The sequence below is a fragment of the Pseudomonas sp. NPDC089734 genome (genome assembly GCF_044748865.1).
GTDB lineage: Bacteria > Pseudomonadota > Gammaproteobacteria > Pseudomonadales > Pseudomonadaceae > Aquipseudomonas.
The window spans coordinates 115,344-340,470 of record NZ_JBIVGV010000005.1 but is presented as its reverse complement, the minus strand read 5'-3'; the positions used below and the strand labels follow the sequence as shown (position 1 = coordinate 340,470).

The following is a 225,127-nucleotide window of genomic DNA, read 5'->3' as shown; positions in this document are numbered from 1 at the left end:
ATTACGAAGCGCTGCTGCCTTGGAACTGCTCGCCGGTCTCGCCTAGCTAAGCGCACCACCCATCATGAAGCTGGTGGGGTTTATGGAGCGCTTACGTTCAAAGTCTCAAGAGCAGACCTACTATTATGTACCTCAACTAGGTTTTGTATGAAAAGACTGATCATTCTGGACACCTAGATGATCGATTCCACTGCTGTACGTGCAACCCAAGCTTCTTCAGGTGCTGGAAAAAAGGGGACCTGAAGAACCCTTAGATCATGCGCTGGGACGTAGCCGAGGTGGTCTTACTACCAAGACTCACATGATCTGTGACGCCAATGGCGTTCCGTTACGCTTTGTGCTTTCGCCCGGTCAAACCAGCGATATCGCCCATGCCCAGCCGCTCATGGATCAGATGCGAATTCCCGGCAAGCCGGGGCGACCACGCAAGCGCAGTCGCTGGTTACTGGCTGATAAAGGCTATGACGCAGAACACCTGCGCCACTACTGCGACCGGTACCGAATGCAGCCGGTGATCCCGCTACGGGCTATGCCGTGCAAGCCTCGACCAGGTTTGCCTCGACTCTTTGATCGTCCGAAGTATCGGCAGCGGAGCATCATTGAACGGATGTTTGACTGACTCAAAGAGAACCGCAGGATCGGTACTTGCTACGACAAACAGACCAAAAATTTTTCGGCAATGTTTTCGCTTGCTCGTACGCTGCAGTGTTTGCGACAGTTAATTTAGTACAGACTCTAGATCATCACACCATTTAGCATAGGACACAGAGTCATCTATCGCCTTGCATCATCTAACCAACCGAAAATGATGAGAAATAAAACGAAAGCTTTTTATCCTCGAGCTCGCTCAACTGATAACGCATCCTATCAAAACCAGAATCCAGCTTGCTAACATTCATATGCATCAACTGAGTTAATCCACCACCAAAATCACGGGACGTAAATTGGCTAATATCAATGAATTTGATACGTACGACATCAGCCCCTATCTTTTCAGAGGCCGAAATCGATAGAAACAAATCATAAGCCATCCCATCCGCACTCAACTGAATACTAATTGCCTGCAAGCAGTTGTGAGAAACAAGCAACTCATTCAATTCTGGAAGACTAATCATTATTCAACCTCGTCTCTTTCCCATTAGCGCCATAACCTGGACCATATTCATAAATATGCGTGTGTGGGTCGGAATGATATTCCGCAGGCTTTCCTTGGCCCCCATATCCATGATTAGTGTAATCAGTTCTTTTAACCTGCCGGCCATACTCGTCGTACTCAATCACAGATTCTTCCAGCTTCCCAGTCGCGGAATTGTACCTCTCTTGTGTCACACTTTTTATTCCAGGAGTCGTCTGATGCGGTTTTTTCCCAGTAAATACCTCGTCTGGAAATATTCCTGTCTTTTCAACAGCTTCCGTCTTGTTCCCCGTAGCTTTACCTGTTACCTCTTTTGCACCATTTAACTATCTATGTATGGAGATAATTTTAGTATTTCACCAACATCCCGCCTTGCTAGCTCCGCCCATTCAGGCTTTATATCACCGAGCAGCTGTATAAATCTAAAAAAATAAAGCCTTCTTGTATCGCAATTGTCCGCTCTATTTTCAAGCTCATACTTAAGCGCCATCTGCCGCACGGCCCTGGCCATAATCCAATAAAGCAACTCATCCAAAGAATTGGTCGATTTACTATATATTTCATAACCTCGTTCAGAAGACACATAATTAAAGCTATTTTCGTGAATCTCGACGTAAGGTGCTCCATCATCTGCGGGGGCAGACAATATGACCAATAATGATTTTGGTGCATCAACTCTGACTCCAAGTTCGTCAACCATAGATTGTAATTCACGAATAGATGTAACCATTTTTACCGCACCTCTTTTATAAAGTGATTATCAATAAGCCATTGCACGTTAACTCTCTCAGAAAAGGCTGGCAGAATCTGTATCCCACCACCTGGTTCATTGAATGCAGGGGCAATTTTCCCTTGAATCACAGGCAAAGGTTTAAGCACTTCATATTCGTAGTACCCCCCAGCCTTTGAGCCAGGTGCTAATGCCCGCTGATCATATGGAGTACCTTTGGGCGACAGAAATGAACCATCAGGCCCACCATAGCGGTCCAGTTTGGTGCCAACTGGTAACGTATTTTTAACCGGGTCTTCAGCGAATCCTGAGTTTTTCGGCCATTCCCACCCTCCGTCAGCTTTCTTAAACTGGTCGTAGTAAGAAAATCCTCCAGCTTCATTATCGGCTATAGCACCAATTGAGTCAGGGCTCTTCGCAGTACTGCCTTTTGCACCATTAGCTTATCGGAATTTCCTCCAACTCAACTGCATTTAATTGATATTCCTCCAGCACTGAAAAATCATCAGAATTGTCATGTAATCCATGGGAGATGATAAAGCTCTTGCCCCCTGACAAACTAAAACGCAAGCCGACTTCACTGGGGCATTGGAGTTCCTTCGCACTCATCTGCCTGTGCTTAAGTATTGTCACACCAATTACACAACAACCGACAAGTTGCTTCCAAAAAACAGTAGAAAACCGCCCATACTCAGAAATAGCGAACAATTCCTCGTCACTACCCAATGAGCTCGGATTTTGATTCGCGCCCCTCGCAGCTTCATCCCAAACGATGACGCTATTCAGAGAAGGGTCACTCGAAAAGCCAAGGATTATGCCACCCTCAAAATAGACAGCTAAAGGTCCTGCCGTCAATGAGAAAGCCAATTCATCCTCAATACCACATTGAGCGGAAACTTCCGACGCAGGCCACCAGCTATACCTAACAAGCTTGGCGACCTGTTTACCAGTGAGACGTCGAAGAAACTCAATTGCAACTGAAGGCACCATTGAAGTCATATTCTTATCGCCCATTAAAATGGCCCATTCTTCTGTGCTGCTTGGATCAACAAGTCGATCATTCGAAGATTATTTTTTGACGGTGCGGAGTTAAATTTAACGGCAAGTGGATCAGCTACCACAACGCGCCCCTCATTGCTAATCAGGAACTGCAGGTCATTGATCTGGACATTATTACTTACCATTGTATTTCGAATACCTTGCAGATCTGAAATGCTTTGCTGATTCAGGAGTGACGAGTTGCCGACAGTGCGCACCTTCCCGTCCACAAGCCTCACGATATCTTTCGACCCTTGAGCAAACTGGTCCATCAGCATACCGGGGGTACCGTCAACACTCACGTATTGAGGATTCACAGTGGGAACTCCCGCATCATGCAGCTTGCCGAGCATGTTAATCTCATCGGAAATCACCTGCGAATTCGTTCCATTGCGCAAGACGCCAACTGCTTGATTGTCTCCATAGGCATAAACATCCTTATTACCGCCGCGGCCTAGTAAGTCTCCAAGATCAGAACGACCAATGTTCGAGCCTACAATGGCATCAGTACTTTTTGCACCAACTAATCAGTCACTATTTTTTGCGTCAAGCTAGCGACTTTAGATTTAAGCATTTCATCGTCCAACTCATACTCTTCCCTTGACTCATCTGGCTCGTACATGTCCGCTGCACAAAAAATGCTGGACAAGCATTCGCTCAGCAAAGGCTCATCGAGTTGAAGGAGATTCCTATCTCGCTCAATTTTCCAAAGCTCAATATACGCCTCAGAAAAAATTTCGACCGTCAGCCTTCCGGCCACATATGATCTTGCAAACTCCAAGAGAGTAAAACTCATCGTAGAACTCCATTTTTAATATAGTTATCAAACTGCTGAGTTCCTGGTGAGAGCTTAAAGCCCGTCACAAAATTTCCTGACGCATCGAGCACAACAGCGTTGTTGGTGCTCGAATTAAAGAACACCTTGGAGTCTTTTACGAATCCGTATGTACCTTGCTGAATCGTAGAAGAGGAACTCATGTGGGCTTTGATTGCAGACTCATACTGAGCAAGTGTTTCAGGATTTTTCTTTGTAGTCACCACACCAAAATCCGAAGCATGCTTGAATTTTTTATCGAGCTGCTTCTGGGTAACGCTAGTTAACGCCTCAGCAACACTATCACCTTTTGGACCAACAGTATCACCCGACGCGAATTTCGTTGTCTACACGCGCAACGCCAGACGTGGCGCGGCCTGCGCGCCGGTCGGCTCAGCTGATTCGCGCTCACTGAATAAAACCACCCCGACGCGGGTTTTCAGCCCGTCACAGCACACCCTGGATGACCCAAACCAGCCGACGACAAAAAGCCCCTGGCCGTTCGGTGGCGAAGCCATCGGACGGCCAGGGGCCAACAAGCGCAGCGCGTTAGGCTTCGGGGTTCAAAGGGGTTTCCCCTTTGGTACGGTCGATTGGTTACGAATGGCGCAGCTCATTTGTAAACAGTCGGTAACGTGCCTCTCCAAAAAGCCTGCTGGCTCTACGCCGGAGGGAAATTGCTCTGAGCTGCTCTAAATTGCTCTAAATTGCTCTGATTGGCTTTAAGTTGCTCTAACTTGCACTAATCGAGAAAACCTCGCCGCCCTACAAGACGCTAATCCAACGGGGTATCGGGGCGCAGCCCTGATCAGGGTTTTGTATGGGTGGTCTGCGTGCAGGCTGTCCGTACAAAACATTTCCTGTCCGACAGTTCACTCAGATTTATCACTCGACTCGTAGAGGCGGCTTCTCGGGATTCCAAGGGCACCCCTTTGGCACCGGATGTGTATACATCCATGGCGTGCCTGTATTTTTCGCCGTTGATTGAGGCCGCTTCGCGGCCTGCGGGGATGTCAGGCAGTTGTAGGGAGGTTGTCAGGCCTTTGTCATGACTACATGTGCTTGTCAGGCGCTTGTCATGTGTTTGTCTGGCATTTGTCAGGCCTGATCGCTCTCTTCGTCCGCTTCGGCGTCCAGAGCGGTTAACAGAGCTTCAACGGGCTCATCAGGAAGGGTTTCAGTCATGGTTTGGCTGGCTGTGTTCTGACGTTGCAAACGTGCTGGATGGGTCGCGGTGTGAATTTCTTTCAACGCCCGGATACTGACCTGAGTGTAAATCTGCGTGGTGTTCAGGCTGACATGCCCGAGCATGGCCTGGATGAACCGAATATCGGCCCCGTTCTCCAGCATCAGCGTGGCCATGGTGTGGCGGAACAAATGGCAACTGCCACGCTTGCCGATGTTGGCTTTTTCGATGTGTTCACGCACCAGTTGCGTCAGTCGATTGGGGCTGAATCCTTCGCCCTGTTGGGTCAAAAACAAGGTGCCATCGTCCAGACCCATCACAAACTGGGGCCGCACGTCGTCGCGGTATTTGGTGATCCAGGCCAAGGCCCGTTCACCGATGGGAATCATGCGGTCTTTTTTGCCCTTTCCCTGGCGAATCATCACCGTGCCGCGCTCGTAGTCGATGGCGCTCCAGCTCAGGCCGATCAACTCCATGCGGCGCATGCCAGTGCTGTAAAGGGTTTCCAGCATGGCCCGGTCGCGGATGCCGGTCGGGGTTTGAGTGTCCGGCACATTGAGGATGCGTTCGGCTTCGTCGCTGCTAAGGATGTGTTTCGGCAAACGCTGCTCCATCCTCGGTAGATCGAGGTCGGAAGCCGGGTTGTACAGGATGCGGTTGGTTTTGGTCAGCCACTTGAACCACACCCGAATCGGCGTGATACGCACCGTTTGGCTGCGCGCTGACAACGCTTCGCCGTCGGCTTTTCGATACAAAAAAAGATGACGCTGGTAGCGCTCTAAAATCGGTCGGGTTATTTCTTGTGGCCGGGTCAAACCTCGTTCATCACACCAGCGGATAAACGCAATCAGCAGGCTTTCGCGGTTGCCCACGGTGCGCTCGGAATAACCACGTTCGCGCTGGTATTGCAGGAACTGTTTCATCTGAAAATACAGGCTGCCGGGATCGCCCAGCGGGCCTATAATTTGTTCCGAAACTCGCTGCTTTTTGCTCTCGCCTTTTTTCGGCATAACCACCTCGACTTAGACGGCGCGGGACAACGCGGAGTGGTTTTTTTGTGGCGGCTGGATCAGTGGTTTTTGATTCAGGCCGACCGCTTCGGCCTCAACACCAGAAACGGCGTGGCTTTGCGCATGGTTGAGGGTGTCCGATTGAGTACCGACCATGGCCCGACCTGAGTCCGACCGTTTTTCTGAATCCCCCGACCGAGCGGATGTGGTGTCGAGTTGGTCGGCATCGATCAGGCCCATCAGGTGCGGTTGATGACCGCTTTTTCCGTCATACGTCAGGGTGTATTCATGGGCCAAACCCTTGCGGTGCAGCAGCAAATATTCCAGCTCGGCCAATCGGCCCAGATGGATTTTTAACTGAGTATCACCCCAGCCGGTGGCTTCGCGCACGTCCTTGCGGCCAAAGCGAAACTCTTTTTCTTTGAGTCCCTGCGCCTGACTTCGGACCTCGACCCAGCCTTGCAAAAGCTCCAGCAACCGCCGCGTTTGCGGCGGTAGTTCGTCCAGGGTGCGCCCAAGAATGTCGTGGGCCAGCCGGTTGGCCAACACAATGTCGCCCTGCGTGACCTCGATGTAAGCCAAGGATTTGCCTCGGTGCTCGACGTGTTTGATCGGGCGTTGATGCTGATGCAGCAAGGCAATGCAGCGAATCAGTGTCAGGTATTTCATGTGGTCGCGCCGGGTGCGGGTTTTGTCCGAAAGAAACGTCAGTTGGTCAGCAAACGGATTGACCACTGCCACGGTTTTAATCAGCCGCTGGGCGTTCTGATGCAGGCGGGTAATGGCCTGTTTTTCGGCGTCGGCCAGCAGGCCGTCGAGGGTTTGTTTTTTACGCTGGGCGGCATGGATCGCTTCGGTTTGCTCGCGGCTTTCGTTGATGGTCAGCACCAAACAGCGGTTGAGCAGCTCTTCGTCCACGTCGATCGCGGTGGTGGTGAGCATCAGCATCACCGGGCCTTTGACCGTGTATTGCTTGGTGATCAAGTTGCCGGTGGCTTCGTCCTTGCCGGTGCTGGCAATGGTCAACTCTCCGTCCGACTGCAGCAGTTTCAGGGCATAAGCTGCTTGGCGAACGCCCTCCTCTTCGGCGATGGCCAGGATCTTGTGTTGCAGATCCGTTTCACCAAGGTAAAACAGACTCTGCCCGGTCATGGCGCTGTACTGGATGCGTTCTTCTTCCGGCATCAGGTTTAGAACGGCATCCATCAGCGAGCTTTTGCCCGCCGCGCTGGATGACTGAATCAACACCGCCAAGGGCTGATCCAGCTTGCGGGAAACCGCCGCCAAGTACCCGGCCAGCAGGTTGTAGGATTCACCGACGACACCGCATCGGGTCAAATCTGCCTCGATGCGCTCGATCAGATTCGGCGCACGCAGCAGGTTCAACGCGGCCTGCTCATCCTCCGCGCTCAGTGTCGGGGTGGGATTTTTCGGGGCCAGTGCTGCCTGGATTGTCGCTTCCTGCAAACCTTCCAGCTTGAGCAACAACTTGCCCAGGTCGCGCTTGATGATTTCTTCCGGAACGCCCAGTTCGATGCTCGCCTGTTTCAAATAGCTGTAGCGGGCTTTGGCCGCATACAAATCAAAACTGTCCACGTAATAGGCCGCTTCGCGGCCCGTTACGTGCTCTTCGGCGACCTCGCGGCGCACCTGCACATTGACCCGCATTTGCTCCGGGCCGAGGTTCTTTTTCCAGCCGCGCACCCGCCATCGGCGGTCGGCCACCGCCAGTAAAAGATCGCCCTGGGCGTTTTCCGAAAACTGATCGGCCTGCGTTTCCGACTCGGGAATTGGCCCACCGACAACCAAAGTTTCCGAATCGGAAACTCCCGGCATCGGTGGCAACTCGGCGGTTGCCTGCGGCGCAGCGGCTAAAGAAAAAATAGTTTCTGGCTCAACCAAAACCGGCGTGCCTTTGCCCTGCCACAGCGCCTGTTGCAACAGTTCGCCCAGCGCCTGGGCCGGGTTTTCCACCTGCAAGGCGAAAGCGTTGGCGTCCATGCCCTGCGGAAACAGCAGACGGAAGACTTCGATGCCGGCAGAGCGTAGTTCCTCGGCCAGTTTTTCGGCTGCTGCGTCTCCCGCTGAGTCGCGGTCAAAAGCAATCACCACCCGCTGGGTGCCGTGGTGTTTCAGGGCCTGCCAATGATCTTGGGAAAACCCGTTCACGCCATAGGCGCTGATCACGTTGCGAAAGCCCGCACACCAAAAAGTCATGGCGTCGATCAGCGATTCGCAGAGAATAATTTCCAGGCTGGCCAGCAACGCGGCCTCGTTCCAGACCCCGCGCAACGGCGTGGCCAAGTACAAATGCCGTGGCTGATTGTGCAGTTTGTTGTTCGGCTGCATCCGCCGTCCGTAAAGCTGCATCACCCGTCCAGACTGCTCCGGCTGGGCGCCGTCTTCCAGACCAAACACCGGCACGACCAGACAACCATTCAAATGCTCATGCCCGGTGGAACGCAAAACACCCAAGGTCTGCAACTGCTGACGCACTTGGCGACCGGCTTGGGTGTGTCCGGCAGGCAAGCGGTAAGTCAGGGTTTTATTGGCATAGCCCAGCTGAAAATGCTCGATCAGCTCGGGATGATTCAGGCCGCGAGACTCCAGATAGGCCAGTGCTTCGGGCGATTGCTTGAAATTGGCGTGGTAGAACTCGACCACCGAACGCAGCAGCGCAGCGTCTTCGACCTCGGAAGCGGCAGAAGCCGGAGAGCCCGCGGCTAAAGAAGGAAGGTGTCGAGCATGGCTGCGTGACACACCAACTTTCTCCGTGTTCTCCAGCGGTGCGTCGTTGCGCAACAGTTGGACCGCGTGCGGCAACGACACACCTTGCGTTTTCATCACCCAATCGAGCACCGAACCGGCGGCTCCGCAGCCGAACCAGTGACACCTCACGTTTGAGGCGTTCCAGTTCGGCTTCGGGGATGCGGGCCATCGGGTGTTCTCCAAAAAGCTGTCAAGAGGGAAAAGCAAAAACAACTCGACGGCAATATACCACCAATAGTAGTATTTACAACAAGCAGTGGTAAACCATGGAGTACGTTAATGGCTGTCCTATTACAGATCTCGTCGACGACAGCCATGAGCATCACCAACGAAGAACGTGAATTTTTCATTGCCTTGGGCGAACGCATTGCCCGCCTGCGCAAAGAACACGGCATCACTCAAACTCAACTGGCCGAACGGCTGGGCGTGTCCCAGCAGACCATCCAAGCCTATGAGTCCGGCAAGCGGCGGATTCAGGTAGCGGCGTTGCCGGAGCTGGCCCGGCTGCTTGCGACCACACTCGAAGAACTGTTTGGTCAGCAGCAGGAAACCACTGTGCGTAAACGTGGCCCCGCTCCGAAATGGCAACAGCAACTGGAAGCCATCGACCAGCTACCTAAGAGCCAACAGAAATTCGTTGCGCAGATGCTCGATGCCCTGATCGCTCAGGCCACGACTAAAGCTAGCAGCGAAGGAAGGGAGATTTTGCAGTAAGTAAAAAGACTGCGACTAAATCCTGAAAAATCGAAAAATGCATGCAGGACAATCATGAATAACAAGCAACTAAACGAAACAAGCAAGTTTCTAAGTTATATCTTGCGCCATGAGCCTCACACTATCGGATTGCAACTCGACGCAGAAGGCTGGGCAGACATCAACTCTTTGATTACCGGCGCAGCGAAAGAAGGCCGCGTACTTGACCAGGCAATAATTCAGACAGTAGTAAATAGCAGTGACAAGAAACGCTTTACCCTCTCCGACGATGGCCAGCGTATTCGAGCCGCACAGGGACATTCAGCACCAGACGTAAACCTCCAACACATAGAGAAAGAACCGCCAGAATTCCTCTACCATGGCACTGCAACACGCTTTCTTGAATCTATTCTTCAGCAAGGATTGATTGCAGGTTCACGCCACCATGTGCATCTATCGCAGGAGACTCTGACGGCTATCGCTGTCGGACAGCGCTACGGTAAACCAGTGGTTCTGAAGATTGAATCCCTGCGGATGTACCAACAGGGATTTAAATTTTTTCAGGCTGAAAATAGTGTTTGGTTAACTGAAGCGGTTCCCGTTAATTTTATTTCAAAACAAAATCAACTGTCCGACAGCTCATTGGATAAAAATACATCTACAGCCAGCACATGAAAAGTAAGATTCTCTGACAAAAACTGAATGCTGAAATGCCTCAACTTCGGCGGTTCGTGACTCGACACGGAACGCCATGCTTTCAAGTTATTCCTTACCAATTCGGAGTCTATAAACTCGGTCAACTTACCCAACCGAAACTCACTTGGATCACCATCAAACTCAAAAATAGCACCTCCAGGGAATGGCTCCCGAATAAAGCATCGCACAGACTTGAACGCAACCTCCCGCCTTAAAGCCAGTACAACCTCTTCGCTATCAACTACAACCTCCTTCTCATACTCAATATCAAGTATCACATCCGAGCCAACGGAGTGGAATGATACTCTTGACTCACCATATCCTGGCAGCCACTCATATGGATCTAGTATTAATTTTGGCTGACCTATTTTCATGGACGCACCGAATTTAATTGCTCTGCGCCTGTCGGCGGCAATTTGTTATTTTTTAACTGATCTGCTGCCAAATCATTGAATGTCTTACCTGGATAAGCCTCAACACCTGTCTGATTTCGCCCGAACCACTCACTTCGAGGGATAGCTGCCTGCTCAAGCGCGGTAGAAGTTCGCGTATTCAAAATAAGGCGAGTCCCATTCATATCTACATAATCAACGGGAAGCTGATTCGGCTTAATTGTCCCAGCCCTCAAAGCGCCGGCTAAGTCATCAACTGTCTTGATCGGTGTGCCAGCCAGCTCTGAGTATACCTTTTGCCCATCCTCACTAAAGGATCGATCAGACTTGATTTTATTTTGAGCAAAATTTGCTTCTGTTAACGTCCCTCTCTCTGCATTAGCAAGGGTACCTGCGCCTTTTGCACCAACAGACGCTTCCCTAGCCCGCCAAAAACGCTCGATATACTCCTGGGTCCTGAGCGAGTTTATATTATCAATTGTATTAGGTCCACGTACACCAGCAGGTATCGCCAACGCAGCTATGCTTGTTGCATGCTCCCACGCCCCCGTAACCTTCGCCAACTCTGTCAGGTCATCTAATGCTCTCTTGGTCAAAAGGGCCTTGTACTGATCACATGTCACGGTCGTACAATTGAGTTCTTTTAACGCAGTCAATCCGCCCTGAATCTGGTTCAACATGGATTTGGCAACTACACCACTAACAGCATTTTTCGACCAATCGGAAACCTCGTCACTAGCCTGCTGGTATTTGCCTCCTACCCACGTTTTTCTTTGGCAGTCCTCATCACTCCCACAACTTTGCATGTCCCCAACAAAATCGCTCATATCACTGTGATTGAGGTTGTTGTAGAGAGTCGCATTGCTCGCCACCCACGAACCTGACTGCAAGTTACTCGCTTCATCACTGACCACCGCAGCAGCTAGGACCCCCAGCAATTGCGAAGACATCAGCATCAAGTGATCACGATTCTCTGGATCAATTTGTGCTGACATACGACGCAATTGATTGGCGAACGCCTCATTTACTCCCGCCGCCATTGCACCTACCGCAAAGTCACTACCTGACGCTTCGGCAATCATGCCTCCTACCATTGCATGTAAAGCGATTTTCTCCGGGCTGCCAGTCTTCAGCCCTAGATTGCCCACCTGATCAAAGGAATAGGCCGCTAAAGTGTTGTAGATGGCAGACTGCAAGATGCCGGACAGCGTCATGTCACGACCAAACGCTTTGGCAATCACTGCAGCAGATGTGTTGTTGATTAACTGCTGCCCGGCAAAATGACTAACTGCTTCAACCGAACCGAGGTCGATAACCGTCTTCCCATTGACCTCCTTGGTCATGGTCATGTCACCCAGATAGTTCTCGGCTACACCCGCAGTGACAGCAGCAATAGCGGCATTAGTAAGGCCGTCCTTGCTGATCATCGCCTTCACACCAGCGCCTAAATCGCCCTTGTTATTAATGGTTGCAACCGTGCCAGTAGTCGCCAGACTAGATGCGCCTGCTAGCGACCAGCCCCCAAGGCCGACACCGGCAGGGCCAAGCATGACTGTCATAAGGATGGCGATAGCTATCTGCGCAGCAGGCCCCAGCCCCGAGTTGTTGTACTTGAAGCTTTCGTGGATTTCCTTGACTTGCCTCCAATCCACATCACCGCGCTTTTCGGCCTCTTTCAGCCAGGCCAGTTGAGGATCGGCCTGGACCATCGCATCAATGGTCTGGCTGACGGTTTGCTGATCGACCTGCTTGATGTCAATCCGAAGCCCATCAACGGCCTTGATAACGATCTTGCCTTGAGCAACCAACTCACTCTGCCGAAGAGTCTCATCGGTAGTACCCTTCCCTTTCATCGAGAACCAAGCAGCACTGTTCTTGCTCTTGGTATGGCTCTCGTCATGCAGATCCTTCACCCCTTCAAAGGTGATCGCCCCGCCACTCTCCAGCGTCAGGTCATTGCCGCTGTCGAGTTTCGCCACCTGATACAGCTGGTCGCCGCCGCTTTTCAGGGTCAGGTCGCCGCCGGTGGTGATTTCGCTGCCGATGTTGCGGACGTCCGTCACTTCGTCACGTTTGGCCGCCTTGCTGCCGAAGCTGCCTTTCTTTTTCATGTCGTACAGCGTGTAGGTGCTGTTCTGAGCAGCGATCAGGCTGAGGTTCTGCCCGGCATAGACATAGGCTTCGTCGCCGGCCTTGAGTTTGCTGGCCATCAACGTGGCGTCGCGACCGGCTGCGATGCTCAGGTCTTCGCCCGCGGTGAATTCACTGGCGACTTGACGGCTTTCGTTGTCGACCTCGTGGATTTTCTTCTTGCCCTTCTTGTCACGGCTTTCGATGTTGTGTTCGTCGGCCGCTGAGGCCAGGTTGACGTCTTGTCCGGCGGTGACGGTCAGGTTTTCGCCTGCGCTGGCCTTGCTGGCCACGGCGTTGAGGTCGTTGCCGGCTTCCAGGGTCAGGTTTCCCCCGGCCGTGATGCTGGAGCCCAGTTGGGTGATGGTTTCTTCGACGTGCAGATCACGGCGCAGACGACCGCGGGTGACGGTGCGGTCCTGTACGGCCAGCAGGTTGATGTCGTTGCCGGCGGTCAGCGTGGCATCGCCGCCGCTGCTGATCTGGCCCTTGTTGGTCAGGTCGTTGGCCGCGTTGATCGTCAGTGCCGTGGTCGCGCTGATGCTGCTGCCCGCGTCCACCTGGGTGGTGCTGCCGCCGCCGAGCTTGAACTGAACGGCCGTACGGTCGTTGATGATGTCGCCGGTCAGACTGGTGAGGCTGACCGTGGTGGCACGGATCTGCCCAGCCATGGCATTGCGGATGCTGCCCTGGGCCAGCATCGTCAATTGGTCATTGGCCTGGGCCAGTCCGCCCTGGTAGAGGCTGCCACCGCTGACGATCGTCAGGTCTTCGCTGGCGCGCAGGGTACCGACACTCTTCAGGTCACCGCCCGTGATCATTTCCACGTTGCGACCCTGAACCAGGCTGCCGCCGCGCAGGTCACGGGAGTCCACCTTGGCCAGGTACAGCACCGGGGTCAGCACGGTTTCGCCTTCGATGACCCGCTCTTCCATCCAGACGATGTCATGGGTCAGGGCCGCGACCTGCTCCGAGGTCAGGCCGACGCCAACACTCAGGTTCAGCTTGTCCTTGCTGGCGATGGCGTTGTCCATCAGGTACTGGAACTGTTCGTAGTCGCTGCTCAGGCCGTCGGCCAGGAAGCGTTGCCCGGTCTGGGCGCGCACGGCGTCGGCAACCAGGCGGGTTTCATAGCGACCATCGCCCAGGCGACGCGAGGCTTCGGTGGTGTCGTAGCCCAACTGGCCGAGCAGGTAGTCCGAACTCATGAACCGTGTGGTGTCGGTCAGCGTCGGGTTGGTTTCGATCCGGTACGGGCTCGCCGGGTTGCGGGTCGGGGTGAACAGGCCGTACTCGCCCTGGGGCAGACGGAACCCCGTCAGTGCAGTCGGGTCGACGCTGACGAACGGCGCGCCGCTGAAATCCACCGGGACAAAGCTGACGCTGACGCTGCCATCGGCGGCCACGGCCTCGACGCGCTGGACGTCCTTGACCGGCCCAGACGCCCCGACCGGTGTGCCGAGGATGATCTGCTGCTGACCGGCTCCGGTGGTGCTGCTGTCCAGTGTTGCGCCGATGAGTTGCGCGGTCCCGTGATCGTCCAGGCTGCCGTTGACCAGTTCGCCGCTGACGTTGATGGCCAGTGTATTGCCAGCCTGGACGGTGCCGGTGTAGGTGGCACCATTACCGGGACGAATGGTATTGGTGGTGCTCTCGACCCCCAGGTTGGTGACGTTGGTCGGAATCGCTTCCTGCTGCTCGATCGGCAGGTGGGCGTTACGGGCATTCCAGCCGTTGGAGGCCGACTCGACGACACGGTAGGCACTCTGAGACCCCGTGAAGTAGTAGTTGGCGTTCTCTTCACGGTTATCGAGGGTGACACCGCGGTTGTAGAAGTTGGTGGCGGTGATGGTCGAGTTACGGTTGGCCGCCAGCAGGCTCTGGCCGTTGGTGACGGTTACCGTGTCGAGCAGCAGGTCGCGGTTGGCCAGCAGGCGCGAAGCCGGCGAATCCTTGAGGATGCTGCCTTCATAAACGGTTCTGACAATGTAGTAACCCCAGTGATAGTTGTCTTTGCAAAACAGGCAGTTGATTTCGATCCTGCGGCTGGCGATCTTCTGGGTGGCCTCGAACTCGGCCTTGGCATTGTTCAGTTCCCGCACCTTGATGTCGACATCGCTGGCGCTTTCGATACTGGCGGACAGGTTGCTCAGCAAGCTGGCACGGCTGCCGTCCACGGCAGAAAAGCTCAGGGCACCCTGGCTGTAGATGTCCGCGTAACGGTTCAGCAAGCTGTCGGCGCGCAACGTCATGGCGCCACCGGCAAAGATCAGGCTGTCGGCCTGGTTGTTGATGTCACGGGTAGCGGTGAGCGTGAGCAGTTGCTGGGCACCCAGGGTGCCACGGTTGTCGATGCGATTGGCGACCACGCTCAGGTTACCGCTGGAGGTCAGCCGACCGAGGTTATCGAGGGTACCGCCCAGGGTCAGTTCGGCATTGCCGCCACTGGCCATGCGTCCGCCGTTCTGGGTCAGGTTGGCAGCAGCGAGGCTCAGGACCTGTTGGGTCGAGATCAACCCCTGGTTGGTGACATCGCCGGACAGTTTCAACGTCAGGTTGCCGTCGCTGAGCAGTTCGCCCGCGTTGTTCAGGCTGACGGCTTCCAGGCTCAGGCTGCTGGCGCTGGAAAGGCGGTCACCCGCGTACAGGGCCATGCTCTGCAGGCCGCGGATGTCGAAGGCGTCATTGAAGTGCCAGACACCGGTGCCGTCGACGTTGGTGATGTTCCAGTCGCCACTGCCCAGCCCGACCAGACGCCCCTGAGCGCCCTGCAGACTGGTCGAGAGCAGGCTGAACTGGCCGGTGGCCGCATGCTCGATCTGGCCACCGCTGTTGAAGAGGGTGACGGCCTGAAGATCCAGGGCCTGGCTGCCGATGGCAATGCGTCCATTGCGGTTATCCAGATCCCCTTGCAGGGCAAGACGGCTCAAGGTGCCCTGATGGGCGAGCACGCGCCCAGAGGCGCTGTTGTCCAGACTCTTCGCGTTCAGCAGCAGAGCCTGACTGGCTTCGATCAGACCGCCCTGGTTGGTCAGGCGACCGAGCGTCAGGTTCAGGTTGCCCGCCAGACTGGTGAGGCTGCCATTGCTGTTATCGACGTCACCGGCGTTCAGGGTCACGTCGCGGGCGCTGATATTGCCGCCCTGGTTGTCCAGATTGCCCTGAGCCAGATCGATATCCGCCAGACTGCCGCCGGCCAGAATACTGCCGTTCTGATTCTGCAACGCACTGGCCGTCAGTTTCAGGCCATCACTGCCCGACACCAGTTGACCGCTGACGCGGTTGTCGATGTCGGTCTTGGTGTCCACCACCAGACGGTTGCCCAGCACCTGCCCGCCCTGGTTGTCCAGGCCTGCCAGGGTGCTGGTCAGTTGCACTTGATCGCCGACGATCACGCCCAGGCGATTGAGCAGGCTGCCGGCTGTCACGGTCAGATCGCCAACCGTGGATTGCAGACGCCCCTGGCTGTTATCGAGTGCCTGGGCAAGGGTGACGGTCAGGGTGCCGCTGTCGGCGATGACGCTGCCCTGCTGACTGTTATCGAAACTCGTGCCGGTCACCGTAACGTTCTGGCCCAGCAGGCTGCCACCCTGGCTGACCATCGTGGTACCGCCGACCACCAGATCGGTGGCGGCCTGCAAGGTGCCGCCGGTATTGTCGAGACGTCCGGTGCTGATCACTGTCGCCGCACCGGTACGGGCATCGATCAAACCCTGGAGGTTATCCAGGCTGCTGCCGGTGACCCTGACCGTCTGGCCCAACAGCTTTCCGCTGTTGTTGACCAGCTCGGTGCCACTGACCACCAGTCCGGTTTCGGCCAACAGGCGACCCCGGGTGTTATCGACACGTCCGCTGCTGGTCACCGTCGTCGCCCCGACGCTGGCACCAATCAGCCCTCCGGTATTGTCCAGACTGGCCCCGGTAAAGGTCACGGTCTGTCCCAGCAGATTGCCGCTCACGTTGAGGACGTCGGCTCCCGTGACGGTCAGATCCGTGGCGGCCTGTAGCGTACCTTCGGTGTTATCAAGCGTCCCGGTCGTTGTAACGCGGGTCACTCCGGTACTGGCCGCGATCATGCCTTTCGTGTTGTCGAGGCTGGTGCCAGTCACGGTGACGGTCTGGCCCAGCATCTTGCCGTTGTTACTGACCAGCTCAGTGCCGCCGACCACCAGATCGGTGGCCGCCTGCAAGGTGCCCTCGGTGTTGTCGAGAGCGCCACTGCTGGTCACGGTGAGCGCACCGTTGCGGGCGTTGATCCTGCCCTGAGTGTTATCCAGACTGGTACCGGTGACGGTCACCGTCTGGCCCGACAACGTGCCGTTTTTGTTGACGAGTTCGGCCCCGCCAACCACCAGACCGGTTTCGGCCTGCAGCGTACCAGCAGTGTTATCGAGCTTGCCGGTGGTGGTCACACGGGCTGCGCCGGCACTGGCCCCGATCAGGCCGCTGGTGTTGTTGAGGCTCGCCCCGGTAAAGGTGACAGTCTGCCCCAGCAGGTTGCCGCTCACGTTGAGTACGTCACCCCCTGTGACGGTCAGGGCAGTTTCAGCCTGTAACGTACCGCCGCTGTTATCGAGCTTGCCGGTGGTCGTGACACGTGCCGCACCGACGCTGGCACCGATCAGGCCGTTGGTGTTGTCCAGACTGGTTCCGGTAAAGGTGACGGTCTGCCCCAAGAGGTTGCCACTCACGTTGAGCGCATCGGCTCCCGTGACAACCAGCGCAGTGGCGGCCTGAAGTGTGCCTTCGGTGTTATCGAGACGGCCGCCGGCGATGATCGTTGCAGTGCCAGCGCGAGCCCCCATGACACCCTTGCTGTTATCGAGCGCCTGCCCGGCAGTGACGCCAAGCGTGCCCGCCGCGACGACCGATCCGGCGTTGCGCAGGTTTTTCGCCTCGATCTTCACATCGCCCGTGGTGTTGCGAGTGTTGTCGGCGTTGATCCCGGCCTCAATGGCTCCCTGATTGCTCAACAGCCCCTGACTGGTCAGGGTCACGTTACCGGCCGCAGCCAGACTCTTCTGGCTGGACAGATCGCCATTGGCGTCGATATCCAGATTGCCGCCCGCATGCAGCGCTTCATTGGCCTGAACACTCTGAGCCTTGACAGTGACATCGCCGCTGGCGGTGGTCCTCGCCATGGTCAACAGACCGTTGGCATCAATGTTCAGGTCGCCAGCACTGGCAGCCATCTCGCCATTGAGCCGGACACCCACGCCCTGTTCCGTGCCCACCAGCCGGATCGCACCGGCGTACATCCCGCCCAGGGCCGAGCTGTCGATGGCCAGTTCCGGTTTGACACTGCCATCATCAGCCAGCGCCGTGGCGTCCAGGGTCTGGGCATCGACGTTATTGCGGCCCGCGATGATGTTGAGCTTTTTCGCGTGCAGTTCGGCGTTGACTTTGGCACTGCGGGTGATGATGTCGAACTGGTCGAGGTTGGTGGCATTGAGGCCGGCACCTTCGAGGCTGACGTCCCCGCCCTGGACCTCGTAGCGCGTGATCTGCCCCTGATCCAGAACCGGCTTGCCGGTGGTCAGGGTCGCCTGTGGCGTGTTGATGAAGCCGCAACCGTCACAGGTAATGCCGTACGGGTTGGCAATGATCACCTTGGCCGAGGAACCCGCCACTTCGGTGTAGCCCTTGAGCTGGGTGCGGTTGTTGCTGACCACCTCGTTGAGAATGGTGCTTGCCGCCTGACCTTGCAGGTTGCTGTTGCCGATGATGATCCCGCCCAGCTGGGTGCTCTGGGTCTGGGCCGTGGCGTTGTTGAGGATCACCCCCTGGCTGCCGACGTTGTACTGCTGGTACTGGTTGTGCGACAGCCCGTTGGCATTGGGCGCGGCAATGTTGACGATCGGCACCCCGTTGCCCGCCGCCCCGAGGCTGGTGCTGCCCCCGCTCACCACGATCCCGTCGGCCTGCGCCCACATCGGCTGCCAGAACATCGCATTGGCCAGGATCAGCGCAATACCGCGCTTGGGCATCCCCCAGAAACGCTCACGCGGTTGCAGGCTGGCCGAAGGTTGACGGGCCAGGAAGGCGAAGTGTTTGACGTCCATGCGGGGGTGTTCCTGCGGGGGATCAGAAAAAGGGTAAAAAGGTCTGGAGGGCTCAGAAGAACAGTTCGAGACGGAAATAGATCGGTGCCTCACGCTCGCTCAAAGCGGCGGGCCGCTCCAGCGAATGCGCGAAGGTGACGTTGGCCGCGAGGTATTTGCCTCGTGTGAAGAACTCCACGGCGCTGCTGGATACCCGGCCGTTTTCCCCTTCACTGTTGGCATCGTGGCGAATGACGCCCTGGTCGTAGGACAGGCTCATGCCGTATTGCTGCAACACCGGTTGCAACCAGTCCCAGCCGACCGGCCGGGTCCAGCGCAGGTCATTGCGCCAGTAACCGCCGCTGTCACCGGAGAGGAACTGATCCTTATAACCACGTACGGCAGACTGCCCGCTGATACTCAGGCGCTGGCTGTTATAGAGACGGTCTTCGCTGCGCTGGCCGGTGGCCAGACTGTTGAAGCTGAAGTTTTCACCCCACAGCTGGAATGGCTGCTGATAACTGAGGGTGGCGGTGTATTTGCGGTAGCGGGCCGTAGGCTCATTACCCGAGGGATGGCCATCGTCCATGGCGTCCAGCGCCCCGCTGCCCTGTTGCATGCCCAGGTCAAGGTTGGCGAACGCACTGCCGATCAATCGGCCGTGGGTGATGCCGAATTGCGTCTCGGTGATGCGTTGAGCACCGCTCACCAGTTCGCTGTCCTCAACAAAACTGCGGGTACGCAGGTGGCTGATGCCGATATTCAGGGAGGTCTTGCCCCGGGCATCGCGCTGGATCACCCGATCGGCGCGTAATTGGTGTGTCTGGCTTTCACCGGTGAACTTGAAATCGATCCCGGCCCCCTGCCCCAGGGTGCGGTATTCGCTGTCGTTGTAGGTGTAGCTGAAATTCCACCAGCCCCATGGCAGGTTGTAATTGAGCATGCTGCTGTAGGCGCTGCGCTGATGATCGCTGACGGCATCGCGCCCGCCACGCAGGCTCAACTGATCGGCCAGCCCCAGTGGGCTGTCCCACTCCAGACCTGCGCCCCATTGTTGTTCGCCGGTGCTTTTCTGGCCGTTATTGTGCCGGGCCAGCGAAACGCGCCAGGGTTTCTGCGGGGTGTTCTTGACGAGCACATCACTGCCCCCCACGGCCTGCCCCGGAGTCAACTCCATCTTGGCCTGATTGGACGGCAGACGATTGAGCTGATCGACCATCTGCTCGATCTCGCGCAGATTCAGCCTTTCGCCTTCCTGCCCCGGAAAGGTCATGGCCAGTTCACGCTCGGACAGACCGTCGCCCTCCTCGCTGCGAAGGTTTTCCAGCTTGCCTTCTACCACCATCACTTCCAGATGCCCCTTGGAGAGGTCCTGTTGCGGCAGGTAGGCGCGAGTGGTGACCAGCCCCTTGTCGACGTAGTGGTCGGTGATGGCTTTCAGTATGTTGTTGAGGTGGGCAACACCCAGGCATTGCCCCAGAAAAGGCTTGAGCAGTGCCTCACGCTCGCCGTCTGACAGCGAGTCGGCGCCCTTGAGCTCGATGTGATTGATCGTGAAGCAGCGCGTGTCGACCGGCTCGGCCGGTGCAACCGGAGCCTGTCGATTGCCCGGTAGCTCCTTGAGTTCCTCCAGGCGACGGCGTTGCTCTTCGAGCAAACGCTCCTGGCGGTCACGGATCAGGTCCTGCTCACCCGGCGTAGGGGCCGCCAGGGCCGAGAAAGGCGCTGTAACGAGCAGCGTCAGCAGGACGTTCCGAAAGATGAAGGGGGTCACGATGCGTCCTTGCGGTATCAAATTGATATCACTTAAATGAGGGCGGCGATCGTAGACCGTCATTTCAATGTCGTCAATTTTTTGTAGCAGCCGTGTATCGGATTTGTTACCTAAGGATTGGAACCTGCCGGCACGCGAATTTCCTGTCTGCATCTGCACTGCTGCCTATCAACCTTGCAGCCGCAGAAGCGCACCGCCAACCATTGAAAATGGCGTGCCTGAAACAATGACGCCACAAGCGATCATCATTCACAGATTTGTCTGGAACCTGCTTACAGGCACTCGCCACTGCATGAAGAATGGAGCGCACTGTAATTCAGGGATAAGAGATAAAAAGACTAGATATATACCGCATGCCCAACAAATGTTCATGCTTGAATGAATAACAACAAGAAACAGCTACAAAAAAGTGGACAACCTATAAATAAAAAGTGTGCTTCCGGCTACGAAAGCACACTCCCATTCAGCAGGTAAAATCAGTGACCGATACTATTGATCAATACGAGTGTTCAGCAACACGAGCACCGGATGGCTGCCTTGTTTTCTGCCACTCGCTTTTCAGGCTTTGCAGCATGCGCTCCATGAAAACCGTGTCTGCCGCGGCCTTTTTGCCAACGTAGCCCTGGCCGCGACGGAACATTTTCAGGCCGGCGCGCATATCAGGATGCGCTTCCCGGAACTCGCTTTCCTGAGTGCATGGCGACATGGGGTCAACATGCACTTCGCCCGAGTGGGCTATCCACAACATATGGCTGTCCAGAGTATCCTTGCGCACGGCAAACAGACGAGCCAGCTCATCAATAGTCGGATGATTGTTTATATTCATGTTGATGCTCCTTCGCTCGTTAACCTGTTCAATACCATTGATATATAAACTTGCCTGTCAGGCGATTCGCGAACGAGACCATGTATCCGTTCGCTCACGGTATTCCTGATCCAGAGAACGTGCAGGTAGCCTTGATATAAAGCCACTACAACAAGGCGGTGTCTTGCAAGAGGAAAAGCAGCGAAAGCCAAGGAACCTGGCGGATGACCGTTGCCGGGTCAGCCACAAGCATCATGAGGACGTTTCGCCAGCTGCTCGCCTTGTCGGACGTGCCATGCCGGGTCAGCTTCATCAATCTGCCTTGTGGGCAGCCTGCATCCGGGAACATCTCGACGGCTTGCCGAGCGTGTTCAGTACATTTTTCCAGCGCTCCCGATCAGGGAGACGACTGCATAATGCAAAAGGAAAAGGGAGACGTCAACCAATATGTAGTGATTATTTTTGATCACTACATATTTTCTTCTCTTCTGACAGGACAGCGCCGCAGTGACCGTACAGTCACTGCGGCGCCGGGGTGCGACCCGCTTATCGGGCGGTGAAGGCGGTGTAGCTGTTGATCAGGTTGCGATAGTTGGGGATGCGCTGGGAAAGCAGGTTGGCCAGGCCTTCCATGTCGTTGCGCCAGTCGATCTGCAGTTCACAGGCGACCGAGAACCAGTTGACCAGTTGAGCACCGGCCGCGCTCATGCGCGCCCAGGCGGCTTGCTGGACCGTTTCATTGAACGTGCCGGAAGCATCCGTCACCACAAACACCTCAAAGCCTTCGGCCAGGGCACACAGGGTCGGGAACGCTACACACACGTCGGTGACCACACCGGCGATGATCAACTGCTTGCGACCGGTCGCCTTGACGGCCTTGACGAAGTCATCGTTGTCCCAGGCATTGATCTGCCCCGGGCGCGGGATGTACGGAGCGTCTGGAAACATTTCCTTGAGTTCAGGAACCAGCGGGCCATTGGGGCCTTGCTCGAAACTGGTGGTCAGAATGGTCGGCAGGTTGAAGAATTTCGCCACATCGCCCAGGGCCAGAACGTTGTTCTTGAACTCGTTGGGAGAAAAGTCCTGGACCAGCGAAATAAGGCCTGTCTGGTGATCGACCAACAGAACCGCTGCGTCATCCTTGTTCAAGCGTTTGTACGGGGTGCTCATGGTTGACTCCTTGGTTTTATCAAGATTCAAGACGGTCAATGATGGCCATCGACCGCGCAGTTGCAGGCAAGGGTGGAACAATCAGAACGCAAAGCACGAACAGCCAAACGCGCCCCAGAAACCCTGGAAATCGCTGACCGGCACGCTGGAAAGCCGCGCACGTTCATGGCTGTGGGAATGGACGGCGCAAGGGCCGCTGCATTGATGAACCTGGGCGAGCACCGGTGAGGACGGACGCCAGTGCCCGGCCACTTTCGCCACGGGCGACCAGTCCGGCAGGACCGGCAGGCTCGGTGGGGCCAGTTTCTCGAAATCGCCGGAACCGAAGACAACCTTGCCATCTACGACAGTCAGTACCGACTCGATCCACTTGATGGATTCCTCATCGACACTGAAGTAGTCCGCCGACAACGCAACCAGATCTGCCAGTTGCCCCACCTTGATCTGGCCCTTCTTGCCCTGCTCGGACGAGAACCAGGCGCTGCCATGGGTGAACAGTTCCAGTGCGGTTTCACGAGGCAAGCCCTCTGGATACAGTTCAAGCCCGCCCACCGTACGGCCACTGACCATCCAGTACAGCGAGGTCCAGGGGTTGTAGCTGGAAACCCGCGTGGCATCGGTACCGGCGCCTACCGGCACGCCTTCGGAGAGCATGCGCTTGATCGGCGGCGTCATTTCGGCAGCCTTGGCGCCATAGCGGTCGACGAAGTATTCCCCCTGGAACGCCATGCGATCCTGAATCGCAATGCCGCCGCCCAGCGCACGCACCCGTTCGATATTCTTCGGGGTAATGGTTTCGCAGTGATCGAAAAACCATGGCAAGCCATTGAACGGAATATCGCGATTGACCTTCTCGAAAACATCCAGCATCCGGCTGATGGACTCGTCATAGGTCGCATGCAGCCGGAATGGCCAGCGATGCTCCACCAGGTGCCGGACCACGGGCTCCAGATCCTGCTCCATACCGGCTGGCAGGTCCGGGCGAGGCTCAAGGAAGTCCTCGAAATCGGCGGCCGAAAAGGTCAGCATCTCCCCTGCCCCGTTATGCCGCAGGAAGTCGTCGCCCTGATGCAGGGTGACCGACTGGGTCCAGTTCTTGAAGTCGGCCAGCTCTTCCTTGGGCTTCTGGGTGAACAGGTTGTAGGCGATGCGCACTGTCAGTTGTTTTTCGCGACCCAGTTGCTCGATGACCGCGTAATCGTCGGGGTAGTTCTGGAAACCGCCGCCCGCATCGATGGCGCTGGTGATGCCCAGCCGATTGAGCTCGCGCATGAACTGCCGGGTCGAGTTGACCTGATATTCCAGCGGCAGTTTTGGACCCTTGGCCAGGGTCGAGTACAGGATCATGGCGTTGGGTCTGGCCACCAGCATGCCGGTCGGATTGCCCTGCGCATCACGCACGATCTCGCCGCCCGGCGGATTCGGGGTATCACGTGTGTAGCCCGCCACCCGCAAGGCGGCGCGGTTGAGCAAGGCGCGGTCATACAGGTGCAACACGAACACAGGCGTATCGGGGGCCGCCTGGTTGAGTTCTTCAAGGGTCGGCATGCGCTTTTCGGCGAACTGGAATTCGTTCCAGCCCCCCACCACACGTACCCATTGTGGCGTCGGCGTGCGGTCAGCCTGTTCCTTGAGCATGCGCAAGGCATCGGCCAGCGAGGGCACGCCTTCCCAGCGAAGTTCCAGGTTGTAGTTGAGGCCGCCACGAATCAGGTGCAAGTGTGAGTCGTTGAGCCCCGGAATCACGGTACGTTTCTGCAAGTCGATGACTTGAGTCGCACTGCCACGCAATGCCATCACTTCAGCCTCGCTGCCCACGGCCACGAAACGCCCGCCACTGATCGCCACGGCACTGGCCTTCGGTTTTTCACGATCGACCGTATGAAATTGACCGTTGAAGAGAATCAGTTCGACATTCATCGCAGCACCTTTGGCAAAGGGTTGAGAGGCACCGGCGTAGCCGGCAAAGGGTAAAGCGGGCAGGATCGCTGCAGCGGCACTCAGCAATGAGCCCTTGGCAATGAACCGTCGCCGTTGCAGGTCGGTTTTATCGTCACTCATGACTTCACTTTCCCTGTGGTTCTTTGATCGTGGCCTTCAACCAGGGCGCAAACAGGCGCGTGGCCGCAGGCATCAGCAGATACACCACCAGCAACACGATGGTCGCCGTCACCAGTGCATTGCTGACCAGATAGCCGGACAGCCAGGGGCTGAGCGCCAGAACCGGTTTCCACAGCAACGGAATCAGCAGGCTCAGCGGCAGGATCACCAGAAAGGTCACACAGGCCTGTTTCCAGCGCGGAGGCGGCGTGACGTCATCGCTTGGCGGGGTGAACCAGAATTCGTTGTGCGGATTGACCTGTGTCTGGTCGCCATCGGCCAGCATGGGCTCGGCTTCCTGCACCAGTTGTCGCCGCTCGCTGGAGTCCAGCCAGTGCTGCATGGCGTCGGTGGAGTGAAAGCGCAGAACACAGGTGAACAATTGCAGGCCGGCGGACTGGCTGCGGATCACATCAACGCCCAGATGCCCCGGATAACCACTGGCAATAGTGACGATACGCCGCAACCAGGCTTCATAGGCCGACTCTTGCCCGGCCTTGATGCGATGCTTGATGACCAGCGTGACGACTTCACTGAAGACCGTACTGGCCACGGCACGCGCTTGTACGTCGAGACGAATGGAATCGGACATGGCCAGCAGCTCCGTAAGCAACGAGTGAATATCATCGGGCCAGGCGAAAACGCGCTTGACCGAGAGAGATAGTGCCGTTGATTACAGGCCAGGAATTGAACGTATGTGCTGTCTTGTACCTGAGTCGATACATTCAGAAGGCCAGCATCAAAATGCCACCAAACCGATGCCTGAACAGATCAAAACCGCTCTGGAATCAGTGTTCTAACGATTTTTATTGACCCATTGCAGGCCTGACATCGCGAAAAAGGACTATGGTATGAGGCCACCATCTGTTGTAAGTGAGCCTTTACCATGTCGTCGGCCCCCTCCGGAACCTTATCCATGCGCTCCGAGCGGCTGCATCCGGGTTTTGTCATCGCCTGGTTGTTCTGCGCCCTGTTCTACTTCATTCAATACTCGTTGCGTTCCGCGCCCGGCGTGATGATGCCCGAGCTGACCCACGCATTCGGCCAGAATGTCGTGGCCATCGGAGCCCTGATCGGGCTCTATTACTACACCTACTCCGTATTCTCGATTGTCGCGGGCGCTGCGCTGGATCGTCTGGGTGCCAAGTATGTGATCCCGCTCGGCATATTGATGGTGGCCATCGGGGCTGCCCTGTTCGGACTGGGGGAATTGCAGGCCGCCCAGCTTGGGCGTCTGCTGCAAGGGGCGGGCTCGGCCTGTTCCTTTACCGGCGCGGTGTACCTGGCGACCCATGGTTTTCCGTCACGTTATCTGGCTACAGCGGTCGGTTTTACCCAGTGCTTCGGCATGCTGGGTGGATTTGCCGGGCAGTTCGGGGTCGGCCCGCTGATCCATGGCACGATTCTGTGGGAACAGTTCTGGTTTCTGTCCGCCGCCTGCCTGTTCGTCGTCGCGATTCTGGTGATGATCGCAACGCCCAAAGGCCACGATGCTCTGCCAGCAGGCAGCAGCAATTCGATCGGTTCGATATTCGCACCCTACAAGCAGGTACTGAGCAACCCTCAGTCCTACCTCTGCGGTTTCAGCGCAGGCCTGCTGTTTCTGCCCACCACCATTGGCGACATGATCTGGGGCGTGCCTTTTCTGCATGACGGCTTGTCGGTCGATTACGCCGAGGCGGTGAACCGCAGCAGCATGGTGCCGCTGGGCTGGGTGATCGGTTGTCCGTTGCTGGGTTATATCTCTGATCGCCTCGGACGGCGTAAGCCGGTCCTGATTGGCGGTGCGCTGCTGATGTTCGTGTCCTGCGCCGCGATTCTCTATCTGCCCGCTGGTATTGCACCGCCATACCTGTTCGGGCTGCTGCTGGGCATTGGTTCGGGGGCAGCAATGATTCCTTATTCCATCATCAAGGAAGTCAACCCGGACAACGTAAAAGGCAGCGCAACAGGCGCCATCAACTTTCTCGTCTTTACGTTCAGTGCCTTGCTGACCCCGGTGTTCGGCCATCTGCTGACGCGTCTTGCCGGGGGTAATGCGTTGAGCCTTGACGTGTTCCAGGAGGCCGGGGTCTATCTGCTGGCAGGTATCGTACTGGCCATTGTGCTGGCCGCCTGCCTGCGTGAAACCGGCCCGAACGGCAAGGTCAACGCATAGCGAACTCACGCATGCGGAGCGCCGTCAGCCTTGCTCGGCGCTGCGTATTGCGGTTTCAGCTTGCCTTCGCCATTCAACAGCCAGGCATCAAGAATCTCCCTGACTACAGGCCCGGCCACCCGACCGCCCGCCTCGCCGTTTTCAATCATCACCGCCACGGCGATTTTCGGGTGTTCGGCCGGGGCGAAACCGACGAACAAGGCGTTGTCCCGGTTACGCTCCAGCGTCTTGAGACGGTCGTAACGCTCGCCCTGCTTGATCGCGACCACCTGTGCGGTGCCGCTCTTGCCTGCGATGTGATACTGCACGCCTTTGGCCGAATCACGCGCAATGCCCCGCGGATCATGCATGACCATTTGCATGCCCTCATTGACCTGATTCCACTCGTTCGGGTCGCGCAGCACGATATTGGGCATCGGATGCTCGTCCACTGGCGCCACGTTACCCACTTCCATCGCCAGATGCGGACGGTGCCAGATACCTTTACTGGCAATCAGCGAGGTGGCCTGTGCCAGTTGCAGCGGCGTAACCTGCATGTAGCCCTGCCCGATTCCCAGAATCACCGTTTCGCCCGGAAACCACGCCTGACGGCGCGTTGCCCGCTTCCACTCACGGGAAGGCATCAAACCCGCCGCCTCCTCGAACATGTCCAGCGAAACCTTCTGCCCGAGGCCAAACATGGCCATGTAGTCGTGCAGACGGTCGATGCCCAGCTTGTGGGCCAGGGTGTAAAAGTAGGTGTCGTTGGAGCGCATGATCGCGGTGTCCATGTCCACCCAGCCATCACCACTGTGGTTCCAGTTGCGGTATTTGTGATCGAAATCGGGCAACTGGAAATAACCGGGGTCGAATACCCGCGTCGAGGCATTGACCACCCCGGTGTCCAGCCCGGCAATGGCCACTTCCGGCTTGACCGTCGAGCCGGGCGCATACAGGCCGCGCAGTACACGGTTGAACAACGGCCGGTCTATGGAGTCACGCAAGGCGGCGTACTGCTTGAAGCTGATGCCGGTCACGAACAGGTTCGGATCGAAGCTGGGCTTGCTGACCATGGCCAACACTTCGCCAGTGGCCGGATCTAGAGCCACCACGGCACCGCGTCGATCACCCAGGGCATTTTCGGCCGCTTCCTGCAGGTGCGCATCCAGGCTCAGAGTAATGTTCTTGCCGGGCACCGGATCGGTATGTTTCAAGACACGCAGCACGCGTCCCTGGGCATTGGTCTCGACTTCCTCGTAACCGACGTGCCCATGCAACTCAGACTCGTAGAAGCGCTCGATGCCGGTCTTGCCGATCGATTGCGTGCCACGGTAGTCCGTGTCCAGTTGCCTGGATTCCTTTTCGTTGATTCGCCCGACATAACCGATGGAATGGGCAAAGTGCGCGCCCAACGGGTAATGACGGATAAATTGCGCCGCCACATCGACTCCCGGCAGGCGGAACTGGTTGACGGCCAATAGCGCGATCTGTTGTTCGGTCAATTCATACAGCAGGGTTGCAGGCTCGAAAGGATGCCTGACCTGCTTCAGCTCCTTGTCGAAAAGAATCCGGTCCTCATCGGGCAACGAGAGGATGCTCATCAGTTCGTCGATCACTTTATGCCAGTCACCAGCGCGCTCACGGGTCAGGGTCAGATTGAAGCTGGGACGGTTGTCGGCCAGTACCAGACCGTTGCGGTCGTAGATCAAGCCCCGCTCTGGCGGAATCGGCAGCACATGGACCCGGTTGTTTTCGGAAATGGTCGAGTGGTAATCGAATTCGATGACTTGCAGAAAGTACAGCCGCGCGATCAGGCAACCGCTCAGTACAGTGACCAGCAGCGCGCAGACGATGACACGCAGATTGACCAGGCGACTTTCTTTTTCATGGTCCTTCAAAGGAATGGGATTGGGCATTTCTACAGCTTCTCGGTAATGACAAACGACGCGAACGACAGATGTAAGTAAATATTTCGGCGCGCACGATACCAAGAAGTGAGGGGTTACAGGGGACTGTCTGCCGGAAAGAAGCCGGACCGCTCATGAAAAGCCCTGCTCAGGACGGCTCCGACAGCCGCTCCGCCGTGGCTTCCCGGGCCTGCATGATGCGAGGCAGGTTGGTTTCGATCCAGCAGGCCAGCGTCTCGACCTGCAAGGCAACCTCCTCCCCCATCGGCGTGAGCCGGTATTCGACATGGGGCGGGACTACCGGCAACGACTTGCGATCGATGAACCCGTCCTGCTCCAGGTTCTGCAGGGTCTGTGACAGCATCTTTTCACTCACGCCGCCAATCTTGCGGCGAATTTCGCTGAAGCGGTGCATGCCTTCACGCAAGACCACCAGCACCAGCACACCCCACCGGCTGCACACATGACTGAGCACGATGCGCGAAGGACAATCGGCCGCCATCAACTCGCCCTGGCGTGCCTGGGTAATCAATGACGCGGCAAAAGAGGAAGGATGGCCCGTTTTATCAGTCATGACACTTACCTTTTTGTACGTACTTACGAAAGGTTAGCATTATGTCTATGCTGGCCCTTCATTTCAACGAGCCTCAAGGACCTCCTCATGATTGTCGTTACAGGTGCTACCGGCCAGCTTGGCCGTCTCGTCATTGAACAACTGCTCAAACGCACTGCGGCCTCGCAGATCATTGCCGCCGTGCGCAGCCCGGAAAAGGCCAGCGATCTCGCAGCACTGGGTATTCAGGTCCGTCAGGCCGACTACTCGCAGCCTTCCACACTGGACAGCGCCTTTGCCGGCGCCGACAAGGTTCTGTTGATTTCCTCCAGCGAGCTGGGCCAGCGCACCTCACAACACCGCGCCGTGATCGAAGCCGCCCGGCGTGCCCAGGTGAAACTGCTGGCCTACACCAGCGTTCTGCACGCAGATACTTCGGTACTGGGCCTGGCCCAGGAGCACCGTGAAACCGAAGCGCTTCTGCGTGAAAGCGGCGTGCCATCGGTCATTCTGCGCAATGGCTGGTACCACGAAAACTACACCGCAGGTATCCCGGCGGCTCTGGGGCTTGGCTCGGTCTATGGCTGCGCGGGCGACGGTCGCATCAGCTCGGCTTCACGCAACGACTACGCAGAAGCCGCCGCGGTGGTCCTGACTTCAAGCGAACAACAGGCAGGCCGCGTCTACGAACTGGCAGGCGATGAGTCCTACACCCTTGCCGACTTCGCTGCACAACTGTCGAAGCAGAGTGGCAAGACACTGCCTTACGTCAACCTTCCGGAGGCCGACTATCAAGGCGCACTGGAGCATGCAGGCCTGCCACAACCTATCGCGGCCCTGCTGGCCGACTCCGATACCGGCGCCTCAAAAGGCGCGCTGTACGATGACAGCCGCCAGTTGAGCGCGCTGATTGGCCGCGCTACAACGCCGGTGTCGGTGAGCATCGCAGCGGCTGTGGCGGGATAAGGAAAGCCCTTATATCCAATCGAATGATTTGAGATGGAAAAGGTCCCAGTCTATGTAACAGGCATAAAGCCATTGTTGGATAGACCGGGAGCTTTGACATGAAGAGTAAATCGTTGATTGCCTGCATGGCCCTGCTGGGCTGTTTCTCTTTCACGACACTGCCTGTCCAGGCAGAACAGAAGGTCGAAGAGTCCGCAGACAACATGCACGAACTGGAACTCGGCTCACGGGCACCTCAGAAATTCCAGCGGGCCGAAGCGGCAATCACTGACTGGAAAAGCAAGGGACTGAAGGAACCGGCCAAAGAGAGCCAATGGGTGCAGATCCATGACAAATACGTGCGCGTGCAGATTACCAACGGGCAAATCGTCGATATCGTACCGGTGAAGAAATAAGGGCTGCACCTTCATCAAATGCCCTCAGGTCTGAGGGCATTTGACCGGAAAGGACACGAACGGCTTGATTTCCTTGAGCACGAACATGCTCTGCATTTCCTTGATACCGGGCAATCGCCGGATGGTGCTCATGGCAAAATCCGCATACGAGTCCAGATCCCGAGCCACCACCTGCAACAGAAAGTCTGCATCGCCACCGATGCTGTAACACGCCACCACATCCTCCAGTTGCATGACCTCCTGCTCGAACTTCTTCGCCTCGGCTTCGCTGTGAGAATCGATGCTGACCCGTATGAACACCATGACCCCCAGCCCGATCTTGCGACGGTCCAGCACCGCCTTGTAGCTCAAGATATAGCGATGCTCCTCGAGCTGCCTGACCCGTCGCCAGCAGGGCGAAGCCGACATGCCGATATGGTCGGCCAGTGTCTGGTTGGTGATCCGGCCATCCTGCTGCAAGGCCGCAAGAATTCTGGCGTCTGCCAGACTGAGCATCTGATCGGTCATATATTCCGAAACCCTTTAAAAACCCGGTAACTTTTACCTACTTTCATGCTTCGAGCAATAAAAACAGACAAATCTTATCCGGCTCAAAGGCGTAGCATTTTTCGACCCGACTTTCAGGAGATCAACATGCTGGATATGACACAGGTACTGACCTATTCGACCGCCCTGGGCATTGCCGCCGCCATTCCCGGCCCCGGCATGGCGGCTCTGGTTGCACGCAGTGTCAGCGGCGGCGCGATTTCCGGTTTCTGCCTGCTGTCCGGGCTGATCCTGGGTGACTTGACCTACCTGTCGTTTGCCGTCTTCGGGCTGGCCCTGATTGCAGAACACTTCAATGCGCTGTTTCAAACCGTACGCTGGGGGGCCGCGCTGTATCTCTGCTATCTGGCCTGGCAATTCTGGTTCGCCCGCCACCAGGCCCTGGACCCGGACAAGCCCGTACAGAGAAAAGCGTTATGGGCGGCGGCCATTTCAGGGCTGACCATTACCCTGAGCAATCCCAAGACCATCGCGTTCTATCTGGCCCTGTTGCCACTGGCGATCAATCTGCAAGCTGTTTCGCTGCACACCTGGGCTCTGGTTCTGGTGCCGCTGACCGTGCTGGTATTGCTGGCCGTGGGCACGCTGTTCATTCTGGCCGCCGTGCGCATCCGTCATGTGCTGTCGGGACAGCGGGCTCAGCAAAGGCTGTTTCGCGGAGCCGCCGCAATCATGGTAGTGGCGGCGGCTTCGATGCTGGCACGTTGAGCCGGCTGTCAGGGGCAGGTGCGCTCAGCGACAAGCTTCGGCATACCGTTTCGGCGTCACGCCGAAATTGCCCCGAAACCGGTTGGTAAAGTGACTCTGGTCGAAGAACCCCACGTTGATGGCGGTCTGCGCCGGGCTCACGCCTTGCGCCAGAAGGTCCTTGGCGGCCCGCAAGCGTGTCTGGGTAATGTAGGCATGCACCGTCATTCCGGTCTTTTTCCGGAAAGAGCGCATGAAATGGTATTCACTGAGGCCAACCGCCTGGGCCACCTGGGAAATCGTCAGGCGGTCACCGAAACAGGTGTGAATCAGATCCTGTGCCCGGCGTACGTCAGCGGTGGGCTGTTCGCGCATGACCGTGCCATTCACCGATTGGCCGTAACGGGCAATCAGCAAGGCCAATACATCAAGAAAGGCAGTCTGTCGCTCCAGAGGATCAGGCGATGTCTCAATGATGCTGTGCGCCATCGTCAACTGACCTGCCAGCGCAGGATTCTCTCTGAGCGCATCGCGCCCGAAGTCGAGCTCGATCACGGGCGAACCAAAGACATCCTCGGCCACCTGCGCCAGAAGCTCCGCCCCCGGATAGAACGCACGATAAGCCCAGACACCGGCCTCCTCCGCCGCTTCCCCCGTATGCACCTCGCCCGGATGAATGATCATGACCGTACCGGGAACCGCGACACCGTTGTGACGGGCAATGCAATGGCGCTGGGCGCCCCGCTCGAATGCAGCGATGACGAATTCATCGTGCGAATGGGGTGAATAACGGTGGGAACAGCAGACCGCACGCAGCAATTCCATGCCGTCCCCCACATCGCTGTCGCGCCATAGCAGGATTTCCTCTGACATCGGGAGAGGTCGGCCATGGTCGTGCCTTGACGGGGTCAGTGATGTACACATGCGCAGGATTATCCAATACGGGAGTTATTCACGGGCGTTAGCTTACCTAAAACTCACTGGATAAGCGGAGGACAAGGCGATTGAATATCATGGAACCCGATAAACGCCTTACATTATTCCATCACGAAAACTCCAGTTACAGGGAGCAGCTCCTCAAGCTTGCCGCTCTGGCCTTGCAGATGTCTGAAATCGAGCTTCCCGAGACGGAAATGCACAGGATTTCCTCATCCATCGTCGATAAGGCCAGCGAGGATCTGATTGCCCAGTGCACACGGGATCCGGCTTCACGCTTCAAACCCCTGGAGTGCCACCTCTCCATCCATTCGGCTTTTTTCGCCGTTCTGTGCTACCGCGTGGCGCACACCCTCATTTCCGCGAAGGATGCGCCCATGTCTCATGTGGTCGCGGCCATGAAGCTCGGCTTCGTCGCCCGCAGCCTGACCGGGATAGACATCCATCCCGAAGCCCGGCTCGGCGAGCGGTTCGTGATCGACCATGGTTACGGCACCGTCATCGGCCAGACGGTAGAAATCGGCAACGATGCCTACCTGCTCAACGGCATCATCCTTGGCGGACGGAGCATAGGCGATGCACCGGATGGCAAGCGCCACCCGACCATAGGGCATCGGGTCCAGATTGCAGCCAACGCCAAGATACTCGGCCCGGTTCACATTGGCGACGATGTGATCATCGGTTCGGACGTGACCATTACCGAAGACGTACCGGCCCAGCGGCATGTCTATGTCCGGCGCGAGCGCCCGAACATAAAGAACCGGAGCGAAGTCCTGTTTGATGTCGGCAGAGCGTGAATCCTGTTTGCACAGCCCTCCCTTAGATACCCAGCACACCCTGCTGACCCTTTTCCAGATTTTCGGGAATATTGAATGAACGCAAGACTGACCGCCAATGAAGCAAGAACGGCCTTCGAGCAGTTTGAATACGATGGCTGGAAAAAGGTCGCCGCGGCCTATCACCAGGCCTGGGGGCACACCACAAGCCCGTTTGCAGTTCCGTTGCTGGACATCGCCCGCCTGTTTCCTGGGGCCAGGGCCCTCGACGTGGCAACCGGGCCGGGCTATGCCGCCGCCATTGCCGCAAACGCTGGCGCATCCGTCGTGGGCGTGGACTTCTCGGAAACCATGCTTGAGCATGCCCGCCAGTTGCACCCTTCCATCCACTTCGAGTTTGGCGATGTTCACGCCCTGCCCTTTGAACAAGGGTACTTCGACAGCGTCTTCTCGAACTTCGGTGTGCAGCACTTCGTCAATCCGGCGCGGGCCTTCTCCGAAGTGGCACGTGTCCTGAAGAAGAATGGCACCTGGGCCTTCACCCTCTGGGCTCCCGACCACCTCAACAAGGCGGGCGAAGTGCTGAACAAGGCTCTGGACCTGCATGCCAGAGGAGCCTCCCCGGTTCCGACCGGGCCGGCCTACCATGAGCTCGACGACCTGGAATCGCTGGCAAGGCTGCTGGAAACCGCCGGGTTCGAGGCGACCTCCGTCTCTCGCGAGCTGGCCCAGTACACATGGCTGATGAAGAGCCCTGCCGAACTGTTCCAGTCTGAGCTCATCGGCTCGGTGCGTTCCGGAGCTCGGCTGCGTGAACAGTCGGAAGCAGTCTTGCGCATGATCAACAAAACCATGGCCGACACCATCGGCGAAACCTATGCGACACCCGATGGCTTTGCGCTGCCCATGGCGGCCTATGTCATCTCTGCCTCGAAACGCTAGAGCCCGCCTTATGTCCCTATCAGAAACACTCGCGTTAAAGCGTTCGACCTTCCTTGAAGGGGCCATTGCCTGTGGCCCGACCATTCTGGGGTACTGGAGCATCGGCTTTGCCGCCGGTGCCATCGGAGCCATTTCAGGTTTTTCACTGACTGACGTGGCCCTGCTGGCGATGCTGCTTTATGCAGGCTCGGCACAGTTTCTTTTCTACTCGCTCTGGATCAGTGGCGCAGGCCCCTTTGCCATCGTACTGGCGGTGCTGCTGGTCAATATCCGCTACCTGCTCATGAGTTCCTATCTAGCCCGCTATTTCGCGGGGCTGACCGGTATACAGAAATTCATCAGTGGCATGCTGCTGACGGACGAGACCTTTGGCATAGCCGCGCAACAGGCCTCCCGGCATGGAAGCATTCCCTACTGGTGGATGCTGGGGTTGAACAGCGTCGCCTACGTCAACTGGATCATTGCCAATATCGTGGGAGCGGTTTTCGCCAAGTCGATCCCTTCCGATTTCTCGCACAGGCTCGTCTTCAGCCTGACCGCGATGTTTATCGGCCTGGTTGTCCTGAACTACGTCGGCAGCCGGCAGAAACGGCTCGAGATCGTGGCCATCGTGGCATCGGCGGCTGTGGTGCTGGCGTCACTGGGGTCATTCGATGTCAACGTTTCTCTGCTCGTGGCAACCGCCGTGGCCGCCACGCTGTGCACCACGCTGATGCGTCTCTACCCCTCTCTGGGAGGCAAATGATGGGATCGTCCATTCTGCTGACAATCATGGCCTGCGCCATCATCACCGTTGCCGTCCGGGCGCTGCCCATCGTCTTTCTGGCAGGAATGAACCTTCCGCGGGTCGTGCTGGACTGGCTTGGCTTTGTTCCCTCCGCAATCATGGTTGCGATCATTACCCTGGAACTCGCCAACCACTCCAGTCAGGACGGGGGCACCATTGCCCCGCTGGCCTCGGCAATCGCTGCCACGATCATTGCCATCGCCACAAAAAGCCTGTTTGCCACAGTGCTCGCCGGCGTGGGTTTCTACCTGATGTGGTTCGCCCTCGCCTGATCGTGCATGGCCCATGGAAACAAGGTTTGTCTACAGGAGTGAATGACATGAGCACGGTCGAAGCAGTGCTGCGTAATACTGAAAAACTGTATTACAAGGACCAACACCTGATGTCCGCCAATGCCCGCGTGATTCGCATTCATCCGGAAGCGATCGAGCTGGACAGCACGGTGGCGTATCCCGAAGGCGGCGGCCAGGAAGCGGATCAGGGCACGATAGAACTCTCTACAGGTGCCGTACGATTCGTATGGACCAAGAAGATCTATGGCACCCCCATACAACTGGAGGGTTTCAAGGGCGGGAAACTGGGCGGCATCATTCTTCACATGGTTCACCCCGAAGACGTCCACATGCTGGAGCACATCCACGAAGGCATGCCGGCCCGGATCACGATCGATATCCAGCGCCGTGAACGCCTGACACTGTCCCACAGTGCCAGCCATTTTCTGTATGCCGCGGCGACAGGCCTGCGCGAGGAACTGAAGCAGTGGACCATCGGCTGCCACATCAAGGAAGAATCGGCCCGGTTCGACTTTCTGGTCGAGGACGCCTTCAGCACCGATGAAGTCATTGAAATAGAGCGTCGGGCCAATGAGCTGATTGCCCGCAATGGCGTCATTGAACACCAGGCCGTCCAGGGGCTGGAGGACGCCCGCCTGTGGCGCTATGAAGGCATCGATATTCCCTGCGGCGGTACCCACCTGCACAGCCCCGGACGAATCGGGCCGTTACAGGTGCGTCGCAAGCGACTGGGCAAGGGCAAGGAAAGGCTGATATGCGAATTTCCCGACGCCGACATCGACCTGTCGCCCTACCACGCCCGGATGCCATGAAGTCTCTGCATCACAGCGCATGGCGTCCCGCGCTGACCACAGCCGTGATGCTGCTCCCTGCCTGTCGTGCCTGCCTCGTTCCGAAACAAGATAAAGACCATTTGCATATGGCTTTCAATAGTTAGTGATAACTGCCGGTTTACTGAACGGACAACCGATTCAGAAGTACCCCATGGAGGAAGCCAGAACATGAGCAAACTCATCAGAAGCGGTGAGCGCCTTTTTACCAAAATGGAAATGAACAACCCCGGTGGCAGTCACAAATACCGGGCGGCCAGCTTCATCATTGATGCGGCACTGCGCAGCGGTGAAATCATTCCCGGTGTTACGACCGTCATCGAGAAGACCGGTGGCAACTTCGGTTTTGGCCTGGTTGCCGCCTGCCATAAACATGGCATTCCGGTGGAGCTGGCAATCGGCCTGGGCTTCAGCCAGACCAAAAGGGATCTGCTGGAATGCTTCGGTGCCCGACTGATCGGCAAGGACATGCTCAAGGAGGGGCTCTCCCCCAAGGACGTGGTCAACTTCCATCTGCAGAATCAGAAAGCCCTGGGCAAGTCCTACTACTACACGGACCAGTTCAACAATCAGGTTGGCGTCGAGGCACACCGCTACCAGACGGCACCTGAACTGGCCCGTCAACTGGAAGAAGCCCGGGTCGGGAAAAAACTGCTTTTCATTGGCTGCGCGGGCACGGGGGCCAGTTTTACCGGCGTCACACTGGGGCTTAAAGACCATGGTTTTGACGTCTCGACCCTCATGGTTGACCCCCAGGGCTGCGATTCGCGGGAGGGTGTCTTCTCGGACCATCGACTCGAAGGCATGGCGGTCGGGGTGTGCCCGCCGTTTCTGGACTGGTCGCTGGTCGATCGCCGGGGCAATGTGAACCATGACGAGATGCTGGCCGCTCAGCGCTGGTTCTTCATGCAAAGTGGTGCGTTCATCGGCAATACCGCTGCGGCCTGTATTTCAGTGGCAAGGCAGGTGATGAACCAGAAGGCCTATGCCGACTCGACGATCGTCACCATCGCCTATGATGCAGGCCTCTGGTATCAGGACTTGCAGAACTCGCTGGTGAGCAAGGTGGCCTGAACACCCCGAGAATCTGGCCCGGTCAGCACGCCTGATGACCGGGCCAGCCCGAATCAGCGCCTCTCTTGTGAACATCAGGACTTTTCGGTGGCAACAGCGCCGAAATCCGTTGCTTTTTCCGGCACTTGGCCCCCAAATGCTGTGTCATCCGTTTTACATATTCATCGACCACTCATCTGTCGGGTTTCGCTCCATGTCCAAATCGCTCGCCATCGCCTTTGCCTGCCTGTTTTCCACTGCCGCCCAGGCCGCTTCGTGCCCTGCCGGTACCCCCGTGGAGATGGCGCGCTGGATCTACACCAACCACCATGACTTCTATGTCAGCGGCAAAGGTGGACCGGAGTACCTGTCCAAGGCGTTGCTCGGCCTGCTGAAGAAAGACTGGAGTTGCCAGGAGCCCGGCGATCAATGTGCGATCAGCGCCGATCCCTGGACAGGTACCCAGGACAGCGAAGCCCCCCGCTCTGTCGACTGGAAACTGGTCTCCACCGCCGACAAGCTGGCCGTGGTCGAAATGATCTATCCGCTGGGCAGCAGCACTCAGAGCACCCGCCTGCTTCTGACCCGAAACCCCGGCAACCAGTGCTGGGTGCTCGACAACCTGCAAGGGCCGGACGATGTGTCCCTGGTGCAAATGCTGCAGGATTTCCCTTACGACGGAGACTGAACAAGCCTGTGACTTGAAATAAAGGCCTGCGACCGGTATCACAGACATCTGCCCCCGAAGAGCGACGATCATGAACACCTTTGAGCAATCGATTATTGAAGCCGCGCAGGCTGCCACGCCCAATGACACCGATGCCGAACGCGCCGAAGCAAAGGCGACCGCCATTGAAGCCGTGGCCCGGATCATGTCCAGCACCAGCGGTCTCGAACGCACCCGTGCGCTGGCCGAATTGCTGGATTCCTATTCGGAAGTGGACGAACAGTAAGCCATTGATCCAGAAACCCGGGCTTTTCGACGAAAGGCACTAAAGCACTATGCCACTATTGCCGACATAGGGCGTATGGTGACTGCAAGCAAGCAGACGCAATCCCCCCTATTGCATAACGGCCGGAGTAGACGCTGGTGCAAATCGAACAACTGAAAGATATTCAGGAGTATTTGCAACAGACAGCGGATGATCTGGAACGAGTGTCGATGAACCTGGCAGGACACGTCATGTACCTGCAACACACCTTTCACCCGACCGAAGTGCTGGAAGTCAGTGCCAAGATCGAAGGCTTGCAGGCCTCGGTCCAGGACCTGCGTGGCGTCGTCAGGCTGATCGATCAATGCCCTGCTTCATTCACCGACCTGTGACAGGGGGCGAGCCACCTGCTCCAGCGACCGTCGCTCGGCCGCCACACCCCAGATGCCCTGCACCAGGGCAGCCATGATCATCAGTCCCGCCCCGATCAGGTAACCGATAAACACATTGCCCGGCTGTCGGGTTTCGATCAATTGGCCAAACAAGGTCGGCCCGATGATGCCTCCCAGCCCGGTCCCGAAGGCATAGAACACCGCAATGGCCAAGGCACGGATTTCCAGGGGAAAGGTTTCCGACACGGTCAGATAGGCCGAGCTGGCGGCGGCCGACGCGAAAAAGAAGATCACCATCCAGGCGATGGCCTGCTGCCTGACGTCCAGAACGCCCTGGGCGAACAGATAACCGCTGATGATCAGCAACACACCGGAAACCCCATAGGTCAGGCTGATCATGATCCGTCGCCCGATCACATCGAACAGACGCCCCAACAGCAGCGGCCCGCAGAAGTTACCCAACGCCAGCGGCAGTACATACCAACCGACCTGTTCGGCAGGCACGTCATAGAACTCAGTGAGCACCAAGGCATACGTGAAGAAGATCGCGTTGTAGAAAAAGGCCTGGGCCGTCAGCAAGGTCAGCCCGACCAGAGAGCGCTGCCGGAAGGTCACCAGCAGGGTTCGTGCTATTTCGGCCAGCGGTGTATGACGCCGGGCATGCAGGCGCAACGGTCGCCCTTCCGGCTCGGGCAGGACATGCCCCTGGCGACGCAGAGCCGCTTCGATGCCCTCGACAATCCGCCTCGCCTCGTCGGGCCGGTCATGAATCAAGAGCCAGCGCGGGCTTTCCGGCAACCACAGACGCATCAACAGGATCAGTAATCCGAGCGCGGCACCGATGCCGAAACACAGGCGCCAGCCCCACTCGCCGCCCAGCCATTGCGGGTCCAGCAACAGGATCGACCCTCCCGCCCCCAAGGCAGCGCCCAGCCAGAACGTGCCATTGATGCTCAGATCGACCCAGCCACGATAGCGTGCCGGGGTGAACTCCTGGATGGTGGAATTGATGGCCGTGTATTCGCCGCCGATGCCCATCCCGGTCAGAAAACGGAACAGCAGAAAACTCCACAGGTTGAATGAAAAGGCCGTTGCTGCGGTGGCGCCGATATACAGCAGCAAGGTCACGAAGAACAGCTTGCGGCGCCCGAGACGGTCCGTGAGCCAGCCGAAGAACAACGCCCCCAGCACGGCGCCGGCAATATACGCCGCACCTGCCAGGCCAATATCGGTGTTGCTCAGTTTCAGCACCGGGCTTTCCTTCAGGGCCCCGGCCACCGACCCCGCCAGGGTCACTTCAAGCCCGTCGAGCAGCCAGGTAATCCCCAGAGCAACCACCAGCAGAGTATGAAAACGCCCCCACGGCAGCCTGTCCAGGCGTGCTGGCAAGTCCGTTTCGAAAACACGCTCGTTCAGGATGGGCTGGGCAGTGCTCATGACCAGGGTCGCTCAGGGAAATCCCGGTGGGGGGAAGTCAGTGAATGGAAACAGACAGAGCCTAGGCTCTCATCCACTCGACATTGGTAATCCCGAACTGCTCCGCATGCGGTTTCGTGACACGGGGCACTTTCTCCAGTCGGTATTTGGGAATACGGGCCAGACCGGCATCGACACTAGCATGGTGCCATGCCTCGGCGTTATCCATATGATCGGCACGTATATAGAAACTTTTGAACGAACCGTTCAATAAATAATCAATGCGGTAATGCTGTGACAGACTCATTAAAGACAGTGCCTCCTTGACTGTGATTCAGACAATTAGCTGACCCCGGCACGGCCAGAAAAATTCAGTCTTTTTTCAATCAAGGATGATCACTGGTCAATAACAGTATTCCTGACAGGGATATATAGAAACCCATGAAGGCTATTTGAAATCATTTTCAACAAAACAAAACCTAACGAATTCCCAGACGCCTCGCCAACCTACTCAAATTCGCCCTATCCACCGCCAACTCCCGCGCCACCTCTGCCCATTTCCCCTGATGCCGCTCCAGTGCATCGAGAATCAAGGTGCGCTGGAAGGCATCCACTGATTCCTTGAGCCCTTCCCCCGGCCTGATCGCCCGGTTTTCACCCAGTACCGGGGCGGGAGCGACATATTCAGGCTCATTGTCGAGCCCCAGGGCATGAGGCTCGATCGTCAGGATACGCGGCCTTTCACGATGGGCGGACAAGGCCTTGAGCACGGCACGGCTGATCAAGTGCTCCAGTTCGCGAACATTGCCGGGCCAACCGTGGGCCAGCAGCAACTTCTGGGCTTCCGGATTGAGGCGCAGGCTGCGCAAGCCCATCCGCATGCGATTTTCTTCCAGGAAATAACCGGCCAGCAGCAACACATCACGCCCACGTTCGCGCAAGGGCGGCACATTCAAGGGATAAACACTCAAGCGATGATAAAGATCGGCACGAAAACGCCCGGAACGTACTTCGTCGGCCAGATCCCTGTTGGTCGCGGCGATGATACGGACATCCACATGATGCTCCTGATCGGAGCCGACCCTCTGCAACTGGCCACTTTGCAGCACACGTAACAGCTTCGACTGGACTGACAGCGGTAACTCGCCCACTTCGTCCAGAAAGAGCGTGCCGCCGTCCGCCAGCTCGAATTTGCCGTTACGGCCATTGACCGCCCCGGAAAACGCTCCCTTTACATGCCCGAACAGCTCGCTTTCCACCAGTGTTTCGGGCAAGGCCGCGCAGTTGAGGCTGATCAGGGGCTTGTGCGCCCTGGGCGAATGGGCGTGAATCGACTCGGCCACCAGTTCCTTGCCGACGCCAGTTTCACCCGTGATCAAGACCGTCAGCGGGCTGCTGCCCACCAACTGGATTTCCTGCAGTAAACGCTTGTGTACGCTGCTCTGACCGATCAGCTCGCGAGGAGCCCGCCCGCCGGCCGCGCGCTTGTAGACCTCGGCCAACTGACGCTGGTCCTCGAAACCGCGAGCCAGCTGGCTGATCCGGTCGCTGGCCATGACGGTCGCTGCCGCAAGGCTGGCAAAGGCCTGCAGGTTATCCAGATCGACACTGCCGAAACTGGAAGGGTCCAGCGAATCCAGGGTGATCAGCCCCCATGGCCGGTCCTGGAAGTACAGGACACACCCCAGACAGTCATGCACTTCCAGATGACCATGCCCCTCCACCAGGCCGTCGTAGGGGTCGGGCAGATCGCAATCCATGGAAAAACGCACAGGCCCCTGGCTTTCCAGCAGTATCTTGAGCCGTGGATGCTCCTGTACCCGGAAACGACGCCCCAGCGTGTCAGGACTCAGGCCATCGACGGCCAGAGGGATCAGCACGTCCTCTTCCAGCCTGAGCAATGCCACGGCATCGCACGGCAGCAACTGTCGCAAGGCCTGCAACAGACGTCGGTACCGCTCCTCTTCCGGCAGTTCTCGGGACAGATCGGCCACCAAGGGCACCAACGCCAGCAACAAGGGTGGGGTCATCATGACTCCTGGAAGACGGCCAAAAAGGTGTCATTATGACCTCATTCAATGTCGAGGTGATATGCCTTCCGCAAATACAGATATCCCGGGCATCGGACAGGCGGTCTCATGAATCATGACCACCGTTATTTATCTGTATCGTTACAACTTTCTTCCTTTAAACAGGGAATATGTAAACTTTAAGAGACACATTAATAATCACTATAACGTTCTTTCCAGCTTGTTATTTCTGACGCCACCTCACTGACTTCATACACCCCTGCCCTTTAATTTTATTGAAGTGGCAATTGTCCGCTTTCGTTCCATAGTGCGTCCGAACATGAACAGGGAGCGAATAACCATGCCCGGAATTCAGGGACGAGTTCTCGAATCACCGACGCCCTTGGTGGTGGATCTGGATGGCACGTTATTACGCTCGGATCTGTTATTCGAGACCGCCATGGCCTTTATGCGCAATCATCCTCTGCGCCTGTTTCGACTGTTCATCTGGTTATTCAGAGGCAAGGCTGCCGTCAAGCAGGGGCTGGCCATGGCCACTCATATCGATGTCGCACGGCTGCCTTACGACCCTGCCGTCATTCAGTACATCACCAACGAGCGCACCGCCGGGCGCCTCATCATCCTGGCCACGGCCGCCCATGACAGCCTGGCACGGCGTATTGCACAACATTTGCAGCTCTTCGATCTGGTCTGGGCTTCCGACGGCCAGCTGAATTTTTCGGCTCACCGCAAGCGTGATGTCCTGGTCGGCCACTACGGCGAGGGCGGGTTCGACTATATAGGCAACTCCCGGGACGATGTCTGCATCTGGAAAGCCTCACGCCGGGCGATCGTGGTCAACCCCGAGGCCGGTGTAGAAAGCCGGGCGCAGCACCTGGGCAATGTCGAGCAAGTCATTCACTCGAATACGACCACGCTCAAGGACTGGCGCAAGGCATTGCGCCTGCACCAGTGGATGAAGAACCTGCTGATCCTTGTCCCGCTGCTGGCCGCGCATCAGCTCCAGCAACCGGTTCAATGGCTCAACGGCCTGCTGGCCTTTGTCTGCTTCGGGCTTTGCGCCTCCAGTGTCTATGTGCTCAACGACCTGCTGGATCTGGCCGACGACCGGCATCACAAGACCAAATGCCTGCGCCCCTTTGCCAGCGGGCGTCTGTCGATCAAATCCGGGCTGCTGGTGATACCGGCGCTGTTGCTCACAGCCTTCGGTCTCTCGATCTGGCTGCTGCCCTGGCAGTTCGCGGCGGTTCTGGCAGCCTATTACGCCCTGACCCTGGCTTACTCCCTGCGCCTGAAACGCTTCATGGTGGTGGACGTCATTGTCCTGGCAATGCTGTATACGGCACGCATCCTGGCGGGTGCAGCGGCATTCAGCCTGCCTCTGACGTTCTGGATACTGGCCTTTTCCATGTTCCTGTTCCTCAGCCTGGCATTGGTGAAACGCTACGCCGAACTGCGCGAAATACAGGGCCGGGAAAGCAGGACCAGCCCTCGCGGACGTGGCTATTACCCCGACGATCTGGACATGATCGCCTCTCTGGGGGCGTCGTCCGGGCATCTGGCGGTGATGGTACTGGCGCTTTACATACACGAAGGGGCAACGGTCGTTCTCTATCAGCGTCCCCACGTCATCTGGCTTGCCTGCCCATTGTTATTGTTCTGGATAACCCGGGTCTGGATGCTCACTCATCGCGGGCAGATGCACGATGACCCGGTTGTCTTTGCCATCCGTGACCGAATCAGCCAGGGCGTCGGCTTGCTGTTTCTTCTGGTGTTCTGGGCGGCCGCATGAAGACTTCTCTCGGCTCATGGGGCAACTATCCCCCGTTCCCCCAGCAGGGTCATGACTGCATGTGGCGGGACGGTCTTCCCGAACATATGGAACGGGTCATTCTGGATCATGGCAACAGCCTGCCCTTCGGCAATGGCCGAAGCTATGGCGACAGTTGCCTGGCCAGCAGCGACCACGTGCTGCACATGCGTTTTCTGGACCGCTTCATCCACGCGGACTGGCAGACAGGCGTCATCCGGGTCGAGGCTGGCATCATGCTGGCCGACATCCTCAAGGTCGCGATTCCCAATGGCTGGTTCCTGGCCGTGACGCCCGGCACCGGTTTCGCGACGGTGGGCGGCGCCATTGCCAACGATGTGCATGGCAAGAACCATCACCTGCGCGGCACCTTCGGCAATCACGTCTTGCGTTTCAGCCTGTTACGCCATGGCGAACAGGCACTGACCTGCTCTGTCAGCGAGAATCCCGGCCTGTTTGCCGCCAGCATTGGCGGCCTGGGGCTGACGGGGGTCATTCAATGGGCCGACCTGCAACTCATGCCGATCCGCAACAGCCAGATCGACAGTACGGTGGTGCGCTTCGCGAGCCTCGAGGAATTCTTCGTCCTGGCCAATGAACAGGATCATCAGCACGAATACAGCGTGGCCTGGATCGACTGCCTTGCCAGAGGCCGGAACAAGGGGCGCGGGGTGTACATCACGGGTGATCATGCCCGCTACGGCTCGTGGCAGGTCGAACGGCCCGGTCGACTGAGTGTACCGCTGACGCCTCCGTTTTCACTGATCAACACCCTGTCGCTGCGGGCCTTCAACGCCTGTTACTGGCGCGCCCATCCCACCATGCCCCAGGCAAGACGCAGCAGTCATGGCGCCTTTTTCTACCCGCTGGACCGCATCCGGCACTGGAACAGAATCTACGGGCACCGGGGCTTCCAGCAATACCAGTGCGTGATCCCCAAAGCCCATGCCCAGGCCGCCATGGCTGAGTTGCTGGACACCATCGCCGAATCCGGCCAGGGCTCGTTCCTCGCGGTACTCAAGCAGTGCGGGGATATCGCCTCGCCGGGTTTGCTGTCGTTTCCGATCCCCGGCACCTCACTGGCCCTGGATTTCCCCCATGACGATGAACTGACCGGCTCTCTGTTTCCTCGCCTGGATGCCATCGTCCACGGCGCGGGCGGACGTTTGTACCCGGCCAAGGATGCCCACATGAGTGGCAACGATTTCCGTCGGGCCTACCCGGCCTGGGAACGGCTGGAAGCCTTGCGCGACCCCTTTCTGATGTCCCGCTTCTGGAAACGAGTGACGCTATGAAAAGAATCCTGATCATCGGTGCTACCTCCGCCATCGCCACCGCCTGCGCACGACTCTGGGCCACACAGGGTTGCGATTTCTTTCTGGTTGCACGCAAGGCCGACAAGCTGCACATCACCGCCGCCGACCTCAAGGCGCGGGGTGCCAAAACCGTCACCCTGCATGAAATGGATGCCATGCATTTTGCCGATCACCCGAAGATGCTCATCGACTGCCTGACGGCTCTGGGTCAGATCGATGTGGCCTTGATCGCCCACGGCACCCTGCCCGATCAAAAGGCCTGTGAGCAGGATGTGGGAATCATGCTTCAGGAATTCATGACCAATTCGGCTTCGGTCATTGCCCTGCTGACCCTGTTGGCCAGGCAATTCGAAGTGCAGCGTTGCGGCAGTCTGGCGGTGATTTCGTCCGTAGCGGGCGACCGTGGCCGCCCCTCCAATTATCTGTACGGATCGGCCAAGGCAGCGGTCTCGACCTTTTGTGAAGGCTTGCAGGCCCGCCTGTTCAAGGCCGGTGTTCACGTCATGACCATCAAGCCCGGTTTCGTTGCGACACCCATGACCCAGGGCCTGTCGCTGCCAGCTCCGCTGATCGCTCAACCGGAGCAGGTTGCCAGACGAATCATCGGCGGCATCGAGCGCCGCTCGACAACACTCTACGCACCGGGTTTCTGGGCCTTGATCATGCTGGTGATCCGCTCGATTCCCCAACCATTGTTCAAGAGGCTCGACTTGTGAGCGAGGTGCCCTACCTGTCGGGATGGCGTTATCGGGCTGTCATCGCGTCCGTGGTCTTTTCCGTCCTGGGCTATCTGGGCTTCTCCCTGTGGGGAGGCTGGCAGGCAGTCACCCAGGCCATGGGAGAAGTCGGCCTGTCGGGGCTCGCCATTGTGCTGTCAATGTCGGTCCTCAATTACGGGTTGCGCTTCATGCGCTGGCAAACCTACCTGCGGGTATTGGGTCATCCGGTTGCCTGGCAGCCGAGCCTGAATATCTACCTTGCCGGCTTTGCCCTGACCACCACCCCCGGCAAGGCCGGTGAGGCCTTGCGCGGGGTGCTGCTCAAGCGTTGGGGCGTTCCCTACCCGCAGAGTTTTGCCGCTTTTTTCAGCGAACGTCTCTCAGACCTGTTCGCCATCGTGTCACTGGCTCTTCTGGGGTTACTGCTCTATCCCCAGGCACAACCCTTGATCGTGGCAGGCCTGGGGCTGGTGCTGCCGGGCATGTTGCTCCTGTCGCAACGGCGAATGCTCGAATGGCTGGCCGCCGTCATTCCCGCTAGCGGTCATGCGCTCATGAACATCGTGCATCACCTGCTCAAGGTGCTGTTGGCCGCTCAACAATGCCACCGCTGGAACATCATGCTGATCGCCAGCCTGCTGAGTCTGCTGGCCTGGGCGGCCGAGGCTCTGGCCCTGTACTGGATACTGGGCTGGATGGGGGCCGATATTTCATTGACCTTCGCACTGTTCACCTACGCCCTGGCCATGCTCGCCGGTGCCCTCAGTTTCATGCCCGGCGGGCTGGGCGGTGCAGAGGCCGTGATGATCGCGCTGCTGGTCTTCAAGGGCATGCCCAGCGCCGATGCCGTGGCCGCCACCCTTCTGATACGTCTGGCAACGCTGTGGTTCGCGGTGGGCATCGGCGCGGTGATGCTGCTGCGGTTAAAAAGCGCGCATCCGGTAATGGACGGATAAGGCACGCGCAATACCCGTCATCCCCCTCCTCTTGCCACCTCGTCAGGGCCCTTTTCATGACCCCGGATAAAGATCAGCGTCTTTCCCCTCTCCTGATACCCCTGTTGTTGCTGTGCGCCGCAATAACCGCCAGCTTCATGGCATCGAGCGGTCCGGTCCAATGGATGGACAACGGCATGTTTCTGGCCGATGCCAGCCTTGGGCAGTACTTCAGCCAGTCGCTGGGACCGCTGGAGCATCCTTTCTTTCAGCTTTTCAATAGCCTGTTCTTCCAACTGTTCGGCGCTCGGGCATTGAGCCTGGTCAACTCGATACTCCTGCTGCCACTGGCGTGGATCATCTTTCAACTGGCCAGAAGCGTCGGAGCCGCCCCCCGGCAGGCATTGCTCGCCGCCGCGACCGCCGTGCTGTCCCATGCCGTGTTCTGGATCTCGACCAAGGCCGAGGTCTATCTGCTGCATACCTTGTTCGTGCTGCTGGCGTATGGGGTGCAACTGGGTGGCTGGCCTCGCCTGGGCGGACCGGGAAAACTGCTCGTTATCGGCCTGTTGACCGGCCTTGGCGCAGCCACTCATCAACTGACGTTTGTGGTGCTGCTGCCGCTGTATATCCAGTTGCTGTACCAGCACCGGTTGCGCATTCTGATCACCGTGCCCGGTTTCGTGCTGGGCATGGCCGCCGCCTTTCCGGCCATTGCCCACGATCTGCAGAGCGGCATGAACCTGTTCGAGATCGGCCGCCGCTACCTGACAGGTTCCTCCGCAACCGTGGCGGGCACCGACTGGGAAGGCAGCATGCTGCGCTTCGACGACATGTGGCACGAGAAAAACTCGGTCTGCCTGCTGTTGATTTCACTGCTGGGGCCACAGGCCCTGGGGCTTCTGTACCCCGCCGACAACCGGCTGCGCCTGCTCTGGAGCGCAGCCATCCTGAATCTTGTTTTTGCCGCCTCCTACAACGTGACCGACCGTTTCACCTTTTTCCTGCCGGGGGTGGCGCTACTGAGCATTATCGGCGTGCTCCGGCTCAAGGCCTGGCTGCCGTCCAGTAAGGCAGGCAGGGTTCTGGAGAACCTGTCACCACTGAGCACGCCCATAGCAACCCTGCTGGTCTATTCGCTCTACACCCACGGCGTGATTCATCTGCCGACCCACACCGAAGCGCTGCCCTTTCGCGACGACATTCACTACTTCATGGTGCCCTACCTGCCGGACCGTTCTGCCGAGCAGTTCGTACAGGCCTATGAACAGTCCGTGCCCGAAGGCTCACTGATCATTGCCGACTGGACACCCATGGGCGCACTGCGCTCTGCCCAGGTTCTGGGGATGCTGCCTCGCCGACACCTGGCCCAGTGCAGTGAGGCTGCGCCCGTGCATGCCTACCTCGGCCACCCCGGCGTGTACCTGGTACGCCTGAGCTACTGCTCCATGATTGCCGAACAGTACCGGCTGGAAGAATGGGCGACGGGGTATGCGCTGCATATGAAATAGCCCGTTGTGTGAGCAGGCTGGCGAGCCTCTCTTCAGCCAGAAAACACTTGCACATAAAGTATTACGGTATACCATCATACAAAACAACGTCATCGCCCCGACGGGCGCCACGACAGAACCGAGGTGAGTGTCATGAAGTTTTCGCTGTTCGTGCACATGGAACGCTGGGATGAGCAAGTCAGCCATCGCCAGTTGTTCGAGGACCTGACCGAACTGACCCTGATGGCCGAAAAAGGCGGATTCAGCACTGTCTGGATCGGCGAACACCACGCGATGGAATACACCATCTCTCCAAGCCCGATGCCGCTGCTGGCCTATCTTGCCGCTCGCACCAGCACCATTCACCTTGGCGCAGGGACCATCATTGCCCCCTTCTGGCATCCGCTGCGGGTGGCAGGCGAATGCGCACTGCTGGACGTGATCAGCAACGGTCGCATGGAAGTCGGTCTGGCCCGGGGTGCCTACCAGGTCGAATTCGACCGCATGGCCGGTGGCATGCCCGCTTCCGAGGGCGGCAAGGCTCTGCGTGAGATGGTCCCGGTGGTCAAGGCCCTGTGGCAAGGCGACTACGCCCACGACGGTGACATCTGGAAATTCCCGACCTCCACCAGCGTGCCCAAACCGGTCAAGACACCGCCGATGTGGATCGCGGCCCGCGACCCGGACTCCCACAACTTTGCGGTGCAGAACGGCTGCAACGTAATGGTCACGCCGCTGATGAAAGGCGATGAAGAAGTCCTGGATCTGAAGAACAAATTCCAGACAGCGCTGAACAACAACCCCGATGTCCCACGCCCTCAGTTGATGGTCCTGCGCCACACCCACGTGCATGCCGCAGACGATCCCGATGGCTGGAAAGTCGGTGCAACAGCGATCTCGAAGTTCTACCGCACCTTCGATGCCTGGTTCGGCAACAAGCAGACACCGGTCAATGGCTTCCTGGCGCCCAGCCCGGAAGAGAAATTCAAGGAACGCCCGGAGTTCGAGCTGGAAAGCATCCGCAAGAACACCATGATCGGCACCCCGGAAGAAATCATTCCTCGTATCCGCTACTACCAGGAACTGGGTGTCGACGAGTTCAGCTTCTGGTGTGACAACAGCCTGTCACATGCCGAGAAGAAGAAATCCCTGGAACTGTTCATCAAGCATGTAGTGCCAGCGTTTCGTTGATCGTTCGCAAATGAATTCGCTCCCACCTCTGTAGGAGCGGATTCATCCGCGATAACGGGTCTCTTCGCGGATAAATCCGCTCCTACCGAATGGGGTTTAATGGTTATAGGCACTCTCATTGTGCTCGGCCAGATCCAGCCCCATCTCTTCCACTGACTCATGGGCACGCAAGCCGATCAGGGCATTGACGACCTTGAGAATCCCCCAACTGACCACGAAACAGTACACCGTGGTGAACAGCACGCCTTTGATCTGCGCGATGACCTGATCGCCCATGCTCACATCCGGCACCAGACCACCCATGGCAGGCACGCAGAACACGCCGGTCAGCACCGCACCGATCATGCCGCCCACGCCATGCAGGCCGAATACATCGAGGCTGTCGTCATAACCCAGGCGCTTTTTCAGCACCGTCACGCTCAGGTAGCAGAACACACCGCACAGCAAGCCGATGGCCAGCGCACCGCCCACACCGACATAAGCACAGGCTGGCGTGATCCCCACCAGACCGGCCAATGCACCGCTGGCCAGCCCCAGCGCACTGGGTTTGCCGACCTTGAACCACTCGGTAAACATCCAGCCCAGAATACCGGCGCAAGCGCCCACCTGAGTGTTGAGCATGACAATGCCCGATGTGCCGCTCAGACCACCGCCCGAACCGATATTGAAGCCGAACCAGCCAACCCAGAGCATTGCCGCGCCCGTCATGGTCAGGCTCAGGTTGTGGGCTGGCATGGGCGTATTCTGATAGCCCTTGCGCTTGCCCAATACCAGACAAGCCGCCAGCGCCGCCACACCGGCATTGATATGCACCGCCGTGCCGCCCGCAAAGTCCAGCACGCCCCAGTTATGCATCAAGGCCCCGGCTCCGCCCCAGACCATGTGCGCCACCGGCGCGTAGACCAGGGTGAACCAGATCGCCATGAACAGCAGCGCCGCCGAGAACTTCATGCGCTCGGCAAAGGCCCCTGCAATCAGCGCCGGGGTGATGATGGCAAAGGTCATCTGGAAGGTCACGAACACCCCTTCCGGTATTTCGCCCACCAGACTGTCCGGTGTCATGCCTGCCAGAAATACGCGGCTCAAGCCGCCGACAAAGCTGTTGAAGGTCACTTCACCTTCAACCATGTTGCTGGTGTCGATCACCATGCTGTAGCCATAGATGACCCACAACACACCGACCAGCCCCGCGATACCGAAGCACTGGGTAAACAGCGACAGCATGTTCTTGGCGCGCACCAGGCCTCCATAGAACAAGGCAAGACCGGGCAGGCACATGAACAACACCAGCACGGCGGCGGTGATCATCCAGGCGGTGCTGCCGGTATTTAACGCGGGAGCGTCTGCCGCCTGTGCCAAGGGCACGAACGCGGCAAGCATCAATAAAAGAAGAGATTTGCCGGGTAGACGATTAACCATGTTCAAAGCTCCTGCAAATGAATGGAAAGTGTCTGGCAGAAAGCAGAGTGGTTTTTAACTGCGGGCCTTTGCGGCCTCTTTATGGATGTGCATCTGTGGCGCTATGCCGCGTGTGTAGGAGCGGCTTTAGCCGCGAAAAAAATTCGCGGTTAAAACCGCTCCTACAGGCCACTTAATACTGTGAACCGGGAATCCAGCTGGTGCCGGCCAATGGCACGCGGGCCATGGCAGCCGATTCCACCGTCAGCGCCACCAGATCCTCGGGGTCGAGGTTATGCAGGTGCGACTTGCCGCAGGCGCGGGCCATGGTCTGGGCCTCCAGCACCAGTACACGCAAGTAGTTTGCCAGGCGACGCCCGCCTTCGACCGGGTCCAGACGTCTGGACAGTTCCGGGTCCTGGGTGGTGATGCCTGCCGGATCTCGGCCGTTCTGCCAGTCATCGTAGAAACCGGCAGCCGAGCCGATTTTCTTCAGTTCCTCGTCCAGACGCGGATGGTTGTCGCCCAGGGCAATCAGTGCCGCCGTACCAATGGCCACCGCATCGGCTCCCAGCGCCATGGCCTTGGCCACATCGGCCCCGTTACGAATGCCGCCGGAAACGATCAGTTGCACCTTGCGATGCATGCCCATTTCCTGAAGCGCCTGAACGGCCTGGGGAATGGCAGGCAGAATCGGGATGCCCACGTGCTCGATGAACACCTCCTGAGTCGCCGCCGTACCACCTTGCATGCCGTCAAGCACGATCACATCGGCCCCGGCCTTGACCGCCAGCTTGACGTCGTAATACGGGCGGCTGGCACCGATCTTCACGTAGATCGGTTTTTCCCAGTCGGTGATTTCGCGGATCTCGGCAATCTTGATCGCCAGATCGTCCGGGCCGGTCCAGTCCGGGTGACGGCAGGCCGAGCGCTGATCGACACCGATCGGCAAGGTGCGCATGCCCGCTACACGTTCGGTGACTTTCATGCCCAGCAGCATGCCACCGCCCCCCGGCTTGGCACCCTGCCCCAGCACGATTTCGATGGCATCGGCCTTGCGCAGATCGTCAGGGTTCATGCCGTAACGAGACGGCAGGTACTGATAGACCAGATGCTGGGACTGACCGCGCTCTTCCGGGGTCATGCCACCATCACCGGTGGTCGTGCTGGTGCCCGCAATGGTCGCACCACGCCCCAGCGCTTCCTTGGCATTGGCCGACAGGGCCCCAAAGCTCATGCCCGCGATGGTCACCGGAATTTTCAGGTGGATCGGCTTCTTGGCGAAACGGTTACCGAGGATCACATCGGTGCCGCATTTCTCACGGTAGCCTTCCAGCGGATAGCGGGAAACGCTGGCTCCGAGCAGCAGCAGGTCGTCGAAATGCGGTAGCTTGCGCTTGGTGCCGCCACCTCGAATGTCGTAGATGCCGGTCTCGGCGGCACGCTGGATTTCCTGGATGGTCAGGCGGTCGAAAGTGGCAGACTCGCGCAGGACTGGAGTAGGTTTGTCGCTCATGATGATGCTCCTGAATCAGTACGCGGAAGCGTTATCGACTTTGAAGTTGTAGAGCTGACGGGCCGAACCGTAGCGTTTGAAGTCCGAAGCTTTTTCGTTAAAGCCGGCCCGGTTGAGCAGTTCCTGCAGCTCTTCCAGGTGTTCCGGGCGCATCTCTTTCTCGATGCAGTCGGAACCCAGCGACTCCACACGGCCTTTGACGAAGATTCGGGTTTCATACAACGAATCGCCCAGCGCATCGCCCGCGTCGCCGCACACCACCAGACGCCCGGCCTGGCCCATGAAACAGCTCATGTGACCGATGCTGCCGCCGACCACGATGTCGATGCCTTTCATGGAAATGCCGCAACGGGCACCGGCATCGCCTTCAATCACCAACAGCCCGCCATGGGCCGTGGCACCGGCGGCCTGAGAGGCACTGCCCTTGACCCGGACATAGCCGGACATCATGTTTTCCGCACAGCCCACGCCCACGTTGCCGTGCACGGTGATCGAGGCCTTCTGGTTCATGCCTGCGCAGTAGTAACCGGCGTGCCCCTGGATATCCACGGACACCGCTTCGTTCACACCCACGGCCAGGTTGTGCGCACCATTGGGGTGAGTCACGACCCACTCGCGCTCTTCGACGGATCTGGCCTGATCGTGCAAGGCCTGGTTCAGTTCACGCACGGTGGCGCTGGAAAGATCGATGGTTTTCATGTGTGCGCTCCTTAAGCCGACTCGCGTTCCCAGATGTACATGGTGGCGGGAACGGGTTCCCAGACCTTGGCCTTCTCGATGCCCGGCAGGCTGGACAACGCCTGGTACTCGGAGGCCATCGCCACGTAGTCATCGGTTTCAGCGAGGATCGCGGGCTTGCAGGCAATCGGATCGCGAATCACCGCAAAGCCATTGCGGGTACCGATGGCGAAGGTAAAGAAGCCGTCGAGGTCTTCCAGTGACTTGTCCAGGGCCTCCTTGAGGGTGTCGCCCTGTTGCAGACGCCAGGTCAGGTAGCCCGCCGCCACTTCGGTGTCGTTCTCGGTCTCGAAGGTGATGCCTTCGCGACGCAGGTTCTGACGCAGACGCGAATGGTTGGACAGCGAGCCGTTATGCACCAGGCACAGGTCGGCACCGGTGGAGAACGGGTGACTGCCTTCCATGGTCACCGCGCTTTCGGTGGCCATGCGGGTATGACCGATGATGTGACTGCCCTTCATCGAGCCCAGGCCGAAACGCTCGGAAATCTCCTTCGGCAAGCCCATGCCCTTGAGGATCTCGATGCTCTGCCCCGCGCTCATGATGCGTACGGTCGGCGCCAGCTCGGCCAGCGCCGCACGCACGAGAGCTTCTTCAGCCTTGATCTTGAGCACGATGGCACTGGCGTTCTGAAACCAGTCCAGAGACGCGCCCAGCTTGCCTTCCAGCGCAGCCACCAGCGCCTTGAAATCGTAATCCTCGGTGGTGGCCTGCAGGGTCAGCTTGACCCAGCCATCCGCCACTTCATCGCCATAGATCGCAAAACCGGCACTGTCCGGACCGCGATCGGTCATCGCTTCGAGCATCGGCTCGAACAGTTTTCCGAGCTGGGACTCCAGCGCCGGATTCTTCAGATACAAACCAACAATTCCGCACATGGGTATGCCTCACTTCGTTCGGCAGCGACAAGTTGCAAGCTTCAAGCTGCAAGATGGCTGCGTTGATACTGATTTTTGTCGGCGCCACAAGCTGCTTTCTCTTGCAGCTTGCCGCTAGAAACTTGCAACTGAGTTTTCAAAAAAACTCCGTATACCGCTTCACTTCCCAGTCGCTCACATGGCGGCTGTATTCCACCCATTCCATGCGTTTGAGCTTGATGAATTCGCTGACGATTTCCGGACCCAGCACTTCGCTGAACAGCGGGTCGGCCTCCAGTGCGTCGCAGGCTTCCTTGAGGGATTGCGGCAAGGTTTTGATACCGCGTGCGGCGATCTCTTCCAGGCTCAGCTTGTAGAGGTTTTCATTGCAGACCGTGCCGACCTCCAGTTGCCGATCAATGCCGTCCAGCCCTGCGGCGATGATGGCGGCGCTGACCAGATACGGGTTGCAACCGGCGTCCGGCAGGCGGAATTCGAGGCGGCCATACGGCACACGGACCATGGCCGAACGGTTATTGGCACCGAAGGCGATAAAAGCCGGTGCCCAGGTCGCGCCGGACAGTGAATTGCCCACCACCAGACGCTTGTAGGAGTTGACGGTCGGTGCAGCGAAGGCGCACAGCGCCGGGCCATGGGCCAGTAGCCCCGCCGCGAAGTGATAAGCCATTTTCGACAGCCCCATGCCGCTCGGGTCACTGGCGTCATGGAACAGGTTCTTGTTGGTCGCGCTGCTGATCGACAGATGAAAGTGCATGCCATTGCCGGCCCGCTTGGGATCGGGCTTGGGCATGAACGAGCAGATCATGCCCATGTCGTTGGCAATTTCACCGGCAGCCATGCGGAAGAAGGTGAAGCGGTCGGCCGACTCCATGGCATCGCTGTAGGTGTAGTTGATCTCGAACTGCCCGTTGGCGTCTTCGTGGTCGATCTGATAGATGTCGAAGCCCACCGGCTGCAAGGCTTCGGTCAGACGCTCAAGAAACTCCCGGGAACGTGACAGGCCTTTGTAGTCGTAGCAGGGCTTGTCCAGGCTGTCGCTGTGGTCCACCAGTTGCAGGCTACCCGCGGCATCGCGCTTGAACAGGCTGAACTCGGGTTCCAGGCCGGTATTGAGGGTCCAGCCCCGGTCGCTCAGGCGCTCCACCTGTTTCTGCAGCACGTAACGGCTGTCATAGGGCCATGGCTTGCCTTCCACATGGCCGATACACACCACACGACCATAACCCGGCTGCCAGGGCACCGGTGTCAGGGAAGAAAGATCGCCCTTGGCCATGAAGTCCGGCCCGTGTGGTTCCATGCCCATGCCGCAGATGGCGAAACCGGCAAAACCTGCGCCCTCTTCAGCCACCATTTCCAGGCCCGAGACAGGCACCGACTTGGTCTTGGAGGAGCCATGGATATCCACGAATTGAGCCAGCACGTACTTGATGCCGTGCTCCTCGATCAGACGCTGTGTTTCTGTTGGCAACATGGGGCTTGTCTCCTGGCGAAAGCAAAACGTTGAGGTAGGGTTCGTTGTTTCACTGTTTGCCGAAGAACTTATTCCAAACAGGAAACTTACTTTCCCATAAGGAATGCAAAGCGCTTGCCAGATTGGTATACCAAGGGTCGAATTCATCGAGGAGCGGAATTTCCTCTGTATATATGGGAAACTCGTTTTCCTTGAGGGAATAATCCTGCTCAACGTCCCGGCGGGATGCGGTCATCGCACATTCATGGTGCGAAATAAAAATTATTGAACGGAAACCGTGCAGAGCCGATGAACATGCCGAACGAACCACAACCCAAGTTGAAGCTTGAGCAGTACCTGGGTATTCAGATCAAGCGCCAGCGCCAGGCGCAGGAACTGAAACTGGCCGATGTGGCCCGCATCGCCGGTATCAGCCAGGGGATGTTGAGCAAGATCGAAAACGCTCAGGTGTCCACCAGCCTGGATAACCTCAGCCGCTTGTGCGACGTACTGGGCATGCCCATGTCCAAGCTGTTCAGCCAGTACGACCAGCAAGGCAGCAGCGCTTTGTTGGTCAAGGCCGATGAAGGGCTGGAAGTGGTCAGGCGCGGAACCGAGAAAGGCCACACCTATCACCTGCTCAACCATACCCGCGGCCCGAAGAAGAGCTTCGAGGCCTACATGGTGACCATGGACGATGCCAGCGAAGAGTTCCCGACCTTCTCCCACCCCGGCACCGAGTTTCTGCACCTGCTGGAAGGTGAACTGATCTATCGCCACGGCAACCAGTTGTATCGCATGGAGGCTGGCGACAGCCTGACCTTCGACGGCGAGATTCCCCACGGACCGGAGCAACTGGTGCAAGTGCCGATCCGCATGTTGTCGATCATGAATTATGGTGCGCAGGGCGAGTGATCTCGTAGGCCTGACGTTTTTTCGCGAATGAATTCGCTCCTACCGAAACCAATGTGTAGGAGCGGATTTATCCGCGAAGACGTCCATGAGGCGAAGCAGATCCGGATTTTGCTATGTGGTGAGTATCTGGTTCCGCCTTTACGGCGGCCCCCTTTTGTTTCGGCAAAAGGGGGGAAAACCATGGGCTCCGGTTCGGCCCCGCCTTGAGGCGGGGTTCCCTTGCTCCGGCGTTGTTCCATGGGGCCGCGCCGATGGGCCATCCATGGCCTGGCGGCGCTTGCTCGGCTCCTGCCTCGCCCCCCATTCCACAACACCTCCACTCGGCCTTCACCAACGTCGCAATCGGTGGTGTCTGGGCTTTTTGTGCTCAAAGAGCAAAGCAAAAGCGAAAAAGGCTCTATGCCGCGATGGCGTGAACACCGCAGAACGCGACGTTGGTGAAGGCTGAGTGGAGGCGGTGATCCGGTGGGAATTCTGCAGGGATGCAGAATTAGCCGCACTGGGCCATGGATGGCCCATTGTGGCGACCGCCGGATCAGTGCCGGAGCGAAGGGACCCTGCCGTCAGGCAGGGCCGAACCCGGAGCAATGGTTTTGCCTACTTTGTCCGAAAACAAAGTAGGGCGCCGTAAAGGCGCAAGGCGGCATAAAGCCGAACGCTCCATTCAGAAACAAACACGTTCCTCTCCAGTGAACATATCCAGATTGGACGGGGCTTTTTCGCGGATAAATCCGCTCCTACGGGGGCCGCCGTAAAGGCGCAAGGCGACCGAAAGCCGAACGCGCTATCAAAGAGCAGCCACGTTCCTTGAGCGAATCCATTCGTGAAGCTCTTCCCCTCTTCCCACCGACAAACTTTCCCTCCAGTAAAAAAAGTTTCCACAAACCTCTGGACGCTGCCCCCTTCTTTCACCTATAAAACGCCAATCGTGAATATTTAATTCCCTTCAGGAAATTTTATTCACCCATGAATATCTTTTTCATCCTTGAATCTTTCGCCCTGCGCTGAGCTGCCGCCACTTTCCAGAGGACAAGCCATGCAACACGAAAAGAACCATTTCATCCTGAAGATCAGTTGCCCGGCGACGTCCGGCATCGTGGCGGCGGTGACGTCGTACCTGGCCGACAACAGGTGTTACATCGGTGAAATGGCCCAGTTCGACGACGAGTTCAGCGGCACTTTCTTCATGCGTGCGGTGTTTCGCTTCAACGATGGCCATGCAGGCGATATCCAACAGCTCAAGGCTGGCTTCGATGCCGTCGCCAATGACTTTTCCATGCAATGGGAGCTGCACGACACGCGCCAACCCATGCGTGTCCTGCTGATGGTCAGCAAATTCGACCATTGTCTGACTGACCTGCTGTACCGCTATCACAAGGGCGAGATGGACATGACCATCACCGCCATCGTCTCCAATCATCTGGACCTGCGCCCGATGGCCGAGCGTGAGGGCATTCGCTTCATCTACCTGCCGGTCACCAAGGAAAACAAGGCCCAGCAGGAAGCCGCCTTGATGAAAGTGGTCGACGAGACCGGCACCGAGCTGGTGGTCCTCGTTCGCTACATGCAGATCCTGTCCGACGACCTGTGTCGCCAACTCTCGGGCCGGGCGATCAATATCCACCATTCCTTCCTGCCCGGTTTCAAGGGCGCCAAGCCTTATCACCAGGCTTATGAACGAGGCGTGAAGCTGATCGGTGCCACCGCCCATTACGTCACCAGCGACCTGGATGAAGGCCCGATCATCGAGCAGGAAGTGCAGCGTGTGGATCACGTCTACCTACCCGACGACCTGGTGGCTGCAGGCCGCAACACCGAGACCATTGCGCTGTCCAGGGCCGTGAAATACCACCTGGAACACCGCGTTTTCCTCAACACGGACAGAACGGTGATTTTCCGGTGAATACATCAAAGCTGATCGATGGCAAAGCGGCAGCCAATCGCGTGTTGTTGCAGGTGAAAGCCGATGTCCAGCGCCTGAAGGACGAGGGTATTGCGCCAGCACTGGCCGTGATTCTGGTGGGTGAAGACCCGGCCAGTCAGGTCTATGTACGCAACAAGATCCTGCGCGCCGAGGAAGCCGGGATTCGCTCGCTGGAATATCGTCTCGCGACGGACTGCTCCGAATCCCGTCTGCTGGCGGTGATCGCCGAGCTCAATGCCGATCCGAACGTCAGCGGCATTCTGTTGCAACTGCCGTTGCCGGCCCATATCGAAGAAATCCGTGCCTTGCAGGCCATCGCCCCGGACAAGGACGTGGACGGTTTTCACAGTGAAAACGTCGGGGGGCTGAGCCAGGGCCGTGACGTGCTGGCACCCTGCACGCCCAGCGGCTGCATGCAATTGCTGGAAGAAACCTGCGGCGATCTGACCGGCAAGCATGCCGTGGTGATCGGGCGCTCCAACATCGTCGGCAAACCCATGGCCGCCTTGCTGCTCAAGGCCCACTGCTCGGTCACGGTCGTGCATTCGCGCAGTGCCGACGCCAGGGCCCTGTGTCAGTTGGCGGACATTGTGGTCGTCGCGGTCGGACGCCCACGCATGATCGACGCCAGCTGGCTCAAGCCTGGTGCCGTGGTCATCGATGTCGGCATCAACCGCATCCAGGACAAGGACCGCAGCCGTCTGGTCGGCGACGTGGATTTCGACAGCGCGTTATCCCGCGTGTCGGCCATTACCCCGGTGCCCGGCGGCGTCGGCCCCATGACCATTGCCTTTCTCATGAAAAACACCGTGACCGCTGCCCGTCAGCAGGCCCAAGCACAACGCAGCCAGTCGGAGGCCGTATGCCTTTCAATCTATTGAAGTACGGACTCAGTTCGGAGTACCCGGTCGAGGTGGACCTGCCCGCCCCCAAGGAACTCAAGCCCTCCTATGACGTGGTGATCATCGGCGGTGGCGGCCATGCGCTGTCCACGGCCTATTACCTGTCCCGGTACCACGGCATCACCAATATCGCCGTGCTGGAAAAGGGCTATCTGGGCGGCGGCAATACCGCGCGCAACACGGCGGTGATCCGCTCCAACTACCTCACTAGCGAAGGCGTCAGGTTCTATGCCGAGTCGGTGAAGATGTTCCAGGGGCTGTCCAACGAATTCGACTTCAACATCATGTATTCCGAACGCGGCCAGTTGACCCTGGCCCACACCGACGCCACGGTGCGTTCGTTCCGTCAGCGGGCCGAGGTCAACAAGCACTTCGGCGGTCGTACCGAAATGATCGACCGCCAGCAGATTCGCGAGCTGGTGCCGACCCTCAACCTGGACCCCGGCCATCTGCCGGTGCTCGCCGGCTTGTGGCACATCGATGGTGGCACCGCACGGCATGACGCCGTGGCCTGGGGCTATGCCAAGCAGGCCGCCAAGCGTGGAGTGGAAATTCATCAACTCACCGAGGTTCAGGAACTGGTCATCGAGAACGGCACCATCACCGCCGTGAAGACCAACCGAGGCACCGTCAAATGCGGCTGTGCAGTGCAGGCCGTCGCGGGCATGAGTTCTCAACTGATGAAAAAGGCCGGGATTCGCTCACCGATCCAGACCTTCCCGCTGCAAGCCATGGTCACCCAGCCGTTCAAGCCGTTTCTCGATCCGTTGGTGAGTTCATCGGCCCTGCATTGCTACGTGCAGCAGACCAGCCGTGGCGAAGTGGTGTTTGGCGGCGGCTCCGATCCTTACCCGCTGTTCAATACCCGCTCCACGCTGGACCTGAAAGAAAGCCTGCTGGCCCACGCCATCGAGATGTTCCCGTTCCTGGCCAACGCCAGACTGATGCGCCAATGGGCCGGGATCACCGACATGACGCCGGACTACAGCCCGATCATGGGGCTTTCGCCCGTGAAGAATTACTACCTGGACGCTGGCTGGGGCACCTGGGGCTTCAAGGCAACGCCCATCTGCGGCAAGACCATGGCGGAGCTGGTGGCCAGCGGCGGCAAGGTCCCGGATCTGATCAAGCCCTTCGCCCTGGAACGTTTCTCGACCTTCCAGCAAGTCAACGAAATGGGCGCCACAGCAGCCAGCCACTGACGGAGAGCGACACATGAAAGTCATGACATGCCCGCTCAACGGGCCACGCAATATCAGCGAGTTCACCTACGGCGGAGAGTTCAAGCTCATGCCTGATCCGCAGACCTGCACCGACGCCGAATGGGCCGATTATGTCTTCAACAGTGAAGACACCCTGGGAGTGGTGCGCGAGTGGTGGATGCATAACCCGTCCAGTTACTGGTTTCTGGCGGAACGCCATACCGCCAGCGACGAGATCATCCGCACTTTCGACCCTCGGGAAATCTTTACCGACCGCGTCGATTTCACCCCAGCCCCGTCCAAGGAGATCGCAGGATGAGCACCCTGACCCGCCTGCCGGCCCCCATGGGCCTGTTGATCGATCGCAACCAGCCGCTGACCTTCAGTTTCGACGGCAAGACCTATCAAGGGCTGCAAGGCGACAGCATCGCCAGCGCCCTGCTCGCCAATGGCCGCTTTCTCTTGTCACGCTCCTTCAAGTACCACCGCCCGCGTGGTCCGCTGACCATGGCCGGACAGGATGCCAACACCCTGATTCAACTGCCCCGCGAGCCCAACGTGCTGGCCGATACCCATGCCCTCGAAAACGGCCTGCAAGTGACCGGGCAGAACTTCAACGGCTCGCTGGATAACGACAGGGACGCTTACCTGGGCAAGTTCTCGAAGTTCATGCCGGTGGGCTTCTATTACCGTTCCTTCTACAAGCCCAAAGGCATGTGGAAAGTCTGGGAACCGATCATCCGCAAGAAAGCCGGCCTGGGCGTACTGGACCTGCAATTCCAGCCCGAGTATTACGACAAGGCTTACCTGTTCACGGATCTGGCCATCATCGGTGCCGGACCTGCCGGGTTACAGGCAGCCCTGACCGCCGCCAACGCCGGTGCCAAGGTGTTGCTGATCGAACAGCAACCGATTCTGGGCGGCTCGCTGACCTATGCCCGTTTCGATGTCGAAGGCCAGCGCGCCGCAAAACTGCGTCGCAGCCTGATCGATGCCGTCGAGACACACGCCAACATTCACGTGCTCAAGAAGGCCACCTGCAACGCCTGGTTCACCGACAACTACCTGCCGGTGATTCAGGGCAAACGCCTGTACAAGGTACGGGCGACGCATTGTCTGGTGTGCAGCGGTTCGTTCGACCAGCCGGTGATTTTCCGCAACAACGACCTGCCCGGCGTGATGCTGACCAGCGCCGCCCAGCGTCTGATGAAGCTGTACGCCGTGAAGCCCGGCAGGCGTGCTGTGGTCCTGACCGGCAATGACGACGGTTATCTCGCGGCTCTGGACCTGCATGATCAAGGCGTGGAAGTCGTGGCCGTGGCCGATATGCGTGCCAACCCGGCCGACAGCACGTTGCAGGCAGCCCTGGAAAAACGCGGCATCCCCTGCCACCTGAGTACCACCGTCTATGAGGCGCTGCATGAAAAAGGCATGCGCCATGTCACGGGCGCGGACTTGCGTCGAATCACCGGCCAGGGTCAGGTGGCCAATAGCGGCCTGACGGTGGAGTGCGATCTGTTGTGCATGTCCGGCGGTTATATGCCGGTCTACCAGTTACTGTGCCAGGCAGGCGGCAAACTGAGCTACGACGATCAACTGTCGGAGTTCACCTTGAGCGGCCTGCCGAAAAACCTCAGTGTGGCAGGCTCGGTGCATGGCTACCATGCGCTGGACAACGTGCTGGCCGATGCAGTCCAGGCCAGCGCCGATGTGGTTGCCGCGCTGAATCTGGAATTGAACACCAGCCCTCTGCCACTGCGCAGCGAAGCCCGCGTCAACTTTCCCTGGCCGATCTTTCCTCATCCCAAGGGCAAGGATTTCGTCGACTTCGATGAAGACCTGCAAGTGCGCGATATCGTCAATGCCACGCGCATCGGCTATCGCGACGTGCAACTGGTCAAACGCTACTCAACGGTCGGCATGGGGCCGTCGCAAGGTCGCCATTCGGCGCTGCCCACTGCTCGACTGGTGGCCTCTTCGACCCAGCGCAGCGTCAGCGAAACCGGTGTCACCACAGCCCGTCCGCCCTTCGAGGCCGAGAAGCTGGCCCATGTGGCCGGCCGGGCTTTCGATCCCTATCGCCAGACGCCCATGCACCGTCGCCACATGGAAGCCGGGGCAAAGATGATGCCCGCCGGTATCTGGCAGCGCCCGGCGTTCTACGGCAAGGCAACCCAGCGCGACGCCTGCATGCAGGCTGAAGCAGAACATGTCCGGACCAAGGTCGGCATCATCGATGTCTCGACCCTCGGCGGCCTGGATGTGCGTGGCCCGGATGCCGCCGAACTGCTCAATCGCATGTACACCTTCGCCTTTCTCAAGCAGCCAGTGGGCCGTTCGCGCTATGCGTTGATGACCAACGAACAGGGCGTGGTGATCGACGATGGGGTCTGTGCCCGTTTCGCCGAGAACCACTTCTACGTCACCGCCACCACCAGCGGTGTGGATCGTATCTACCAGCAGATGCTCAAGTGGAACGCCCAATGGCGTCTGAACGTGGACATTGCCAACGTCACCGCCGCGATATCAGCGGTCAACGTGGCCGGTCCGGACTCGCGCAAGGTGCTGGAGAAGGTCTGCTCCGACCTCGATCTGTCGGCAGAAGGCTTTCCGTATCTGGCGGTGCGCCAGGGCACCGTGGCCGGGATCAAGGCCCGTTTGCTGCGGGTCGGTTTCGTGGGTGAGCTGGGCTATGAAATCCACGTCCCGGCCCGTCATGCCCTGAAGCTCTGGGATGCCTTGATGGAAGCTGGCAAGGACCATGACATCCGGCCGTTCGGGGTCGAAACCCAGCGCCTGCTGCGTCTGGAGAAAGGCCATGTGATCATCAGCCAGGACACCGACGGCATGACCCACCCGGCCGAAATCGACATGGGCTGGGCGGTGAGCCGTACCAAGCCATTCTTTGTCGGACGTCGCTCGGTGGACATCCTTGAAGCCCAGCCGCAGAAGCGCAAGCTGGTGGGCTTCACCCTGCCCAGGGTCAGCCCGCTGCCCCTTGAAGGCCACCTTGTTCTCAAGGGAGCGGATATCAGCGGCAACGTCACCTCCTGCGAATACTCGCAGACCCTGGGCAAGATCATCGGTCTGGCCTATGCCGCCTTCGACCAGAGCACGCCCGGCCAGCAGATCCCGATTCGCGTCGAAGACGGTGTCGTGGTCCAGGCCACGGTGGTGCAACTGCCCTTCTTCGATCCTGAAAACCAGCGCCAGGAGCTTTGACCCATGTCCAGCCTCAATGCCGAAAACCCTGTCGGGCTCAGCCCTGTCCCCTTGTGCACGCTGGTGGATATGACCGATATCCCCCGCGTGGGCTTTCGTGGAACGCAAAGTGCCGAATACCTGCAGGCCCGTGGCTTCACACTGCCGGATACCCCCAACCGGGCCGTGACACAGACCGACGGCAGCCACGTGGCCCGACTGTCGCAGACCGAGTATCTGATCCTGGGCAGCCGGCACGACGATGGCGAGCGCATCGCTGACGAAGAGGCCCGCTGGGAACTGGACCACAGCGCCAACTACCTGCTGCCTCGTCAGGACAGCCATGCCTGGCTGCAATTGAGCGGCGTCTGTATCGCCGAGGTGATGGCCAAGCTCTGTGGCGTGGATCTGCGCGCCCAGGCATTTGGCCCTGGCGCCGTGGCCCAGACCTCGGCGGCGCGGATCAATGTGATCGTGATCAACGCTGACATGGACACAACACCCTGCTTCCAGATCCTCTTCGACCGCGCTTCGCTGGAGTACTTCAAAGGTGCCGTGCTGGATGCCATGGACGAGTTCAATGCAAGGTAGGAGCGAAGTCAGCCTGTGGGAGCGGATTTATCCGCGAACTTTTCGCGAATGAATTCGCTCCTGTGCGGCCTTTTTACGGGAGAAAGAGCCATGGACAAGGACACCGACTACAGCGTCCCGGCCCTTGCCCGGGGCCTGAGCGTGCTGGGCATGTTCAATGCCCGGACACGCTCGCTGGGTATCAACGAGATTGCCGAGCGACTGGACGTAAGCACTTCGGCGGTCTACCGGATTCTGTTCACCCTCACCCACATGGGGTATCTGAACAAGATCAACAGCCAGTATGAACTGGGTGCCCGGGTCATCAGTGATGGTTTCAGCTATCTGGCCAGTCGCGATATCGTCGAAGTCGCCATGCCGCACCTGAATGCACTGCGCGATCGTACGTCGCTGTCGTGCCATCTGAGCATCCGTGAACAGACCGAAAGCCTGTACCTGTATCGCGCGTTCGCGGCACAGCGCCTGTCGGTGAATATTCCGGTGGGCACACGTATCGCCTGCCACTGCACCGCCATGGGGCGCATGTTGCTGACGGGGCTGAGCGATACGCAACTGGGTGCGCTTTATCAGCACATCAGGCTGGATGATTACCCGTCGCCTGCGCCACGCACGCTGCCCGAACTCCAGGCGCTGATTCGTGCCGATCAGGAGCGTGGCTGGGTGCTGCACCGCTCGGACTATTCCACGGCGATTGCCACTTCAATCCGGGATCACACCGGCCAGGTCACGGCCGCCATCAACCTGTCCGGTCCGGATGCGGTCATGGACCCTGAAGGCGCCAAAGAGCGTTTTCAAGCGCTGCTTCTTGAGTGCAGCGCCGCCATCAGCAATGAGCTGGGTCATAAACATGACACTTATCATTCATAAGCGCTTGATGGCACTTTGTTTGCTAAAGATTCCATGCCTGCGGCCGACGTTATCGGTATGCCATAAGACAAAGTTTCCAGTCCCGATCCGGGACTACACTCTGCTTGTGCCTGCGGTTGTCGGATAACGATCTACAGAAAATCTGGAGCATGGATGAATATCAAACAGAAACTGACGTGGGCCTTTGCAGTCATTGCGTGCCTGCCCATAGTCGTCGTCGCCACGATCGTCATCGTGAACCTGCGCAACGATGCAACAGACAGCTTCGTGGACAGCAGCAGTCGCGAGATTCGACAAGTCGATAACGCCATGCAGTTGTTCTTCGACGGCATCAGCCAGAACGTCAACTACATCGCCTCTCACCCGCTTATCGCCGGGGCGGGCGACGATCTCAGGAACTACACGGGCGCAACGCCTACGCCGCAGTCGGAAAACGACAAACGGACCACCGAGTTCTTTGTCAGCCTTGCCAAGAGCCACCCGGCTTATTCCTATGTCTCCTACGGTCTGATCAACGGCAGCTACGTGATGACGCCGGAAGACCCGAAGATGAGCAATTACGACCCCCGCGTGCGCCCCTGGTACAAGACCGCCATGGCCAACGTGGGCAAGACCATACGCAGCGACGCCTATTACTGGGCTGGCGATGATTCCGTGCTGGTCAGCACCGTACGGGCCATCCCCAATACCCTGGGCAACCCTGGCGGCGTGGTGAACATCGATGTATCGCTCAAGCAACTGACCAGCATCGTCAAGGAAATCAAACTGGGTGAAAGCGGCTACCTGATGCTGCTGGAAAAGAACGGCAACGTGCTGGTCGATCCCAAGCAGCCAGAGCATAACTTCAAGAAGCTCAGCGAGCTGGGCGATGGTTTCTCTGAGCTGGCCAAGACCGAAAAGGGCCTGGTCGAAGTGCAGCTCAACGGCGAGCGCTACATGGCCAACGTCTATCCGTCACCTGACCTGGGCTGGAGCTTCATCGGTCTGATCAAACAGGATGAAGTCATGGCCTCGGCCACACGCCTGACCTGGCTGATCGGTGTGATTGCTGCGGCACTGGCCGTCGTTTTCGCCCTTGTCGGTGCCAGCTTTGCCCGCGTGATCGTACGGCCGATCCACAGTGTCTCCACGGGGCTCGAAGGCATTGCCCAGGGCGAAGGCGACCTGACGCAGACACTGGCCGTCAAGGGCAAGGATGAAACCGCCCAACTGGCCGGCTGGTTCAACCAGTTCCTGACCGCGATCCGCAGCCTCATCCAGCATATCGGCCAGGCCGCCAACAAGATTCTCGATACGTCCCGCAGCTCTACCCGTGTCTCCAATGACATGGCTGAAGCCGCAGGCCGCCAGCGCGAAGCGGTGGACATGGTGTCCACGGCCTTCCATGAAATGGTGGCCACCGCCAACGAAGTCGCCCGCTCCTGCAGCCAGGCAGCGGAGTCGGCCGACAGCGGCCAGCAGCAGGCCCGTGAAGGTCAGCGGCAGATCGACGACGCCGTCAGCAGTGTCGATCAGTTGAGCACCGAAATCGCCCGCTCGGCCCAGGACATGTCGGAGCTGGAAAAAGACAGCAACGATATTCAGTCGATCCTCGACACCATCCGCTCCATCGCCGAACAGACCAACCTGCTGGCCCTCAACGCCGCCATCGAAGCCGCCCGGGCCGGTGAACAGGGCCGAGGATTCGCGGTGGTGGCCGATGAGGTCCGCGCCCTGGCCAAACGTACCGCCGACTCGACAGCGGAAATCGACACCCTGCTGGGCAATCTGGCCAGACGCACCGCGTCCGTGGCGCAACAGATGCACGCCAGCCTGGATGTGTCGCAGCAATCGGTCAGCAAGATCGGCCAGGCGCGCAACAGCTTCGGGCAGATCCGTGAATCGGTGGATGTGATTCGCGACATGAACACCCAGATCGCTACGGCCGCCGAAGAGCAGCATCAGGTGGCGGAAGACATCAACCGCCATATCAGCCAGATCCATGGCGATGCGCAGTTGATTGCCGACCTGTCCGACTCGGCTCGCAGCGATTCCAACAGCCTGGCGTCACTTTCCAGTGAGCTGGATGCGCTGGTGCGCAAGTTCAAGACCTGAGTGTTGGCCCCTTCGCGAATGAATTCGCTCCTACAGAAAATGTGTGGGAGCGGATTTATCCGCGAAAACATGGGACTACACTGTATTCCCATGAAGACCCCCAAACGCTGGCTGCTCTCAGCCCTTATCCTGCTTTCTGGCCTTGCGCAGGCATCCGATCGCCTGATGTATCAGGCCGTCGAGCCTGCGCGATTGAGTGCAGGCTCCTATACGGTTCACCTGAAAGCTGTCGGGGCGGAAACGGATAAGCCTGATCTGAATGGACGCTGGACGCTCAAGCTTTCGGGCATCTGGGCTGCCGGGAAACCTTCGAGCCCTTATGGTCTTTATCTGAATCTTCCACCGGGTACCCAACCGACACCTGAAGACCCCGGTTATGTGGGAACCTTGAGTGTCTATGACACCCCCAGGCGCTACGACCCGCAACGTTCTCGCAAAGTCAGCTATGACTTGCTGCCTGCATTCTCCCGCCTGAAAGCCAGCGGACGCCTGAAGATGGTCTCGACACTCACCCTCCTGCCTGTACGCCCGCCAGAATCCGCCCAGACCTTGCATATCCAACAGGTTGAAATCTATCGAAATACGCCATGACAAAATATTTCCTGAAAACTTGAGATGCAGTGGCACATAGCTACACTCGCTCTGCCGTCCAGCGGCACGCCATGAGGCATCTTTAGGATTGTTCAGGAGTGAGCAGCATGACCATTCGTCGTAGAACCCTGTTGAAACTCAGTGCATTGGCAGGCGGGGCAATGATCCTGCCCGATGTCATGCAACGCGCGCTTGCAGCATCAAACACCACCAAGGTTCGTCATGCGGTCAGCACGCCGGAAGGCAAGCTGATGCTGGCGGTTTATGCTCGCGCCGTGGGCTTGATGATGAAAAAGCCTTCAACAGACCCACTGTCCTGGATTTTCCAGTGGTACACCCACTCCACGCCGGAGGACAAGGAAGTCGAACTCCAGAAAGTCTTCGGCAGCACCAGCAGCCCGCACCGGCAAATGGCCGAGACCATGTGGTTTACCTGTGAGCCTCACCGCAGCGGCAATTCCGATGCCTTCCTGCCCTGGCACCGCATGTATGTGCTGTATCTGGAGCAGATCGTGCGCGATGTGTCAGGTGATCAGGCCTTTACCCTTCCCTATTGGGACTATGTCGGCCCTTCCTGCACCCCGGCAGGCCAGTGCACCGTGCTGCCTGAAGAATTCCGCAAGCCGAACCATCCGCTCTGGGGCTCGCTGTACCGACCAGACCGCAACCCCGGCGTCAACGACGGCAAGCCGGTGGACGCATCGCCTTATGGGTCGCCGCTGACCCTGGATTGCATGAAATCCCCCCGCTACCGCGAGTCGGGCAGCGATGCCGGTTTCTGTGCCAACCTGGATAACGACCCTCATGGGGTCATGCATGATAACGTAGGCGACGACAAAGGCATGGGCGTGATTGCCTGGGCTGCCAACGATCCGATCTTCTGGCTGCACCATTGCAACATCGACCGTATCTGGGCCAGCTGGAACAAGGCTGGCGGCCTCAATCCACAGGACACGCCTTTTACCAGCCAGAGCTGGACGTTCAGCAACGGCCAGGGCCTTCCCGTGGTCGCCAAGGTCAGCGATGTGCTGGACACCACCACCCTGGCCTCGCCCTACATCTATGACAGCTATCTGAGCCGTCCGGCCGGCAGTGTTCCGTTCAGCAAGCCTCTTGTCAGGGCTGCCAGTGTTCATGCCCAGAGCCGACTCTCCAGCGGACGCTCCTCGGCCATTGCCTTGACGGAAAAACCGGTCAAGATCGCGCTGGCCTCGCAATTGCGCAGCACCAGCAAGGCAGGTTTCGGCAACGCCCTGTTTTCGGCCACGCAAGGTGAAACCCTGTACCTGACGCTGTCCGATATCAGCGCCTCCGCCGAAGTCGGCAACAGCTACGGGGTTTACCTCAACCTGCCGGCGAATGTCACCCCGACACCGCAAGACCCTTCCTTTGTCGGGACCATCAGTTTCTTTGGCGTAGGCATGCCGACTCATGGCGGCCACCATACGTCCACACGAGACATCAGCTTCGTGGTCACGGATATCGTTCAGAAACTGACCGACGCCAAACGCATGAATCAGGAACCGACCATCACCTTCGCACCGATCGGCAAGAACAATGTGAATGCCAAACCGGTCGTGGGCAGCGTCAGCCTGCAATCGTCCTGATATTAATGATGGTCATGGGAGCTTCTTGAACAGAGGCTCCTAACCGGACATCTGCTCAGATCGTCCGCAAACCCTGCAATATATGGTCAGAAGCCCCCATCAATGGCTATGCTGCGCCCATGAACACCTCACCTCCGATCCGCAACCCCTGCCCGCCCGGTGCTTGTATCTGCGAGCGTGAACGGCTGGACGCTCCCGATGCCGATCGGCGCATCCTGCTACTCACCCGCGAAGAGGAAAAACGCCTGCTCGAACGCCTGGAGCGTATCGAAAGCCTGAGCGACCTCGAGCGACTGCAAGGCAAGATTCAGGAACAACTGGGGGTGCGGGTGGAGATCGCGCCGGGCTTCAATGAAGTGCGGACCATGCGCGGCATCAGCATTGTCATTCCCGAAAAGACCGGCCTGTGCCGCAAGACCCGTCAGTCGATTCCGGCCGCCATCCGCCGAGGCCTGGAAAATCGTCCCGAGATTGCCTGGGAACTGCTCAACGCCCACGACTTGCTGCGTGATGCCTGAGGAAGGACATGATTCGCGGATGAATCCGCCCCCACGGTGTGCAGGAGCGCATTCAGACGCGAAAGATCAGGCAACCAGACCTGCCTTGATGCCATTGATTCTGGCATTGATGTCCTCAGCGGCAGCAGTCTGCTGCTCCTTGAGGGCTTCCTGAACTTTCTTGTCCAGTGCCAGCTTCTCTTCCGGTGTCATGGCGTCGTACTCCTCCTTGCTGACGCCTGTCAGTTTTTCACGCATTTTCTCTTCAGCAGATTGCTTCATGTAATCCATGAATTCCTGCTGTATCGAGCTCATTGTCGATTGGCCAGTGCCGGTAGTGGCAACACTGGTGGAGTCGGTCACGCCGTTATCGCTGTCGGCTGTCGCCTCAGACAGGGTCTTTTCAGCCAATGTCTTGATGTTGAACATCATCCGGGCAAAGGATTCATCATAGCCATCGTTGTTCTGCGCCGTGTTCCCGGAGGTCGACGTGTCGGTCCGGGATGTAACCGGAGTGACAGCCGGGACCAGGCTCTCTGCCGCAGGCACAGTACTGAAAGTACTCTGGGAGACGTCATCAACGGTCTTGCGCCCGACAACCCTGGAAACCAGGTGTTCAAGCGAACTGTTACTGATGATCATCGTTCACCTCCTATGGTGGGTGCTCCCGGTAAGCAGCAAAACCAGTGCCAGCTACTGAAAAACCCATAAACCCATGATTCGGAAAGGCTTATTGAAATCGCTTCGGCCAGCCGCCTTCCGGCAACGGAAGCAGGATGCCGGTCACGGCAAGTCGTTGCCGGTCCGGGTCCAGTGCTGACCCAGCTCGATCCCCCTGCTCAGATCAAGCTGCTCCAATGGCAGGGGCACGGCAAAGTGATACCCCTGGGCCTGACCTGCTCCCATTCCACGCAGCAACTCCAGCGTGGCATGATCCTCGACGCCTTCGGCAACTACGGTCAGGTCCAGCGACTCGGCCATGCGCACAATCGCTCGCACAATGGCACGGCTTCTGGAACTGGTGGTCAGCTCAAGCACGAAGGACTTGTCGATTTTCAAGCCACTGAAGTGGTACTGGTGCACATAGCTGAGCGATGAAAAACCGGCACCGAAATCGTCCAGCACCACGGACATGCCGTTATCGGACAGTTGTTTCATGGACTGGCGGGCCTGCTCGGGATCGGCCACCAATGCACCTTCGGTCAGTTCCAGACACAGGCGCGAGGGCGCCACCCCATAATCCTGCAACAGGGTCAGGACCTCGGAGGCGAACTCCGGGCGGGTGATGCTGTAACTGGAGCAGTTCACATGCACCGGCGGCCAGTGTGCATTGGCCGGATCGGCCAGAATGGCAATCACCCGCTGCAACATGTAGAGGTCAAGACGGCCGATCAGGCGCAATCCTTCCAGTGCCGGCAGGAAGCTGCCAGGGCCGATGACGCGACCATCGGGCTGATGCCAGCGGATCAGGGCTTCCAGCGCCCTGACCTTGCCCGTGCTGACGCAAATGATCGGCTGAAAATAGGGGACCAATTCGTCCGTGCGCTTGAGAGCCTTGCGCAATGCGCCCTCTTGCTCGACTTGATCCGAGACTTCCCGGCGCAACTCCTGATTGAACACGGCAAAGCTGTCACGACCGCCGTTCTTGACCCGGTACATCGCGGTATCGGCATCCCGCAGCAGGTCGGCGGGCTCACGATGAAACTGCGCATCAGCGCCGACCACACCGATACTGCAAGAAGAAAAGACCGCATGACCGTCAATGAAAAACGGCAGGTCGAACGCATCGAGAATCCGCTCGGCAATTTCGATACCGACAGCCAGCGGCGCGCCGATCCCCAACACGGCAAACTCGTCGCCCCCCAGACGCGCCAGCAGATCACCGCCCCGGATGCAGCTGCGCAATCGTTCGGCGGCTTTCACCAACAGAATGTCGCCAAAGTGATGGCCCAGGCTGTCATTGACCATCTTGAAACGGTCCAGATCAATGAACATGACCACCAGTTGCTGCTGGTGACTGCTGAAATCCTGCCAGGCGGCCTTCAGGCGCTGTTGCAAATGACTGCGGTTCGGCAGGCCGGTCAGCGAGTCGTGGGCGTTTTCATGCAGCAACCTGGCATTGGCCAGGTCCAGTTCACGGGTACGGTCTTGAACCCGGGCTTCAAGCAGCAGATTGGCGGTGTGTATCGCTTCGGCAGCACTGCGTCGGGACAGGGCCGTGTCGATATGGCGGGACACGAAGGTCAGCAATTCCTGATCGCGAAGTGTGTAGCTCACGTTCTGCGAATAACTCTGCACGGCCAGCACACCCCGTACGTCATCGCCATCGAACAGGGGAATGCCCAGCCAGGATGACGAGCGGTTAGAGTCGTTCTGGATCTCGATTTCACCCAGTTCTTCCAGTCGAAGGGCGTCCTCGCGGTCTATCAGGCACGGGCAACGCTGACGGATGACATACTCGGTAAATCCCCGCTGCCCTCTCCGGGCCTTGGGTGTCGTCCTCAATCGTTCATCGCTGTAGTAGGGAAAGGTCACTTCCCCCGTGGCACTGTCGTACAACGCGATATAGAAGTTGTAGGCCACCAGCAGCTCGCCGACGATCATGTGCAGGCTATGAAACAACTCCGCCATATCCCCCGGCTGGCTGGAAAGCTCGGCGATCTGGAACAAGGCGCTCTGCAGATGCTCGGCCCGCTCCCGATCCGCCACTTCCTGCCTGAGCGCATCGTTGGCCGCCGAGAGCTGCTGGGTACGCAACAGCACCGTATGCTCCAGATCGGCCCGGTGCAGAATCCGGTCCAGCGCCATGGCCACATGCCGGGAGACCACCAGAAACAGGGCGCGGTCTTCAATGCTGTAGATCCGCGAAACGTCATACACCTGCATGGCCAGCATCCCGACCACTTCGTCCGACGAGTTCTTGAGAGGTGCGCCCATCCAGAACTCGGGATGACGGCCCTCACAGAAGAAACGCCCCTGTTCCTCGGCATGCCTGATGCCGATGGCATCGACGAACATGGGCTGTCCGGTCGTCAGCACATAGCCCGTCATGGACAGGCGCGAACGGTCCAGGTACTCGAAGGTTTCCGGCTCTACGGCCTTGTTATCGGCGATGTCGATGTAATAGGGATAAGTGATCTTTTTCCGCGGGCCGTCATACAGGGCCAGGTAAAAGCTTTCGGCATCGATCAGGGTCCCCAGTTGCTGGTGAATACCTTTGAGGAACGTCTTTCGATCACGTGTCGAACTGGCCAGGTAGCTGATTTCATACAGCACACGCTGAGTGTTCTGTGCCCGGACCAGCGCCGCGCTTTGCAACAGATACCCCAGACGCAGGGCCAGATCCACCAGGGCCGGGTTATCGGCTTCCGAAAGGGGTGCCAACAGCCAGCCCAGCGCGCTCTCCCCCATCCCCGCGACCCGACGATGCAGTTGGCGTCGCTGGCAGAACTCGTCGAAACCTTCACCGGGGATATCGTCCGGCCAATCAGTCTGTACGTTCGCGCTTCCCAACAGACGCTTATGCGCCCCCGCACCATAGGCGGCCCAGGCGATATCGTGAATACGGGCCCGTGCCTCGCAGAACAAGGCGTCTATCGAGTCCGTCAGTGAAAAGGCATCGCTGCCCTCAAGTGATGTCGCACAGGAGTCATCTTCATCAGCGGATTGGCGCACGCCTGCGATCAAAGGGGAAACCTGCATGAAAACACCAAATCCTGTAACTGATTGCGACTATCTTCGGCGGCAGCGCCCAATGGTGGCAAGCAGGATATTCGATTGCCAGCAAGAAAGTACGTAGCCATTCGGGAATTCAACGGCCCGATATCCGTCAGAAGCAAGGCCCCCATCGGCTCTTCACAGGGTCAGCCCCCTCCTGTCACAGGGTTTTTCACCCAACCGGAGCTATGCTGGCTTTCGGATTATCCCTTAACCCTCCCGCCTTAAGGTGAATGCAATGGTCAAAACCTACAGCTATGCCGCCAAGGAACCCACCGATGCCTTGAAGCCCTACCGCTTTGAACGGCGCGCTCCCGGGGCAGACGATGTGCAGATCGACATTCTGTATTGCGGCGTTTGTCATTCGGACCTGCATACGGCACGTAACGAATGGAAAAATACACTGTACCCGTCGGTTCCCGGCCATGAAATTGTCGGGCGCGTGACCGCCGTGGGTGCAAACGTCACGCAGTTCAAGGTCGGTGACCTCGCCGGGGTTGGCTGTATGGTCGATAGCTGCCAGCACTGTGCATCCTGCGCCGAGGGCGAAGAACAGTACTGTGAAAATGGCTTTACCGGCACCTATAACGGACCGGTCTTTGGTGGCGAAAACACGTTTGGCGGTTATTCCGACAACATCGTCGTCAAGGAAAAATTCGTTCTGCGCATTGCTCACAGCGACAACCTTGCTGCCGTGGCACCTCTGCTGTGCGCGGGCATCACCACCTACTCCCCGTTACGCCACTGGAACGTGGGGCCTGGAAAAAGAGTCGGTGTCGTAGGGCTTGGCGGGCTGGGTCATATGGCCGTGAAGATTGCCCATGCCATGGGGGCCCATGTGGTGCTGTTCACCACCTCCCCCAACAAACGTGAAGATGGCCTGCGGCTGGGGGCGAATGAAGTCGTGGTCTCCAGGGACCCCGCCGAGATGGCCGCACAGGCCAATAGCCTGGACTTCATTCTCAATACCGTTGCAGCACCTCACGATCTCGATGCATTTCTCGCATTGCTCAAGCGCGACGGCACCATGACATTGGTCGGGGCACCCGCCGAACCTCATCCGTCACCCGAAGTATTCGGGCTGATATTCAAACGCCGCAGCCTGGCAGGTTCACTGATAGGCGGCATCCGGGAAACCCAGGAAATGCTGGACTTCTGCGCCGAGCACAAGATCGTGTCAGATATCGAAGTCATCCCCATGCAGGCTATCAATCAGGCCTATGAGCGCATGCTCAAGGGTGATGTGAAATATCGCTTCGTGATCGATATGGCCACTCTGAAGCAAGAAACCTCGGCAGCCTGAGCCTTCGTGAACAGGCCGACTGTTCATTGACAGGTCGGCCGCTCACACCTTGAACAAGGTGACCACTTGATGACACATGTTCCAGTTTCGGGCATTCGTTCAAACAATCCGATCATTGGTATATCGTTCAGGAAAATACCGAAAACATCGCCAAACCATTCGTCATAAAGCCTCTTGCGTTCAACTTCCGGCCGTTGACATGCTCTTTTACAGGGCGTGCAATAAGCGCTTGGCTTGAAACAATGGAGAAATACACATGGCTAAGATCAATGTTTTAGCGGGTGATTTTCTTCAAGGTAATGGGGAATATCGTGCTGGCACCATTACACTTGTAACCCCTCTTTTTCCATGGCCCGGGATCAGTTTCAAACACTCCGAAATCCAGTCCGTGGAAATTGCCAGCGAAGCCTCTAACAAGAAAATGGACGGTGCGATCGGGCTGGGCCTCGCAGGCGCATTGATGCTGGGGCCTGTAGGCGCTGCCGCTGGAATGCTGTTGGCCAGTGACGAGAAAGAAATCACCTTCCTGGCAACCTTGAAAGATGGCAGAAGCCTGCTCGCCGCCACCGACGAAGGCACCTACCAGACAATGACCCGGGATATTCCCGAGTCACACCTTCTGTGAAATCACCCGATACCTGAAAAGAGCCTGGCGTCATGCCGGGCTCTTTCATGAATCCCCCCTCACACTTGCAACAATGCTGGCACTTATTGTGCACGGCAAGAACATGACGCTTTTATTAATTTTTAACTAACAGCTCCAATACTCACTTCACAGGCCTCAAGTTTCATGATGTATAAGCAGATATCAAGGATGACTGGACGTTGACAGGTAAGGCAATGAAAGAGCGGGCTACCATCATCTGCAAGCGTGACGATCAAGTGCTCTACGTGCGCAAGCCAAAATCGAAGTGGGTGCTGCCAGGCGGCAGGATCGAAGCGGGGGAAACGCCTGTCCAGGCGGCTGCACGCGAACTGAGCGAAGAAACAGGTCTGGAGAATCTGGATCTGCTTTATATCGATGAATATGAAAACGACAGGGTCATTCACCATATCTTCATGGCAACGATCCCGTCCTCCAGCGAACCCTCTCCGCAGAACGAGATTGCGGCCTGCAAATGGCTCGCCTCCGGCAACATCAGCGATATCAAGGCAAGCACAGCGACCAAATCCATCGTCAAGTCGTTCGCCCGGCAGAAATAGGCCTTGCCGTTCAGTGCCGATAACGAAAAAGGGCGACCCTTTCGGATCGCCCTTTTGCACCGCCCAGCAGAGCGGATTTTGTTTGGTAGGCGCGATTGGACTCGAACCAACGACCCCCACCATGTCAAGGTGGTGCTCTAACCAACTGAGCTACGTGCCTGCTGTGGGAGCGCATTCTACGGATATTGCCAGGCGTGTCAACGGCTTTTCGCACTAACCCACTGAATATGCGAATTTTTATGCCGGACACAGCCTGCTTTCCCGGAATGCCCGATCAGGACTGGCTTCATCTTCATCCCCACTTCAAGGTAATCCAGGCCAGCACGAGGTAGCGCCCGCCCTTGGCCAGGGTGACGATCAACAGGAAACGCCAGAAAGGTTCACGCATGATCCCCGCGATCACCGTCAGCGGATCCCCCACGATCGGCACCCAACTCAGCAGCAGAGACCAGTACCCGTAGCGCAGATAAGACTGTCGGGCTTTCTGGAGCCGGTTTTCACTCACCGGAAACCAGCGCTTGTGGCGAAAGCGCTCAATGGAACGGCCCAATAGCCAGTTCATCGCAGACCCCAGCACATTTCCGAAAGTGGCCACCGCCAATAACACAGGAACCGCATAGCGGCTGGAGAGCAGCATCCCGACCAGCACGGCCTCTGACTGCATCGGTAATAACGTGGCGGCCCCCAATGCCGCCAGGAACAACCCCAGGTAACTGGTCAGTTCAAACACTTGAAAGCTGCCTTATCCACTACGATGGCGCTGTCGCCGTCAGGCAAGCCTGTCATTGAAAGCGTTCAATACTGTCATTTCTGCCAGTGTCAGGCATGTGCTCCCGAACTTATGATGATTTCAGGCGCGCGAGCGAATGGAGTACACCTGCCCGGACACGATTCAAGCACACACCAACACGCGCCACCCTGCCATTCAGATCCAGGTGACGACATGAAGATCTATATACAGAAAATTACCGGAGAGCGCTGGGAACTGCTGGATGTCGAGCCTTCGGACACGATCGAAAACGTGACATGGAGGATTGAAGATCAATATGCAATACCCGCCGCCACTCAGAGGCTGATCTTTGCCAACAAGGTGCTGGATAATCAAAGGACACTGGCCGATTACAACATCCAGGCCGAAACCACCCTTCACCTTGTGACACGCCTATGACAGGACAGGCTGATCGAAAGATCCCCTCCACGCCGTTTGACGTCAGGAGATCGCCAAACGAAAAAGGGCGACCCTTTCGGATCGCCCTTTTGCACCGCCCAGCAGAGCGGATTTTATCTGGTAGGCGCGATTGGACTCGAACCAACGACCCCCACCATGTCAAGGTGGTGCTCTAACCAACTGAGCTACGTGCCTGCTGTGGGAGCGCATTCTACGGACATTGGCAGGCATGTCAACTTCTTTTTTCAGCTAAGCCTCTGAATTCGCAACGCTTTTACGCAGCCCCTGGCCAAATTTGTTTTGCCCTGCAGCTGGCAGAGGTTTTTTATCTCGGGTAGGATCCTGTCAATCGTCAAGAATTTTAAACGGAGATTCAGGATGGCGAACACGTTCTATCCGCAGTCCTACTACGCCGCCTCGGCCCATCCGGCTCCCGAGCGCCCCGCCTTGCAGGGTGAAGTCGAGACGGACATATGCATTATCGGTGCAGGCTATACCGGACTGTCCAGCGCCCTCTTCCTGCTTGAGCATGGTTTCAAAGTCACCGTGCTTGAAGCAGCGAAAGTCGGTTTTGGTGCCTCGGGCCGCAACGGCGGGCAGATCGTGAACAGCTACAGTCGCGACATTGACGTCATCGAGCGCAGCACCGGCCCCAGGGAGGCGCAACTGCTGGGCCAGATGGCGTTCGAGGGCGCGGCGATCATTCGTGACCGTGTTTCCCGCTACGGGATTCAGTGCGACCTGAAGGACGGTGGCGTGTTCGCCGCACTGACCCATAAACAGATGGCCCATCTGGAGGCTCAGAAGCGCCTGTGGGAGCGTTACGGCCACACTCAGCTTGAACTGATGGATAAAAACCGCATCCGCGAAACCGTGGCCTGCGAGCAGTACATCGGCGGCATGCTGGACATGTCCGGCGGGCATATTCATCCGCTCAACCTGGCTCTGGGTGAAGCGGCTGCCGTGGAATCCCTCGGCGGAGTGATCCACGAGCAGTCAGCCGCCATCCGCATCGAACGCGGGGCCAATCCGGTCGTGTACACCGAACAGGGAAAAGTACGCGCCAGATTCATCATCGTGGCCGGCAATGCCTATCTGGGCAATCTGGTACCGGAACTGGCGGCCAAGTCGATGCCGTGCGGCACCCAGGTCATCACCACTGAACCGCTGGGCGAAGAACTGGCGAACACCTTGCTGCCTCAGGACTACTGTGTCGAGGACTGCAATTACCTGCTGGACTACTACCGCCTGAGCTCCGACAAGCGCCTGATCTTCGGGGGTGGCGTGGTGTATGGCGCTCGGGACCCGGCCAATATCGAGGCCATCATTCGCCCCAAGATGCTCAAGGCCTTCCCGCAGCTCAAGCAGGTGAAAATCGATTACGCCTGGACCGGCAACTTCCTGCTGACCTTGTCACGCCTTCCTCAGGTCGGGCGGCTTGGCGACAACATCTACTACTCACAAGGGTGCAGTGGGCATGGTGTCACCTACACCCACCTGGCGGGCAAAGTGCTGGCCGAAGCCTTGCGCGGTCAGGCCGAACGCTTCGATGCGTTCGCCGGCCTGCCCCACTACCCGTTCCCCGGCGGACAACTGCTGCGGACACCGCTGACAGCGCTGGGTGCCTGGTATTACAGCCTGCGCGACAGACTGGGTTTCTGAACCCGGACTTTCAGCTGAATCGCCCCAGGGTGCTGTTTTTATTTAACACCCTGGCGCGACAGCGTCTTGACTGCCTCACCCGACGCTTGCTCCTGCCCCGCCCGGGACAATTCGTCGGCAGCCTTCAGCCAGCGCTGCTGATCGACATTCGCAGGCAACTGCCGTGGCCCCTGAACCAGAACCGCCCAGCTACCCGCGTCCTTCCACGCCGAGGCAAAGCTGCCAAAGCTCATCATCTGGCGTCGACTCATGCCCATCTGCAACACGACCGTCTGTTTAGTGCGGTTGTAACCGACCAGCACGCCATAGCGAGGCCCCTTCCACCAGGCCGAACCTTCGGAGAGTCGCAACATTACCGGATAACCCGCCGCCACCTGCGTCAGCAGCGCATCCAGCGTGCCATCGAGCGGATACACCATGAAGCCATATTCCCGTGCCACGCTCGGCATGCTGCGCTCAAGCCTGTCTTCGCCTCCCGGCAATTGCAGCGGCTTGTCCAGCAACCCCGGCGTGATCGCGACCTGATGGCTGGACAACATGCCCGCCAGCGTTCCCGGAGCGCTCTGATAGGCATTGCCGCGGAAGAATGGCACGGCGTTGAGTTCGACCCGATCCGGCAACCGCTGGATCTGCGGTGTCACCATCGAGGCACAGGCGCTCAAGCCCACGATCAGAAGAACAGCCCACAATGGACGGGCGACGTTGAATAAAAAGGATACCGGCAGCATTTTCACTCACTTCAACGGATGTCAGGCACCACACGACCCGACTCGGATACCGATCATAGAGCCACACAAGGCAGGGGTATAGCCTTCTGACACAGTCCAGGTGCCCGGATAGATCAAATCGGTCATAGCCGTCAATCAAACGAAACATGCGCGGTACTAGACTGTCACTTATTGAGACAGGAACAGAATGCAACACATGCGGAGGCGCTTATGAGCCTGGAAATGACCATCGTGATGCTGATCGTGGCATGGCTTGCCGTTGCAGGTGCCATGCTTTGGGGAGTGCTACGAATTTCTCGCCGCCATCAACCTCGTACGACGCCGGTAGCCAGACTGGAAGTCCATGCACCTCGTAAAGGTCAGCCTGTAACCGCTCATTGACGAGCGATCCTGAAATGCAAAATGGTCGGCCCCTTTCAGGGCCGACCATTTTTTTACAGCAGGCGATTCAGACCATCAGGCATTGGCAGCCTGTGCAGCAGCCTTTTTGCGCTTGGCTCGGCGGGCCAGCATATTCAGCGCTTCAATCACTGCAGAGAAGGTCATCGCCGCATAGATGTAGCCCTTAGGCACATGAGCCCCGAAACCTTCTGCGATCAGTGTCATACCGATCATGATCAGGAAGCCCAGCGCCAGCATGACCACTGTCGGGTTGTCGTTGATGAACTTCGCCAACGGGTTGGCAGCCACCATCATCACGACCACGGCAGAGACCACCGCGATGATCATGATCGGCAAGTGTTCGGTCATGCCCACAGCCGTAATGATGCTGTCGATGGAGAACACCAGGTCCAGCATCAGGATCTGGAAGATTGCCGCGCCCATGCTCAGGGCCACCGTGGAACCCAGGGTTTTCTCTTCCTCGGTCTTGACGTCCATGCTGTGATGGATTTCCGTGGTCGCCTTCCAGACCAGGAACAGGCCACCGGCGATCAGGATCATGTCCTTCCAGGAGAACATCTGGCCAAACAGCTCAAGCACAGGCTCGGTCAGTTGCACGATATACGCCACGGTGCTGAGCAGGCCCAGACGCATGATCAACGCCATGCCGATACCCAGACGACGAGCCTTGGGACGCTGATGCTCCGGCAGCTTGTTGGTCAGGATCGAAATGAAGATCAGGTTGTCGATACCCAGCACGACTTCCATCACCACCAGCGTGGCCAATGCAACCCAGGCGGCGGGGCTTGTTGCGAGTTCCAAAATGTATTCCATAGATCATGCCCTGCTTGAGTCAATGTTAAGCGTCAGATTTCCTGACCAGACTTCTCTTCACGAGATTCGGGTTGCTTCGGTTCAAGTACCGAAAGATCCTTGCGGGTATCTTCCAGTGCCTTGGTTGCCGCTTCATGTGTATCGTCGATAGCCTGTTTGGCCGAGTTGGCCGCCGTATCCAGCAGCTGTTTGGTCGACGACTCCACCTGATCACAGCCTGCCATCACCACCAGCGAACCTGCCAGCAATACCACATAAATGGGTTTGATCATGTTTCCCTCGATAAGCAAGGCCGGACATCTCTTTATGGTCCGGCGTTGACGAAGCATTCTAGGGACATGGAAACATCAGGAAAATTCGATTTTTCAAGGTGTATACTTCGGTTTTACCGAATCGACAATCTTTATGCTCAACTATCGTCAACTTCACTATTTCTGGGTCGTCGCCAGAACCGGCAGCATCGTACGCGCCTGCGAACAACTGAACCTCACGCCACAGACCATCAGCGGCCAGATCAGCCTGCTCGAGCAGACCCTGGGCGTCGACCTTTTCCAGCGTGCCGGTCGACAACTGGAACTGACCGAAGCCGGTCGCCTGGCCCTGCCCTATGCCGAACAGATGTTCCAGCTGGGCAATGAACTGGAAACCATGCTGCGTTCACAACCTGACGAGCAGCAGATTCTGTTCCGCATCGGCGTGGCCGACGTTGTCCCGAAATCCATTGTCTATCGCCTGATTGCCCCCACCCTGGAGCTTAACGAGTCAATGCGCATCACCTGTCGCGAAGACAAGCTCGAGCGCTTGCTCGCGGACCTGGCGATCCAGCGCCTGGACATGGTGATTTCAGACAGTCCCATGCCCTCGCATCTGGACATCAAAGGCCACAGCCAGAAGCTGGGGGAATGCGGTGTCAGCTTCTTTGCGACACAGGAGGTGGCCGAACGACTCGGAAAGGCGTTCCCGGCGTGCATGCAGGGCGCACCGCTCCTGATTCCCGGGCAGGACACCGTTGTTCGCGGCAGGCTGATGCGCTGGTTCGCCGATCAGAAAGTCCAGCCACGGATTATCGGCGAATTCGATGACAGTGCCTTGATGAAGGCTTTCGGCAAATCCGGCAGCGGCGTCTTCGTTGCGCCCAGCGTGATCGCCGAAGAAGTGCAGAATCAGTACGACGTGCAGGTGATCGGCCAGACCGAATCGGTGACCGAATCCTTCTATGCCATTACCGTCGAGCGCAAGGTCAAGCACCCCGGTGTTGTCGCCATCACCGAGAGTGCCCGAAACAAGTTGTTTACCGATTAATCATCGAGGCGTTCAGAACTTGCCCATGTAATCGCGCTTGCCGATTTCCAGGCCATTGTGACGAAGCAGGTCATAGGCTGTGGTGACATGGAAGAAGAACTGCGGCAAGGCATAACTGAGCAGATAAGCCTGACCGTTGAGGCGCTTTTCCTTTTCGGTGCCGGGACGCAGGACGACTTCAATGCCTTCCTTGCCATCGACCTGCTCCGGCGTGATGCTGCCGATGAACGCCAGTGCCTTGGCGATCAGGGCTTGCAGTTCGGCAAAGGTGGTTTCGGCATCGTCGTACTTGGGAATCTCGACACCTGCCAGACGAGCCGAAGCGCCCTTGGCGAAATCGACCGCGATCTGGATCTGACGGGTGAACGGCAGCATGTCCGGGAACAGACGCGCCTGCAACAGGGCGTCAGGCTGGATTTTCTTCTCGGTAGCGTGAGCCTCGGCCTTGACCAGAATCTCATTCAGCGCGGTGAGCATTTGCTGGAAAACCGGAACGGAAGCAGCGTACAGGGAAATAGACATGGTAATTCCTGAGAGTGAAAGTCAGGAATTATAGACATGCTTCTCGCGAAAGATGGCCAGGCTTTTGTCGATGCCATGGAATGGATCATCGGCACACTGGAAATAATTCATCGCAGCCAATAGGCTGGCACCCCGCCATTGCTCAGGGAAAGCGTAATGACCATAGAATCCACTCCAATCGAATCGACCGACGACAGCGAAGCGTTGAAACTCAACAGCATCGAGGTCCGGATTCTCGGCTGCCTGATCGAAAAACAGGCCACCAGCCCGGAAACCTACCCGCTGACCCTCAACGCACTGGTCCTTGCCTGCAACCAGAAAACCAGCCGCGATCCGGTCATGAACCTGACCCAGGGCCAGATCGGCCAAAGCCTGCGCGCCCTGGAGAACCGTGGGCTGACTCATCTGATCATGGGCAGCCGGGCCGACCGCTGGGAACACAAGGTCGACAAGCAACTGGAGCTGGTACCGGCTCAGGTGATCCTCACCGGTCTGCTACTGCTTCGCGGCCCACAGACCGTCAACGAACTGCTGACCCGCAGCAACCGCATGCACGACTTCGACGACAGCGAACAGATCGTTCACCAACTGGAACGCCTTATCGCCCGAGGCCTGGCCACCCTGCTCCCACGCCAGCCCGGCCAGCGCGAAGACCGCTACATGCACGCACTGGGAGATCCGGCAGACCTGCAAGAGCTGCTCGCTGCACGCCAGAACCCGCCTGAACGGTCTGCACCGTCGAGCGAGCGGCTGGATGAACTGGAAGCACGGATCGCGGCGCTTGAGGAGCGGTTGGCGAGGCTGGAGTAGCTTGCCTTGCGGAAGATGTCGCAGTGTCACTGACACTGCGCTGTCTTGAAGCATCCAGGACCGGATTTATCCGGGAAGAGGCCTGCATAGCGGCTAGGCCGTTGATCTTCCTGCAGCCCCAGCTCATCTCCCCAAAAACCGCTCCAGACTCTCCAGAAAAACCCTCACCCGATGCGGCACATGATGCCGGGTCGGCAACATGGCCGTAATGGCCAGCTCTTCCGGTTTCACATCCTCCAGTTCAACCAGAACCAGGCTGCCCTCCTGCAGTTCGTTCCGTATATCCCAATAAGTCAGCATGGCCAGCCCCAGGCCCTGTTTGCTGGCGGTGCGAATGGCTTCGACGCTGCTTGCCGAAAACGAACCCTCGGCCTTGATTGCCACTGGCTCGCCATCCCGCATAAATGGCCAGTAAGGCATCGCGTGCAAAGCGATACGCGGGTGGTTCCTGAGTTCATCGAGTCGGGTGGGTGTGCCGTGACGTGCCAGGTAATCAGGACTGGCGCAGACCACGCGAGGATTCGGAGCCAGGGCGCGGGCCACCAGTCCTGAGTCGCGTATCGTGGCAATGCGGATGGCCACATCAATCCCCTGCCCCACGATGTCCACGATGCTGTCCGACAGGGTCAGGTCAACCTGCAGTGCTGGATTCTGCGTCATCAGCGCGGGCAGCAAAGGCATGATGACCGTCTGGCCAAATACGCTGGGAGCCGTCACTTTCAGCACCCCGCTGGCAGTGCCGACACGGGTCTTCAAGGTTGTTCGAGCCGCTTCACTGGCTTCCAGGATGGTATTGGCGTGAAGAAGAAAGACCTCGCCTTCCGCCGTGAGCGATGCCGAACGCGTGGTGCGATGCACCAGACGTACACTCAGATCGCGTTCCAGTGCAGCGAGACGACGGGAAACCATCATCGGGGACAGACCCAGACGCCTGGCAGCCCCCGAAAGACTGCCGCTATCAGCGATGGCCACAAAGACTTCTATCTCGGGAATCTGCATCGATTTTATCCATAACTGTTAAGGCGACTTATCAATATTGTCGTCTTCCCGGGGCTGACCACAGCACTTATCGTCAAGGCCTTGTATCAATGAACAGGGCTTCGACATGAATACCAACGACCGACAGATTCTAACTCCATTTGATATTGGCAACCTGAAACTCAGGAACAGATTCGCCCTCGCGCCGATGACGCGAGTCAGTGCAACGGAGAGCGGAAACGCCACGCAGGCAATGGCTCGCTATTACGAGCGATTCGCCAAAGGCGGCTTTGGCCTGCTGATCACTGAAGGCATCTACACCGACCGCAGATTTTCCCAGGGTTACGCCTTTCAACCCGGCCTCACCGATGAAGAACAAGCGCTTGCCTGGACAGCAGTCACTGAGGCGATTCACCGCCATGAAAGCGCGGCCTTCGCTCAGATCATGCATGCCGGTGCAATCAGCCAGGGCAACCGCTTCGTCACCGGAACTGTCGGCCCATCGGCCGTTCAACCCAAAGGGCAGCAGATGAAGTTCTACTACGGACAGGGCCAATACCCTGTACCCAAAGCCATGAGCGATGAAGACATTGCGGATGCCATCCAGGGCTTTGCCAATGCCGCGAAACTGGCCATAGGCACGGCAGGCTTTGATGGCATCGAGATTCACGGGGCCAACGGTTACCTGCTCGACCAGTTTCTTACCGATTACACCAACCGGCGGAGCGATCGTTGGGGTGGTGACGTGAAGCGGCGTGTCGGGCTGATACTTGAAGTAATCGCCGCCGTAAAAAAGGTGGCCGGCCAGGCCCCCGTTGGCGTGCGAATTTCCCAGGGCAAGGTCAACGATTACGAACATAAATGGATCGAGGGCGACGCCAGTGCGGAAATCATCTTCGGTGCGCTGGCCGATGCAGGCGTCGATTTTATCCATGTGACGGAACACAAGGCCTGGCAACCCGCCTTCAGCCCAGGCAATACCAGCCTCATTGAACTGGCCCGACGCTACGCCCCCGCCATACCGCTGATTGCCAATGGCGGACTGGATAATCCCGGACAGGCCGAGCAGGCACTACTGGACGGCGCAGACATCATCGCCATCGGCAAGGCTGCACTGGCCAACCCGGATCTGCCCCATCGACTGATGACCGACCAGCCCGTTCGCGACTTTGATCCCGCCATTCTCGAGCCGATAGCGAATATCAAAGACAGCGAGTTCTGACCGAAGCTTTCTACCGAACGGTATTGGATTAAATCACTGGCGCAGGCGTAGAATCGGCAGCCGGATCGACGATGAACAGGCAGCACAGAACGTCCTCGACCGCCTTACACAAAATTTACCTAACGGCTTCGCAGTTTTCTCCGATTACGATGTCTTAGAGTTATCCCGTGGCAGTGCTTGAGAGTAATGCAGGCCCGCGACAACGGGTTGAGAGCCGAGGAACAGTCATGATTCGTCATATCCCCAAGATTGCCTTGTTTATAGGTGCCCTGGCACTGGCAGGCCAAGCCAACGCTGATCATCGTGGCTGGGGTGGGCCCGCCGTACTGGGTGCAATCGTTGGTGCTGCCGTGGTTGGAGCGGCTGTTTCGTCCAGCCGTGACAGGACGGTGTATGTAGAACGCCCGCCGGTCTATGTGCAACCGCAGCCCGTGTATTACGCACCGCCTCCTCCGCCAGTGGTCTATTACCAGCCAGCACCGGTCTATGAAGTCGTGGAGCGCTATCCTGCACCGCCACCGCCCGGTTACTACCGTCGTTATGGGCCACCACCAGCCTATTACGGCCCGCCACGCGGTCACTGGTAACTCATGAATCGGCAATGCTGTTCATTCAGCATTGCGTCCAGATGAGATATACCCAGAAAATCCGGTGCCTTAATCAGGGCACCGGATTTTTTATGGCCTTGCACAAGGCTACTGCGACTGTCCGCTCAGTTCCCGCTCGAAAAGCACAGCCCCACTGGCTCCCTGCGACAGCATGTCTTCCGGATTGCGCAACGGGCATCCTCCCAGCGTCAGGCACCCACACCCAATGCAGCTTTCCAGATTCCGCTGGAGATGAGTCAGGCGCTCGATGCGCTCACGCAATGAGTCGGCCCACTTCCGGGAAACCTCTGCCCACTCCTGAGCTGAAGGCTGTCGATCGTCTGGAATCGGCGCAAGCGCCTCGCGAATCTCCGCCAGCGGGATACCACTGGATTGCGCGATTTTGATGATCGCAATACGCCGAAGCACGCCACGGCCATAAACGCGCTGATTCCCCGCCGTCCGCTGAGGTTTCAACAGGCCCTTGGTTTCGTAAAAGTGAAGCGTGGACACCGGAAGCCCACTTCTTGAAGCGACCTCTCCGACACTCATCGATTGAGCCGAGTTTAATTTTCCGCTCACGTTCTTGACCTCAAGCATGGTTGAGGTTTTATAAAGCACGCAGCTTGCAAAACACAACCCTGCCTGGAACAACACGAGGTTCAATAGCTGTGAAACGTTTGATAGCCATCTCTGGAAGCCTTCGGAACGCATCGGTGAATACCGCTATCCTCAGCACTGTGGCCGAACGGGCACCAGAAGGGTTTGAGGTGATCGTCTGGGATATCGCTGACATTCCACTGTTCAACGAAGATCTGGAGAGCTGCCTTCCTGCCGCAGTGGCGCGATTACGCCAGGCAGTCTCCAGCTCGGACGGCGTGCTTCTGGCGTCTCCGGAATACAGTCACGGGACTTCAGGTGTGCTCAAGAACGTTCTCGACTGGCTGTCGCGTCCTTACAGACAAGCACCGCTGGCGGGCAAGAAAGTGTTGGTGCTGAGTTCATCTCCGGCATCAACGGGAGGTATCCGCAGCCATGCCCAGATCCAGGCCGCACTCGACGGAATACAGGCACAGCGGCTGGATTACCCCCAGATCGTGATCACTCACGCGGACAAGAAAATCTCAGGTTCTCGCTTCACGGACGAACGCACCCTGGAGTTCATCTGCGAAGCCATCAGCCATTTCTGAAGTCAGAGGGCGTACCGGACGGCACTTGTCGTCTTTTATCAATGACGACTATCAAGAGCGATGATTTTTGTCGGAGGTGCTGGCTGCGTAAAGTGGCGCCATCGATTGATGGAGACCGCCATGAACAAGGTTCAGATCATGTCCGTAGTCGGCAGCGCCGTCCCGGCCAACCTCAGAGAGCGTGGCCTGTTGGCCTGCTGGTATCTGATGCACAACGGCGAACCCGTCAGCGGCCCTTTTGCCTCATTGCCTGCCGCGCAAGCCCTGGCAAACCAGATACTCAACGGTTGATAGGGCTCGCCAGTCCAGACTTCGTGCGTTGCTCCGCACATCCCCTTGCCCACATTCCCCGATGTGGGCTTTTTTATGAGGCATCGAAACGTTATACGCGCTCGGCCATGGCGGCATTGACCTGGCAGCGATGAGCCAGCTTTTGCAGGCGTTTTTCCAGGGCGGTGAACACGACACGGTCGGTTCGACCGCTGTCCAGTTCGTCGATCAGGTCATTGGCAACCTGGCGTAACTCGTAGGCCAGCACGATACGGTCGTCATTCAGGTCCTGCTTGTGAGACTCGAACAAGCGATGCAGGTAATCCTGCAAGGTGTACTTCAGGCGGTGACGATCACTGGCCCGCAAGTGGGTGAGATTCAGACTGGTTCGGGCATGCAGCTCGTTCAGCTCGCCACACAGGTATTGAATACGACGTGCATAACCGGTTTCACGCTCACGCAACTGTTTATGAGCCGCTTCGGCTTCCTGCCTGCGCTGAATGCCCGGTACGCCGACTGCAACCATCATACCGACGATCAATCCGGTGGCCTGGACCCAGCCGACCCAGTCGGCTGACCTTGAAAAGAACCCGATACCCAACAACACGACAGCAACCAAAGACGCAGCGATCACCAGAACAACGTAATCCTTGCTGATAAACCCCTTGGGCATTGCGCGACTCCTTAAATCGATGACCTTTGATGGCATGGGATGCTAATAGGTACGAGCGTCTGATACCACGAATATTGAAAGCTCGGCATTAATTGCATCGACTTGAGGCTTAACAACGACTTAATAAAACCGTAATTCCTGTCTTTATTGACGAAACGCCCTCCCCACCCCATCGACTTTACGCAGATCCCGCTCCTAAAATGCGGTGTTTTCCTATATCCACGTGCTGTCCTGCACATCTTATCGAGTGAGCGCTGCTCTTGAAAATTCGTCTGCCACTTCTGGGTCTTTTATTTGCACTTACAGGCCCTGTAGTTTCCACTCATGCCCTTGCAAACGAAGCCGCGGCCCTGACACGGGATCCTTCACAACTTCATCTGGCTTCCGGCAGCACCCTGGTCATCGACCTGCAAACCGACAAGGTTCTCTATTCCCACAATCCGGACGTTATTGTCCCGATTGCTTCGGTCACCAAACTCATGACCGCCATGGTCGTGCTGGATGCCAGGCAGCCGATGGATGAAGTCATTCCGGTGGATATTTCCCAGACGCCGGAAATGAAAGGCGTGTTCTCCCGCGTCAAGCTCGGCAGCCAGCTGAACCGCAAGGACATGCTGCTGATCACCCTGATGTCGTCGGAAAACCGTGCCGCCGCGAGTCTGGCCCACAGCTATCCGGGCGGCTACCCGGCCTTCATCCTGGCCATGAACGCCAAGGCCAAGGCGCTGGGCATGAAGCATACGGCCTACGTCGAACCGACCGGTCTGTCGGTGTATAACGTCTCCACGGCGCGTGACCTCACCAAACTGGTCATGGCCGCCCGCAAATACCCGATGCTCAGCGAGTTGAGCACGACCCCGGAAAAGACCGTGACGTTCCGCAAGCCCACCTACAGCCTGGGCTTCAGCAACACGGATCACCTTGTTCGCAAGGACAACTGGGACATCAAGCTGACCAAGACCGGCTTCACCAATCAGGCAGGCCACTGCCTCGTATTGCTGACCAGCATGGCTAACCGCCCGGTTTCCGTCGTCATCCTCGATGCATTCGGCAAATACACCCACTTCGCCGATGCCAGCCGCCTGCGCCGCTGGCTGGAAACCGGCCAGAGCGGCCCGGCGCCGGAAGTCGCCCTCCAGTACAAGAAAGAGAAGAATCTGATGATGAAGCAGAACGGGATTCAGCAGGCCAAGGAATAAACCTTATCCTCGCCTACATGACCTGTAGGACCGGATTCATCCGGGAAGACATTCTTTCATCCAACATCTCTCTGTCGGATGTACCGTCCCTTCGCGGATGAATCCGCTCCTACTGGAGAGGATTCATCCGCGAAAGCAGCGCTTAGTTGAACTGCGTCACCAGCTTGGTATTGAGGTAGGCCTCGATCGCTTCGGTGCCGCCCTCAGAGCCATAGCCCGAGTCCTTGATGCCGCCAAACGGAATCTCTGGCAGGCCGATCCCCTGATGATTGATCGACAGCATGCCCGCTTCGATGCCATTGCTCAGCGCCTGGGCGGTCTTCATCGAGGTGGTGAAGGCATAGGATGCCAGGCCGAACGGCACACGGTTGGATTCAGCGATCACCTCCTCCAGCGTGTCGAAAGGCACCAGCAAGGCAACCGGCCCGAACGGCTCTTCGTTCATGATCCGCATGTCACGGGTCAGGCCGCTCAATACGGTGGGCTCGAAGAAGTAGCCCGGCCCGTCAATGGCCTTGCCGCCAGTCTCCAGCGTTGCACCGGCACCGACCGCATCCTCGACCAGATCCACCAGCGCAGGAATGCGGCGATCATTGGCCACCGGTCCCATGGTCGTACCCGCCTCCAGGCCATTGCCGACCTTGACCTCGCGAGTCAGGCCGACGAACTTCTCGGTGAATGCCTCGAACACCTTGCGCTGGACCAGAATCCGCGTCGGCGAAACACAGACCTGACCGGCATTACGGAATTTCGCGGTCGCCAGCACCCGTGCCGCCAGATCCAGATCGGCATCATCGAAGACCAGTGCCGGTGCGTGGCCGCCCAGTTCCATGGTCGCGCGTTTCATGTGCTGGCCAGCCAGGGCCGCCAGATGCTTGCCCACGGGCGTGGAACCGGTAAAGGTCACCTTGCGGATCACCGGATGCGGGATCAGGTAATTGGAAATCTCGGAGGGAACGCCATACACCAGCCCGATCACGCCAGCCGGCACGCCCGCATCGGCGAACGCACGAATCAGTTCGGCAGGCGATGCCGGTGTTTCTTCCGGTGCCTTGATGATGATCGAACAGCCAGCGGCCAGGGCTGACGAAAGCTTGCGCACCACCTGGTTGATCGGGAAGTTCCAGGGCGTGAACGCAGCCACCGGGCCGACCGGCTCCTTGATCACCTTCTGCTCGATCGTGGGGTTGCGCGACGGGACGAGGCGACCATAACTGCGACGCCCTTCCTCGGCCAGCCAGTCGATGATATCGGCAGCCGATTGCGTCTCCATGCGCGCCTCGGCCAGCGGCTTGCCCTGCTCCTGGGTCATGATGCGGGCAATGGTGTCGACCCGCTCGCGCAGCAGTTGCGCAGCCTTTTGCATGATCTTGTAGCGATCATAGGCCGACGTGGCACGCCAGGTTGCAAAGCCGCGCTCAGCCGCCGCCAGGGCTTCATCCAGATCGGGAATGCCGGCATGTGCCACGGTTCCCAGCGACTGGCCGGTGGCTGGATCGATGACCGGCAAGGTGCGGCCATCACGGCTCGCACGCCATTGGCCATCGATATAGAGCTGAACGTCGGGATACATGGCAATTCTCCTGAGGCAGTTGAATGACTGAGTCGCCCAACTTACGGGGATATCCCCGCATGAGTCAAGGCGCAGTCAGAAATGGATGGAATGCAACGTCTGCAACGACCTGCCACACCTCATCTGGAGGCCGTTGCTGCATGGGATTGCATCGCGACCGGAATGTTCGCTACAGAATAGGCCTGCCCCCGGTAACGCTGTACAACGCTCCCGAGGTGTAACTGGCCTGATCGGAAGCCAGCAGCACATAGATCGGTGCCACTTCCGCCGGCTGGCCCGGGCGCCCCAGCGGGGTCTGGCTGCCGAAGTGGCGGACCTCGTCTTCCGGCATGGTCGAGACGATCAGCGGCGTCCAGATCGGGCCCGGCGCCACACTGTTTACCCGAATACCCCGCTCACCCAGCATCTGCGCAAGGCCGCCGGTGAAGTTGGCAATCGCACCCTTGGTGCAGGCATAGGCCAACAGGGTCGGCTTGGGCATATCGGCGTTCACCGAACTGGTATTGATGATCGAGCTGCCTTCGCCCATGTGTTTGAGGGCGGCCTGGCAGATGCGAAATATCGCCGTGATATTGGTATCGAATGTCTTCACCCACTCCTCATCGGTGATCTCCTCGAAGGTTTCGTGGGTCATCTGGAAGGCGGCGTTATTGACCAATACATCGATGCGGCCGAATCGCTCCGCGGTTGCTTCCACGATATGGCGGCAGTGATCTTTCTGCGCCAGATCGCCGGGTAGCAGGAGGCATTGCCTGCCAGCCTGCTCCACCCAGCGTGCGGTCTCCTGCGCATCTTCATGCTCATCGAGGTAGGACAGCGCGACATCGGCCCCTTCTCGCGCAAAGGCAATGGCCACCGCGCGGCCAATGCCACTGTCAGCTCCAGTGATCAAGGCAATCCGGCTGTCCAGTCGGCCCGAGCCTTGATAACTCTGCTCGCCGCAATCGGGATAAGGCTCCATCTTCGCCTGCGAGCCGGGAACCGGCTGTGCCTGTTGAGGAAAAGGAGGTCTTGGATAGTCAGTCATTTCTTTCTCCTGTTGAGGGCTGAAGGAGATGAACCCTTGTGGGCCCATGAAATATCTGGCCCGCCTTCCAGGACCAACGTTCAAGGAACAGGAGCAACCCTCTGACGAATGGTCAGCGGCCACGGCCCGGATTTGCTGCGTATTGCCTGCGACTTCCGGTTTTTGCTTCGCGCTTGAATAAAGCACTTGCACAAGCAATCTTATGGTATACCATCATACGAAATACAACATCATTCGATCCGGGAGTCCTACATGAGTTTTGAAATTCGCAAGATCGTGACCTACACCGAAGAAACCTTGATCGAAGGCGGCAAGGCCACCGACAAACCCGTGACCATGGTCGGCCTGGCGGTGGTGATGAAGAACCCGTGGCTGGGTCGCGGTTTTGTCGAAGATCTCAAGCCGGAAATCCGTGCCAACTGCTCCGATCTGGGTGCTCTGATGGTCGAGCGTCTGACCGCCGCCATCGGTGGCGCCGACAAGATCGAAGCCTATGGCAAGGCTGCCGTGGTCGGTGCCGAAGGCGAGATCGAACACGCTTCGGCCGTGATTCACACTCTGCGCTTCGGCAACCACTACCGCGAAGCGGTCAAGGCCAAGAGCTACCTGAGCTTCACCAACAAGCGCGGTGGCCCGGGCACTTCCATCCAGATTCCGATGATGCACAAGGACGACGAAGGCCTGCGCTCGCACTACATCACCCTGGAAATGCAGATCGAAGACTCGCCTCGCGCCGACGAAATCATTGTCGTGCTGGGCGCAGCCAACGGCGGCCGCCTGCACCCACGCATCGGCAACCGTTATATCGACCTTGAAGAGCTGGCAGCCGAAAAGGCTCAGTAATCGACTTCCCCTATAAATGCCTGAGCAGGAGCGATCCATGATTCAGCTCACCGCTGAACGCACCCCGGCCGGGACCAGTTATCTGGCGACCGGTCAAGGCCACCCTGTGGTGTTGATTCACGGGGTGGGTCTGAATAAAGAAATGTGGGGCGGGCAGATCGTCGGCCTGTCCCCGCATTACCGAGTCATTGCCTACGACATGCTGGGCCATGGTGCGAGCCCGCGCCCGGACCCGGATACCGGCCTGCCTGGCTATGCAGAGCAATTGCGTGAACTGCTTGAACATCTGGGGCTGCCCCAGGCCACGATCATCGGTTTCTCGATGGGCGGACTGGTGGCGCGGGCCTTCGCCCTGCATTTCCCCCAGCACCTCTCGGGGATGGTGATCCTCAACAGTGTGTTCAACCGTACGGAAGAACAGCGGGCCGGCGTGATCGCACGCACCACCCAGGCCGCCGAACACGGGCCGGACGCCAATGCGGCAGAAGCCCTGTCGCGCTGGTTCAGCCGTGAATATCAGGCGGCCAACCCGGCGCAGATCGCAGCCATCCGCCAGAATCTGGCCAGCAACGATCCGCAAGGCTACCTGACCACCTACAAGCTGTTTGCAACACAGGATATGTACCGCGCCGACGATTTGGGCGATATTCGCGCACCGACCCTGATTGCCACCGGCGAGCTGGACCCCGGCTCGACACCGGACATGGCCCGCCAGCTGGCGATGCGCATTCAGGGCGCCGAGGTCGCGATACTGCCCGAGCAGCGGCACATGATGCCGGTGGAATCGCCGCGTCTGGTCAATCAGGTGTTGCTGGACTTCCTCGACAAGTCGGCGGCTCTACACAACCCGGTAAAGGGGATCGTTGCATGACGCTCACTCGCTTTCAGATGTGCATCGACGGCCAATGGGTCGATGCGCTTTCCGGCAAGACCTTCGACAGCCTCAACCCTGCGCTGGCCGAGCCCTGGGCACAATTGCCCGATGCCGATGAAGCCGATGTGGAACGCGCCGTACAGGCGGCGCAAAAGGCTTTCGAGAACCCGGCCTGGCGCGGACTGACAGCCACGGCGCGAGGCAAGCTGTTGCGCAGGCTGGGTGATCTGATCGCCGAGCACAAGGAACAACTCGCGCAACTGGAAAGCCGGGACAATGGCAAGCTGATCCGGGAAACCCGCGGCCAGGTGAGCTACCTGCCGGAATTCTTCCATTACACCGCCGGTCTGGCAGACAAACTCGAAGGCGGCACCCTGCCCCTCGACAAGCCCGACCTGTTTGCCTATACGGTCCACGAGCCGATGGGCGTGGTCGCCGGCATCATTCCCTGGAACAGCCCGCTGTACCTGACGGCCATCAAGCTGGCTCCGGCACTCGCTGCCGGCAACACCATCGTGCTCAAGCCTTCCGAACATGCTTCGGCCACGATTCTGGAACTGGCGCGCCTGGCGCTGGAAGCCGGGATACCACCGGGCGTGGTCAACGTCGTGACCGGTTATGGCCCCAGCACCGGCGCGGCCCTGACCCGTCATCCGCTGGTGCGCAAGATCGCCTTCACCGGCGGTGCCGCGACGGCACGGCATGTGGTGCGCAGCAGTGCCGAGAACTTCGCCAGGCTGTCGCTGGAACTGGGTGGCAAATCCCCCAATATCATCTTTGCCGATGCCGATCTGGACAGTGCCATCAATGGCGCGGTCGCAGGCATCTATGCCGCATCGGGACAAAGCTGTGTGTCCGGCTCGCGCCTGCTGGTTCAGGACGAGATCTACGATGAGTTCGTCGAGCGTCTGGCCGAACGCGCCAGCCGCATCCGCATTGGCAACCCGCAGGACGAAACCACCGAAATGGGCCCCATGGCCACTGCCCAGCAACTGGCCGTGGTCGAAGGGCTGGTGGCCGACGCCCTGGCTGAAGGCGCTCGCCTGCGGCTGGGTGGCAAGCGCCCGGAAACGGCTGGCGAAGGCTGGTTCTACGAGCCGACCCTGTTCGAGTGCGACCGCAACTCCATGAAGATCATGCAGGAAGAAGTCTTCGGGCCTGTCGCCTCGGTGATCCGGTTCAAGGATGAAGCCGAAGCCCTGGCGATCGCCAACGACTCCCAGTTCGGTCTGGCCGCCGGGATCTGGACCCGCGACCTGGGCCGGGCCCACCGTCTGGCCCGCGACATTCGCTCCGGGATCATCTGGGTCAACACTTACCGCGCCGTATCGGCCATGGCCCCTATCGGCGGCTTCAAGAACAGCGGCTACGGCCGTGAAAGCGGCATCGACTCGGTGCTCGCCTATACCGAACTGAAAACGGTATGGATCAATCTTTCGCAGGCCCCGATGCCTGATCCCTTTGTCATGCGCTAACGAGGCAGCTGTAATGATCGAACCCGGCATTTATAAAGAAGTCATGGCGTCCTTTCCTTCAGGCGTCACGATCGTTACCACACTGGATGCCGAAGGCAGTCTGGTCGGTATCACCGCCAGCGCCTTCAGCGCCTTGTCCATCGACCCGGCACTGGTGCTGTTCTGCCCGAACTACGCCAGCGACACCTACCCGGTGCTGCGTGACAGCAAGAAATTCGCCATCCATCTGCTCTCAGCCGATCAGCAGGCCGAAGCCTATGCCTTCGCAGGCAAGGGCAAGGAAAAGACCAAGGGCATCGAATGGCACCTGAGCGAGCTGGGCAACCCGCTGCTGGACAAGGCAACGGCCATCATCGAATGCGAGCTGTGGCGTGAATACGACGGCGGCGATCACGCCATCATCGTGGGTGCCGTGAAAAACCTGATCCTCCCTGAAACACCTGTGACCCCGATGGTTTATCACCGGGGCAAACTGGGGGCGCTGCCAAGCCTGGCATGAGGAGTACTTGTGGGCGTTCTTGTTGGCTCAGAGCAACGGCGTGATAAACTCGCGCCGTCCCGGACGCCGCATGCACCGGGCATGCGCCAGCCCGCTGGCCGGTGCCTTGAACGCGATCATATTTTCTGGCCGTGTTTTTCACATAGACAGCCCTACTCTGAGCACACCCGATGAAACGCCTGCCACTCGACGACAACTTCAAGGTCAATCGCAATCCCGTCACCCTGCGGGAGATCGTGCTGGACAAGCTGCGCAGCGCGATCATGAACTTCCAGCTGCTGCCGGGAGATCGTCTGGTCGAGCGGGACTTGTGCGATCGCCTCGGTGTCAGCCGGACATCGGTACGCGAAGCCTTGCGCCACCTGGAATCCGAAGGCCTGGTGGAGTTCGCCGATGCCAAGGGCCCGCGAGTCGCCATCATCACGCTGGAAGATGCCTGCGATATCTATGAGCTGCGCTGCGTACTGGAAGGGCTGATCGTGCAACTCTTCACCCTGCGGGCCAAGGCCAAGGACATTCGCGCGCTGGAAAAGGCCCTGGAAGAAAACCGCAAGGCGCTCAACGAAGGCGAACTGCAACAGGTCATCGATTCAGTGCAAAGCTTCTATGACGTGCTGCTGGAAGGGTCCGGCAACCACGTCGCCGCCACCCAGCTGCGTCAGCTGCAGGCTCGCATCAGCTACCTGCGTGCCACGTCGGTGTCTCAGGTCAACCGTCGCGGTGCCAGCAATCAGGAAATGGAACGCATCGTCGAAGCCATCAAGAGCGGCGACCCGCTGGCTGCGCATCAGGCTTCCGTCGACCATGTCCGCAATGCCGCCACTGTGGCACTGGAATACCTGAAGTCCAAGCAGGACGATGAAGCGAAGGTCCGCGACATCGTGGCTCCCGTGGCCCTCAAAGAACCCCGCATAGGCCGCTGACATGCCCGCGCCGCGCTTTTGTCCGCAGTGTGGCAGCGCCGATCTCGATCAGCGCGTGCCACCGGGCGATACCCATGCGCGGCTGATGTGCGCAGCCTGCAATTACGTTCATTACGTCAACCCGAAGATCATTGCCGGCTGCATCATCGAACAGGAAGGCAAGTACCTGCTGTGCCAGCGGGCCATTGCACCACGCCCCGGCACCTGGACACTACCCGCCGGTTTCATGGAAAGCGGCGAAACCACCGAACAGGCGGCATTGCGTGAAGTCTGGGAAGAAAGCGGCGTACGCGCGGAAATCATCTCGCCCTACTCCATCTTCAGCGTGCCGAAGATCAGCGAGGTGTACATCGTTTTCAGGGCAATAGCCCTGGAAATCACCGGACAGTTCGGGCCGGAAACCCTGGACTACAGATTCTTCGCCCCCGAAGACATCCCCTGGGACAGCATCTACTATCCTGCCATCCGGCAAATCCTCGAACGCTACATAGCCGAACGTCAGGCCGGGGTCTATGGCCTCTACATGGGCAATGACGACACCGGGAAAGTCCACTTCATCCGCTGAACCGCCCCGTAGGAGCGAATTCATTCGCGAAAAGCCGGTACATCCGCAAGAAATGTAGCGGCAGATATGCCGTCATTCGCGGATGAATCCGCTCCTACAGTCGGTCAGCGGTGTTTATTACACCCCTTCGACAATCACGATCTCGGCCTTTGCCACGCCCTGGCGGTGGCTCATCGCTTCCTGATATTCGGGTGACCGGTAACAGGCCAGCGCCTGCTCGTACGAGTCGAACTCGATCACGACCGTACGTTGCGGTGTATCACGCCCTTCAACCGCTTCGGAGCGGCCGCCACGCGCCATGAATCGGCCACCAAATAATGTGAACGCGGCAGGTGCTCGCTGGGTATATTCGGTGTATTGCTGAGGGTCGGTGACGTCTACATTTGCAATCCAATAAGCCTTCATCGCGATCTCACTGTTTCAATGGCCGGGAATTTATGAAATATTCTGTCTTATGGTATACCACGATTTTTCATCCATAGCACCGAGAGATCCTGAGCATGGCGTTCGATCGCATCGAAGACATCATTGAAGACTATCGCCAGGGCAAGATGGTCCTGCTGGTCGACGACGAAGACCGGGAAAACGAAGGTGACCTGCTGCTCGCCGCCGATCGCTGCACACCCGAGGCCATCAGCTTCATGGCCCGCGAGGCCCGCGGCCTGATCTGCCTGACCCTCACCGATGAGCATTGCCAGCGCCTGGGGCTGGAGCAGATGGTGCCCAGCAACGGCAGCGTCTTCGCAACAGCCTTCACGGTGTCCATCGAAGCCGCCACCGGCGTCAGCACGGGTATTTCCGCCGCCGATCGCGCCCGCACCGTGCAGGCTGCCGTGAATCCCGGCGCCTGTGCCGACGATCTGGTGCAACCGGGCCATATCTTCCCGCTACGCGCCCGTGAGGGTGGCGTCCTGACCCGCGCCGGACACACCGAAGCAGGTTGCGACCTGGCCCGTCTGGCGGGCCTTACCCCGGCCTCGGTCATCGTCGAAGTGATGAACGATGACGGCACCATGGCACGACGCCCCGACCTGGAAGTGTTCGCCGAAAAACACGGCATCCGGATCGGCACCATTGCCGACCTGATTCATTACCGCCTGAGCACCGAGCACACCGTCGTGCGCATCGGTGAACGCGAGCTGCCCACCGTACATGGCACATTCCGCCTGCTGAGCTATGAAGACCGGATCGAAGGTGGCGTTCACATGGCGATGGTCATGGGAGAGGTTCGGCGCGACGACCCGACACTGGTGCGGGTGCATGTGGTCGATCCGCTACGCGACCTGGTGGGCGCGGAATACACCGGACCCGCGAACTGGACGTTGTGGGCCGCCTTGCAGAAGGTCGCCGAAGAAGGTCGTGGCGTCGTTGTGGTGCTGGCCAATCATGAATCATCCCAGGCCCTGCTCGAACGCATTCCACAGCTCACCCAGCCTCCGCGCCAATACACCCGCTCGCAATCGCGCATCTATTCGGAAGTCGGGACTGGCGCACAAATATTGCAGGACATCGGCGTGGGCAAATTGCGCCATCTGGGCCCGCCACTCAAATACGCCGGGCTGACCGGATACGATCTGGAAGTGGTTGAAAGCATTCCTTTTACGGGTTGAACGCCCCTTCGGACAAGGTCGGTAACAAGACTGAAGAGGTGGCCTTGCCCCCTATAAACAAAGGCTTTCACAGGTAAAAAAGTCAAAACGGAGGTGTCCCGGCAGGGCAAAATACTTGCACAAAGTTTGGAATACCATAATATGACATTCCGTAGACCTAAGGTTTTGTCAGATGCCCCCGCCGAGGGATAAGGCTAAACAAAAGCATCTGACACGGTCGCCAGTTTCCACGGTCCACTGGACCTACTGCTCCCGAATACGCGGGCACAAAAAAGCCCGCTCAAAACACAACAAATGAGGGCGTGAAAATGGTGTTGAACAAACGTGCGATTGCAGCATTCGCTGCTGGCGTGTTGGCTGTCTCAAGCCTTACAGCCATGGCCGCCGAAAGCGTGAACTTCGTCAGTTGGGGCGGCTCGACCCAGGATGCACAGAAGCAGGCCTGGGCAGCGCCCTTCAGCAAGGCCAGTGGCATCACGGTTGTACAGGATGGCCCTACCGACTACGGCAAACTCAAGGCCATGGTCGAAAGCGGCAACGTTCAATGGGATGTCGTGGACGTGGAAGCCGACTTCGCCCTGCGTGCCGCCAGCGAAGGCCTGCTTGAACCTCTCGACTTCACCACCATCAAGCGCGACCGCATCGACCCACGCTTCGTGTCCGACCACGGCGCCGGTTCGTTCTTCTTCTCCTTCGTGCTGGGCTACAACGAAAGCAAGACCGGCAGCAAAGCCCCGCAAGACTGGTCGGCCATGTTCGACACCAAAACCTATCCCGGCAAGCGCGCACTCTACAAATGGCCGAGCCCGGGCGTGCTGGAACTGGCCCTGCTGGCCGATGGCGTCGCCGCCGACAAGCTCTATCCGCTGGATCTGGACCGCGCCTTCAAGAAACTCGACACCATCAAAAAAGACATCGTCTGGTGGGGCGGCGGCGCTCAGTCCCAGCAATTGCTGGCTTCGGGCGAAGCGACCATGGGCCAGATGTGGAACGGCCGCGTCTATGCCCTGCAACAGGACGGCGCTCCGGTGGGCGTGAGCTGGAAGCAGAACCTGGTCATGGCCGACTTCCTGGTCGTCCCCAAAGGCGCCAAGAACAAGGCTGCAGCGATGAAGTTCATTGCCGAAGCCACCAGCCCGAAAGGCCAGGCCGACTTCTCCAACCTCAGCGCCTATGCACCGGTCAACCTGGACAGCGTACCGCGCCTGGATTCGACGCTGGCCCCTAACCTGCCGACCGCCTATGGGCAGGATCAAATCACTCTCGACTTCGCATACTGGGCCAAGAACGGTCCGGACATCGCGACACGGTGGAACGAATGGCTGGTCAAGTAAAAATGACGGCCATCGCTTCCCGTCAATCCAACCCGGCCAGTGGTGCGTCCAGCACCGCTGGCGCGGCTTACGTCAAGGCAGCGACGATGCAGCCCAAAAACTCCTTGTCACAACGCTGGCGCGGCAGTCGCAACCTGATTCCGGCCCTGCTCTTTCTGGGCGTGTTCTTCTTCGCGCCACTGATCGGCCTGCTGCTTCGCGGCGTGCTGGAACCCACACCGGGCCTGGGCAACTATGAACAACTGTTCGCCAACTCCGCCTACGCCAGGGTGTTGTTCAACACCTTCTCGGTGGCCGGTCTGGTGACACTGTTCAGCGTGCTGCTGGGCTTTCCGCTGGCCTGGGTCATCACCCTGGTGCCTCGAGGCTGGGGCCGCTGGATTTTCAATATCGTGCTGCTGTCGATGTGGACCAGCCTGCTGGCCCGGACCTATTCCTGGCTGGTATTGCTGCAGGCCTCCGGAGTCGTCAACAAGACCCTGATGGCCATGGGCATCATCGATCAGCCTCTGGAGATGGTGCATAACCTCACCGGCGTGGTGATCGGCATGAGCTACATCATGATCCCGTTCATCGTGCTGCCCTTGCAGGCGACCATGCAGGCCATCGACCCGATGGTGTTGCAGGCCGGCTCCATCTGCGGCGCCAGCCCGTGGACCAACTTCTTCCGGGTATTCCTACCGCTGTGTCGCTCGGGGCTGTTTTCCGGTGGTTTGATGGTCTTTGTCATGTCCTTGGGCTACTACGTCACCCCCGCGCTGCTCGGTGGCGCGCAGAACATGATGCTGCCCGAATTCATCGTCCAGCAGGTGCAGTCCTTCCTCAACTGGGGACTGGCCAGTGCGGCCGCCGCGCTGCTGATCCTGATCACCCTGGTGTTGTTCTACTTCTACCTGAAGCTCCAGCCGGAATCCCCGGTCGGCGCCAGCAATGCGAGGTAAGCCATCATGCTCCTGACCCCCAATGCCATGAGCACGCGCCTGCGGTTGGGCCTGTACCTGACCACCGGCCTGATCGCGCTGTTTCTGTTGCTGCCGATCCTGTTCATCGTGCTGCTGTCCTTCGGCTCTTCCCAGTGGCTGGTCTTTCCACCGCCCGGCTGGCCCCTGAAGTGGTATCAGCAGTTCTTCTCCAACCCGGAGTGGATGGAAGCCGCGATGTCCAGTTTCAAGGTCGCCGTGCTGACCACGATCAGCGCCGTCGCCCTGGGCCTGCCCACCGCCTTCGCACTGGTACGGGGCCGCTTTCCGGGTCGTGACATGCTGTATGGCATCTTCACTCTGCCCATGATCGTGCCGCTGGTGATCATTGCCGTGGCCGTGTACGCCCTGTTTCTCAAGCTGGGCTACACCGGGACGCTGTTTTCCTTCGTGGTCAGCCATGTGATCGTGGCGCTGCCATTCACCATCATCTCGATCATCAACTCGTTGAAGCTGTTCGATCAGTCCATCGAGGATGCCGCCGTGATCTGCGGTGCCTCACGCATCCAGGCCGTGCTCAAGGTCACCTTCCCGGCCATCCGCCCCGGCATGCTGGCCGGCGCACTGTTCGCGTTTCTGGTGTCGTGGGACGAGGTGGTCCTGAGCGTGATGATGGCCAGCCCTACCCTGCAAACACTCCCCGTCAAAATGTGGACCACTCTGCGTCAGGATCTGACCCCGGTCATTGCAGTGGCTTCAACACTGCTGATCGCCCTGTCGGTGCTGGTCATGTTCATCGCCGCGACCCTGCGTCGCCGTAACGAAGCCCGGAGTACCTCATGAGTGCCGTCATCAAAGACAACGCGCAACACGACCTGCAACCTCTGGTCAGCCTGTGCAACCTGAACAAGCATTACGGCGATTTTGCGGCCGTGGACAATATCGACCTGAATATCCAGGACGGTGAATTCCTGACCTTCCTGGGCTCCAGCGGCTCGGGCAAGAGCACCACGCTCTCGATGCTGGCAGGATTCGAGACGCCCAGCTCCGGAGAGATTCTGGTCAACGGCAAATCCCTGGTGAACGTGCCGCCTCACAAACGCGACATCGGCATGGTGTTCCAGCGTTACTCATTGTTTCCGCACCTTTCGGTACGCGACAACATCGCCTTCCCGCTGGCCATCCGCAAACTGCCGGCGGCCGAGCGCGACAAGCGGGTCGATGCGATGCTCAAGCTGGTGCAACTGGAGCAATTCGCCCATCGCCGCCCTTCACAACTATCGGGCGGTCAGCAACAACGGGTCGCCATCGCCCGTGCACTGGTCTACGAGCCACGCATTCTGCTGATGGACGAACCGCTGGGCGCGCTGGACAAGAAGCTGCGTGAAGACCTGCAGGATGAATTGCGTCAGTTGCATCGTCGCCTGGGCATCACCATCGTCTACGTGACCCACGACCAGGAAGAGGCCATGCGCCTGTCGCAACGCATCGCGATCTTCAGCCACGGCAAGATCGTCGGCCTGGGCACCGGTTATGACCTGTACCAGAACCCGCCGAATGCCTTTGTCGCCTCGTTCCTGGGTAACTCGAACTTCCTGAAACTCAAGGCCCAGGGCAATGCCGTGGCAACCTTTGAAGGTGCACCGCTGTCGATCCGACTGACCTCGGGCCTGAAAACCGATCAGGATGTGCTGTTGATGATCCGTCCTGAAAAGGCGCTGGCCCTGAGCATCCAGCAGGCCGAGACGACCCCGCTGGAACAGGGCTGGAACGAAGTCACCGCCACCGTCACGGAAGTGCTGTTCCTGGGTGAGAGCCAGACCTGCGCCGTCGTCACTCCCGGCGGCACGGCCATGACCGTCAAGGCCCTGTCTGCAACCGGCCTGCAATTGAAGGCTGGCGATCCGGTCCGCGTACGCTGGGCAACTGCCGATGCCTGCATCTATACCGAATGGGCCGAAAGCGACCTGAACAAGGCTGCTGGCGCACATTGATGCCTTTCGCGGATGAATCCGCTCTCTGCAGGAGCGGATTCATCTGCGAAAAACGCCTGACCGACAACCAAAAAAAAGGCCGTACCCGCCTGAGAGTACGACCTTAAAGCTTCACTGTCTTGAAGGGGGTTGCGCTATTTGGCGGTAATCACCGACAACTTGGTGATACCCGCACGTTCGATCGAGGCCATGGCCCGAGCCACTTCGCCATAGTTCACGTCGTTGTCGGCCTGGAGCTGTACCCGCACCTGGGCGTCCTTGGCCTTGGCCGCCTGAAGGTTGGTTTCCAGCAGATCGGCCTGGATTTCGTCCTTGTTGATGAACACCTTGCCCTGCCCGTCGATGCTCACCACCAGCGGATCCTTCTGCTCTGCCGGAGCCACCGCTTCGGTCTTGGGCAGGTTGATCGGAATCGAGTTGGTCAGCAGCGGCGCGGTGACGATGAACACCACCAGCAGCACCAGCATCACGTCCACCAGAGGCGTCACGTTGATTTCGCTGAGCACTTCATCACTGTCTTGAGTGGAGAAAGCCATATCAGGATGCCTCCTTCACTTTCTGGCCAGCGGCGGTTGCGCCATTCCTGGTCAGAACCGGGTGCAGCAGGACACGGAAGGCATTTTTCTGCGCCAGGCTGTAGAAATCGTGGGCGAAGTCATCCAGGTCGGCAACGGTCAGCTTCAGGCGACGCAGGAAGTAGTTGTAGACCAGCACCGCAGGCACCGCGACGGCGATACCGACACCCGTTGCAACCAGTGCCGCACCGATAGGACCGGCCACTGTTTCCAGGCTGGCGGAACCTGCAGCACTGATGCCCTTGAGCGCCGACATGATGCCCCACACGGTTCCGAACAGGCCGATGAAGGGCGAAGTGCTGCCGATACTCGCCAGAATCGCCAGGCCGCTTTCCAGCGAGCGACGCTCACGCACGATCTGCTGACGCAAGGCACGCTCCAGACGGTCCTGATGGTTGATCGACTGGCTGAGATCGGTCTGCTGATGACCTTCTTGAACCTGAATCGCGGCATACCCGGCCTGGGCAACGCGAGCAGCAGCGCCCGGCTGCTGATGAGCCAGCTCCGCAGCGGAATCCAGGCTGGAAGCCGCCCAGAACTGTTTATGGAACTTGCGATCCTGGGATTTCAGACGTGAAAACTGGACGCCCTTGAGCAAGGCCAGCCCCCAGGTCGCAACGGAAAAGACCACCAGCAGCCAGATGACCGCGTGTTCGATGGATTCAAAAGGGGATGCCAGTAAGTTCATAGTCTGTGCTCTCGTGCTGATACGTCAGGTCTGGTGTCGCGATGCTCCTTTTGTCAGGTGGCCCGCATTGAGTCTTGGAAACCGTTATTTGATCTTGAAGTCGATGGGTACGCTGACCCAGCCGTCCTGAGCGACATCGCCCTGTTTGGCCGGCACGAAACTCCAGCGTTTGACGGCCGTGACCGCCGCTTCATCGAGAGCATCACGCCCACTGCTCTTCTGAATCTGGATTTCTCCGGGCTTGCCGCTGGCCAGTACGTGCACCCTCAGCAGGACCGTCCCCTCCCAGCCACGGCGCATGGCCAGCGATGGGTATTCCGGAGCCGGGTTGCGCAGGTAACCGGCGCTGGCCGAAGCCGGGGTCACGGGGGCCGGTGCGGGAGGAGCCGGTGGCGCAGGCGCAGCGACCGGTTGTGGCGGTGCGGGTGGCGCAGGCGGCTGTTCCACCGGCTTGGCAACGGGCTTGGGGGGCAGCGGTTTGACGACCGGTTTGGGTTTAGGCTTGGGTGGCGGTTTGACGGCCAGCTCATCCTCGACGGGAGGCGGCGGCTCGACCACCGGTTGAACGACAGGCTCGGGCGGCGGTGGCGGCGTTTCCACCACGGGCGGCGCGGGCCGGGAGAATTCGATGGTCATCGGCGGAATTTCCGGCGGTACGACCGGCAGAACAGGTGTCGGGGTCTGGCTCAGCCAATAGATCACCGCACCATGCAGCACCAGAGCGAATGCACCGAGCAGAATCGCTTCTCGACGTCCCAATACCGGTCCGGGCGTGCGGTGCAACCGCGACAGCACCAAGGGTTCCCGGAAAGGACGCCCCAGATCGACCAATTCGCCGCTCGGCGTTTGGCGCCAAGGCACTTCGTGTGCACTGGCTGCGGTCTGGACATTGCCCATTGATACACTCCTGCATTTTTTCGATAAAAAATCCAGGTTCTGTTGGTATCAGTCACCTTTCAAAGTTGATAGCGCAGGGCAATCATCTCCGATCCGTCTTGTTCCTTAAAAGAATATTTAGTTCTCCTGTTATTCACAAAAGAAATATAAAAACCTTGGGTCCATTAAAAAGCCCCGCCATGCTGTAAACATGGCGAGGCTCGGCGGCAGATCGTCGAAAGGGTCAGGCACCTTCGCGGTGCGACGGGTTCCAGCTCCGTACCGGCAAGGCCGCGGCGTAGGCCATGGCTTCCTGCCGGGTCGTGAATGACGCCAGCCGGTCACGCTTCGTGCAGACCGTCCAGGGGCCGCAATTGACACTGACCAGCTGATAACCATTGATCTGGACTTTGGACAGGGTTGGAGCGCTCATATTTACCTCCATGGGACAGAGAAAATCGTCGTCCTGCCTGCCCACCTTACACCCTTGCGACCCAATCACGAGGGCCGTTCAGTCAATCAGTGGCCGCTGTGATCGCCATGGCCGGAATGCCCCTGGGCAGTCAACGCCTTGGCCGGAGCGACTACCTGAATCGTCTCCTTCACGCCCTTGTCGTCTTCCACGGTCAGGGTCAACGGCACCTGATCGCCCTCTTTGACCTGAGCCACGAGCCCCATGAGCATGACGTGATAGCCATCCGAGTCCAGCGTCACGGTCTTGCCGGCAGGCAGTTCGACCGAGTTGACCTGCTGCATGCTCATCACATCATTCTTCATGCTCATCTGGTGAATCTGCACGATTTTCGCGGCAGGCGAGCTGACTTCAACCAGTTTCCCATGAGTGGTCGAGGTGATGTTCATGAAGGCGCCGGTTGCCGGCTGCCCGGCTACCGTGGCCCGGACCCAGGCATCGCTCACCGTGGTTTGCGCGTGGGCCGACAGGCTTGCGCCCAGCAGAGACAGGGCCAGGAACAGGCTTTTGCAGGGTGTACGAGTCAGAGCATTCATCAACAGACTTCCATAAGAGTGAGCAGGTCTTCTGCGCATTGTTGAGCGGTCAGTTTGTGCGACAGGCCCAGGCGCAATACGCCACGGGTGTCGAACACATAACTGGTGGAGGTGTGAGAGATCGTATAGGTATCGCCCAATGGCACCTTCTCGTAGAACACCCCGAACTCCTTGGCCGTGGCCGCGGTTTCTTCCAGCGTGCCGGACAGGGCCACAAAACTGGGGTCGAAGGCCTTTACATAGGCATCGATGACCTGAGGCGTGTCACGCTCCGGGTCCAGCGTGATGAACACCACCTGGAAAGTGTCGGCATCGGCTCCCATCAGCTTCTTGATCTGTGCGGCCCGGGCCAGTGCCGTCGGGCAGACAGCCGGACACTGGGTAAAGCCGAAGAACACCATCGGCATGTAACCCCGGAAACTCGACAGGCTCATCACCTCGCCCTGAGGGTTCCTGAGCTTGAAATTGCGTCCCAGGATCTGGTTGCTCATGTCCTTGCCGTACTTGAACGGCAGGGCATTGGAGTTATTGCAACCGGTCAGAACGCCAAGGCTCAGCAGGGAGAGGCCCGCGAGCACTTCGCGACGGGTCAGGTATTGAGTCATGCATTACGGTCCTTTGAAGGAAAACAGGCAAGGCACACGGCACATCACATGCTCGCGGCACTGCAGACAACCCATGAACGCAAGACCGGGGTTCAGGGCGCCTGGGGCACCAGCCCCGGTGAGGTGTGGCGAGAGGACTCACGCATCAGGTCCGGCGGAATGCGCAGCCTGACATTCAAGGCCCGCAGCAGCCAGCCCAGACCGATGAAAAACACGACCAGACCGGTCAGCTTGCCCGCGAAGGTGCAATCGAACATCGCCAGTTGCATGACCAGGGCATGCTGAGGCTTGTCCGGAACATCCATGGCCATGGACACGTCGGTCTGCTCACCGCAGATATCGGCAGCAGGCGCGGAAGAAAACGCCGCCAGCATCTGCCCATGGCTGATGCTGCACATGACGCCATTGAACAGGATGAAGCCATACAGCATCCAGGCAATGAGCGAGCGGTGGGTTCGGACGAATTTCATGGCGGCGAATTTAACACTCCCGCGCCGTGCCGCAAACCGGGAATACCGGGCAGAGGCCCGGCGCACGGCGTCAAGCGTGTGCTGACGGGCCAAAGCGCGAGGTGCGACAAAGTGGCACAGGCACCCCATGCATCCGGCCCATGCCTTGCAGGTGCGACTTCAGACCAACAGTAAATGCAAAATATTTATCTTATAACAAACATTAGATTCTAATTATTAATAATTAGCTTATACCCAAAAGAACTTTCACAGGATTGTTTCATAACCATATATTTTCGCCTACAGACCGACCCTTACCAGTGGAGGCTCAGAAAACGTCCCGCCCACTGATAAGGATTATTGTCCATGCGTCTGCCTGCCCGTGCATCCCGAAAACGCCTCCCCCCTCACCTGCTCAAGGGCATGACCCTGCTGGGCCTCGGGCTGATCAGCCCCGTCCAGGCGGCCGACGATGACACCCGTCTGGAGAAAGTCACGGTCATCTCCACCGGCGTGCGGGGCACCGAACGCACCGTGACCGACAGCCCTGCTCCCATCGACATCGTCACCAGCGAACAACTGCTCAAGACCGGGCGTGCCGATCTGACCGAAGCCATCGCCAAACTGCTGCCGTCATTCAATTACGGCACCAATGTCGCGGGCTACAACTCCACCATCCGGCCACTGTCCAACCGCAGCCTGGCACCGGCCTACACCCTGGTGCTGGTCAATGGCAAACGCCGCCATAACAGCGCCCTGCTCGCCAATGGCTCGACCGACAGCAGCGGTGCCAACTCGGTGGACATCGACATGATCCCCATCAGTGCCGTGGAACGGATCGAAGTGCTGAAAGACAGTGCTGCGGCTCAATACGGTTCCGATGCCATCGCCGGCGTGATCAACGTGATTCTCAAATCCAGCGCCCAGGGCGGTCACCTGGGCGTGACCTACGGCAAGCTCTACAGCGGCGAAGGTGAGGTGACCAAGTTCGAGGGCGATACCGGTTTCGAGCTGGGGGACGGAGGCTTTCTGCACTTGTCGGCCGATGCGCGTAAACGTGGGGATGCCAGCTGGAATGAAAAGGCCACCAACACCGCCTACTTCCCCGGCGATCCACGAGAAGCGACCTGGGACCGGGTCGGCGTCAAGAATGGCGACCCGCAGATCAAGGCCTTTAACCTGGCCTACAACGCCGAACTGCCGCTGGATCAGCAGACAACGCTGTATTCCTACGGCACCTACGGGCAACGCGACGCCATCATCAATAACTACTTCCGCTATCCCAATGGCAACGCCAACATTCCCGAACTGTTTCCCGATGGCTACTACCCGCTGAACAACCTGGACGACACCGATTACCAGTACCTGATAGGCGCCAAGGGCGAATCCCTGGGCTGGAACTGGGACCTGAGCACCACTTACGGCCGCAACAACAATCATCAATACAGCGACCTGACCATCAACCCCTCACTGGGTCTGGCCACCCCGACCTCGTTCGACGACCTGGCGACCTACCGCTTCGAGCAATGGGTGAACAACCTGGACATCACGCGAGCCTTCGATGGGCTGCTCGGGGTGCCCTTGCAGGTTTCGGCCGGGCTGGAGCATCGCTGGGAGCGTTTCCGGACCTTCTCCGGCGATGCCCTGGCCTATCAGGTGGGCGGCTACCGATTCCCGGCGACCCTGCCCAACGGCCAGCCCAACCCGCTGGCAGGGCAACTGGCCTCGATTGCCGCACAGGCAGCGGCCGTCATTTCTCCGCAGGATGAAACCAGCATCCAGCGCAATAACTACGCGGCCTATCTCGACTTCGGGATCACGCCCATAGAGCCGCTGTTCATCGACCTGGCCTTGCGTGCGGAACACTTCGATGACGACTCGGGCAACACCGTCAGCGCCAAACTCAATTCGCGTTATGAGTTCACCGACACCTTTGCCGTGCGCGGCACGGTGGGCACCGGCTTTCGGGCACCGTCCCTGACCCAGATCGGCTACAGCATCTCGGACAACCGGGTCGGCACCGCGCCCGATGGCACCGTCGTCCCCGCCGTGACCCGCATCGCCCCGGTCAACTCCGCACTGGCCCAGGCGCTGGGGGCCACCACCCTGGACCCGGAGAAATCACGAAATCTGGGCCTTGGACTGACCTGGCAACCGGCACCGCGCACCAGCGTGACAGTAGACGCCTACTGGATCGAAATCGCCGACCGCATCGCCCGTACCGAGAGTTTGTATGGCCCGGCGCTGGCACCGATCCTCACCGCACAGGGCGTGGACACCAGCACCTGGACCTCGTACTACGCCAATGCCTTCGACACCCGCACCCGTGGTCTGGACATCGTGCTGGACCATTCCAGCCGTTACGGGGCCTTTGGCGATGTGCGCTGGAGCGCCGGGTTCAACTACAACAAGACCATCATCACCGACGTCAAGGATGCGCCTTCCGCCCTGCAAGGTCTGGGCGACAACACCGGCGGCAGCCTGACCTGGGTCGGTCGCGCCCGAGAAGGCGACCTCACCGATGCGCAGCCGAAGACCAAATGGGTATTGGGGGCCAACTGGACTCTGGGCGACCTGAACGTGAATCTGCAAACCACTCGCTATGGCAAGGTCAAGACGCTGCAACAACTGGAAAGCGGCGACCGCAGCTTCGGCGCCAAATGGATCACCGACCTGGACCTTTCCTACACGATTCAGGACAACATCACCCTCAGTCTGGGCGGTACCAATATCTTCGACGTTCGTCCGGACAAGAACGCCATCGCCTCGGCCAATGGCCTGAACCTGTATGGCAACCCGCCCTTCTATCCGGGCGGCGGTTTCTGGTACAGCAAGATCGCCTATGACTTCTGATACGGGTTCAGGCCGGATCGACCTCGGCCAGGGCCGCCCTCTCATTCATGCCGTTGGCGGCCAGTGAACTGAAGTGCAATGGATTGATACCGTAGTAACGACGGAACACCTTGGCGAAGTGGCTGGCATTGGAATACCCGACCGCCGCCGCCACTTCACTGACCGAGCCCTGTTGCTTGAGCAACTGCGCCGCGCGCTCGATCCGGACCTTTTGCAGATAGCCGTAGACACCGCTGTCATAGCTTTGCCTGAAACCCTGCTTGAGCTTCTTGGTATTGAGTTCCACACACTGGGCCAGTGATTCAATGGTCCAGTCCTCTTCCGGGTGAGACTCCAGCAGCTTGCGCGCCCGCTCGATGCGCGCCAGATCGCGACCGCCGGCACTCAGCCCGGTGAAGCGGGCCAGGTCCTGAATATGGGCAGTCAACTGGCCCAGCATTTCATAGGCCTTGCCGCGCAGCAGCAGATCTCTGGCGACACCTTCAAGCTTGCAACCGAGCATTTCCTGACCGATGCGCCGCACCACATGGGGCGCAGGAAACTGCACCAGCCGTGAAGTGCTGTCGAGCGAGCGGGTATTTTCCCAGGGGCCGTTGTAATCGAACAACTGCCCGGCCAGATCCAGCATGCCCAGCCGGTTCGCCGCAAAACTGATGTTCACGCCCCGCCAGCGAGTGCCTGCCGGTACGAACCCTTCGCCATGAACCGGGACCGTGGAATGAAACAGGCAGCAATGGTCTTCACGCCAGGTCATGGGGGACGTGTCGGCAAAGTAACGCCAGCCGGCACAGCTCGCGTGATACGACACGGTCAACGAAGCCTCGCAGGTAGAGTCCACATGCCTGTCTTCATCGACCTGCCATTCGATCAGGCGAATATCGAGTTCGTCGCCCACCTCGTCGGTCAATACCTTGGGCAATTCATAGTCAGCGCAGTAATGATTCAGACTCATTGGCACAAACTCTTTTGGGAATCAGACTCAAATGATAACACTTATCAACTATAGTACCGATTGCGCGCACCAAGACCCCGATCACACGCGCAATGAAATGGCCATCTCCAGAAGATAGAGCCACCCCATCTACAGCAGAGTTCTTTCATGCAACGCTCTACTCTCAGTCTGGCGATCATGCTCGCCCTCTCCAATCAAGCCCTGGCGGACGATGTACTGACCCTGCCGGAAATGCAAGTAACCGCCACCAAGCGAGTCCAGGCCCAGGATCAGACCGACCTGGCCCTGTCGGTTGCCAGCGAGGCCGATCTCGAACGCGCCAATGTCTATAACAGCGGTGACCTTGAGCGGGTGTTTCCCGAACTGCTGGTACGCAATACCGGTGCCGGCGTCTTCCCCAGCCTGAGCCTGCGCGGGATTTCCTCCTCCGACCCTTACAACGCTCCCGTGGGCATCTACGTCGACGGCGTCCCGCAATACCTGGGCACGTTCAATCAGCAACTGCTGAATATCGATCACATCGAACTGCTCAAGGGCCCGCAAGGCACCCTGTACGGACGCAACGCCCATGCCGGTGCCTTGAGCATCATTACCCGTCAGCCGGACAACACCCCGACAGCGACCATTCAAAGCCGCTTCAGCAACCTGCATCAGCAGGTGGCCGCCACAGGTTCCGCCCCGCTGATCGATGACAAGCTGTTCATCCAGGGCGCGATCTACCATGACGACACCGACGGTGAACTGACCCGCAGCGAACACCATGGCGACAGCGACAACGGCGGTGGCAACGTTGCCCTGACCTTCAGGCCCAATGAAGACTTCAGCCTGAAACTGGCCTACGCCCGTGACCGCCTGACTTCCTACAACGAGCAGTACCTGGCGGATGCCACCTATGAACAACGCCGCGCCAGCGTTCCCCTGATGGAATCGGTCTATGTGCGCCGCGTGGAAACCAGCAGCGCCAGCATCGACTGGAACCTCAGCGACTCCCTGAAACTGAGTTCCATCACCTCCCTGCAAAACTATCGCCATGAGCGCCTGTTCGGTGACATGGGCTTCCTCTGGCCGGAAACCCAGCGCACCGTCAGCCAGGAGCTGCGCCTCTCCACTCAGGGTGCAGACCGTGCCTGGGATGCCGTGGGCGGCCTGTACTGGCAGAAGAGCCGCAGCCATTCGGAGCGCGAGCCCGACAGCGGCGCGCCATTGTTCGGCACCTACGGGGCTGCCGACAGCCGTATCGAAAACACTGAAAAGGCTGTGTTCGGTGAGTTCACCTGGCACCTGGCCCCGCGCTGGGACCTGACCCTGGGCGCTCGCCACAGCGAAGAGAAAGCCGAAACCACCTACACCCAGGTCGATGCGGCCTTTACGCCCGGCTTCGTCTACAAGGGCAACGACACTTTCACCAGCACCACGCCCAAGGTCGCCCTGGGCTTCCAGGCAACGCCGGACACCCGCCTGTACGCTTCGGTCAGCAAAGGCTTCAAGGCCGGTGGCTACAACCGTATCGGCGCAATCACGGCCGATGCCGTGGCCTACTCGCCCGAGAAATCGCTGAACACGGAAATCGGTATCAAATCCAGCCTGCTGGACAAGCGCCTCTGGCTCAATGCCGCGCTGTACCGCATCGATATCGAGGATGTGCAGCAGTTCATCGGCGCAGCCGGCACCGGTACCCAGTCGTTGAGTAACATCGGCAAGGCGCGCAGCGAAGGCGCGGAAATGTCCCTGGACTGGCGTGCCGACGAAGCCACCCTGATTCGTCTGGCCGGTACAGTCAACCGCAACCGCATGCTGGATTCGGACCGTCAGGGCAACAGCCTGACCTACACCCCGGGCCGTACCTTGCGTGCCTCGGCCGAGCGCAGCTTCTACTTCGACAACCTGCTGGGCGAACTGCGTCCGAGTGTCGGCATCAGCTACACCGGCCAGCACTACTTCGATGTCGACAACGAAGTCTCGCAAGGCGGCTACAGCCTGGTGGATGCACGCCTGTCCTGGCTGCCGAAACCCGATCTGGAGCTGGCGCTGTACGGTAACAACCTGGGCGACAAGGACTACCGCACCTACTCCTACATTTCCGGCGGCGCGCAATTCAGCCAGCCGGGACAGGGTCGTGAAGTGGGCCTGAGCACCAAGATCACGTTCTGATAGTGACCAAAACGAAAAAGGGGCCAACTTGGCCCCTTCTTCGTTTCAGTCTTCCCGATACTCCCTGGGCGACATCCCATGCCGCTGACGGAAGAACCGTGACAAGTGACTGCTGTGTGAAAAACCACAACGCCAGGCCACATCCTTGATCGGCAAATCGGTTTCCTTGAGCAGCTTGCCCGCATGATCGAGCCGGCACTCAAGCACGTAGCTGTAGACGCTGGTGCCGAACAGCTCGTTGAAATGCCGCTTCAAGGCTCCATGCCCCATGCCCACTGCACGGCTGATCTCGACCACGTTCAGTGGCTCCAGGCAGTGATCGTGAATATAGCTCCGTGCAGCCAGCAGCATGCGACGTTCACGGCGATTGATTCGCGGCGCGTTATCAGACTCCAGAGCCAGAGGTGCGGAACAGGCGTCCGTGGCAGCCGTCAGGCGCTGGGCGATATTCCAGAGCAAGTCCATGGCCTGAGCATGAGCCTTGAGGCTTTGCAGAGGATTACCCGGTACTCCGTCCCCCATGAACTGTTCGGCAATGCGCTGCTCATCCGGTGACATCTGCATGCGCAACACACCCGCCTTGCGCTGTGGATGGGTGAACCAGCGATCAGGTCCCTTGTCGGCGTCCATCAATGGCTCAAAGACATCCAGCCACTCCAGACGAAAATGCACGATGGCCAGTTTCAGGTCGTGATAGGCCGGAAAGAAATCCATGCAGGTAAAGGGTTCGCAGGCACAAGTCAGGTAGCAGAATCCCGAGTCGTAGGTGCACAACTCAGGCCCTCCTTCCATCAGGAAATGACCATTGCCCTTGATCATCATCGCCAGCGACAGATGCCGGTCGACATTGACCTGTCGACACACATCGCGACAGGGAAAGCCATCCACCAGACCAATGCGGACACCATCAGCGACTTCAGCCCAGGCAATGCCGGGCATGAACTGATTGTGCTGCTCCAGCGTGGGAGCACTCGGACGCAAGGCTGAATCAATCGCCATAGGGAAACCCTTCAGTCAACGACAGTGAAACGGCAATGTACCAGACCCGGAGCAAAACGCTGACGTAGCGGGCGTATATGGGACAACACGGCCAGGGCACGCATGTAACGCGGCCAGGGTTCGCCGTAGGTCTTGTCTTCCAGCAGTTTCAGGCCGGGAACCTGATTCACGAAATCGGGCAGATCACCCAGGGCAATGCCGAACGGCATGGGCGGCGTCTTGTAATCAGGCGTCAGGTGCATGCCTTTGAGCGTCTTGCGCGAGAACCATGGCGGAATGCAATCGAAGAACAGCTCGCCCTGACGCAAGGTCTTGACCATCGCCTGCAACAAGGCCAGCACTTCGGCCTGCTGGAAATACATCAACAACCCGGCTGCCGTGACGAACACCGGACCTTCGGTCTGTTGCGCAACCTGCTCAAGCCAGGTCGTGTCCAATGCCGAGCAGGCCAGCAGGTGATTGCGCGAATGCATGGGCAACAGGTTGCGACGCGTCTCGATGGCTTCCGGCAGGTCAATGGAGAACCACTGGACCCGACCGTTATCGACACGCCAGAACTGGGTTTCCAGCCCTTCGCCCAACGCCACGACCGTGCCGTCGGGATGGCGTTCGAGAAAATCGCGCACACGCTCATCTGCATAGCGCGAGCGTATGGCATGGGTCGAATTGGGGCGTCCGAAATGGCTGTGGAAATCGTAGTCGATGCGATCGAGCAGGCTCAGCAGCACCGGATCGTCAAGCAGGGGATCAGGCCCCTGGGAAAATGCCGCCCGATTCCAGACTGTCATCAGCATGGTTTCCGGCACACCGGAAAGGTTGGGGGCAAGTCGCTGAGTGTCCACTGCTGAATTCATCCATCTTTCTCCTGGGGACCCGCGGCCGAAGACAGCTTGCGGGAATATTACGGGGGTGTTTCGGGGGATGCTTTTTGTAACGGAGCCGACTGTAGCGTGACAGAGTGCCACATCATTAATGAGAACGATAATTATTAGCCCGATTGTGCTCGTCGTAAACCCTTTGTGATCCTAATAAGAATTCCCGCCCCGTATTCTCCGCCTCCTACGTGCGTCGAGTCCGGGGGCTGACACGTTTCTGCGATCACGCCGAAGCGTCGACAGTCCCGACCCAGGCACCCGAAAAACACTTAGGAGAGCTGGATGAAGAGTCAACCCGATGCTGTCGATACGACAGCAGTGCAACCACTGAGTCATGTCGGGTTGCTGGGACTTGCACCACGGCTGTTTGCTATCGCCATAAGCTGTTCCGTGATCTCGACTCTGCTCAGCCTTGTTCCTTTGTTATGCATCTACAGGATTGCCCAGGTCTTGCTGAGCCCGGCTCCCGAGACAGAAACGGTCTTCATGTGGGGGCTGCTGGCCTTTGTCGCCGTGCTGCTGCGCTGGCTGATCATGAGTGCCAGCCATGTCAGCGCTCACCTGGCGGCCTTTGAACTCCTGCGCCAACTGCGCAAGCGCATTGCCCGGCATCTGGGCGAAGTGCCCTTGAGCTTCTTCAGCCGCCACAGCAGCACGGACCTGCGTCGCACCATCAATGATGATGTCGGCTCTCTGGAAGGTTTCTTCGCTCACCTGCTGCCCGATTCGGTGTCGGCAGCCGTGATGCCGCCCCTGACCCTGATCGTGCTGTTCAGCGTGGACTGGCGCCTGGCACTGGCCTGCATCGCTCCCCTGCCCCTGGCCTTTCTGGCACAGGCGCTGATGATCAAGGGCTCGGCCGAACGCATGGAGCAATGGCACAGCCTGCAACAGCGGATCTCGCAAAGCTTCAGCGAATACCTGCAAGGCATTCAGGTCGTCAAAAGCTTCGGTCTGACCAGCCAGCGCTTCGGCACCCTGAGCAGCGACATACACGGCGCAGCGGACTGGGTCGCAGGCTTTGCCCGCAAAAGCTCGCTGTTCTGGGTGGTGTTCTCGGGCCTGCTCAGCGCCAACCTGATCATCGTTGCCCCTCTGGGAGCCTGGCTGCTGCTCGAAGGGCAGATCACGCTGGAAATCTTCCTGCTGTTTCTCCTGCTGGCACCCGCCGTGCTGATGCCCCTGCTGCGCCTGACCTACATGATGGGCGAACAGGTCCAGCGCAATGCAGCGCTGGCACGCATCAACGCCGTGCTGCTCAGCCCGGCACTGAGCGAACGTCCGGACGCGCGGATTCCCGAGACGACACTGGACCTGCGTCTGGAAAACGTCTGCCATGCCTATGGCGCAAGGCAGGCATTGAATCAGGTCAGCTTCACGGCCCCGGCGGGCCAGTTGACGGCGCTGGTCGGCCCCAGCGGTTCGGGCAAGAGCACTGTGGCGCAACTGGTGTGCCGCCTGTTCGACGCCGACAGCGGCAGCATCACCCTGGGCGGTACAGCGTTGCACGACTGGCCGTTGCAGGCCTTGCTTGAAAGGGTCGCAGCGGTGTTCCAGCATGTTCATCTGTTCGACGGCAGCGTGCTCGACAACCTGCTGCTGGCAAAGCCCGATGCCGATCAGGCCAGCGTCGAAGCCGCCGCCCGCGCGGCCTGCGCCCACGATTTCATCATGCGCCTGCCCCAGGGTTACCAGACCTCCATCGGCGAGGGCGGCGCGCAACTGTCCGGTGGCGAACGCCAGCGCCTGTCGATTGCACGCGCCCTTCTGAAAGACGCGCCGGTACTGATTCTTGACGAAGCCACCGCCTATGCCGACAGCGAGAACGAAGCGCTGATCCAGCAGGCACTGGCCAATCTGTGCCGTGGCCGCACCGTGCTGATGATCGCTCACCGCCTGCACACCGTCACCGCCGCACAGAACATCGTCGTGCTCAATCAGGGCCAGGTGCGAGGCATCGGTCGTCACGAACAGTTACTCGAAAACTGCGATCTGTATCGGCAGCTCTGGCAGGACCACACCCGAATTCGCCAATGGCAACTGAGCAGCGCAGGAGTACCGGCATGATTTCCAATCTGATGCGTGCCGGTGAACGTCTGGCCGGCCAGCGTGACCCACGGCTCAATCAAGGCCTGCGCCTGGCGGTGCTTGAAGGGCTGCTGAGTGCCGCGCCCTACCCGCTGCTGTACTGGCTGCTCGACAGTCTGCTCGAAGGCACGGCCAGCACCTGGAGCATCATCGGGCTGGCACTGGCAATGCTGGTCTGCCTGGGCGCAAGAATCGTGGCAGGTGCCCTCGGTACACCGCTGGTTTTCACCGGGGCCTACGCAATGATGGCCAGCGCCCGCCTGCGCCTTGTCGATCACTTGCAGAAGCTGCCGCTGGGCTGGTTCGGCAAGGCCAACAGCGGCGAGATCAGCGCACAGGTCACCAGCGATCTGGAACTGGTGGAAAACCTCTGGTCGCACTTTCTGGGGGTGTTCGTCCTGTCTCTGGCGAAACTGACCTTCATCCTGCTGTTTCTGTTCTGGCTCGAACCCGTTCTGGCCTGCGCCGTACTGGCCATCTTGCCACTGGCCGGGCTGGCCATTTACGCCGCGATACGCAAGACACTGGCTCAGGCCAACCGCATGCTCGCCAGCAACAATCGCACCCAGGCAGCCTTGCAGGAATACATTCAGGGCATTGCCGTGATCCGCAGCTTCGGTCGCTTCGGCAGTGCGCTGCAACGCCTGAACAAAGTCATGGATGCTCAACATCGGGCCATGATCAGCATTGAACTGAAACCAGCGCCCTGGATCGGCCTGTTCGGGCTGGTGCTCGAAGCCGGCTTCATTCTGATGGTGCTGCTCGGTTGCAGCCTGTTGCTTGACGGGCAAATGTCCATCCACGGCCTGCTCATCTTCACGGTGCTGTCCCTGCCGCTTTACCGCCAGGCCCTCGATCTGGGGTTCTCTACCCTGCTGCTGCGTTTCGGCCACCTGGCGCTGTCCCGCACTGAACGACTGCTGGACCAGAAGCCGCTCCATGAGCCGGCCAGTCCGCGCAAACCCCAGCAGTTCGACATCACCTTCAAAGACGTTCGCTTCCGCTACGCCGAACGCGAATCGACGGTCATCGACGGCCTGTCCTGTCATTTACCGGCAGGCACCCTGACCGCACTGGTCGGCCCCAGCGGTGCAGGCAAAAGCACCCTGGCGCATCTGGTGGCCAGGCTCTGGGACATCGACAGCGGTCATCTGAAGATTGGCGGCATCGAAGCCCGTGACATTGGCAGCCAGTACCTGCAGGAACACATTTCGATGGTCTTTCAGGACGTCACCCTGTTTTCCGGCACCGTGCTCGACAACCTGCTGGTCGGCAAGCCCGACGCCAGCGAACAGGACGTCATCCACGCCGCCCGTCTTGCCCAGGCCCACGATTTCATCGAAGCCTTGCCGGAAGGTTACGCCACCCGGATCGGCGAAGGCGGTGGCTGGCTGTCGGGCGGCGAACGCCAACGCCTTTCGATTGCCCGCGCCCTGCTCAAGAACAGCCCGATCCTGCTCCTCGACGAAGCCACGTCCAGCGTCGATCCATCCTCGGAAGCCGCCATTCAACTGGGGCTCGATGCGCTGGTGCGTGACCGCACGGTGCTGGTCATCGCTCATCGCCTGCACAACATCCAGCACGCCGACCAGATTCTGGTCATGGATCGCGGACGCATTGTCGAACGAGGCTGCCACGACGACCTGCTGGCTCTGGATGGCCTGTACACCCGTTTATGGAAGCAACAAAGCCAGGCACGGCACTGGAACCTGAATACCTGAACACCCGAAACCCAAAAGCCGCGCCGCACCTACACGGCACGAGTACTTGTCTGGATGGAGTCTTACCATGTACACATCGACCAGAAAAGCCTCGACTACGCACGCTACAGCGCTTGAAGACTTCAACCCGCAAACACTGGTTGACGAAATCGCCAAGCAACTCCGCCTGCCCGTCGACCAGCTACCAGGCGATGCCAATCTTCTGCGGCTGGGCCTCGATTCCATGCACCTCATGGCCTGGCTCAATCGCTTTCGGCGCCTGGGCTTCAAGGTGACCCTGAGCGATCTTTACGATCATCCGACACTGGAAGGCTGGCAAGCCCTGCTGAACAAGGCCAGAGCGAAGACCGTGGCCCGGCAGGCCTCCACACCTCTGCCCTGCATGACCGATGCCCAGCCCTTCCCGCTGACACCCGTGCAACATGCCTATCTGGTCGGACGTTCCAGCGAACAGCCTCTGGGCGGTGTCGGCTGCCACCTGTATCAGGAATTCGATGGCCACGGTCTGAGCGCTCACGTGCTGGAGGCAGCGATCTACCAACTGATCGAACGCCATCCAATGCTCAAGACCCGTTTTCTGGCCAACGGCCGCCAGCAGTGGCAGCCGCAGTCCGCATGGCCGGGCCTGAAAGTGCATGACCTTCGCCAGCACGACGAAGCCACTCGCCAGCACACCCTGCTGCAACTGCGCGAACAACTGGGCCATCGCCGCCTGCAGGTCGAACTGGGCGAAACCTTCGACTTCCAGCTGTGCCTGCTGCCCGAAGGCCGTCACCGGTTGCTGGTCAATATCGACCTGCTGGTCTGCGATGCCGCCAGTTTCAACCAGGTGTTCGAGGAGCTGATTGCCCTGATCACCGATCAGCCGCTGCCCGCTCCGTCCACCGATTACGACTTTTGCAGTTACCTCACTCAGGTCCAGCGTAACGATCAGGCCCGAATCGAACAGGCCAAGGCCTGGTGGATGGCGCGTCTGGACGACTTGCCGCAGGCACCGATACTGCCGCTGGCCCAGGAACCCGAGCGCATCGAGCAAGTGCGCATCAGCCGTCGCCGCGGGCAGCTGGACGCCGGGCAATGGCAGATTTTCAAGGAAAACGCCGGTACCCATGGCGTGACCCCGACCATGGCCCTGGCCACGCTGTTCAGTGCCGTGCTGGGCCGCTGGAGCGGACAGCAGAACCTGCTGCTGAACCTGACCCTGTTCGACCGCCAGCCCCTGCACCCGGCCGTGACCGGCATGATTGCCGACTTCACCAATATCCTGCCATTGCCTGTGGTCTGCGACGGCCAGTCTTTTGCCGAACTGGCGCTGGCCAACCAGCGTTCTTTCGCGGAAGTTCATGAGCACAGCGCCTGGTCTGGCGTTGAAGTCATGCGCGAACTCAAGAAGCGCCAGCGTCATCCTCACGGTGCTCCTCTGGTGTTCACCAGCAACCTGGGACGCCCGCTGTATGGCGAAGCCGAAGAAAGCACGCTGGGCGAACTGGGCTGGGGCATTTCCCAGACCCCGCAAGTGTGGATCGACCACCTGGCGTTCGAGCACCGTGGCCAGATCATGCTGCAATGGGACAGCAACAATGACCTGTTCCCCAAAGGCCTGACCGACACCCTGTTCGAGGTGTATTTCGAGCAGGTGCTGGCCTTGATTGCCGACCCGTCCGGCTGGTCCCGCCCGCTGCCCGAGCTGATGCCCGCCAGCCAGCGTGAAGTACGTCAACGGGTGAATGCCACCACCCAACCCTTGCCGACAGGCCTGCTGCATGAGGCCCTGTTCGCCCAGGCGGAACGCACGCCTCAGGCCATCGCCCTGATCCAGGGTGAGCGTCAACTGAACTTTGCCCAAATGATCGATCAGGCCAATCGCCTGGCGGGCAGCCTGCAAGCCAGGGGCGTGAAAGCCGGAGATACGGTCGCAGTCAGCCTGTTCAAGGACATCGGCCAGATCATCTCCGTGCTGGGCATCCTCAAGGCCGGGGCCATTTATGTCCCGGTGCCGCCGGATCAGCCTCTGGCCCGACGCCTGGGGATCTACAAGGGTGCCGGGGTCAAATGCGTCCTGACCAGTGCCGACGAACCCCGCGAAAGCGAAATCGACAACCGCCTGGACTGGCAGCAGGCAATCCTCGGTGAGCCGCTGCTCGAGCAAGTCGCCGTCGATGTGCATCAACCGGCCTACATCATCTACACCTCAGGCTCCACTGGCGAACCCAAGGGCGTGGTCATCAGCCATCAGAGCGCGCTGAACACCTGTGTGGACATCAACCAGCGTCATCAGGTCGGTGCAAACGACCGGGTGCTGGCCCTCTCGGCCCTGCATTTCGACCTGTCGGTCTACGACATCTTCGGGGTGCTGGCGGCCGGTGGCTCCATCGTGCTGGTCAACGAACAACAGCGTCGCGACCCTGCACTGTGGTGCGACCTGATCGTGGAGCATGGCATTACCCTGTGGAACAGCGTGCCTGCACTGTTCGACATGCTGCTGACCTACAGCGAAGGTTTCGAGCTGAACAGCCCCGCGCACCTGCGGGTGGTGATGCTGTCCGGCGACTGGATCGGCCTGGACCTGCCCGACCGCTATCACCAGTACCGTGCCGACGGCCAGTTCGTGGCCATGGGCGGCGCGACGGAAGCGGCCATCTGGTCCAACACCTGCACCGTGGCCCGTGTCGAACCGGAGTGGCGCTCGATTCCTTACGGTCAGCCGCTCACCAACCAGAGCTACCGCGTGGTGGATGACCTGGGCCGCGATTGCCCGGACTGGGTCGCGGGCGAATTGTGGATCGGTGGCGTCGGCGTCGCCCAGGGCTACTTCAACGACCTCGAGCGCAGTGCCCGTCAGTTCGTCGAAGTGGATGGCGCACGCTGGTATCGCACCGGCGACATGGGCTGTTACTGGCCCGACGGCACTCTGGAGTTTCTGGGACGTCGCGACAAACAGGTCAAGGTCGGTGGCTATCGCATCGAACTGGGCGAGATCGACGCGGCCTTCAACCGTCTGGAAGGCGTCAAGAGCGCCATCAGCATGGCGCTGGGCGAGCGGGAAAAGAGTCTGGTGGCCTTTGTCGTGCCACAAGGCGCAAGCCTGTGCAGCCCGGTCGAAGCCGATCCGCGCACACCGGCCGACTATGCCGACTGGCTGACATCGATCTCCGGCATGACGGATCTGTCTGCCGCACAGAACACCCTGCTGGCCGACTTCCTGATCCAGCATCTGGCGCTCAACGGTCTGGACTTCAACACCCCTGCCCACCTCGACGCCGCACTGCACGCCTATGGCGCTCAGGCACAATGGCAACCGCTGATGGGCCGCTGGCTGGAATGGCTGGGCACTCAAGGCCGCCTGTGCCGTAACGCCGATGGACAATGGTTGCGGGTACAGGGTGCCGAATCGAACAGCCTGAGCGTTGACAGCGAATCGACCTACGCCCTCAAGGAAGCACTGAACGCTCACCATGACGCGCTCAGCGATATCCTGCGCGGTCAACGCAATGCCCGGACCCTGCTCGACCATCCGTACTGGTCGCCCGAACACCTGTTGATGCAAAGCCAGGGCAGTTGCGAAGCCCTTGAGCAACTGGCAGCGGCCATCGCTCGTCTGAGCCAGCGCCTGCAACGCCCGGTGCGCCTGATCGAAGCCGGTGCCCGCAGCGCGCTGGGCGGCGCTCACCTGCTGGAGCGACTGAGCGCCACGCAAGTGCAATATACGGCGGTCGATGCGTCCCAGGCCCTGGTGCTCAAGGCCCGGGAACGTCTGGCGCGTTTCCCCCATGCCAAGGCCTGTCGCGACACCGACGCCGAACTCCAGGCATTGCGCCACAGCGCCGATGTACTGCTGATCAACAATCAACTGCACCGCATCGAGCAGCCGGAACTGACGCTGCAACGCTGGCTGAAACTCTGCGCACCGGGTGCAGCCGTCTGTGTGCTGGAACTGGCCCAGGCCTCACCGCTGGCGCTGGTCAGTGCCGACCTGCTCAACGAGGGCCGGGGTGCCGAACAGCAACTTCGCGACACGGCCCATTGGCAGAACCTGTTGGTACAGGCCGGGCTGCACAAGGGCCAGAGCGATCGCCTGGGCGATCTCCAGCGTCTGATCCTGCGCGGCAGCGACACCGTGCAGAAACCCGACCCTGTGCGTCTTGCCAGGGCGCTGGCAGACGAGCTGCCGAGCTACATGGTGCCGCAGCGCCTGTATTTCCTCGACGCCCTGCCCCTGACCGCCAACGGCAAGATCGACCACAAAGCCCTGTCACAACTGTGCAAGCCTGGCGTCGAAACCCTCGACGACACACAGGCACCGGGCACCGACAGCGAGCAATTGCTGGCCAGGCTCTGGGAAGAATTGCTCCAGACCGGCCCGGTACATTGCCACAGTCAGTTCTTCCAGCTCGGCGGCGACTCGTTGCTGGCCACCCGCTTGATCGGTGAACTGAGCAAACAGGGTTATCGTGCCCGCCTCGATGACCTGTTCAATTTCCCCGGCCTGCAGGCCTTTGCCGCCACACTGGTTGCCGATGACAGCTCATCGACGACCACGCTGGAACATGACCCTGCCACCCGCTATCAGCCCTTCGCCCTGAGCGATGTGCAGGAAGCCTATCTGGTGGGTCGCCAGTCCGGTTTCGTGCTGGGTGGCGTGGGTGCGCATTTCTTTGTCGAGTTCAACGTCGAACACCTGGACATCCCGCGTTTCGAGTCGGTCTGGCAACGCCTGATCGACCGTCACGACACGCTGCGCGCCGTGGTCCGGAACGGCCAGTTGCAAGTGCTGGAGCAGGTTCCGGCCTTTGTGCCGCAACGCCATCGCGTCAGCGCACTGGATGCGCCAGAAACACTGGCCCTGCGTGATCGCCTGTCCCATCAGGTGCTGAACCCGGAGCAATGGCCGCTGTTCGATGTGCAGATCGCGGAAGATGGCAGCTCCCGGAGCCGCATCTTCGTCAGCCTGGACAACCTGCTGCTCGATGGCATGAGCATGCAGATCCTGCTGGCCGAGCTGGAAGTGCTGTATCAGCAACCCGACCGGGAACTGGAAGCCATCGATATCGGTTTCCGGGATTACCAGCGCCTGCGTGCCGCACAACCCGAGGCCATCAATGCCAAGGCCTATTGGCAGCGTCGTCTGGACAGTCTGCCGTCCGCGCCACGCCTGCCGTTGATGCGGGACCCGAGCGAAGTCGGTACGCCACGCTTCGTGCGTCTGGCTGAGCGGATTCCGGCGGACACCTGGGATCGTCTAAAAGCCCAGGCGCATCAGCACCAGCTGACCCCTTCGGGCCTGCTGCTCAGTGCCTTCGCCGCCGTGCTCTCGGCCTGGAGCAGCGAACGGGAACTGACCCTGAACCTGACCCTGTTCGATCGTCAGCCTCTGCACCCGCACATCGACCGGGTTCTGGGGGACTTCACCTCCCTGCTGTTGCTGGCCTGGCAACCTACCGGCCAATGGCTGGGCAGTGCACAGCGCCTGCAACAACGACTCTGGCGTGACCTGGCCCAACGCGATCACTCGGCAATCCGGGTCATGCGCGAGCTGGCCAGACGCAACGGCATGGCCGCCGCGCAAATGCCGGTGGTGTTCACCAGCGCCCTGGGCTTCGACAAGGGCCGCTTCATGGCCGAGTCGTCCTGGCTCAAGCCAGTCTGGGGTATCTCCCAGACACCGCAGATCTGGCTGGACCATCAGGTCTACGAGTCCGAAGGCGACCTGTGCCTGAACTGGGATGCCGTCGAAGCCCTGTTCGAGCCAGCAATGCTGCGTGCCATGTTCGAGCAGTACATCGACCTGCTGCGTCAGTTGGCCGACCAGCCCCAGGCCTGGACCGCTCCGCTGGACCACCTAGTGGCCCGCCAGCATGCCAGCGCCTTGCCGACGAATCAGCCTCGCCTGCAACCGGCCCCGGCAACGGTCGATACCGCCGGCCAGGCCGATGAGCAGATCGTGGAGCAGATCCGTCAGGCCTTCAACGATGTCATCGGGCTGAAACTGCACGACTGTCGGCAGAACTTCTTCGATGCCGGTGCCAGCTCGCTGAAACTGGTGCAACTGCATATCCGGCTGACCCAGATGGGCTATCCGCAACTGCTGGTCACTGACCTGTTCGGCTACCCCAATGCCCATGCGCTGGCCCAGCACCTGAGCCAGAAGCCTGAGTTCACAGAGGATCAGGAAGACGCACGTCGCGCCCAGTTGAACCAGCGAAACGCCAGGCGGATGCGCCGTATCGGGAGCGTTTCATGAGTCGCTACCTGCCCTATTGGTGTTACTACCTGCATCAAGGCATGCTCACGGCCTTGATGCTACAAGGGGTGGTTGGCTACTTCCGCCATCACGGCCTGGACCTGGCCAGCCTCAGCCTGCTGTCGCTGACCTTCCTGCCCTGGGTCGGCAAGTTCCTCTGGGCACCCTGGTGCGAACGCCACAGCATCACCTTGCGCGGCAATCGCTACCTGGGCAGCCTGGTGCTCCTGCAACTGTGCATGGCCACAAGCCTGCTGGCGCTGGGTTTCCTGGCGCCGGAACACTCGATCTACCCGATCATGGCAGGCCTGATGCTGCTGGCATTGCTGTCGGCCAGTCACGACATCTACGCCGATGGCATCACCATCACCACCTGCGATGCGGCCAGTCGTCCGTACGCCAACACCGCTCAGGTGGGGGGCAGTTATCTGGGCGTGGTGTTCGGCTCGTTCGTGTTTCTGTTCCTGGCCGAACGCTGGGGCTGGCAGGCTGGCTTTACCGCCATGGCCGCGATTTCATTGCTGCTGTTGCTGCCGGTGGGCCTGCTGCCGGCCAGCACGGCCAGCGATGAACGAGCCATTCAACCCAGACTGAACCTCAGCAGCTTCACCGCCCTGTGGCCTGCCCTCTGCCTGACCGCCATCTACTACCTGGCGATGCGCGGCCTGATGGCGATCCAGACTGTCCTGCTGCTGGATCAAGGGCTGGGACTTGAGGATCTGGGCCTTGTCTCGACACTGTACGGCACCCTCGCCAGCGCCCTGGGCGTGCTCATCGGCGGCTGGATGGCCAAACGTTTCGGGGCCTGGCGCTGCCTGCTGCCGTCCATGGCCATACACGCCGCGATTGCCGTGTCGGCGGCACTCGGGGCCAGGCTCTACGACCTCACGACCTGGCTGGCGCTTTTCGCGCTGGTCAACGTCGCGGCGGCCATCAGCTTCGTCACGCTCTACAACCTGTTGATGGGGGTCGTACGCCCGTATCAACCGGCCTCGGACTATGCCCTGCTGCAATCGGTGGATGCCGCCATTGCCATGCTCGGCTCGATGGCCGCCCTGCAAGTCGCCCATTACCTGGGCTATCCATCGCTGCTCGCGATCCTGGCGGCCATTGCCTGCCTTTGCCTGTGGCCTGCGCTGCGACTGCGTCGCCGCCTTGAACGAACCCATTCCGCTTCTACGTCTACCACTCCTGCCCAAGAGGTCATTCATGCACACCTTTGAAGAGTTCTACGGCACCAGTGAGCCCATTGCCGTCATTGGTCTGGCCTGCCGCTTTCCCGGTGCCCGTGACAGTGCCGAGTACTGGCAGAACCTGCTGTCCGGTCGCGAATGCAGCCGCCGTTTCAGCCGTGAAGAACTGTTGGCCGCCGGGTTGGACCCGGCCCTGATCGACAACCCCGACTTCGTCAATGTCGCCTCGACCATCGACGATCCCGACCGCTTCGATGCCGCGCTGTTCGGCTACTCGCGTCAGGAAGCCGAGTCCATCGATCCGCAACAGCGACTGTTCCTGCAAACCGTCTGGCATGCCCTGGAGCATGCCGGATTCGCGCCGCGGGACGTTCCCCATAAAACCGCCGTCTTCGCTTCCGGGCGCATGAGCACCTATCCGGGCCGCGACAATATCCGCGTCACCGAAGTGGCACAGGTCAAAGGGCTGCAAGCCCTGATGGGCAACGACAAGGACTACCTGGCCAGTCGCGCCGCCTACAAACTCAACCTGCGTGGCCCGGCCATGACCGTGCAGACCGCCTGTTCCAGCTCGCTGGTCGCCGTGCACATGGCCTGTGAAAGCCTGCGCAGCGGTGAATGCTCCATGGCCGTGGCGGGCGGGGTCGCCGTGTCGTTCCCTCAGCAGGCCGGTTATCTCTATCAGCCGGGCATGATCTTCTCGCCGGACGGTCGCTGCCGCCCGTTCGATGCCAATGCTCAGGGCACCTTTGCCGGCAATGGCGTGGGAGCCGTGACACTGCGCCGCCTGGAAGACGCCTTGCGCGATGGCGATCCGGTTCTGGCCGTGTTGCGTGGCAGTGCCATCAACAACGATGGCCATCACAAGGTCGGCTACACCGCACCGTCGGTGGTCGGACAGCGTGAAGTCATCAACGATGCCCTGCTATTGGCCGATATCGAATCCGCCAGCATCGGCATGATCGAAGCCCACGGCACCGGCACGCCTCTGGGCGACCCCATCGAAGTCCAGGCGCTGCGCGATGTGTTCGCCCAACGCAGCGATATCGGCGGCTGCGCGCTGGGTTCGGTCAAGGGCAACCTCGGGCATCTGGACACCGCTGCCGGGATCGCCAGCCTGATCAAGACAGTGCTTGCCGTCAGCCACGGGCGCATTCCACCGAGCATCAACTTCGAGCAGGCCAACCCGGCACTCCAGCTGGAAAACAGCCCGTTCCGGGTGCCGACCCAGCCTCGGGACTGGCCGGCAGGTCCGCGTCGCGCCGGTGTCTCTTCATTCGGCATCGGCGGCACCAACTGCCACGTGATCGTCGAAGCCATGCCCGACAGCCTGCGCCCCGCGCCGCAGAAGCCGGAGGCCAGCGCCCTGCTGCTCAGCGCCGCCAGCCAGACCTCGCTGCGGCAACTGGCAGGTCGCTATGCCCAGCAACTGGCCAGCAGTGACGCTCCGGCCAATCTGGCGCATACCGCGCTGCATGGCCGCCAGCTCGACCTGCCTTATCGTCTGGCCGTGCCGCTGCATGATGAAACCGCCCCGGCACTTGAAGCCTTTGCCCAGGGCAACAGCGATGCCCTGTTGCATGACGGCCAGGCCCGACAGGCCGCGCAGCTCTGGCTGTGCAGCGGTCAGGGCAGCCAATGGGCCGGCATGGGCAAAAGCCTCTACGGCCAGGCCAAAGCCTTCACCGAAAGCCTGGATCGCAGCTTCGCCGCCTGCGCCGCGCACCTTCAGCCGTCGCTGCAATCGGTGATGTTCGGTGAACATGAAGCGCTGATCGACCGCATGGATTATGCGCAACCGGCCATCGTGGCCTTTGAAGTGGCCATGGCCGCCCACTGGCGCGAACAAGGCCTGACCCCGGACCTGCTGATCGGTCACTCGGTCGGTGAGTTCGCCGCCGTGGTCATTGCCGGTATCTACCGTCTGGAAGACGTGCTGCCGCTGGTCATTACCCGTGGACGCCTGATGAACCAGAGCGCCGCCGAGGGTGCGATGCTGGCGGTGTTCTGCAATGCCGCAACCCTGGAACCCCTGGCTCGCCAGCATGGCGTCGAGATTGCCGTGCACAACGCCGAGCAGCATCTGGTGGCTTCCGGCAATCGCGCCGGCATCGAAGCCCTGGCGCAAACGCTGCACGACCAACAGATCCGCCATAACCGCCTGAGCGTGGCCGGTGCCGCACATTCGCAACTGCTCGACCCGATCCTCGACGAGTTCCAGCAAGCCTGTGCCCGTCTGCAAGCCAACCCCGGAAAGATACCGCTGATCTCGACCCTGACCGGCCAGCCTCTGACCCAGGCCGAACTGGGCAGCAGCGACTACTGGCGCCGACACATGCGCGAACCGGTGCGTTTCCACCAGGCTTTGCAGCATGCCTTGCAAGGCGGCGTCGGCATCAGTCTGGAACTGGGCCCCGATGCCCCCTTGACCGGAGTCGGCTCCCGCCTTGAACAGCCGGACGTTCACTGGATCGCCAGCGCCCGACGCCACAAGCCTGCACAAACCGTGCTGCACGACAGCCTGCTGCGCCTGTTCGCCGCCGGTGCCAACCTGCCATGGCGCGAATTGCTGCCTACCCGCGGGCAACGCATTCAGGCACCGCTCTATGCGTTCGATGAGCAGCGCTACTGGTGCGAGTCCGCCCGTCAGGCCGTCGTGTCTCAACAACGGGACCTGCTGCTGGAAGCCGGCCGCAAGACCGTCATCGAAGAAGGTGCGAACCTGGACCTGCCGCGTCTGGAGCGCCTCTACACCTGCGTCACAAAACTGCACGCGATCTATGTCGATCAGATGGTCCGCCAGTGCATCGGCGAACGCATCGACAGCGGTGTTCCGGCGCTGGATATCCTGCGTGGCGGGCGTTTGCTGCCACGTCATCGGCAATTGCTGGTGCGCTTGCTCAACGCCTGCGTAGAAGATGGCTATTACGCGCAGGAACAAGGCCGCTATCGCACCGCCATGACCGTACCTTACGAGCAACGCGCTGCCCTGCTCAAGGAATTGCGTGACTGCTGCGAAGGGCTGGACGTGATCGCCGAAACCGTCGAGCGTGCAGGCGAACAACTCTTCGCCATGATGAACGGCTCCGTCGAACCGGTGGCCGTGATCTTCCCGGAAAGCGCCTCCAGCGGCGTGGAAGTGCTGTATCAGCAGTTCAGTTTCGGTCGTTACTTCAACCAGATCGCAGCCGGGGTCATCACCGGGCTGGTCAACCAGCACCAACAGAATGGCGGCGGGCCGCTGCGCATTCTGGAAGTCGGTGGCGGTACGGGTGGCACCACCGCCTGGCTGTTGCCCGAACTCAGGGATGTGGCGGACGTCCGTTACTGCTTCACCGACATTTCCGCCCTGTTCAGCCGTCGTGCCGAAGACAAGTTCAGCGAATACGACTTTGTCGACTACGCCCAGTTCGACCTGCAGAAACCGGCCAGCGAACAAGGCTTCCAGACCGGTCACTATGACCTGATCGTCGCCGCCAACGTGATCCACGCGACACAGCACGTAGGCCAGACCCTGCAAAACCTGCGTCCGCTGCTCAAACCCGGCGGCGGCCTGTTGATGCGCGAAATCACCCGTCCGATGCGCCTCTTCGACTTCGTGTTCGGCCCGCTGGTCTTGCCGCTGCATGACGAACAGGCACGCGGTGGCGAGCTGTTCCTGTCCACCGAACACTGGCAGCAACAGTGCCGGGAAAGCGGCTTCGAGCGCCTGGACTGGCTGCCGGACGATGGCAGCGCCACGGCCAACATCAGCGAACATATTCTGCTCGCCCGCACCCAGGCCACGAACATCGTCGCCAGCCCGGCCAGTGCCGGTCATGACAGTGGCAGTGCCGTGCTGGGTCGCCAATTGAGCGAAAGCCTTTATCAACCCGACTGGCGCGATTGTGCCGGGCAACCGCAACGCTGGCAGGCCCGCCTCAAGGACGCCTGCAACGAACTGGCTGCACGCCATGGCGATGCGCATCAGGTGCCGGTGTTCGATCAAGCAGCAATCCCCGAGCGTCTGGACGGCCTGTCGCTGGAATGGTGCGCCAGCCCGTTCGGCGTCGCTCGCGTGCTACTCAAGCAACGCCATGACGACGGACACTGGCAACTGCTGGCCAGTGCCGATAACCAGCCGGTTTCCCGCTCTTCGCTGCCAGCGCTCAAGGCGGCTCCGGGCACCCATTACGCCTGGCAGTGGCGAGTGCTGGAAGCGCAGAACGCTGCTGTCCCGGCGCTGCGTATCGAGCCCGCCAGTGCACGGCCTGCACTGGCGGCCGCCGGTATTACCCACGACCCGGATGCCCAGGCTTGTCTGCTGATCGTGGACAGCGGCGAGTTGCAGGCCATCACGACCGGTGTGCTTGACGCCCTGACCCACACGACCGATCAGCCTTTGTTGGTGGTCACTCGCAACGCCTGGACACCGACCGGCGACAACGCCGTAACCCCTGAACAGCGTGCGATCTGGGGCCTGCTGCGTGTTGCCAGTGCCGAACAGCCGGACCGTGCCCTGGCGGGTATCGATCTGGATGGCCGTGACGATTGGCAAGCACTGTTGTTGGGGTTGAAAGCGGTATTCGCGGATAAATCCGCTCCCACAGACACCACACTCCCCGTGGGAACGAATTCATTCGCGAACAGCTCTTTCGGCGAACGCTGGATCGCCGTCCGCAACGGTCAGGTCCACGCCCAGACCCTGGCCGTGCAAACGCACCCTGCCGCCAAACTTCCCGCACACAGCCTCAAGGGCAATGGCTGGCACCTGGTGACCGGCGCCTTCGGTGGCCTGGGCCGCCTGAGTGTCGAGTGGCTGGCTCATCAGGGTGCCCGGCGCATTGCCTTGCTCGCCCCTCGCTGCTCTGAAGAGGCAGGGCAATGGTTCGCCCGGCTGCAACAGGAGCACGCATGCGAAGTGCGCTGGCTCGAATGCGATGTCAGCGATCCGGCGGCACTGGGCATGTGCCTGGAAGACCTGCAGCTCGACGGCGGCCTGAACGGTGCGATTCATAGCGCCGGGCTGCTGGACGACACGCCATTGGCCAACCTCGACAGCGCACGCATGCAGCCTCTGTTGCAAGTCAAATGCTCGGCGGCCTATCAGCTTCAGAACGCCCTGGCCGATCAGGGACGCTATCTGCTGCTCTACTCTTCGGCTGCCGCCAGCCTCGGTGCATCGGGCCAGGGTGCCCATGCACTGGCCAGCGCCTACCTGGACGGTCTGGCCGAAGCCAACCCGAAAGCCAGCCTGCGCACACTCAGCATTGCCTGGGGTGCCTGGGGCGAAATCGGCCGCGCCGCCGAAGACAACCTGCACGCCAGACTGGCTCAGGGCGGCATGGGCACACTGGAAACCGGCGAAGGGCTCTGGCATCTGGAACAGGCCATCATGCGCGGCGCGCCATGGCACCTGGCAATGCGCGCAGATCATGAGCGCATCGACCCGCGCCGTCGCCTGTTCGCTCAACAGGCCGAACAGCCCGCCGTTCAACCGCAAGGCAAAAATGCCCGGCAGACCGATGCCATTCCGGCACCGATCCTGACCGGCGAGGCCCAGGCCGACCGTCAGGCGCTGAGCCAGTGGCTGAGCGCTTCGATCTGTCGCCAACTGCGCCTGAGCTCGGCACCCGCCGACCATCAGGACCTGATGCAACTGGGCCTGGATTCGTTGCTGTTCCTGGAACTGAGCAGCAACATCCAGCGCCAGCTGGGCATTCGTCTGGACGCCGAGCAGGCCTATCGCGACCTCAGCATCCGTGGCCTGAGCGCCCTGCTGCTGGCCGATGCCGGAAAAGCCCCGGTCGCGTCGAATGACCATCAGATCGTGCCCGACCCGGCGTCCCGCTTCGAGCCGTTCCCGTTGACGCCGATCCAGCACGCCTACTGGCTGGGACGTACCGACCTGATCGACTACGGCGGCGTGGCCTGTCATGTGCTGTTCGAGTGGGACAAGGCTTATGCCGATTTCGACCTGACCCGTTTCGAGCGCGCCTGGAATGCCTTGATCGCACGCCATGACATGCTGCGCATGGTGGTCGACAGCGACGGTCGGCAGCGCATCCTCGAGCAGACGCCCTGGTACGCCCTGCCGCGCAATGACCTGCGCGACCTGCCCCACGAACAGCAGCAACAGCGCTTGCTGGGCATTCGCGAAGAAATGTCCTATCGCGTGCTCCCGGCCGATCGCTGGCCGCTGTTCGAGGTCACGGTCAGTGAACTGGACAACGGCCATTGCCGCCTGCACATGAACCTCGACCTGCTGCTGTTCGACGTGCAGAGCTTCAAGGTGATGATGGACGACCTGGCCACCGCCTACGCCGGTCAGGACCTTGCGCCGCTGCAACTGACCTTCCGCGACTACGTGCTGACCGACCTGGCTCAGCGCGACAGCCTGCAATGGCGTCAGTCCTGGCGCTACTGGCAGGACACGCTGGAACACTTGCCTGCCGCTCCGCAATTGCCGATGGCCGCCAACCCGCAACAGGGCCAGCCACGCTTCCGGACGTTGCAGACCACGCTGGGTGCCGAGCACTGGAGCCGCTTCAAGGCGCAGTGCCAGCAACTGGGCGTGACCCCTTCGGCGGCCCTGCTGGCGCTGTTTGCCCAGACGCTGGAAAGCGTCAGCCGTACACCGGACTTCACTCTCAACCTGACGTACTTCAACCGTCGTCCGCTGCACCCGCAGGTCCAGCAACTGATCGGGGACTTCACCTCGGTGCTGTTGATCGACTTCCAGCTGGGACGAGGCGACAGCCTGCGTCAGATCATGGAGACCACCCAGTCCCGCCTCTGGCAGCGCCTGGCCCACACCGGCGTCAACGGTGTGGAACTGATGCGTGAACTCGGACGCCGTCAGGGCCAGAGCCGCCAACCGGCCATGCCCGTGGTGTTCACCAGCATGCTGGGCATGTCCCTGGACGGCAAAGCCATCGATCAGGCCATGACCTCGACCCTGGGCGATCCGGTGCATGTGTTCACCCAGACCCCGCAGGTCTGGCTCGACCATCAGGTCATGGAGATCGACGGCGAGCTGGTGTTCAGTTGGTACTGCATGGAAGACGTGCTGGCCGACGGCCTCATCGACAGCCTCTTCCAGACCTATGGCGAATTGTTGCAGACCCTGGCCACGCAACCGCAAGGCTTCGATGAGCAACCGGCTCTGCCGCGTCACGACTGGTCGGTCAATCTGGACGGCGAGCGCTTCGATCCGCAGGCACTGGAAGCGCAATTGCGCCGCACGTCCGGCGTGCAGACGGCAAGAGTCAGCATCGACACCGATGGCCGCACGCTGTTGGGTGAACTGGTGGCCAGAGAACCGGCCGCCTGCGATGACAGCATCCTCGCCCCGTTGCCTCTGCCAGCGAGCGAGTTGCCGAGCCTGAGCGACGCCCAGCGTCAGGAAGTGGAACTGAGCTGGCAGGCGCTCGAAAACCGTGCCCGCCAGGGCATCGTGGCAACCTTGCGCAAGCACGGGCTGTTCAGTGAAGCGGGTCAGAGCCATGACCTGCCACAGGTCATGACCCGCCTGGGAGCCTTGCCGCAATTCACCGGACTGCTGCGCCAATGGCTGAACATGCTGTGTCAGCAAGGCTGGGTGAAACAGGACGGCCAGCGCTATATCAGCGTACAGCCGTTGCCGGAAAACCTGCCCGTGTCGGACACCCTGCCCGATGCCGAGTGGAGTCAGACACTGGCGGCCTACCTGGACACCTGCATCGGCTTGCACGGTGAGCTGCTGCGTGGCGAACGTTCGGCGCTGGGCCTGTTGTTCGGTGGCAATGATGCAGTGGTGCGGGCGTTCTACAGCGCCAACCCGGTCTTGCAGTGCCTGAACCGTACTGTCGCACAGGCTGCCAAGGCCCTGGCCGGCCAACGCCGCGACCTGCGTGTGCTGGAAGTCGGTGCCGGAACCGGTGCCACCACCGAGCACCTGCTGCCGGCACTGGAAAGCCATCTGAGCGAATACCGTTTCACGGACATTTCCAGCCTGTTCCTGGAGCAGGCCCGGGAGCGTTTCGCCGCCTGGCCGCAACTGAACTGCTCGATGCTGGACCTGAACCAGCCGGTGGACTTCCGTCAGCACCCGGAACAGGGCTATGACCTGATCGTCGCCGTCAATGTGCTGCACGACGTCACCCATGTGCCGCGCTCGCTCAAGCGTCTGCATCACCTGCTGCGCAGCGGCGGCCACCTGATGGTGGTGGAAGCCACCGAGCGCGACAGTGCCTTGCAACTGGCGAGCATCGGTTTCATCGAAAACCTCAGTGATTTCGAGGATGCCCGCGGCGATGACGACAAGGCCATGCTGGACCTGCCCCGCTGGCGCGCAGCCGTACAGGCTTCGGGCTTCAGCTGGGTGATGAACTGGCCGGAACAGGCACAGGACAGCATGCGTCAGCACTTCATGCTGGCCCGTGCCGAAGGCAATACCCATCTGGATCTGCACGCCATGCAGGCGGGGATTGAACAGCCGACGTACTGGCCGCTGGCCCTGCGTCAGGTCGAACACTTCGATGCGCTACCCAACGGCCAGCGTGCCGAAGACAAGGGCGCGGAAGCCAGGCCCGCAGCCGTCGTGGACCCGGTCGTCCTGGCTGCCGTTTCCGGACTGTGGCAGGAACTGCTCGGGCAGACGCTGGACGCCGGAAGCGACTTCTTCCTCAGTGGCGGTGACAGCCTGATCGCGACCCGCATGATTGCGCGCCTCAACCGCATGGGATACCCCGGCAGCAGCCTGCGCAACCTGTTCGACAACCCGCGGCTGGGCGACTTCTGTGCCACGCTGAAAGCCGTCGAATCCCGTACCGACGACAATCCGCTGGCATTGGCGCGAGGCCGCAACAAACTGCCGATGTTCGTGTTCCACGCCTCCGATGGCGAGATAGGGTCTTACCTGTCGCTGGCTCAGGCTCTGGATCTGCACGTGTTCGGCCTTCAGGCTGCCGATGCCCTGGCCAGCCAGTCCCTGCAGGAACTGGCCGCGCACTATGTACGCGCCATCCGCCGCCAGCAGGCCAGCGGGCCGTATGTGCTGCTGGGCTGGTCCTACGGCACCTTCGTGGCCGAAGCCGCTGCTCATCTGTTGCAGGCCGACGGGCAACAGGTACGCCTGATCCTGCTCGACCCGGTCTGCCGTCAGGACTTCCATGTCGAGAACCGTTCGGGCCTGTTGCGCCTGATGGCTCAGGGCGCGAAGACCATCGAACTGCCCGATGACCTGGAACAGCTCTCACCGGCCCGGCAACTGAACGTGTTCATGCGCAATGCCACCCAGGCGGGCGTGCTGAAAAACGCACCGGAACCGGAGCAGGCCCAGCAATGGCTGCAACGCATCGAGCACTTGATGAAGCTGCTCGCCCGTCACACACGCCCGCAAAGCCTGAACGCCCCCTGCCTGTGGCTGACCGCCGAAGGGCGTCCGCAACACTGGCAACCCGCCGAACAGGACTGGCAAGCCTGGGCCACCCAGGCCCGACGCGAATCCGTGGCCTGCGATCACTGGCAATTGCTGCTTGATCCGGCACAGGTCCAGCGCACCGCTGCCTCCATCAACGCCTGGCTGGTCGCCACTCAAGAGGAACATCAACGATGAGCACACCTTTGAAAGTCCTGATTGTCGGGGCCAAGTTCGGCGAGCTGTACCTCAACAGTTTTCTGGACGAACAACCCGGCCTGCAACTGGCGGGCCTGCTGGCCAATGGCAGCACCCGCGCCAGAACCCTGGCCAATGCCTTCGGTATCCCGCTGTACACCGACATCGACCAACTGCCGGAGGACCTGGACATTGCCTGTGTGGTGGTGCGCTCGGCCATCGTCGGTGGCGTAGGCGGTCAACTGACGGGAAACCTGCTGCGCCGGGGCCTGCACGTCATTCAGGAACACCCGGTTCATCCGGATGAAATCGCCCGCCATCAGCAACTGGCGGCCGGGCTTGGCCGTCACTACATCGTCAACAGTTTCTACCCGCACACCGAAGCGGGTCGCTGCTGGACCCGTTCCGCCCAACGGGTCAGCCAGTTGCTGGACGGCCAGAAACCGCAACTGGCGCAACTGACCACCAGCCGCCAGTTGCTTTACTCGAGCCTGGATCTGCTGCTGCAAGCCATGGGTTGCGAACTGGCCGAACAGGTCAGCGTGAGCCTGGTGGATCGCGATGCGGACTTCCACACCCTGTCGCTCAACCTGCCCGACAGCCGTGTACTGCTGCGTCTGCAAAGCTGGATGAACCCGGACGACCCCGACCTGCACAGCCTGGTCATGCACCAGCTGAATCTGGCCTGGAGCAGCGGTTACCTGTCGCTGGACGCCAGCTATGGCCCGGTCAATTGGACCCCGGCGTTGCACACGGACAGCCACGGCGACGACCGTCAGACCCTTTACGCCAGCACCGCACACTACCTTGAGCGAGCCACCGCATTGCCGCTGCACCCGGCAGCCATTCACTGGCGCAGTGCCCATGAAATCGAAGGGCCAGCGGGCGTCGGCTGGCTGCTGCAACGCATGGCTGCCCATATCCGGGGCGAACCTGTCGAGGCGGGCCTGAGCGACCGTTACCAACTGGCACTGGCCAGGCTCTGGCAGGAAACCCTGCGTTGCGCAGGGCCTGCCGAACAACGCTCGGTCACACCGCCACGCCTCATCGATATCGAACAACTGCGGGCGGAGGTCTGAGTCCATGGGCATGCTGCGACCTTATCTTCAGGCCGATCAGTCCGACACCCATGTGCTGCTGTGCCCCTTCGCCGGGGCCAGTGGCGGTGCCTTCCAGAGTTGGCGAGGCCTGGACGAACTGGGCCTGGACCTTTCCCTGGCGATCTATCCGGGGCGCGACCAGCGCATGCACGAACCCTGCGTGCGCCAGGTCCAGCCTCTGGCCGAAAGCCTGGCCGCCGAAATCCAGGCCCTGAGCAACCCGCAACGCCAGAAACTGATTCTGGCCGGGCACAGCATGGGCGCCCAAGTGGCGTTCGAGACCTGCCTGCTGCTGGAACAGGCTGGCACACCGCCCGCCGGGCTGGTGCTGTCGGCCTGCCATGCCCCACACCTGAGCGGCAGACGCCTGCTCAGCCATCTGGATGACCAGCGCTTTATCGAACAACTGGTCGCCATCGGCGGTTGCAGCGAATCGCTGCTGGCCGACCGCGACCTGCTGATGCTGTTCATGCCCTTGCTGCGGGCCGACTTCCAGGCCACCGAGAGCTACCACCGCCTGCTCGACCCACAGCGTCAGCGCCTGCGTACCCCGACCTTGCTGCTGCATGGCAGCCATGACCCCGAAGCCGACGAAGAGGAAGTCGCGGCCTGGAGCCAGTGGCTATGCGGCGACCATCAACAACATGCCATGGCCGGCGATCACTTTTACCTGACTCAACGTCCCAGGGCCTTCGCGGCCCGGCTTCTCGGCTTCATCGAGAGCAGCATCAGCCCTTTTCACCATTAACGGGAACCGGACATGAATACCAAACACGATCCGCTGCAACCTTACCTCGACCTGACCCTGCCCCAGCGTCTGCAACACTGGGCGCAGGCAAAGGGTTCACGCACCGCACTGGTGGCGGGCGACCTGCGCCTGAGCTACACGCAACTTCAGCAACGGGTCGAGCGCCTGGCAGGCGGGCTGTCGGCACTGGGCATCGTGGCCGGCGACCGGGTCATGCTGCAATTGCCCAACAGCATCGCCTTCGTCAGCGCCTTTTTCGCCGTGATGCGCATCGGCGCGCTGCCGATCCTGACCATGCCCACCCAGCGCGCCCAGGATATCGAAGCGCTGTGCCAACTGGCCGAACCGGTGGCCTACCTGATTCCCGACCGCATCCGTGACTTCGATTACCGGGAAATGGCCGCCGGCATCGTCGAGCGCCAGCCTTCGCTGCGCCATGTGATCGTCGATGGCGAACCCGGTGCCTTCACGGCGCTCTCGTCCCTGGATGCGCCCTGCCCGCCATGGCCGATCATCGATCCACGCGACACGGCCCTGTTGCTGCTTTCCGGCGGCACCACCGGGACGCCCAAACTGATCCCGCGCAGCCATGCGGCCTATGCCTACAACTTCTCCCTCTCGGCCAGGCTGTGTGAAATCGACAGCAGCAGCGTGTACCTCGCGGTCCTGCCGACCGCGCACAACTTCACCCTGGCCTGCCCCGGCATACTCGGCAGCCTGGCAGCAGGCGCCACGGTCATTCTGGGCCAGAGCGCGAGCTGCGATCAGGCGATGCCGCTGATCGAACGCGAGCGCGTCACCCACGTGGCGCTGGTCCCGCCACTGGCCCAACTCTGGGCACAGGGCCGGGAATGGGAAGACAGCGACCTGTCGAGCCTGAAACTGTTGCAGGTGGGCGGCTCGCGGCTTGACCCGGTTCTGGCCCGACAACTGCTGGACTCGCTGGGCTGCCGTTTGCAGCAGGTGTTCGGCATGGCCGAAGGCCTGTTGTGTTACACCCGCCCTTCCGACTCGCTGGAGGTGGTGCTCAATACCCAGGGACGTCCGCTGTCGCCACACGACGAAGTGCGTCTGGTGGATGCCGACCTTCAGGACGTCGCACCGGGCCAGACCGGCGAGCTGCTGACCCGCGGCCCCTACACCATTGCCGGTTATTACCGGGCCGATGCCCACAACGCCGTCAGTTTTACCCCGGATGGCTACTACCGCAGCGGCGACCTGGCGCGCTGGACGCCGGAAGGCAACCTGATCGTCGAAGGCCGGATCAAGGAGCAGATCCAGCGCAGCGGCGAAAAGATCTCGGCCGTCCAGATCGAATCCCACCTCAACACCTTGCCCGATATCGAAGCCGCCGTGGTGGTGGCGGTGCCGGACAAACTGCTGGGCGAACGCATCTGCGCCTTCATTCTCGGCGAGCAGCCACCGGGGGCGGCTCAACACGTGCGTGAACAATTGCGCCAATGCGGACTGGGTGAAGACAAGCTGCCCGATCAGTTCGAGTGGGTTTCGGCCTGGCCATTGACCGCCGTGGGCAAGATCGACAAACGCCAACTCGCCGTCATGGCCCAGTGAGTACGGGAGCCTTCCATGAATGACATCAAGTCCGCACCTGACTGCCAGAGCCTGGGCGACATACGCCAAGGCATCGACAGCATCGACCAGCAGATCGTCAACCTCCTGGCCCGCCGCCTGACCTATGTGAAGGCGGCCACCGCGTTCAAGGCCAACGAGCACAGCATCCCCGCCCCCGAGCGGGTGGTCGCCATGCTTGAAGAACGTCGCCAATGGGCTGCCGAAGCGGGGTTGCCCGTGGATCAGACCGAAGACTTCTTCAAGGACCTGATCCACTGGTTCATCAACCAGCAGATCACCCACTGGCGCACCCTGCATCCGGAGGTCAGCGAACAATGAACAGTCTTCCATCGTTCAACGGGCTACTGGAGTGCCTGAGCGCCGCCCGGCAACGGGTCAGTACCAGGCAACCCCGGGTGCTGGCGTCGTTCTCGACGCCTTCGCCGGAGGTCGAGCCGCTGACATTGTTCAGCGCCAACCGGGAACATCTGCAACCTGCCAGCCTGTGGCACGTCAAGGCTCAGGCCCAATATCGCTTGGGGCTGGGGCAAGCTCATGAGTTCAATGCCGGCCATACGGAAAGTTGGCCGACGCTTGAAGCGCGCTGGCATGCACTGGTTGAGAACGCTGTCGTTCACGGTCCGCATCGCCCTGCACTGTTCGGAGGGTTTGCATTCGACCGGCAACATCACAGGACCCGGTTATGGCGCGATTTCCCCGACGCGGCGCTGACCTTGCCGCGCTTCGAGCTGCATGAAAACGAAGGGCAGACACGCCTGATCGTCAATGTGCTGGTCGAGCAAGACACGCCTTGTACGCAACTGGCAGACAACCTGGCCCGCGAATGGGCAGAAGTGCTTGCCCGTCCGCTGCCCAAGGCACATTCGCCTGCCGACGATTACGTGCGCCTGTCCATGGCTCATCTCTGGAAACAGGATGTGAGCAATGCGGTGGACTGGATTCAGCGCAGTGACCTGGACAAGGTCGTGCTGGCCCGCTCCCAGAACATCCCGGTGTCGGAACCCTTGCACGAGGTCATGCAACGCCTGCTGCGCAAGCAACCCCATGCCTATCTGTTTGCCTTTGCCCGGGAAAACAGCTGCTTTCTCGGTGCCTCACCCGAGTGCCTGCTCACCGTGCAGGGCAACCGGTTGCAGACCATGGCCCTGGCCGGCAGCACGCCCCGTGGCAAGGACGCCACGGACGATGCCCGGCTGGGGGAGCAATTGCTCGCCAGCCGCAAGGACAACGCCGAACACGCCATGGTGGTCGCCAGCCTCAAGGAATGCCTGAGCCAGCACTGTCTGGAACTGGAGATTGCACCACGCCCCTGCCTGCACAAACTGTCGAATATCCAGCACCTGCTGACCCCGGTCCAGGGCACCCTCGCCCCCACCGCCAGCCTGCTGGCAGTCGCCGAAAGCCTGCACCCGACCCCGGCGGTCGGCGGCCTGCCGCGCAGCCAGGCACTGGATTACATACGCAATCACGAGCATCTGGATCGGGGCTGGTATGCAGGGCCGGTCGGCTGGATGGATGACCGGGGCAACTGTGAATTTGCCGTCGCCCTGCGCTCGGCCCTGCTGGACGGCCACCGGGCGACATTGTTCGCCGGCTGCGGGCTGGTCAGCGGATCCGAGCCGGAAAGCGAATACGGGGAGAGCGACCTGAAGATGCAGACCATGCGCGAGGCGTTAGCCAGGGCCTAACGCGGTAGGAGCGAATTCATTCGCGAAGCAATATTCCAGACGCCGGATATGCATGGAATGTATTGGCCTCTCGCGAATGAATTCGCTCCTACGGGCTATTTCACGGCTGCGCCTTGCAGGAAGAACTGCATCAGCAACGGTGCCATGCCGGCGCGGGCCACGCGGCCGCGGCGTTCGGCATCCACCAGCCCAAACAGCAACGACGCAAAGGTTTCAGTCAGGACCGGCGCGCTGATATCGATCCTGAAAACCCCTTCGCGCTGCCCCCTCAGAAAGAAGGCATCCAGCGCATCCGAGTACGGGATCCAGCGACTGCCACCACAGGACTCGTCCAGAGAGTCCGGCCGCCATTGAAAACACAGAAACACCAGTATTTCCCGGTGGGTCAGGTGACCGTCGATCAGACGATCCAGGGCCTCGAGCGGTGCGGCCTGTTCCAGATCGGCCTGTTCGATGACCTTGTTCATCAACACACAGCCATGATTGAGCAGTATTTCAATGAGGTTGTTGCGCGTCCCGCAGAAGCGGTTGAGCGTGGCCTTGCTCACACCGGCAGCCTGGGCGATGTCCTTGAACGTACCGGCAGGGTGATCGACGAGTGCGACAGCCAGGGCTTTCAGGAGCTTTTCATCAGCAGCGGGTAAATCCATCAGGTACGTCTTCACTCGTCAAATATGGCGTGGGGGGCATTGTGCAGAAAAAGCTCATTTTCTCAAAGGACATTCACAATTACTCACAAAAGATCCATATGAGTCAATATTGACTCATATGAGTACAAAATAAGATCATTCGCAACTTTAGCGACTAATGGGCCTTGCCCGGGTGAATGATGAGTACGTTGCGCGAATGGCGTGTTATGCCAGTGATCACATTGCTGGCTGCATTGGGGCTGGCAGGCTGTGAACAAGAGGCCCAACAAGGCTGGGGAGCCTCGGGCGCTCCGAAAGAAGTCGAGTCGGTGGCCATCAAGACCGAACCCTTCACGCTGGTGAACGAGCTCCCGGGCCGTATCGAGTCGGTTCGGGTCGCGCAGGTTCGGGCACGGGTCGCGGGGATCGTACTCAGCCGCAACTTCGTCGAAGGTGCCGATGTGAAGGCAGGCGATGTCCTGTTCCAGATCGACCCTGCCCCGTTCAAGGCCGCCCTGTCCAAGGCTCAGGGCGATCTGGCCCGCACCGAAGCCACGCTTTTCGAGACCCAGGCGACCGTCAAACGTTACGAACCCCTGGTGAAGATCGAAGCCGTCAGCCAGCAGGATTACGACACCGCCAAGGCCGCACTGCAAAACGCTATCGCGGCAAAACGTTCGGCCCAGGCCGATGTGGAAACAGCGCGATTGAACCTGGGCTATGCCACGGTCAAGGCACCGATTTCCGGGCGCATCGGCCGCGCCACGGTCACCGAAGGCGCACTGGTCGGCCAGGGAGAAACCACCCTGATGGCGACCATCCAGCAACTGGACCCGGTCTATGCCGACTTCACCCAGCCGGTGGCCGATGCTCTGCGCATGCGCACTGCCATCCAGAACGGCAGCTTGCCCAAAGGCGGTGAAGAAGCCCTGTCCCTGAGCGTCGAGGGCACCGACTACCAAAGCCGCGGCACTCTGCTGTTCACCGATATCGCCGTGGACCGCACCACAGGCCAGGTGTCCCTGCGCGCCCGCTTCGCCAACCCGGAAGGCGTCCTGCTGCCCGGCATGTATGTCCGGGTTCGCACGCCACAGAGCATGAGCGACAACGCGATTCTCGTTCCCCAGCGGGCGATAAAACGTGGCAATGACGGTGCCGCCCATGTTCTGGTCATCGGCCAGGACGGTACGGTCGAGAACAGGCCGGTGAAAACCGGGGCCATGCAGGATTCCCGCTGGCAGATCACCGAAGGGCTGAAGGCTGGCGAGCAGATCATCGTCGGCAACATGACCGGTATCAATCCGGGCGACAAGGTAGTCCCCAAATCGCACCCCGCCCAACAGCAGGCCAAGGCTCAGTAAGGCCGACTTCAGCGCGATCGAGGATAACCTTCCATGTCTCTGTTTTTCATCAAGCGCCCCAACTTCGCATGGGTTGTCGCCTTGTTCATCCTGCTGGCGGGGCTGATGGCCCTGCCCTCTCTGCCCGTGGCGCAATACCCGGTGGTAGCACCGCCGCAGATTACAATCACCGCCACCTACCCCGGTGCCTCTGCCAAGGTGCTGGTGGATTCGGTCACCAGCGTCATCGAGGATGAGCTCAACGGCGCCAAGGGGATGCTGTATTACGAATCGACCAGTAACTCCACCGGCAGCGCCGAGATCAATGTGACCTTCAATCCGGGCACCAACCCGGACATGGCTCAGGTCGAAGTGCAGAACCGCATCAAGAAAGCCGAAGCTCGGTTGCCACAACCGGTGCTTAGCCAGGGCTTGCAGGTCGAACAGGCCAGCTCCGGGTTTCTGATGATCTTCACCCTGAACTACAAGGAAGGCTCGAGCAATCAGGACACCGTTGCCCTGGCCGACTACGCGGCACGCAACGTCAACAATGAAATCAGCCGCGTCAATGGCGTCGGCAGGTTGCAGTTCTTCGCCGCCGAAGCCGCCATGCGTGTCTGGATCGACCCGCAGAAGCTGGTGGGTTTCGGGCTGTCCATCGATGACGTGAACGCGGCGATTCAACGCCAGAACGTACAAGTCCCCGCCGGCAGCTTCGGCAGCACGCCCGGCTCGTCCCTGCAGGAGTTGACCGCGACCCTGGCGGTCAAGGGCACACTGGACAACCCCGAAGAATTCGGGCGCATTGTGCTGCGCGCCAATCAGGATGGCTCCACCGTGCACCTGGCCGATGTCGCGCGCCTTGGCGTGGGCAGCCAGGACTACAACTTCGAGTCGCGCCTGAACGGCAAACGTGCGGTGGCCGCCGCAGTACAGCTTTCGCCTGGTGCCAATGCCATCGAAACCGTAAGAGCGGTCAAACAGCGCCTGACCGAGCTGTCAGTCAACTTCCCGGACGATGTCGAGTTTTCGGTTCCCTACGACACCTCGCTGTTCGTCGATGTCGCCATCGACAAGGTCATCTACACCCTGATCGAAGCCATGGTGCTGGTGTTCCTGGTGATGTTCCTGTTCCTGCAGAACATCCGCTACACCCTGATCCCGAGCATCGTGGTGCCGGTCTGTCTGGCCGGGACCCTGGCGATCATGTACCTGCTGGGTTTCTCGGTGAACATGATGACCATGTTCGGCATGGTCCTGGCCATCGGTATTCTGGTGGACGACGCCATTGTGGTGGTGGAGAACGTCGAGCGGATCATGGCAGAAGAAGGCCTGTCCCCGGCGGCCGCGACGGTCAAGGCCATGGGCCAGGTATCGGGCGCGATTCTGGGCATCACCCTGGTGCTGGCTGCGGTGTTCCTGCCGCTGGCGTTCATGGGCGGCTCGGTGGGTGTGATCTATCAGCAGTTCTCCCTGTCACTGGCCGTGTCGATCCTGTTCTCGGGCTTCCTGGCCCTGACCTTCACCCCGGCCCTGTGCGCCACCCTGCTCAAGCCGATTCCGGCCGGGCATCATGAGAAGCGCGGTTTCTTCGGCGGCTTCAACCGCCTGTTCGGCAAGCTCACCCAGCGTTACGAGCGCCTCAATTCCAGCATGGTCAAACGCGCCGGCCGCTACATGCTGATATACGTCGGCATCGTGGGGCTGCTGGGGTTCTTTTACCTGCGCCTGCCGGAATCCTTCGTGCCGGTGGAAGATCAGGGCTACCTGATCATCGATGTGCAGTTGCCGCCCGGTGCAACCCGTGCCCGTACCGATGTCACCGCACAGCTGCTGGAAAACTACATGTTGTCCCGGGAAAGCACCGACTCGGTCACCATGCTGCTGGGCTTCAGCTTCTCGGGCATGGGTGAAAACGCCGGTCTGGCCTTCCCGACCCTCAAGGACTGGTCCGAGCGCGGCAAGGGGCAATCCGCCGCCGAAGAGGCCGCTGCCTTCAACCAGCATTTCGCCGGTCTCAGCGACGGTACGGTCATGGCCGTGACACCTCCGCCCATCGAAGGCCTCGGTACGTCGGGCGGTTTCGCCCTGCGCTTGCAGGACCGTGCAGGCCTGGGTCGCGAAGCCCTTCTGGCAGCACGCAATGAATTGCTGGGCAAGGCCAACGGTAACCCGAAGATTCTCTACGCCATGATGGAAGGTCTGGCCGAAGCCCCTCAGTTGCGCCTGAATATCGACCGTGAAAAAGCCCGCACCCTGGGGGTGAGTTTCGAGTCGGTCAACAATGCCCTGTCCACGGCATTCGGCTCCTCGGTCATCAGTGACTTTGCCAATGCCGGTCGTCAGCAACGGGTGGTGGTGCAGGCCGATCAGGATGCACGCATGACGCCCGAGAGTGTTCTGAAACTCTACGTTCCCAACAGCAGCGGCACGCTGGTGCCCCTGGGTGCCTTCGTGACGACCCAGTGGGAAGAAGGCCCGGTGCAGATCGCCCGCTACAACGGCTACCCGGCCTTCAAGATCGCGGGCGATGCTCCGCCGGGTGTCAGCACGGGCGAAGCCATGGCCGAGATCGAGCGGATTGTCTCCGAACTGCCGCCCGGCATCGGTTATGAGTGGACCGGCCTGTCGTATCAGGAAAAGGTCGCCAGCGGTCAGGCCACGGTGCTGTTCGCCCTGGCATTGGTGGTTGTGTTCCTGCTGCTGGTCGCGCTGTATGAAAGCTGGGCCATCCCGCTGGTGGTGATGCTGATCGTACCGGTCGGCGCCCTGGGTGCCGTGCTGGCCGTGACCGCCGTGGGCATGCCCAACGATGTGTACTTCAAGGTCGGCCTGATCACCATCATCGGCCTGGCCGCGAAGAACGCGATCCTGATCGTCGAATTCGCCAAGGAGCTCTGGGAACAGGGCCACTCCCTGCGTGATGCAGCCATCAAGGCGGCGCACCTGCGCTTCCGCCCGATTGTCATGACTTCGCTGGCCTTTATCCTCGGCGTCGTGCCCCTGACCATCGCCACCGGCGCCGGTGCAGCCAGCCAGCGCGCCATCGGTACCGGTGTGATCGGCGGCATGCTCAGCGCGACGTTGCTGGGTGTGATTCTGGTGCCGATCTTCTTTGTCTGGGTGCTGTCGGTACTGCGCCGCAAGCCGCATACCGACTCACAGCTTGAAACCCCGAACGGCACGCAGGTCCAGGAGTAAGCATCATGGCATCGAAAAACATCATCTGGCCTGCGCTCGCCACTCTGGGCCTGACACTGGGGGGCTGCTCGCTGGCCCCCGACTACCAGCGTCCGGGGTCGCCGGTGGCCGAACAGTGGAACGCCTCTGCCCCATCAGGCACAAAAACCGCGGCGACAAACGCCCAGGACCTGAACTGGCAGACCTTCGTGGTGGACCCGCAACTGCGCCGGGCAGTACAGGCCGCGCTGGACAACAACCGCAGCCTGCGACAGGCGCTGCTGGACATCGAAGCCGCACGCGCTCAATACCGCGTGCAACGTGCCGACCGCCTGCCTTCACTCAACGCCAACGGCACGGGCAATCGCCAGCGCGTACCGGGCGACCTCTCCAACAGCGGGTCGTCGACACTCAGCAGCACCTATCAGGTAGGGCTGGGGCTGACCGAATATGAAATCGACCTGTTCGGCCGGGTGCGCAACCTGTCCGACGCGGCTCTGGAGCAATACCTGGCCACCGAGGAAGCCACCCGCAGTACGCAGGTGTCGCTGATTGCCGAGGTGATACAGGCCTGGCTGACCCGAGACGGCGCACAGCAGCGTCGGGACTTGGTCAAACAGACACTCGACACCCGGCTTGCCTCGCTGGAACTGGTCAGCCAGCGCCGCAAGGTCGGCACCGCCACGGCGCTCGACTACCAGGAAGCCTTCGGATTGACCGAGCAGGCCAAGGCCGAGCTGGAAAGCACCGAGCGTCAGTTGCAGCAATCCGGCAACGCACTGGCACTGCTGATCGGCACCCGGGATGCCGCGACCTATCTGACAGAGCAGCCTGGAGATTCCCGGCTGGTGTTGCAGGACATTGCACCGGGCACCTCTTCGGAGTTGATCGAGCGACGCCCGGACATCCTGGCCAGCGAACATCGGCTCAAGGCGCGCAATGCCGATATCGGCGCGGCACGGGCGGCGTTCTTTCCGCGCATCTCCCTGACCGGATCGTTCGGCAGCTCCAGCGCCGAACTGTCCGGGCTGTTCGATGGCGGCTCGCGCTCATGGTCGTTCGCGCCGTCCATCTCGGTGCCGATCTTTGCCGGAGGCCGCAACCGCGCCAACCTCAATCTGGCCGAAGTACGTCGGGATTCGGCAGTCGCCGCCTACGAAGGCAGCATCCAGACTGCCTTTCGCGAAGTGGCCGACGCCCTGGCCGCCACCGACACCCTGCGCCGGGAAGAAGCGGCACGACGCGCTCTGGCAGGTTCCAGTCAGGAAGCCCTGAAGCTGGCCAAGGCCCGTTATGAAGGCGGCGTCGACAACCATCTGCGCTATCTGGATGCCCAGCGCAGCGCCTTTACCGATCAGTCGACCCTGATTCAGATCAGCACCGACCGGCAGGTCGCACTGGCCAGTCTGTTCAGAGCGCTGGGCGGTGGCTGGGGAGCAAAATAAATAGGTAGCTATCGGTAGGAGCGAATCGGGCGGCGATCCGCTCATTCGCGAAAAGCCAGTACATCCGCAGCAAATGGATTGCCTGAAATACTGTCTTCGCGAATGAATTCGCTCCTACGGGGTGTGCGGTTCAGTCTGTTGTCTCTGCCTTGCTCCGGGACCAGGCGGGGCTGGCATCGAGCAGAAACGCCGAGGCCAGGCTTACCTGGTTCTTGCCTTGTGACTTGGCCGCATAAAGCGCCCGGTCAGCCAGCTCGACCAACCCGTTCTGATCCAGTGGCTCGTTGCGCCCCAGTAACGTTGCCACACCCAGGCTGACGGTCACGATGCCGAAAGGGCTCGGCGGATGCTCGATACCCTGATTCTGGATACCCTCAAGAATCGCCTCGGCCACGGCACAGGCCCCCGCCTCGTCGGTGTCCGGCATCACGACGGCAAACTCCTCCCCGCCATAACGGGCCGCCATGTCTCCGGAACGTCTGATGCAGTGTTCGATGACACGGCTGATGGTCTTCAGGCACTCGTCACCCGCCGGATGACCGTAGTGGTCGTTGTAGCGCTTGAAGAAATCCACATCGATGAGGATCAGGGACAGAGAACGCCTGTCGCGCCAGGCACGCCAGAATTCGACATCCAGAAACTGGTCGAAACGCCTGCGGTTGGCCAGACCTGTGAGCTTGTCCTGAGAGGCAATCAGCTCCAGATTCTGGTTCAGCTCCAGCAGCGCGGCCTGGGAGACGAGCAGTTCGTTTTCCGCATCGATGCGTCGGTGGATATGGCCAATCAATCGACGCCCAAGCCCCACCAGCAGGCCCAGAAGCACCAGCACCGCGAGCACCGACTGGCCGGTCTGCCGCCTCCAGGCTTGCATGGCCTCATCCCGGCCCAAGGCAACGGTGGTCACCAGCGGGTACTTTTCGCTGCGTTTGAAGGCGTACATGCGCCGGACTCCGTCCACATTGGAAACGAAATCAGCCGTACCGGACACGCTGTTCCGGGCCTTTACAAAGATGGGAGCCGAAGACAGGTCACGACCGATGTCTGGCTCACTGAAGGGATACCTCACCAACAGCCGGCCCTGCGTAGAACTCAGGCTGATGACACCCTGCTCCCCGACCTGAATGTTCGAGTAGAAGCGAAGCAACTGATCGATACCGATCGTGAGCAGCAGCACACCGGCAAAGCGCGAGTCCGGGGAGTCGATACGCCGACTGATGGAAATCATCCAGGCCCCTGTGACACGGCTCCGAAACGCCGGGCCAATGAACACGCCCCGATCCGGGTTATCCCTGTGATAGGTGAAAAACTCGCGATCCTCGCCCGTCAATCTCGGAATGTGCCGATTGCTCAGAAAAACCCCGTTACCCTGGGCGTCATACAGCACCACACTGCTCAACTGCTCCAGGGTATTCGCCTCACTGGCCACCACAGCCCTCAAGCGCTCCACCTGGGCGGGGCCAGTCCCTTCGTGCTCGACCCTCTCACGGAGGCCGGTCAACATCAACTCACTCTGCTTGAACACCCCTTCGGTGTAGTTGCTCAAGGCGCTGGTCAGGTTGACAGTACTGGTCTCGATGTTTTCCAGCATGGTGTGTCGTGATGTCGAGATCTGCCAGACGGTCAGAAACACCACACAACCACATACGGTACAAATCAGCCAAGTGGCCAGCCGAAGATCACTCTTCAAAAGCAACCTCCGGCCAGCATGGAAAAATTGCCAACACACGTGGGTTTGACATGGAGACCTGCGTATTCATAGGCTGCACCCACCCTGTACCACCCTTTTTGCAACAAATCCAAGGTTTGTTCACGTCCGGCATCAGCACTTTTGTGCTGAAACGGTAAACCTGTTCCTCTGGCCGTGACGAAAAAAGTATCGGGGCTCTATACGCAGATCATGGGCAAACAGATCACCCGACCGCCTCAAAAATGCATACAGGGGGGACAGCATGGGCGACGACGGTTACCCTTGCTGGCTTCGCCGCACCCGAATCCATGGAAAAGAACACGTCATGAAGAACATCCTGAGCACCCTTCTCGTCGGCTCGACGCTGTTATTGGCCACTCATGCGGCCCAGGCCCACCAGATCTGGTTCGAGCAGTCCCCCGACCGCAGCATGGCCTTCTACTACGGCGAATACGATGAAAACATGCTGGAAGTCAGCCCCGGCGGCATGGACCGCTTCAAGGCGCTGCAAGGGCAATGGCTGAGTGCGGCGGGCACGAAACCACTCACCCTGACCCTCGCTCACGATCACTTTTCGGTCGCACAGAAACCGGGGAAAGATGACTCGTTCCTCGCCGCCGACAAGGCCTACCCGATCTTTCAGGTCAAGGACGAAGGCAAGACCGTCAGCGCCTACTGGACACCCGCCACCCGCTGGGTCAGCGACTTCCGCGCCCGGGAACCCGAACTGGACCTGGATATCGTGCCGACCGGCGTCGTGAATGGCGATCAGGTCGAATTTCAGGTCTTTTACCTGCAAGACCCGCTGGGCAACGTGCCGGTGAAAATGTCGTCCGCTTCCGGCTGGATACTGCAGGCCAACACCGATGGCGAAGGCAAGGTCAGCTTCAAGCTGCCGTGGAAAGGCACTTATGTGCTGGGTATCGAATACCGCGATCGCTCGGAAAGCGGAGAACGTGTCAGCGCCGAAGGCACCCGGGAAAAATACGACATCCTGGCCTACAGCTCGTCCCTCTCGTTCCACAAAGACACCGGCATCGCCCCCCTGCCCCGCGCAGAATCAAACCTGCCAGCGTCGGAAATCGCCCGCCTGAACAAGAAATGATCAAGGGTCCTGCCATGAAAACCGTTCTGAACACCCTCCTTGCCACCGCCTGCGCCCTGCTCATGAGCCAGGCCAGCGCCCACGGCATTCCCACACCCCAGCACGGCGGCCTGATCGAAGATGCCGGACTGGTCGCCATTGAAATGGTCGCCAATGGAGATACGATCGATCTGTACCTGACCGATCACGACCAGCCCGTCAGCGCCGAGGGAGTTACGGGGGTTTTGACCATCACCACCCGACATAAACGTGAAAAGACAGAAATCGTGCCGGTCAGTGGTAATCAGTTGCGCAGCCAGGGGGTTAGCTACAAGTCGGGGTCACGGGTCAGTGCGTTGCTGACATTGGCGGATGGGAAGACCAAAGTCAGTGCCCGGTTCAAGATTCCGTGAGAGATGTTACTTAAGCTAACGAAAATGCCCTGCTTGCAGGGTGTTTCTTACGGACCTGTCTCTATCATCTGCACGAACTTTCCTAGAAAATCCCATGCCCTTGCGTGGGTGTTTTTGGCTCTCTAGGCTGTGCCGGTCACTGCTCATCAGTGATCGGGTTTAGCAGCCTGTGAGCTTAGTCACGCGAGAAGTCATGCCTCTATGGCGGCTTTGCGTGGGGCACCTTCGGGTGCGCCGGTTTTGGCTGAGTTCCCGGTCTGCTAACCCGCGTCAAAGTCGCCACCCTCAATCGTTTAGCAGCGATTGGCAGGTGGCCTTACGAGGACTTAGCCATGAAAAAGTTAACACCCGATCCACCTGCCCCATCGCTTGAAGAATCCCTGCTGCATATCTCTGAACTGCTGCGCTGTGCAGCTGCCACCGCTTATGAATCCGGCGACAGCCTTAATGGTCCGAAACGGGATCTGGCCTTCTCGGTCGTCCATCTGATTGGTATGGCCAGGAGTGAACTGGATCGGTCGTTGGAACGGGTTGAAGTGCGTTAATGCTGTGGTGATTGTCGGCCATATGCCGCTACCGCCAAGCTGCGCTGACCTCTTCGTAGTCGAGGGCCAGCGCAGTCTGCAGCAGTGGGTACCAGATGAAAGATTGATTGGTCAGGAGGGGGCGAAAGCACTTAGTTGCCAGCACCAAGAACAGCCTCAGCCAGTTGGCCATCAAAGTACTCCGTGTCATCGCGCGGCTCGGAATTCAACCGTCGCCTGGCCTCAACCAACATCTCAGGAACTGCAATTCGCTGACTCAGAAAAGTAGCGACCATGAGATCTGAAAGCTCGTTAAAAGGCGTGTCCCAAGCATCTCTACAACGTTATTGTAACGATGTCCACGCCTCCCCTTTCCAGGGGCCGATGATGCTGGTTACTGTTGTCGGTTCGGCCATTGGCATCAATTTGTACTGGTTGGGGAAGGATTTTAACGACAGTTCATGCGCGGTGTGCAGGGTAGCTTTCGGCCGATTCTGTTGAAAAAATCGGACGGGATTTTCTGTGCATCGGTGCACCGTTTCTGTTTCCGCTGCCCAGCGTTTTACGGCCGGGCTTGGCAGTACGACGACCTTTGCACACACGGTTGCCCTATAGACATAAAGAGCAACGCTACCATCTGCGCAACTCAGTCCAACAACGAAAAAGACTGCAACAACTCATATAGCCCCTCGGGCACCAGTACGCCTTCGCGGGTTAAACTTGCGCTGTCCCGCCACACGGCACGAAAGGTTTCGCCATTGCTTTCCTGCCCTTCCAACCAAGGCTTTTCATATAGCGTGGGGTCTTCAAATTCAGCGTCGTAAACCTGTACAACTTCGTGCCCTGGTTTGCCCAGATAGGTGAAGATGCTTTCCAGAGTACCCAACATACGGGGATTTCTGATCGGCAGGTCCAGCTCCTCTCGGATTTCCCTGGCGATGGAGTCGACACTCTTCTCACCAAACTCAACACCGCCGCCCAACGGACGAAACAGCAATTGATGCTTCACAGGATCGTGAAACGCATTGACCAGAATTTTGCCACGGTGATGAAAAACACAAATCGCGAGGTTTCGTATACGGGGTTCTGACATGGATGACTGGTCCAGATTTGAAAGGGGTTTGACGATGTGGCGCGACGCCTCAGAGGTGATGGGCAGAGTATCCTAAATGTCCACGGCTGGCCGAGTTTGATCGGTTTAAAGCAGGCTCAGATCTTGTGCATGCGGTAATATCCCTGCGCGCAACAAAAGTTATGGAATCGGACTGATAACCACGAAGGGATTAAATGAGTTTGAAGCTTAAAATTGAGAGAATCTTTGAGGGCAAAGCTTTTCTTAGACCTCTTTTCTACTCGTATCCAGGTGGGTTGCGTTTTGCACTGTCTGAAACTGGAGGGGTGATAGACCAGTTCCTTTCAGCATTGCAAAAATCAACGAAGATTTGCAGCGATGTTTTTGCGGGGGAAACGGCGCTTGTCGCTTGCCTGCGCATTCACTCTGGAAGCAATCAATTTGCTCACCGTGCCACGATTCACGCTCTTCGATCTGCTGGCATTGACATACCCAGTGAACGATCAGTCTGGAGCGAGGAAATAGATCCCGCTGAGTGGCACTGCGAAAATACCCCAGAGTATTGGGTCAACGTGGCGTTTGAAGCGCCTATGAACCTGCTCCAGGCATTTCTTTGGTGTGCATTGGCTAAAGACTTCGCAGCGATACAGCCCAAACCCAGATGTAGCATCTATCTGTTTAATTTGAATAAGCGCGTCATGCTTTTCCCATATGACGATAGGGGTATGGATGTGGTTGGCCCCAATACAGATCTGCTCTTAGAGTTATACCGCCATCATCATGCATACCTGCTGGACTATGACCGTCCGGTAATGGATATGACATTCGCAAAGTATGTGATCTAGGCACTGTACGAAAAGTAATGTCGCAAACAGCGTATAGCACAGGCTACCAAGAGCATTGCTGCATAGTTTTTAGCGAGCTTGCCGAATTGCGTGACGATACGACGGCTCTATTTCAGTCAACCAAACATACGTTTGATGATATTGCGTTGCCGACACTTCGATCGATCAAATAAACGAAGCAAGCCTGCCTTCGATTTGCGCTTAATAGATAGCAAAGGGATCACCAGTTGCATCCTATAGCGATCGCAGTAACAGCGTAGGGCTCCGGCATCGCCCCCCTTGTCTGCCGACAGGATTTGCAAGGTTGAACGAATGTTTGGCTATTTAAAAGAAAACCACAGAAACGGCACTAGCTACGACAAGCTAGTCAGGAGCTTTGCAGTTATGGTCATCTTGACCTGTAACCTACGGTGTATGCGGCAGTGCTTTTCGTACAAAAACCAAATTTCACGCAAATTATTCAGTTCATTGAAATATTAGCCTGAGCTTTCCACATCAGACTCTCAGGTTATTGCCAAGCCTTTGAAATCTCATAAATTATCAAGAATTCATATACAAAATACCAGAACTCAGAACAGTCGATAGAAAAATTCTATTTAAGCTTTACTCGTAGAAGTGGCAAAACAATGCAGCACAAAGCCACTACAAACCATGGACGAACGCATGAAAATCAGAAAGCTCACCATAAAAAATTTTCGCGGTATTGGATTTGCTGAAATCGACATTGAGGATTTCACCTCATTTATTGGCCCTAATAATGTGGGAAAGTCTACAATTCTTCATGCCCTTAATATATTACTTGATAATAAAAAACCAACTATTGATGACTGGCCAAATAGAACTCAGTCGGAAGAAACTCTCGAGATTATCTGTGAATTCAAAGAGCTAGAAGATTGGGAGAAGAAAAAACCCGCCATTTCCCAACTGATTCACGAAAACGGCCTGCATGTCCGTCTCTCTGCCCGTTGGAACAAGGAGACTGACGTAATCCAGTCCGAATACAGCGTATATTGTTCGAGTGACGAATTACCTTGGACCAACTATTCACAAGCAGGAAAAATCCCCGAAGCCAAGCAGTGCCTTGATGAACTTGGCATAAAGAACGCTACAGAGTTTAAAGCTAGAGCGGATGAGTTAGAAGCGATGTTCAAGGATCGCCACGGCGATCAAGTTGTAACTAAAACCGAATGGCACGTAAAAAAGTTTCCAAACTCGCTTCAACAAGCTGTTCCGCACGTCATGTATGTACCTGCTTGCTTCAAAATAGAAGATGATATGAAAACCACGGCCAACACGCCGTTCTCCTTCCTTTTCACTAATAAGCTCTTCCCTTTAGTCAAAGACGATGACACCTACAAAGAATATATTACCCGAGCTCAGGATCTTCAAGGCAAGCTGCGAGGTGAGGCTGGAGAAAACTCCGGCATTCCCGAACTCGATACTGTCCTTGGACAAGTCAGCACCACACTGAATCAGGTTCTCGATTTCGACTCCAAGGTTCGCCTAGCAATTGGTGAAATCGATATCGAACCTTTGTTCATGAAAGCAGCAACCTTTCTTATTAACGAAGAGTTTGAGTCCAGTCTTCAATACCAAGGCAGCGGCGTTCAACGAGCGCTTGCCTTTGCAATTTTAGAAAGCAATGCAGGGCACGCAGCGATAGTAGAGGGTGGGGAGCGGTCTGTAGTCGTCCTTTATGAAGAACCCGAGCTCTATATTCATCCGCATCTCATGCGTCGCCTCAAAGGCGCACTGGTGGACAAAACTGCATCTCCCAAATGGCAAGTAATATGCACCACACACTCCCCATTCCTAATCTCATTAGCAGACAAACCTGAGTCCTTAAAGCTGATTAAGAAAAATTCCAAAAATGAGCGTATTATTCACCAGCTCTCCGCCAATATTTTTGAAATCGGAGAGGAGTACGACGAAAAATCTTTACTCCGCGCAACCCTAGACTTCCATCCCTCAGTATGCGAAAGCCTGTTCGCAAAGCGAGTCATTCTAGTCGAAGGCGATACTGAGGTTGCCGTATTTTCGATGGCTGATGAGTTACTACAGTACTTTGAACTAGACTCAGCATTACTCAAGGACACAACTATCATTTCCGCAGGAGGCAAATGGACTATACCTGCGATAGCTAAGGTCCTCAATACACTGGGCATTGAATATAGAGTATTGCACGATGAAGACCGCCATGAACTGTCAGACGAGGAGCTGGAGAAAAAACCAGCCATACATCCCTACAAGGCGAACAAAAAGATCGCAAGTATTGCACATGCGGATAATACCTATATTATTTCGGACACCTTCGAGCATGTACTGTGGGATAGCGAAGCAGAAGAGTTCGCAAGTTCAAAAGACAAACCATATAATTCTTGGAAACGTGTACGCGAATTTCTAGATGGAAAGCAAAATCTCACAAACACTTCTCAAACGCGCCTAAAAGAGATTCTTACCTTTGCTTTTTGTCAATAAGGGAAATCAAATAAACCCTCCTTCCATAAAAGGTCAAAGCGCTTCTACAAAAATTGAGCTTTTTAAAAACAGATAGCAACAGGGTCACACCCTCAGCACAACAGCTCCGATTGAAGCTGCTGTGTTGAGGGCGAATAATTTGGCTGCTAACATGAGCCTCCGGGGCAATATCGTGTCCAAGAGCACTTCTAGCTTCTAAAGCGAAAATGGATCAAGTAAAAGATTGACGCCACGTAGCAAGATACTCATAGCGATGTATTCGATTAAACCGAGATGCTCTACAGCGTAAAATGCCGCCATCATTTTAATATCGACTGTCACCGGCAGAGCTTAAAATATCATGCAATAAGCCCTCAAAATATCTAGAAATTTGGGGCGAGTCAGTTAGAACAAGCACTCTACAATCGCTCTCGCTTGCACCGCATCAACTACTATTAGGTGGTTTTTATAAGCTTGGCGACAAAAAGAATCCTCAGCGTAACCACTCAAATCTTTTACATTAAGACAAAAATACAAAGCTTCATGCTTCGACCTTCCCCTCTTAACACCAAAGAATTATTAGTTACAAGACCTAGACAACTTAACTCCACTATTAAATCTCAAACATTCTTTCAGCTACCATCTTACACAAAACACACCGCCCACTACCACGAGCGGCGTTTCAATCTAAAAAATAAAAATCACACCTACTAATCAGCCAGTTGCAAGTACACTTTTAGTCCACCACTATCTAGGATTAGAAAGTTTATCCACTAGCCCCCCACAGTAATCATTCTCAGGATCTCGCCGGGCACCCTCTGTGGCGATTAACAATGCCTCAGGCTCATCACCCAAATTAAGATAAAGCCAAGCCAAGCGAGAAAGGTCAGTCGCCCCCAAAACATCGAAATCTGCTCTCAATCGTGACGCCACACGCTGAATAGTCTCACGCTTAGCATAGCTGGTAAGGTTTGTACTTTCATTTTGCTTAGTCTTGAGGGCAGTATTGAGTCTATTGGCTGCTTCACTTACATCTGAAACAGTTGAGCCCGGCAGTCTTGCGATTTCGCCATAAGCTAGAATTTCGCCTTCAGTATCACCAGACAACTTAAGAAGTTGAGCTAGATTTCGCCAAGCACTGACCAAACTCGCGCTTAGCGGATAACTTTCAATGAATCTTCTAATGTACTCAGCGCGCAAGTTGTAGCTGACAGGCATAATTTGGGCCACCAGTTTCTCCAGCTGTAACCAAAGAGAAGGAGCCGCAGAAGCCAAGAACTCCAAAACAGGTTTTATACCCTCAAAAAATAATTGCTCACTCTCCAGCTTACGCTGGACCGAATTAACGAACCGTGTTAAAGCCTGCTCAAGCGACTGACCGGTTCCGCTCGCTTGAGTAGCGCCAAACAATCTAAGAGTCTCTACAGATCGTTCAACCAATGCGCGATGTGAGTTTGTCGCTAATTTCTTCCTTCCAAACGTAGAGGCTGCAAGTGGAACGTTCAGATATGTAAGGCCATCACTTCCTGTCGATATCGCCTCGATCAAGGACAAACGAAGCAAATCTTCTATCGCAGCAGAAGCATCGACTCGTTCCGGTGCATGTAGCAATAAAGTTGCTTCGACAGCAATTTCTGGTACTGCCGACTTCCAAGAGCACAGCATTAAGAATATCAGTTGCCCAACAGGTGACAATCTTGAAAAGGTTCGCTCAAAGAGTGCGACAAGTAGTCGATCTTCATCCGCAATCACTCGTTCTGGGCTAACATAGGCATTCTGGGATGCGACCTCTCCGAGCAGTATCCTAAGCACATATGGGTGTCCACTCGACTCCCGAACTAATTCCTCTATATTTTCGCTGGTTAGGATATTAGAAATATCGAATCGCTTGCATGTCTTATCAATTAACTCTTTAGCTTCGCTTTCCGTCATCCCAGCAACTAAAATAGATTTGTCACCCGTAAACTGCCTAGTCCTAGTTGTAATAAGAACCTTATTTGGTGAGCGAACATAACTATCAATCCACTCAAACAGCTCATCCTGAGCACTCACAGTCTCAAAGTTATCGAACACAAACAAATACGACCCAACGCTTGACGCACCCAACTCTTTAGAAAAATAATCTTCAGCCCTGAATCCTTTTACAGTTCTTTCTGCGGGAGACACCAGTGACACGAACGTTTTGGAGAAGTCCTTTAACGTCAAACCTTGAGGCTTTACAGTTTTGGGGCCAGAGGTAAGCAAATCTATGTCACGCGCGCTAAACCATATGATATTTTGAAATCGCTCCGAACCACTTAGCGCAATTTTGTTACAAATTTCTAACGCCAGTGAGGTTTTACCGACTCCGCCAGGCCCTGCCAGAGTGATAATTTCGTGCCGTCCATGAAGCAGCGCTTCATGCAGTTTATCCTCAAGCGAAACCCGAGAAACATATTCATTATTCGCGGGAGGGATATTCGTAAAAGAAGCCCCAACAACCCTTAGTTCTCCTAAACCATCAGTCTCACTACTAGGAAGTGGAGTAGTAGGCGCATTATAGCCGGACGCGTCATACTCCTTAAGATTTCCTGTGATAAGAGATATTAACTCGCATCGCCCGTTACTATAACTTCCGTTAGGCAAATAAAAATCTGAAAGATCAGCGTCAGTCAGAAACAGCTTGGTATGAAATATCTCACCTCCCACAGCGAAATAGATACCATCAGCAAAGTAGTGTTCCGAACTTGATCGCAGAACGGTATAGGTTTCAGCGTGAGAATCCCCCCCCATGGGCACTACTCTATACTTCCCCGAAAGATTTCTGCGAATGTACGCCCAAGACAAATGAAATAGTCCAAATTCTGCTGTTAGCACCTCTAAAGATTCACGCAGATGCGGATAGGTATCAGTTATTCTTTCAACGCGTTGGGCACCATGCCCCCTAGTTTTATTTCTTAGGTAGGCAAAGTTTAAGAACCAAGAGCGAAGAGACGTCGCAGGGGCTGCATTGCTTTCCTCAATACCAAGCTCTTTTAATGCTTGGCTCATAGATATCAGCGCACGCTGCTGCCACGAATCTGCCGTTGACTTAGCGGTAATTTCTTTCTGCAATCCCCGTAAAGCAGGACTCAAGACTTCATAAGTGGGCCCGGTCAGTATCTCATCCAAAACCGCCGCATGCTCTCCTACTCCCGAGCCACGAATCAATCGGTACTCAGCAGAATAGGCACTCCTATCAGAATCATCCTCTATCCCTGCTGCAAACGCCGCCGCTGTAACCTTTACAACAAGCTCCCCTAAATATAGGAGCGAATTAAATGCAGCTGTTTCGGAATCGTAGAGATCCAGTTCTACACGTGCCCACGCACGTTTAAGCGGTATGAAATCATTGTCCGTCATAGCTCGAACTTCCTTTCCGCAGCCCACCACCATGCAGGCATTCTGATAGCAATTGTGTCGTTTGCTTGAAGACGAGGCAAGGTCAAGCTGTAGAAATGGAACAGATATCGACAATTGGCTACATCTGACGGACAGCATACTCAGCTAGATATCAGCCAATTCTGATACATGACTGCAATAGGAACCTATCAGGGCTATTTAGCGACTCTGAGGTGACATGGAATTATACCAATGGACCAGGCCCTGCAAAAACTACGCCCTTTCAAAAGAAAAAATGACTCTGTACCTGTCAAATGTTGCAGAGACCTATATTAGCATCGAAAATCTCCTTTCTAGAGCTCTAGAACGCGGATTATAGACGGTCCTTCATAAAATCAAGCTAGAGCATTGATTTTATAGAAAAAACTCAGAAGTTACCTCTAGTAAATTTAACGCAGACAGAGTCAAAAACATCGTCCATACCTCCACCCTCCCCAACATTCTCACTCGTCACTATCTGCAAAGGCACATAAACACAATGCCGCTGCGGATCAAAAACCGGTGCCGCCTGCAATTCAACCAGCAACCGAATCAGTGACGTGCCAATCAAAAAGGGCTGCGAATCAATCACCAGACTGATCACCCCCTGCTCAAGCGCCTGATGAGACAGCGGTGTGGATTCCAACACGATGCTACAGATCTCCGGCCGTTCGGGCAGTTGGGCCAGGGCCTTGATGATTCCGTCGCCTCCTCCGCCTGCCACGCACAGGCCGCGCAGGTCATTGTGGCGGGCCAGGAGGTCCAGGGTGGCTTCTTCGGTAATGTCGCTGTTGTCCATGTTCACCAGCGGCTCCAGCATGCGCAGTTGCGGGGCGTGTTGGGTCAGGTAGCTGCGCAGGCCGTCGACCCGGGCCTGATGGCCGACAAAGCGGTGCCCGCCCATCAGCACGCCGATGCTGCCTTCACGGGCCGGGCCGAAGTGCGCCAGCAACCAGCCCATGGTGCGTCCGACTTCATGGTTGTTCAGCCCTACATAAGGCCCTTTCGGTGTTTCGTGGAAGTCCGAGAGCAAGGCCACCACCGGCACTCCGGCGGCGCGGATCTGTTCGATGGTCTGGTTGATCAGGGTATGGGCGAAGCTGACCACGCCCAGGCCGTCGTATTTGACGGCCAGTTGTTCGATCTGCCCGGCGATGACGGCCGGTGTGCGGTCGGTGATGTACTCGAAATGGCAGCTCAGGTTCGCGTCGGGCCAGGCCCGCGCCGCTTCGTTGATGGCTTCGGCCAGGTTGGCGTAGAAGGCCTGGGCGGTCCCCAGCAGCAGGATGCCGAAACGATAGTGCGGACGACGCGCCTGGATACGCTGGCCAATGAGGCGGGCCGCGAAGTAGCCGACGGCTTCGGCGGCCTGGAGCACTTGTTCGGCAGTCTGTGGATTGACCGGTGCTCTGGCGTTCAGTACCCGGTCCACGGTCGCGACACTCAATCCGGCGCGCTCGGCCACCGTGGCGATGGTTGGGCGTTTCTTGTTATTCATTATGGATCCCTTGATAGAAAACTATCATGCCGCTTCGGGACTGGATGATAGCTTGATAGAGAATGGATTCAAGGGATTGAGCCACTTATTGCAACTGCCTACTCTTTTCTCCAGCGATTCAATCAAACAAGGATCGCAGCAAGTTCCAATAATAAGCAGGCTTGCGCAGGAGAATAATAAAATGCCTGAACACCATTCAGCCTTTAAAGATGATATTCAATACAGCCGTCGGGATTATCGACTGACCGGTCCTGAAGCAGCGCGTGCAGCGGAAAAAGGTCTGGTCTCGGCCACCTGGTATCAATGCCCTGTCCCGCGCAAGCGCATGAAGGAGTTGATGCAACGCCGCGATGGCCCGGCCCTGCGGGATACCGCGCTGTGGTTTCTCACGCTGGGCCTCTCGGGGTTCGGGGGTTACTGGTTCTGGGGCACCTGGGCCTGTGTGCCGTTTTTCCTGGTCTATGGCGTGCTGTACGGCACCGCCTCCAATGCCCGCTGGCACGAAACCGGCCATGGCACGGCCTTCAAGACCCGCTGGATGAACGATGTCGTCTATCACATCGCCAGTTTCATGACCCTGTTCGAGCCCCATGTCTGGCGCTGGAGCCATGCCCGGCATCACACCGACACCATCATCGTTGGCCGGGACCCGGAGATCGTCGAGCCGCGCCCGCCCAGCCTGTTGAAGATGCTCCTGAACCTCAGCACTCTGCCTCGTGCGCTGGATACCTTCCGTGGCGTGCTGCGCCATGCCCAGGGCCGTGCCAGTGATGAGGAGCGGGATTTCATCCCCGAATCCGAGCTGCCCAAAGTCTTCCTGGCCGCCCGTATCTGGCTGGCAATCTATGCCCTGACCCTCATGAGCGCGCTTTATCTGCACAGTTGGCTGCCGTTGATGTTTATCGGTCTGCCTTCACTGTATGGCGGCTGGCTGTCCTATCTTCTGGGCGTTACGCAACATGTCGGCCTGGCCGAAGATACGCTGGATCATCGAACCAACTGCCGCACCATTTATATGAATCCGGTATTACGCTTTATATATCTGAACATGAACTATCACCTGGAACATCATATGTTTCCCATGGTGCCTTATCATGCCCTTCCACAACTTCACGCTGAAATAATCGACGATTGCCCGCCGCCCTATCGCAATCTGTTCGAGGCCTTCAGGGAAATCGTTCCGACAATCTGGAAACAGCGCAAGGACCCGACTTACTTCGTCCGGCGCCCTCTTCGCTCAACGCCACAGGCCACCGAACAGGTGCTGGCCGAATCCTGAGTGGCTTTTACATCCCCACAACAACAAGAGAGATCGCCATGACCGAGCACTGGATCGACGTATGCGCTGTGGACGAAATCGACGAAGAAGATGTGATTCGTTTCGACCATGCCCAGCGCACCTATGCCGTTTACCGTTCCGCCGACAGTGAGTTCTACGCCACCGATGGCCTGTGTTCCCACGAAGCCATTCACCTGGCCGACGGGCTGGTAATGGACCATGTGATCGAGTGCCCCAAGCACAACGGACGCTTCGATTACCGCTCCGGCAAGGCCCTGGGCGCACCGGTCTGCGTCAATCTCAAGACCTATCAGGTCCGGGTCGAGGCAGGCCGTGTCCTGCTCGGTATCACGGCATGAACACGGGAGATTCCGCGATGCCTGACCACGCTGCGCCAATGATCATCCTCGGCGCCGGGCATGCCGGTGGCCGTGCGGCCCTCACCTTGCGGGATGAAGGGTATGACGGGCCGCTGATCCTGATCGGCGATGAACCCCACCTGCCCTATGAGCGCCCGCCGCTGTCCAAGGCATTGCTCAAGGGCACAATGGACCTGTCGGGTTGCAGCCTGTTCGACCCGGCCCGGCTGGCAGACCTGAACATTCAGCACCTGGCGGGCAACCCGGTGACGGCCCTGGACCCGGCCCGCCATCGCCTGCAACTGGCCGATGGCCAATGGCTGGACTACGCCCGCCTGCTGATCGCAACCGGTGGCCGGGCACGTCGTCTGCCGATTGCCCCGGAACAGGCCGGGAACGTGCTGTACCTGCGCACCCATGACGAAGCCGTCGCCTTGCGCACGGCATTACAGCCCGGCACACGGTTGCTGGTGATCGGCGGAGGCTTCATCGGCCTAGAGGTTGCGGCCACGGCCCGTGCTCTGGGCTGTCAGGTGACCTTGCTGGAAGCCGGACCGCGCCTGGCCGGTCGCGTGTTGCCGGAGCGAGTGTCCGCCGCCCTGCTGGAGTTGCACGCCCGCAACGGCGTGGACGTGCGCCTGAACGTGGCCATCGAGGCCCTGCAAGGCACGGATCACGTCGAAAGCGTGCAACTGGTCAATGGCGAACAACTGGCCTGTGATCGGGTGGTGGTCGGGATCGGCATGCAGCCCAATATCGAACTGGCCAGGGCAGCCGGGATCGACGTCGGCCAGGGCATTCGGGTCGATGAGCAGTTGCGGACCAGCGCGGCGGATATCTTTGCCGCCGGGGACGTCTGCGAGTTTCGCCTGCACCCGGACGGCGAGTTTCAACGTCAGGAAACCTGGCGCAATGCCGAAGCCCAGGGGCGTCATGCGGCCTTGAACATGCTGGGCCGCAAACTGGCCTTCAATGACACGCCCGGTTTCTGGTCCGATCAATACGACTGGGGGCTGCAAACCATAGGGCAGATCGCCCCGACCGAACCCGATGCCACGCGCGCCCTTTCAACGGGTGGCTTCGTGCTGTTTTACCTCGATCACCAACAACGCCTGACGGGTGCCTGCGGCTGGGGACCGGGCAACAGCATCGCCAAGGACATCAAGCTCTGCGAGCGACTGATCAACAGTCATATCGCTCTGGATGCCCGGCAACTGGCCCATCCCGAAACACCGCTGAAACAACTGTTGAGGAGCTGACATGCGCGAATTCCTGATCTTTCAGTCCTTGTGGGCCATGCTCGATCATCGCGGCCAGTGCGACCTGCCACTGGAAGCACAACTGGACAAGATTGCGGCAGCAGGTTTCGACGGTTTCACCGACCACTTCTGGGTGCCCGAGCATGTCGGGCGCTTGTCTTCTGCCGCCAAAGCCCGGGGTTTGCAGATCGAGGGCCAGCTCTTTCCCCGCAGCGTGGACGATCTGGCCAGAGCCATAGACGTGATTTCCAATCACGGCTGCCATCACCTCACCCTGCAAGCCGATGTACGCCCCCGTACCTTGCGCCAGGCCATCGAACTGATCGAGGGCTGGCAGCGGCTGGCCGAACAGGCCGACTTCCCGATCCTGCTGGAAACCCATCGCTATCGCATCACCAGCGACCTGCTGTTCACCCTGGATATCCTGGCCGAAATGCCGGACCTAAAACTGCTGGCCGACCTCTCCCATTACGTCGTGGGCCGGGAACTGCCTCTGCCAGCAGACAAGGAAGACCAAGAGCACTTGCAGACCATTCTGCGCCACAGCTGGGGCTTCCATGGCCGGGTCGCCAGCAGTGAACAGGTGCAGATCCCCATCAGCTTTGCCCAGCATCAACCCTGGCTGGACTACTTCCTTGAACTCTGGCGCTACGGCATACAAGACTGGCTGAAACGCCCCATCGGGGAAAACGCCAGCCTGTCCTTCACCTGCGAACTCGGCCCGCCGCCCTATGCGATCACAGGTGCCGACGGGCGGGATATCACCGATCGCTGGGCGGAGGCGTTGTTGCTCAAGCAATTGATCGGTGAGGTCTGGCAGGCGTGTCAACCGAGGTAAAGCAGTGCCACCTGAAATACCAGCCCCGGATCGATTCCGGGGCTTTTTGCGGCAGAGCGACGAACGGTGATCCCAATCACCGTTCAAGCCGACGAAAGGCATGGCCAGCCGCTATCAGAAATCACGGCACAAGAGTAGATTTTGGATCCAATGAAACCCAATAAGCGCTGTATTCATCCGCAGGAGCACCGATGAAATTTCATGCTTGTTTGTTGGCTCTACTGATCCCCGCCCTTTCGGCCCACGCCACCGAAAAAACCATCTCGGTTCCTCATGACACCGGCGGCTCGCATGCCGTGGTGCAAAAGAGTGGAAACAATACGCAGCGCGTCATCGTGACCAAACGCGAAGGCCTGCTGGGTGTGATGTATTCAAAGCGTGTCTATAACTGCGAAAGCCGTACGGTGAACCTGCTGGGCACCGGGGCAACGCTGGAAATCATGGAGCAGTCGCACCCTGTCAGCAAAATGGGGCCGGTCATCCGTGACTCCACCGCCGAATACATCCAGGCGGAAGCCTGCAGCTGATTGTTCGCTCAGATGCTTTCCGGCACGTCTATCTGAATGGACAGCGTGTGCCTGACAGACATGTCGGAAGGTGCGATGACCGCCTCGATCATGGCACCGATCGCGGCTTGAGCCAGGGCTGTGACAGGGTGTGACAGCACCACTTGCACCACGCCATCGCACAGGGCCGACCGGGTAACGGGTGTCAGGTCATGGCACACCACCGCAGGCCGTCTTGCATGGCGGGCCTTGAGTTCGCTTAGCGCCTTGATCACACCTTCGATCCCTCCTCCCGCCACATAAAGCCCCGCCAGATCGGGCTCGCTGCTCAACAGGTCCAGTGTGCTGGCATAGGCAAAGCTCTCGTCTTCAAGGGTGAGCCGTGTGGCGAGCAGTTCCCGGTCCTGAGCCTGAGCGGCCAGAAACGAGCGGAAACTCATTTCGCACAGTTCCTGGCACTGGAAACGCTGTGTGCCGACCATGACCGCCAGCGGCCCGGTGCCGGAGGCCAGATGGCTCATGAACCAGCCAGCCGTGCGCCCCATCTGTCGGTTGTCAACGCCGACATACCCCGCACCCGTCGTTGCGCTCAGTTCCGACACCAGAGCAAATACCGCCATATCGTCCGCTCGTGCCTGCACGATGGCTTCACGCACGGCCACATGGTCCGTGGCGATGACGCCCAGCGCATCCACCTCGCCCCGCAACGCCAGAATACGTTCCGCGATAACGGTCGGGTCCTGGGCATCGATGTAATCGATCATCACCCGCACCTGAGCCCGCACGCTTGCGGCAGCCGCATCCCCCAGCGCCTTGGCCAGCCCCTGATAGAAAGCCATGCCGCGCTTCTGCAACAGAAAACCGACCCGCACGGTCGGCCGGTTCTGCAACAGGCGCTGCTCGATCACATTGCGGCCATAAAACCCCAGGCTGGCTGCGGCCTCGGCAATCCGCTGCGCCGTGTCGGCACGGACATTGGCGCGCAGGCTCATGACCCGATCGACCGTGGAAAGGCTCACGCCCGCAGCACGCGCCACATCTTCCATGGTCACTCTGCGTCCCGGCGGGATGACTGGATCTGACATGAAATGAAAGCCTTTTGCGAGTTTTTGACAGGTTATGAAAGGTAGTGAGCAAGGACTATAGCAGCGGCATCGGGGCTGACCGTAGGATTTCTCTCAGGCAATCACAACAATAATCAGGAGCCCTGCATGACCCTCCATATCTCCACCGCCCCCTGCTGCTGGGGCGTAGACGATCCGGACAACCCTCATCTGCCGCCCTGGCGTCTGGTGCTCAGTGAAGCCGCCGAGGCCGGCTATCGCGGCATCGAGCTGGGGCCTTACGGTTATCTGCCGCTGGACGCCGAAGTCGTGGGTCAGGCACTGGCCGAACACCGCCTGCATGTGGTGGCAGGGACGATCTTCGACAATCTGGTGGACCCCGCCAACCTGCCTGGTCTGCTGACCCAGACTCACAATATCTGCGCCCTGCTCAAGCAACTGCCCGACATTCCCAGAGAACCGGGACAGCGCTTTGCCATGCCGTGTCTGGTGGTCATCGACTGGGGGCATGAAGCGCGGGACTACGCGGCGGGCCACAGTGACCGCGCAGAACGGCTGTCACCGGCCAGATGGCAGGTCATGATGAGCCACATCCGCCGCATTGCCGAACTGTCCTGGCACGAATACGGCGTCCGCACAGTGATTCATCCCCATGCCGGCGGCCATATCGAGTTTGCCGATGAGCTGGCGCAACTGGTGCAGGACATCCCCGATGACATCGCAGGATTGTGCCTGGATACCGGCCATCTCTATTACGCCGGCATGGACCCCGCCGACACCCTGCGCCAATACGCCCATCGGCTGGACTACATCCACTTCAAGGACATCGACCGCTCGGTGTTCGATCAGGTGATGAACGAACGCATCCGCTTCTTCGATGCCTGTGCCAGGGGCGTGATGTGTCCGATTGGCCAGGGGATCATCGATTACCGAGAGCTGCGCGAGTTGATCGGTGAGCTGGACTATCAGGGCTATATCACCGTCGAACAGGAACGCGACCCACGCAACTCGGCCAGTGTCCTGCAGGACGTGACCGCCAGCCGGACTTATCTGACCCAGGCCGGTTTCTGAACCCGCCACCTCGGGAGCACCTCACATGATCAACGGCAGCAAACGTATTTCCGCCCCCATTCGCTGGGCCATGGTTGGCGGTGGACGGGACAGTCAGATCGGCTATATCCATCGCTCCGCCGCCCTGCGCGATCAGTCCTTCGTACTGGTTGCCGGGGCCTTCGATATCGACCCGCAACGGGGTCGGGACTTCGGCGTTCAGCTGGGCGTCGCCCCCGAACGTTGTTACGCCGACTATCGCAGCCTGTTCGAGGCAGAAGCCCGGCGACCGGACGGTATTCAGGCGGTGTCGGTGGCCACGCCCAACGGCACGCATTTCGCGATTACCAAAGCGGCTCTTGAAGCAGGCCTGCATGTGGTCTGCGAAAAGCCCTTGTGCTTTACCGTGCAGGAAGCCGAAACCCTGCGCGAACTCGCTCTCGCACGCCACAAGGTGGTCGGCGTGACCTACGGCTATGCCGGGCATCAGTTGATCGAGCAGGCCCGGGAAATGATTGCCCGGGGCGAGCTGGGTGAGATTCGCATGGTGCATATGCAGTTCGCCCACGGCTTTCATAGCCAAGCCGTCGAAAACCAGAACGCCGCCACCCAATGGCGGGTCGATCCACGCCTGGCAGGCCCCAGTTATGTGCTGGGCGATGTGGGGACTCATCCGTTGTACCTGTCCGAAGTCATGCTGCCCGACCTGAAGATCAAGCGCCTGATGTGCGTGCGGCAAAGCTTCGTCAAAAGCCGTGCCCCGCTGGAGGATAACGCCTACACCCTCATGGAATACGAAGGCGGCGCAATGGGTCATGTGTGGTCCAGCGCGGTCAACGCGGGTTCCATGCATGGTCAGAAGATCCGGGTCATTGGCTCACGGGCCAGCCTGGAATGGTGGGACGAGCGCCCTAACCAGTTGTCCTTCGAGGTGCAGGGCAAACCGGCACAGATTCTGGAGCGCGGCATGGGTTACCTGCACGCCAGTGCCTTGCTGGACGACCGTATCGGCGCGGGGCATCCGGAAGGTCTTTTCGAGGCCTGGTCCAACCTCTATTACCGCTTCGCCATGGCCATGGAGGCGACGGATCGCAATGACGCCGAGCGACTGGCCAGCCTTCGCTACCCGGACATTGATGCCGGTGTGGAAGGCGTGCGCTGGGTCGAGCGCTGCGTGCAGTCGGCGGATGACGGGGGTGTCTGGGTCGATTATTGAGCGATATATCAGGGGACGTCCGTTACAGACGCCCCCTGAATGTCATCAAAGCCAGGCTTTGATCTGCTGGCTGACGGCCTGGGTGGAAATCCCATAGCGATCATGCAGCGTCGGCAAGGCACCGGCGTCCAGGAAGGCATCCGGCAAGGCAATCTGCCTGAAGGTTGGCGTTACGCCATTGCGCAGCAGGACACCCGCCACCGCTTCGCCCAAACCGCCGATGATCGAGTGGTTCTCCGCCGTCACCACCAGACGCCCCGGCTTACGGGCTTCGGCCAGAATCGTCTGCTCGTCCAGCGGCTTGATCGTCGGCACATGCAGCACCGCCACGTCCACGCCATCGGCCTGAAGCTGTTTGGCAGCCTCCAGCGCACGCATGGTCATCAGGCCCGTGGAGATGATCAGCACGTCATTGCCAGTCCGCAGGGTTTTCGCCTTGCCCAGCTCGAAGGTGTAGCCATACTCGTCCAGCACCAGAGGTACGTTGCCACGCAGCAGACGCATGTAGACAGGGCCTTGATGAGCCGCAATGGCAGGCACCGCCTGCTCGATTTCCAGCGCATCGCAAGGGTCGACAATCGTCAGATTCGGCATGGCGCGGAAGATCGCCAGGTCATCCGTGGCCTGGTGGCTCGGGCCATAGCCGGTGGTCAGGCCCGGCAAGCCGCAGACGATCTTGACGTTCAGGTTCTCTTCGGCAATGGCCATGCAAATGAAGTCATAGGCCCGCCGAGAGGCGAACACCGCATAGGTGGTGGCGAACGGAACAAAGCCTTCACGCGCCATGCCCGCAGCAGCACTCATCAGCAACTGCTCGGCCATGCCCATCTGATAGAAGCGATCAGGATGAGCCTTGGCGAAGACATGCAGGTCGGTGTACTTCGACAGGTCGGCAGACAGCCCGACGATGTCCGCACGCTGCTCGGCCAGCGCGGCCAAGGCGTGGCCGAACGGTGCCGGGCGGGTGGCCTGCCCTTCGGCAGCAATCGAGGCGATCATGGCCGAGGTGGTGAGGCGTTTTTTCGGCGCGTCAGTGCCGGGTGCCGTGTTTTTCAAAGTGCTCATGCGTTTCTCCCGGTTTCAAGCCCTGCCAGTGCAATATCCCATTCGTGCTCGTCGACCCGAATGAAGTGGGTCTTCTCGCGGGTCTCCAGAAAAGACACGCCCTTGCCCATGCGGGTATCACAGATGATGACTCGCGGCTGTGCGCCGGTATGGTTGCGTGCCGCATCGAAGGCCGCGACCAGTGCGTTCAGGTCATTGCCATCGACCCGCTGGACGAACCAGCCGAATGCCTGCCAGCGATCGACGATGGGCTCGAAGGCCAGGACTTCGCTGGAGTGGCCATCGGCCTGCTGGTTGTTCACATCGACAATCGCGATGAGGTTATCGAGCTTCCAGTGCGAGGCCGACATCACGGCCTCCCAGGTGGAACCTTCATTCAACTCGCCGTCCGACAGCAGGTTGTAGACGAAGGATGGCGACGCCTTGCGCTTTAGGCCCAGGCAGGCCCCGACTGCGATGCCCAGCCCGTGGCCGAGCGAACCACCGGTAATTTCCATCCCCGGCGTGTAGGCAGCCATCCCTGACATGGGCAGGCGGCTGTCATCCGCGCCGTAGGTTTCCAGCTCATCGGCCGGAATGACCCCGGCCTCGATCAGGGCGGCGTACAGTGCAATCGCATAGTGGCCGATGGACAGGTAGAAACGGTCCCGGCCCTCCCATTCAGGGTCTTGCGGCCGATGATTCAAGGCATGGAAATAGGACACGGCCAGCAGGTCGGCAGCCCCCAGGGCCTGGCCGACATAGCCCTGCCCCTGAACCTGCCCCATGCGCAGTGCATTACGGCGAATATTGTGGGCATGTTGCGCCAGACCCGTGACGCGGATTTGCAAATCGGTAACGGTCATCAGAACGAACTCCTTGACTTAACGGTTGACCAGAGCAGCGGGGACACGCAGGACCAGGAAGGCACCAAAGACCAACACGCCTGTAATCAGGTACATGCCGATGGCACTGGAGCCTGTCGTGGTGGTGATCCAGCCGATCAGATAGGGCGAACAGAAACCCGCCAGGTTGGCGAAACTGTTGACCGCCGCGATGCCCGCGGCCGCCGAGACGCCTCCCAGCAAGGTGGTGGGCAGCATCCAGAACAGCGATGACGCGGACAGGACACCGGCAGCCGCCAGGCACAGGCTCATGATCGACAGCACCAGGTTGCCCCCCAGGACCGCCGCCAGACTCAAGCCCGCGGCCCCCGCAATCATGGGAATCACCAGGTGCCAGCGCCGTTCGCGGTGTTTGTCGCCGCTACGCCCCATCAACAGCATCGCAGCGATGGCGCAGATATACGGCAGGCAGCTCAACAGGCCGATGTGCAACGGATCGGCTACCCCGGCATTGCGCACCAGCGTGGGCAACCAGAACGTGATGGCGTACTGGCCCATGACCACGCAGAAGTAGATGCCGGCCAGCAGCCACAGACGTCGGTCGCGAATGAAGGCGGCGGGAGATTCATGGGTGATCTTCTGGCTGTTGTCTTCCTCCAGCTCGCGCATCACCAGGGCCTTTTCATCGTCATCCAGCCATGTGGCCTGATGCACGCCGTCCTTGAGATAGCCCAGCACCATCAGCCCGACTACCACCGTGGGAATGGCCTCGATGACGAACATCCATTGCCAGCCGGCCCAACCGTGATAACCGGCAAAACTGTTCATGATCCAGCCGGACAGCGGGCCACCAATCATGCCCGACAGCGGAATCGCGACGAACCACAGTACGGTCATGCGCGCACGGCGATAGGACGGGAACCAGTAGGTCAGGTACAGCAGCAGTCCGGGCGCCAGCCCTGCCTCGGCAACCCCCAGCAGAAAGCGCAGCACATAGAACTGCCAGGCGGTTTCCACGAAGGCAAAAAGCGCCGAGATGATACCCCAGGTGATCATGATCCGGGCTATCCAGATACGGGCTCCAACCCGGTGCAGGATGATGTTGCTGGGCACCTCACACAGGAAATAACCGATGAAGAACATGCCGGCGCCCAGCCCGTACACCGCTTCGCTGAGGGCCAGATCATTCATCATCTGCAACTTGGCAAAGCCGACGTTGACGCGGTCCAGATAGGCGCACAGGTAACACAGCATCAGGAACGGCATCAGCCGCCAGGCGGTCTTGCGATAGGCGTTGGAGCGAACGGTGGTCGCCGCGTCCGCAGACAAGGTGGTCGTTATCATGATGGTCTGATCTCTTGTTGTTATTGACCGTCAGGTTTAATAACCCGACGGTATCATCGATACAGAACAGTGCGGGCCAGACGAGCCCGCTTCGTTTGACGCGTTCTTAATGGATCAGCATGCCGCCATTCACATCCAGCGTGATGCCGGTCAGGTACGAGGACAGGTCGCTGGCCAGGAACAGCGCCGCATTGGCCACGTCCTGAGCCACGCCCAGACGTCCGAGGGGAATGCCGTCGATGATCGCGTGGCGACGCTCGTCCTGCATCAGACCACCGGTGATATCCGTCTGGATCAGGCCCGGCGCAATGGAGTTGACCCGCACATTGTCCGGCCCCAGCTCCCGGGCCATGGCCCTGGCCAGCCCCAGCACACCGGCCTTGGCCGCGCTGTAGTGAGGACCGCCGAAGATGCCGCCGCCACGCTGGGCGGACACCGATGACATGCACACGATGCTGCCGCTTCCCTGCTTGCGCAGGGTCGGGATCACCGCCTGGGACATGAGCAGCGTGCCACGCAGGCTGACGTCCAGCACCTTGTCGTAATCGCTACGGCCGATGTCGAGGGTCTTGAGTGGCTGGGTGATACCGGCGTTGTTGACCAGCACATCGATGCGACCGAAGTGCTCCAGCACGCGAGCGACCGCCTGGCTGACATGAGCTTCGTCCGCCACGTTGGCGGCGAGCCCCAGATGGCCCTCCCCGAGCGATGCGGCAGCATCACGGGCGGCAGACGCGTCCAGATCCAGAATGACCACACGAGCACCTTGTTGCGCAAAGGTGAGGGCCGTGGCACGACCGATTCCGCGGGCAGAGGCGGCACCGGTGATGATTGCAATCTTGTCTTGAAGAATCATGGGGCAGGTTTCTCCGGAATTGTTGTTATTGGCTCGACCCGGATCGAATCGATGACTCAGCTTGTGCCCCGCCCCGGAGCTGAGCAATAACGCGACTTTCAGCAAGCGCTGAAAAAAATTCAGCACTCGAAAAGTGAATGAGTGATAGTTGGATACAAATAAAAGCTGACCAGGGCCGGAAAACAGCATGCATACACCAGGCGATCCTTCACTCAATCTGCCCCCGCTCAAGGCCATCCAGGCCTTTGAACAGACAGCCCGTTTCGGCAATGTGGCGCGCGCCGCCGAACAGCTCAACCTGACCCCCTCGGCCGTGAGCCATCAACTGGCCAAACTGGAAGCAATGATTGGTCGCCAGCTATTCATGAGAACGGCAAGGGGCGTGATCCTGACGCCCGTGGGCGAACAATACCTGTCGGAAATCTCGGGAATACTGCACAGCTTCGCCGTGGCCACCGAACGGGCCTCCAGCGATGTCAGCCTGGATTGCCTGAGGCTGCATTCGTCGCCCAGCTTCGGTTTTCTGTGGTTGATGCCGCGTCTGGAAAAGTTTCGCCAGAGCCACCCCGACATTCAGCTGAACCTGTCGTGCTCCTACGAATCCCTGCATTTCAGCCGCGACAAGATCGACGTCGATATTCGCCATGGCCTGCCCAACTGGCCGACGCTTGAAGTGCGTACCGTGCGCAACGAACAGATCGCGGTCATGGCCTCCCCGGCCCTGCTGGAAAAAAGCCCCGTCCAGAACGCCGCAGACCTGCTCGACCGCCCGTTGATCCTGTCCGAATCCACCTTGATCAACTGGCCACAATGGTTCGCCCGCCATGGCCTGTCACGCCCGGAAAAACCCTACCCGCTGAGTTTCGACCGCTCGTACATGGCCCTGGAAGCCGCCAGCCAGGGGCTTGGCTTTGCGCTGGAAAGCACGCTGCTGGCACAGCATTATCTGGCCCGCGGGGATCTGGTGGTCGTGTCGGCCGAGGAACTGAGCGCCCCGATTACCGCCCACCATCTGGTGTTCCCCAAGGCCCATGCCAACTTCCCTCGGGTGAAACGCTTTCTGGAGTGGATGCAGCAGGAGCTGGGGCGGGATTTTTCGTATTGAGTTCGCGAATGAATTCGCGGGCAAACTGTAGGAGCGAATTCATTCGCGAAAAGCCGGTACACTCCATGCATATCCAGCATCTGGAATACTGCTTCGCGAATGAATTCGCTCCTACGAAAGTCCGTGATAAGGGCTTAAAGAACCCCCAGCAACGTCCAGACCCGTCTTGCCTCTGCATCGGACGAAATCAATTCCGAGAGCAGTTCCTTGAGCGGTTTGTTGCCCCACTCCACACCTTTGCGGATCAGGTAAGGCACCGGGCTGTGGGGTTCGGTTCTGGCCAGGTAATCGGAGATCAGCAGCAACTGCCGATAGGCCTCTTCACGATTTTTCGGCTCACCGAAGACCCGGGCCGGCGTTGCTTCGTGGCCCGACTCAGCCTGAGTGTTCTGTGTCATGTCGGATGTGACCTCCTCGGCTTCCTGGGGCAAGGCTTGCGGCGGGTGCATGGCAATGAACTCCTTGAACAGGGTCGCCGATGATTCAAGCGCCTGTCTCAATGTGCCGTAGGACGGTTCCTGTTCGTGGAAATAGTGCGCGCTCCAGGCTTCCAGCCCTGCCAGACGCTGAAGTGCAGTCTGAATGGCCTCGAAACTGGACAGCCACCAGGACGGCGGCGTGGCACGCACCCGCTCATTGAGCCTGGCATGCTGACCGTTCGCCTCTTCCGCAGCCGCCTTGGCAGCCTTGCTGTCATTGACCTGCACACGCCTGCGCTGCAGGCTATGCCAACTGCTCAGGCCAAAGCCTGAAAACTCGCCTTCGGTGTCTTCCAGCAACGGAAAGTGGGTCTGCAACAGTTCGGAATAACGGCGCACCATCCACTCGATCGGCGTCGCACGCCACGACAGGTCGCCATCCGCAGGCTGCGGGTACAGATCCTCCGGATAGCGCTCGCACAGCCCGGCCACCAGACTCAGGGCATCCTTGATGCCTGCTCGGGCATCAATGTGCAGCCAGGCTTCTCCCAGCCAGACAGCGACCATCAGGTCCTTGCTGCGATCATGCAGCACAGTGGTCGCAACAACCTCCATCCTGTGCCAGTCGGCGCGTTTGATATCCGATTGCCAGACCCCCATCGGCAGGCTGGCATCGTCCTCGCGACGCAACTGTCGCAAGTGGTCGTAGACCGGATCGTGGCGCAGATTCACACCGCAAGGCGACTCGGCCGACAAGGGTTCCAGCAAGGCGCTGACCCGCGAAGCTAACTGACTCATCGATAAACTCCAGCATCAACTACAGAGCGAGGGGCCGAACCGAACGGAGAGCGCGGAGCCTGAACCGGTAAGGGCTGAATGGACAACGGGACTTTTCCGCCCTGGCTCATCAGCGACAGGCGCAGGAACATCAACGCCTGGTTTTCCTCATTGGCCGGTGCGTGAACGGGCACTTCAAGGGACAGCGGGAACTCCGTGTAGTCGACATTGGGCTGACGCTGCATCGACACATGAGCACTCATCAGACGCAACAGAGACCACGGCCCCAGGTATTGCCATTCGGCTTCCAGCCCGCTGACACGCAAATCGGGCTGCAACGGATCATTCACCGGACGCTGGGTGCCATCCCGGGCCCAGCGCAGGACCAGACTGAGCGGCTGGCCGACATTCCAGTGCAGGACCTGCTCCGCCTGGCCCGGATAACTGATGTCGCGATTGCCCGATATCAGTTTCCAGCTGATGACCTGATCGGCACCGCGCTCGCTGTCACGGTCGGTCCGCCACTGAATGTCCATGTCTGCGCCCATCAGGCCTGCCTTGTCACGCAGCAGCAGAGCCCCCAGCCAGGGGCGTGCCAGCTTCAGGCGTTCAAGGAATTCGACGGCAGCTGCACGGTCACGGGACTGGGCATGTTTGAGGCCGTCCTGGGCCTGCGGCAGGCGCTCGTCGATCAGGGTCAGGAAATGCTGGACCCGGGCCGGATCGGCATCCGCAGCGCTCAAGTCATGGGCGAAGGGGAAACGTCCCGACAGATACTGATTGAAATACGTGGCCAGGGCATTCCAGGCCGACGTGCCCTGCTGCTGTTGCAGGAACTGGCAACGACGCAGAGCCGCCTGCTGAAGGTTCAACCAGCGTTGGGTCAGCAGCCCGGTACTGACCGGCACGTTGGCTGACTGCAGAATCCCCAGGCAGCTGCTTTCATCCATATCGTTGAAGTCGCGGCTGAGCAACTGCGTGATGAACGCCGGAGAACTTGAGGGGTTCTGAGCCTTGTACTTGGCCATTTCCTCGCTCAAGGAAGCAAAGCGGGTGACTTCCTCGACACTCACCAGAGGCAGGTTCTGCACTTGCGTCTTGAGCCATTCCACGGCCGGCGCATGTTGCTCGGTGATTTTGGCAATCGCGATGAACTGCTGGTCCAGACCCCGTTTCAGGTCCTGGGCATCGCTGGCTCGCAGCAATTGCAGGCCGAAGTTCTTCCCGCCATCCCACTCATTGATATCGGCGCGGTCCCGGAACAGTGGCTGCTCCAGTACCCTGTCGGTCGCGCTCGAGATATCGGCCAGCGCCACCCGATTGAGGTAGTTCTGCAGGCTGATGGCAAACTGGGGATGCTTGAGCTCGACAAAGGCCTTGTGCAACTCCAGAGCCTGATCGGTTCTGATATCGAACAGCTGGACTTCATCCTGCGACGGCAACGAAGAGGCATGCGTGCTCAGGCTCGACCACATGGAGTCGACGGCGGTCTGCTCAGCGGTGTTCAGCATGGCCAGACGATACATCGCCGGGATATTGGGCAACTCCTCCCGGGCGTACAGCTTGTAACTGTTGTAATGGCTCAAGGCGATGCTCAAGCCATCGTTATCGACATGCTGTGCCTGTGAAGGCTCGACAGCCTCGCCCTGGCGCAACGTGCTGATCACAAAATCACGCCTGAGCAATGACGTAATGGCTGCATGCAATTGAGTGACACGCTCCTGAAGCGTCAATTGCCCGCTGCCGCTCTGAATCAACAGGCTGTTGCTCGACGCTCCCTGAGCGATCCATTGCCCCTTGAAGCTGTGCTGCAACTGAGCCGCCTGATTCTCAAGCGCCTGAGCGACTTGCGGGCCCAGCAGTTTGCTTTGCCTGACGCTGTCCATCAGGGCGAGGTAGCCCGGCACCAGTTCCTGCCCCTTGCCACGGCTCCAGGTGGCATTGGTCAGGTCGATGACCGCCTGCAAATCATCGATCAGCGCCTTGATGCGCTCCAGTTCCTCGAGACTGTTGTCCGTGCTCGACTCCAGCCGCTCCAGATGCAGCTTGAGATAGCCGGCCGCCGTGATGAAGTTGTCCGCCCGGTAATACTGGACCAGCCACTTTTCCATGAGTCGGGTGAAGTTGTCGGCAACGGTCTTCCGGTGAGCCATGAGGTCCATCGGCTGCAAGGATGACGCGCCTTTCTCGACCAGCAACCGATTGTAAAAAGACTCCCGGTGCAGGGTTCCGGCATTGAGATTCAGGGCCAACGCACTGTTGCTCAGCGGCACCAGTTCTTCCAGCGGGGCTTTCTGATTGTTCAGCGACAAGCTGTACAGATGGTTCATCTGCTCAAGACGGGTGGCCCGCTCTACCAGCTCCTTTGCCCGAAGGTAGCTTGGCCACTGCGCCGGATCATCGCCTTCCTGAACGGAGCGCCGCTCGTTATCGGTGATCGCCAGCAGTTCGTTGGTCTGGGCCAGCAGCAAGTCATGCAAGGGCTGACGCATGTGGCTCATGGACATATGCTGCAAGACGCCATCCATGCGTGTGTCCAGAGAGGAAAACCATGAGGTGGGGTAAACCGGCGAAGAGAAGTGCCAGCGCGGCGCATTCTGCAGGACATTCCAGAAGGCCTGAACATTACGCCGGGTCAGTTCTTCCCGATGGGAATCGTCGTTGACCACCACATAGTTGCGTTGCGCTTCCTGCAACAGACGGGACAGCTCATCGGCCTCGTCGATCGAATAGCGCCAGACCCAGAGCATGGAGATGGCCCACAGCACGCCCATGACCAGCGCCACCACGGCCGTGACCCGTTGCCAGCGTCGACGCAGATGCAGGAGACGCGGAACCGGTTGTGCCAGACCCCGATCGGCATTGATGCGTGACTGCCAGAGCGAAGCCGCGAACACGCTCTGCATGGCCGGAGCGTCCTGCGCGGACAGCGACTCGTGGGCAGGTGCCGACACCTGATTGGCCGTAAAGTACAGGCCCCGGAAGCGTACCGCCTCGCCTTGCGCGTTCCCTTGAAACACCGGTTCCAGCAGCATGTGCAGGGAGCGTTGCAGGCCCTGCAGGCGCTCGGGCAGGAATCCCAGCTCGCCACTCAGGTGTCCCGACAGTGCGCCCAGTTGAATGACCGCTTCCGACAGTGCCTGAATCACCGCATCGAGCGCCGTTTCGCTCCATTGCGACTGCCAGACCCTTTCCGGTTCATAGGGCGAACTCCACCCCAGTATCTGTTGGCGGGCATCTTCCGGCAGCGCCATGACCAGTTCCTGAAAACCGGGGATTTCGTCCATGCCGTTGATCACGACATACACCGGCACACTCAGGCCCAGACGCTGCAACAGGTCAATGAAGCGACGGCGGGCCGCCAGCCCCAGAGAGGCAGCGCGTTCACCGTCCAGAAGATCGGCCGCCGAAATGTTCCAGATCACGCCATCTAGCGGGCGTTGACCACGGATGCGCAACAACAGCCCCAGCAGGTTCGCCCAGCCGTTGCCTTGAAGCTTCATGCCCTCTTCGGGCAGGAACAGCGACTGCGGCACGACCAGCACCGCACCTTCGGGGTCGGACCACCAGCGCCCGAACCATGCCGGTTTATCCGTGGGCGAAAGGTTCCAGGCTGAACACAACTGCGCCCCCTGGGCCTCATCGCCGACCATCAGCAACCAGGAGGTCTGATAATGGTCACGCACGCCCTGATCCTTCTCCATCTGGCGCACGGCAAAATAGAAACTGCGAATCGCGGCACCGCCCCGGGTGCGCAGCCACCAGATGCACAGCACCAGAATCAGCAGGACAACGACAATACCGATCACCCACCCCAATATCGCCAGCGTCATGACACCTGCTCCGCGACAACGAAAGGTGTGGCCAGGTGCAGAACAGGTTCGAGCCGCTGACCGATGTCGCGCCAGAACAACTGGCCAACCCCGATGAACAGCAGCGTAAACGCCAGAATCACCAGCCCCAGACGCAGGCCGTCGGGCAATGACTTACGCATCGGCAACTGGCGGGGGGCGACACGGGAAGGCTCGGTCAGCAACTGACCGACATTGGCATAGTCCGGCTCCCTCTGCCGGGTGAAAGTGAACAGCGCATGACGCCATTTCTCATGCAACGCCTGACCGCGTTCGCCACGCAAATGCCCGTGGAACCCCAGGATCAGACAAAGCAGGTACACATTGCCCAGATCGCGATTGGTAGACACCTGCTCATCGAGCAGGCGCTTGATTTCCAGAGGCACACGCTGCCCGGCCTGACGGCTTGAGTACAGACGCGATTCCAGCGGCTTTTCCTGCCAGGCCCCTTGCCCCGACCACTCCGCGAACAACAGGGTCTCGTCCACCAGCGCGACAAAGGCATAGACCATCGCTTTCATCTGCTGGGTCGCGGAATCGCCGACACTGGAAAATGCATTGCGCCATAGCTTGCGTGTAATCCGGGTCGAGAACTCGGCCACGGTTTCAACCAGCCTGGCGGTGTCCTCGACGCTCTTGTCCTGCTCGTTCCAGGCACTGAGCCATTGTTGCCAGGCCTCACGAAACGCACTGCTCAACGGTGCTTCCTGCATGACGCGCGCACGCGAAATGGCATTCCCTTCAGGCATACGACTTCCCTACCGTACTCAGGCGGATTCGTGGGTGGTGTTGTCGATAAACAGAACGACTTGCCAGGGGCTGACGGCCCCTCCTGCAACGGATGAAACAATGTGCAACGGCTGACCCGGATCGAACCACTCGCCCGAAGCCTGGATGACAAACAGGCGTGTATCGTCGCCAGTACTGTAAGCCACCTGTTCCTGACGACTCATGGCCTGATGGGGCAAGCCACTCATGCGCTGACGGGCCAGTACCGGGATGTGCGGACCGGAAGCGATGATCGCCCTGCCCAGCCACTCGATTGCCGCCTGCTCGGAGGCCCCGGCCGGCATGCGCAGGCCGACCACCAGTCGCTGACGAGGCGTCTGCTCGGGCAAGGCGATGGAAAAGACATGCTCGGCCTGCTCGAAAGGCAGGCTGCGGAAGCCGACCCGCACCGTATCCAGCGTGCGCTCCAGCCAGCTCAGGACCTGGTCATAGCCACGATAGAGGTCGAGAAAATCCAGAGGCGCATAGGCCGGAACGCCCGAAATCAGGTCAAGAACCGACCAGCAACCGGTCATGCCGAGCAGCAGACCGTGCAAGCCCTGCGGCGTGGCCACCCGACTGTTCAGAGCACCTTCCACCTCAGGCAACCGAGCCCATAGCGCCGCGGACTGACGGCGGATTTCCTCGGCATCGTCCAGGTTGCCCGCCTGCTGGGCCTGACGCAGGCGACCGGCCAGAAACATGCATTTTTCCCGGGTGCGCGCACACAAGGCTGCAACCCGGCGTCCCAGCATGGACTCGGGCAAGATCAACGGCGTCGGCGCGACATAGGGCAGTTGAACAAAGCCACCGCCTTCCTTGCGCAGGTGCAGGAGCGGCAGGCAGATGGAGTCGGCTCTGTTCGATTCGGTGACCAGTCGTGGATGGGGTCGCCATACGGTCAGGGGCTCCGGATTCTCGCCACTGGCCAGATCCGGCAGCGCATCGCCCAGCACTGATTGAAGACGTCCCTTGAGCGGCAGCAGTTGACCCGCCCGCCATAACGGGCTGACCGCCAGATAGACCATCACGGTCGATGTCGGCGATGCCGCGGCGGCTTCATTGATATCCAGTTCGACCGTAGCCCCCGAACCGATGCGGATATTCAGCGGCAGACCGTCGGGCAAGATGGCATCCAGCGCCAGAATACGGACCTGCCCGGCAAACAGCGCCGAAGGATCGACCTCAAGCGTTGAAACGCCCCAATACCAAGGGTTCGATGCATGGGCCAGATGGGCAGCCAACACTTCGGCCCGCAAGCCTTGCAACTGAAAATGCTGGGGCAGCAACTGCATGCCTTCGTGCCAGCAAACTGCATCAGGTAGCACGCTCATAGAGGTTCCTTAACATCCTGTCTGTGGCGCATTTTCAATTCGACGAACAACGCACTTTCAGGGCGCTTTTTCATCGAATAGCGTCATTTCCCGGCTATCGAATTTCAACCATATCCTGCGCTGGTCATCGAGTCGCAGGCGGTGCGCGCCGGGCGTATTGTAATGGGCAAAAACCAGCATCCCCACAGCGGGCCTCCCGTCCAGAGGGAAGATACCCGACTCGATCAACTGCCCTGGCACCAGCTCCATTCCCCAGATCGCCATGTGCTGGCGGTAATCGCGCCTATACTGTTCGCGCTCGGTAAACCACTGGCTGGCGGTCAGGCCGGACAGTTGCCTGAGCAAGTCCGGATCGTTGACGGCAATGAAATCGACAGCGATGGGCGAATCGTCGTTGGCGCGCAGCGCGACGTCCAGAACCAGTGAGTCGACGCTGATTTTCGGGTCCAGTAATGAACAACCCGACAGCGTGAAAACGGTCAGCAATACGGCAATCCATTGTCGGTATATGAACTGTTTTACGGTCATGATTGTCCAAGAAAAATTTTGTCTTGCATTTGGCCGTTGCTGTTATAGCATCAAGGCCAATTCGCCACCATGACGAATTTAGAGGATCGCAGAACCTGGCTCGTTGCGGCCCTTTTCTGCGGTCAAGCAAGGGAATGCGATCATTGGGAAACCGTTGCATTGCGCCCGCCTTTTGCATCGGAGTTCAGCCAACATGGCCGAGAGTACTCAGCACAAGCTAGACAGGGTTCGCCCTCCTCGTGTTCAGATCACTTACGACGTAGAAATCGGTAATGCCATCGAAAAAAAGGAACTGCCTCTCGTAGTCGGCATCCTGGCCGACCTGTCAGGCAAACCTGATGCTCCCCCGCCAAAACTGATCGACCGGCGCTTTGTCGAAATCGATCGCGACAACTTCAACGAAGTCCTTGCTTCCATTGCTCCGCGTACAGCCATCCAGGTCGACAACACCCTCAGCGGTGACGACAGCAAGCTCAATGTCGAGCTGCGTTTCGGCCATATCGATGATTTCGATCCGATCAACCTGGTCAAACAGGTCACACCTCTGCGTCGTCTGCTCGAAGCACGTCAGCGCCTGCGCGACCTGCTGACCAAACTCGACGGCAACGACGATCTGGACAAACTGCTCCAGGAAGTCGTCGCCAATACCGAGGGTCTTCAGCAGATCAAGTCGGCCCGTCCGGAAAGCGAAACGGTGACGCCATCGGCGGGTACCGATGCTCCGGCAGACGAAGCCCCTGCCGAGCCACAAGCCTGATCGTCATCGTCAACCCATTCGCGGAGGTTTAACCATGGCTACGTCACCCAGCACTGAGACCCAAGGCAGCGAAGGCTCCACCCAGACATTGTCCCTGCTGGACAAGATCATCGCCGAAGGCCGCATGGCCCACGACGACAGTCAGCAAGGCTACGCTCGCGACATGCTCGCCGAGTTCGCCACCCAGGTCCTGGATGAAGGCATGGCGGTCGATAAAGACACCGTTGCCATGATCAATGACCGCATCAGCCAGATCGACTCGCTGATCAGCGACCAGCTCAACCAGATTCTCCACCACGAAGACCTGCAAAAGCTCGAAGCCTCATGGCGCGGCCTGCATTCGCTGGTGCAGAACACTGAAACCAGCACCCGCCTGAAACTGCGCCTGCTCAACGTCTCGCAGAAAGAACTGCAGACCGATCTGGAAAAGGCCGTCGAGTTCGACCAGAGCTCGCTGTTCAAGAAAATCTACGAAGAAGAGTACGGCACCTTCGGCGGTCACCCGTTCAGCGTACTGGTGGGCGACTACACCTTTGGCCGCCATCCGCAGGACATCGGCCTGCTGGAGAAACTGTCCAACGTCGCAGCAGCGGCTCACGCACCGTTCATTGCCGCGGCCAGCCCGCGCCTGTTCGACATGAGCAGCTTCACCGAACTGGCCGTACCTCGTGATCTGGCCAAGGTGTTCGAGAGCCAGGAACTGATCAAGTGGCGCTCCTTCCGCGAAAGCGAAGACTCGCGCTATGTCTCCCTGGTGCTGCCGAACTTCCTGCTGCGCCTGCCTTATGGCCCGGACACCTGCCCGGTCGAAGGCATGAACTTCGTCGAAGACGTCACCGGCACCGACCACAGCAAATACCTGTGGGGCAACGCGGCCTGGGCACTGTCCCAGCGCATCACCGAGGCCTATGCCAAATACGGCTGGTGTGCGGCGATTCGCGGTGCCGAAGGCGGCGGCGCGGTCGAAGGCCTGCCTGCGCATACCTTCCGCACCTCCTCGGGCGATCTTTCGCTCAAGTGCCCGACCGAGGTGGCGATCACCGACCGTCGCGAGAAGGAACTCAACGACCTGGGCTTCATCTCGCTCTGCCACAAGAAGAACACCGATGTCGCGGTCTTCTTCGGCGGGCAGACCACCAACAAGCCCAAGGTCTACAACACCAACGAGGCCAACGCCAACGCGCGGATTTCCGCCATGTTGCCGTACGTGCTCGCAGCCTCGCGTTTCGCTCACTATCTGAAAGTGATCATGCGCGACAAGGTGGGCAGTTTCATGACCCGCGATAACGTCCAGACCTACCTCAACAACTGGATCGCGGATTACGTCCTGATCAACGACAACGCGCCACAGGAAATCAAGGCCCAGTACCCGCTGCGTGAAGCCCGCGTGGACATCACCGAAGTCGCCGGAAAGCCAGGTGCCTACCGGGCCACGGTGTTCCTGCGTCCACACTTCCAGCTGGAAGAGCTGACCGCTTCGATCCGTCTGGTCGCCAGCCTGCCGCCACCGGTAGCCGCCTGACCCTGAGTCCTGCGGGCCTGGCCCGCAGGACGTCTCCCTTACTTTCTTTTTGCCAATTTGCAGGAGTTACACCCGATGGATGCGATCATTCTGGATCTGGGTGCCGATATTAAAGGCGACAGCATGCTGGAAGGCTTCACGGACAAGATCGAAATCATGTCCTACAGCCATAACGTTGCCATGCAAGTGACCAACGACGTCAGCAACTCGGAACGTACGTCGGGTAAACCTCACATCGGTGAGTTCACCCTGACCAAGTTCGTCGACAGCTCCACCCCCAACCTCAACAGCTACTGCTGCGCGGGCAAGCCCATCGCGACCGCCAAGATCACCATCGGCCGCAACGCCTCCGAAGGCAGCGGTCAGATCATGCCGTTCATTGTCTACACCCTGGACAACGTGGTGCTGTCCAACGTCAGCGTCAGCGGTGGTGCAGGCGGCAAGCCGGTGGAAACCATTTCGCTGAACTTCACCAAGATCAAATGGGAACTGACCGCCCAGAAAGACGATGGCACCAAGGAAGGCGTCGCGGGTACCAGCTGGGACCTGGCTGCCAACAAGAAAGCCAGCTAAAGAAGGTCGCTCGCCATGCCAGGCACAGGCATTCGTCCGCCGTTATTCGAGCGCCTGGCGTTCAGCGAGGAGCAGACGTCACACACTCCGTTCTTCGACCGACAGGCTCTGGCCGACTCGGTCCGGACCGAGCTGGTGCGTCTGCTCAACACCCGCCGCGCCAGCGGCACTCTGACTTCCCCGCCCACCCTGCTCGACTATGGCATTGCCGACTGGAGTGCCCTGCAGGCCAGCAACAGCGATGACCGGCGACGCATGACCCGGGAAATCCGGGCTGTCATCACGCATTTCGAGCCTCGACTGCACCTGACCGGCGTGGATGTACAACCCCTGCCCGGCCATCCCCGGCTACTGGATATCCGTCTGAGCGGCACCTTGCGCCATGACCGGCAGCAATGGCCTGTCGCATTTGTGGTGCAGAGCTCGGAAGCAGGTCTGGAGGTCAGCCATGAGCGATTCGATTGACCCGCAACTGCTCGATTATTACCAGCGCGAACTGACCTGGCTCAGACATGCCGGCAGTGTATTCGCCAACCGTTACCCCAAGGTCGCCAAACGCCTTGAGCTGTCGCCCGGGGAAAGTCAGGACCCCCATGTCGAGCGTCTGCTCGAAGGTTTCGCCCTGCTTGCCGCGCGCCTGCAACGTCGTCTCGATGACGACTACGACGAATTCAGCAACGCCCTGCTTGAACAGCTTTACCCACTGGCCATCAGGCCCCTGCCCTCGTGCAGCATCGTTCGCTTTGAACCGGACCCGAGCAAGGGCAACCTCGCAGCGGGCTATCCACTGACACGCGATACGCCTCTGTTCGTCACCACGACCAAAGGCGAAAGCATTCACTTCCGCACCAGCGCCGACGTGACCTTGTGGCCCATACAGATCAGCGAAGCCGTGTTGCTCAACGCGGAGGAAACACAGGCGCTGACCGGTGTGATTCAGGCACGATCGGCCCTGCGCCTGAGCCTGGAATGCCTGGGAGAAACCACTGACTGGGCACAACTGAGCATTGAACGGTTGCGTCTGCATCTGGACGCTTCCCCCGTGGTCAATGCCGCCCTCTACGACCTGCTGGGCGCTCATGCCGTCAAGGTCTTGAGCGGCGCGCCAGGCAACTTGCCGGTGGCCCATGACGACCTGCCGGACATTGTCGGCTTCGCCAACGATGAGGCCCTGCTGCCCGAGGAAGACGGCGTACATCCCGGCATGCGCCTGCTGGCCGAATATTTCGCCTTTCCAGAGAAATTCCATTTCTTCGACATTCCCCTGAGCACCGCTCATGTGGAAGGTCGCACCCTTTATCTGTATATCGTCTTCGACCGTGCGCCCCAGACACGCCTGCACTTGCAAGCCAGCGATATCGCCCTGGGCTGCACACCGGTGATCAACCTGTTTCCGCGCACCTCCGAGCCGCTGCGCCCGGACGGCACGCAAAGCGAATACCGCCTGATTGCCGACAGCCATCGCGAAAACAGTGTCGAGATCCACAGCATTCGTGGCGTGCGCGCAGCATCGCCCCAGGGCGTACGCCCGGTGCCGGCCTATTACGGCAGCCAGCACAGCCTGGGCGACAGCAACCTGTACTGGCATGCCCGGCGCATCAGCGGGTTGACGCCCAATCGACTGGGCAGCGACCTGATGCTCAGCCTTGTCGATACCCGTTTCGATCCGTTGCTGAACGCCCCCGACTACAGCGTGACCGCCGAACTGCTCTGTACCAATCGCCATCTGGCCCAGAGCCTGAGTGCCGGAACGCCCCTGAGCTTCGAGCGACCGGGGCCGGTGGCCAGGGCCAGTCTGGTCAACCCGCCCTGCTCGCAAAGCACACCACACCTCAATGGCGAATCACGCTGGCGTCTGGTGTCGCAACTGACCCTCAATCACTTGTCACTGGTGGAAGGTCCCAAGGCGCTGGAAGCCCTCAAGGAAATCCTCAGCCTGCATAACCTGCGCGACGAGGCCAGCGCCCGTCGGCAGATAGAAGGCCTGCAGAAACTGGACTGCGAGCGGGTCATCGCTCAGGTCGGGGAAGATGCCTGGCGCGGCTGGCGCAACGGGCTGGAAGTCAGCCTGCAACTGGACCCGGAACATTTCGTCGGCAATAGCGCGGTGCTGTTCTCGGCCGTGCTGGCGCAATTCTTCTCGCTCTACGCCACAGCCAACCGCTTCGTGCGTACGGTGCTGGTCAACTCGGACAAGGAGGTCAAGACATGGCAACCCCAGGCCGGCATGCCCCTGTCCCTCTGAGCGAGGCCCTGCGCAAGTCACCACAGGCTTTCGAGCTGTTGCAGGCCTTGCTGATTCTGGAGCGCGAGCACCCACAGGCCTCGCCATTGGGTACCGGCACCTCGCCCCAGGCCGAAGCCATCCGCCTGCGCGGCCCGCTGACGCCATTGTTTGCCTCCAGCCAGGTCGAGAACCTGACCCAGGAACCCGGCCAGCAACCGGTGCTGACCACCCCGGTCTTCGGTCTGGGCGGCCCCGATGGCCCGCTGCCCTATGCCTTTCAGGAATGGCTGCAACAACGCGCCCGCGCCAAGGACCATGCCCCCGCTGAATTCCTCGACCTGTTCCAGCATCGCCTGCTCAGCCTGCTCTACCGGGTGCTGCGCAAGCATCGCGTGGCGCTGGGTTTCACCGTACCCTCGGCCAGTCCGGTACAGGCACAGTTGCGAGCCTTGACTGGCCTGCTGCCCAAGCCCTTGCAGGAACGCCAGGCACTGCCCGATGCCGCCATCATGGCCCGCAGCGCCCTGTACGCCAACGGCCGCCGCTCACTGGCCGGTTTCGCTGCCATCGTGCGTCAGCACTTTGGCCTGCCGGTGCAGGTCAGCGCCTATGAAGGTGCCTGGCGCAGCATTCCGCCCGCCAGTCGCAGCCTGCTGAAACCCGGTGGCCGCAACCTGAAACTGGGCAGCACCGCCATCGCCGGAACCCGCGTATGGGATGAACATGCCGGTATTCGCCTGACCATCGGCCCGTTGCAGAACGAACAGGCCAGACGCCTGCTGCCCGAAGGCGAGGCCCATCAACAGTTGGCCGGTATGGCCGCCCTGTATTTCGGCCCCGACCTGGACTGCTCGCTGACCTTGTTGGTGGCCGGTGCCGAGCCCATGCTCATGAACCGGGAAAACCCACCAACCCTCAACTGGAACGGTGGCCTGCGCAAGACCCCCACTCAAGCATTGCAGCGTATCGATACCCGGCTGCGCCAACCGGAGATGGCCTGAACATGGAACTTGGCAGCCTGATAGCACGCCTCAATGCCGACAGCCGCCGCGCTCTGGAACGCGCCGCGCAACGCTGCCTGCAACGGGGCCATCACTACGTTGAAATCGAACACCTGTTGCTGGAACTGCTGGATATCGAAGGCGGTGACCTGGCCTGCCTGCTGCCGCGTTTCGGCCTGGAGCGTGACGCGCTGACCGCCGAGATCAACAAGGCCCTGGAGCTGTTCAAATCCGGCAGTACCCGTACTCCGGCACTGTCGACACAGACCATCGGCCTGCTGGAAGACACCGTGGTGCAGGCCAGCGTCATGGGTCAGCAAAGCATTCGCTCAGGGCTGTTGCTGCTGGCCCTGCTGGACCGCGACGAACGCCGCAGCCTGTTGCTCAACAGCGCGTCCTCGTTGCTGCGCATTCCCAAGGATGTCCTGCGTAACAACTTGCAGGAATGGGCACAGGCCTCTCGCGAACACATTGCCAGTGCAGCACCGAACCAACCCGGCAAAGCTCCGGAGCGAGCGGTTGAAAGCTCGACCCTCGATCAATACACCCAGGACCTGACCGCCGATGCCCACGCCGGACGCATCGACCCGATTGTCGGCCGCGACGGGGAAATCCGTCAGTGCATCGACATCCTGCTGCGCCGTCGCCAGAACAACCCGATTCTGGTGGGTGCGCCGGGCGTGGGTAAGACCGCCGTGGTCGAAGGCCTGGTCTTGCGCATTGCCGCCGGGGATGTACCACCGTCCTTGCAGGATGTCAGCCTGCGGGTGCTCGACCTCGGCCTGTTGCAAGCCGGTGCCGGTGTAAAAGGCGAATTCGAGCAGCGTCTCAAAGGCGTGATCGATGCAGTGCGCAGCGCGGAAAAGCCGATCATCCTGTTTATCGACGAAGCCCACACCCTGATCGGTGCCGGTGGCGCGGAAGGCGGCAGCGACGCCGCCAACCTGCTCAAACCCGCCCTGGCTCGCGGCGAACTGCGCACCCTGGCCGCTACCACCTGGATGGAATACAAGAAGTATTTCGAGAAAGACCCGGCCCTGGCCCGGCGCTTCCAGCTGGTACAGGTTGAAGAGCCGGACGAAGCCACCGCCGTGGAAATGCTGCGTGGCGTGGCGACCAAACTGGAACAGCACCATGGCGTGCAAGTGCTGGATGCGGCCATTCACGATGCGGTGAAACTCTCCCACCGCTACATCTCCGGGCGACAGTTGCCGGACAAGGCCATCAGCATCCTCGACACCGCCTGCGCCCGTGTCGCCCTTGGCCAGCATGACGTACCGCCGCCACTGGAAAGCCTGCGCCATCGCCAACAAAGTCTGAAGGAAGAACTCGAACGCCTGCGCCGCGAACAGGCCACCGGCCTCGATCATCGGGAACGCATTACCACCCTGGAAAGCGAATCCACCAGCAACCTGCAAGCCATTCATGAACTGGAAGTGCGCTGGGGCGAAGAACGTGAAGCCGTGCGCGAGTTGCTGGAAACCCGCCGCGAACTGCTCGCCCTGAGCGAACGCGTGGACGCCAATACCGACCTCGCCAAACGCGACCCGGACACCGACAGCCGCATCGATTACCTGGCCTCGGAACTGGTGCGTCTGGAAGCCGGTCTGGATGCGATTCGCCAGGACGATCCGCTGGTGCCGGAACAGGTCGACTCCAAGACCGTCGCCGCCGTGATTGCAGGCTGGACCGGCATTCCGGTCGGCAAGATGCTCGCCGACGAGGCCCACGCCGTACGGACTCTTGGGCAGCGCATGGGCCAGCGGGTCATGGGCCAGAAAGCCGCCCTCGACACCATCGCCCAACGCCTGCAAGCCTATCGCGCCGGTCTGACCGACCCGCAGAAACCGGTGGGCGTCTTCCTGCTCCCCGGCCCTACCGGCGTCGGCAAGACCGAAACCGCCTACGCCCTGGCCGACGCCCTGTACGGCGGTGAGCGCAACCTGATCAGCATCAACCTCTCGGAATACCAGGAAGCCCATACCGTCAGCCAACTCAAGGGCGCGCCACCCGGCTACGTCGGTTACGGCACCGGCGGCGTACTCACTGAAGCAGTCCGCCGCAAACCCTATTCTGTGGTGCTGCTCGACGAAATCGAAAAAGCCCACCCGGACGTGCTGGAAGCCTTCTACAACGTGTTCGACAAAGGCGTCATGGAAGACGGCACCGGTCTGGTGGTGGACTTCAAGAACACCGTCATGCTCGCCACCAGCAACGTCGGCGCCGAACTGATCCTCGACACCCCGACCGCCGAACTCGACAGCGACCCGTTCAACGAACGCCTGCACAAAGTCCTGCTACAAGCCTTCCGCCCCGCCTTCCTCGCCCGCATGACCGTCGTGCCTTATCACCCGCTGGACGAAGCGACGCTGGAAGGGATCGTGCTGGCCAAACTGGAGAAACTGCGTGGTCGGTACAAGGCTGCGACGGGCAAGCAGTTTGATTTTGATAACGGGATTGTCAAGGCCGTATTGGCGAAATGCAGTGGGGCTGGAGCGAGGGATATTGAGAATGTATTGATGAAACAGGTGACGGGGAAGTTGGCGGAGTGGGTGTTGGAGTGAATTGAACGCCACCACTAAAGAATCAATATTGATCAAAGGATACAGATCAACATGATCATTATGAGCTGGAATATTAAGCAGTTTAACTATGCCATCCATAAAAGCATGTCTGACCAGCTCGCTCGGATCGAACATATAGTTGAAACCGTAATTTCACGAAATGTTGACATATTGGTCGTCATGGAGGTCCGCCCATCAGTTAAATCTCCTATCTTTGGAGAGCACTATGAAGACAGCCAGGGTGCGGCTGCCATTTATGAACTTTGTGTCAGACTAGGAGAAACCTGGGCGTGCAGTATGACGGGAGGCAACGCCTACAAGGAAAGCAACAAAGGTGAGCTTTATGCGTTCTTATGGAGAACGGATAGAGTCGCTGACGTTAATCAAGCATCGCTAGTAAACTTCAACGCACAAAATCAAATCCTTCCATTCAAAAACCGTGTACCCGGAATGATGCTGTTTTCACCGCGTCTTTCGCCCAAAAAGATTTTTTCTGTAGTTTGCTATCACGCCCCTAATCCTTCTGAGATGCACAAAGACGAAATCATCTATCTTAAACAGATAAAAGGTCTGCTTGACTACCCAACAATCATATGCGGTGACTTCAACATGGATACCCGCACGGTACATACCGTCCTGCAACCTGAGTTTGATTTAGCCATCACCAACGACAGCAGCCTACGGGTAAATCTTACGGGCGAAGACAGTCCTTACGATGCAATTTTTTATCGAGAGATAAAACTTCTTTCAGCAAGCGTGGATAACCAACTCACCACAGCCGTAAACATGTTTGGCATGCCACTGACCTCAAAAGAAGAAATAAAAAGCATCAAAAGCAACACGTCGGACCATGCACCTGTCTGGGCGCAGTTCGACCTCATTGAAAAAATGGAATGTGAGTAGTTTAGATAAAGCATGATTGGTCGCATGTTTGGTTAATATTCAGCGTTAGGAATATTCAATGCCCCGCTCCACCGACACCACAACCACCCTCTCCCTGACCGGCTCAGCCCTCACCGAGCTGTACCCCGAGTCAGTCAGCGGTGAGGAATCCCTCAATGCTCTGGGGCAGTATTTCCTGCATGGTCAGGCGGATACCCCGTTGACGCTGACTTCTGCCATCGCCACTCACGTTACTGCGACGCTGCATAACGATGCGATGCTGCGGCCGATGGATGCACTGGTGGCGGAGATCCGGCAGCTTCCGGCTGACGCCACGGCAGATCGGTATCAGGTGTTGTTGCGGCCATGGTTGTGGTGGCTGACGCTGGCGAGCAATAACCGGGTATTTCAGAACCTCTCCACATCGGACATCGTGACGTCGATCTTCACCGACCATGGTTTCACCGATTACAAGCTGTCGCTGACCGGCAGTTACACGCCGCGTGAGTATTGCGTGCAGTACGGCGAAACCGATTTTGCATTCGTGTCGCGGTTGCTGGAAGAGGAAGGGATTTTCTGGTTTTTCACCCATGAGGAAGGCAAACACACGCTGGTGCTGGCGGACAACAATGATGCGTTTCCGGCGATTCCCAACGGGCCGGCGGTGAAGTACCTGGGTCAGGGCATAGGCAATCGGGAACTGCACGGGATTCGTTCCGGGCAACTGGTGTTGCAGGCGGTTTCCGGGGTGTATTCGGCGTCGGACTATGAGTTCACCACGCCCACCACGTCGCTTTACAGCAAGGCCGAAGCCAAGGCCGGGCCGTTGTCGATGTATGAGCATCCCGGCGGTTATATCGCCAAGGCGCGGGGCGATGCCTTGACCAAGCAACGGGTCGATGGCCTGCGCAGTCAGGAGAAACGCTTTGTCGGTGAAAGCGACTGCCGCTGGCTGGTGCCGGGGCACTATTTCACCCTGAGCGGCCATGACGATACGACCCTGAATATCGACTGGGTGGTGACGGCAGTCACTCACGAAGCCAGCCATGAAGGTTATCGCAACCGTTTCGAGGCCATCCCCAAGGCCACGACCTTTCGCCCGGCACGGCTGATGCCCAAGCCGCGCATGCACACCCAGACGGCAACCGTGGTCGGCAAGTCCGGCGAGGAAATCTGGACCGACGAATATGGTCGGATCAAGATCCAGTTCCCGTGGGACCGCGATGGCAAGAACGATGAAACCAGCTCCTGTTGGGTGCGTGTGGTACTGCCCTGGACCGGCAAGGGCTTCGGCATGCAGTTCGTACCGCGTATCGGCCAGGAAGTGATCGTCACCTTTATCGACGGCGACCCGGACCGGCCATTGGTCAGCGGTTGTGTGTACAACGGCGACAACGCCCTGCCTTATGCCCTGCCCGCCAACCAGACACAATCGGGGATCAAGACCAACTCGTCCAAGGGCGGCGGCGGTTTCAACGAGCTGCGTTTCGAGGACAAGAAGGATGCCGAGGAAGTCTTTCTGCAAGCCCAGAAAGACTTCAAGACCAATGTGCTCAACGACACCACGGTCACCGTCGGCCACGATGAAACCCTGACCGTCCAGAACGCCCGTACTCGTACCGTCAAGGAAGGTGACGAAACCATCACCCTGGAAAAGGGCAAGCGCAGCGTCACCATCCAGACCGGCAGCGATACGCTGGACGTGAAAGACACTCGCACCGTAACAGTCGGCGGTAATCAGACCCACAGCACCGGCGGCAACTACACGGATAAAGTCACGGGCAATTACAGCCTGACCGTGGACGGCAACCTGACCCTCAAGGTCAGCGGTACCATCACCCTGGAAAGCGGTGGCAGTTTCACGATCAAGAGCGGTGCCGATCTGGCTGTGCAGGCCAGCACCTCGATCACCCAGAAAGCGGGAACGGCCCTGACCAATCAGGCCGGTACATCCCTGGAAAACAAGGCAGGCACGACCCTGACCAACGACGCGGGCATCAGCCTGACCAACAAGGCCGCGGCGTCCCAGACCGTCGATGGCGGCGGCATGCTGACCCTCAAGGGCGGCCTGGTCCAAGTCAATTAAGGTGCTGAACGATGGCCAGGACTGAAGCAGTGGATGTACAAAGCGGCGATGCGCAGCTTGCCGGACGCCTGGATGATGGCCAACTGGACGGACCTTTGCGGATCGAAGAAAACGACCGCCCGCTGGCCAACCTGAATTACAGCCAGGGCGAGTTGCAGGGCATGAGCCTCACCTATCACCCCAATGGCCGGGTTTCCGCGCAATTGCCTTACGTGAACGACAAGTTGCATGGCGTCGCGAATTTCTATTCGCCCGAAGGGCTGCTACAGCGCCGGGCCACCTACCGCATGGGCCTGCTGCATGGCGAGGCCAGCATTCATTACCCTGACGGGCAACTGGCGGAGCTGGAAGAGTACAAGGACGGCGTACGCGACGGGCTTTATCAGCGTTTCCATACCAATGGCCAGGCGTCCTTCAAGGCCCGCTACCTGAATGGCCAATTGCTGGATCAGGAACAACAATTCGCCGATGACGGCCGCCCGCTGGACGCCAAGGGCAAACCGGTTTCACGCTTGCGCTGGTGGTGGATGAATAATGTGTCGGCTACGTAATCCTGACCGCTACCACCTCACACGTATCCAAGGAAGCATCCAATGCGCACAGGCAACAAGACAAACAAGTGGAATCCGTCGATGACCGAGATCCATAACCAGGGCCATCTCCCCCACAACCCCTATATCCCCAAAAACCTGTATATCCAGTGGCGTAATATGGACAGCCAGCAGCGCATGCTGGCCAAGACCCGGGACGCTCTCGCAGATCTGTGGCACGGTACCACGATGTTCGACGCCAACAGCTTCGACAAGATGCTCAAAGTATCCGGCACCTGCGTGCCCACTGTTTACTACCGCAAGATATCGGCAAGCGAATGGAATGCAATCAACGGAAAGCCCGACCCCTTCAAACCGGTCTTCGACCACATCCCCACCAACCTCTATCGCTACTGGATGTCCTCCTCGTTGCTCAAAGTCATGGCATTCGGCAATGAGAACGCCACCGACGACAGCGCAATCATCATCAAGCTGACATTCTCAACCGGGCTGGCGTCCGATCTCGGAGCCGTACTCAAGCCCCATCAGGAGGCAGGTGTGCAGGGCACCGCATCGGTCGTCGCCTTGCATCGCGAAGGCTTTGCGCAGATTGGCAACATCACGACCAACGCTCAAATCACCGAAATAAAAAATCGCAACCTGGACCACAACCTGGGCTTTACCAGCCAACAGCTCAATTACCTGAAAGCACAGCTTGTAAAATTTGAAAAGATCCAAGGCTAGTCCGGCAACGAGCTTGCACATCAGTCGGGCGCACAAAACTGAACACAGCTCGTGCGCCCAGCCTTCACAGAATCTGAATGACGGCCTGAACCACCAGCACCGATACGATGATCCATACCACCATCAGCTTGATGACCGTCCAGGTGCTTTCGCCGGTAAAGCGCTTCAGCCCCGCGACGGAGATCAGCAGCCCGACTATCACCACGGTAATGCGCACCGTTTGCGTGTTGCCCTCCAGCATCAGGCCCATACCGTAGGAAAACGCGGCAACCAGTATGACCGGCACGATACTCAGCGCCACGTTCATCAGTCGGGAAGCCAGTGCCAGCGCTACGGCACTGACGGCAATGGAAAGCACTGCACTCATCTATTCATCCTTGAAAACAATCAATCTGCGCAGGTCAGGGAATCAACATCTGCATCTGCCCCGGCATCACAACCTTGATCACCCCGGCCCAGTTGCACATCAACATGCTGTTGGAGTCGATGGCGGGCATGCCGCCCAATAATACCGTCGGCGCACCTCCCGGAATCCAGGGTGATGCCGTCGCAGGAATGCAGGGCATGGGCGTCAATACCCCCAATGCCGCTGCCGTGGCGGCAATCACCATGGGATTGGCCGTGCTCATGCACATGCCGAAGGTGGGGATATTGACCAGCGGGATATGATCCATGATGGTCGCCGCCGGCATGCTGCTGGTCAGCACGCGATTGGTCGGCAACACGTTCAGAACCGTAGGCGCCGCGCCAAAGCTGCATTGCAACGTGGCTCCGGCACAGACTTGCGGGCATGACATCGGCAGATACCTTGGGGGAAATCAGGAGGACAACATAGCGCAAGGCTATCAGCCTGCCAATCCATCCTCGGTAGGAGTGAATTCATTCACGAAGCGGTATTCCGGGTGAGAATATTCGATGGCTGTGGTGACGTCATTCGCGAATGAATTCGCTCCCACGGTTAGATGGTGTTCAGCCACTCCTGCAACAATTCGGTGGTGCGCTCCGGGTACTCCAGTGGCGGCAGATGCCCGCACTCGGGCAGGACAACCAGCCGTGAACCGGCAATGCCGTCATGGGTGAATTGCGACTCTGCCAACGGGGTGATTTCGTCGTTCTCGCCGACAACGACCAGGGTCGGCACGCTGATCGCCTGCAGAAGCGCAGTGTAATCCTGACGGTCGATGATCGCCTGCTGCTGGCGGATGAAACCTTCCCGGCCAATGGCCTGTGCCATGTCCATGACCTCCTGAGCAGCCGCGGTGCCCAGGCAACGGGGATGTATGATCCGTGGCAGCAGTTGAGGCGTCACGCCCATGAACTTGCCCAGTTGCGCCAGTTCCAGCAGCCCACGCCTGACCCTGGCCCGGTCCTCGCTGTCTGGCCGGACCATGGTGTCGAACAGCGCCAGTGCCCTGACCCGCTCGGGAGCCTGACGCATGATTTCCATCGCCACGTATCCGCCCATGGACAAGGCTGCCAGCGCAAAGAATGGCGGAGCCTGCTCCAGCGTACGCCGAGCCATTTGCGCGATGCTGTCATCCCGGGAAAGATCCGCCACGAACACGCTGCGTGAAGACTCGAAGGCCGCTGTCTGATGCGCCCAGAGTCGCTCATCGTTCAACAGACCGGGCAAGAGAACGAGAGGAAGGTTATTACAAGCCAACGAGGCGCTCCTGAAACAAAAGAAAAAGGCCCATAGATGACACCTTCAGATCGCCATTCGGCACATCATTGAAGCCGTTAGTTTCGGATCGACTCACCCCGCGCCTCCAGCAACTCGACAAACCGGGTCAGGCTCTGGGAAACCGTCCCCCTGCGCCACACCAGCCAGGTGTGCAGGACGCGAAACTTCTCGGACAACGGCCAGATGCTCACGGTGCGGCATCCCGGCATGCTTTCGAGCATGCTGCGCGGCATCAGCGCCAGGCCGGCACCGGCACTGACACAGGCCAGCATGCCGTGGTAGGACTCCATTTCGTAGATCTTGCCCGGCACGGCGGCGTCTTCGCTGAACCAGCTTTCAAAGTGATGACGGTATGAGCAGTTGGCGCGGAAGGCGTAGATGCTCTCGCCATTCACATCCTGCCCCCGTGTGACGGGCGCATGGTTGAGCGGAGCGATGAGCACCATTTCCTCCTCGAAAACCGGCACGCCTTCCAGCGCCGGATGCAGCACCGGGCCGTCCACGAACGCCGCCACCAGCCGACCGGACAGCACACCGTCGATCATGGTCCCCGATGGCCCGGTGGACAGGTCCAGCTCGACCCTGGTGTATTGCTGGTTGTAGGCCGCCAGCAGCGCCGGGATGCGCACGGCCGCCGTACTTTCCAGCGACCCCAGGGCAAACGGCCCCTGGGGCTCTTCACCGGAAACCGCCACACGAGCCTCTTCCACCAGCGCGAGGATACGCCGGGCGTAGTCCAGGAAATTCCAGCCCGCCGGTGACAGGCGCAGGCGATGTTTTTCCCGGATGAACAGATCGACTCCCAGGTCCTGCTCCAGTTGCTTGATGCGTGTGGTCAGGTTCGAGGGCACCCGATGAATGTGTTGGGCAGCCGCGCTGATGCTGCCCTGCTCGGCCACGGCCTTGAATATTTCCAGCTGGACAAGATCCACTTCATTCTCCAAACGTGAACGATACGATCATTATTATTCAGTTTAAGGAAAATTAGCACCCCGGTATTCTGGCCCCACTTCTCCACTCCAGACAGGATGGCGCCATGACCACTGTTTCCAGCCACACCCATGCAATCTCGATCAACCCGGCCACCGGGGAACAGATCGGCCACTATGCCTTTGAATCAGAATCGGCACTGGATGCCGTGCTCTCACAAGCCTCTGCCGGTTTTGCACGCTGGAAACGCCACAGTGTCGATGAGCGCGCACAGCGGTTGATTGCATTAAGCAAGGTGCTACGCGATAACGCCGAGCCCATGGCCCGCATGATCACCCGGGAAATGGGCAAGCCCATCGCCCAGGCCCGTGGCGAAATCGAAAAATGTGCCCAGCTCTGCGAGTGGTACGCCAGTCACGGCCCGGCCATGCTGGCCCCCGAACCGACTCTGGTCGAGCACGACAAGGCGCGTATCGAATACCGTCCGCTCGGGCCGATCCTGGCGGTCATGCCCTGGAACTTTCCGGTCTGGCAGGTGCTGCGCGGTGCCGTTCCGGTGATGCTGGCGGGCAATACTTATGTGCTCAAACATGCGCCCAATGTCATGGGCTGCGCCTACCTGATACGTGATGCCATCAGGCAGGCCGGTTTTCCGGAGGGCGTGTTTGAAGTCATCAACGCCACCCAGGAAGGCGTGTCCAAAGCCATTGCCGATCCGCGCATCGCTGCCGTGACGCTAACCGGCAGCGTGCGGGCCGGTACCGCCATTGGCGCACAGGCCGGGGCTGCGTTGAAAAAATGCGTCCTGGAACTGGGGGGCTCCGATCCCTTTATCGTGCTCAACGATGCCGATCTGGACGAAGCCGTGAAAGCGGCCGTGATCGGCCGTTATCAGAACACCGGCCAGGTCTGCGCAGCGGCCAAGCGCCTGATCGTCGAGCAGGGTGTCGTCGAAGCCTTTACCCGCAAGTTCGTCGAAGCCACACGCCTGCTGGCCATGGGTGATCCCTTGAGCACCGAAACCTACATCGGCCCCATGGCCCGTTTCGATCTGCGTGACGAACTGGACCAGCAAGTGCAAGCCACACTGGCCGAAGGCGCGACCTTGCTGCTGGGTGGCCATAAGGTCGAAGGTGCAGGCAATTTCTACGAGCCGACGGTGCTGGGCGATGTCACCGACCGGATGACGTCTTTCAAGGAGGAGTTGTTCGGCCCGGTGGCCTCCATCATCACGGCCCGTGATGCCCGGCATGCGCTGGAACTGGCCAACGACAGCGAGTTCGGCCTGACGTCGACCATTTACACCCGCAATGTCGAACTGGCCGAACAACTGGCCGATGAGCTGGAAACAGGTGGCGTGTTCATCAACGGCTATTGCGCTTCAGATCCTCGTGTCGCCTTCGGTGGCGTGAAGAAAAGCGGCTTTGGCCGTGAGCTTTCACATTTCGGGGTGCGTGAGTTCTGCAACGCCCAGACCGTGTGGCGGGATCGCCGCTGACGGGAGCATGAATCGGGGAGCCTTGCGCTCCCCGTTTTCCATACCTTTTATTCTTTCTCGCCGGTTTCCACCAGAACCCGGTCACCGATGGCGTAGAACGTCCCGCCTGCGATGTAGTGCAGGCTGCGCCAGCGCGGGTCGGCCGTCTCGAACAGCCAGTGCCCATCCTTGAATACCCGCGAGTCGGCCCAGGCTTCGACGACTTCGCCGATGAACAGATCATAGGTCTGCTGGTTATGCGGCTCGGGGATGAGCCTGCAGATCAGCCAGGCCGAACACCCGGCCACCAGCGGCGTTTCATGCCCCTCGACGCGAAACAGTTCGACACTCGACCGCTCAAGCTTGTCCGGCATGTCGCCAAGGCTTCGGGTGCCCACTTCATAGGTCAGTTGCGCCTGCTCCACTGTAGGAACCTGCAAGGCGAAATAGCCACTCTTCTCGATAAGGCCGCGGGTCAGGGTCATCTTGTCGATAACTACGGTGACCTTGGGCGGAGAAAAATCCAGGGCACAGGACCATGAAGCCGACATGACGTTATCCATGCCGTCATGGCTGGCAGAAACCAGCACGACAGGGCCGTGATTCAACAATCGATAGGCCTTTTCCAGTTCGACTGGGCGAATGGGGTTTTCCACTGGAACCTCGTGAGAGCGTGCGTCTTATCCAAGTCATTCGGGAGCGCGATGGGGCATTCTACTGACGGCCTGTCCAGTTCCGAAAGGGCTGCGTGCTGCACTTGATGAATACAGTTCACGGCCTTATTCCATGCCATGTACTTAATGGACGCATGGCATTCCTCTATGATCCTCGTTCAAATCCCGATCTTGCCTTGAAGGGCTCCGGATGAATGAATCTGCATCTCCTGTAATCGGCCTCATGCTGGCGGCCGGGCGCAGCAAACGTTTTGCTGGCGATAAACGCCTCGCGCGATTGCCCGACGGTCGCAGCATGCTGCAAACCAGCCTCGACAACGCCCGGCAGGCTTTCACTGACGTCTGGCTCGTGCTGCGCAGCGATGACGATGTGCAGTCGCTGGGGATTGCGCACGGTGTTCATATCGTGCGCAGCGAACAGGCCCATCTCGGCATGGGGCACAGCCTGGCCAGCGGTATTCAGGCCTTGATGTCCTCATCCGCCAGCGCCGCTGCCATTCTCCTGGCCGACATGCCATGGCTAAGGCCGGACACCTTGAGCCGTCTCGCCCGGATGGCTGACCCGCAGCGTATCGCATTGCCCCTTCATGCCGGGCAACGCGGGCATCCAGTGATCATTGGCCGTCAGTTCTGGCCGGAGCTGCTGTCACTCGAAGGCGACCAGGGTGCCAGGGCATTGCTTGCAGCCCATACCCCGGCCTGTGACGTCATGGAAACGGATGATCCTGGCACCGTACGCGATGCCGATACGCCCGAGCATCTTCACGCCGAAACGATGAAATACACCCGGAAGCGTTGATGACACATCCTCAGGGACGCAGCTCGGCAGCCCGGGCGTATTCCTGATCACTGACCTGCTGCATCCAGTCGACGACCTTGCCATCCAGAGCCTCGGCAATGGCAATGTGAGTCATGCCGGTTGTCGCCGTTGCACCGTGCCAATGCCTGACATAAGGCGGAATCCACACTGTATCGCCGGGGCGAATGACCTTGATCGGCTGCCCTTCCTGCTGAACCAGTCCCGTACCGGCAGTCACGATCAGGGTCTGGCCCAGAGGGTGGGTATGCCAGGCCGTGCGAGCTCCCGGCTCGAAGGTCACGGTTGCGCCCCCTACCCGCGCATCCCCCGTGCCCTTGAAGGGCGAGTCCACTCGCACCTGCCCCGTGAAATAGTCTGCTGGCCCTCTGACCGAAGGCTGGGAGCCGTTTGGGGTCACGGTCAGGGCCGGGCCTGTCTCGCTATGGGCCTCAGCCGCCAGAAGAGAAAGTGAAAGCGCTGTTGCTGCAAGCTTCTTCAAGTGCAGTCCTCCATTCAGACATGAAATGCCGCTGCGTGATGCCTCTGCATACAGGTCCGTGCGATTGCAGAGTGGCGGCACGATTCAATCTATCAGCTGCACACTCTTATGTTTAGCCGCTAGAATCGGCTAACACCTATGAAGGAGACTCATTAGTGCTTCGGGAAAACGCCAACGATCTGCTCGCCTTTCTTGCTGTCGCGCGCGAGCGAAGCTTTACCAGGGCAGCCGCCAAACTGGGGGTTTCCCAGTCGGCACTCAGTCATACGGTGCGAGGCCTCGAGGCTCGGCTGGGGCTACGACTGCTGACGCGCACGACACGAAGCGTATCGCCCACGGAAGCCGGCCAGCGACTCCTGCAAACGGTGGGCCCGCGCTTCGAGGAGATCGAGGTTGAACTCGCTGCGCTGAGCGAGTTGCGCGACAAGCCGGCCGGCAATATCCGCATCAGCGCGATGGACTACTCGCTGGATATCCTTCTGCGCCCCATGCTGAAAACCTTTCTTCAGCAATACCCGGACATTTCCGTGGAAGTCTGCTGCGACTACAACTTCGTGGACATTGCCGCCCAGGGCTTCGATGCCGGCATCAGGCTGGGGGAAGCTGTCGCGCAAGGCATGATCGCCACACGCATCGGTCCCGACATGCGCATGGCCGTGGTCGGCTCGCCACACTACTTTGCCAGCCGCCCACATCCCGAAACCCCGCGGGAGCTCACAGCGCATCTGTGCAATAACCTGCGGCTACCGACGCATGGCGGAATATATGCCTGGGAGTTTGCCAAGGGCCAGGAAAGCCTGAATGTCCGGGTATCCGGCCAGGTGACCCACAACGGCGTCTATCAGTTGCTGGACGCCGCACTGGATGGATTCGGCCTGAGCTATATCCCCGCCGATATCGTCGAACCCCACATTGCCAGCGGGGAACTGGTGCAGGTCCTGAAAGACTGGTGCCCGCTCTTCAGCGGCTTCCACCTTTATTACCCCAGCCGTCGACAGACGTCACCGGCCTTTGCCCTGCTGGTGGAAGCCTTGCGCTACCGCCTCTGAAGGAACCCTGCCGTCAGGCTGACAACGGGCGTTTGACCGTGACGATCAGAATGCCGCCAATGATCGCCATGATTCCGGCAATCAGTGTCATGGTCAGTTGCTCACCCATGAAGATCACCGACATCAGCAGCCCCACCACCGGAACCCCCAGCATGGCCGTCGACATGCTGGTGCTCGAGAGTCGCATGCTCGCAGCGTTCACGGCACAGAAGCAGAACGCCGTGGCCAGCGGCCCCATGAAGATCAGGATTTCCCACAGGGTTCGCGAACCGTCCCCCGTAAAAGGCCCTTCCGTCAGATAAGCCAGAGCGATCAATGGCACAGTGGCAATCAGCATCTGCCAGGGCGCCAATTGATAGGCACTGGTGGTGTTGCGCGAATAACGCAGGTGAAGGATGCACATGGCCCAGCAGAACGACGCAGCCAGCAGCATCAGGTTGGCTTTCACCAACGCACCATTACCCCAGTCCAGCGTCAGGGGGTTGAACAGGATGCAGACGCCGACGCCCCCCAGCACCGTACCGATCAACTGTCGCGTAGACAGTTTTTCCCGCAGGAACAGAACCGCAATGGGCGTCACCCAGAGCGGAGTCGTATAGGCCAGAACAGCTGATCGCCCTGCCGGGACCTCCGTCATGGCAACCGCGCCCAGCACGGTGAAGGTCAACATTTGCAACAGACCGACACTGAGGATCAGCGGCAGATCCTGCCGTGTCGGCAAACGCAGCTTGCCGGTCACCATCTGCAAGGCAAACAGGCAGACGGCCCCGGAAGCAAAGCGCAGGGTTGAAAACCAGACGGGGGTGATGTGTTCCAGACCGACCTTCATGACCGGCCAGTTCGCGCCCCAGATCAGGATCGCCATGACCAGCAACAGCACGCCCTTGGCCTTGGGTGAAGACACCAGACTCTGCGAATGGGTCGACTCCGTCACCATGGCGTTGTGCTTGCTTGCGTCAGTCATGTTTCACCCTCATGGAAGCGCGTTCAGAGGGAAAAATTTTACCTATCGGCCCTGGAGAAAGTTTCTCCCTTCTTGGCTATCAATTCGGCATATTCAAGATGTAATCTCTGCCAGATCACGATTTCGCAGAGGTTTATTCTCTTGAAAAAACTGGACCGGACCGATATCAGCATTCTCAACACCCTGCAGCAGGACGCCGGCATCACCAACGCGGACCTGGGGCGCTCGGTCAACCTTTCGCCCACGCCCTGTTTCAATCGGGTCAAGGCGATGGAAGAAGCCGGCCTGATCAAGGGTCAGGTGACCTTGCTGGACCCTCAGGTGCTGGGCCTGCACCTGAACGTCTTCATTCATGTGAGCCTGGAAAAGCAGGTCGAGGGTGCCTTGCAGGTATTCGAGCAGGCCGTGGCCGACCGCCCGGAAGTGATGGAATGCTACCTGATGACCGGCGATGCCGATTATCTGCTGCGTATTCTGGTGGCCAATATCCAGGACCTGGAGCGATTCATCCTGGATCACCTGTCGAAGATCCCGGGTGTCGCCAATATCCGCTCCAGTTTTGCCCTCAAGCAGGTGCTTTACAAGACGGCCCTGCCGCTGCCGCCCAACGGGCTGACCCTCGCCGAACGAAAATAGCCATCGAACGCGATGGCAAACCCTAAACTTCGGCCTCGCGAAGCCGAAAACCCCATAGACCGTCGTATTCAGAGCCCCTCAAGGGATATCGAAAAGCGACGAGGCGGCACCGAAAATGGCCAGGAAGGCCCAGATAATGCCAGTACGTAACGGGTCTGCACCCCGAACGGGCAACAATGCGGGATACATCCCGTAATATTTAGCTTGCTATCAATGGCAGGAAAACGCGCTGATCTTCAGGTTATCGGGTCGCAAAAAGCAGGTTCTGGATGACATCACGTACGACAGAGTCTGCCGGATAAGGCGCTGGAACGTGATAGCACCTCGCACCAGAGGTGAACATTATGCGAAAATGCGTGTCGTCGCCGAATCTGGCGACGATGAGCTTATGACACGCAGAGGTCACCGGAGCATGTCGCGACAGCCTTGATGACGGACAAAAGACACCACAGACGTGTCTATGCGCGCCGACCAGACGTCGGAGCTCCGTGAGGAAGCTGATGGGTGCGGTACCCATGTACGGACAGATTTCTGTCCTGCACACGAAGCTGCACCAACAGAACTATGTGTCACTCAAGCCGCTGAGCCAATGATGATAAGAAGTCAGCGCAGGAGGACATAAAAGTGAGGTCTAAAGCGTTATTGTATTGGCCTTGTATGTCCACCTCTAGCCCTTGTAGGTGCGAGAGTTTGTCGCATGCGGCATTGCCTGCGACATACCGGAGCTCCCACAAGCTGAAGTAGAGGGCGGATGGCGTTTATCATATGGATCACAGAATGTTGAAAAAAATGAACACGGCTCTACTGGGCCTGGCTATGTCGATGGGTCTCATGCCCTTGCATGCGGCTGAGGCAAAAAAGGTAGACGTTTTGCTCATCGGGGGGGGAATCATGAGTTCGACCCTGGGCATCTGGCTCAATGAGCTGGAGCCGGGCTGGTCGATCGAAATGGTTGAACGCCTCGACGGTGTCGCTCAGGAAAGCTCGAACGGCTGGAACAACGCCGGTACTGGCCACTCCGCTCTGGCCGAGCTGAACTACACGCCAGAAAAAGACGGCAAGATCGACGTCTCCAAGGCCATCGAAATCAACGAATCCTTCCAGATCTCTCGCCAGTTCTGGGCATGGCAGGTCAAGAACGGCGTGTTGAAAAACCCGCGCTCGTTCATCAACTACACCCCGCACATGAGCTTCCTGTGGGGCGACAAGAACATTGCGTTCCTGAAAAAGCGCTATGACGCTCTGAAGGTCAACCCTCTGTTCAGCGCCATGCAGTACTCCGAAGATCAGGAACAGATCAAGAAGTGGGTTCCGCTGATGATGGAAGGGCGTGACCCGAACCAGAAGATCGCGGCTACCTGGACTCCGATCGGCACCGACGTGAACTTCGGCGAAATCACTCGTCAGTTCGTGGGCCACCTGAAAAACCAGCCTAACTTCAATCTGCAACTGTCGAGCGAAGTGGAAGACATCAAGCGTAATGCTGATGGCTCATGGCGCGTTTCCTACAAGAACCTGAAAGACGGCAAGGAAACCGAAACCGACGCCAAGTTCGTGTTCATCGGTGCTGGCGGCGGCGCTCTGCACCTGCTGCAGAAGTCGGGTATCCCTGAAGCCCAGGAATACGGCGCCTTCCCTGTTGGCGGTTCGTTCCTCGTGACCGAAAACCCACAGATCGCAGACATGCACATGGCCAAGGCCTATGGCCAGGCTTCGGTTGGTGCGCCTCCGATGTCGGTTCCTCACCTGGACACCCGCGTCCTGGACGGCAAGCGCGTTATCCTGTTTGGCCCATTCGCGACCTTCTCCACGAAGTTCCTGAAACAAGGCTCTTACCTGGACCTGCTGACCAGCACCACAACACACAACGTGTGGCCAATGACCCGAGTCGGCATCAAGGAATACCCACTGGTTGAGTACCTTGCTGGCCAACTGATGCAGTCCGATGACGATCGCTTCGCGGCGCTGAAGGAATACTTCCCGAACGCCAAGAAAGAAGACTGGCGCCTGTGGCAAGCCGGTCAACGCGTCCAGATCATCAAGCGTGACGAAGAGAAAGGCGGCGTCCTGAAACTGGGCACCGAGATTGTCAGCGCCAAGGACAACAGCCTGGCCGGCCTGCTGGGTGCATCGCCAGGTGCGTCCACTGCCGCTCCGATCATGCTGGGCGTTCTTGAGAAGATCTTCAAGGACAAGGTTGCAACCCCTGCCTGGCAGGAAAAGCTGCACCAGATCATTCCTAGCTACGGCAAGAAGCTGAACGAACACCCTGACCTGGTTGCCAAGGAATGGGCTTACACCAGCGAAGTCCTGCAACTGCCAGCACCTCCAGCTGTCGGCTCTGCAGCTCCGGCAGCGGCTCCGGCGACAGCCCCGGCCAAGCCACGCGAGAGCAATGCAGCGACTGATATGGCGCTGTAATGCCAAAGCCCCATCAAACCTGGTTTGATGGGGCTTTTTTCTGTCTTGAGCAATAGCGCTTCACGCCCCTCCTCTTGACCCTTTTCTACTTCGCGAACAACTGCCCCATATCCTTGAACGCCTTGAACTCCAGCGCGTTACCACATGGGTCAAGCAGAAACATGGTCGCCTGCTCCCCCACCAGCCCCTTGAAACGAATGTAAGGCTCGATCACGAAGCGAGTCTCGAACGACCTCAGACGCTCAGCCAAAGCCTCCCACTCCTCCCATTGCAGCACGATGCCAAAATGCGGCACAGGCACATCATGCCCATCCACCGGATTGCTGTGAGCGCTTTCCTGCACGGCATTCTTGGGGGCTTCGTGGATCACCAGTTGATGGCCATAGAAATTGAAATCGACCCAATGATCGCTGGAGCGCCCCTCCTCCAGACCAAACACCTGGCCATAGAAGGAACGAGCAGCCGCCAGGTCATAAACGGGAATCGCAAGGTGAAAGGGAGAAAGACTCATCAGAAACTCCAGGCTTTTGGTTTTATCGGCAGAACAGCGGGTTACCGTCTGCTGCTTGTGTGCTGAAAAATCATAGGAGTCGCGACTCGACAATAAAATCAATATATATTTCTCAGACTCACAAAAGAGATTTATCAATGATTCGCGAGCTGAAGACCCTGGTCGCCGTCGCACAGGAAGGCACCTTCGCCGCCGCAGGCAACCGGATCGGCCTCACCCAGGCTGCGGTCAGCGCACAAATGCAGCGCCTGGAAGCAGAGCTTGGCTTTCAGCTGTTCGAGCGCAAGGGCCGCTCGGCGCACCTCAATAAAATGGGGCATCAAACCCTTCTGCAGGCTCAGGAACTGATCCGCCTGTACAACAACCTGGGCTCAACGGCGGCTGGTCAGCCCGAAAGCATACTGCTCAACATCGGCGCCATTGCTTCGGTACAACGCTCGTTACTGCCCGACGCCCTGGCGAGCTTTCACCACCAGTGGCCACAGTGCCGCACCCGGGTCATTCCCGGCGTGTCCATGCAACTGCTCAACCTCGTGGATGCCGGCGAAATCGATATGGCCGCGATCATCCGCCCACCGTTCGCCCTGCAAAGCGACCTGCGCTGGACCGCACTGGCCAGCGAACCCTATCGCCTGATTGCTCCGAGCCACCTGCCGGGCGATGACTGGGCCGAACTGTTGTCCACCCAGCCCCTGATCCGCTATGACCGCACGTCCTTCGGCGGAAGGCAGGTCGACCGCTTCCTGCGCCAGATGCACTTTGCATTGCGCGAAACCTGTGAACTGGACGAACTGGAAGCCATCATCAAGCTGGTCGCCAATGGTGTAGGCGTTGCCCTGATTCCCCAGACAGCAGACCACCAGCAATGGCCAGCCGGAGTGCGCGCCCTGGAACTGGGAGCGCATACCTTTCATCGAGATGTGGGACTGGTGCATCGCGCCGAAGAAAAACTGAGCGAACCCGTGAGGATGCTGATCGAGCTTATAGAGGGACGAGTATCCAGTGCGTGACGAAACGGACGCTCAAGCGAGGGTTCGACACTCTACCTGCAGCAGGCTTTCAGACCGCTCATGGCAATCGATCCGCACCGGCAAAAAGCTTTCGATCACAGCGATATTGCTGCGCAAATGCTCACTCATGCGTGGTGTCGTAAAGCTGCCCGAGCCCGCCAGCGCCATGGGCAACAACAGCTGGTCGGCCAGGTGCTCGCCCACTGCCGCATCACTCTTCAACCACGCCAAAGCCTGGCTGGCAGCCCGATCAGCCACCACATCGGCCCGCAGGCTGGCCTGACCGAAAGCACTGAATACTTCGGTCAATTGCTCACAGACGAACTCCAGCAACAGAGCATTGCCCGGACCGCACTCAGGGTCGAGCACGACCGTATGCCGCGCCTGTGCAGCCAATCCCAGTCGATTGCCCGCGCACACCAGCTCACGCTCGGCGATCCGGTTATCCAGCCCCGCGGTCAACGCCAGAGCCCGAGAGTCCAGCAACGCCCCTCGTGACAGAAGATGCAATGGCGCCCAGCTCGATGGCCGAATGAAGACCTCCAGCTCACCACCGCCCGCCGGCACAAACCCATGACGCAACAATTGCAGCTCAACCCTGGCACCCATACGCCGAAGCAGGGGCAACCAGGCTCGCTCAAGAAAGTCCACCGGTGGTGCCATGGGATTATGGGTTCCACCCGAAATACTCACCCGACTGGCTTCAGGAGACTGCAATAAAGCCGGCAGCACAGTTTGCAAGACCAGCGTGCAACTGCCCGCCGAACCTATGACAAATCGATAGTCGCCACCACGAATGATGCCGGGCACAAAACGCAGACTCAGAGAGCCCAGCTCGGCCCCCTCGACTTCAGCCCCACAGACTTGCGTCGCCGCCAGCACGGCGGTCAGGTGCTGACGCATCAGCCCTGGCCGACTGCGCCCGGCACGGATATTCCTGATATGCAGCGCCTTGCCGGTCACCATCGACAGGCTCAAGGCACTGCGCAACACCTGACCATCACCGATGGCACCATCGACTTCGATCACATCCTGTTTCACGCTCGTTCTCCAGCATGACGACGAACCATCGCCCTCAGATAATCGTCCAGCAACGCAGTGTCTTCATGCGTTCGCGACAATGTCGGCACCGGACGCTCAAGCTCCGCCATGATGAACGCATGCAACGCAGGCCGTTGCGGGCCATAAGCGGATTCATCCGCATTGCGCTTGAGGGCCAGCAACTCGTCGACCTCGGCAAGCAATGTCGGATCATCCACCGTTGCCAGCAAGTCCGCGAAGGTCATCGGCGGCCTGCCTCGCCCCTGATCGATCCAGCGCACCGCCAATAACGGGCGAAGCACGTAGAAGTACTTCTTGAAGCGAACACTTTCACCTTGCAGGTAGCCACGAAAATTCTTCCTGGCCATCGACAAGTAATGATTGCGCGCAGCCGGAGGACTGTAGAAAGCCTCAGCCAACTCACGCAAGCGCAAGGTTTCGGCCTCTTCACAGCGATACACCAGGGGCGAATCCAGCCACTCGAGCAAGGTCGGATTGGACTTGCGCAACAAGCCGAGCGTCTTGCGCAATTCCCAGCCACTGACGTCCAGTTCATCATCCAGCGGGCGCTCGATCACATCCCGCGGCACATCCACCTGAACGAACCATTCTGGCTTCTCGACATAGACAAAGCGCACGTCGTAATCGCTGTCGGAAGACGCAAAACCCCAGGCACGACTGCCCGACTCACAGGCATACAGCACCGTCACATTGTGCTCACGCTCTATGCGTGCCAGTTCATTCAATACACGCTCACGCATCTCGTCACTCAGAGGGTGGCGTTCTGCAAATTTCATATCCATGTCTCTATCCTTTTACACACACCACCTGACGCAAGGTGTGCATCACTTCCACCAGCTCGCGCTGGGCATGCATGACCTGATCGATGTCCTTGTAGGCCATCGGGATCTCGTCGATCACCGCTTCATCCTTGCGACACTCCACATGGGCCGTGGCGCGGATCTGATCTTCGACCGTGAAGATGTTCCTGGCCTTCGTGCGGCTCATGGTGCGACCGGCGCCATGACTGCAAGAACAGAAGGCCTCTTCATTACCCAGGCCGCGAACGATGAAGCTTTTGGCCCCCATGGAGCCCGGAATGATCCCCAGCTCACCCTTTTTCGCTGACACTGCGCCCTTGCGGGTCACCAGGATGTCTTCGCCGAAATGACGCTCCTTTTGCACATAATTGTGATGGCAGTTCACCGCCTCCAGCGCGACCTGAAAGGGCTTGCCGATCACCTGCCGCGAGGCCTGAATCACCGCCTGCATCATCAGCTCACGGTTTTGCCGGGCAAAGTCCTGAGCCCAGCCGACCGCTTCGACATAGTCATCGAAGTGCTGGCTACCCTCTTCAAAGTAAGCAAGATCGCGGTCCGGCAGGTTGGCGATATGCTGACGCATATCGTTCTGTGCCATCTGTATGAACAGGTTACCGATGGCGTTACCCACGCCACGGGAACCGCTGTGCAACATGAACCAGACACGATCAGCCTCATCCAGGCAAACCTCGATGAAATGGTTACCGCTCCCCAGGGTCCCCAGATGCTGGCGGTTATTGGTTCTTTCCAGCGTCGGGTATTTGTCGGTGATGGCCTTGAAGCGCGGGTGCAATGCCGCCCACGCATCGTCGGCCTGCTGCGGAATGCTGTCCCATGCCCCCTTGTCACGACGGCCACGTGTCGAGGTACGACCATGCGGCACGGCCTTTTCGATAGCACTGCGCAATCCCTGAAGGTTGTCCGGCAGATCGGAAGCGGTCAGCGAGGTCCGCGCCGCGATCATGCCGCAGCCAATGTCCACCCCGACCGCCGCCGGAATGATCGCGCCCAGGGTCGGTATCACACTGCCGATGGTCGAACCCTTGCCAAGGTGCACATCGGGCATCACCGCCAGATGCTTGAAGATGAACGGCATCTGTGCGGTGTTCATCAACTGGTCTCTGGCTTCGTTTTCCACCGGCACACCCTGGGTCCACATCTTGATGGGCTTGCCATTGGCGACTTCCAGCAACTGGTAGGTTTTCTCTTGCATGATCGCGATTCTTTTCAAATGGCCGACGGCTCGGCGTTGTCATGTTGTCATTGGCGAAAAAATCGCTTCGCCTGCTGCCAGAAGCACTGCAGCCTGCATGCCAGCTTTTTATCTCATCAACTGAAATAGATATAAATCACTGATTTATAACTGTTTTTTAAAATAAATCTTTCCATTCAATATTCAAACAAGACAGATAGCGTTCTAATTATTTATCCTTTGTTATCGATTTTTATCCAAAGGTATATGAATGCTTTCCAAGCGTACGGTCGCTATCGGCTTTATCGGCACCACCCTGGATCGAGTCGGCAAAGGCGCCAATCGCTGGAATCATTGGCGCCCCAGCGTAGGCCTATGCCAGCAGCCAGACCTTCTCATCGATCGACTGGAACTGATTCACGGCATCGATGCGCGAGACGTCAGCCTGGCCGAGCGGGTCGCGGAAGACATCCGCAAGGTATCCCCGGAGACCGAAGTGCGCCTGCACCCTCTTTCCCTGCGCAACCCCTGGGACTTTGAGGAGGTGTATGGCGCCCTGCACGACTTCACCACCCGCTACACTTTTGACAGCGAGCACGAAAACTACCTGGTCCATATCACCACAGGGACCCACGTGGCGCAGATCTGCTGGTTCCTGCTGACCGAGGCGCGCTACCTGCCCGCCCGGCTGGTACAAACCTCGCCAGCACGACGCCGCAGCGAAAACGAACAGATCACGGGCACCCACACCCTGATTGATCTCGACCTGTCTCGCTACGACCGCATAGCCTCGCGCTTCGCCCACAAACGCATGGAAGGGCTGGCCTTTCTCAAGTCAGGCATTGCCACGCGAAATACGGCTTTCAACCATTCGATCGAACAGATCGAGCGTGTCGCCGTGCGCTCCAGGGCGCCCATGCTACTGATCGGCCCCACGGGAGCAGGCAAGTCCTTTCTGGCTCGACGTATCCATGAGCTCAAGCGCAGCCGCCACCAGATTCAGGGACGCTTTGTCGAAGTCAACTGCGCCACCTTGCGCGGCGACGGAGCCATGTCCACCCTGTTCGGCCACATCAAAGGTGCGTTCACGGGCGCACAGAACGCCCGCGACGGCCTGCTGCGGGCAGCAAATGGGGGCATGTTGTTTCTGGATGAAATCGGGGAGCTGGGCCTCGACGAACAGGCCATGCTGCTCAAGGCCATCGAGGAAAAACGCTTCTTCCCCATGGGCTCGGACAAGGAGGTGGAAAGCGACTTCCTGATCATTGCCGGCACCCACCGCGACCTGCGCGGGCGGGTTGCCGAAGGACTGTTTCGGGAGGACCTGTATGCGCGCATCAACCTGTGGACCTTCAACCTGCCCGGGCTGGCAGGCCGCCGCGAAGACATCGAGCCCAACATCGACTTTGAACTCGAACGCCACGCCCGCGAACAAGGCCGCATGGTGCGCTTCAATCTGGAAGCTCGTCGTCGGTACCTGACATTTGCCTGCTCGAACGAAGCCGCCTGGCTGGGAAATTTTCGCGAGCTATCCGCCTCGATTACCCGCATGGCGACCCTGGCAGACAGCGGACGAATTGATGAAACCGAAGTTGAAGAAGAAATCCAGCGTCTGCGCTATGCGTGGGATCTGGACACCTCCCGACAAACACATGAACGACTGCCGCTACCGGATGGCATGGGCGAACTGGACCTGTTCGATCAACTGCAACTCAAGGCCGTGATAGAAGTATGCCGCCAGGCCGACAGCTTGTCGGATGCAGGTCGCAAGCTGTTTGGAGTGTCGCGGCTGAGCAAGGCCAACCCCAATGACGCCGATCGGTTGCGCAAGTACCTGGCCCGCTTCGGGATTGACTGGAAGATGATGACCGAAAAGCCGCATGAGCAATAAAGTACGGCCGCCAAGAAAGATACGGCTTCTACTTGCTGCAACCGCACAGAACATCGTGCGGCTGCAGTTTTCACGGTGAAAAACTTAACGACGAGGCGGGCAAGGAAGACCGGTGTCATCGCATGCCGTATTGATACGCAGACCACTGCTCAACCGACCGGCCACCTGCATGACCTTGGTGTTTTTACTATCGACCTTGACTGCATCCTGACTCAGGACATGCTTCCCTTCATTGGCAGTCAGGGGGTGCTGGCTGACGGCAGCGAACGCCATACCTTGCAGGCCGATCACTGCGGCCACTGCCACCACAACACCTTTCAATACTGACTTACCCGTTACTCGATCCATGATACGTCCTCTTGACAGTCTAAAAATTGAAAAACGGAACTTGTTTTTAGTTGATTCGCAGGCAGTTTTTCTGCCGATCAAAACTATACCGATTTCCCCAGAGCGACTGATATAAAAAAGCACATTAATAATTAAATTCTGCTTTTATTCAGTCTCTTTTGGTTTTTTAGAAAATCATGCATTTTTGACATACTAACCAATCAAAATGTCCCGACAGGAAAACTCATTCAGACAGTCAATACTTTCAAAAGACCAGGAACCAATATTTAAATACAACTTGCCCTTCAACCCAGCCCGCGAAGAAGAGCCGGGATCACACTCCAGCTCCTCATCATCAAGAATCGCACCCAAAAAACCTGCACAGCAAAAAGGCGGTTTTCCCGGCTATTTTCTGACTACGGTAAAAACCGAAAGCCTTTGAAAACACCCTGAAAAACCGCCTTTGCCTTGTAGCATCTGGCTCCACGACCTGGACTCGAACCAGGGACCCAGTGATTAACAGTCACTTGCTCTACCAACTGAGCTATCGCGGAATGAGGGCTATCTTACCGATTAAAACAGGGAAGTCAAGCGTCTTTCTGAAAAAATATTGAAGAGAAACAGGCAGTTGCGGGCTGAGGGGTTTCGTCACGGGTTTGCTGTGGCGTAGTGTGGTCTCTTGCCCTGCAACGCTTTCCACAGAGAGGTGAACGAGATGCCACAGGATAACCGCCTTGAAAACCTGTTCCCCGTCGCCGAGGACATTCCGGAGCAATACCGAACCGGTCCGGCCATCGAGCAGCGTGAATATCTGGTCAACGGTGTTCTGCACTCCTGGCAGGGGCCGCTTGCCCCGGTGCGCAGCCCGGTTTGCCTGAGAGGTAAAAAAGGTCTTGAGCCGGTGATTCTGGGCAGTACACCCCTACTGGATGCCGACACGGCCATGACCGCACTCGACGCAGCCGTCCAGGCTTATGACCGGGGCCAGGGACGCTGGCCGACGATGCGGGTGGTCGAGCGCATTCAGCATGTGGAGTCCTTCCTCAAGCGCATGCGGGAACAGCGCCAGGCGGTGGTCAATCTGCTGATGTGGGAAATCGGCAAGAATCTCAAGGATTCGGAGAAGGAGTTCGACCGCACCTGCGATTACATCGTCGACACCATCAACGCGCTGAAAGAGCTGGATCGACGCTCCAGCCGCTTCGAGCTGGAGCAGGACACGCTCGGCCAGATCCGCCGCGTCCCCCTGGGCGTGACCTTGTGCATGGGGCCTTACAACTACCCGCTCAACGAAACCTTCACGACTCTCATTCCGGCCCTGATCATGGGCAATACCGTGGTCTTCAAACCCGCCAAGTTCGGTGTACTGCTGATTCGCCCGCTGCTTGAAGCGTTCCGGGACAGCTTTCCGGCCGGGGTCATCAACGTGATCTACGGGCGCGGCCGAGAAACCGTCAGCGCCTTGATGGCCACTGGCAAGATCGACATCTTCGCCTTTATCGGCACCAACAAGGCCGCCAGTGACCTGAAGAAACTGCACCCCCGCCCTCACCGCCTGCGTGCAGCCCTGGGGCTGGATGCGAAGAACCCCGGCATCGTGCTGCCCGACGTGGATCTGGACAACGCCGTCAACGAATCTGTCACCGGATCGCTGTCCTTCAATGGCCAGCGTTGTACAGCCCTGAAAATCCTCTTCGTCCATGAAGATGTCGTGGAGGGTTTTCTGGAGAAATTCCAGCAGAAGCTGGCACAGTTGAAACCCGGCATGCCCTGGGAGTCCGGCGTATCCCTCACACCACTGCCTGAGCCCGGCAAGACCGGTTACCTGCAAGGGCTGGTCGCCGACGCTGTCGACAAGGGTGCCAGGGTGGTCAATGAAGGCGGTGGCGAAGTCAGTGAAACCTTCTTCTACCCTGCTCTGCTGTATCCCGTAACGCCCGATATGCGTGTCTATCACGAAGAGCAGTTTGGCCCGGTCGTGCCGGTGGTGGTCTATCGCGACCTGCAGACCGTGATCGATTACGTGCTCGACTCCGACTTCGGCCAGCAATTGAGCATTTTCGGCAACGATTCGACTCAGGTCGGCAGGCTGGTCGACGCCTTCGCCAATCAGGTCGGCCGGATCAATATCAACGCCCAGTGCCAGCGCGGCCCGGATCAGTACCCCTTCAACGGTCGCAAGAACTCCGCCGAAGGCACCCTGTCGGTTCACGATGCCCTGCGCGTGTTCTCGATCAGAACCCTGGTGGCGACCAGGTTCCAGGAAAGCAACAAGGCACTGGTCAGCGACATCATCCGAAACCGGGAGTCCAGTTTCCTGACCACCGACTACATTTTCTGAACCCTGAAACCGGAGGCACAGGTAAACCTGTGTCTCTGGCCGCGTGATAGCAGGAAGACATAAATCGCATTTGATAATGATTATCGAAAACAGGTAGCATGCCCACTTTCGGGCAGGACATGTCGCACCTCCCCACGCGATACGAGCACTCACCCCCGTGGATTCGTCCGCCAGCAAACTCGACCTCTATCTGACGCATCGCTCGGCCCTGGTGGATTACGCCGCGCCGATCGTAGGCTGCCGTGCGCGGGCCGAAGATGTGGTCCAGGAAGCCTGGTTGCGCTTCAATGGCCGAGCGAACCAGGACACCGCCATCGACCATCCGGTGGGCTATCTGTACCGCATCGTACGCAATCTGGCGCTGGACCTGACGCGCAGCATGGCCACCGAAAAGCGCCAGCCGGACGGCGACACCCTCCTCGCAGAATTACCGGCAACCACCGCCTCACCGGAGCAGGAGGCCGTCAGCCATGACGAACTGCAACAGGTCTCGGATGCCCTGGCACAACTGCCGGAAAGGACCCGCATGGCTTTCGAGATGCATCGTCTCGGTGGCTACACCCTGCAACAGGTCGCAGGAGCCCTGGGGATCTCGGTCGGGCTGACCCACCAGTTGGTGCATGACGCATTGAGTCATTGCGCCGCCCGGCTGGAGCGGGGCCATGTCTGACGCTCATTCAAGAAATATTGAAGAAAATCTGAAAAAAAGCGCGGGCCAAACGTCTTTTGCAGAAGGGCGCCATAGTGTGCGACCCTCTCACGCCTTTTCTACCGCTGGAGCCTTGCCGGACATGCCGCAAGCCGAACCTCGCCAAGCCCGTCTGGACATTGCCCTGGATTGGCTGCTGCGTGCCCGGCAGGCACCCGACGACGCTCGCTTGCAGGCTCAATTGCAGGACTGGCGGCAGGCCGAACCGGAAAACGCCGAAGCCTTGCTCAAGGCCGAACGCGTCTGGAGCATGACCGGCCAGCTCGCCCCCGCCACGGCCCATAAATGGCCTCCGATTCCGCCGGAGACTGCCATACCTTCGCCACCGGTTCATATCGCCGCTCGCCCAAGACGCCGGCGCGGTCTGAGCTGGGCGATTGGCGGTGCGCTGGCAGCCTGCCTTGTCGTCGCCGTAGCCCCCGGCCTGAACACGGCCTTGCAAGCGGATGTTCAGACAGCCAGCAATGAACGACGCGAAATCCAGTTACCGGACGGCAGTCGCGCCGTGCTCGACAGCAACAGCGCGATTGCCTTTGAGTTCACCGACACCCGCCGCGATATTCGCCTGCTGTGCGGACAGGCCTTCTTTGAGGTCAAACCCGATCGCAGCAAGCCCTTCAATGTTCAGGCCCAGGATCTGAACGTGACCGTCACCGGTACCGCGTTCAATGTAGATCTGGAAGCGAAGAGCATTGAGGTGGGTGTCCAGCACGGCTCGGTCAAGGTCACCGAACGCAGCTCGAACCGAATCCTGAGCCCAGGCCTCACCGCAGGCCAGCAACTGGATTTCAATCGCAGCAACGGCCAGACAAGGATGGAAACCATCCCCACCAACCGCATCGCCACCTGGCGCAACGGCCAACTTATCGCCGACAACGCCCGTCTGGCCGACGTGGTGGACGAGTTGCGCCGCTACCTCCCCGCCACCCTCTGGCTGAAAGACCCGCAACTGGCCGAAAAACGCATTACCGGCGTATACGACACCCGCAACCCCGAAGCGGCACTGCGCGCTATGGCACAGCCGCATGGGGCAAAGGTTGAAGGCTGGGGGCCCTGGCTGCTAGTGATTTCGCGCTAGCCTTTGCCCCCTGTAGGAGCGAATTCATTCGCGAAAGATTCATTTGCGAAAAACGGTTGAACTCCACGATCGTCATTATCTGGAACGGTATTTTCGCGGATAAATCCGCTCCTACTTGATTCGGTAATGGAATGTGTTCTTCACACCTGAGACCATCACCGCCCTTCCCTCCACAACCCGTGGTTGATACCGGAACGTCTCGGCTGCGGCCATTGATGGTCTGATAAACATCGGATGGCACGCCCCCAGTACTTGCGGATTGACGACGCGACCCTGGGGTGAAACGTCGTAGACCACGGTGCAATCGCCCTCAATGCCTTTATCCAGTGCCCGCTGCGGATAATCGGGGGCCTCCTTGCTCAGGGGTTGGTATTGACTGCTGTCGGCGGCAGCGGCTTGCTGCTGGGTGAGGCGGTTGCGCTCGGCAGTCTGGCGGGCCTGTTCAGCCTGTCGTTGTTGTTCGGCCTGCTGCTGTGCGACGCGCTGTTGCTCCTGTTGCCGTTGCTGCTCCAGATCCCTGACGTGCTGGCGCTGCTCGGCTTCGCGTTCACGCTTTTGCTCTTCGACACGTTTACGTGCCAGCGCCGCCTGCTCGAGCTGGCGGGCCTGGCGTTGTGTGTCCACCTGGGGCTCGACCGGTTTGGCGACCGGTGCGGGTTTCACCTCAGGCTCCGGGGCTTCAACAGGCTCCATGACCGCTACGGGAGCGGCCATGACAGGTGCAGGCTCGGGCGGCAGGATGAACAGTTGAGTGGTCATCGTTCTAACAGGCTCAGGTGGCTTTTCCTGAGACGTCCAGCCGAGCATCAACCCGCCCAGCACGACGCCATGCAAGGCCAGCGCAATGGCTGCCGCCAGGCCGTTGCTGCGCAGCGCGTTCCAGTCAATGGCACTGGAGCGGGACGATTCTAATTCCAGTGTCATGCCGGTCATTGTGGGGCCTCGGTCACCAGTCCCAAGTGGGTCACGCCGCTATGTTGCAGCGCGGCCATGGCCGCGACCACACGGCCATAATCGGCCTTGTCGTCTGCACGGATGAACACTTGGGTGTCTGCACGCTCGGCCACCAGCCGGGCAATCCGATCCTGCATGTCCTCCAGGCTGGCGGCGGTATCGGTCTGCGAATGGGTGTCGACGTTTTCGCCAAGGTTCCAGTAGTAACCGCCTTCGGCCTTGACGGACAGGGTCACGATGCGTTGCTTGCTGTCGGTGGGCAGTGCTTCACTGGCCACTTTCGGCAACTCGATCTTCACGCCCTGGGTCAACATCGGTGCCGTGACCATGAAGATCACCAGCAGCACCAACATCACGTCGATATAGGGCACGACGTTCATTTCGGCTTTCGGACCGTGTTTGCGTTGCGGTTTGACCAGCATCGAAAGCTCCTCAGGCCGCAGCGGCCATATTACGCGTCAGGCCTTGCAGGCTGCGGTTCAAGCGCACCTGCAATTCATTGCCGAAGGTGTAATAGCGAGCGGTCAGGGTCTGGCCACGCGCCGCGAATCGGTTATAGGCAATCACCGCCGGGATGGCCGCGAACAGACCGATGGCCGTGGCGATCAAGGCCTCGGCAATGCCGGGCGCAACCGTGGACAGCGTGGCCTGCTGCACCTGGGAGAGGCCGATAAAGGAATTCATGATCCCCCAGACCGTGCCGAACAGACCGATATAGGGGCTGACCGAACCCACGGTCGCCAGAAACTGCAGGCCTTTTTCCAGTTGCAGTTCCTGCTCGCTGATGGCGACGTGCAGCGAACGTTCGACCCCCGACAGCACAGCGTCTGGCTCGATGCCGGAACGACGACCGAGCTGCAGGTACTCGGCATAACCGCTCTGGAAAACCTGTTGAATGCCGGTCTGCGTGGCTTCCGTCTCGTTGTACAGCGGGGCCAGCTCAGGCGCACTGCGAAAGCGTTGCTGGAAGGCATCGAGCGAACGCTCGTACTGGCTCAAGGCAAGGCTGCGCTGGACGATCAGGTACCAACTGAGCAACGAGGCCGACAGCAGGGTCAGCATCACGATTTTGACCAGTACGCTGGCGTCGCTGATCAGCCCCCAGATCGTCATGTGTTCGAGTGTCGCGTGCATCTTGAATTCCTCGTATCACGGTGCCGCCGAACGAGGCCGGCACCTGTATTGAATCGAATGGTTATCACCGTTTCATGACGAAACGACTCACGGCAGAGCGAGGGTTTTCACCACCTCGGCCCAAGGCACGAACTTGAAGTTCTGTGCCTGTTCGGGCATGCGCTTGCGGCCGTCCTGTACCACCAGCATGCCTTGACTCCAGGGGCCGCCGAGGTTGGCCGAGGTCACTTCAAGGCCGTCCGTTTCGGAGGAGCCGTCGATGCCGAGCCGGGCATTGAGGCCCACACGGAACGCGCCCTTCAGCGCATAAGGCGGTTCGGCATCCACCACCACATAGCTGTCGTTGCCCTGGCTGGAGATCACCAGATAGTCGTGCCGGTCGCTCTGATACAGCGCCAGCCCCTCGACATCGGCATGCACGGCCTCGCCGACCTTGATCACGCTGGAAAGGGTGGCAGGCTGATCGGCACGGGCGTCCACGGCCCAGACCCCCACATCTTCCTCGCCCAGAAACAGCCGCTGGCGCTGATCGTCGGCCACGCAGCCTTCCGGCTGGCTGTCCACCTTGAAGCTGCGCACCAGCTCGCCCCTGGCCTTGCCGCCGGGTGCCGTGATCCGGTATTGCAGGAAGCGACCATCCTTGTCATTGGCGAAGGCATAGATCTCGCCGCTGGCCGGCTGGAACAGGCAGATGCCGTAGATTTGCGCCAGAGGCGTGGCAATCTCGCCCGCCTCACGCAGTTCACCGCTGCGACGATCGATGCTGAACAGGCTCAGGCTGTTGCGGTCACGGTTGCTGGCCACCGCCAGATCGACCTTGTTCTTGCCAAGCATGAAATTGGGCCGGACATCGACGTTGTTCAAACGCCCGACCGCCAGTTCCTGAAGCTGTTTGCCCTTGAGGTCATAGGCCAGCAGCCCTTGTTTCTTGTTGGTGCCCAATACCCGGCTCAGCGCCGGATTGTCGGGGTGAATCCAGATCGCCGGGTCATCGGCAGCATCGCCCTGACGCGCCACGGGCTGGCTCTGGGCAACTGCCGCAACATTCGGCAAGGACGCGGGCAAGGCAACCGGCCTGGGCGTCCAGTTCAACCCGCCTTCATACAGCCGGTCACCGTCGTTATCGTTGAGCAACAGTTGCAGACCGCCCTGCCCTTCATGAATCGACACGCCTTCAGGTTTTTTCAGGTTCGTCAGTGGCAGGTCAGCCACCGACGACCAGCTTTCGCCCTCGTCCTGTTGCTGATAGACATGCAGCGCCTTGCCCTTGGGGTCCAGGGCCAGCAGACCACCGGGCACGACCGCCATGGCACCGGCGGCCCGCTCCAGGCCACCGAACGGCTTGCGCAAGGCGACCGGGGTACGGGCCACGTGAGCTTCAGGGTGCGCGGCGTACGCCCACCAGCCGACGTTTTCTTCATTGACGAACAAGCGATGCGCCGCGTCGTCCACCTGGCAGAACTCGGCATTGGGCGGCAGAGGCAGATTGCGCACCAGACGCGGCGCTTCGCTGAGCTGATTCCCGGTCCCGACCAGCCATTGCTCTCCCTTGCCCTCCTCACCCACCAGGAACACAAACAGGTTGCGGGCATCATCGCGGTACAGGCACATGCCGGCGACCGAGTAGTTTCGCGCTGGCAGATAGACAGGCTTTGACCACTCGGCTTTTGCTGGATCTATCTGCACCAGCATCGGTTGCTGACGAAGATTGTCCAGCGTCGCAACCAGTGCGGTCTGACCTGTCGAACGGCTGTCCAGCGCCTGATACGAACCCGGCAAGCGAGCCAGTTGATGCCCTTTGTCATCGAGCAGCAACAGACCGGACTTGACGCTGGCGGCCAGTTTCTTCGTCCCGTCACTGCCAGGCAGAAACGCCACGGACTGCGCCTTGAAAGGCTCACTTTCAGCCCAGCGCCCCAGGCTCAACTCCGGGGCTGGCGAGGCCTGTACAGCACCGGCCAGCAGGCCGATCATCAGCGACAGGCAACCTGTCTTATGTGGCAACGAAATCTTCATGAACGCTTGAATCCTTGAACAGAGTGATTCGGCAAGGGCCGTTATCGATTCAGAAATGGGTGAAGGTCAGGCCGATCTTGTAAGTCGGGCCGTACTCTTCGTACTGGCTGTTGAGGGAGCGATGGCCGGCATAGACGAAATACGGCTCGTCGGTGAGGTTCTGTGCCTCGAAGCTGACCTTCAGGTTCTTGGTCAGCGAGTAGCGAGCGCTGAAATCGATGAAAGTCTGGGCGTCGACGTACAGGTCGTGGTCCTTGTCGCCAATGGACGCCAGCTCATACAGGTACGCTGACTTGTAGTTGGCCGACAGGCGCAGGCTGAGCTTGTCGTTTTCCCAGCCCAGCATCAGGTTGCCAACGGTGTCGGACTGACTCGGCAGATCGATATCCCGCTTGCGGTTGGTGCCGGTGCTCTGGTCGAAGCCCTTGATGCTGGCATCCGAACGGCTGAACGTGGCGTTGGCCCCCAGCAGCAAGCCGTTCCAGGGCGCAGGCAGCCAGTCGAGTTTCTGCGAGTACGCCAGCTCAAGGCCATACAGCTTGGCCTTGTCGCCATTGGCGTAGGTATTGGCCTCGGAAAAGCTCGCCCACTGGCCTGTTCCGGCCAGGTCGGTGTTGTAGACGAAGTTCTGGATGTCCTTGTAGAACACGAAGGCCGACACCGTACCGGCACGTCCCATGAAGTGCTCGATCCCCAGGTCCAGGTTGCTGGACTCCAGCGGTTTGAGGTCCGGATTGCCGAACGAGGCCTCGTCATCGTCGATCACGAAACCGGGTGCCAGTTGCCCGAAGGTCGGGCGCACCACGCTTTTGGTCCAGGCGGCACGCACTTGAGTGTTCTTGTCGATCTGGTAGCGGGCATGCAGACCCGGCAGCCAATGATGGTAATCGCGACGGGTCTGGGTGGCCTCGAAAACGCCGTCGCGCACACCGGTGCCCTTGGCCTCCATCTCTGTGCCTTCATAACGAAGGCCAGCAATGAAGCGCCACTTATCGACATCGATCGTGTTCATGAAGTAGCCCGCATTGATGTCTTCACTGATCGTGAAATCATTGGCGCGGGATTCGGCCTCATCGTAGAAGTCCGCAGCGTTCAGGCCACTCAACAGACTTTTGATGGCACTGGGGCTGATGCCATTGCCGAAATTGCCCAACCGGTAATCGATACTGCCCGTCTGGAACTGCGTGAGGCTCAGGTCGCTGGAGCTGAAGCCCAGCGTGTCGAAGTCCTCGTATTTCCAGACTTCCAGGTCGTTGGTCTTGTCACGCCGGCTGACCTTGCCACCGAACTTGAATTGCGAGGCATAGCCTTTGAAGTCGTAATCGCGGGCCAGGTCCAGACGCAGGTTCTTTTCCTTGTCCCTGGTGTTCTGTTTTTCCCACTCGACCTTGTCCAGAGTGAAGTTCGAGGCATCGTAGAACGCTGAACTGACAATCGGCCTTGGGGTTTCGCTGTCATAGAAACCGGTGTTGGCAAAGTCGTTGTTGCCCACGAACGTGGCGCCTGCGATATGGCCCGGGCTGTCTTCGCTGGACTCGCTGTAACCGGCCTGACCGCTGACGGTCCACAGGTCGTACATGCGCTCGCCGCCAAACACGAAGGATTTGATTTCCTGGGTTTCGGTGCGTGCCTTGAGCTTGCGGGTGCCTTCGGCATCGCCCAGCGTACCGGCGGCTTGTGCATCATCGAACTCGAAACCGTTGGTGGTGCGGACTTCATCGTCCTTGAAGCGGCTGTACAGGGTGCGCAGGTAGAAGCTGCTGAAATCGTCCGGCTTGTAATCGAAGTTCAGACCTCCGCCGGCACGCTCGCGGCTGATGTCATAGTTGCGCTGCTCGAACTCCTGCAGGTTCTGGCCATCCCAGGCACCGCCCGTTTCAACGTTATCGGAGCCGAAATCGCGCTTCTGCCAGCTGAGCGCCGCCGCCACGCCGAAATTGTCGATGCCATCGCCCAGGCTGAAGCGATTGCTCGCCGCGCCGGAAAATTTCGGGCTGGTCTGGCCGGTGTTCTTGTCATAACTGGCTTCGCTGCTGCCGGTGTAGAACAGGCCCTTGTGATCGAACGCCGACAGGCTCTCGACATCCACCGTGCCGCCCAGCGAGTTGGCGTCCATGTCCGGCGTCAGAGTCTTGATCACTGACAACGACTGCACCAGTTCCGAAGGCAGCACATCCAGCGCCACCGCACGACGATCGCTTTCCGGCGCGGGTACCAGCGTGCCGTTGATGGTCACACTGTTCAGGTCCGGCGCCAGGCCGCGCACGGTCACGAAACGGCCTTCGCCCTGATCGCGCTCGACACTGATGCCCGGAAGGCGCTGCACCGCTTCGGCGACGTTCTGGTCAGGCAACTGCGCCACGCCATCGGCGTGCACCACGCTTTTTATGCTGTCCGAAGAGCGCTGTTCCTTGAGTGCCTGATCGATGCTGGCCGCCTGCCCCACCACCTCAACGTGTTCGGTGGGATTGGCTTCGACCTCGGCCGCCTGAAGCCGCTCGTTGGCAATCGCCAGAGCCAGTGCGCTGAGTGTGTAGCCGACCAGTTGTGCCCTGCTGCGGCGCTTGTACATGTTCGTCCTCCCCAAAAGTCACGGTGGACCAGGCAAATGGCCCGGCAACTGGAGGCGCAAGCTAGAGTCGAGGCGTGACGGTTCTGTGACAGAAAAGGGCCGAACGCCGGGAAATGAAGGGTTTCAGAGGGGAAATGAGCTGATTTGACTTTGAATCGGGATGGTTCGCGAATGAATTCGCTTCTACACAGACCGTGGGAGCGAATTTATTCGCGAAAAATCACATCCCCCATGAGCTGATTCGACCCCCACAGCCGTCACGCAAGTGTCACAAGCATCTGTTCTGCTGGCCGGCAATCAGCGATCCGGGAGCCCGCCAGGCCATGTTCAGCATCCTCAAACCACACCGCTGGAAACTCACCCTGCTGATGCTTTCGGCCAATATGGGGCTGCTCGCCTTTCTGGCCTTTGGCGATATCAAATACGTCAGCGAATGGAAGTGGCTGGATATCGTCGGCGAAGGCGGTTCCGCGCTTCTGGCCCTGATCTGGCTGTTTCTGGTGTTCAAGAGCCGCCCGGCGGGCCGGGTCACCAACTACCTGGCAATCGGTTTGAGCTGCGTGTTCTTTTCCTGGTGGATCGACGCACTGGACGAGTTCATCCGTCTGCCCAAGGACATCAACTGGGATCACTGGCTGGAATCCGGACCGATGCCGGTGGGGCTTATTCTGCTGACCCTCGGCATCTACCACTGGCACCGGGAACAACTGGCGATCAGTGCGCAGATGGAAAAGCGCGAGCGTGGATTCCGTGAACACCGGCTGTTCGACAAACTCACCCCGCTGGGCAGTGCCGACTACCTGAAACGCCAGTTGGTACTCAGCCTGGAGGACAGCCAGCGCCACCAGCAGCCGCTGTCACTGGTGGTCGTGGATATCGACAATTTCAGTGCCATCAATCAGTCCTTCGGTCATGCTGAGGGCGATGAAGTGCTGTCCGCATTGAGCCAGCTTCTGGTGCTGAACCTGCGTCGCCAGGACCTGCTCTGTCGTCTGGCGGGCGATCGTTTTGTGGTACTGATGCCCAATACCGGCGAAAGCCAGGCCAGGCTGTTCGCCCGGGAATTGCAACACGCCGTCACCGGGCTGGCTCACAAGACCCGGCAGCATGGCGAACGTCTGCATCTGTCGGCCAGCACCGCTGCGGTGATGGCCATGGACGAGACGCCCGAAGATCTGCTCAAACGCCTCAACCTGTCGCTGGCCCGTGCCCGGCAACCGCTGCCGCGAATCGCCTGAGGACTGCCATGACCATCAAGAGCGACTGGTATGAAATCGACAGCCGGTTCATCCCCGGCCATTACCAACCGGCCACACTGATCGATCTGGCGCTGTCCCGGGGTATCGACAGCCACCGCCTGCTCAAGGGCACGGGCCTGTTCTACGAGGACATCGTTTCGGGCAAGACCCGCCTGAGCCCGCAACAATGCTTTACCCTGATCGCCAACGCCCGACGGCAGATGGAAGCCGACGACACCAGCTTTCTGTTTGGCCAGCGGCTGTTTCCCGGACACTACGGCGCGGCCAGCCATGCCTTGCGTCACGCACAGAATCTGCATCAGGCCCTGGAAATCCTGATCCACCAGCGGGCGCTGCTCAGTCCGCTGCTGACGCCCCGTCTGGAGCTGGACGAGCACTATGCCTACCTCTACTGGCTGGACAGCTGCGGCGCGGGCGAGCAACAGCGATTCGTACTGGAAGCGAGCATGACCTCGCTGATCGCGATGAGTCATCTGCTGGGCGGTGAACGCCTGCCCTGGGAATGCAGTTTCTGCCACGACGAACCTCGTTACGTCGAACAGTACTGGGTCCATCTTGGGGAAAACACCACGTTCGGACGGCCACTGGACATGATGCGTCTGCCCAGGGAATGCCTGACCCGGCCATGGCCCGGCGCCTCGAAGATTGCCGGGCAAGTTGCGCAACAGGAAGCCGACGCACAACTGAAGGCCCTGGGCATGCGCGCCAGCCTGCTGGACCGACTCTACCGCCATTTGCGCGATAACGTGCGCGAAGCGACCAGCCTGGATCAGGTCGCCCAGGCCTTCGCCATGAGCCCGGCCACTCTCAAGCGCAAGCTACAGAAACACGGCACCAGCTTTCAGGCCCAGCACGATCTGGCCCGCAAGCATGTGGCGCTGTACCTGTATCAGATCAAGGGCTTGAGCAATGAAGCGGTTGCGGACTACCTGAACTTCAACGACCCCGCCAATTTCCGCCGCTCGTTCAAGCGCTGGA

At 59.2% G+C, this 225,127-nt stretch carries 191 protein-coding genes, 3 tRNA genes and 4 pseudogenes (1 of these 198 running past the window's edge); 110 read left to right on the top strand and 88 right to left on the bottom strand.

The window, feature by feature from the left end; genetic code table 11:
- Window positions 1-177: 177 nt before the first annotated feature.
- Window positions 178-727, top strand: a pseudogene (locus ACIPY9_RS09495) (IS5 family transposase); the annotation flags it as partial.
- Between the two features lie 64 nt (window positions 728-791).
- Here ACIPY9_RS09495 and ACIPY9_RS09490 read toward each other — a convergent pair.
- From ACIPY9_RS09490 to ACIPY9_RS09450, 9 genes and pseudogenes are all read right to left on the bottom strand, one after another.
- Complete coding sequence (locus ACIPY9_RS09490) at window positions 792-1,115, bottom strand: hypothetical protein (RefSeq protein ID WP_400699848.1); 324 nt, start codon at window positions 1,113-1,115, stop codon at window positions 792-794.
- 342 nt (window positions 1,116-1,457) lie between these two features.
- Window positions 1,458-1,865 carry an Imm63 family immunity protein gene (locus ACIPY9_RS09485; protein ID WP_400699845.1) on the bottom strand — a complete coding sequence of 136 codons (408 nt, stop codon included), beginning with the start codon at window positions 1,863-1,865 and terminating at the stop codon, window positions 1,458-1,460.
- A gap of 2 nt (window positions 1,866-1,867) precedes the next feature.
- Window positions 1,868-2,257 carry a TNT domain-containing protein gene (locus tag ACIPY9_RS09480; RefSeq protein WP_400699865.1) on the bottom strand — a complete coding sequence of 130 codons (390 nt, stop codon included), beginning with the start codon at window positions 2,255-2,257 and terminating at the stop codon, window positions 1,868-1,870.
- Between the two features lie 46 nt (window positions 2,258-2,303).
- A complete protein-coding gene (locus ACIPY9_RS09475) occupies window positions 2,304-2,879 on the bottom strand; it encodes a hypothetical protein (RefSeq protein WP_400699842.1) in 576 nt (191 codons plus the stop codon).
- Complete coding sequence (locus tag ACIPY9_RS09470; protein WP_400699839.1) at window positions 2,879-3,256, bottom strand: hypothetical protein; 378 nt, start codon at window positions 3,254-3,256, stop codon at window positions 2,879-2,881. The genes ACIPY9_RS09475 and ACIPY9_RS09470 overlap by 1 nt, the downstream gene beginning before the upstream one ends.
- A 170-nt stretch (window positions 3,257-3,426) precedes the next feature.
- Window positions 3,427-3,699 carry a colicin immunity domain-containing protein gene (locus ACIPY9_RS09465; RefSeq protein ID WP_400699836.1) on the bottom strand — a complete coding sequence of 91 codons (273 nt, stop codon included), beginning with the start codon at window positions 3,697-3,699 and terminating at the stop codon, window positions 3,427-3,429.
- Window positions 3,696-3,971: pseudogene (locus tag ACIPY9_RS09460) on the bottom strand (colicin D domain-containing protein); the annotation flags it as partial. The pseudogene ACIPY9_RS09460 and the gene ACIPY9_RS09465, both read right to left, overlap by 4 nt.
- 844 nt (window positions 3,972-4,815) lie before the next feature.
- The gene (gene xerC / locus ACIPY9_RS09455; protein ID WP_400699833.1) at window positions 4,816-5,913 is read right to left on the bottom strand and encodes a site-specific tyrosine recombinase XerC; all 1,098 of its coding nucleotides are present in this window, start codon (window positions 5,911-5,913) and stop codon (window positions 4,816-4,818) included.
- Between the two features lie 12 nt (window positions 5,914-5,925).
- Window positions 5,926-8,772, bottom strand: a complete 2,847-nt coding sequence (locus ACIPY9_RS09450) for a toprim domain-containing protein (RefSeq protein WP_400699830.1) — start codon at window positions 8,770-8,772, stop codon at window positions 5,926-5,928.
- Between the two features lie 189 nt (window positions 8,773-8,961).
- Between ACIPY9_RS09450 and ACIPY9_RS09445 the strand changes: the two genes are divergently transcribed.
- Window positions 8,962-9,396 carry a helix-turn-helix domain-containing protein gene (locus ACIPY9_RS09445; RefSeq protein ID WP_400699827.1) on the top strand — a complete coding sequence of 145 codons (435 nt, stop codon included), beginning with the start codon at window positions 8,962-8,964 and terminating at the stop codon, window positions 9,394-9,396.
- A gap of 54 nt (window positions 9,397-9,450) precedes the next feature.
- A complete protein-coding gene (locus tag ACIPY9_RS09440) occupies window positions 9,451-10,050 on the top strand; it encodes an RNA 2'-phosphotransferase (protein WP_400699824.1) in 600 nt (199 codons plus the stop codon).
- 391 nt (window positions 10,051-10,441) lie between these two features.
- Here ACIPY9_RS09440 and ACIPY9_RS09435 read toward each other — a convergent pair whose 3' ends face one another.
- From ACIPY9_RS09435 to ACIPY9_RS09410, 6 genes are all read right to left on the bottom strand, one after another.
- Entirely contained in the window at window positions 10,442-18,655 is an 8,214-nt protein-coding gene (locus ACIPY9_RS09435) for a filamentous hemagglutinin N-terminal domain-containing protein (protein ID WP_400699822.1), read from the bottom strand.
- A 52-nt stretch (window positions 18,656-18,707) separates the two neighbouring features.
- On the bottom strand, window positions 18,708-20,411 hold the full coding sequence (locus ACIPY9_RS09430; protein ID WP_400699864.1) for a ShlB/FhaC/HecB family hemolysin secretion/activation protein: 1,704 nt from the start codon (window positions 20,409-20,411) through the stop codon (window positions 18,708-18,710).
- A gap of 493 nt (window positions 20,412-20,904) precedes the next feature.
- On the bottom strand, window positions 20,905-21,234 hold the full coding sequence (locus ACIPY9_RS09425; protein WP_400699819.1) for a hypothetical protein: 330 nt from the start codon (window positions 21,232-21,234) through the stop codon (window positions 20,905-20,907).
- 525 nt (window positions 21,235-21,759) lie between these two features.
- Complete coding sequence (ycaC, locus tag ACIPY9_RS09420; RefSeq protein ID WP_400699816.1) at window positions 21,760-22,383, bottom strand: isochorismate family cysteine hydrolase YcaC; 624 nt, start codon at window positions 22,381-22,383, stop codon at window positions 21,760-21,762.
- A gap of 81 nt (window positions 22,384-22,464) precedes the next feature.
- Window positions 22,465-24,303 carry an amidohydrolase gene (locus ACIPY9_RS09415; RefSeq protein ID WP_400699862.1) on the bottom strand — a complete coding sequence of 613 codons (1,839 nt, stop codon included), beginning with the start codon at window positions 24,301-24,303 and terminating at the stop codon, window positions 22,465-22,467.
- Between the two features lie 145 nt (window positions 24,304-24,448).
- Window positions 24,449-25,075: an antibiotic biosynthesis monooxygenase gene (locus ACIPY9_RS09410; protein ID WP_400699813.1), complete on the bottom strand. Its 627-nt coding sequence runs from the start codon at window positions 25,073-25,075 to the stop codon at window positions 24,449-24,451.
- A 294-nt stretch (window positions 25,076-25,369) separates the two neighbouring features.
- On the opposite strand from ACIPY9_RS09410, the gene ACIPY9_RS09405 reads away from it, so the two are divergent.
- On the top strand, window positions 25,370-26,641 hold the full coding sequence (locus ACIPY9_RS09405; RefSeq protein ID WP_400699811.1) for an MFS transporter: 1,272 nt from the start codon (window positions 25,370-25,372) through the stop codon (window positions 26,639-26,641).
- Between the two features lie 5 nt (window positions 26,642-26,646).
- On the opposite strand, the gene mrdA is transcribed toward ACIPY9_RS09405, so the two are convergent.
- Together mrdA and ACIPY9_RS09395 are read right to left on the bottom strand one after the other, a co-directional pair.
- Entirely contained in the window at window positions 26,647-28,536 is a 1,890-nt protein-coding gene (gene mrdA / locus ACIPY9_RS09400) for a penicillin-binding protein 2 (RefSeq protein WP_400699809.1), read from the bottom strand.
- A 139-nt stretch (window positions 28,537-28,675) separates the two neighbouring features.
- Window positions 28,676-29,101 carry a winged helix-turn-helix transcriptional regulator gene (locus ACIPY9_RS09395; RefSeq protein WP_400699806.1) on the bottom strand — a complete coding sequence of 142 codons (426 nt, stop codon included), beginning with the start codon at window positions 29,099-29,101 and terminating at the stop codon, window positions 28,676-28,678.
- An 87-nt stretch (window positions 29,102-29,188) separates the two neighbouring features.
- Between ACIPY9_RS09395 and ACIPY9_RS09390 the strand changes: the two genes are divergently transcribed.
- Window positions 29,189-30,046, top strand: a complete 858-nt coding sequence (locus ACIPY9_RS09390; RefSeq protein WP_400699803.1) for an SDR family oxidoreductase — start codon at window positions 29,189-29,191, stop codon at window positions 30,044-30,046.
- Between the two features lie 98 nt (window positions 30,047-30,144).
- Complete coding sequence (locus ACIPY9_RS09385; RefSeq protein WP_400699800.1) at window positions 30,145-30,441, top strand: RcnB family protein; 297 nt, start codon at window positions 30,145-30,147, stop codon at window positions 30,439-30,441.
- Window positions 30,442-30,465: 24 nt separating this feature from the next.
- Here the strand turns inward: ACIPY9_RS09385 and ACIPY9_RS09380 are convergent, their stop codons facing one another.
- Entirely contained in the window at window positions 30,466-30,948 is a 483-nt protein-coding gene (locus ACIPY9_RS09380) for an Lrp/AsnC family transcriptional regulator (protein ID WP_400699797.1), read from the bottom strand.
- Between the two features lie 126 nt (window positions 30,949-31,074).
- Between ACIPY9_RS09380 and ACIPY9_RS09375 the strand changes: the two genes are divergently transcribed.
- Entirely contained in the window at window positions 31,075-31,695 is a 621-nt protein-coding gene (locus tag ACIPY9_RS09375) for a LysE family translocator (protein ID WP_400699794.1), read from the top strand.
- A 24-nt stretch (window positions 31,696-31,719) separates the two neighbouring features.
- Here ACIPY9_RS09375 and ACIPY9_RS09370 read toward each other — a convergent pair whose 3' ends face one another.
- Window positions 31,720-32,547 (bottom strand): AraC family transcriptional regulator, encoded by an 828-nt coding sequence (locus ACIPY9_RS09370; RefSeq protein ID WP_400699791.1) that lies wholly within the window; start codon window positions 32,545-32,547, stop codon window positions 31,720-31,722.
- Window positions 32,548-32,687: 140 nt separating this feature from the next.
- Between ACIPY9_RS09370 and ACIPY9_RS09365 the strand changes: the two genes are divergently transcribed.
- From ACIPY9_RS09365 to ACIPY9_RS09325, 9 genes are all read left to right on the top strand, one after another.
- Window positions 32,688-33,407, top strand: a complete 720-nt coding sequence (locus ACIPY9_RS09365; RefSeq protein ID WP_400699788.1) for a serine O-acetyltransferase — start codon at window positions 32,688-32,690, stop codon at window positions 33,405-33,407.
- Window positions 33,408-33,482: 75 nt separating this feature from the next.
- On the top strand, window positions 33,483-34,328 hold the full coding sequence (locus ACIPY9_RS09360; RefSeq protein ID WP_400699785.1) for a class I SAM-dependent methyltransferase: 846 nt from the start codon (window positions 33,483-33,485) through the stop codon (window positions 34,326-34,328).
- A gap of 10 nt (window positions 34,329-34,338) precedes the next feature.
- Window positions 34,339-35,073 (top strand): AzlC family ABC transporter permease, encoded by a 735-nt coding sequence (locus tag ACIPY9_RS09355; RefSeq protein WP_400699782.1) that lies wholly within the window; start codon window positions 34,339-34,341, stop codon window positions 35,071-35,073.
- Window positions 35,073-35,387, top strand: a complete 315-nt coding sequence (locus ACIPY9_RS09350) for an AzlD domain-containing protein (protein ID WP_400699779.1) — start codon at window positions 35,073-35,075, stop codon at window positions 35,385-35,387. Before ACIPY9_RS09355 ends, ACIPY9_RS09350 begins: the two co-directional genes overlap by 1 nt.
- A gap of 47 nt (window positions 35,388-35,434) precedes the next feature.
- Window positions 35,435-36,220, top strand: coding sequence for an alanyl-tRNA editing protein (locus tag ACIPY9_RS09345; RefSeq protein WP_400699776.1), 786 nt, complete (start codon window positions 35,435-35,437; stop codon window positions 36,218-36,220).
- 189 nt (window positions 36,221-36,409) lie between these two features.
- Window positions 36,410-37,312, top strand: a complete 903-nt coding sequence (locus ACIPY9_RS09340) for a pyridoxal-phosphate dependent enzyme (protein WP_400699773.1) — start codon at window positions 36,410-36,412, stop codon at window positions 37,310-37,312.
- A gap of 193 nt (window positions 37,313-37,505) precedes the next feature.
- A complete protein-coding gene (locus tag ACIPY9_RS09335) occupies window positions 37,506-37,979 on the top strand; it encodes a DUF3828 domain-containing protein (protein WP_400699770.1) in 474 nt (157 codons plus the stop codon).
- A 70-nt stretch (window positions 37,980-38,049) separates the two neighbouring features.
- Window positions 38,050-38,244: a hypothetical protein gene (locus ACIPY9_RS09330; protein WP_400699767.1), complete on the top strand. Its 195-nt coding sequence runs from the start codon at window positions 38,050-38,052 to the stop codon at window positions 38,242-38,244.
- A 137-nt stretch (window positions 38,245-38,381) separates the two neighbouring features.
- Complete coding sequence (locus tag ACIPY9_RS09325; protein ID WP_400699765.1) at window positions 38,382-38,615, top strand: hypothetical protein; 234 nt, start codon at window positions 38,382-38,384, stop codon at window positions 38,613-38,615.
- On the opposite strand, the gene ACIPY9_RS09320 is transcribed toward ACIPY9_RS09325, so the two are convergent.
- The 3 genes from ACIPY9_RS09320 to norR all read right to left on the bottom strand — a co-directional run bounded on the left by ACIPY9_RS09320 (window position 38,598) and on the right by norR (window position 42,064).
- Window positions 38,598-40,052 (bottom strand): MFS transporter, encoded by a 1,455-nt coding sequence (locus tag ACIPY9_RS09320; RefSeq protein ID WP_400699762.1) that lies wholly within the window; start codon window positions 40,050-40,052, stop codon window positions 38,598-38,600. The two genes, ACIPY9_RS09325 and ACIPY9_RS09320, sit on opposite strands and share 18 nt — an antisense overlap.
- 61 nt (window positions 40,053-40,113) lie before the next feature.
- Window positions 40,114-40,338, bottom strand: coding sequence for a DUF6555 family protein (locus tag ACIPY9_RS09315; protein WP_400699760.1), 225 nt, complete (start codon window positions 40,336-40,338; stop codon window positions 40,114-40,116).
- A gap of 172 nt (window positions 40,339-40,510) precedes the next feature.
- Window positions 40,511-42,064: a nitric oxide reductase transcriptional regulator NorR gene (gene norR, locus ACIPY9_RS09310; RefSeq protein ID WP_400699757.1), complete on the bottom strand. Its 1,554-nt coding sequence runs from the start codon at window positions 42,062-42,064 to the stop codon at window positions 40,511-40,513.
- A gap of 337 nt (window positions 42,065-42,401) precedes the next feature.
- On the opposite strand from norR, the gene ACIPY9_RS09305 reads away from it, so the two are divergent.
- From ACIPY9_RS09305 to ACIPY9_RS09280, 6 genes are all read left to right on the top strand, one after another.
- Window positions 42,402-43,853 (top strand): UbiA family prenyltransferase, encoded by a 1,452-nt coding sequence (locus ACIPY9_RS09305; protein WP_400699755.1) that lies wholly within the window; start codon window positions 42,402-42,404, stop codon window positions 43,851-43,853.
- Window positions 43,850-45,166 carry an FAD-dependent oxidoreductase gene (locus ACIPY9_RS09300; RefSeq protein ID WP_400699752.1) on the top strand — a complete coding sequence of 439 codons (1,317 nt, stop codon included), beginning with the start codon at window positions 43,850-43,852 and terminating at the stop codon, window positions 45,164-45,166. Before ACIPY9_RS09305 ends, ACIPY9_RS09300 begins: the two co-directional genes overlap by 4 nt.
- Window positions 45,163-45,903 (top strand): SDR family oxidoreductase, encoded by a 741-nt coding sequence (locus tag ACIPY9_RS09295; RefSeq protein WP_400699749.1) that lies wholly within the window; start codon window positions 45,163-45,165, stop codon window positions 45,901-45,903. Before ACIPY9_RS09300 ends, ACIPY9_RS09295 begins: the two co-directional genes overlap by 4 nt.
- Entirely contained in the window at window positions 45,900-46,862 is a 963-nt protein-coding gene (locus ACIPY9_RS09290; protein ID WP_400699747.1) for a YbhN family protein, read from the top strand. The genes ACIPY9_RS09295 and ACIPY9_RS09290 overlap by 4 nt, the downstream gene beginning before the upstream one ends.
- A gap of 56 nt (window positions 46,863-46,918) precedes the next feature.
- Complete coding sequence (locus ACIPY9_RS09285) at window positions 46,919-48,352, top strand: DUF2723 domain-containing protein (protein ID WP_400699745.1); 1,434 nt, start codon at window positions 46,919-46,921, stop codon at window positions 48,350-48,352.
- Window positions 48,353-48,484: 132 nt separating this feature from the next.
- A complete protein-coding gene (locus tag ACIPY9_RS09280; protein ID WP_400699743.1) occupies window positions 48,485-49,522 on the top strand; it encodes an LLM class flavin-dependent oxidoreductase in 1,038 nt (345 codons plus the stop codon).
- 96 nt (window positions 49,523-49,618) lie between these two features.
- Here ACIPY9_RS09280 and ACIPY9_RS09275 read toward each other — a convergent pair whose 3' ends face one another.
- From ACIPY9_RS09275 to ACIPY9_RS09250, 6 genes are all read right to left on the bottom strand, one after another.
- Window positions 49,619-50,941: an ammonium transporter gene (locus ACIPY9_RS09275; RefSeq protein ID WP_400699741.1), complete on the bottom strand. Its 1,323-nt coding sequence runs from the start codon at window positions 50,939-50,941 to the stop codon at window positions 49,619-49,621.
- 172 nt (window positions 50,942-51,113) lie between these two features.
- Entirely contained in the window at window positions 51,114-52,436 is a 1,323-nt protein-coding gene (locus ACIPY9_RS09270) for an FMN-binding glutamate synthase family protein (protein WP_400699739.1), read from the bottom strand.
- A gap of 15 nt (window positions 52,437-52,451) precedes the next feature.
- Window positions 52,452-53,135: a protein glxC gene (locus ACIPY9_RS09265; protein ID WP_400699737.1), complete on the bottom strand. Its 684-nt coding sequence runs from the start codon at window positions 53,133-53,135 to the stop codon at window positions 52,452-52,454.
- Between the two features lie 11 nt (window positions 53,136-53,146).
- Window positions 53,147-54,052, bottom strand: a complete 906-nt coding sequence (locus tag ACIPY9_RS09260) for a glutamine amidotransferase family protein (RefSeq protein WP_400699735.1) — start codon at window positions 54,050-54,052, stop codon at window positions 53,147-53,149.
- Between the two features lie 136 nt (window positions 54,053-54,188).
- On the bottom strand, window positions 54,189-55,523 hold the full coding sequence (glnT, locus tag ACIPY9_RS09255; protein ID WP_400699732.1) for a type III glutamate--ammonia ligase: 1,335 nt from the start codon (window positions 55,521-55,523) through the stop codon (window positions 54,189-54,191).
- A gap of 49 nt (window positions 55,524-55,572) precedes the next feature.
- The gene (locus ACIPY9_RS09250; protein ID WP_400699729.1) at window positions 55,573-55,758 is read right to left on the bottom strand and encodes a hypothetical protein; all 186 of its coding nucleotides are present in this window, start codon (window positions 55,756-55,758) and stop codon (window positions 55,573-55,575) included.
- 53 nt (window positions 55,759-55,811) lie between these two features.
- Between ACIPY9_RS09250 and ACIPY9_RS09245 the strand changes: the two genes are divergently transcribed.
- The 13 genes and pseudogenes from ACIPY9_RS09245 to ACIPY9_RS09185 all read left to right on the top strand — a co-directional run bounded on the left by ACIPY9_RS09245 (window position 55,812) and on the right by ACIPY9_RS09185 (window position 69,914).
- Window positions 55,812-56,417, top strand: a complete 606-nt coding sequence (locus ACIPY9_RS09245) for a helix-turn-helix domain-containing protein (RefSeq protein ID WP_400699727.1) — start codon at window positions 55,812-55,814, stop codon at window positions 56,415-56,417.
- Window positions 56,418-57,453: 1,036 nt separating this feature from the next.
- Window positions 57,454-58,320: a formyltetrahydrofolate deformylase gene (gene purU / locus ACIPY9_RS09240; RefSeq protein ID WP_400699726.1), complete on the top strand. Its 867-nt coding sequence runs from the start codon at window positions 57,454-57,456 to the stop codon at window positions 58,318-58,320.
- Window positions 58,317-59,222 carry a bifunctional methylenetetrahydrofolate dehydrogenase/methenyltetrahydrofolate cyclohydrolase FolD gene (gene folD, locus ACIPY9_RS09235; protein WP_400699724.1) on the top strand — a complete coding sequence of 302 codons (906 nt, stop codon included), beginning with the start codon at window positions 58,317-58,319 and terminating at the stop codon, window positions 59,220-59,222. The genes purU and folD overlap by 4 nt, the downstream gene beginning before the upstream one ends.
- The gene (locus ACIPY9_RS09230; protein WP_400699722.1) at window positions 59,204-60,445 is read left to right on the top strand and encodes an FAD-dependent oxidoreductase; all 1,242 of its coding nucleotides are present in this window, start codon (window positions 59,204-59,206) and stop codon (window positions 60,443-60,445) included. Before folD ends, ACIPY9_RS09230 begins: the two co-directional genes overlap by 19 nt.
- A 13-nt stretch (window positions 60,446-60,458) precedes the next feature.
- Window positions 60,459-60,764: a sarcosine oxidase subunit delta gene (locus ACIPY9_RS09225; protein ID WP_400699720.1), complete on the top strand. Its 306-nt coding sequence runs from the start codon at window positions 60,459-60,461 to the stop codon at window positions 60,762-60,764.
- Window positions 60,761-63,667, top strand: a complete 2,907-nt coding sequence (locus ACIPY9_RS09220; protein ID WP_400699717.1) for a 2Fe-2S iron-sulfur cluster-binding protein — start codon at window positions 60,761-60,763, stop codon at window positions 63,665-63,667. Before ACIPY9_RS09225 ends, ACIPY9_RS09220 begins: the two co-directional genes overlap by 4 nt.
- Window positions 63,668-63,670: 3 nt before the next feature.
- A complete protein-coding gene (locus ACIPY9_RS09215; RefSeq protein WP_400699715.1) occupies window positions 63,671-64,237 on the top strand; it encodes a sarcosine oxidase subunit gamma in 567 nt (188 codons plus the stop codon).
- A 90-nt stretch (window positions 64,238-64,327) separates the two neighbouring features.
- Window positions 64,328-65,104, top strand: coding sequence for an IclR family transcriptional regulator (locus tag ACIPY9_RS09210; protein ID WP_400699713.1), 777 nt, complete (start codon window positions 64,328-64,330; stop codon window positions 65,102-65,104).
- Between the two features lie 153 nt (window positions 65,105-65,257).
- A pseudogene (locus ACIPY9_RS09205) lies at window positions 65,258-66,340 on the top strand (cache domain-containing protein); the annotation flags it as partial.
- Between the two features lie 90 nt (window positions 66,341-66,430).
- Window positions 66,431-67,198 (top strand): methyl-accepting chemotaxis protein, encoded by a 768-nt coding sequence (locus tag ACIPY9_RS09200; protein ID WP_400699860.1) that lies wholly within the window; start codon window positions 66,431-66,433, stop codon window positions 67,196-67,198.
- Window positions 67,199-67,288: 90 nt separating this feature from the next.
- Window positions 67,289-67,789, top strand: coding sequence for a hypothetical protein (locus tag ACIPY9_RS09195; RefSeq protein ID WP_400699710.1), 501 nt, complete (start codon window positions 67,289-67,291; stop codon window positions 67,787-67,789).
- 107 nt (window positions 67,790-67,896) lie between these two features.
- On the top strand, window positions 67,897-69,396 hold the full coding sequence (locus tag ACIPY9_RS09190) for a tyrosinase family protein (protein ID WP_400699707.1): 1,500 nt from the start codon (window positions 67,897-67,899) through the stop codon (window positions 69,394-69,396).
- A 119-nt stretch (window positions 69,397-69,515) separates the two neighbouring features.
- On the top strand, window positions 69,516-69,914 hold the full coding sequence (locus ACIPY9_RS09185) for a hypothetical protein (RefSeq protein ID WP_400699705.1): 399 nt from the start codon (window positions 69,516-69,518) through the stop codon (window positions 69,912-69,914).
- Window positions 69,915-69,980: 66 nt separating this feature from the next.
- Here the strand turns inward: ACIPY9_RS09185 and ACIPY9_RS09180 are convergent, their stop codons facing one another.
- Complete coding sequence (locus ACIPY9_RS09180) at window positions 69,981-70,535, bottom strand: hypothetical protein (RefSeq protein WP_400699703.1); 555 nt, start codon at window positions 70,533-70,535, stop codon at window positions 69,981-69,983.
- 141 nt (window positions 70,536-70,676) lie between these two features.
- Window positions 70,677-73,595 carry an EAL domain-containing protein gene (locus ACIPY9_RS09175; protein WP_400699701.1) on the bottom strand — a complete coding sequence of 973 codons (2,919 nt, stop codon included), beginning with the start codon at window positions 73,593-73,595 and terminating at the stop codon, window positions 70,677-70,679.
- Between the two features lie 253 nt (window positions 73,596-73,848).
- Between ACIPY9_RS09175 and ACIPY9_RS09170 the strand changes: the two genes are divergently transcribed.
- From ACIPY9_RS09170 to ACIPY9_RS09160, 3 genes are all read left to right on the top strand, one after another.
- Window positions 73,849-74,913: an NAD(P)-dependent alcohol dehydrogenase gene (locus tag ACIPY9_RS09170; protein ID WP_400699699.1), complete on the top strand. Its 1,065-nt coding sequence runs from the start codon at window positions 73,849-73,851 to the stop codon at window positions 74,911-74,913.
- A gap of 256 nt (window positions 74,914-75,169) precedes the next feature.
- The gene (locus ACIPY9_RS09165) at window positions 75,170-75,538 is read left to right on the top strand and encodes a hypothetical protein (RefSeq protein WP_400699697.1); all 369 of its coding nucleotides are present in this window, start codon (window positions 75,170-75,172) and stop codon (window positions 75,536-75,538) included.
- Window positions 75,539-75,753: 215 nt separating this feature from the next.
- Complete coding sequence (locus tag ACIPY9_RS09160; RefSeq protein ID WP_400699695.1) at window positions 75,754-76,116, top strand: NUDIX hydrolase; 363 nt, start codon at window positions 75,754-75,756, stop codon at window positions 76,114-76,116.
- Between the two features lie 83 nt (window positions 76,117-76,199).
- On the opposite strand, the gene ACIPY9_RS09155 is transcribed toward ACIPY9_RS09160, so the two are convergent.
- Together ACIPY9_RS09155 and ACIPY9_RS09150 are read right to left on the bottom strand one after the other, a co-directional pair.
- Window positions 76,200-76,276: transfer RNA gene (locus ACIPY9_RS09155), tRNA-Val, on the bottom strand.
- Between the two features lie 132 nt (window positions 76,277-76,408).
- Window positions 76,409-76,846 (bottom strand): YqaA family protein, encoded by a 438-nt coding sequence (locus tag ACIPY9_RS09150; protein WP_400699693.1) that lies wholly within the window; start codon window positions 76,844-76,846, stop codon window positions 76,409-76,411.
- A 213-nt stretch (window positions 76,847-77,059) separates the two neighbouring features.
- Between ACIPY9_RS09150 and ACIPY9_RS09145 the strand changes: the two genes are divergently transcribed.
- Window positions 77,060-77,284, top strand: a complete 225-nt coding sequence (locus ACIPY9_RS09145) for a ubiquitin-like protein (RefSeq protein ID WP_400699691.1) — start codon at window positions 77,060-77,062, stop codon at window positions 77,282-77,284.
- A gap of 118 nt (window positions 77,285-77,402) precedes the next feature.
- Here ACIPY9_RS09145 and ACIPY9_RS09140 read toward each other — a convergent pair.
- Window positions 77,403-77,479, bottom strand: a tRNA-Val gene (locus tag ACIPY9_RS09140).
- A 183-nt stretch (window positions 77,480-77,662) separates the two neighbouring features.
- Between ACIPY9_RS09140 and ACIPY9_RS09135 the strand changes: the two genes are divergently transcribed.
- Window positions 77,663-78,946: an NAD(P)/FAD-dependent oxidoreductase gene (locus ACIPY9_RS09135; protein WP_400699689.1), complete on the top strand. Its 1,284-nt coding sequence runs from the start codon at window positions 77,663-77,665 to the stop codon at window positions 78,944-78,946.
- Window positions 78,947-78,984: 38 nt separating this feature from the next.
- On the opposite strand, the gene ACIPY9_RS09130 is transcribed toward ACIPY9_RS09135, so the two are convergent.
- Window positions 78,985-79,674 (bottom strand): peptidase C39 family protein, encoded by a 690-nt coding sequence (locus tag ACIPY9_RS09130; protein ID WP_400699687.1) that lies wholly within the window; start codon window positions 79,672-79,674, stop codon window positions 78,985-78,987.
- Between the two features lie 210 nt (window positions 79,675-79,884).
- On the opposite strand from ACIPY9_RS09130, the gene ACIPY9_RS09125 reads away from it, so the two are divergent.
- Window positions 79,885-80,055, top strand: a complete 171-nt coding sequence (locus ACIPY9_RS09125; protein ID WP_400699685.1) for a hypothetical protein — start codon at window positions 79,885-79,887, stop codon at window positions 80,053-80,055.
- A gap of 75 nt (window positions 80,056-80,130) precedes the next feature.
- Here ACIPY9_RS09125 and ACIPY9_RS09120 read toward each other — a convergent pair whose 3' ends face one another.
- Together ACIPY9_RS09120 and ACIPY9_RS09115 are read right to left on the bottom strand one after the other, a co-directional pair.
- The gene (locus ACIPY9_RS09120; RefSeq protein WP_400699683.1) at window positions 80,131-80,889 is read right to left on the bottom strand and encodes a TerC family protein; all 759 of its coding nucleotides are present in this window, start codon (window positions 80,887-80,889) and stop codon (window positions 80,131-80,133) included.
- Window positions 80,890-80,921: 32 nt separating this feature from the next.
- Window positions 80,922-81,161 carry a hypothetical protein gene (locus ACIPY9_RS09115; RefSeq protein WP_400699681.1) on the bottom strand — a complete coding sequence of 80 codons (240 nt, stop codon included), beginning with the start codon at window positions 81,159-81,161 and terminating at the stop codon, window positions 80,922-80,924.
- A gap of 133 nt (window positions 81,162-81,294) precedes the next feature.
- Here ACIPY9_RS09115 and nhaR point away from each other — a divergent pair, with 133 nt between their 5' ends.
- Window positions 81,295-82,191: a transcriptional activator NhaR gene (gene nhaR / locus ACIPY9_RS09110; RefSeq protein WP_400699679.1), complete on the top strand. Its 897-nt coding sequence runs from the start codon at window positions 81,295-81,297 to the stop codon at window positions 82,189-82,191.
- Window positions 82,192-82,203: 12 nt separating this feature from the next.
- On the opposite strand, the gene ACIPY9_RS09105 is transcribed toward nhaR, so the two are convergent.
- Window positions 82,204-82,713, bottom strand: coding sequence for a DUF1993 family protein (locus ACIPY9_RS09105; RefSeq protein WP_400699677.1), 510 nt, complete (start codon window positions 82,711-82,713; stop codon window positions 82,204-82,206).
- Window positions 82,714-82,869: 156 nt separating this feature from the next.
- Between ACIPY9_RS09105 and ACIPY9_RS09100 the strand changes: the two genes are divergently transcribed.
- Window positions 82,870-83,523, top strand: a complete 654-nt coding sequence (locus ACIPY9_RS09100) for a YceH family protein (RefSeq protein WP_400699675.1) — start codon at window positions 82,870-82,872, stop codon at window positions 83,521-83,523.
- Window positions 83,524-83,646: 123 nt separating this feature from the next.
- On the opposite strand, the gene ACIPY9_RS09095 is transcribed toward ACIPY9_RS09100, so the two are convergent.
- On the bottom strand, window positions 83,647-84,522 hold the full coding sequence (locus tag ACIPY9_RS09095) for a LysR family transcriptional regulator (RefSeq protein ID WP_400699673.1): 876 nt from the start codon (window positions 84,520-84,522) through the stop codon (window positions 83,647-83,649).
- Between the two features lie 106 nt (window positions 84,523-84,628).
- On the opposite strand from ACIPY9_RS09095, the gene ACIPY9_RS09090 reads away from it, so the two are divergent.
- Both ACIPY9_RS09090 and ACIPY9_RS09085 read left to right on the top strand, forming a co-directional pair.
- On the top strand, window positions 84,629-85,723 hold the full coding sequence (locus ACIPY9_RS09090) for a tRNA-dihydrouridine synthase (protein ID WP_400699670.1): 1,095 nt from the start codon (window positions 84,629-84,631) through the stop codon (window positions 85,721-85,723).
- A gap of 227 nt (window positions 85,724-85,950) precedes the next feature.
- The gene (locus ACIPY9_RS09085; protein ID WP_400699667.1) at window positions 85,951-86,310 is read left to right on the top strand and encodes a hypothetical protein; all 360 of its coding nucleotides are present in this window, start codon (window positions 85,951-85,953) and stop codon (window positions 86,308-86,310) included.
- 108 nt (window positions 86,311-86,418) lie between these two features.
- Here ACIPY9_RS09085 and soxR read toward each other — a convergent pair whose 3' ends face one another.
- Window positions 86,419-87,024 (bottom strand): redox-sensitive transcriptional activator SoxR, encoded by a 606-nt coding sequence (soxR, locus tag ACIPY9_RS09080; RefSeq protein WP_400699664.1) that lies wholly within the window; start codon window positions 87,022-87,024, stop codon window positions 86,419-86,421.
- Between the two features lie 2 nt (window positions 87,025-87,026).
- On the opposite strand from soxR, the gene ACIPY9_RS09075 reads away from it, so the two are divergent.
- Entirely contained in the window at window positions 87,027-87,500 is a 474-nt protein-coding gene (locus ACIPY9_RS09075; RefSeq protein ID WP_400699662.1) for an NADPH-dependent FMN reductase, read from the top strand.
- Between the two features lie 120 nt (window positions 87,501-87,620).
- Window positions 87,621-87,791 carry a hypothetical protein gene (locus tag ACIPY9_RS09070; RefSeq protein ID WP_400699659.1) on the top strand — a complete coding sequence of 57 codons (171 nt, stop codon included), beginning with the start codon at window positions 87,621-87,623 and terminating at the stop codon, window positions 87,789-87,791.
- Window positions 87,792-87,882: 91 nt separating this feature from the next.
- Here ACIPY9_RS09070 and ACIPY9_RS09065 read toward each other — a convergent pair whose 3' ends face one another.
- Window positions 87,883-88,443 (bottom strand): hypothetical protein, encoded by a 561-nt coding sequence (locus ACIPY9_RS09065; RefSeq protein WP_400699656.1) that lies wholly within the window; start codon window positions 88,441-88,443, stop codon window positions 87,883-87,885.
- 254 nt (window positions 88,444-88,697) lie between these two features.
- On the opposite strand from ACIPY9_RS09065, the gene pbpG reads away from it, so the two are divergent.
- Window positions 88,698-89,642: a D-alanyl-D-alanine endopeptidase gene (gene pbpG / locus ACIPY9_RS09060; protein ID WP_400699858.1), complete on the top strand. Its 945-nt coding sequence runs from the start codon at window positions 88,698-88,700 to the stop codon at window positions 89,640-89,642.
- Window positions 89,643-89,784: 142 nt separating this feature from the next.
- Here pbpG and ACIPY9_RS09055 read toward each other — a convergent pair whose 3' ends face one another.
- On the bottom strand, window positions 89,785-91,215 hold the full coding sequence (locus tag ACIPY9_RS09055) for an NAD-dependent succinate-semialdehyde dehydrogenase (protein WP_400699653.1): 1,431 nt from the start codon (window positions 91,213-91,215) through the stop codon (window positions 89,785-89,787).
- Between the two features lie 169 nt (window positions 91,216-91,384).
- A complete protein-coding gene (locus ACIPY9_RS09050; protein ID WP_400699650.1) occupies window positions 91,385-92,242 on the bottom strand; it encodes an SDR family oxidoreductase in 858 nt (285 codons plus the stop codon).
- Window positions 92,243-92,494: 252 nt separating this feature from the next.
- Here ACIPY9_RS09050 and ACIPY9_RS09045 point away from each other — a divergent pair, with 252 nt between their 5' ends.
- From ACIPY9_RS09045 to ACIPY9_RS09020, 6 genes are all read left to right on the top strand, one after another.
- Window positions 92,495-93,085 carry an amino acid synthesis family protein gene (locus tag ACIPY9_RS09045; protein WP_400699647.1) on the top strand — a complete coding sequence of 197 codons (591 nt, stop codon included), beginning with the start codon at window positions 92,495-92,497 and terminating at the stop codon, window positions 93,083-93,085.
- A 37-nt stretch (window positions 93,086-93,122) separates the two neighbouring features.
- Entirely contained in the window at window positions 93,123-93,956 is an 834-nt protein-coding gene (locus tag ACIPY9_RS09040; protein WP_400699644.1) for an alpha/beta fold hydrolase, read from the top strand.
- Window positions 93,953-95,434, top strand: coding sequence for an aldehyde dehydrogenase (locus ACIPY9_RS09035; RefSeq protein ID WP_400699642.1), 1,482 nt, complete (start codon window positions 93,953-93,955; stop codon window positions 95,432-95,434). Before ACIPY9_RS09040 ends, ACIPY9_RS09035 begins: the two co-directional genes overlap by 4 nt.
- Window positions 95,435-95,447: 13 nt before the next feature.
- The gene (locus ACIPY9_RS09030) at window positions 95,448-95,933 is read left to right on the top strand and encodes a flavin reductase family protein (RefSeq protein WP_400699639.1); all 486 of its coding nucleotides are present in this window, start codon (window positions 95,448-95,450) and stop codon (window positions 95,931-95,933) included.
- Between the two features lie 170 nt (window positions 95,934-96,103).
- Entirely contained in the window at window positions 96,104-96,856 is a 753-nt protein-coding gene (locus tag ACIPY9_RS09025; RefSeq protein WP_400699636.1) for a GntR family transcriptional regulator, read from the top strand.
- 1 nt (window position 96,857) lies between these two features.
- Entirely contained in the window at window positions 96,858-97,421 is a 564-nt protein-coding gene (locus tag ACIPY9_RS09020) for an NUDIX hydrolase (RefSeq protein ID WP_400699633.1), read from the top strand.
- 117 nt (window positions 97,422-97,538) lie between these two features.
- On the opposite strand, the gene ACIPY9_RS09015 is transcribed toward ACIPY9_RS09020, so the two are convergent.
- Window positions 97,539-97,826 (bottom strand): DUF1330 domain-containing protein, encoded by a 288-nt coding sequence (locus tag ACIPY9_RS09015; protein WP_400699630.1) that lies wholly within the window; start codon window positions 97,824-97,826, stop codon window positions 97,539-97,541.
- 95 nt (window positions 97,827-97,921) lie between these two features.
- On the opposite strand from ACIPY9_RS09015, the gene ribBA reads away from it, so the two are divergent.
- The 5 genes from ribBA to ACIPY9_RS08990 all read left to right on the top strand — a co-directional run bounded on the left by ribBA (window position 97,922) and on the right by ACIPY9_RS08990 (window position 103,279).
- Window positions 97,922-99,031, top strand: coding sequence for a bifunctional 3,4-dihydroxy-2-butanone-4-phosphate synthase/GTP cyclohydrolase II (gene ribBA / locus ACIPY9_RS09010; RefSeq protein ID WP_400699627.1), 1,110 nt, complete (start codon window positions 97,922-97,924; stop codon window positions 99,029-99,031).
- Window positions 99,032-99,339: 308 nt separating this feature from the next.
- Window positions 99,340-100,365 (top strand): ABC transporter substrate-binding protein, encoded by a 1,026-nt coding sequence (locus ACIPY9_RS09005; protein WP_400699624.1) that lies wholly within the window; start codon window positions 99,340-99,342, stop codon window positions 100,363-100,365.
- A complete protein-coding gene (locus ACIPY9_RS09000; protein ID WP_400699621.1) occupies window positions 100,350-101,306 on the top strand; it encodes an ABC transporter permease in 957 nt (318 codons plus the stop codon). Before ACIPY9_RS09005 ends, ACIPY9_RS09000 begins: the two co-directional genes overlap by 16 nt.
- A 6-nt stretch (window positions 101,307-101,312) precedes the next feature.
- Window positions 101,313-102,128: an ABC transporter permease gene (locus ACIPY9_RS08995; protein ID WP_400699618.1), complete on the top strand. Its 816-nt coding sequence runs from the start codon at window positions 101,313-101,315 to the stop codon at window positions 102,126-102,128.
- Complete coding sequence (locus ACIPY9_RS08990) at window positions 102,125-103,279, top strand: ABC transporter ATP-binding protein (protein ID WP_400699616.1); 1,155 nt, start codon at window positions 102,125-102,127, stop codon at window positions 103,277-103,279. Before ACIPY9_RS08995 ends, ACIPY9_RS08990 begins: the two co-directional genes overlap by 4 nt.
- A 134-nt stretch (window positions 103,280-103,413) precedes the next feature.
- Here the strand turns inward: ACIPY9_RS08990 and ACIPY9_RS08985 are convergent, their stop codons facing one another.
- The 7 genes from ACIPY9_RS08985 to ACIPY9_RS08955 form a co-directional block, all read right to left on the bottom strand.
- Complete coding sequence (locus tag ACIPY9_RS08985; protein WP_122318332.1) at window positions 103,414-103,815, bottom strand: biopolymer transporter ExbD; 402 nt, start codon at window positions 103,813-103,815, stop codon at window positions 103,414-103,416.
- 1 nt (window position 103,816) lies between these two features.
- Window positions 103,817-104,542, bottom strand: coding sequence for a MotA/TolQ/ExbB proton channel family protein (locus ACIPY9_RS08980; RefSeq protein ID WP_400699613.1), 726 nt, complete (start codon window positions 104,540-104,542; stop codon window positions 103,817-103,819).
- 84 nt (window positions 104,543-104,626) lie between these two features.
- Entirely contained in the window at window positions 104,627-105,439 is an 813-nt protein-coding gene (locus tag ACIPY9_RS08975; RefSeq protein WP_400699610.1) for an energy transducer TonB, read from the bottom strand.
- A gap of 223 nt (window positions 105,440-105,662) precedes the next feature.
- Window positions 105,663-105,851, bottom strand: coding sequence for a DUF2188 domain-containing protein (locus tag ACIPY9_RS08970; RefSeq protein WP_400699607.1), 189 nt, complete (start codon window positions 105,849-105,851; stop codon window positions 105,663-105,665).
- An 86-nt stretch (window positions 105,852-105,937) separates the two neighbouring features.
- Complete coding sequence (locus tag ACIPY9_RS08965) at window positions 105,938-106,426, bottom strand: copper chaperone PCu(A)C (RefSeq protein WP_400699604.1); 489 nt, start codon at window positions 106,424-106,426, stop codon at window positions 105,938-105,940.
- Window positions 106,426-107,031: an SCO family protein gene (locus ACIPY9_RS08960; RefSeq protein WP_400699602.1), complete on the bottom strand. Its 606-nt coding sequence runs from the start codon at window positions 107,029-107,031 to the stop codon at window positions 106,426-106,428. Before ACIPY9_RS08960 ends, ACIPY9_RS08965 begins: the two co-directional genes overlap by 1 nt.
- 92 nt (window positions 107,032-107,123) lie before the next feature.
- Entirely contained in the window at window positions 107,124-107,501 is a 378-nt protein-coding gene (locus tag ACIPY9_RS08955) for a DUF2946 domain-containing protein (protein WP_400699599.1), read from the bottom strand.
- Between the two features lie 345 nt (window positions 107,502-107,846).
- Between ACIPY9_RS08955 and ACIPY9_RS08950 the strand changes: the two genes are divergently transcribed.
- Complete coding sequence (locus ACIPY9_RS08950) at window positions 107,847-110,333, top strand: TonB-dependent receptor plug domain-containing protein (RefSeq protein WP_400699596.1); 2,487 nt, start codon at window positions 107,847-107,849, stop codon at window positions 110,331-110,333.
- Between the two features lie 7 nt (window positions 110,334-110,340).
- Here the strand turns inward: ACIPY9_RS08950 and ACIPY9_RS08945 are convergent, their stop codons facing one another.
- Window positions 110,341-111,285 (bottom strand): helix-turn-helix transcriptional regulator, encoded by a 945-nt coding sequence (locus ACIPY9_RS08945; RefSeq protein WP_400699593.1) that lies wholly within the window; start codon window positions 111,283-111,285, stop codon window positions 110,341-110,343.
- Window positions 111,286-111,432: 147 nt separating this feature from the next.
- On the opposite strand from ACIPY9_RS08945, the gene ACIPY9_RS08940 reads away from it, so the two are divergent.
- Window positions 111,433-113,436, top strand: a complete 2,004-nt coding sequence (locus tag ACIPY9_RS08940; protein ID WP_400699590.1) for a TonB-dependent receptor — start codon at window positions 111,433-111,435, stop codon at window positions 113,434-113,436.
- Between the two features lie 45 nt (window positions 113,437-113,481).
- Here ACIPY9_RS08940 and ACIPY9_RS08935 read toward each other — a convergent pair whose 3' ends face one another.
- Both ACIPY9_RS08935 and ACIPY9_RS08930 read right to left on the bottom strand, forming a co-directional pair.
- A complete protein-coding gene (locus ACIPY9_RS08935; protein WP_400699588.1) occupies window positions 113,482-114,435 on the bottom strand; it encodes a helix-turn-helix transcriptional regulator in 954 nt (317 codons plus the stop codon).
- An 11-nt stretch (window positions 114,436-114,446) separates the two neighbouring features.
- Window positions 114,447-115,289 (bottom strand): class I SAM-dependent methyltransferase, encoded by an 843-nt coding sequence (locus tag ACIPY9_RS08930; protein ID WP_400699585.1) that lies wholly within the window; start codon window positions 115,287-115,289, stop codon window positions 114,447-114,449.
- A 303-nt stretch (window positions 115,290-115,592) separates the two neighbouring features.
- On the opposite strand from ACIPY9_RS08930, the gene ACIPY9_RS08925 reads away from it, so the two are divergent.
- The 10 genes from ACIPY9_RS08925 (at window position 115,593) to ACIPY9_RS08880 (ending at window position 141,259) form a co-directional block, all read left to right on the top strand.
- Window positions 115,593-117,377: an ABC transporter ATP-binding protein gene (locus tag ACIPY9_RS08925; RefSeq protein ID WP_400699582.1), complete on the top strand. Its 1,785-nt coding sequence runs from the start codon at window positions 115,593-115,595 to the stop codon at window positions 117,375-117,377.
- Window positions 117,374-119,119: an ABC transporter ATP-binding protein gene (locus ACIPY9_RS08920; RefSeq protein WP_400699579.1), complete on the top strand. Its 1,746-nt coding sequence runs from the start codon at window positions 117,374-117,376 to the stop codon at window positions 119,117-119,119. The genes ACIPY9_RS08925 and ACIPY9_RS08920 overlap by 4 nt, the downstream gene beginning before the upstream one ends.
- Window positions 119,120-119,186: 67 nt before the next feature.
- Window positions 119,187-125,360: an amino acid adenylation domain-containing protein gene (locus ACIPY9_RS08915; RefSeq protein ID WP_400699576.1), complete on the top strand. Its 6,174-nt coding sequence runs from the start codon at window positions 119,187-119,189 to the stop codon at window positions 125,358-125,360.
- Window positions 125,357-126,583 (top strand): MFS transporter, encoded by a 1,227-nt coding sequence (locus ACIPY9_RS08910; RefSeq protein WP_400699574.1) that lies wholly within the window; start codon window positions 125,357-125,359, stop codon window positions 126,581-126,583. The genes ACIPY9_RS08915 and ACIPY9_RS08910 overlap by 4 nt, the downstream gene beginning before the upstream one ends.
- A complete protein-coding gene (locus ACIPY9_RS08905) occupies window positions 126,570-136,130 on the top strand; it encodes a polyketide synthase (protein ID WP_400699571.1) in 9,561 nt (3,186 codons plus the stop codon). The genes ACIPY9_RS08910 and ACIPY9_RS08905 overlap by 14 nt, the downstream gene beginning before the upstream one ends.
- On the top strand, window positions 136,127-137,209 hold the full coding sequence (locus ACIPY9_RS08900) for a Gfo/Idh/MocA family oxidoreductase (RefSeq protein ID WP_400699568.1): 1,083 nt from the start codon (window positions 136,127-136,129) through the stop codon (window positions 137,207-137,209). Before ACIPY9_RS08905 ends, ACIPY9_RS08900 begins: the two co-directional genes overlap by 4 nt.
- A gap of 4 nt (window positions 137,210-137,213) precedes the next feature.
- Window positions 137,214-137,978, top strand: a complete 765-nt coding sequence (locus tag ACIPY9_RS08895) for a thioesterase II family protein (RefSeq protein WP_400699565.1) — start codon at window positions 137,214-137,216, stop codon at window positions 137,976-137,978.
- A 12-nt stretch (window positions 137,979-137,990) separates the two neighbouring features.
- On the top strand, window positions 137,991-139,550 hold the full coding sequence (locus tag ACIPY9_RS08890; RefSeq protein WP_400699562.1) for a (2,3-dihydroxybenzoyl)adenylate synthase: 1,560 nt from the start codon (window positions 137,991-137,993) through the stop codon (window positions 139,548-139,550).
- Window positions 139,551-139,565: 15 nt separating this feature from the next.
- Complete coding sequence (locus ACIPY9_RS08885) at window positions 139,566-139,889, top strand: isochorismate lyase (RefSeq protein ID WP_400699560.1); 324 nt, start codon at window positions 139,566-139,568, stop codon at window positions 139,887-139,889.
- A complete protein-coding gene (locus ACIPY9_RS08880) occupies window positions 139,886-141,259 on the top strand; it encodes an isochorismate synthase (RefSeq protein ID WP_400699557.1) in 1,374 nt (457 codons plus the stop codon). Before ACIPY9_RS08885 ends, ACIPY9_RS08880 begins: the two co-directional genes overlap by 4 nt.
- A gap of 95 nt (window positions 141,260-141,354) precedes the next feature.
- Here ACIPY9_RS08880 and ACIPY9_RS08875 read toward each other — a convergent pair whose 3' ends face one another.
- Window positions 141,355-141,909, bottom strand: a complete 555-nt coding sequence (locus ACIPY9_RS08875) for a TetR/AcrR family transcriptional regulator (RefSeq protein ID WP_400699554.1) — start codon at window positions 141,907-141,909, stop codon at window positions 141,355-141,357.
- A gap of 179 nt (window positions 141,910-142,088) precedes the next feature.
- On the opposite strand from ACIPY9_RS08875, the gene ACIPY9_RS08870 reads away from it, so the two are divergent.
- From ACIPY9_RS08870 to ACIPY9_RS08860, 3 genes are read left to right on the top strand one after another with little or no spacing between them, the layout of a single operon-like run.
- Entirely contained in the window at window positions 142,089-143,249 is a 1,161-nt protein-coding gene (locus tag ACIPY9_RS08870; protein ID WP_400699552.1) for an efflux RND transporter periplasmic adaptor subunit, read from the top strand.
- Window positions 143,250-143,282: 33 nt separating this feature from the next.
- Window positions 143,283-146,429: a multidrug efflux RND transporter permease subunit gene (locus ACIPY9_RS08865; protein ID WP_400699549.1), complete on the top strand. Its 3,147-nt coding sequence runs from the start codon at window positions 143,283-143,285 to the stop codon at window positions 146,427-146,429.
- Window positions 146,430-146,434: 5 nt separating this feature from the next.
- Window positions 146,435-147,853, top strand: coding sequence for an efflux transporter outer membrane subunit (locus tag ACIPY9_RS08860; RefSeq protein ID WP_400699547.1), 1,419 nt, complete (start codon window positions 146,435-146,437; stop codon window positions 147,851-147,853).
- 130 nt (window positions 147,854-147,983) lie between these two features.
- Here ACIPY9_RS08860 and ACIPY9_RS08855 read toward each other — a convergent pair whose 3' ends face one another.
- Window positions 147,984-149,540, bottom strand: coding sequence for a diguanylate cyclase (locus tag ACIPY9_RS08855; protein ID WP_400699544.1), 1,557 nt, complete (start codon window positions 149,538-149,540; stop codon window positions 147,984-147,986).
- A 325-nt stretch (window positions 149,541-149,865) separates the two neighbouring features.
- Here ACIPY9_RS08855 and ACIPY9_RS08850 point away from each other — a divergent pair, with 325 nt between their 5' ends.
- The 3 genes from ACIPY9_RS08850 (at window position 149,866) to ACIPY9_RS08840 (ending at window position 151,582) form a co-directional block, all read left to right on the top strand.
- Window positions 149,866-150,645: a DUF4198 domain-containing protein gene (locus tag ACIPY9_RS08850; protein WP_400699542.1), complete on the top strand. Its 780-nt coding sequence runs from the start codon at window positions 149,866-149,868 to the stop codon at window positions 150,643-150,645.
- A gap of 14 nt (window positions 150,646-150,659) precedes the next feature.
- Window positions 150,660-151,037, top strand: a complete 378-nt coding sequence (locus ACIPY9_RS08845; protein WP_400699539.1) for a hypothetical protein — start codon at window positions 150,660-150,662, stop codon at window positions 151,035-151,037.
- 332 nt (window positions 151,038-151,369) lie between these two features.
- Complete coding sequence (locus tag ACIPY9_RS08840; protein ID WP_117167009.1) at window positions 151,370-151,582, top strand: DUF6124 family protein; 213 nt, start codon at window positions 151,370-151,372, stop codon at window positions 151,580-151,582.
- 28 nt (window positions 151,583-151,610) lie between these two features.
- Here ACIPY9_RS08840 and ACIPY9_RS08835 read toward each other — a convergent pair whose 3' ends face one another.
- Both ACIPY9_RS08835 and ACIPY9_RS08830 read right to left on the bottom strand, forming a co-directional pair.
- On the bottom strand, window positions 151,611-151,754 hold the full coding sequence (locus ACIPY9_RS08835; protein WP_400699537.1) for a hypothetical protein: 144 nt from the start codon (window positions 151,752-151,754) through the stop codon (window positions 151,611-151,613).
- 453 nt (window positions 151,755-152,207) lie between these two features.
- The gene (locus tag ACIPY9_RS08830; protein ID WP_400699534.1) at window positions 152,208-152,654 is read right to left on the bottom strand and encodes an NUDIX hydrolase; all 447 of its coding nucleotides are present in this window, start codon (window positions 152,652-152,654) and stop codon (window positions 152,208-152,210) included.
- Window positions 152,655-152,848: 194 nt separating this feature from the next.
- On the opposite strand from ACIPY9_RS08830, the gene ACIPY9_RS08825 reads away from it, so the two are divergent.
- A complete protein-coding gene (locus tag ACIPY9_RS08825) occupies window positions 152,849-153,478 on the top strand; it encodes a DUF3885 domain-containing protein (protein WP_400699531.1) in 630 nt (209 codons plus the stop codon).
- Here ACIPY9_RS08825 and ACIPY9_RS08820 read toward each other — a convergent pair.
- Window positions 153,475-153,771: pseudogene (locus tag ACIPY9_RS08820) on the bottom strand (IS5/IS1182 family transposase); the annotation flags it as partial. The gene ACIPY9_RS08825 and the pseudogene ACIPY9_RS08820 sit on opposite strands and share 4 nt — an antisense overlap.
- A 370-nt stretch (window positions 153,772-154,141) precedes the next feature.
- Between ACIPY9_RS08820 and ACIPY9_RS08815 the strand changes: the two are divergent.
- Window positions 154,142-155,956 (top strand): ATP-dependent nuclease, encoded by a 1,815-nt coding sequence (locus ACIPY9_RS08815; RefSeq protein WP_400699529.1) that lies wholly within the window; start codon window positions 154,142-154,144, stop codon window positions 155,954-155,956.
- Window positions 155,957-156,682: 726 nt separating this feature from the next.
- Here the strand turns inward: ACIPY9_RS08815 and ACIPY9_RS08810 are convergent.
- On the bottom strand, window positions 156,683-159,316 hold the full coding sequence (locus ACIPY9_RS08810) for an NB-ARC domain-containing protein (protein WP_400699526.1): 2,634 nt from the start codon (window positions 159,314-159,316) through the stop codon (window positions 156,683-156,685).
- A 406-nt stretch (window positions 159,317-159,722) separates the two neighbouring features.
- Window positions 159,723-160,832: a LacI family DNA-binding transcriptional regulator gene (locus tag ACIPY9_RS08805; RefSeq protein WP_400699523.1), complete on the bottom strand. Its 1,110-nt coding sequence runs from the start codon at window positions 160,830-160,832 to the stop codon at window positions 159,723-159,725.
- A gap of 181 nt (window positions 160,833-161,013) precedes the next feature.
- Between ACIPY9_RS08805 and ACIPY9_RS08800 the strand changes: the two genes are divergently transcribed.
- The 5 genes from ACIPY9_RS08800 (at window position 161,014) to ACIPY9_RS08780 (ending at window position 165,094) form a co-directional block, all read left to right on the top strand.
- Complete coding sequence (locus tag ACIPY9_RS08800; RefSeq protein WP_400699520.1) at window positions 161,014-162,111, top strand: fatty acid desaturase family protein; 1,098 nt, start codon at window positions 161,014-161,016, stop codon at window positions 162,109-162,111.
- A gap of 38 nt (window positions 162,112-162,149) precedes the next feature.
- Window positions 162,150-162,470: a MocE family 2Fe-2S type ferredoxin gene (locus ACIPY9_RS08795; protein ID WP_400699517.1), complete on the top strand. Its 321-nt coding sequence runs from the start codon at window positions 162,150-162,152 to the stop codon at window positions 162,468-162,470.
- 17 nt (window positions 162,471-162,487) lie between these two features.
- On the top strand, window positions 162,488-163,729 hold the full coding sequence (locus ACIPY9_RS08790; protein ID WP_400699514.1) for an NAD(P)/FAD-dependent oxidoreductase: 1,242 nt from the start codon (window positions 162,488-162,490) through the stop codon (window positions 163,727-163,729).
- A 1-nt stretch (window position 163,730) separates the two neighbouring features.
- Entirely contained in the window at window positions 163,731-164,567 is an 837-nt protein-coding gene (locus ACIPY9_RS08785; RefSeq protein WP_400699511.1) for a sugar phosphate isomerase/epimerase family protein, read from the top strand.
- A gap of 191 nt (window positions 164,568-164,758) precedes the next feature.
- Window positions 164,759-165,094, top strand: coding sequence for a hypothetical protein (locus tag ACIPY9_RS08780; RefSeq protein WP_400699509.1), 336 nt, complete (start codon window positions 164,759-164,761; stop codon window positions 165,092-165,094).
- Window positions 165,095-165,102: 8 nt separating this feature from the next.
- Here ACIPY9_RS08780 and ACIPY9_RS08775 read toward each other — a convergent pair whose 3' ends face one another.
- Entirely contained in the window at window positions 165,103-166,158 is a 1,056-nt protein-coding gene (locus ACIPY9_RS08775; protein WP_400699506.1) for a LacI family DNA-binding transcriptional regulator, read from the bottom strand.
- Between the two features lie 126 nt (window positions 166,159-166,284).
- Between ACIPY9_RS08775 and ACIPY9_RS08770 the strand changes: the two genes are divergently transcribed.
- A complete protein-coding gene (locus ACIPY9_RS08770) occupies window positions 166,285-167,208 on the top strand; it encodes a sugar phosphate isomerase/epimerase family protein (RefSeq protein WP_400699503.1) in 924 nt (307 codons plus the stop codon).
- A gap of 25 nt (window positions 167,209-167,233) precedes the next feature.
- Entirely contained in the window at window positions 167,234-168,403 is a 1,170-nt protein-coding gene (locus tag ACIPY9_RS08765) for a Gfo/Idh/MocA family protein (RefSeq protein ID WP_400699500.1), read from the top strand.
- A gap of 45 nt (window positions 168,404-168,448) precedes the next feature.
- On the opposite strand, the gene ACIPY9_RS08760 is transcribed toward ACIPY9_RS08765, so the two are convergent.
- From ACIPY9_RS08760 to ACIPY9_RS08745, 4 genes are all read right to left on the bottom strand, one after another.
- A complete protein-coding gene (locus tag ACIPY9_RS08760) occupies window positions 168,449-169,468 on the bottom strand; it encodes a transketolase family protein (RefSeq protein WP_400699497.1) in 1,020 nt (339 codons plus the stop codon).
- Window positions 169,465-170,313 (bottom strand): transketolase, encoded by an 849-nt coding sequence (locus ACIPY9_RS08755; RefSeq protein WP_400699494.1) that lies wholly within the window; start codon window positions 170,311-170,313, stop codon window positions 169,465-169,467. Before ACIPY9_RS08755 ends, ACIPY9_RS08760 begins: the two co-directional genes overlap by 4 nt.
- A gap of 18 nt (window positions 170,314-170,331) precedes the next feature.
- Entirely contained in the window at window positions 170,332-171,636 is a 1,305-nt protein-coding gene (locus ACIPY9_RS08750) for an MFS transporter (RefSeq protein WP_400699491.1), read from the bottom strand.
- A 106-nt stretch (window positions 171,637-171,742) separates the two neighbouring features.
- The gene (locus tag ACIPY9_RS08745) at window positions 171,743-172,492 is read right to left on the bottom strand and encodes an SDR family NAD(P)-dependent oxidoreductase (protein ID WP_400699488.1); all 750 of its coding nucleotides are present in this window, start codon (window positions 172,490-172,492) and stop codon (window positions 171,743-171,745) included.
- 187 nt (window positions 172,493-172,679) lie between these two features.
- Between ACIPY9_RS08745 and ACIPY9_RS08740 the strand changes: the two genes are divergently transcribed.
- Window positions 172,680-173,597 (top strand): LysR substrate-binding domain-containing protein, encoded by a 918-nt coding sequence (locus ACIPY9_RS08740; RefSeq protein ID WP_400699486.1) that lies wholly within the window; start codon window positions 172,680-172,682, stop codon window positions 173,595-173,597.
- A gap of 134 nt (window positions 173,598-173,731) precedes the next feature.
- Here ACIPY9_RS08740 and tssA read toward each other — a convergent pair whose 3' ends face one another.
- The 5 genes from tssA to ACIPY9_RS08715 are packed head-to-tail and all read right to left on the bottom strand — an operon-like array spanning window position 173,732 to window position 181,274.
- Entirely contained in the window at window positions 173,732-174,814 is a 1,083-nt protein-coding gene (gene tssA / locus ACIPY9_RS08735; protein ID WP_400699483.1) for a type VI secretion system protein TssA, read from the bottom strand.
- Window positions 174,811-178,626 (bottom strand): type VI secretion system protein, encoded by a 3,816-nt coding sequence (locus ACIPY9_RS08730; protein WP_400699480.1) that lies wholly within the window; start codon window positions 178,624-178,626, stop codon window positions 174,811-174,813. Before ACIPY9_RS08730 ends, tssA begins: the two co-directional genes overlap by 4 nt.
- Window positions 178,623-179,393 (bottom strand): DotU family type IV/VI secretion system protein, encoded by a 771-nt coding sequence (locus ACIPY9_RS08725; RefSeq protein WP_400699478.1) that lies wholly within the window; start codon window positions 179,391-179,393, stop codon window positions 178,623-178,625. Before ACIPY9_RS08725 ends, ACIPY9_RS08730 begins: the two co-directional genes overlap by 4 nt.
- 18 nt (window positions 179,394-179,411) lie before the next feature.
- Complete coding sequence (gene tssK, locus ACIPY9_RS08720) at window positions 179,412-180,746, bottom strand: type VI secretion system baseplate subunit TssK (protein WP_400699475.1); 1,335 nt, start codon at window positions 180,744-180,746, stop codon at window positions 179,412-179,414.
- A gap of 57 nt (window positions 180,747-180,803) precedes the next feature.
- A complete protein-coding gene (locus ACIPY9_RS08715) occupies window positions 180,804-181,274 on the bottom strand; it encodes a type VI secretion protein (RefSeq protein ID WP_400699472.1) in 471 nt (156 codons plus the stop codon).
- Window positions 181,275-181,467: 193 nt separating this feature from the next.
- Between ACIPY9_RS08715 and tssB the strand changes: the two genes are divergently transcribed.
- The 11 genes from tssB (at window position 181,468) to ACIPY9_RS08660 (ending at window position 194,160) form a co-directional block, all read left to right on the top strand.
- Window positions 181,468-182,031: a type VI secretion system contractile sheath small subunit gene (gene tssB, locus ACIPY9_RS08710; RefSeq protein ID WP_400699470.1), complete on the top strand. Its 564-nt coding sequence runs from the start codon at window positions 181,468-181,470 to the stop codon at window positions 182,029-182,031.
- A 34-nt stretch (window positions 182,032-182,065) separates the two neighbouring features.
- The gene (gene tssC / locus ACIPY9_RS08705; protein WP_400699467.1) at window positions 182,066-183,553 is read left to right on the top strand and encodes a type VI secretion system contractile sheath large subunit; all 1,488 of its coding nucleotides are present in this window, start codon (window positions 182,066-182,068) and stop codon (window positions 183,551-183,553) included.
- Window positions 183,554-183,628: 75 nt separating this feature from the next.
- The gene (locus tag ACIPY9_RS08700; protein WP_400699464.1) at window positions 183,629-184,126 is read left to right on the top strand and encodes an Hcp family type VI secretion system effector; all 498 of its coding nucleotides are present in this window, start codon (window positions 183,629-183,631) and stop codon (window positions 184,124-184,126) included.
- Between the two features lie 15 nt (window positions 184,127-184,141).
- Window positions 184,142-184,591: a type VI secretion system baseplate subunit TssE gene (gene tssE / locus ACIPY9_RS08695; RefSeq protein ID WP_400699461.1), complete on the top strand. Its 450-nt coding sequence runs from the start codon at window positions 184,142-184,144 to the stop codon at window positions 184,589-184,591.
- The gene (tssF, locus tag ACIPY9_RS08690) at window positions 184,575-186,371 is read left to right on the top strand and encodes a type VI secretion system baseplate subunit TssF (protein ID WP_400699458.1); all 1,797 of its coding nucleotides are present in this window, start codon (window positions 184,575-184,577) and stop codon (window positions 186,369-186,371) included. Before tssE ends, tssF begins: the two co-directional genes overlap by 17 nt.
- Window positions 186,335-187,354: a type VI secretion system baseplate subunit TssG gene (gene tssG / locus ACIPY9_RS08685; RefSeq protein WP_400699456.1), complete on the top strand. Its 1,020-nt coding sequence runs from the start codon at window positions 186,335-186,337 to the stop codon at window positions 187,352-187,354. Before tssF ends, tssG begins: the two co-directional genes overlap by 37 nt.
- 2 nt (window positions 187,355-187,356) lie before the next feature.
- Window positions 187,357-189,918 (top strand): type VI secretion system ATPase TssH, encoded by a 2,562-nt coding sequence (tssH, locus tag ACIPY9_RS08680; RefSeq protein WP_400699453.1) that lies wholly within the window; start codon window positions 187,357-187,359, stop codon window positions 189,916-189,918.
- Window positions 189,919-189,969: 51 nt separating this feature from the next.
- Window positions 189,970-190,821, top strand: a complete 852-nt coding sequence (locus tag ACIPY9_RS08675) for an endonuclease/exonuclease/phosphatase family protein (RefSeq protein WP_400699450.1) — start codon at window positions 189,970-189,972, stop codon at window positions 190,819-190,821.
- Between the two features lie 58 nt (window positions 190,822-190,879).
- On the top strand, window positions 190,880-192,886 hold the full coding sequence (tssI, locus tag ACIPY9_RS08670; RefSeq protein WP_400699447.1) for a type VI secretion system tip protein TssI/VgrG: 2,007 nt from the start codon (window positions 190,880-190,882) through the stop codon (window positions 192,884-192,886).
- A gap of 11 nt (window positions 192,887-192,897) precedes the next feature.
- On the top strand, window positions 192,898-193,437 hold the full coding sequence (locus ACIPY9_RS08665) for a toxin-antitoxin system YwqK family antitoxin (protein WP_400699444.1): 540 nt from the start codon (window positions 192,898-192,900) through the stop codon (window positions 193,435-193,437).
- A gap of 42 nt (window positions 193,438-193,479) precedes the next feature.
- Entirely contained in the window at window positions 193,480-194,160 is a 681-nt protein-coding gene (locus ACIPY9_RS08660) for a hypothetical protein (RefSeq protein ID WP_400699441.1), read from the top strand.
- 64 nt (window positions 194,161-194,224) lie between these two features.
- Here the strand turns inward: ACIPY9_RS08660 and ACIPY9_RS08655 are convergent, their stop codons facing one another.
- From ACIPY9_RS08655 to ACIPY9_RS08640, 4 genes are all read right to left on the bottom strand, one after another.
- Window positions 194,225-194,527: a hypothetical protein gene (locus tag ACIPY9_RS08655; protein WP_400699438.1), complete on the bottom strand. Its 303-nt coding sequence runs from the start codon at window positions 194,525-194,527 to the stop codon at window positions 194,225-194,227.
- Window positions 194,528-194,561: 34 nt separating this feature from the next.
- A complete protein-coding gene (locus ACIPY9_RS08650) occupies window positions 194,562-194,957 on the bottom strand; it encodes a DUF4280 domain-containing protein (protein ID WP_400699435.1) in 396 nt (131 codons plus the stop codon).
- Window positions 194,958-195,118: 161 nt separating this feature from the next.
- Complete coding sequence (locus tag ACIPY9_RS08645) at window positions 195,119-195,823, bottom strand: alpha/beta fold hydrolase (protein WP_400699432.1); 705 nt, start codon at window positions 195,821-195,823, stop codon at window positions 195,119-195,121.
- A gap of 77 nt (window positions 195,824-195,900) precedes the next feature.
- Window positions 195,901-196,776, bottom strand: coding sequence for a LysR family transcriptional regulator (locus tag ACIPY9_RS08640; RefSeq protein WP_400699429.1), 876 nt, complete (start codon window positions 196,774-196,776; stop codon window positions 195,901-195,903).
- Window positions 196,777-196,880: 104 nt separating this feature from the next.
- Between ACIPY9_RS08640 and ACIPY9_RS08635 the strand changes: the two genes are divergently transcribed.
- Window positions 196,881-198,272 carry an aldehyde dehydrogenase family protein gene (locus ACIPY9_RS08635; RefSeq protein WP_400699426.1) on the top strand — a complete coding sequence of 464 codons (1,392 nt, stop codon included), beginning with the start codon at window positions 196,881-196,883 and terminating at the stop codon, window positions 198,270-198,272.
- Between the two features lie 47 nt (window positions 198,273-198,319).
- On the opposite strand, the gene ACIPY9_RS08630 is transcribed toward ACIPY9_RS08635, so the two are convergent.
- Window positions 198,320-198,907, bottom strand: coding sequence for a flavin reductase family protein (locus tag ACIPY9_RS08630; protein WP_400699423.1), 588 nt, complete (start codon window positions 198,905-198,907; stop codon window positions 198,320-198,322).
- Between the two features lie 208 nt (window positions 198,908-199,115).
- Here ACIPY9_RS08630 and ACIPY9_RS08625 point away from each other — a divergent pair, with 208 nt between their 5' ends.
- Window positions 199,116-199,724 carry a nucleotidyltransferase family protein gene (locus ACIPY9_RS08625; RefSeq protein WP_400699420.1) on the top strand — a complete coding sequence of 203 codons (609 nt, stop codon included), beginning with the start codon at window positions 199,116-199,118 and terminating at the stop codon, window positions 199,722-199,724.
- Between the two features lie 10 nt (window positions 199,725-199,734).
- Here ACIPY9_RS08625 and ACIPY9_RS08620 read toward each other — a convergent pair whose 3' ends face one another.
- Window positions 199,735-200,223, bottom strand: a complete 489-nt coding sequence (locus ACIPY9_RS08620) for a cupin domain-containing protein (RefSeq protein WP_400699417.1) — start codon at window positions 200,221-200,223, stop codon at window positions 199,735-199,737.
- 155 nt (window positions 200,224-200,378) lie between these two features.
- On the opposite strand from ACIPY9_RS08620, the gene ACIPY9_RS08615 reads away from it, so the two are divergent.
- Complete coding sequence (locus ACIPY9_RS08615; protein ID WP_400699415.1) at window positions 200,379-201,272, top strand: LysR family transcriptional regulator; 894 nt, start codon at window positions 200,379-200,381, stop codon at window positions 201,270-201,272.
- A 13-nt stretch (window positions 201,273-201,285) separates the two neighbouring features.
- Here the strand turns inward: ACIPY9_RS08615 and ACIPY9_RS08610 are convergent, their stop codons facing one another.
- A complete protein-coding gene (locus tag ACIPY9_RS08610; protein WP_400699412.1) occupies window positions 201,286-202,236 on the bottom strand; it encodes a DMT family transporter in 951 nt (316 codons plus the stop codon).
- Between the two features lie 141 nt (window positions 202,237-202,377).
- Between ACIPY9_RS08610 and ACIPY9_RS08605 the strand changes: the two genes are divergently transcribed.
- Window positions 202,378-202,872, top strand: a complete 495-nt coding sequence (locus tag ACIPY9_RS08605; RefSeq protein WP_400699409.1) for an Lrp/AsnC family transcriptional regulator — start codon at window positions 202,378-202,380, stop codon at window positions 202,870-202,872.
- A gap of 777 nt (window positions 202,873-203,649) precedes the next feature.
- Window positions 203,650-205,293, top strand: a complete 1,644-nt coding sequence (gene mqo, locus ACIPY9_RS08600; RefSeq protein WP_400699406.1) for a malate dehydrogenase (quinone) — start codon at window positions 203,650-203,652, stop codon at window positions 205,291-205,293.
- An 85-nt stretch (window positions 205,294-205,378) separates the two neighbouring features.
- Here mqo and ACIPY9_RS08595 read toward each other — a convergent pair whose 3' ends face one another.
- Window positions 205,379-205,804 carry a VOC family protein gene (locus ACIPY9_RS08595; RefSeq protein ID WP_400699403.1) on the bottom strand — a complete coding sequence of 142 codons (426 nt, stop codon included), beginning with the start codon at window positions 205,802-205,804 and terminating at the stop codon, window positions 205,379-205,381.
- A 137-nt stretch (window positions 205,805-205,941) separates the two neighbouring features.
- Here ACIPY9_RS08595 and ACIPY9_RS08590 point away from each other — a divergent pair, with 137 nt between their 5' ends.
- Window positions 205,942-206,814: a LysR family transcriptional regulator gene (locus ACIPY9_RS08590; protein WP_400699401.1), complete on the top strand. Its 873-nt coding sequence runs from the start codon at window positions 205,942-205,944 to the stop codon at window positions 206,812-206,814.
- A 12-nt stretch (window positions 206,815-206,826) separates the two neighbouring features.
- Here the strand turns inward: ACIPY9_RS08590 and rtcA are convergent, their stop codons facing one another.
- Genes rtcA through ACIPY9_RS08575 form a run of 3 tightly spaced genes read right to left on the bottom strand, consistent with a single transcriptional unit; the run spans window position 206,827 to window position 209,889 of the window.
- Entirely contained in the window at window positions 206,827-207,855 is a 1,029-nt protein-coding gene (rtcA, locus tag ACIPY9_RS08585) for an RNA 3'-terminal phosphate cyclase (RefSeq protein WP_400699398.1), read from the bottom strand.
- Entirely contained in the window at window positions 207,852-208,652 is an 801-nt protein-coding gene (locus tag ACIPY9_RS08580; protein WP_400699856.1) for a nucleotidyltransferase domain-containing protein, read from the bottom strand. The genes rtcA and ACIPY9_RS08580 overlap by 4 nt, the downstream gene beginning before the upstream one ends.
- 10 nt (window positions 208,653-208,662) lie before the next feature.
- A complete protein-coding gene (locus ACIPY9_RS08575; protein ID WP_400699395.1) occupies window positions 208,663-209,889 on the bottom strand; it encodes an RtcB family protein in 1,227 nt (408 codons plus the stop codon).
- A 250-nt stretch (window positions 209,890-210,139) separates the two neighbouring features.
- Here ACIPY9_RS08575 and rtcR point away from each other — a divergent pair, with 250 nt between their 5' ends.
- Window positions 210,140-211,759, top strand: a complete 1,620-nt coding sequence (gene rtcR, locus ACIPY9_RS08570; protein WP_400699392.1) for an RNA repair transcriptional activator RtcR — start codon at window positions 210,140-210,142, stop codon at window positions 211,757-211,759.
- A gap of 84 nt (window positions 211,760-211,843) precedes the next feature.
- Here rtcR and ACIPY9_RS08565 read toward each other — a convergent pair whose 3' ends face one another.
- Entirely contained in the window at window positions 211,844-212,080 is a 237-nt protein-coding gene (locus ACIPY9_RS08565) for a hypothetical protein (protein WP_400699854.1), read from the bottom strand.
- Between the two features lie 484 nt (window positions 212,081-212,564).
- A tRNA-Asn gene (locus tag ACIPY9_RS08560) sits at window positions 212,565-212,640 on the bottom strand.
- A gap of 161 nt (window positions 212,641-212,801) precedes the next feature.
- Between ACIPY9_RS08560 and ACIPY9_RS08555 the strand changes: the two genes are divergently transcribed.
- The 3 genes from ACIPY9_RS08555 to ACIPY9_RS08545 all read left to right on the top strand — a co-directional run bounded on the left by ACIPY9_RS08555 (window position 212,802) and on the right by ACIPY9_RS08545 (window position 216,214).
- Complete coding sequence (locus ACIPY9_RS08555; RefSeq protein WP_400699389.1) at window positions 212,802-214,427, top strand: NADP-dependent glyceraldehyde-3-phosphate dehydrogenase; 1,626 nt, start codon at window positions 212,802-212,804, stop codon at window positions 214,425-214,427.
- A 157-nt stretch (window positions 214,428-214,584) separates the two neighbouring features.
- Complete coding sequence (locus ACIPY9_RS08550; protein ID WP_400699386.1) at window positions 214,585-215,097, top strand: sigma-70 family RNA polymerase sigma factor; 513 nt, start codon at window positions 214,585-214,587, stop codon at window positions 215,095-215,097.
- A 121-nt stretch (window positions 215,098-215,218) separates the two neighbouring features.
- Window positions 215,219-216,214: a FecR family protein gene (locus tag ACIPY9_RS08545; RefSeq protein ID WP_400699383.1), complete on the top strand. Its 996-nt coding sequence runs from the start codon at window positions 215,219-215,221 to the stop codon at window positions 216,212-216,214.
- Window positions 216,215-216,325: 111 nt separating this feature from the next.
- Here the strand turns inward: ACIPY9_RS08545 and ACIPY9_RS08540 are convergent, their stop codons facing one another.
- The 5 genes from ACIPY9_RS08540 to ACIPY9_RS08520 all read right to left on the bottom strand — a co-directional run bounded on the left by ACIPY9_RS08540 (window position 216,326) and on the right by ACIPY9_RS08520 (window position 222,890).
- Window positions 216,326-217,147 carry a TonB family protein gene (locus tag ACIPY9_RS08540; RefSeq protein WP_400699380.1) on the bottom strand — a complete coding sequence of 274 codons (822 nt, stop codon included), beginning with the start codon at window positions 217,145-217,147 and terminating at the stop codon, window positions 216,326-216,328.
- A complete protein-coding gene (tolR, locus tag ACIPY9_RS08535) occupies window positions 217,144-217,590 on the bottom strand; it encodes a protein TolR (RefSeq protein WP_400699377.1) in 447 nt (148 codons plus the stop codon). The genes ACIPY9_RS08540 and tolR overlap by 4 nt, the downstream gene beginning before the upstream one ends.
- 10 nt (window positions 217,591-217,600) lie before the next feature.
- Window positions 217,601-218,302, bottom strand: a complete 702-nt coding sequence (gene tolQ / locus ACIPY9_RS08530; RefSeq protein WP_400699374.1) for a protein TolQ — start codon at window positions 218,300-218,302, stop codon at window positions 217,601-217,603.
- 87 nt (window positions 218,303-218,389) lie between these two features.
- Window positions 218,390-220,318: a phytase gene (locus ACIPY9_RS08525; protein WP_400699371.1), complete on the bottom strand. Its 1,929-nt coding sequence runs from the start codon at window positions 220,316-220,318 to the stop codon at window positions 218,390-218,392.
- Window positions 220,319-220,367: 49 nt separating this feature from the next.
- Complete coding sequence (locus tag ACIPY9_RS08520) at window positions 220,368-222,890, bottom strand: TonB-dependent receptor (protein WP_400699368.1); 2,523 nt, start codon at window positions 222,888-222,890, stop codon at window positions 220,368-220,370.
- Window positions 222,891-223,213: 323 nt separating this feature from the next.
- Here ACIPY9_RS08520 and ACIPY9_RS08515 point away from each other — a divergent pair, with 323 nt between their 5' ends.
- On the top strand, window positions 223,214-224,128 hold the full coding sequence (locus ACIPY9_RS08515) for a GGDEF domain-containing protein (protein WP_400699365.1): 915 nt from the start codon (window positions 223,214-223,216) through the stop codon (window positions 224,126-224,128).
- 8 nt (window positions 224,129-224,136) lie between these two features.
- Window positions 224,137-225,127, top strand: the 5' portion of a protein-coding gene (locus tag ACIPY9_RS08510) for an AraC family transcriptional regulator ligand-binding domain-containing protein (protein WP_400699362.1). Its footprint extends 47 nt past the window's final position; only the first 991 of its 1,038 coding nucleotides appear in the window; it begins with the start codon at window positions 224,137-224,139; the stop codon falls past the right edge of the window.

Excerpts from the sequence above, each read along its gene's own strand:
- ACIPY9_RS09490 (WP_400699848.1), bottom strand. The coding sequence starts at position 1,115 with ATGATTAGTCTTCCAGAATTGAATGAGTTGCTTGTTTCTCACAACTGC.
- ACIPY9_RS09485 (WP_400699845.1), bottom strand. The coding sequence starts at position 1,865 with ATGGTTACATCTATTCGTGAATTACAATCTATGGTTGACGAACTTGGA.
- ACIPY9_RS09475 (WP_400699842.1), bottom strand. The coding sequence starts at position 2,879 with ATGGGCGATAAGAATATGACTTCAATGGTGCCTTCAGTTGCAATTGAG.
- ACIPY9_RS09470 (WP_400699839.1), bottom strand. The coding sequence starts at position 3,256 with ATGCTCGGCAAGCTGCATGATGCGGGAGTTCCCACTGTGAATCCTCAA.
- ACIPY9_RS09465 (WP_400699836.1), bottom strand. The coding sequence starts at position 3,699 with ATGAGTTTTACTCTCTTGGAGTTTGCAAGATCATATGTGGCCGGAAGG.
- xerC (WP_400699833.1), bottom strand. The coding sequence starts at position 5,913 with ATGCCGAAAAAAGGCGAGAGCAAAAAGCAGCGAGTTTCGGAACAAATT.
- ACIPY9_RS09445 (WP_400699827.1), top strand. The coding sequence starts at position 8,962 with ATGGCTGTCCTATTACAGATCTCGTCGACGACAGCCATGAGCATCACC.
- ACIPY9_RS09440 (WP_400699824.1), top strand. The coding sequence starts at position 9,451 with ATGAATAACAAGCAACTAAACGAAACAAGCAAGTTTCTAAGTTATATC.
- ACIPY9_RS09435 (WP_400699822.1), bottom strand. The coding sequence starts at position 18,655 with ATGGACGTCAAACACTTCGCCTTCCTGGCCCGTCAACCTTCGGCCAGC.
- ACIPY9_RS09425 (WP_400699819.1), bottom strand. The coding sequence starts at position 21,234 with ATGAATATAAACAATCATCCGACTATTGATGAGCTGGCTCGTCTGTTT.
- ycaC (WP_400699816.1), bottom strand. The coding sequence starts at position 22,383 with ATGAGCACCCCGTACAAACGCTTGAACAAGGATGACGCAGCGGTTCTG.
- ACIPY9_RS09415 (WP_400699862.1), bottom strand. The coding sequence starts at position 24,303 with ATGAATGTCGAACTGATTCTCTTCAACGGTCAATTTCATACGGTCGAT.
- ACIPY9_RS09410 (WP_400699813.1), bottom strand. The coding sequence starts at position 25,075 with ATGTCCGATTCCATTCGTCTCGACGTACAAGCGCGTGCCGTGGCCAGT.
- ACIPY9_RS09405 (WP_400699811.1), top strand. The coding sequence starts at position 25,370 with ATGTCGTCGGCCCCCTCCGGAACCTTATCCATGCGCTCCGAGCGGCTG.
- mrdA (WP_400699809.1), bottom strand. The coding sequence starts at position 28,536 with ATGCCCAATCCCATTCCTTTGAAGGACCATGAAAAAGAAAGTCGCCTG.
- ACIPY9_RS09395 (WP_400699806.1), bottom strand. The coding sequence starts at position 29,101 with ATGACTGATAAAACGGGCCATCCTTCCTCTTTTGCCGCGTCATTGATT.
- ACIPY9_RS09390 (WP_400699803.1), top strand. The coding sequence starts at position 29,189 with ATGATTGTCGTTACAGGTGCTACCGGCCAGCTTGGCCGTCTCGTCATT.
- ACIPY9_RS09385 (WP_400699800.1), top strand. The coding sequence starts at position 30,145 with ATGAAGAGTAAATCGTTGATTGCCTGCATGGCCCTGCTGGGCTGTTTC.
- ACIPY9_RS09380 (WP_400699797.1), bottom strand. The coding sequence starts at position 30,948 with ATGACCGATCAGATGCTCAGTCTGGCAGACGCCAGAATTCTTGCGGCC.
- ACIPY9_RS09375 (WP_400699794.1), top strand. The coding sequence starts at position 31,075 with ATGCTGGATATGACACAGGTACTGACCTATTCGACCGCCCTGGGCATT.
- ACIPY9_RS09370 (WP_400699791.1), bottom strand. The coding sequence starts at position 32,547 with ATGTCAGAGGAAATCCTGCTATGGCGCGACAGCGATGTGGGGGACGGC.
- ACIPY9_RS09365 (WP_400699788.1), top strand. The coding sequence starts at position 32,688 with ATGGAACCCGATAAACGCCTTACATTATTCCATCACGAAAACTCCAGT.
- ACIPY9_RS09360 (WP_400699785.1), top strand. The coding sequence starts at position 33,483 with ATGAACGCAAGACTGACCGCCAATGAAGCAAGAACGGCCTTCGAGCAG.
- ACIPY9_RS09355 (WP_400699782.1), top strand. The coding sequence starts at position 34,339 with ATGTCCCTATCAGAAACACTCGCGTTAAAGCGTTCGACCTTCCTTGAA.
- ACIPY9_RS09350 (WP_400699779.1), top strand. The coding sequence starts at position 35,073 with ATGGGATCGTCCATTCTGCTGACAATCATGGCCTGCGCCATCATCACC.
- ACIPY9_RS09345 (WP_400699776.1), top strand. The coding sequence starts at position 35,435 with ATGAGCACGGTCGAAGCAGTGCTGCGTAATACTGAAAAACTGTATTAC.
- ACIPY9_RS09340 (WP_400699773.1), top strand. The coding sequence starts at position 36,410 with ATGAGCAAACTCATCAGAAGCGGTGAGCGCCTTTTTACCAAAATGGAA.
- ACIPY9_RS09335 (WP_400699770.1), top strand. The coding sequence starts at position 37,506 with ATGTCCAAATCGCTCGCCATCGCCTTTGCCTGCCTGTTTTCCACTGCC.
- ACIPY9_RS09330 (WP_400699767.1), top strand. The coding sequence starts at position 38,050 with ATGAACACCTTTGAGCAATCGATTATTGAAGCCGCGCAGGCTGCCACG.
- ACIPY9_RS09320 (WP_400699762.1), bottom strand. The coding sequence starts at position 40,052 with ATGAGCACTGCCCAGCCCATCCTGAACGAGCGTGTTTTCGAAACGGAC.
- ACIPY9_RS09315 (WP_400699760.1), bottom strand. The coding sequence starts at position 40,338 with ATGAGTCTGTCACAGCATTACCGCATTGATTATTTATTGAACGGTTCG.
- norR (WP_400699757.1), bottom strand. The coding sequence starts at position 42,064 with ATGATGACCCCACCCTTGTTGCTGGCGTTGGTGCCCTTGGTGGCCGAT.
- ACIPY9_RS09305 (WP_400699755.1), top strand. The coding sequence starts at position 42,402 with ATGCCCGGAATTCAGGGACGAGTTCTCGAATCACCGACGCCCTTGGTG.
- ACIPY9_RS09300 (WP_400699752.1), top strand. The coding sequence starts at position 43,850 with ATGAAGACTTCTCTCGGCTCATGGGGCAACTATCCCCCGTTCCCCCAG.
- ACIPY9_RS09295 (WP_400699749.1), top strand. The coding sequence starts at position 45,163 with ATGAAAAGAATCCTGATCATCGGTGCTACCTCCGCCATCGCCACCGCC.
- ACIPY9_RS09285 (WP_400699745.1), top strand. The coding sequence starts at position 46,919 with ATGACCCCGGATAAAGATCAGCGTCTTTCCCCTCTCCTGATACCCCTG.
- ACIPY9_RS09280 (WP_400699743.1), top strand. The coding sequence starts at position 48,485 with ATGAAGTTTTCGCTGTTCGTGCACATGGAACGCTGGGATGAGCAAGTC.
- ACIPY9_RS09275 (WP_400699741.1), bottom strand. The coding sequence starts at position 50,941 with ATGGTTAATCGTCTACCCGGCAAATCTCTTCTTTTATTGATGCTTGCC.
- ACIPY9_RS09270 (WP_400699739.1), bottom strand. The coding sequence starts at position 52,436 with ATGAGCGACAAACCTACTCCAGTCCTGCGCGAGTCTGCCACTTTCGAC.
- ACIPY9_RS09265 (WP_400699737.1), bottom strand. The coding sequence starts at position 53,135 with ATGAAAACCATCGATCTTTCCAGCGCCACCGTGCGTGAACTGAACCAG.
- ACIPY9_RS09260 (WP_400699735.1), bottom strand. The coding sequence starts at position 54,052 with ATGTGCGGAATTGTTGGTTTGTATCTGAAGAATCCGGCGCTGGAGTCC.
- glnT (WP_400699732.1), bottom strand. The coding sequence starts at position 55,523 with ATGTTGCCAACAGAAACACAGCGTCTGATCGAGGAGCACGGCATCAAG.
- ACIPY9_RS09250 (WP_400699729.1), bottom strand. The coding sequence starts at position 55,758 with ATGACCGCATCCCGCCGGGACGTTGAGCAGGATTATTCCCTCAAGGAA.
- ACIPY9_RS09245 (WP_400699727.1), top strand. The coding sequence starts at position 55,812 with ATGAACATGCCGAACGAACCACAACCCAAGTTGAAGCTTGAGCAGTAC.
- purU (WP_400699726.1), top strand. The coding sequence starts at position 57,454 with ATGCAACACGAAAAGAACCATTTCATCCTGAAGATCAGTTGCCCGGCG.
- ACIPY9_RS09230 (WP_400699722.1), top strand. The coding sequence starts at position 59,204 with ATGCCTTTCAATCTATTGAAGTACGGACTCAGTTCGGAGTACCCGGTC.
- ACIPY9_RS09225 (WP_400699720.1), top strand. The coding sequence starts at position 60,459 with ATGAAAGTCATGACATGCCCGCTCAACGGGCCACGCAATATCAGCGAG.
- ACIPY9_RS09220 (WP_400699717.1), top strand. The coding sequence starts at position 60,761 with ATGAGCACCCTGACCCGCCTGCCGGCCCCCATGGGCCTGTTGATCGAT.
- ACIPY9_RS09215 (WP_400699715.1), top strand. The coding sequence starts at position 63,671 with ATGTCCAGCCTCAATGCCGAAAACCCTGTCGGGCTCAGCCCTGTCCCC.
- ACIPY9_RS09210 (WP_400699713.1), top strand. The coding sequence starts at position 64,328 with ATGGACAAGGACACCGACTACAGCGTCCCGGCCCTTGCCCGGGGCCTG.
- ACIPY9_RS09200 (WP_400699860.1), top strand. The coding sequence starts at position 66,431 with ATGGCTGAAGCCGCAGGCCGCCAGCGCGAAGCGGTGGACATGGTGTCC.
- ACIPY9_RS09195 (WP_400699710.1), top strand. The coding sequence starts at position 67,289 with ATGAAGACCCCCAAACGCTGGCTGCTCTCAGCCCTTATCCTGCTTTCT.
- ACIPY9_RS09190 (WP_400699707.1), top strand. The coding sequence starts at position 67,897 with ATGACCATTCGTCGTAGAACCCTGTTGAAACTCAGTGCATTGGCAGGC.
- ACIPY9_RS09185 (WP_400699705.1), top strand. The coding sequence starts at position 69,516 with ATGAACACCTCACCTCCGATCCGCAACCCCTGCCCGCCCGGTGCTTGT.
- ACIPY9_RS09180 (WP_400699703.1), bottom strand. The coding sequence starts at position 70,535 with ATGATCATCAGTAACAGTTCGCTTGAACACCTGGTTTCCAGGGTTGTC.
- ACIPY9_RS09175 (WP_400699701.1), bottom strand. The coding sequence starts at position 73,595 with ATGCAGGTTTCCCCTTTGATCGCAGGCGTGCGCCAATCCGCTGATGAA.
- ACIPY9_RS09170 (WP_400699699.1), top strand. The coding sequence starts at position 73,849 with ATGGTCAAAACCTACAGCTATGCCGCCAAGGAACCCACCGATGCCTTG.
- ACIPY9_RS09165 (WP_400699697.1), top strand. The coding sequence starts at position 75,170 with ATGGCTAAGATCAATGTTTTAGCGGGTGATTTTCTTCAAGGTAATGGG.
- ACIPY9_RS09160 (WP_400699695.1), top strand. The coding sequence starts at position 75,754 with ATGAAAGAGCGGGCTACCATCATCTGCAAGCGTGACGATCAAGTGCTC.
- ACIPY9_RS09145 (WP_400699691.1), top strand. The coding sequence starts at position 77,060 with ATGAAGATCTATATACAGAAAATTACCGGAGAGCGCTGGGAACTGCTG.
- ACIPY9_RS09135 (WP_400699689.1), top strand. The coding sequence starts at position 77,663 with ATGGCGAACACGTTCTATCCGCAGTCCTACTACGCCGCCTCGGCCCAT.
- ACIPY9_RS09130 (WP_400699687.1), bottom strand. The coding sequence starts at position 79,674 with ATGCTGCCGGTATCCTTTTTATTCAACGTCGCCCGTCCATTGTGGGCT.
- ACIPY9_RS09125 (WP_400699685.1), top strand. The coding sequence starts at position 79,885 with ATGAGCCTGGAAATGACCATCGTGATGCTGATCGTGGCATGGCTTGCC.
- ACIPY9_RS09120 (WP_400699683.1), bottom strand. The coding sequence starts at position 80,889 with ATGGAATACATTTTGGAACTCGCAACAAGCCCCGCCGCCTGGGTTGCA.
- ACIPY9_RS09115 (WP_400699681.1), bottom strand. The coding sequence starts at position 81,161 with ATGATCAAACCCATTTATGTGGTATTGCTGGCAGGTTCGCTGGTGGTG.
- nhaR (WP_400699679.1), top strand. The coding sequence starts at position 81,295 with ATGCTCAACTATCGTCAACTTCACTATTTCTGGGTCGTCGCCAGAACC.
- ACIPY9_RS09105 (WP_400699677.1), bottom strand. The coding sequence starts at position 82,713 with ATGTCTATTTCCCTGTACGCTGCTTCCGTTCCGGTTTTCCAGCAAATG.
- ACIPY9_RS09100 (WP_400699675.1), top strand. The coding sequence starts at position 82,870 with ATGACCATAGAATCCACTCCAATCGAATCGACCGACGACAGCGAAGCG.
- ACIPY9_RS09095 (WP_400699673.1), bottom strand. The coding sequence starts at position 84,522 with ATGCAGATTCCCGAGATAGAAGTCTTTGTGGCCATCGCTGATAGCGGC.
- ACIPY9_RS09090 (WP_400699670.1), top strand. The coding sequence starts at position 84,629 with ATGAATACCAACGACCGACAGATTCTAACTCCATTTGATATTGGCAAC.
- ACIPY9_RS09085 (WP_400699667.1), top strand. The coding sequence starts at position 85,951 with ATGATTCGTCATATCCCCAAGATTGCCTTGTTTATAGGTGCCCTGGCA.
- soxR (WP_400699664.1), bottom strand. The coding sequence starts at position 87,024 with ATGCGTTCCGAAGGCTTCCAGAGATGGCTATCAAACGTTTCACAGCTA.
- ACIPY9_RS09070 (WP_400699659.1), top strand. The coding sequence starts at position 87,621 with ATGAACAAGGTTCAGATCATGTCCGTAGTCGGCAGCGCCGTCCCGGCC.
- ACIPY9_RS09065 (WP_400699656.1), bottom strand. The coding sequence starts at position 88,443 with ATGCCCAAGGGGTTTATCAGCAAGGATTACGTTGTTCTGGTGATCGCT.
- ACIPY9_RS09055 (WP_400699653.1), bottom strand. The coding sequence starts at position 91,215 with ATGTATCCCGACGTTCAGCTCTATATCGATGGCCAATGGCGTGCGAGC.
- ACIPY9_RS09050 (WP_400699650.1), bottom strand. The coding sequence starts at position 92,242 with ATGACTGACTATCCAAGACCTCCTTTTCCTCAACAGGCACAGCCGGTT.
- ACIPY9_RS09045 (WP_400699647.1), top strand. The coding sequence starts at position 92,495 with ATGAGTTTTGAAATTCGCAAGATCGTGACCTACACCGAAGAAACCTTG.
- ACIPY9_RS09040 (WP_400699644.1), top strand. The coding sequence starts at position 93,123 with ATGATTCAGCTCACCGCTGAACGCACCCCGGCCGGGACCAGTTATCTG.
- ACIPY9_RS09035 (WP_400699642.1), top strand. The coding sequence starts at position 93,953 with ATGACGCTCACTCGCTTTCAGATGTGCATCGACGGCCAATGGGTCGAT.
- ACIPY9_RS09030 (WP_400699639.1), top strand. The coding sequence starts at position 95,448 with ATGATCGAACCCGGCATTTATAAAGAAGTCATGGCGTCCTTTCCTTCA.
- ACIPY9_RS09025 (WP_400699636.1), top strand. The coding sequence starts at position 96,104 with ATGAAACGCCTGCCACTCGACGACAACTTCAAGGTCAATCGCAATCCC.
- ACIPY9_RS09020 (WP_400699633.1), top strand. The coding sequence starts at position 96,858 with ATGCCCGCGCCGCGCTTTTGTCCGCAGTGTGGCAGCGCCGATCTCGAT.
- ACIPY9_RS09015 (WP_400699630.1), bottom strand. The coding sequence starts at position 97,826 with ATGAAGGCTTATTGGATTGCAAATGTAGACGTCACCGACCCTCAGCAA.
- ribBA (WP_400699627.1), top strand. The coding sequence starts at position 97,922 with ATGGCGTTCGATCGCATCGAAGACATCATTGAAGACTATCGCCAGGGC.
- ACIPY9_RS09005 (WP_400699624.1), top strand. The coding sequence starts at position 99,340 with ATGGTGTTGAACAAACGTGCGATTGCAGCATTCGCTGCTGGCGTGTTG.
- ACIPY9_RS09000 (WP_400699621.1), top strand. The coding sequence starts at position 100,350 with ATGGCTGGTCAAGTAAAAATGACGGCCATCGCTTCCCGTCAATCCAAC.
- ACIPY9_RS08995 (WP_400699618.1), top strand. The coding sequence starts at position 101,313 with ATGCTCCTGACCCCCAATGCCATGAGCACGCGCCTGCGGTTGGGCCTG.
- ACIPY9_RS08990 (WP_400699616.1), top strand. The coding sequence starts at position 102,125 with ATGAGTGCCGTCATCAAAGACAACGCGCAACACGACCTGCAACCTCTG.
- ACIPY9_RS08985 (WP_122318332.1), bottom strand. The coding sequence starts at position 103,815 with ATGGCTTTCTCCACTCAAGACAGTGATGAAGTGCTCAGCGAAATCAAC.
- ACIPY9_RS08980 (WP_400699613.1), bottom strand. The coding sequence starts at position 104,542 with ATGAACTTACTGGCATCCCCTTTTGAATCCATCGAACACGCGGTCATC.
- ACIPY9_RS08975 (WP_400699610.1), bottom strand. The coding sequence starts at position 105,439 with ATGGGCAATGTCCAGACCGCAGCCAGTGCACACGAAGTGCCTTGGCGC.
- ACIPY9_RS08970 (WP_400699607.1), bottom strand. The coding sequence starts at position 105,851 with ATGAGCGCTCCAACCCTGTCCAAAGTCCAGATCAATGGTTATCAGCTG.
- ACIPY9_RS08965 (WP_400699604.1), bottom strand. The coding sequence starts at position 106,426 with ATGAATGCTCTGACTCGTACACCCTGCAAAAGCCTGTTCCTGGCCCTG.
- ACIPY9_RS08960 (WP_400699602.1), bottom strand. The coding sequence starts at position 107,031 with ATGACTCAATACCTGACCCGTCGCGAAGTGCTCGCGGGCCTCTCCCTG.
- ACIPY9_RS08955 (WP_400699599.1), bottom strand. The coding sequence starts at position 107,501 with ATGAAATTCGTCCGAACCCACCGCTCGCTCATTGCCTGGATGCTGTAT.
- ACIPY9_RS08950 (WP_400699596.1), top strand. The coding sequence starts at position 107,847 with ATGCGTCTGCCTGCCCGTGCATCCCGAAAACGCCTCCCCCCTCACCTG.
- ACIPY9_RS08945 (WP_400699593.1), bottom strand. The coding sequence starts at position 111,285 with ATGAGTCTGAATCATTACTGCGCTGACTATGAATTGCCCAAGGTATTG.
- ACIPY9_RS08940 (WP_400699590.1), top strand. The coding sequence starts at position 111,433 with ATGCAACGCTCTACTCTCAGTCTGGCGATCATGCTCGCCCTCTCCAAT.
- ACIPY9_RS08935 (WP_400699588.1), bottom strand. The coding sequence starts at position 114,435 with ATGGCGATTGATTCAGCCTTGCGTCCGAGTGCTCCCACGCTGGAGCAG.
- ACIPY9_RS08930 (WP_400699585.1), bottom strand. The coding sequence starts at position 115,289 with ATGAATTCAGCAGTGGACACTCAGCGACTTGCCCCCAACCTTTCCGGT.
- ACIPY9_RS08925 (WP_400699582.1), top strand. The coding sequence starts at position 115,593 with ATGAAGAGTCAACCCGATGCTGTCGATACGACAGCAGTGCAACCACTG.
- ACIPY9_RS08920 (WP_400699579.1), top strand. The coding sequence starts at position 117,374 with ATGATTTCCAATCTGATGCGTGCCGGTGAACGTCTGGCCGGCCAGCGT.
- ACIPY9_RS08915 (WP_400699576.1), top strand. The coding sequence starts at position 119,187 with ATGTACACATCGACCAGAAAAGCCTCGACTACGCACGCTACAGCGCTT.
- ACIPY9_RS08910 (WP_400699574.1), top strand. The coding sequence starts at position 125,357 with ATGAGTCGCTACCTGCCCTATTGGTGTTACTACCTGCATCAAGGCATG.
- ACIPY9_RS08905 (WP_400699571.1), top strand. The coding sequence starts at position 126,570 with ATGCACACCTTTGAAGAGTTCTACGGCACCAGTGAGCCCATTGCCGTC.
- ACIPY9_RS08900 (WP_400699568.1), top strand. The coding sequence starts at position 136,127 with ATGAGCACACCTTTGAAAGTCCTGATTGTCGGGGCCAAGTTCGGCGAG.
- ACIPY9_RS08895 (WP_400699565.1), top strand. The coding sequence starts at position 137,214 with ATGGGCATGCTGCGACCTTATCTTCAGGCCGATCAGTCCGACACCCAT.
- ACIPY9_RS08890 (WP_400699562.1), top strand. The coding sequence starts at position 137,991 with ATGAATACCAAACACGATCCGCTGCAACCTTACCTCGACCTGACCCTG.
- ACIPY9_RS08885 (WP_400699560.1), top strand. The coding sequence starts at position 139,566 with ATGAATGACATCAAGTCCGCACCTGACTGCCAGAGCCTGGGCGACATA.
- ACIPY9_RS08880 (WP_400699557.1), top strand. The coding sequence starts at position 139,886 with ATGAACAGTCTTCCATCGTTCAACGGGCTACTGGAGTGCCTGAGCGCC.
- ACIPY9_RS08875 (WP_400699554.1), bottom strand. The coding sequence starts at position 141,909 with ATGGATTTACCCGCTGCTGATGAAAAGCTCCTGAAAGCCCTGGCTGTC.
- ACIPY9_RS08870 (WP_400699552.1), top strand. The coding sequence starts at position 142,089 with ATGAGTACGTTGCGCGAATGGCGTGTTATGCCAGTGATCACATTGCTG.
- ACIPY9_RS08865 (WP_400699549.1), top strand. The coding sequence starts at position 143,283 with ATGTCTCTGTTTTTCATCAAGCGCCCCAACTTCGCATGGGTTGTCGCC.
- ACIPY9_RS08860 (WP_400699547.1), top strand. The coding sequence starts at position 146,435 with ATGGCATCGAAAAACATCATCTGGCCTGCGCTCGCCACTCTGGGCCTG.
- ACIPY9_RS08850 (WP_400699542.1), top strand. The coding sequence starts at position 149,866 with ATGAAGAACATCCTGAGCACCCTTCTCGTCGGCTCGACGCTGTTATTG.
- ACIPY9_RS08845 (WP_400699539.1), top strand. The coding sequence starts at position 150,660 with ATGAAAACCGTTCTGAACACCCTCCTTGCCACCGCCTGCGCCCTGCTC.
- ACIPY9_RS08840 (WP_117167009.1), top strand. The coding sequence starts at position 151,370 with ATGAAAAAGTTAACACCCGATCCACCTGCCCCATCGCTTGAAGAATCC.
- ACIPY9_RS08835 (WP_400699537.1), bottom strand. The coding sequence starts at position 151,754 with ATGGCCAACTGGCTGAGGCTGTTCTTGGTGCTGGCAACTAAGTGCTTT.
- ACIPY9_RS08830 (WP_400699534.1), bottom strand. The coding sequence starts at position 152,654 with ATGTCAGAACCCCGTATACGAAACCTCGCGATTTGTGTTTTTCATCAC.
- ACIPY9_RS08825 (WP_400699531.1), top strand. The coding sequence starts at position 152,849 with ATGAGTTTGAAGCTTAAAATTGAGAGAATCTTTGAGGGCAAAGCTTTT.
- ACIPY9_RS08815 (WP_400699529.1), top strand. The coding sequence starts at position 154,142 with ATGAAAATCAGAAAGCTCACCATAAAAAATTTTCGCGGTATTGGATTT.
- ACIPY9_RS08810 (WP_400699526.1), bottom strand. The coding sequence starts at position 159,316 with ATGACGGACAATGATTTCATACCGCTTAAACGTGCGTGGGCACGTGTA.
- ACIPY9_RS08805 (WP_400699523.1), bottom strand. The coding sequence starts at position 160,832 with ATGAATAACAAGAAACGCCCAACCATCGCCACGGTGGCCGAGCGCGCC.
- ACIPY9_RS08800 (WP_400699520.1), top strand. The coding sequence starts at position 161,014 with ATGCCTGAACACCATTCAGCCTTTAAAGATGATATTCAATACAGCCGT.
- ACIPY9_RS08795 (WP_400699517.1), top strand. The coding sequence starts at position 162,150 with ATGACCGAGCACTGGATCGACGTATGCGCTGTGGACGAAATCGACGAA.
- ACIPY9_RS08790 (WP_400699514.1), top strand. The coding sequence starts at position 162,488 with ATGCCTGACCACGCTGCGCCAATGATCATCCTCGGCGCCGGGCATGCC.
- ACIPY9_RS08785 (WP_400699511.1), top strand. The coding sequence starts at position 163,731 with ATGCGCGAATTCCTGATCTTTCAGTCCTTGTGGGCCATGCTCGATCAT.
- ACIPY9_RS08780 (WP_400699509.1), top strand. The coding sequence starts at position 164,759 with ATGAAATTTCATGCTTGTTTGTTGGCTCTACTGATCCCCGCCCTTTCG.
- ACIPY9_RS08775 (WP_400699506.1), bottom strand. The coding sequence starts at position 166,158 with ATGTCAGATCCAGTCATCCCGCCGGGACGCAGAGTGACCATGGAAGAT.
- ACIPY9_RS08770 (WP_400699503.1), top strand. The coding sequence starts at position 166,285 with ATGACCCTCCATATCTCCACCGCCCCCTGCTGCTGGGGCGTAGACGAT.
- ACIPY9_RS08765 (WP_400699500.1), top strand. The coding sequence starts at position 167,234 with ATGATCAACGGCAGCAAACGTATTTCCGCCCCCATTCGCTGGGCCATG.
- ACIPY9_RS08760 (WP_400699497.1), bottom strand. The coding sequence starts at position 169,468 with ATGAGCACTTTGAAAAACACGGCACCCGGCACTGACGCGCCGAAAAAA.
- ACIPY9_RS08755 (WP_400699494.1), bottom strand. The coding sequence starts at position 170,313 with ATGACCGTTACCGATTTGCAAATCCGCGTCACGGGTCTGGCGCAACAT.
- ACIPY9_RS08750 (WP_400699491.1), bottom strand. The coding sequence starts at position 171,636 with ATGATAACGACCACCTTGTCTGCGGACGCGGCGACCACCGTTCGCTCC.
- ACIPY9_RS08745 (WP_400699488.1), bottom strand. The coding sequence starts at position 172,492 with ATGATTCTTCAAGACAAGATTGCAATCATCACCGGTGCCGCCTCTGCC.
- ACIPY9_RS08740 (WP_400699486.1), top strand. The coding sequence starts at position 172,680 with ATGCATACACCAGGCGATCCTTCACTCAATCTGCCCCCGCTCAAGGCC.
- tssA (WP_400699483.1), bottom strand. The coding sequence starts at position 174,814 with ATGAGTCAGTTAGCTTCGCGGGTCAGCGCCTTGCTGGAACCCTTGTCG.
- ACIPY9_RS08730 (WP_400699480.1), bottom strand. The coding sequence starts at position 178,626 with ATGACGCTGGCGATATTGGGGTGGGTGATCGGTATTGTCGTTGTCCTG.
- ACIPY9_RS08725 (WP_400699478.1), bottom strand. The coding sequence starts at position 179,393 with ATGCCTGAAGGGAATGCCATTTCGCGTGCGCGCGTCATGCAGGAAGCA.
- tssK (WP_400699475.1), bottom strand. The coding sequence starts at position 180,746 with ATGAGCGTGCTACCTGATGCAGTTTGCTGGCACGAAGGCATGCAGTTG.
- ACIPY9_RS08715 (WP_400699472.1), bottom strand. The coding sequence starts at position 181,274 with ATGACCGTAAAACAGTTCATATACCGACAATGGATTGCCGTATTGCTG.
- tssB (WP_400699470.1), top strand. The coding sequence starts at position 181,468 with ATGGCCGAGAGTACTCAGCACAAGCTAGACAGGGTTCGCCCTCCTCGT.
- tssC (WP_400699467.1), top strand. The coding sequence starts at position 182,066 with ATGGCTACGTCACCCAGCACTGAGACCCAAGGCAGCGAAGGCTCCACC.
- ACIPY9_RS08700 (WP_400699464.1), top strand. The coding sequence starts at position 183,629 with ATGGATGCGATCATTCTGGATCTGGGTGCCGATATTAAAGGCGACAGC.
- tssE (WP_400699461.1), top strand. The coding sequence starts at position 184,142 with ATGCCAGGCACAGGCATTCGTCCGCCGTTATTCGAGCGCCTGGCGTTC.
- tssF (WP_400699458.1), top strand. The coding sequence starts at position 184,575 with ATGAGCGATTCGATTGACCCGCAACTGCTCGATTATTACCAGCGCGAA.
- tssG (WP_400699456.1), top strand. The coding sequence starts at position 186,335 with ATGGCAACCCCAGGCCGGCATGCCCCTGTCCCTCTGAGCGAGGCCCTG.
- tssH (WP_400699453.1), top strand. The coding sequence starts at position 187,357 with ATGGAACTTGGCAGCCTGATAGCACGCCTCAATGCCGACAGCCGCCGC.
- ACIPY9_RS08675 (WP_400699450.1), top strand. The coding sequence starts at position 189,970 with ATGATCATTATGAGCTGGAATATTAAGCAGTTTAACTATGCCATCCAT.
- tssI (WP_400699447.1), top strand. The coding sequence starts at position 190,880 with ATGCCCCGCTCCACCGACACCACAACCACCCTCTCCCTGACCGGCTCA.
- ACIPY9_RS08665 (WP_400699444.1), top strand. The coding sequence starts at position 192,898 with ATGGCCAGGACTGAAGCAGTGGATGTACAAAGCGGCGATGCGCAGCTT.
- ACIPY9_RS08660 (WP_400699441.1), top strand. The coding sequence starts at position 193,480 with ATGCGCACAGGCAACAAGACAAACAAGTGGAATCCGTCGATGACCGAG.
- ACIPY9_RS08655 (WP_400699438.1), bottom strand. The coding sequence starts at position 194,527 with ATGAGTGCAGTGCTTTCCATTGCCGTCAGTGCCGTAGCGCTGGCACTG.
- ACIPY9_RS08650 (WP_400699435.1), bottom strand. The coding sequence starts at position 194,957 with ATGTCATGCCCGCAAGTCTGTGCCGGAGCCACGTTGCAATGCAGCTTT.
- ACIPY9_RS08635 (WP_400699426.1), top strand. The coding sequence starts at position 196,881 with ATGACCACTGTTTCCAGCCACACCCATGCAATCTCGATCAACCCGGCC.
- ACIPY9_RS08625 (WP_400699420.1), top strand. The coding sequence starts at position 199,116 with ATGAATGAATCTGCATCTCCTGTAATCGGCCTCATGCTGGCGGCCGGG.
- ACIPY9_RS08610 (WP_400699412.1), bottom strand. The coding sequence starts at position 202,236 with ATGACTGACGCAAGCAAGCACAACGCCATGGTGACGGAGTCGACCCAT.
- mqo (WP_400699406.1), top strand. The coding sequence starts at position 203,650 with ATGTTGAAAAAAATGAACACGGCTCTACTGGGCCTGGCTATGTCGATG.
- ACIPY9_RS08595 (WP_400699403.1), bottom strand. The coding sequence starts at position 205,804 with ATGAGTCTTTCTCCCTTTCACCTTGCGATTCCCGTTTATGACCTGGCG.
- ACIPY9_RS08590 (WP_400699401.1), top strand. The coding sequence starts at position 205,942 with ATGATTCGCGAGCTGAAGACCCTGGTCGCCGTCGCACAGGAAGGCACC.
- ACIPY9_RS08580 (WP_400699856.1), bottom strand. The coding sequence starts at position 208,652 with ATGAAATTTGCAGAACGCCACCCTCTGAGTGACGAGATGCGTGAGCGT.
- ACIPY9_RS08575 (WP_400699395.1), bottom strand. The coding sequence starts at position 209,889 with ATGCAAGAGAAAACCTACCAGTTGCTGGAAGTCGCCAATGGCAAGCCC.
- rtcR (WP_400699392.1), top strand. The coding sequence starts at position 210,140 with ATGCTTTCCAAGCGTACGGTCGCTATCGGCTTTATCGGCACCACCCTG.
- ACIPY9_RS08555 (WP_400699389.1), top strand. The coding sequence starts at position 212,802 with ATGCCACAGGATAACCGCCTTGAAAACCTGTTCCCCGTCGCCGAGGAC.
- ACIPY9_RS08545 (WP_400699383.1), top strand. The coding sequence starts at position 215,219 with ATGCCGCAAGCCGAACCTCGCCAAGCCCGTCTGGACATTGCCCTGGAT.
- ACIPY9_RS08540 (WP_400699380.1), bottom strand. The coding sequence starts at position 217,147 with ATGACCGGCATGACACTGGAATTAGAATCGTCCCGCTCCAGTGCCATT.
- tolR (WP_400699377.1), bottom strand. The coding sequence starts at position 217,590 with ATGCTGGTCAAACCGCAACGCAAACACGGTCCGAAAGCCGAAATGAAC.
- tolQ (WP_400699374.1), bottom strand. The coding sequence starts at position 218,302 with ATGCACGCGACACTCGAACACATGACGATCTGGGGGCTGATCAGCGAC.
- ACIPY9_RS08525 (WP_400699371.1), bottom strand. The coding sequence starts at position 220,318 with ATGAAGATTTCGTTGCCACATAAGACAGGTTGCCTGTCGCTGATGATC.
- ACIPY9_RS08520 (WP_400699368.1), bottom strand. The coding sequence starts at position 222,890 with ATGTACAAGCGCCGCAGCAGGGCACAACTGGTCGGCTACACACTCAGC.
- ACIPY9_RS08515 (WP_400699365.1), top strand. The coding sequence starts at position 223,214 with ATGTTCAGCATCCTCAAACCACACCGCTGGAAACTCACCCTGCTGATG.